Origin of the sequence: Lysinibacillus sp. FN11 (assembly GCF_024628845.1) — a bacterium.
In the GTDB taxonomy this organism is placed as follows: Bacteria; Bacillota; Bacilli; order Bacillales_A; family Planococcaceae; genus Lysinibacillus; species Lysinibacillus capsici.
Genome location: NZ_CP102383.1, coordinates 2,420,628 through 2,651,313, shown reverse-complemented (window position 1 = coordinate 2,651,313; position 230,686 = coordinate 2,420,628). Strand labels below are relative to the sequence as shown.

Below are 230,686 nucleotides of genomic sequence, written 5' to 3'. Positions count from 1 at the left end.
ATTATTATCGCCCATACGACAGATGGTGCCAATATGTTAAAACGTTATAAAATGCCTCAAGAGATTATTGATATCGCTTTACAACATCATGGCACAAGTTTGTTAAAATTCTTCTTGTTTAAAGCAAAGGAAGAAGGAAAAAATATTGATGAAGCAAAGTTCCGATACCCAGGGCCCAAACCACAAACAAAAGAAGCAGCTGTTATCAGTGTTGCGGATAGTGTCGAGGCAGCAGTACGTTCTATGAAAGAACCAAATGCAGAGAAAATTCAGAAGCTAGTACGAGCGATTATCGATGATCGCGTCCAAGATAATCAGTTTGATGAATGCGATATTTCAATAAAAGAGTTAAAATGTATAGAGAGAGTACTTTGTGAAACGTTGAATGGGATATTCCATTCACGTATTGAATATCCAAAGGCAGATAAGTAGGAGGATCTATGATTTTAACAATTGATTTTACGGATGAAACAAATGAAGTGGGAGCACAACATATCGAACTAGTTGAAAAGCTATTACAGCATGCTGCAAGTGTAGAAAATATTGAGCCAGAAACAGAGGTTTCGGTGACGTTTGTAACGAACAAGGCAATTCAAGATATTAATCGTGAATATCGTGGCAAGGACCAGCCAACAGATGTCATTTCCTTTGCGCTAGAGGAGCTAGGGGAAGGGGAAATGGAAGTAACTTTTGAAGGGATGCCACGTGTATTAGGTGATATTATTATTTCAACAGACCGTGCCAAAGAGCAGGCTGAGGAATATAATCATTCCTTTGAGCGAGAATTAGGCTTTTTAGCTGTACATGGTTTTTTACATTTACTTGGTTATGACCATATGGAGCCAGAAGAAGAGAAAGTGATGTTTGCAAAGCAAGATGAGATTCTACAAACTTTTGGCTTAGGTCGAGACTAGATGGATTTGCGAAAATACTTGCGATCTTTTGGCTATGCTTTCGAAGGCATCATAACTGCAAGTAAAGAACAAAATTTGAAATCACATATAGTAAGTGCAATCATTGTTATACTGGCTAGTTATTTGACAGGTTTATCTCGTATGGAGTGGTATATTGTGCTACTATTAATAGCACTGATGTTTGCGCTGGAAATGATGAATACAGCTATCGAACGGGTAGTCGATTTAGCTTCCCCAGAGATACATCCGCTTGCTAAGCAAGCAAAAGATATTGCAGCAGGTGCAGTGCTTGTATTTGCACTATTCAGTGCTATAATCGGATTACTCATCTTTCTGCCAAAATGGTTTTAATGGAAATGAGTGTCTTCTAATTGAAAATAAACCATAAATGTGAGGGAGAATTAGTATAGATGACAATGGATATGCATGCGTTATTAGAAGAATCAAAAAAGGCACGTGAAAAAGCCTATGTTCCTTATTCAAAATTTAAAGTAGGGGCAGCTCTACTAACAAAAGATGGAGAGGTTATTCACGGCTGTAATATTGAAAATGCAGGCTATAGTATGACAAATTGTGCTGAGCGTACAGCGTTTTTTAAGGCAGTATCGGAGGGGATTTACGAATTCGAAGCCATTGCCATTGTAGCTGATACGGAAGGACCATGCGCCCCATGTGGAGCATGTCGCCAGGTCATGATGGAGTTTTGTGCTCCAACTATGCCTGTCTATTTAACGAACTTAAAAGGTGATGTGACGGTAACGTCAGTGGGCGAATTACTACCGTTTGCATTTACGACGGAGGATTTAGAGAATGCAGGAAACTAAAAATGGCTATAAATCAGGCTTTATCTCCATCATTGGTCGTCCAAACGTTGGCAAATCGACATTTTTAAATCGTGTCATTGGCCAAAAAATTGCGATCATGAGTGATAAGCCGCAAACAACACGAAATAAAGTACAAGGCGTACTGACAACAGATGATAGCCAAATGATTTTTATTGATACACCAGGTATTCACAAGCCAAAACATAAACTAGGCGATTTCATGCTGAAGGTTTCTAAAAACACATTGCGTGAAGTGGACGTTATTATGTTTATGGTTAATGCTGAGCAAAAACTCGGTAAAGGTGATGAATTTATTTTAGAAATGCTAGCAGGAAATCCAACACCTGTCTTTTTGGTCATCAATAAAATTGATGCCATTCATCCAGATGAACTAATGGGAATTATTGAGAGCTATAAAGAGCGCTATGACTTTGCGGAGATTGTACCGATTTCTGCGCTACAAGGCAATAATGTTGAAAATTTATTAGTGACCTTGGCGAAGTATTTACCAGAAGGACCTCAGTATTACCCGGCTGATCAAGTGACAGATCATCCTGAACGATTTATTATATCTGAACTTATTCGTGAAAAAGTTCTACATTTAACGCGTGAAGAAATTCCCCATTCTATCGCAGTGGTAATTGATAAAATTCGTCGTGATGAAGAAAATGAGGATAAAATTCATGTAGCGGCTACGATTATTGTGGAGCGTGATTCTCAAAAAGGAATTGTTATCGGAAAACGTGGAGCCTTGCTAAAAGAAGTGGGGACACGTGCGCGAAAGGATATCGAAATGCTCCTAGGGTCTAAAGTTTATTTAGAGCTATGGGTAAAGGTGCAAAAAGATTGGCGTAATAAAGCTACACATTTACGCGATTTTGGATTCCGTGATGATGAATATTAAGTTTTTTCCTGACTTAGCAAATGAGTTGCCCCGATCGTGAACATTGCCCGTTGAATCAGGAATAGACGCCAAATTTTGACGTGACGGTTTTAGAGGTTAACTTCTTCTTATAGGGGCAAAAGGATCTAGGAGTATTGATCATTTTATTTTTGAGCTGTCCAAAATTATTTTGGGCAGCTCTCTTTTCATGGATAGTTCTTTTAAGAAAGGAGGGGGATTATGCTTCATAAATGGGAGGGGATTGTATTAAAGGTTCGCGCTTATGGGGAATCTAATAAGATTGTTATTTTGCTAACTCGTGAAGCTGGCAAAGTGGCTACGATGGCTAGAGGGGCAAAAAAACCTTCTAGTAGATTGGCTTCCATCACGCAACCCTTTACCTATGGGATGTTTATGGTACAACATCATACGGGCATGGGAACTTTGCAACAGGGAGAACATTTAAATTCAATGCGCCATATTCGTGAAGATATTATGGCTACTGCTTATGCTAGCTATATTATGGAATTAGTGGAGCGAGTTGTTGAAGAAGGAAAGCCAGAGCCTTTTGCATTCGATGTTTTACTACATGCACTACAAGCAATTGAGGATGGCTACGATCCTGAAGCCATTACGCTATTTGTTGAATGGAAAATGTTGCCCTATACAGGTGTACAACCTATTTTACATGCCTGTGCTGCGTGTGGCGCTGTAGATGGGGAATTTGCTTTTTCCTTTGCTCAAGGAGGATTCTTATGCCATCGCTGTTATCAGCATGACCCCTATATCATTCGCTTAACGCCAACACAGCTAAAACTTATAAGGATGTTCTACACTGTTCCTATCGACCAAATTGGAAAAATAGAGCTAAAAAAAGAAACAAAATATTTCATTAAAAAAATTATAACAACCATCTATGAAGAACAAACCGGTATTCGGTTTAAGACGAGAAAATTTATTGAGCAACTAGAACGTACCCCTGAACTGCAAATTCGCTCGAAAGACGAAATGCCAGATGAATCATAATGTTCATCTGGCATTTCACGTTATTTAAAATTCATCCTCATCCTCCGACACTAAAAAGGCCCAGTGTCCAGCAATTTTTTTACTTTCAATATAAATGTATGCTGTTTGGTCATTTTTACCTGTTAAATGGAGAATCGCTAGACCTTCAGCTTTTGGCGTAAGATGTAGTTGTCCGTTAAGAATCGTCGCTTTTACAGGCACTGGCTCAAAACCAAAGCTTTCGAGTGCTACATGTGTTGGTTCAAAAGGTAATTCTTGCGTTGTTAGTATTAATTCATCTGTCAAATGATATAAATCAATGCTGCGAACAAAATCATAGGAATACACATCTGCACCCATATTTTGCTGTTGTGTCCCATTTGAAAATGTAACAATGAATTGTCCATTTTGCAAGATGGACAGTGTTTGATCTTGTTGATTAAAGTTATATAAATTTGAAGCGAGTGGCTGTCCATTCGTGTTTTGAACCGTCACCTCTGCTGGCATGAATGGTAATTTACTCTCAGACAAATCGAGTGGTAAATTTTCGGTATAATCATCTTCATTTACTTCTTCAAGCGTTACCTTCAGCTTACCATTTACGTTTTTGACATGTACTAAATAAAAAATGTCAGTAAAATCCTCTGAATCATCAGTAAATCCAGTAATCACTAATTTGCCCGTACCTTCTTTTATAGGGGTTATCGTGATAGACTCTGTCATATCTTCCTCTTCATGCCATGTGAAAATATCCTCTGCTGGCTCAAGACCACCATAAGAGGCAAAAATATAGTCCTGCTTAAATTGATTTGCATAGACGGTTGCATTGCCTTGCAACTTTTCAGCTCGTACAACAAAAGCAGCCAATTGAGAGCGCTTTACATTGCTTTTGGGGCCGAAAGTCGTTTCAGATGTTCCTTTGGTAATCCCATTTGCAAACAATGCTTTAATATGAGGCTCAAATTCATTCCCCTTTTTAACATCTGTAAACGGTAATTGCGTGTTACTCGTACTTGTTAATCCAAAGCCTTTCGCAATCATTTTGGACATTTGCTCGCGAGTTATATGTTGAGTAGGGTAGTAGTAACCATTTGCACCATTAATAATCCCAGCATTTGCTAATGCTGCAATGGCTCCGTAGTTTTCATCGCCAGGTTTGATGTCTTTGAATTGGGGATTTTTTACGTGAACTGTATCTAACTTTAAAATACCTGCTAAAATCTTCGCAGCCTGTGTACGTGTAATAGGATTAGCAGGTTTAAATGTCCCATCCATATAGCCTGAAATAATGCCACGCTCTGCTAATTGAATAATAGCCTTACCTTCCTCATTGGTTGGGTTGACATCAGGGAAAAATGATGCTGCATGTGCGGGTGGTGCGATAATAATCGCACTTGTTACTAAAGCAGAAGCCATAGCTAGTTGAAATAAACGTTGAGACTGCAATTAAATTCCTCCAAAAAGTACAATAGAAAATTTTATAGTATATATGTTTCTGGTTAGACCCTCCTATGTATCAGTTCAAACTTCCGGACGAATGAATGTTAAAAGGTGATGTGTCTTTAGACTGTTAATTTTTCATTATTTAACAGCTAATACTAACTATAATAACTTATTTATACCAAAAAGATGGAACAACGCATAGAGGGAATTTCATCCATACCATGACGTGTTTGGTAATCAATGCTACCTTAAGTAAAAGGATGAGTTAAAACTAATTAAATTGCGTAGCGCAAAACTCGCTTCATTTTATCTTTTTAAATAAAAAGTAATACCTTTGATTTTATAGGAGGATGCAACTATATTATCTTTCTTTTTAATGAATAAATTTCAATTTTTACAAAATAAAATTATTGCAGAAATTTAATTTTATTCGTTATTTTTTTGTCTTTAAATGAAGAATATAAAGTCTTATTTATCTATATTTATACTTATATCTATATTTATAAGTATTTTAATAGGTAAAAAGATTTGTATTTTTGTTTAGTTTTCATTATATAAGTGGTAGAAACTGTTCATTCGAGACCCATATACTAGTTGAAAAGGCATTTTAACCTATGATATTGTAAATGGTATAGATAATGGTAATTATATTTTTTAAATATAATTAAGTCGTTTAATCTCCATCGAAACTGATGTACGCTAGATCACTTTAGACATGCCTATGAAATATAAAAGCCTCTATCAGCAAAACGTATTGTTATACGTTTATCAGAATAGCGCAGTCCTATGGAAGAAGGAGGAGTCACATAGTGCTTAGTACATTGCGTATGTGGCAAAATATATGCTACGAAAAGTAACCTTAAGTATTCATGAAGTTGAAGCAAATGATATATTAGCAGAAGATATTTTTTCAGAGTATCGTTTATTGGCTAAAAAGGATTTAGTTTTAACGGAGCGAATTATTGCCTTACTTAAACTTCGTAAAGTAGATGAATTAGCTGTCTATTTGCCATCTGATTCAGTTCGAGTTGTCCATGATTTAAGTGCTCAACGAACAAGAGAATATGAAGATCTATTTGCCCCATTAATTGAAAAAAGAGATCCTGTGGATGATTATAGAGAGACAGTCAGTCAGCTTTTTATGACAACGTTGGAAAATGTCGTGCACGAATTACGCTATGGACAAATTCTTAAAAGCATACAAGATACGGCTTATGTAAGAGGTGTTTTTGAAAAGATTTTGGAAAAAAAACATCGCTATGAGCTACTTATGCGTTTAAAGGAATGGGACGAGTATTCATTTGTCCATTCATTTGATGTGTTTGTATTAGGTACAATTTTCGCTAGATACCTAGGTTTAACAGATATTGAAACATTAGCTAGGGGCTACCTGTTCCATGATATCGGGAAGGTTTTTATACCACAAGAAATATTAAATCTGAAACGTAAACTCTCTGAAGATGAGTTTGATATTGTAAAGACGCACACAACAAAAGGCTACGAGCTACTCATGGAACATAACGAGGAAGACATTGCCTATTTGGCACGAGATCATCATGAACGTTTTGCGGGAAAGGGCTATCCAAATCAACTTTGTGCGGATGATATGAGTGATGGTGTACAATTATTACAAATTGTTGATGTATATTCAGCGATGACATCCAAGAGAGTCTATCATGTTGGCTATGGTGCTACAGATGCTTTAGCCGTCTTATACAGAGATCGACATTTATATAATGAGAGCTTTATGCATAAATTTGTAGAATGTTTAGGGATTTACCCAGTCAACTCTGTTGTTATGTTATCAGATAATCGCAGTGCACAAGTAGAACTTGTTTATGATTTATTTCCTACATTACCAAAAGTAAGATTGTTAGATGAGCAAAAATCAATGAATCTACCTTTGAACTATAGTGTGAGAATTACGAAAATGATCGACTATCGAGCGAATAGCTTTGAAGAGATTTTCAACTTATTTGTGGAGCAATTAATCCGCTGTGACGAAAATAATCTGAGAATTCATTTTAATAAATTAATTGACCATTTACATCCTAAAGAAATTGTCTTAAAAATTTTTCTGCCAGCCTTTCGTATTTTACGTTTACTAACAAGAGAAATCCAAACGGATATGACAAAGTACCGCAATTCTATTGGTATTTTAAAAACGCTACTAGAAGAGCAATTAAACGTTTTATATATGGATTATCAACATGAGCAAACGACCATATTAGTTGTGGAGACATCGTTGCGTGAAAATTTCTTCATTAAGCTTGTTCAAAGTATTTTGTATATTGATAAAATTGTGCCATTCTTTATAAACCCAGGTGATGATCAACGTATTACACAATTGATGGAACATTGTGATGTCAATGTCGCTTACTTTATTGAAGATGAACAAACTTTTGACAAACGGGTTCGTCCAATGCGAGAAGGTACATTCCTTTATTACTCACTAGCGGATATTGAGGAGCTATTAGTGAGCTTAATAGGTTTGAGCATGAAAAAGTTTTCATTCGAGGAAAAAATGCAAGAGCGCTTATTTTCAACATATAAAGCATAAGAAAGAGGGAGTTGCCTGCTGGCTACCCCCTCTTTTTTGAGCATTAAAGTGATTAGAATTGTAGGTGTTTTTCAATATAGGCTTTTACTTCAGCAATAGGCATACGAACTTGTGTCATAGAGTCACGATGACGTACTGTTACTTGGCCGTCCTCTTTTGAATCAAAATCATATGTGATACAGAATGGTGTACCAATTTCATCTTGACGACGGTAACGTTTACCAATTGATTGTGATTCATCAAAATCAACAGGGAAGGCTTTACGTAGTTCAGCCCAAACATCTGTAGCTTCATCAGATAATTTTTTAGAAAGTGGTAGCACGGCAGCCTTAAATGGAGCCAGAGCAGGGTGGAAACGTAAAACCGTACGTTTATCATCACCTTCTAGTTCCTCTTCATCATAGGCATCACACAGGAAAGCTAATGTTACACGATCAGCTCCTAATGATGGTTCAATACAATATGGAACATAACGTTCGTTTGATACAGGATCAATGTAAGTGAAATCTTCACCGGAGTGCTCCATATGTTGTTTTAAGTCGTAATCTGTACGATCCGCTACACCCCAAAGCTCTCCCCAGCCAAATGGGAATTTGAATTCGATATCTGTTGTAGCGTTAGAGTAGTGAGATAGCTCATCATCCTCATGGTCACGAAGGCGCATCGAATCTTCTTTCATGCCTAGGTTTAGTAACCAATTTTTACAGAATTCTTTCCAATATGCATGCCATTCAAGGTCTTCACCAGGTTTACAGAAGAATTCAAGCTCCATTTGTTCGAATTCACGTGTACGGAATGTAAAGTTACCTGGTGTAATTTCGTTACGGAAAGATTTACCGATTTGTGCGATACCAAATGGTGTACGTTTACGCATAGAACGTTGAACGTTTTTAAAGTTCACGAAAATACCTTGTGCCGTTTCTGGGCGTAAATAAATTTCATTTGTAGAGGATTCCGTTACACCTTGGAATGTTTTAAACATAAGGTTGAATTGGCGAATATCTGTGAAATCAGCCTTTCCGCAATCAGGACATACTACGTCATATTTAATCATTGTTTCTTTCATTTGGTCGAATGTCATACCATCAACAATGATTTCATCGCCCTTCGCTAATGCAGCGTCTTCGATAATTTTATCTGCACGGTGGCGGGCCTTACATGATTTACAGTCGATCATTGGGTCATTGAAGTTTCCTACGTGACCAGAAGCAACCCAAGCTTTTGGATTCATCAAAATAGCAGCATCGATACCTACATTGTATTCAGATTCCTGAACAAACTTTTGCCACCATGCTTTTTTAATATTATTTTTTAATTCCACACCTAGTGGACCATAATCCCAAGTGTTTGCTAAACCTCCGTAGATTTCAGAACCAGGGAAGACAAAGCCTCGATGCTTCGCTAAAGATACGATGGTTTCCATTGATTTGTTAGCCATAAAATAGCCTCCTTTAATTTTTTAATACGTTGTTTTAGCGGTAAAAACGCCAAAGTTTTTTTCATTCAGTTGCAACTAAATGAAAATAGCACCCGTCTCCGGGCACAATGTATGCCCAGGGACGAGTGCTAATACCCGCGGTTCCACCCTGATTGTTTTAAACAAGTAGTTTAAAACCTCTTTTCAAAAAGTTAGCTCAGGGAGTGCCTTTTCTCTGTTGCTGTGTAGACTTTCACCATCTTCTACTCGCTATAGAATGGAACAGATACTTTTTTCCCATCATCGCCTGTATAACGCAATTTGCTCGAAAATACAGATAGAGCAAGCGTATGTGTCAATATTGTAGCATGTAGTTCTTTAATTCGCAATAATTATTAAAATAGTATATAATAATTGAGCATAAGTATAACACTATTAGATTTGAGGCGGTGAGTCCAATCGAACTCAATAAACGTCAGGAAGACATATTACAAATTGTGAAAGAAAATGGCCCTATTACGGGGGAACATATTGCCGAACGTCTCAATCTGACAAGAGCAACTCTAAGACCGGATTTAGCAATCCTAACAATGGCAGGATTTCTGGATGCGAGACCAAGGGTTGGTTATTTTTATTCAGGTAAGAAGGCATCTGTTACATTAATAGATAGTATTCACAATTTAAAAGTGAAGGATTTTCATTCAGGGCCAGTAGTTGTCCCTGAAACAATGACGGTTTATGATGCAATTTGCTTTATGTTTTCAGAAGATGTTGGTACACTCTTTGTCGTAGATAAGAATGAGTTTTTGACAGGCGTACTATCTCGCAAAGATTTACTGCGTACAAGTATTGGTACGCAGGATTTAAATAAAATTCCAGTACATATTATTATGACGCGTATGCCAAATATTTCGTACTGTGAAAGATCAGATTCTTTAATTGTTGCAGCGAACAAACTTATTGAACGTGAGGTTGATTCACTACCAGTAGTTGAACCGCAAGAGGGTGGTTTAACGATTGTTGGTCGTCTTACAAAAACAACGATTACACGGGCTTTCTTATCTCTTGCACAAAATGTCTAAATGAAGGAGAGCTGCATGAAAAGATTACGCGTATTTGTTGTATCTGATTCTGTCGGTGAAACTGGTGATCAAGTTGCAAAAGCGGTTATTAGCCAGTTCCGACCGGGTCTTGAAAATACTGTAATTCGTCGATTTCCACATATTCAATCAGAGGAGCTTATCCGTAAAATTGTTTTTCTTGCTTCGCAACAGCGAGCATTTATTGTTTATACACTGGTTCGCCAAGAAATGCGTAAATTATTACATGATTTATGTGAACAAGAAAAAATTCAGGCTGTGGATATTTTAGGTCCGGCCTTACAATCAATGGCAGCTTTTATGGAAGAAAATCCATTGGAAACGCCTGGCATTGTTCATCTGCTGGATGATGATTATTTCAAAAAAATTGAAGCGATTGAATTTGCGGTAAAATATGATGATGGTAGAGACCCACGAGGACTATTACAAGCTGATATCGTACTAGTTGGTGTATCAAGAACTTCTAAAACACCACTATCACAATATTTAGCCCATAAAAAATATAAAGTTGCGAATGTACCTTTAGTGCCAGAGGTAGAACCACCAGAAGAGCTATTACAGATAGACCCTAAAAAATGCTTTGGTTTAATTATTTCCCCTGAGAAGTTAAACTCAATCCGGAAAGAAAGGTTAATGTCTCTCGGCTTGAATGATGATGCTATCTATGCACAGCATGAAAGAATTCTTGATGAGATTCAGCATTTTGAAAAAATTGTCGGTAGAATAGGTTGTCAAGTTATCGATGTGACAAATAAAGCTGTTGAAGAGACAGCAAATACGATTATCGAACATATTTTGACCTGTAAATAAGGATAGAATTTTAAACCACCTCGGTTAGCAGAGGCGGTTTTTTTGAGTGGATTTTAAAAACGGTATAGATAAAAACTAATTTTTGTTTTATAATAATAAAATTGTGGTAAAAATATTTATAAGAGAAAAATCCTAATTTTTTGTCGAGAAATAAAGGAATTTTAAAACGAATAGCGAATTGTGTTTCTAGAACGCAAATATTAAAGATGGTGATGGATTTGGCAGGGAAGATTCCAGAAGAAGTAATTGAGCAGATTCGCACACAATCAGATATCGTTGATGTTATTAGTGAATACATGCAGCTTACTAAGCGTGGGCGAAATTGGTTTGGTCTCTGTCCATTTCATGGAGAGCAAACACCGTCTTTTTCTGTATCTACAGATAAGCAAATTTTTCATTGCTTTGGTTGTGGTGCAGGCGGCAATGCCATTACTTTTGTAATGGATATTGAAGGCATTTCTTTTCCAGATGCTGTTGTGAAACTTGGGGAACGTGTTGGCATACACTTAGATGTTGAGCCAAGTTTCCCTGGAGGAACGAAAAAGATATCTAAAGCGGAAGAAAGGATGAAAGAAGCACACGCTTTTGCAGCAGATTTTTTTCATCATTTACTGTTGAATACAGAGGATGGTGAAGAACCTTTAAATTATTTGCTAGAAAGAGGATTTACAAGGGAACTTATCGAATCTAATAACATTGGTTGGTCTCTCCCAAGCTTTGATGCATTAACAATATTGCTTGAAAGAAAAGGTTATAACTTACAAGAAATTGCCGAAAGTGGCTTAATCATCAAAAGAGAGGGAGAAGAACGTTATTTTGATCGTTTTAGAGGACGTATCATGTTTCCTATTCGAGATGAGAATGGTAAAATTATTGCCTTCTCAGGACGTATCCTTTCATCCAATGGTGAGGAAGCAAAATATTTAAATAGTCCAGAATCACCAATTTTCCAAAAAAGTGAAGTGCTGTATAACCTAGATAAAGCACGAACTTCTATCAGAAAAAATCGTCAAGTAGTATTGATGGAAGGATTTATGGACGTTTTAGCAGCCAACTCTGTAGGTGTAATGAATGTTGTTGCGACAATGGGTACTTCGTTAACAAATCAGCATATCACAAAGCTAAAGCGCTTAGTAGAGCAAATTACGATTTGCTATGATGGTGATAATGCTGGATTTGATGCAGCGAAACGAGCGGCGCAGCTACTGCATACAGAGCGAATGAAAGTCGATATTGCCGTGTTGCCAGAAAAATTAGATCCTGATGAATACATTCACACTTTAGGTGGACAAGCATTTAAGGAACAAATTTTGGAAAAACCTCATGCGTATATTGCTTTTATGATGATGCATGCTAGACGCAATAAGAACTTTCAATTTGAAAATGATACGCTTCAATATATTCAAGAAGTTCTTGAGCAGCTAGTGGGAAGATCTTCACCAGTTGAACGAGATTTGTATATACGACAGCTATCAAATGAAACAAACATCTCGGAAGAAGCCATTTATGCCCAATTCCGAAAACTGGAGGCTAATCAGGTACGTTCTGCTAAAGTAGAAATGCCTACACAGATACCTTCAATGCCAGTCACGCAACAACAAAAGCCTATGGACGCAGCTGAACGTGCCGAACGTTTATTACTGGCTCATATGCTTCATAATATAGATGTAGTGGACAGGGTATTACGTAGTGAGCAAAAAGAGCCATTTGTACGAGATGCCTATATGGCAGTTTTTGTTCGCTTAGTTGGATTTTATGAGGAGTATGGTCATCCTGATTATCAACGTTTTGTGGAAATTTTGGATGACGCTGAATTGCGAAAAATTGTCATGGAAGCGGCTTTAGTTGAGCGAGATCCTGATCAAGCAGAGGCAGAGGTTATGGACTCTATCCGTCAGCTTCAAAAATATAGAATTGAGCAAGAAATTTATCAAAAGATGCATGAGTCAAAGGAAGCGGAGAAGATGCATGAGTATGCACGTGCACTTGAAATCGCCCAACAGATTATTCATTTAAGAAAATCGTTATCGGCGATTTAACCCGATTCGGTTGTTTAGAAGGAGGAAGGTTTATGGCGGACAAGTCAGAACGTTCAAAAGAGATAGAAGTAGAAATTACATTAGATGATGCAAAAAAATTCCTACAAGAAAAAGCAAAAACAGAGGGTGAAATTTCAATGAAAGAAATTTCAGAGAAACTAACACCTTATGAATTGGAAAACGAAGAAATTTTCCATTTTGCTGAGGATCTTGAAAAGCATAAAGATATTCAAATCATTGGAAAAGAAGAATTTGAAGAAGAAAGTCTAATGAAAGAAGAAGCGAACGAAGAAACTTTCGACTTAAATGATTTGAGTGTGCCACCAGGTGTTAAAATCAATGACCCTGTACGTATGTATTTAAAAGAAATCGGCCGAGTGGATTTATTATCTGCTGAGCAAGAAATTGCACTTGCTGAACGCATTGAGCAAGGGGACGAGGAAGCACGTAAACGCCTTGCAGAAGCGAATTTACGTCTAGTTGTATCGATTGCAAAACGCTATGTTGGTCGTGGAATGCTATTCCTTGATTTAATTCAAGAAGGAAATATGGGTCTTATTAAGGCTGTTGAAAAATTCGATTACCGTAAAGGATTTAAGTTCTCGACTTACGCTACATGGTGGATTCGTCAGGCGATTACACGCGCAATCGCTGACCAAGCCCGTACGATTCGTATTCCTGTTCATATGGTCGAAACCATTAATAAATTAATACGTGTACAACGTCAACTTTTACAAGATTTAGGTCGTGAGCCTTCTCCAGAGGAAATTGGAGAAGAAATGGATTTAACACCTGAAAAAGTACGTGAAATTTTAAAAATTGCACAAGAACCAGTATCTCTTGAAACACCAATTGGAGAAGAAGATGATTCCCATTTAGGAGACTTTATCGAGGACTCAGAAGCACAATCTCCTTCCGACCATGCAGCCTATGAACTGTTAAAAGAACAATTAGAAGATGTACTAGATACATTAACAGACCGTGAAGAAAACGTACTTCGTTTACGTTTTGGGTTAGATGATGGTCGCACACGTACATTAGAAGAGGTTGGAAAAGTCTTTGGCGTAACGCGTGAACGTATTCGTCAAATCGAGGCGAAAGCACTAAGAAAATTACGCCATCCTTCTCGTAGTAAACGTTTAAAAGACTTCTTAGAATAAAATTTAAAATAGCTGGAGCTATCCAAGTAGTGAGATAATGACTAATTGGTATAGCTCTTTTTTTATAGGCTTGAAAAGTGAACAAAAAGAAATTAGCCTTGCTATTCACCTATCGATGTTATGCAATCATAGATAATTAGAATGAGGGAAATGCTAGATTTGCGACTTTATACAGATGTGTTTTCAAATAGTGTGAGATAAAATTGTAATACAACCATTATTAAGCAATGTTTGGAGCTAACACTATGACAAATCCTCGCAAAAAAATAATCCTTAATGAAATTTTGTTTTGGAAGCAAAATAAACTTTTACCTGAGCACTATTGTGACTTTTTAGCAGCTCTTTATACGGAGGGGGCTGATATAGAGGAGTTAGAACCAGTGCAACATCCTAAACAAGCGGTCTTGCCATCAGAAAAAAGAAAAATGATCCTATTGGTAGTGGGTCTATGTATCGCCATAATGGCTGTTTTGGCACTTTATTTTACAATGCAATCATTAACATTGATTTTTACAGTAATTGTGGGAGTAGGCGCATGCATCTTATTTATTGCTGCGTGGCAAATGGCGCGAAAAAAACATCTACTAGCTCCCATTTTTCATGTACTAGCGGCCATCCTGTTATTTAGTATGTCGATCCGCATTTGTACTACATATTTTAGTGGAAATAATACGGTTTTATTTTGCTTGATTGCAGCAAATTGTGTCATTTGGCTTTTGTCAGGTATTAAAATGAAACTTCTATATTTCACAGTCTCAGGTGCTTTAGGATTAATAGCACTAGTGGGGTACTATATCATAAATTTATCTTGATTTAGCAAATGTTATTTGTATCGATGTACAAAGGACTCCATCTACTATATCAGGTAAGAAACTTAATTGAACTTTAGTGTTTATATAAAACCATAATTTGTGACAATTTATCTATAATAGGGTCAGTATCATGTTAAAGTTTTTACCTCAGGAGATTCAAAATCTGTACGCTAATTAAAAACGTACAGATTTTTTAATTTTGGGTATATGAATGAGTGAAAAGGGTATGATAACAGCATAAATATAATGAAAAAGAAATTGTATAAAAGGATAAATTTGACCAAATTTGGATGTTGGCAAGACATATTTTATCCAATAGATACAGAAATGTCGAATTTGTTACAAACAAAGGAAAACTTAGCGAATAGGGCTTTTCGTTTCTTTGTTAATGAAGTACAATATTAGATGTTGACTGATTCTATATTATAATAGAAGTAGACTTAAAATGAGGAGGGGAAACTTATGAAAAACAATCCAGTCGTTCCTTACATCTTAATTCTGGCATTTGGTATTGGTCTTATTTTCTTCATGTCTTTACAAGGTGCAGATAACAAGAAAGAAATTGCTGCTGAACATGAGGGCGGTGGCGAAACTACAGAAACTACAGACGCAAATGCTGGTGGTGATGGAGCAGCATTAGTACAATCTTGTATCGGTTGTCACGGTGGTGATTTAACTGGTGGTATGGGTCCAAACCTACATGGCTTAGATGAAGCTCGTATCGTAGAAGTTTTAACAAAGGGTATCGAAGGTACTCCAATGCAACCAAACATGAAAACTGAAGAGGAAGCAAAAGCAATCGCTGAATACATTTCTACTTTAGAATAGTAAAACTGACAAGTAGCTGTACTGAAATAGTACAGCTACTTTTTAGATTTAAGCATCATGAAGATGGGGTTGTCCACATAGAAATGTGAGACAACTCCATTTGTTTTTTCACGACATCATCCATACTATTAATGGACTCTATTGAAGATAGGCGGTATAAAAATGAACGCACAAAAACTTTCAAAGCGATTAGAAGCAGTAGCAAAATTTGTTCCTACAGGAGCAGTCATGGCGGATATTGGTAGTGACCATGCCTATCTACCATGTTATTTAATTCACAAAGGGACTGCCTCATATGCCATAGCAGGAGAAGTTGTAAGAGGACCTTATGAATCAGCGGTAGGACAAGTACAGAAGGAAAACTTAACAGAAAAAATTACAGTACGCCTTGCAGACGGTTTAGCAGCGATCAAAGAAGCTGACCATGTGGATACGGTGACAATTGCTGGCATGGGTGGACCATTAATTGTTTCCATTCTAGAGAAGCATCCAGAAAAGCTTCAAGGTGTCACACGTCTAATCCTACAACCAAATATTCACGCCAAGGTTATCCGTGAGTGGGCTTTAGCACATCAATGGGCGATTCTTGATGAAGAGATTTTAGAGGAAGATGATAAAATCTATGAAATCCTTGTGTTACAAAGAGGCCAAATGGAGCTCTCTACAGCAGAGATTTTGTTTGGACCTAAGCTAAGCCTGCGTAAATCACCAGCATTTACGAAAAAATGGTTGCGTGAAAAAGACAATTGGCAACGTGTACTAAAATCCATTGAGGGAGCAGAACAAACACCTGAAATTGAAGAAAAACGTGCAGAGTTAACGGCTCTGATACATTTAGTAGAAGGAGTTTTGTAAGATGAAAACGGTAAATGGCCAAGAAGTTATTCAAGTGTTCGAAGCATGGTCACCGAAAAAACTAGCTTGTATGGACAATGATCCAATTGGACTAGTGATAGGGACCCTAAACAAACCTGTCAGTAAAGTGTTGGTGACGTTAGATGTCAATGAAGCCGTGGCAAATGAGGCAATAGAAAAAGGCTGTGAGCTGATTATCGCACATCATCCACCAATCTTTAGACGCCTAGCGAATATCCGCACAGATCATCCAGCAGGGCGCTTATATGAAAAGCTGATTAAACACGATATTGCTGTATATGCCGCTCATACAAATTTAGATGTAGCCGAAGGTGGGGTAAATGATTTATTAGCAGATGCCCTACAGCTAAAAAACCGTTCAATATTAGAAGAAACGTATGCTGAGAATTTGTTGAAGCTGGCAGTCTTTATACCAACTGCTAATGCACAAGCATTACGTGAGGCGCTTGCAACAGCTGGGGCGGGTCGTATTGGCGACTATGAAGCATGTAGTTACACAACGACTGGAGAAGGTCGGTTCCGTGCACTAGCAGGAGCTAATCCGTTCGTTGGCTCTGTTGGCGAATTACATGTGGAGGAAGAAGTAAAGGTAGAAGTTGTTTTTCCTGAATCCATGAAAGGCCGCGTGTTAAAGGCCATGCTTACTAGTCATCCTTATGAGGAGCCTGCCTATGATGTGATACGTCTTGAGCAGCAAACAAATGTGATGGGATTAGGGCGTGTAGGTTACTTAACAAAGGAAATGACGTTACAACAATTTGCTGAATTCGTTAAACAGCAACTAGATGTGCCAGCTGTTCGTGTAGTGGGTGATTTACAATCGAAGGTCAGCAAGGTTGCGCTTGTTGGTGGAGATGGTAATAAATATATCTATGCGGCAAAACGTGCAGGAGCTGATGTTTTCTTAACAGGCGATATGTACTTCCATACAGCTCAGGACGCACAAGCCATTGATTTACAAATAGTAGATCCTGGGCATCATGTAGAAAAGGTAATGATTGCAGGAGTAGCAAAAAAAATGGCTGAACTATGTGAGGATAAAAAATACTTGGTTGAATTCATCCAATCAACGATCCATACAGAACCATTTTTATTTGTATAAGTGAGGGAACAAATATGGCTAATGAAAGACCAGCTGGTAATAAAGCCGGCAAGCTATGGATCATGATTGGTTTATTCATCGTTGTTTTTGGTATTGGTATGACGGTGATGACAAATATGGTCAATGATAAGAAAATCGATGCAATGACACAGCAATGTGAAGATGATGGTGGACAAGCGATTGTAGCAAAGGAGAAAAACTTTTTATCCACTAGCTATTCATTTGAATGTAAACAATGAGATGGAGGCTGAACGCTAGCAGTACTAGTGTTTCAGCCTTTTTGAATGCAAGGAATCTATGAACAGTGATAAGATGAAAAAAAATTGATTAACAGAAGTGGAGAGAGTTGTCTTGTTTATTCGTTTATCTAAAGATCAGCAGGAAATGATTCTTGCTGATATCCAACGGTTTTTTTATAATGAGCGTGATGAAGACATTAGTGAATTTGAAGCTGAACGTATGTTAGATTTTATCAAGGAGCATATTGCCCCCTATATTTATAATGCCGCCTTGTCAGATGCCAAGTATATTGTGGAAAGACAATACGCCTCTATTGAAGAGGAATTAGAGGCATTGGAGCAGCCCATTAAAATAAAATAATCCTCCTTATCCCTCTAGTTTAAATATTTGACAGGTAAGAAAGCTTGATGGTACCTTAATCTTGAATTAGAGATAATTCAATTCTAACTATTCAAAGCTAATTTTCGGGTGATGAATAAAGGGATATTTCCCTGACCAAAATGTTACGAGTGGCGAACACGTACGAAGAATCGTGATGGAGTCACAAGAATGGATGATAAGAGGAGGCGTCATATGTTAAAAATCGGTATTATTTTAGGAAGTACGCGAGAAGGTCGTGTAAGCCCACAAGTTGGAACTTGGGTAAAGGAAGTTGCGGAAAAACGTCGTGATGCGGAATATGAAATAATTGATATCGCTGAATTTAAATTACCATTTTTAGGGGAACCAGGTGGAGATACTTCTGGGGTAGCTACATGGTCAGAAAAAGTAGCAGCTTGTGACGGCTTTGTCTTTATTGTTGCGGAGTACAATCACTCCATTACAGGTGCATTAAAAAATGCATTAGATTATTTACGAGTGGAATGGAACAATAAAGCTGCTGGTATCGTCTCTTATGGTTCTGTTGGAGGAGCGCGTGCAGCAGAGCATCTACGAGGAATTCTCGGAGAATTGCTAGTTGCTGATGTTCGAGTGCATCCAGCATTATCATTATTTACTGATTTTGAAAACGGCTCTGTCTTTAAACCAAAAGAGGTGCAAGCCGATTCTGTTCATCAAATGTTAGATCAGCTTGTGCCATGGTCAACTGCTTTGAAAACAATTCGATCCTAAACTTAAAGCTTTGATTCAGACGGCCGCTTTCAGAAAGCGGTCGTTTTTTGATGAGGTAATCATTAATGTTTGATTTCTTCAAGGACTTTTTCCTTTAAATCATTCTCCATCGAAGATAGTTTTACTATATTGGTGAGGCGCTCTTTTAGTTCTTTATCTGTCATAATGCCACGTTCCTCTAAGATTTGTACAAGTAGATTTAATGTCAGTATATTTTTAATATCAGCTGCTTTTGATGCCATATAAAACCCTCCATAATGATAGAATTACTACCTCTTAAGTGTACTCCTTTTCTAGAAGCATGGCACAGAAAGAACAAAACAAAGCAAATTTATTTCGTGTCCCGGAATATGTAGGGAAAAATAAGCGATATAATTTCCCTTATGAAGAGGGGAGATACTGTATCCGACACTTCGCATTTTAGTAGGATAAGTGTGAGCTGTTTCAAGCTAGAAAAGCGAATATTGTAGTAAAAGGGGACATACCTTCCTATCAGGAGGGATTCAATGGGTAAACGGTTTGGGCTTGTCATCGGACTGTTGGTAGTCATTATATCTATGCTGGTCCTATTTGATAAATTTGCAGGAGAGAAAAGGTCAGAAGCAAATAAAGAGGCTCAATCGCTTATAACAAATGAAGAGTTGAGTCTAGCTCGATTGAAGGATAAGCTACTTGAAAAGTATGTCGGCATTGACGTTAAAACGACGGCAGAAAAGGAATTAGTAATCCAAGTTGTAGGCGAAGAAGACTATTTCCAGTCAATCAAAAAAGATATGGAATCCACAGCAAAAAATGCTTTAAAAACGTCTCCCCTAAAGGACTATCCCATAGTTTTTGAAAGATGGGAGTTTACCTCCTTGCTTGATAACAACAAGATAATGGGAGATGATATGAACCTTTTGATGGAAGATTTAATTGCGGGCTTAGAAGCTTTTGACGTATATGAATATTTAGTCATTGAAAATCGAACAACTATTACCATACAAACAAGTATAAACGGCGCTGCGCATGAGGCACTTGAGTTAGCGTTAAGGATGGAAGAAGCCATCAAGAAGATTGTACAAGCAAAAGCATCACAAAATGATTCCTATGTTATTAACATATTAAATGCCCAACGAGAAAAAATAAATTAGCTGTATAGAAAAATAACATAGGATTAAGGCATCGAGAGGTTAACGCTCGATGCCTTTGACATATTTAAGCAGCTATGTAGTTGTTGCAAAGAGAGCTTGATAAAGAGTTGCTAGGAGTGCAACAAAGCGCATATCATCCGTTTGGAAAAGCTTAAACTGTATGCCTATCTGTACTAGCTCAGTTTCAATAGAGCTTGCACTCGCAATCTTTTCGTCATTGCAATATAAATAAGCCGTAGAGGTAAAATCCTTTTCAAAACGAAATTCTAAATCGTCCATTTTGAATGAATAAGAGGATTCTAATAATTGCACTGTTTTCCGTTGAATGGGTATCAAGCTACCATCAGGCATAACAATTTGATGGCTGACTCCTTTTGTTAGCAGGGTAGATTGTACTTGAAAAAGTGGTACACCTAATGTAGTGCGTGTCTCATAACGGAATGGTAATGTTTGCTGTGCAGCTACCAGCAAGACAGCATTCAGTACTTTACCAGCAGAGGTACGTTCCATTTTTTGAAGTACACATACTGTTTCGTTGTGTTCATTCACGATTGGAATATCAGTAAAGCTTTTAAAGCCCTTCGGATAGGTAAGTGTAAATGTTGTCATAAAGAGACCTCCAGTCATTATTTATACGAGTATGCAGTCGAGGAGGTTTCAAGAAACTAGCTCTACGGTGTTTTTTATTTACATGCCTCTCTATAAATAAATGAATAGGCTGCTGAAGAGCAAATTATTTCGCTTTCAGCAGCCCTTTTCTTTTTATGATATTTGGGTATGACCGGACAGAGCTCGCTTTTCCTGCTCTGTATCAAATTCTTTTTCCATTTTTGACACGACCACTGTTGCGACACCATTACCAATTAGATTTGTAACAGCACGTGCTTCTGACATGAAGCGATCTACACCGATTAAAAGGGCAATCCCCTCTACTGGGATCATCGGGAATGCTGCTAATGTTGCTGCAAGTGTAATAAAGCCAGAGCCTGTTACACCAGCTGCCCCTTTAGAAGTAAGCATTAAGATGGCTAATAACGTAATTTGATGCCAAACATCTAAATCCACACCATAGGCTTGCGCAATAAAGATCGCAGCCATTGATAAGTAAATGGATGTTCCATCTAAGTTAAATGAATAGCCTGTAGGAATCACTAGCCCTACCACTTGCTTTGAACAACCATAGTTTTCAAGCTTACGCATCATGGAAGGTAATGCAGATTCAGATGAAGATGTTCCGATAACGATAAAGATTTCATCTTTAATGTACTTGATAAATTTAAAAATACTAAAGCCAAAATAATGGGTAATCAATCCAATAATCACAACAATAAAAATGAACATTGTAATGTAAACAGATAGCATTAAAAATCCTAAGTTTCCTAATGATTTAAGTCCAAAATTTCCGATTGTATAACTCATGGCACCAAACGCACCAATGGGTGAAATTTTCATCACCATGTTAACGATTTTAAAGAAAATATCTGCTACTTGCTCGAAAAATTTAATAACAGGTTTAGCTGGTTCTCCAATCGCCGCAGCAGCTAGTCCAAATAAAACAGCTGAGAACAAGACTGGTAATAATTCACCATTTGCTAAAGCACCAACTACATTTTCAGGAATAATTTGCATAATAAATGCACCTAAACCATGTTCTGCAGATGCCGCTTCGGTATATTGTGAAACATCAGCGCCGCTTGCTGCATCTGTATTAAAACCTTTACCTGGTTGAACAATATTGACAACGATTAAGCCAATTGCAAGGGCAAAAGTTGATACAATTTCAAAATAAATTAAAGCTTTTCCACCAATTTTACCAACCTTTTTGACATCCCCCATGCTACCAATGCCGATTACGACTGTTAAGAAGATAATTGGTGCTATTAACATTTTAATAAGTTTAATAAATATATCCGCCAATATTTTGAGCTTTGCCCCGAATTCTGGGAATGTTGCTCCGACGATAATCCCTAGGACAATGGCGATCAATACTTGTACTGTTAAGTTTTTAAAATTTATCCGCATATAGTTCTCCCCCTACAACATCTATGAATATTGTGTGAACGCTTTCATGTGGTTATCATAGCTGAAATTTTCCGACAATAGTGTTTATGACCGTAATGGTTGTATTGTTCATTTTGTTCATTCTGAGAGAAGGGGGGATTAAAGCTAGTAATGTCAAGGGTTTTAAGCTGTTTTATAGTAGTTATGATATTTCGGAATCTATTATAATACAAAAGAAAAAATCCTTACGTTTTGTAAGGATTTTTTCATTAATGAACAAAAGTATTAGGGAGCAACGATTTTTTCAATCTCTGCTAAGACATGATCGTTTTGAATATGACCTCTATAAAAATCATAAACAGGTACAAGTTGTTCCTTAAAGCGCTGTCTTTCTTGAGGACTCATTGTATATACATCAAAATCATCTAGCTGTTTCAGCTTGTCCATATCTTGTTCATTCATAAGTTCAGCCTGCTCAAATTGCCAATCGGTTGTTTCTTTCATAGCATCCAACAGCTGATGCTGAATTTTGATAGGTAGTGAATTCCAAAAGGTTTCATTCATTAATACAGCATAGCCTAAAATCCCATGCTGGGTGATAGTCATATGCTTTTGTACTTTATAAAAACCCTTTGAATAGATATTAGAAGCGGTATTTTCTTGTGCATCAATTGCATGCTTTTCTAAATCCGAAAAGACCTCACTAAAAGAAATAGGTATAGGTGTTGCATTGACTAGTTCAAATTGCTTTTCTAATGTTTTACTTGGCATCGTACGTACTCGTAAGCCCTGTAAATCTTCAAATGTATAAATAGGCTGCTCAACAGAGGTTAGATGCTTAAACCCATTGTACCAAAAGCCAAGCCCTTTAATATGGAACGGCTCTAGCTCATTGACCAATTGTTCGCCAATAGAACCCGTTAGGACTTCCTTTACTTGCTCATTTGTATTAAATAGAAAGGGTAAATCAAGCACCTGCCAATTAGGAACATAAGCTGTCATTTTAGAAAAAGTAGGGATGATCATTTCCACTTCTCCCTTTTGCAATGCCTCAAATTCATTTTCATCATTAAATAAAGAGGAGTTGGAGTAGACATGTACTTTGACCTTCCCGTTTGTTTTTTCTTCTACTAGCTCAGCAAATTTGTTGGCAGCTTGACCTTTAGGGGTATTTTCAGCGACGACATGACTTAAATGAATGGTTATCTGTGTGTCTAAACCCTTTTGCTCATCATCATAGGGAAGTGGCTTGGCGAATAGTAATCCTTGTTGAACACTGATAGTGAGGATTAACACAAGCACAGTTATAATCGTTCCAATAATAAATTTTTTCATTGTATACACCCAATTAATTCGTATTTTCTGATGTTTTTGTTATTCTAACATATGGAGTAAGCTAAAATATAGTAGAAGGGAGGCGGTCAGTTGAAATTTCAGAAGTTATCCATGCAAAGAAAAATTATGTCTCTGACTTTTTTTATTCTCATGCTTTCCTTTAGCATTGGCGGTACTTTTTTGTTAGGTTTTGTCATGAATGAGCAAAAGACTAAACTAAGTGATCAAGCACTCCTTGTAGCAAAAACCGTCTCACAGCTTCCTGAAATAAAAACATATATTGCTAGTGAAAATTACTATGATGCCGTACAGCATATTAATCCTGTTGTAGAAGAAATCCGTGATATCAATGGGGCAAAATATATTGTTGTTCTTGATATGCAACGACGAAAATATTCTCATCCTAATAGCCAGGAACTTGGTCGAATATCACAATCTGGCGATTTAAACGCTGCTTTTTCAGAGCACTACTATACGTCGATTGCACGTGGGGAACATGGTAATATGGTTCGTGCGTTTGTTCCGATTATGAATCATGAAGGACAACAAATAGGTGTTACGGTAGTAGGGTACAGTGTTCTTACGGTAGTGGAGTTACTGCAAACAATGCAAACCGAACTAATGATTACTGTTCTATTATCGTTACTATTTAGTGCATGGGGAGCACGAACATTGGGGCTTCATATGAAAAAACAAATGTTTGGGTTAGAGCCGCATGAAATTGCCAAAATGTATGTAGAACGTACAGAAACGTTTAATGCCATGCACGAAGGTATCATTGCTATCGATAATGATTTGACCATTACGATTTTTAATGAAAAAGCCTGTGATATCTTAGGCGTTTATGAAAAACCCTCTAAATTGATAGGACAGAAAATCTTTCATGTCTTGCCAGACACACGACTTCCTGAAATTTTAGAGCTGGATCAGCCGTTATTTAATCGTGAGCTGTATATTAATAATCATAGTATTATGAGTAATCGAATTCCGATACAGGTTAATGGCGAAACTGTTGGGGCAGTAGCCATGTTTAAAGACCGTACGGAAGTGAAAAAGCTTGCAGAAGAATTAACAGGCGTTAGAGCATTTGTCCAAGCCCTTCGTGTACAAACACATGAACATAAAAATAAACTGCATACGATAGCCGGTCTTTTACAGCTAGGTCATCATGAACAGGCACTTTCTTACTTAACACAAGTGAAGGAAGAGCATGATGAAATCACTAATTTTTTAAACGAACGAATAAAAAATGAAAATATTTCTGGGCTATTGCTCAGTAAAATTTCCTACGCGAAGGAACAAGGAATTCGATTGGAAATTGACCGTGAAAGCCGATTAACATCATTTCCAGCTAATTTGGATCATCATGATTTCGTCATTCTCTTTGGTAATTTGATAGAAAATGCATTTGATGCATTAAAGGATGTACAGGTCGAGGAGAAGGTGATTCATGTTTCTGTGGATGAAGATGATGACGTATTAGCCATATTAGTAACTGATAATGGTGTTGGCATGACGGAAGAGGTCAAGCAGCACATTTTTGATAATGGTTATTCTACAAAAGAGAAAAACTACCGTGGAATAGGGTTATTTTTAATAAAGGAAATCGTCGAAAAAGGACAGGGTGACATCGAAGTCATCACTGAGCCTAACAAAGGAACAAGTTTTTTAATCACCTTTTATTATTCTTAATGGGATGGAGGGCTAGCAGTGGCACAGATCAGAGTATTATTAATTGAGGATGATCCAATGGTACGAGAGGTAAATCGTCAATTTATTGAAAAGGTAGAGCATTTTCAAGTGGTTGGACAGGCACCTAATGGATTAGAAGGTATTACGCAAATTTGTCTTCTGAAGCCTGATTTAGTTTTTATGGATATTTTTATGCCAGAGCAAGATGGTATTACAAGCTTACGCAAAATACGTGAGCTCGATCTACCAGTAGATGTTATTACCGTGACGGCTGCAAATGATATGGAGACAGTGAAACAGATACTACATCTAGGTGTTTTTGATTATATTATGAAGCCCTTTTCTTTTGAACGTGTTAAAGGGACACTTGACAATTATTTACGCTTTAAAAAGCAAACTCAAACAGAACGTGAGCTCACACAGGGAGAATTAGATCAGTTATTTCATTATCGTGATGGACAAACCATGGTGGATCAATCTGTTACATTGAAATCCGAGAAAAATCTCCCAAAAGGTTTTAATCGTACAACACTTGAAAAGGTTGTGCACTTTTTACAATCGGTGGATGGTGCTTCAGCAGAAGAAGTAGCCAGTGGAATTGGCATTGCCCGCGTAACAGCTAGAAGATATTTAGATTATCTTGAAAAACAAGAGGAAATTACAATGGATGTCCATTATGGTGGCATTGGGCGTCCTATAAACTATTACTTTAGTAAATAAAGAAAATCCTGATTGTCATTATGCAATCAGGATTTTTTGCGAGTAATTAATAAGGCATGATTTTATCAACAGGTGTTGCTGTCTTAATCTTTGGCAGAATTTTATCTAGTGTCACTGTACGCTTAATCTCGTGTGTAGATGGATCATTTTCATCAAATTGATCAAGGAAGTTAATAACCTCTTTTACAATTGGCGTTGGCGTAGAAGCACCTGCTGTTACAGCAACGATGTTGATACCTTTTAACCATTCTACTTTTAGCTCTGAAACATCTGCAATGCGATAGGATGGTGTTCCTGCAATTTCTACAGAAACTTGTGTTAAGCGGTTCGAGTTATTGGATTTAGGATCACCAACAACAATAAGTAAATCCGCTTCACCTGCTTGCTGAGCAACAGCCTCTTGACGGACTTGTGTAGCTAAACAGATCTCTTTGTGTACCTCAATATGTGGGAATTTTTCTTTTAAACTATCCATTAAATGGGCGACATCCCATTGGCTCATTGTCGTTTGATTTGTGACAAGTAATTTATCATTCGTTAATTGTAAAGCATCAATATCGTTAGAAGACTGTACTAAGTGGACATGATCCGGGGCAACGCCAATAGCACCCTCTGGTTCGGGATGTCCTTTTTTACCAATATAAATAATGTCATAGCCTTCTGCTGATTTTTCACGAATTAAATCGTGTGTAACTGTTACATCAGGACATGTAGCATCAATGGACACTAAGCCTTTTCGCTTCGCAATCTCACGAATTTCCGGTGAAACACCATGTGCTGTAAAAATGACAGTACCTGTTTCAACTTGTTCAATAATTTCTAGGCGGTTATCACCATCTAACGTGATGATACCATCCTCTTCAAACGCATCTGTGACGTGTTTATTATGCACAATCATCCCTAAGATGTAGATAGGTCTTGGTAATGTTTTATCAAGTGCGGCGTTACGAGCGATCACCATCGCATCCACAACACCGTAGCAATAGCCACGTGGATTAATTTTTAATACTTGCATGGTGGTTGTGACTCCTTTCAAGCTTACCTATCTACATTATAACGGACAGTGACAGTGAATACAAAGAAACGTTCATTTACATTGGTGGTTGGAAAATACGTGGTTTAGATGGAAGTGGCTCGGGAGGCGTAAATGATGCACTTTGCCTAGATGACCGTCTACTTCCAGCAGCCTTACTATCGCTTCCTGCTGCTTCAGTTGCTCCACCGCCAGCGGAAGGAAGTCCTTGGAATCCTTTATACAATTTTAAGAGTGATGGAATATTTTTCACCATCGGCATAGCTTGTTGGATATAAGGAGTATAGGTTTTGGCTGTATTAAATAAACTATTGGCTTGCTGTAAAAATGAACCGACTTTCGAAGCTTCTTGCACAGGTGGCATCGGCATTTGCCCTCCAAATGAACCTATTCCATTAGCCATTGGAAAGCCGCCTGGAATTCGTGGTTGAACAGGGAAGCCTCCAGGCGGGAAAAAGGACTGTGGCGACATCTGTGGAGGTGTTTGCATGGGCATGGGCATTCTCATGCCACCCGGATACATTGGGTATGGATAAGGTGGTCGAAATACCATAATGATCTCCTTTCTACTTGTTTTTCATTGATGACATACCTGACTATAGCTATGATATGCAAAGGCTAATAGGAGGGTTCGATAAAGCTAAATAAAATCAAATGTAATATGGAATTTGTAAAGTAAAGTAGAAGGCCAAATACAACTAGACCTTAGGTTCCAAATTCATTCATCTTCTTCATGATAGCGAAGCATTCGATAGCCTATCCGTACATGTGTCTGAATAAGTTTGGGCTGTGCTGGATTAACTTCTATTTTTTTTCGAAGTGTAGCCATAAATACTCGTAAACTTGGAACATCTGATTGAAGAGCATTTTGCCAGATTTCCTTTAAAATATAATTATGTGTTAGAACTTTTCCAACATTTTTGGATAAAACAATTAAAAGTTTATATTCAATCGGCGTTACATGTATTTCTTTTCCATTTACAAATACTGTTTGATCAACATAATTAATTTGAAGATAACCATTTGTGAAAATGGGATTCTCTTTTTCAAGTGGTTGTTCATAGGCCATTCTTCTTAAGGCAACCCGAATTCTTGCTAATAATTCTTCCACACTAAATGGTTTAGTTACATAATCATCTGCACCTGCATCCAAAGCATTAATTTTATCATGTTCTTCTCCACGAGCACTTACGACGATAATTGGTGTTTGATTCCAACTTCTAATTTTTGTGATTAGTTCTACGCCATCTATGTCTGGTAGACCTAAATCTAAAATAAAAACGTCAGGTTTTATGGTAAGAGCCTTTTGAAGTGCACTACTACCATCACGTGCAATGTCGTATTCATAATGGTTTGTCGCTAATGTCATTTTAATTAAATTGGCAATTGCTACATCGTCCTCTATTACAAGAATTCGTTTACTCATCAAATTTCATTACTCCTTTTTTCAGTGAAAAGTTAAAAATCGTTCCTTGAGGTTTATTATCTGAAACGTTTATGCTGCTACCATGTAATTTTAAAATTGTTTGACAGAGTGCCAAGCCTAAACCAAGACCTCGTCTACTATCGCTGCGCTGTACTTTTCCAGTTGTAAATGGCTCAAACAAGCTACTTTTTAAAGCGTCATCGATTCCAGGCCCATTATCAGAAATACTAAAACTTACGAACCCATCAGATTCTTTCACTATAATAGTAATGGCACTGCCTGGTGGGGTGTAAGTCAATGCATTATCGATGATATTAATGAAAACTTGTATGATTAATCGAGCATCCATTACAGCAAATAAAAACTCAGGTTTAATTTCATAAGATATTTTATGTGTATTGTTGTGACGAACAACATGGGAAAGTGCCTCTTGAATAATATCTTCTACTAGTTCAATTTGCATTTCTAACGCAAATTGCCCATCCTCTAACTTAGATACAGCTAGTAAATTTTCAACCATTTGTACAAGCCATTTTGAATTTTTATAAATATCTTCATATAATTTATTTTTTTCAATCTCTGGTATTAGTGGTGCATTGTTGAGTAATATATCTGCATTTCCAGAGATAGCAGTGAGTGGTGTCCTAAGGTCATGAGAGATTGCACGTAAAAGGTTAGCTCGCATCTGTTCCATTTCAGCTTCTCGCGCTACTTCCTCATTAAGTTTCTGTAAATACCATTTATCCAAGGCGAATGAAAAATCATTAATAATGGCGTGCAAAATATTGCGCTCAAATGCAGGCAATGGGGAGACTTTAGATAGGGCAATACCTATAACACCCTTCACATCTCCGTTAGAGATTACAGGTATATAATAAGCGTTCACTTCAGGAAATATGTCTGTGGATACACCTGCTACATGCCTATTATTTGTCACCCAACTAACAACACCACATTCATTTGGATTATCGAAAAGTACAGCTATTTTTTGATTTTCACTACTAGACATTGTTTCAGTACGAAAGAAAGAGGATTTCTCAATTACCTGGTTATTTATTTCGAAAAATTGTACAGGCTTTTCTACTAATTTAACAATTTGAGACATGCCTTCAACTATTATTTCTTCCATAGACTTAGCATGTTGAAGCCTACGATTTGTTTCAAGGAGTACCTCCATTCGATAAGATTTACGAATGGCTATAATGGTTTGCTCCTTTATCTTCTTTGTTAAGCTACTCGTAATTACTCCGGAAATAAACATGATAAAAAATGTCATTGGATAGTCACGATGATAAGCATCAAATGAAAATCGAGGCTCTGTAAAAAAGTAATTAAAAAGTAAAACAGCAATAATGGAGTTAATAATACTCATCATCGACCCTGTTGACCAAATAGCAAGGATGAGGACCCCTAAAATGTAAATTGTAATGATGTTTGACTCGCTTATACCAATTGTATATAGATATAAGCCGACAACTGATATGAAGCAAAATACGATAAACATTTTGAACAAATCAAGCCATTCAAATGATAATTTATTACTGATACTTGGAAAATAAAATGGTTCATTTTCTTGATCTGGTACGATGTGTAGAGCTAAGTTCGGAACAAATTCATTCAGGCGGTCACTTATTTTTGTGCTAGGTCGCCACCATTTTTTCCTCATACTTGTTCGTCCGATAACAAGTTTTGTGACCCCGCTAATTTGAGCATAATTAGCAAGGGCTGCTGCTACGTCGTCTTCTTGAACAATGACGACATGGCCGCCAAGCTGTTCAACAAGTTTAATGTGTTGTTGTAATCGTTCAGAATTTGCACTATTTCCTTCATTCTCCTGCAGGTTTTGCACATAAAGAGCAGTAAATTTACCGTGTAATGCTTGTGCAAGTCTTGCAGTGGTTCTAATAACTTTTGCATTTGTAGGAGAACTACTGATACCAACTAGTAGGTGTTCTTCTATTTGTACAGGGTGTTTGACAGATTCTTGGTTGTTTAGTTGTTTATAGTTAATTGTATCCGCTGCTCTACGTAATGCGATTTCTCGTAATGACACTAAATTTTTTTTGCGGAAAAAAGAATGCAGTGCTTTTTCCGCTTGTTGCTTTGCATAAACTTTCCCTTCTTGTAGGCGTTGTATTAGCTCATCTGGTTCAATGTCTACGACTTTTATTTGAGATGCTTGATCAATTAAGTAATCAGGGATACGCTCTCGTACTTTAATATCAGTAATTTCTTCTACTAAGTCATGAAGGCTTTCAATATGTTGAATATTTACAGTTGTATAAACATGAATCCCCTTTGAAAGTAGTTCTTCAACATCTCCAAAACGCTTCTTGTGCCGCATTGTTGGAACATTGGAATGTGCCAATTCATCGATAAGAACAATTTCTGGCTTGCGCTGCAATACGGCATCAATATCTAATTCATAAAAAGCTTTGCCTCTATAGGTTATTTTTTTCGTAGGAATTTGCTCAAGCCCTTCTAGTAAAGCTAACGTATCTGGACGAGGATGTGGTTCTACATAGCCAACCACCACATCTTTACCTAATTTTTGAGCTTGATGTGCGGCATCTAACATTGCGTACGTTTTACCTACTCCAGCAGCATAACCGAGAAAGATTTTTAAATTCCCTACAAATTGTTGCTCCTGTTGAAGTCTTGCTAAAAACATCTCAGGAGTTGGACGTGTATTTTCCATCCTCGTTCACCTCATTTGTATTATAGCGTTAACTTCCATTAAGAAAGTATAAAGATTTTGCCTCTTTATGCTTTCTTAATAGAAAAGTAGATTTCCTAACACTACATTAATTTGAAAGTGAGTATGATGAAAACAACCTGAATGAAGGAGGGGGATTATATTGATGGACTTTTATATGGTTGTATTGCTACTGATAAGCTTTGGAAGTCTTTTGTCATTAACCACATGGTGCTTCAAACTAGTAGATGAGCAATAAGGAGGAAATAGAAATGTGGATTTTTATTGGAATTGTACTTGTGTTCTTGTTTGGTTATCTAGGGCATGCATTACTTTGTCCTGAAAATTATTAAAGGCTGTTAGGAGGTAATGCACTATGTGGCAAATAGCCATCGTATTAATTATTTATTTACCGCTCGTTATCTTAACGGGGCATTATCTATATCGGGTAACATTACACCAAAAAACTTGGCTTGATCCTATTCTAGACAAAGTTGACGCAGTCATTTATAAATTGTGTGGCATTAAACAAGTAGATATGAATGGTAAAGAATATGTACTTTCATTAATACTTTCAAATGCATTTATGGTTTTTATTGGATATATTTTGTTGCGCATTCAAGCTTTACTGTTTTTAAATCCAAATAATATTAGCAGTATGGAAGCTACACTTTCATTTAACACGATCATTTCTTTTATGACGAATACAAACCTTCAACATTATAGTGGTGAATCTGGACTCAGCTATTTATCACAGATGCTAGTCATTATCTTCATGATGTTTACATCTGCAGCTACGGGTTATGCAGCTTGTATGGCATTCTGTCGTCGTCTTGTTGCAAAAACAGATACTATTGGGAATTTCTTTATTGATTTTGTTCGTGTTATTACGCGTATTTTAATGCCTATCTCCATCGTTGTTGCCATTATCTTAGTATCTCAAGGGACACCACAAACCTTAAGTGCAAATAAAACAGTACAAACGATCGAAGGAAAATTACAAGATATTGCACTTGGACCTGTCGCTTCTCTAGAATCAATTAAGCATGTAGGTACGAATGGTGGGGGCTTTAACGGAGCCAATTCAACAACACCTTTTGAAAATCCAACCGTTCTCTCAAATGTAGTGGAGATGTTATCGATGATGCTATTGCCGGGCGCTTGTGTAGTTGCCTTTAGTTTGATGATCGCTTATAGAAAAAAGAAAACTATTTTTGGAAAACAAGGTTTAGCTATTTTTGCAGCAATGAGTATATTGTTTCTACTCGGATTAGTGACTGTGTACATAGCAGAGAAGGCTGGTAATCCAATGATAAGTGAACTCGGTATAACACAGGAGCTAGGGAGCATGGAAGGGAAAGAAATGCGTTTTGGAGTAGTACAATCAGCATTATTTACCACTGTCACTACCGCGTTCACAACAGGATCTGTTAACAATATGCACGATACATTGACGCCTCTTGGTGGTCTAGTGCCGATGTTTAATATGATGCTAAATGTTGTGTTTGGTGGTAAAGGGGTCGGCCTGATGAACATGATGATGTATGTTCTACTAACAATTTTTATTGCCTGTTTAATGATTGGGCGATCTCCTCAGTTTTTAGGTAAAAAGATTGAAGAGAAAGAAATGAAGTTAATTGCACTATGCATTTTGATTCATCCGGCTATTATTTTGCTATTTTCAGCACTAGCAGTTGTAACACCAACAGGATTAGCAGGAATAACGAATCCAGGTGCACACGGATTATCACAGGTTTTATATGAGTTTGCTTCGGCCTCTGCCAACAACGGCTCAGGGTTTGAAGGGTTAGCAGATAATTCCACATTTTGGAACGTAACAACAGGACTTGCCATGTTCTTTGGACGATATTTAACCATAATCATTCAACTGGCGATTGCGTCTCTACTTGCCAAAAAGTTTTGGCACAGTGATTCAATAGGAACATTAAAAACGGATAATACTACTTTCACTTTTTTACTTGTGGCTATCGTTTTAATGATTGGTGCGCTAACATTTTTACCAGCTTTAGCACTTGGTCCAATTACAGAGCATTTACAACTTTATTCTTAATGGAGGAGAGAGCATATGGAAACAGTAAAAAAGAGTTTTTTGACAAGTAAGATGCTGAAAAATGCCATGATAGATGCTTTAAAGAAGTTTAGTCCCACTTATATGCTAAAAAACCCTGTTATGTTTGTTGTAGAAGTAGGATTTTTGTTTGTGCTGCTATTAGTTCTTTTTCCAAATATGTTTGGGAGTGTAGTAGAAGAACACGCTCGATTATACAATGGAATAGTTGCTATCCTACTTTTTGTTACAATTCTATTTGCTAATTTTGCAGAGTCAATTGCAGAAGGAAGAGGTAAAGCACAAGTTCAAACTTTAAAAAAAACAAAGACAGTGACACAGGCTCGTGTTTTGCTTCATGATGGTACGGAAATCTTTAAACAGGCCCATGACCTAAAAAAAGGAGATATCGTATTAGTTCAAGCTGGAGAGGTAATTCCAAATGATGGAGAAGTCATTGATGGCATTGCAACTGTGGATGAATCAGCAATAACAGGTGAATCTGCCCCTGTTGTAAAAGAACGAGGTGGAGATTTTTCATCCGTTACGGGTGGTACAACGGTTACGAGTGATTGGTTGATGATTGAAATTACTTCATTGCCTGGTGAATCATTTCTGGATAAAATGATTACGCTAATTGAAGGGGCTAGCCGTAAGAAAACACCAAATGAAATAGCCCTTAATACACTTCTAGTAAGTTTAACAATTATCTTTCTGTTAGTGGTAGTGTCCCTCTATCCAATGACTATTTATTTGAATGTGCCAATTTCTATCGCAACATTAATAGCACTTACAGTTTGTTTAATTCCTACGACGATTGGTGGATTATTATCCGCAATTGGTATTGCTGGTATGGATAGGGTAACACAATTTAACGTCATCGCAATGTCTGGAAGAGCGGTGGAAGCCTGCGGAGATGTGGATACATTAATCTTAGATAAGACTGGCACGATAACATATGGCAATCGAATGGCAGCTGAGTTTCTACCAGTAAAAGGAGTTGTCAGGGAAGAGTTAATGCAAGCTGCATGGCTTAGTTCTCTAACAGATGATACACCTGAGGGAAAATCTATCTTAACGCTTGCTTGCGAATTAGGGGTGAATACGGACGGTGAAAAAAACATTATCCAAACAAGTAAACATATTCCCTTTACTGCACAAACACGAATGAGTGGCTTGGATAGGGTGGATGGCACAAAAATTCGAAAAGGTGCCTACGATACAATAAAAAGAGAGAGTTTGAAGGCAGGGTACAGTATTCCTTCAAATTTAGAGTTGCTGGTTCAACAAGTATCTACAGTAGGGGGACGCCTCTGGTCGTAGCACTGAATGATAAGATTTTAGGCGTTATTTATCTTAAGGATATTGTCAAGGCTGGACTAAAGGAACGTTTTGAACAGCTTCGTGAAATGGGAATTAAAACCATTATGTGTACAGGAGATAATCCACTTACTGCAGCAGCCATTGCAAAGGAAGCTGGGGTAGATAGCTTTATCGCAGAAAGCAAACCTGAGGATAAGATTCAAGTCATTAAGGATGAACAGGCACAAGGGAAGGTAGTAGCAATGACTGGTGATGGTACAAATGATGCACCAGCGTTAGCGCAGGCCAATGTTGGTCTTGCAATGAATTCAGGTACAAATGCAGCAAAAGAAGCAGCTAACATGGTTGATTTAGATTCAAATCCAACTAAAATTATTGAAATTGTAGAGATAGGGAAGCAGCTTTTGATGACACGTGGCGCTTTAACAACATTTAGTATCGCTAACGATATAGCAAAATATTTTGCCATCATACCTGCTATGTTGATGGTGGCTGTACCTGAGATGAGCGCATTAAACATAATGAAACTTAATTCGTCAACAAGTGCGATTATTTCTGCCTTAATTTTTAATGCAGTCATTATTCCCTTGTTAATTCCAATTGCAATAAAGGGTGTAACGTATAAACCTATGAGTGCTTCAAAACTTTTGAATAAAAATTTATTAGTCTATGGTTTAGGTGGTATTATAGCCCCTTTTATTGGGATTAAGTTAATTGACATACTAGTTGGTCCACTTTGCCGTAGTTTTGGGCTATAGGAGGAAGGTACATGCGGAAACTATTTGTGAACTTAAAGCAAGCAATTCTTATTACTATAACAATGTTTATACTGTGTGGGCTAATCTACCCGTTTGCGGTGACTGCTTTAGCTCAAGGATTACTTCATCATCAAGCAAATGGTAGTTTACTAGAAATCAATGGTAAAGCTGTTGGTTCAGAACTGATCGGTCAATCCTTTTCAGCACCATCATATTTCTGGGGACGTGTTTCAGCCATTCATTATAATGTTTATACTGAGGATGATACGGTACCAGACAAAAATGGTCAGTTAAATTATAGTGGAGTGACCTCTGGAACTTTTAACTATGCACCATCTAATCCAGAATTGAAGAAGCGAATTGAAGCAGATATCAAGAAGTTTCTACTAGCAAACCCAACAGTAAAACGCCAAGATATACCTGCAGATTTAATGACCGCTTCTGGCTCAGGGCTGGATCCACATATTAGTGTGAAGGCTGCAAACATTCAAGTGAAGCGCATTGCCCTAGCAAGCGGTCTTTCAGAAGATGAGATTGAAAAAATCATTGAAGAAAATACGGAGAAACGAACACTAGGGATCTTTGGAGAAAATAAAGTGAACGTTCTAATGGCAAATTTAACAATCATGAAAAAAATGGATAATAAACAACAATAATAACCATAAAATCAGGTAGAGAAATGCTTGGTTCTCTACCTGATCGTATTTTATGCTTGAGAATTTACAAGAATTTTAATATGATTACGTTCCTTCATTAATGCCTCAAAGCCTTCTGTTACCACTTCATCAAGAGCAATTCGTTTCGTTACAAGCTTGTCTGCAGGGAAGTAACCTTGTGTCATCAGCTCCATTACGGCTGGGAAGATATCGCGGTAGGCAATAATTCCTTTGACTGTTCGCTCTGATAGAACGATATTGTTCGGTTGGATAGCAGCTGTAGACTCCCAAATCGATACGATGATTGTTTCACCTTCAAAAGTTGTGGAGTCAATAGCTTGTTGTAATACCACAGGAACGCCCGTTACTTCAAAGGCAACATCTACACCACCATTTGTTAATTCATGTAGACGCACAACGGCATCTTCATCTTTAGGGTTAATGACGGCTGTTGCACCAAGTTCTAAAGCTTTCGCGGCACGCTCTGCTGAAAGCTCTACAGCATAAATTTCTGCTGCGCCCGCTGCACGTAATGCTTCAATGACAAGAAGCCCAATTGGTCCTGTTCCAAAGACGGCAGCTTTGTCACCGGCTTTTAATTTACTTTGACGCACGGCATGTAAAGCGACTGCTGCTGGTTCTACAAGTGCTCCTTGCTCATAAGAAAGCCCTTCTGGCATTTTGTGAACCATTTTTTCATCTACCATTGTATATTCGGAGAATCCTCCGCCACCGCCTGAAAGACCATGGAAACCTAAATGTTTACAAATATTATATTTACCTTTTTTACAGGCAGCACATTCGCCACATGCAAGGATTGGTTCTACTACTACAGGATCACCAATTTTAACAGATGTAACACCATCGCCAATTTCAACTACTTCACCTGAAAATTCATGTCCCATTACAATAGGTGCTATGTCTTTACTTACATAGTGAGGTTGCTCCACTGGAATAAAGATTGGCCCAGCTGCGTATTCATGTAAATCACTGCCACAAATCCCTGTCCAATGTACTTTGATTTTTACTTTTCCAGGTGCGATGACTGGTTCTTCAATGTTTTCTACACGGATGTCTTTTGCTTTATACCATCTTGCTGCTTTCATAATCTACCAACCTCCCATAATATCTTACAGCTCTATTATAACATGTGGGGAATCTGCTAATCATTAGTTCCCTATAAATTGACATAAAATTTACATATTACAAGCGTTTTCGAACATTGTTACAGCGCTTTTTTGATTGCATATTCTGCGTATTTCAAGTACCTTTGATAAGGGCTTTGTTACGGTGATAATAAAACATTAAAAATATGTTTATGCTAGTAAGAAATAGAACGTAAATATACCTTAAAGTTCGAATCATGGTACAATGAAAAAGATGTTAGGAGGAACGAATGATGTCAAAATATACTGATTATAATTTTCAGCCATTTTTGCAGGACGCCATTGCAAATCTTGGCTTTACAGAACCGACACCAATTCAAAAAGAAATTATTCCGCTTTTATTAAAAGGGAAAAGTGCTATTGGACAGGCACATACAGGAACAGGGAAAACACATAGTTTTTTAATTCCAATTGTTCAACGTATTGATGTAGAAAAACAGGAAGTACAGGCCGTTATTACTTCTCCTACACGAGAGTTAGCACAGCAAATTTTTGATGCATTAAATCAATTAATAGAAGGAACTGCTATTCAAGCAAAACTATTTATTGGGGGTACGGACAAACAACGCTCTATTGATAAATTAAAAACACAGCCACAAATTGTTGTTGGAACACCAGGACGTATTCGTGACCTTGTTTCAGCACAAGCGTTATTTGTGCATACAGCACCAATTTTAGTTGTCGATGAAGCGGATCTAGCTTTTGATATGGGCTTCATTGAAGAGATTGATGGATTTGCTTCACAGATGCCAGAAAAGCTTGAAATGTATGTTTTTTCTGCAACAATTCCAGAAAAACTTCAACCATTTTTAAAGAAATATATGGAAGCCCCAGTGCATGTCCATATGAATGATAAACGACCAGTGGCAGAAGGCATCGATTTTGTCCTTGTACCAGTGCGTTCAAAATCGCGTAATAAACGTTTATTAGAAGTCATTGAGGGCATTAATCCCTTTTTAGCTGTTATCTTTACCAACACACGTAAGACAGCAGAACACGTTGCTGGCTACTTAAATGAGCATGGTATCCGTTGTGGCCAAATTCACGGTGATTTAAGTCCACGTGATCGTAAAAAAATGATGAAGCAAATCCGTGATCTTGACTACCAATACATTGTAGCAACTGACTTAGCTGCTCGTGGTATTGATATCCAAGGCATTTCTCATGTTATTAACTACGAGATTCCAGAGGACTTAGAATTCTTTATTCACCGTGTTGGTCGAACAGCGCGTGCAGGCAATAAAGGGACAGCCATTACTTTATTTGAGCCATCAGACGAGGATGCAGTAGTTCGCGTAGAAAAAATGGGCATTCCTTTTGTGCAAAAAGATGTAAAAGATGGCGAATGGTCAGAGTTAAAAGAGCGTCATGCACGTAAAAACCGTGTGAAGCAAGAGAATGAAATTGATGTGAAAGCAAAATCGTTGGTACGTAAGCCCAAAAAGGTAAAACCTGGCTATAAACGTAATATGAAGTGGGAAATGGAAAAAATTAAAAAACGTGAACGTCGCTTAAAGGCACGCGGTAAAAAATAAGGGGGCTTTTACATGTTACTTGGCTCACATGTTTCGATGAGCGGTAAAGAAATGCTACTCGGGTCTAGTAAAGAGGCACTGTCATACGGAGCCAATACATTTATGATTTATACTGGAGCACCGCAAAATACACGTCGCAAAGCCATTGCTGACTTGAACATTATGAATGGACTCCTGCATATGAAAGAGCATGGGATGACCAATATTGTTGTACATGCACCTTACATTATTAATATTGGCAATACGGAAAAACCAGAAACATTCCGTCTCGGTGTAGATTTTCTACAATCGGAAATTGAACGTACTGCGGCACTGGAGGCAACGCAAATTGTTTTACACCCTGGTGCCCATGTAGGTGCTGGTGCTGATGCTGGTATTGCTAAAATCATTGAAGGTTTAAATGAGGTACTATCTCAGGACTATCCCGTTCAAATTGCATTAGAAACCATGGCAGGGAAGGGGACAGAATGTGGGCGTTCCTTTGAAGAACTTGCTAAAATTATTGATGGTGTAACGAATAACGAGCGACTTTCAGTATGCTTTGATACTTGTCATACACATGATGCTGGCTATAATATCGTGGAAGATTTTGATGGTGTATTAAACGAATTTGATAAAATTATAGGCGTGGAACGCATTAAAGTATTGCATATCAATGACTCCAAAAATGTGCGCGGTGCAGGTAAGGATCGTCACGAAAATATTGGCTTTGGTCATATTGGCTTTGATGCCCTCAACTATGTAGTACACCATCCACAATTAATGGATGTTCCTAAAATTTTAGAAACACCCTTTGTCCCTCTCAAGAGTGACGCTAAATCTAAGGTAGCTCCGTATAAAGTGGAAATTGATATGTTACGAAACGGTACTTTTAAGCCTGAACATATTGAAGCTTTAAAAGGCTAAAAGCAATAACCCGAAATCAGGCTAGTTCTGATTTCGGGCTTTATTTTGTAAACAAGGCGATGAGTTGACGAGAGCGCTTTCTTCCTAAAACGGCCTCCACTTCAACAAGAATATCTTTAGGAATACCTAAAAATAGCCAAGAAAATGAGAATTGCTCCAAATAAGGTCGAAGTTTTTTTACTTCAGAAGTCGTAATGCTAAAGCCTTCTTCACGAGCAATCGCGACAATTTCCTTATCCGTGCTTTGTGCTAATTGCTGTAAAAATTGAATACTCAAAGTCAATCCTCCTTTATCTTATTTATTTTCACGAAATCATTTACACACTTGCAATCAGCTGTTCGAAAAAGCATCCATCCTCTTTTCTTTACAAAAACTGCACTTTCCTTTATACTTACAATTTGTAAATCGTAATGATTTTGAATTAGAAAGAAGCGATCATGCATGAAGACAACACTAATTGACATTGAAAATGTGTCATTTCAATATGACTATACGCAAGTTTTAAAAAACATTTCTTTTCGTGTAGAAGAGGGAGATTTTTTAGCACTACTCGGCCCAAATGGTTCGGGAAAATCAACACTACTAAAAATAATTTTAGGTTTGCTGAAACCTTTATCCGGAGAAATAAAATTATTTGGTGAACCAAGTGCAAATTTTAAGCACCGTGAATGGATTGGCTATGTCTCGCAAAAATCCAATGCCTTTAATTCTGGGTTCCCGGCAACTGTGCAAGAGGTCGTGAAAAGTGGATTAACGAAAAAATTAGGGCTTTTTAAAAGACCTGGCCGAGATGCCAAAGACAAAGTACAAGAAGCTTTAAAGGCAGTTGGCATGGATGCTTATATGAATCGCAACATTGGAGAGCTATCTGGTGGACAACAACAACGTGTTTTTATTGCAAGAGCTTTAGTCAGTGATCCCAAACTGCTCATTTTAGATGAGCCAACTGTCGGCATTGATCACGAGAATGTGCAGTCATTTTATGATATGCTGTCGAAATTAAATCGGGAACAAGGAATTACGATGATTCTTGTCACACACGATGTCGATACGGTATCGAATCGTATCAGCCATGTAGCATGTTTGAATCAAACTATTCACTTCCACGGCTATAAAAATGAATTTGATAATATTTCTCAGGATGCGCTAGACGCTTGGTATGGCCATTCCGTGAGAAAGATTCACTAGAAGGAGCAGGCACATGATTGAAGCAATTTTACATTATGAATTTTTACAAAATGCCTTTTTCTCTGGATTATTAATTGGCATACTAGCGCCACTGCTGGGTGTGTTTATTGTTGTACGTAGGCTATCCTTGATTGCGGATGCTTTGTCGCATGTAACACTCGCAGGAATTGCTGGGAGCTTATACATTAGTCAATCGGTAACAGCCTTTGCAATGCTCAATCCTATTTATCTAGGAATACTAGCCTCTGTGAGTGGCTCTGTCTTGATTGAGCGTTTAAGACGTTTGTATAAGCACTATGAGGAGCTTGCCATTCCAATCATCATGTCAGGTGGTATTGGAATTAGCGCCATCTTTATTTCACTTGCCAGTGGTTTTAGCACAGATTTAATGAGTTATTTATTCGGCTCGGTCTCTGCTGTATCTCGTCAAGACTTATGGGTAGTGATTGGCATTGCTGCCATTGTGATTGTCTTTTTGTTTTTATTTTTTAAAGAATTATTTGTTTTGTCTTTTGATGAGGAATATGCAAAAGCTAGCGGACTTCCGGCTCGTTGGGTTCATCTTTTATTTATGATTGTGACAGCACTTGTCATTGCGGCAAGTATGCGAATAGTTGGTATTTTACTTGTATCATCTCTAATGACATTGCCTGTTGCAGCCGCAATGCGCTTAGCAAAGGGCTTTAAGCAAACCATCATTTTTGCAATTGTTTTTGGAGAAACAGCTGTACTAATTGGCCTAATTAGCGCATTTTATATGGATTTAGCGCCAGGAGGCACGATTGTTGTCACTTCTATTCTGATTTTGTTACTTGTAATCCTAGGGAAGAAAGTAGCATTTAAAATGGCTGCAAAGCAGGGGGAGGTAGCGCAATGAATATTTCAAGAGCGTGGGAAATATTAAAGGAAAATGGCTATAAAAAAACAGATAAACGGGAGTTAATATTAGATATGTTTGCAGCAACAGATAAATATCTAACAGCCCGTGATTTATTGGATGTTTTAAAAAAAGATTTTCCGGGAATGAGTTTTGATACCATTTATCGTAACCTTGCTACTTTTGTGAAACTTGGAATATTAGAAGAAACAGAGCTATCAGGGGAACGTAATTTCCGTATGCACTGTGAATCTGCGCATCATCACCATCATTTTATCTGTATGGACTGTGGCAACGTCAAAGAGCTTAATCTTTGTCCAATGGAAATGTTAGGTGAAAAATTGCCTGATTATGAAATTGAAAATCATAAGTTTGAAATATATGGTAAATGTCCTGATTGTAAGCATGAAACTCTGTCACATTAAATGTGACAGAGTTTTTTCTATGTAAGAAGAGGGTGCCTATAGAAGGCTACCCTCTAAAAGGATTAAGCTACTGCCACTCGACGAATCGCAACAATTTTATTGCAATCTACGATTAAAGGAGAAGCAGCTGCTGCACCTGGCTCAAGGAAGTATGCACAGCAATTTCTTGGATCGAAGGAAATGAAAGTCACACCTAAGAAGCTAATACCTCCAGATAAGAAGATATCTAGTGTAGTAGCTAGCTCTAATTTTCTTAATTGGTGACAAATACAGCCTCTACAGTTGCTGCTCATTCTTGGTGTACATTTTTCCTCTTTTTGACAAGGACATTTTTCAACTTTACGTTGACAGCATTTTTCCTCTTTTTTAGGACATTTACAGCCTTGCCAGTTCATATGTGACATGTATCTTTTATCTTCCATTGTCTAGACCTCCCTTCCTCTATTTTCGTAAAGGTAACCCTTACAGTAATAATCTATGTTTGGTGCATAGCTAGAGGCTGGCGATATGTCCGATAGGCAGCTTAAAAATCTATATTTTTCTCAAAAACTTTTGCAATGTGTAAAGCCCTAAGCTGAAATATTGCTATAAACATCTAATCAAGCTAATTGTATGGGGATAGATTTCTTATTTCCTTCTACAAGCGCGAAAAAAGATGAGTCTTTACATTTCTGTAAAGATTCATCTTTTAAATAGAAGTTTATTGATGTTTTTGTTGGAAATCTACCATGAAATCTCGTAAAGCTTCACATGCCTCAAGGGGCACTGCATTATAAGTGGAAGCACGACAACCACCTACTGAACGATGTCCATTTAGCCCAACAAAACCTGCTGCCTTTGCCTCGGCAAGGAATTGTTTTTCCAGCTCCTCATCTGCAACACGGAATGTAATGTTCATTAAAGAACGGCTTTCAGGTGTGGCATGGCCTTTATAGAAACCATTACTATTGTCAATGGCATCATAAATGACTTTTGCCTTTAATTCATTATGTTTTTCAACTTCTGCTACGCCGCCTTTAGCTTCAACCCATTTTAACACCTCGCCTAGCATATAGATCCCAAATGTTGGAGGTGTATTATAAAGTGAATTACTATCGGCATGTGTTGTATACTTTAGCATCGTTGGAATATTTTTATTGGCTTTTTCAAGTAAATCTTTGCGAATAATTACGACCGTTACACCTGAAGGACCAAGGTTTTTTTGAGCACCAGCATAGATGATTCCGAACTTTTCAATATCAACTGGTTTAGATAGGATGTCACTTGACATATCTGCCACTAATGGAACATTTCCTGTATCAGGGTAGTTTTTCCATTGCGTACCATATATCGTATTATTAGATGTGATGTGAACATATGCATCATCTTCATTGAATTGAACATCTTCTAAAGCAGGAATATTGCGGTATTGGTTTTCTTTTGTGCTTGCAGCTTCAACAGGTATCCCAAATAATTTAGCTTCCTTAAAAGCTTTCTCAGACCATGAGCCTGATAATACATAGCTAGCTTTTTGCTCAGTTGTTAAGAAGTTCATGGGCACCATTGTAAACTGAAGGCTTGCTCCACCCTGTAAGAATAGTACCTCATAGTTTTCTGGAATAGCATAAAGTTTTTTTAATAAAGTAATGGCTTCGTTATGTACTTCATCAAAAATGGCACTTCGGTGACTCATTTCCATAATGGACATACCTGAATCACGGAAGTTTACTAATTGCTGTTGAGCATTTTCTAATACTTCTTGTGGTAGAGCAGATGGACCTGCGTTGAAATTGTATGCACGTTGTGTCAAAGTGGTACACTCCTTGTTTGGTTAATAACAGAACTTTACTGGATTATAACCTAATTTTCAAGAGAAAAAATAAAATTCTTAATATTTGAGCAGAATGGCGACAGGCTCGCAACAAAATGTACACATTTAAGCAGGTATTTTTCATTAAAAACGAACAAAAAGAAGGTTATTTTTGAAATTAAGTTATATTTTCCGTATATTAAATATTTTTTATGGCAATAAAAATGATAATGTTCGTGTTTTTATTTACGAATACTCCTTTATTAGAAGTGTGAAATCTACAGGCTAAAGCAAAAACATTAAAATCGCTTGTTAGAGAAATTTCCTTATTACTTTACGAGAGATAAGCAGGTTTTTGTATAATATTATAAAGAAAAGAAAAAGAGGTGTTTAGGATGTTTACCGTAGAGAAAGCTTGTTTAGTAGTTGTAGATGTACAAGGAAAGTTAGCAACAATTGTTGATGACAGTGAAATGGTAATTGAAAATGTGGCAAAGCTCGTACAAGCAATGCAGGCACTGGAAGTACCTATTTTATGGCTAGAACAAAATCCAAGTCGTTTAGGCGGAACAGCTCTTGAGATTGCTCAGCATTTACAAGGGCAACCGATTCCTAAAATGGCCTTTAGTGCGTGCCAAGAAGAGGCATTTGTAGAAGCGATGAAGGAAAATGGACGCACTCAATTCATTGTGACAGGTATCGAAACACATATTTGTGTGTACCAATCGGCTAGACAGCTGAAAGAACAAGGATTTGAAGTAGAGGTTGTTGTAGATGCCGTATCCTCTCGAACAAAGGCAAATAAAGAAATTGGGCTTACAAAGATGCATGCGCTTGGTATTTCCCCAACTAGCACCGAAATGATCTTGTATGAGCTACTACAACGGGCAGATCATGAGCATTTTAAAACCATTTTGAAGCTTGTTAAATAACGCCAACTAAAATTGAAACAATTGGTATATGTATTCCATTCATTGTGATAACAATTTTGTTTTCAAGAGAAATATATACAAAGAAATTGGGTTAGATTGAAAAAGTATAGATGTCTGATGGGTCTATAGACCTTTATTGGGCATCTTTTTTATTTAAGGGCTAGATTATACGTGACATTACTCACATAAAAACTTAGCCATTCCATTTGTTGTATACTATAATTAAAAATCGGGAATTCGTAATGGGTAAATAACATTTAATTAGGATGATGACTATGAAATAACAGTCATTTTTATGGGAGAAATGGAACAGCTAACATGGCTTTCCAAGAAAGCCTCAAAAATTCCTCACACATCTGAGCAGCTTATCTCGCAAGGGTTTTTACCAGAGGCAATTGGCCAATATGTGTTCATAACGAAAAATTTCTGGCAGCAAAAAGAGCCTTTATTATGGATTCATTCATTAGAAAATGCTTCTGTAAAAGGTGACTTTTATGCTCACTTGAAAGAGACGAATTCTCAGGCAGACGCTGCGATTGAAACAAAAGAAGGACAATTTGTCGTAGCCGTAAATCAAAATGCTGATAAGGAAGACGTGAAAGTAGCTAAAAAAGATGAAATATCCTATGTTTTAATTGCAGAATTTGTTGGGCTCATTCTTGTCATTGCTGTTATACTGTATATCATCCTTCGTAAACGAAAGAAAAATCAACTAAAACAATAAAAGCAAAGTCGCGAATGTGCGACTTTGCTTTTTTATGCAGGCATGTCCGTTGGTGTTGGTTTTGCATAGCCCTCTTTATACGTGTCATCAATGAACTGACGAATTTCTTTTAAGCTCTTGCCTTCTTTGTGCAGTTGTGCTGATTGGACAGCAATCTCTAAGCACACTAAACAACGTGTCCCGTGATCATCCCAAACAATCGAACCATCCTCACGTTTTTCCTGAATAAAGCAATTTAAATTACTTTTATGGCCAGCAGATTCCCCACAGCCGCAATAGCATGGCATCCATTCGAGAATCTCTGTTGATTGTCCAGCGATTTGATAGACTAAGCGTATATTTTCTTGCTTGCCCTCTAAAAAGGTTGGTAGGACGTCAGCAGAAGCCGTTTCTTCTTGGATATCAACAGATGCCTCTGCATGGTCATGACCTTCATGTGAAGCGTCATTTGCTTTAGGAGAGGTTTCAGCACTGTTTTTATTTTCTCCACAAGCACTTAATAACAGTAACGCCAATACAACAAAAATAGTAATTGATTTCTTCAAAAATAGCGCCTCCTACATGTTTACAATACTTCCATTATAACATCGTTTTCATAAACATTTACAGACGCCTCGTTGAAAATCAGTGAAATATATCTAATCCACGTGTTTTGTTCATGAAATGTTCCATTTTCTCGCTCAATAATTTTTTTAAGAAGAATCCGAACAGGATAAAAATGAACCAGAAACCTAATAGGAAAATGAGGTCCATCCAGACTGTTGACCAAATAATTCCGCCGACAGCTTCACGCATCATTTCAATCGCATACGTAAAAGGTAAGAAAGGGTTGATTATTTGGAAGAACCTCGGCAATAACTCGACTGGATAGGTTCCCCCAGAGCCTGCAATTTGTAACACAAGCATCACAATGGCTAATGCTTTTCCTACATTACCGAAGACGGAAACGAGTGTGTAGACAACCGTTACAAATACGAGACTAATGAAAAGTCCAAATAAGATAAAGTAGGCAGGTGCTTGAATGGAGCCGTCTACTAAGAAAATATCTCCAATGGTAATAATTAGAGTTTGAATAAACGAGAAAGTTGCAAATGTTAAGAGTCGACCAAAGTAAATTTCTCGAATACTATAAGGTGAATCTCCATGGAGATTCACAGACAATAATGAAATTAACAGTAAACAGCCTACCCAAATAGAGAGTACTGTGTAAAACGGTGTCATGGCTGTTCCATAGTTCGCAATAGGGAATACACGATGTTCCTTTAATTTAATAGGCTCCTCAAAGAAATCACGTTCGGCGTTGACATCATTTTTAAGTAATTGTACAATCTCTGCTAGATCCGCTTCTTCTTCTAGAGTTCGTAGTTTATTCGCTAATTCTTTGATTTTAGCACTTAAAGTTGGAAATTCAGTTTGTATTTTTTGAATAGCTTGATTTGCTGTACCTAGCGTGTTTTTGGTCTGAGTCAATTTATCTGTTGCCTGAGGTATGAATTGTTTTACATTTGTCAGCATGGTAGAAGCGTTAGTTAAAGTTTGTTTCGCACTGGTAAGGGTCGATCGAATTTGTGGCTCTAGACTTTCGTTATAGTAGGATAAGAATTTTTGTAAATTAGCTGTAGCATTTTGTGCGATTTGCTGAATAGCTGTAATGTCTTGCTTGATAACATCTTTATCAATTGGCTTTAATTGATCTATTTTATTTAGTAAATCGTCATGTAGAGTCTGTAATTGTTGTAATGAGCTAAGCGCATTTGACGTAGAATCAATGAAGTTTGGAGGATGTTCCAAGGCTTCGCGAATGGCTGTAAGCTGTTCGATGATTGGTTGATTCGCTTCTGCATTACTTTCCTGTAAAGAACCAATAATGGTTGTTAAAGAGTCTTCTAATTGCTTACGAGTCGAAGCATCTGCCTGAATTAATTTTTGCATTGCCTCAAGCGTTTGAATACTCTTGGTTATGCTATCTTTAGAAGTTGACAATTGATTTTTAAGTGCCTCTTTTGTTTGTGTAATAGAGGCAGGGTCAACATTTATACGATTGAGCTTATTGATGATATCTGTAAAATGTTGGGCAATATTTTGAACAGTTGTGACATCCTTTTTGATGATAGGAGATAGTTCATTAAATAAAGCATCTGCTTCATTCACTAAACGTAAACCCTTTTGAATGGTAGTTAAACCATCTGTTGTTAGTTGTTCCACCTGTGGAACTTGTGTCAGTGCCTGATTAAGTAATTGATTTGCCTCTTTTCCTTGGGTAGAGGCTTGAGTTAAAAATGAATTAATATCAGGTAAATGCTGTTCTATAGTAAAAACATAATTTTCAAATTTGCGGAAATCAGGAATGTCACGTTCCATTTCAATTCCAATTGTATTAAAAATAGAAAAAAGTGTCCCATTGACGGTGGATACAAATTCATTCGAAACCTGCTGTGTAAGTACGCTCGCGCCTTTACTTGTAATTTTAGGAGCAATAGGATTCTTTTTTTCATTTACATAATAATCAATATGGGCCTTCGTTGGTTTGTCGGTTAGAATAGAGGTTAGTTTTTGCGAAAAATCATTTGGAATGATAATGACTGCAAAGAAATCACCATTTTTTAATTGTTCCTTAGCTTTTTTCTCTGTCTCGAGCTTCCAAGTAAAGCTTTTATTCGTACGTAAAGTCTCAATTACTTCATTCCCGACATTTATTGCTTCATCTCTTACAGTGGTTCCCGTATCTTCATTGACAATCGCGATTTTCATATTAGATGTGTGGGCGTAAGGGTCCATGGAGGCATAAATATTTAGCCAGGCATAAAGAGAAGGAAGAAAAATTAGTCCACCTATAATGACAGCTACGACCCAGTTTGTGACAATGTTACGGATATCTTTTGTATAAATTTGAAAAACATGCTGGAACGAGTTTTTCATCATAATCACCCCACATTCAAATTTGCATGAACTCTCACTATGTATGTTCCCAAATATACTTTAAATTATGTTATAAATGTGAAATATCTTCATTTAAAGGCGAATTAGTTTACTAGGTTTTCAAAACAATTTATAATCAATCGCGAATGCACTAAAACTAGGGCTTTTAGTGTAAAAAAGGAGGTCACTACTTTAGTGAAAAAATTATTAATTATTGGTTCAGTGATTGTTGTTTTATTTGCAGCAATTATTGTGCTTACCAACGTCTCAAACAAAAGTAAATTAGAAAGCGCAAATAACCCTTATGGCGATAAAAAGCTAAAACAAGAAACAATTGATCAATTGGATGATGAAAACTATCAAAACATTATGTTACCAGACGAACTAGAAGCTAAAATTAAAGCGGGCGAACCGGTTAATGCTTACTTCTTCAGTCCAATCTGTGTACACTGTCAAGCATTTACACCAGTATTAATGCCAATTGCCGATGAGCTTGGTGTTGATATTGCTCAATTGAATGTCTATGAATACGATGATTTATGGGGAAAATATAATATTGAAGCAACACCAACATTCATTCGTTTCGAAGATGGTAAAGAAGTAAATCGCTTTGTAGGAGCTCTTAAAGAAGAAGATTTACGAACGTTCTTAAATACGGTTGTGTTAAATAAATAGAAAAGGAAGAGACTGTATCATAATTATTTAGATACGGTCTCTTTTGTTTTTGTAGTGTATACTAAAAATACTGAATAGTTGTACACTGGAGGAATGATGAATGTCAATGGATGATTATTTTTATAATGGTGAACTGATGAAATGCTATGAATTAGCGAAGCAGGTGACAAATGAAGCAGACAAAGCACTAGCACAAAAGTATATTCGATTATTAGAAGAATATGAATATGATCGTTATCCAAAGCCAACTGGTCATATCGAAGTACAGCATTTGGAACGCGCTGATGAAAGCTATCCAGAATCAGATCTAGTTGTAGAAATACGGGCAATAAAAGATGAAGAGTCATTTGCGAAGCGTATTCAACAATTGGAGGAAGTCGCAAAAACTGGAACACCTGCAGACAAGGCACAATCCTTTTTTACACAGGGAGAGCTGTTCCTATTCGCACATCAATACAATGAGAGTGTTCACTGCTTTCAACAAGCAGTAAAGGAAAATCCGAATAAGGCTGTCTATTGGGGAATCACAGGGCAGACGATGCATCGTTTTGGTTGGATGCCATTTGATGCGCTCGGTTATTTAGAACAAGCGATACAGCTAGATCCAACAAATCCTCGTTGGAAATGGAATAAAGCGCTTGTACTTATTCAATTAGCTAAGGATTTGCAAATGGCTCCATTTATGGCGAATGCAGCAATCACTTTAGAGGATGCACTAACTTCTTGTGGCGAACAGCAGCGGTCATTGAAAGATGCCATTCAAAATACAGTAGATAATATGGATAGCTATGTTTTTTCCTAACATTCAGGAGTCTTCTACAGAAAACTAATTTCAATAGTTTTATAATATTATGCGGATGTCCCCAATGTATATGGAGACATCCTTATTTTGTTGAAATAAGATTATGCCAAGAGCGAAAAAAGACCTTTTGGCAAGGCGTGGGGTTGATTTCCGTTCCGCCAGCGTGTCCGATGAGCCACTTCACTCACTTGCGTTCGCTCCATGGGCGCACCTGTGACGAAGTAATCTGTAACGAAAATCTCTTTTCACCTTTCAAAAAATGCTTTAGATGATTTTGTTTTCCAACACAGCGAGGATGTCTCCAATGCATATGGAGACGTCCTTTTTACTGAGAAATCAAGTGAGCGGGGTTCGTTGCCATATTTCACAATCATGGTATGATAAGAAAGAAAATGATTTGTAGATATAAAGGACGGATTTTTTATGGCACAAGAAGCGGCAAATAAGTTTATAGAAAACGTATGTAATCATTTAGTTCGCAATATGAATATTACAAAAGTGGAAGAGCATTTTAAAGAAACAATTACTATGCAGCGACAATCTGCCGCAACATCTATGGACTTTTGGGACATGTTGATGATGAATATGCTTTATTTTACGGAGAATGAACAGGCTTGGGAGCAGGAATTTCTAAAAATGCTTCAAGCTAAGGAATGGCTAAAGCCATCAGCTCTTGAAGAGGAATTATTAATGCATCAGATGCGCATTCGTCAACAAGTAGCAGAGCAATTGGATGCTGCAAAGGATTTATTCCATCAGCAATATGAGTCGGAAGATATGACAGAGGAAGCGATTATTTATGATTATGCCTATAGCTCTGCTGGGCATTCCATGCGCATGGATTTATTAACCGTGCTTGTATCCACGCCAGAGCAATCAAAAATACTCTTTGACGCAGACCCACAGGAAACGATACGAATTGTCAATGGCTACATTGCCTACCATACAGATGGATTAATTAATAAAACAAAATTACACTAATTTTGTTACAAAGCTTCACGCGAAAGGAATTTGATTAAATGAATACACCATTTACTTTTAACCATACACAACCAACAAATATGGACCCTACGAAGAAATATCCCGCTATTTTTTTGCTTCATGGCATGGGCAGCCATGAAGATGATTTACCACAATTAGTGCAGGATTTTCAAGAGCAATGTCATATATTTAGCTTACGAGGACCAATTACGCAACATCCCGGCTATGCTTTTTTTACCATTCAAGAGGTGGGGCAACCAGATCGTGCAATCTTCGATAAAGTGTTGGTTGCACTGCAACGATTTATATTAGAGGCCATCGAAGAATATCAAATCGATCCACATAAAGTCTTTGTTTTAGGCTTTAGCCAAGGTGCGGTTTTAGCACAATCACTTGCCTTTGTTATGGGGAATTTAGTGACGGGTATTGTTGCATTAAGTGGCTATACGCCAAAGTTTGTGACGGAGGAATATGCCATTCGTTCTGTAGAACATTTACATGCTTTTATTTCGCACGGTGATTATGATTATGTAATACCTTCTCAATGGGGAATGGAAAGCAAGGAGATCTTTGAACAATTTGGTGCCACGGTGACATTTAAACAATACCCAGATGGACATGGTGTAACACCTGATAATCTTCGTGATCTAGTGGCATTTTTAGCACAGCAACTACAGGAAGAAATTCAATAAAAGGAAATCCGAGGCAAAAATTTGTCTCGGTTTTTTTGCCTACTGTAATAAGACCTATTATCAAATTATTTTTCTCCAATAGTGTTTGGAAGAATCGAGGCAAGAAGGTTCAAATTCACGTCAGTCGGTGGTATCATAGTAGATGTTGTGAATGAACGTTCTTTGTTAGATGAAAAACATGTACTTTATGTGAAAAGAGAGACAGAACAGATCTAAAAGGGGTAAAATAATAATTTGATGTGCTAGATGCAAATTTTGTCGCTTTCTATCGATGAAAGCGTGTAGAAATTATGGAGAAAAGGAATTAAGCTGAATGGAACAAAATCTGAAAACGGAGCATAAACCACTATCCTCCGAAAAAACAAGAGGGAAGTCATCACGTTCTTCTATTTTAGCGCAAACCGTCAAGACAGGGATTATCAAATCTAATTTAATACCTATGTGGGCTGGTTTAACGCTAGGCATGTATAAAAATAAAATGACGTTTGTAGACAATATACCAGAAATCATTTTTTCAACAATCGGTTCCGCCCTTGTCATTGGAGCTGCAGGGGCCTTTAATAATGTCTATGATCGTGATATTGATGCAATTATGCCTCGTACACAAAGCAGACCAACTGTAACAGGTGAAATGTCAGCAAAATCGACGTTATCATTAGCTGTTGTAATGTTAATTATTGGAGTAGCAGTGTTGGCACTTGCGTCACCTTTAGCAGCGGCATTTGGATTATTAGGTGTATTCCTATATGTAGTCCCTTATACAATGTGGACAAAGCGTCGTACGATATATAATACAGAAATCGGTAGTATTAGTGGTGCGGTGCCACCATTAATTGGTTGGTCTGCTGTATCTACAGATATTACACACCCAGCGATACTTGGTTTATTTTTTGTTATGGTCATTTGGCAAATGCCACATTTCTATGCTATTGCCATTCGCAAACGTGTAGACTATGAAGCAGCCAGTGTGCCCATGCTACCAGTTATCAAAGGGATGCGTCGAACGTATTATCAAACCAATTTCTATTTAATATTATTGATTCTATCAAGCTTTTTATTTGGCTCGCTAAGTGTAGGCATCATGCTTGTGGCATTGATCTTAAGTGTTGCTTGGCTAGTGATGAGTATTTACGGTTATCATAGTAATACAGATCAAGTGAAATGGGCTACCAAAATGTTTGTTTTTTCCCTATTCCATATGACTATACTATTCTCAACAGTCATTGTGTACTCGCTCGTAGGAGTTATTTTTAAGTTATATTAATTTTTTCAAAAATTGCCCTGAAAAAAATAAGTAGTGCGAAAACAATTACGAAAATAAAAACCAACAAGTTTACTCGTTACTTGTTGGTTTTTTATTATCGACAGAAATGATTTGGCGACTAGGCCATTCGAATGCATGTAACCGTCCGCCAAACACAGCTCCACCGTCAATGCCAATAATATTATTTTCTCCGAAATAAACACGATAATCAGTTGGATCATGATGCAGGTTATAAGTAGGGGTATGGCCGAAGATTATTGTTTTTTCCCCTTGATAGCCTGCGTGGAATTCCTCACGAATCCAAAGTAAGCGCATGGGGTCAGTTTCGGCTATTGCAGCACCTGGCACAACGCCACCGTGGACGAAAATAGCATCCTCTAACTCAATATATATTTCAAATGTCTCGATTAACTGTAAATGTTCTTCGAGTTTAGGGAGCGTTTTAATAAAGCTAGGTAGTGTATTAATTTGGATGGCTTCCTCAAAGTCTGCCAACTGATAACCGTAGCTTGCTAATGTAGCCTCACCACCACAAAGTCCTACCCAATGGTTCCATGGCTTAGCAAGGCCTGAACGACATGCATTGAGCATGATCGCCTCATGATTGCCTAGTAAAACGCGTGCACCTTTTGTCTGTAGTTCACTCACTAAATTTAACACACCACTAGAAGAGGGCCCTCTATCAATATAATCACCAAGAAGAAAAAGCTGGTCGTTGATTGGGTCATAGTTTGCTTTTAATAATAGTTCTTCCAGTAGCCCTAATTCTCCATGTATGTCACTAATTGCTAGTATACGGTTCATGTACGAGCATCCTTTCTAATAGTACAGCTTTACCCTTAAGTATAGAGAATTATTCTACAAGTTTCGACTTTTCTAGCTTCTCCTAGCTTTTTTCATAGAATTTTTAAAGAAACAATTCTCCTACTACTATGTTTATCATATGAAGGATGATTTTATAGCTTTATTCATTTGTCTAGAGAAGATGAGTTATGAGAGGAGGGGAAATGCTTGAAACGTAACAGCAGAAGCAAATTGCAATGCTCCTACTGTTTGACTTAAAAATTATATCTGTAGTTTTTCCCATGCTTGCTTCGCTATTTGTTCATCAAAGGTTGAAATGAGGCGAAAATTATTGCTGTCTAAAATGCGATAATGCTGACTGATGACGTTTTGCTGTAGTCGAAAACCACCATACTCCTGAATGTTTTTCCACCATATGTATCCACCCATTGTTTTCTCCTTTGGCTGCAATGTTCCATTATTTGCGATTAAATCTACAACCTCTAATGGATCACCACCAAGTTCATGCTGTAAAATCGTACTGTCTCGACACAATGTGCAAACTGTAACAGTGGTTGTCCAGCCAGCTAGTATACGGCCCTTTTCAATTTGGACAAGTGTTTTTTTTGATAATCCTAGTAAATCACTCATTTGATCCTGTGTGAAAGCTTTTTCTGTACGGATTAATTTCAGTTTTTCTGAAACGAGTGTGATTAATTGTTCACGATTCATCCTAACACCCCTTATTTTCAGATTGTTAAGTTCTATTATACATGAAAGTAAAGAAGCGTGTTTTTCTTTCACCTTAGGAAGTGGCTGAGATCGCGTAAAATTGAAACAGACTGCCCCTAATGGACAGTCTGTTGGATGTTAGATTTCATATTTTTTCGTATCCGAGATCACTCTGAAGTGGATGCCTTTAATCTGAGCGCTGACTTTATGGCGGAGTGTATCAATATCCACAAGCTCCTCTTTATTTTTGACACACACAGCAATCTCTTGTAATAGCTTTGTAAAAGATTCTTTAAATAGTGAGCGCATATTATCGAAATCTAAACTACGAAAACTCCCATCAATATCGAAAGCTTCAACTGAATTTAATTGCTTGGAAGCTCCTGCAAAACGATCATCGTAGACTGTGTAATTTTCATCTGTTACCACGATAATAAATAGAACTTCTCCCGTGATTGTTTTTAACTCAATATTTGTTTTGTGTTTCTTTACATCAGTAATAATGTGAATACCATCTGAATGATATAGCTTAAATAATGTCATGTGTATGGCCCCCTACAACTAAAATCATTTTTCTCTATTCATTATATAGTGAAATGGCTAATAATGGAATAAGGAATACTGTTTCCTACAGTTACGATTGAACCTCTGTTTTAAGAAGTAGATTTTTTCGAAGAGGACGAACCTCAATATAATGAATTTGATGACCTTGTTGCTCATAGATGCTAAAAATATAGGAGCCTAGTTCAATATTTTTTGATGCTTTAATGCCGTTATTTACAGTTAAGAACCAACCACCTAATGTTTCCACTTCTTCAGCTTCCAGCGTAATGTTTAATAGATTTTCTACATCTTCCACAAGCATTTTTGCATTTAATAAATAGTGATGATCTGTAATTTTTCGAATATCCGCAATTTCATCACCATCAAACTCATCTCGAATTTCACCAACAATTTCTTCTAAAATATCTTCAACTGTTACAAGACCAGATGTACCACCATATTCATCCATTAGGATGGCCATATGGATTCGTTCCTTTTGCATACGTACAAGTAATTCTTGAACGGGCATTGTTTCAATTACGCGAATGACAGGATTTATGAAATCTTCTAGAACTAATGAGTCGTCTGTAAGTTGTTCAAGTAGACCATGGGTTAATAGTTCTTTCGCATTGATGAAACCTAATATATTATCTCGGTCCCCATCATAGATTGGGTAACGGGTATATTTTTCAGCAGCGATGTAATGAATAATGTTTGTAAAGGATTCATTTTGTTCAATTCCAACAATTTCTGTTCGGGGAACCATGATTTCACGAGCAATACGTTCATCAAATTCAAAGACGTTATTAACATATTTGAGCTCAGATTTATTGATTTCACCACTTTTAAAGCTTTCGGACAGTAATAATCGCAATTCTTCCTCTGTATGAGATAGCTCATGTTCGCTAGCAGGTTTCATACCGAATAAGCCAACTAACACACGTGCAGAACCGTTCAAGAACCAAATAAATGGATACATGATCTTATAGAAAAACATAATGGGTTTTGCAAAAAGAAGTGTAATGGATTCAGCTTTTTGGATGGCAGCTGTTTTTGGGGCTAATTCGCCGACTACTACATGTAAAAACGTAGCGATGGCAAAGGCTGTTCCAATTGTAAAGATTGTCATATATTTATCAGAAATGCCGATCATTTCGAATAGTGGGTGAAGCATAAATTCAAAAGTTTTTTCACCAACCATCCCGATACCAAGAGCGGTTACAGTAATCCCTAATTGACAGGCTGATAAGTATTCGTCTAAGTGTTGAACAACATGTTTCGCAGCAACTGCTTTTTTATTGCCTTCTGCAACCAGCTGGTCAAGTCTTGAGGAACGTACTTTTACAATGGCAAATTCTGTTGCCACGAAAAAGCCTGTTAAAGCTAATAAAATGGTAAAAATCGATAGGTTTATTATGGTCTCCAAATAGTCGTTCTGTAAAAACAGAACGTCACCTCCTAATTATGAATGAGTAATAATAAAGATTGCATTAATGCAATACTTTCGGGTGAAACATTTTTCTTAATCGTTTCAATTCTTTTATCATCTTGCTTGTTCATTTGTGCTAGCAGAGATGTAACATCATGCTCTAAATCTTGCATTTTTAAACGAAGCACCTGTACATCGATTTCTTCATAGGGTGTGATGTTTAGTTCATGTTGGATTTGTACAAGTGAAAGCCCCTGTTGTTTGCGCTGTTCAATAAATTGAAGCCGTTTAATCATGGCTGGGTCATAGTAGCGATAATTTGCTGCAGAACGTTCTGCATCTAGCAAACCAATATTTGTATAGTAATCGATTGTTCGTTTAGTAATGCCTGTTTTTTCTGCAAGCTCGCCAATCTTTAATTTTTCTGTCCCAATGCAAACACCTCCAAACCATCACGTGATACTTTGATTATAACGTGATGGTTTTAGTTTATTCAAATGATAGCCTTTGATATTTCGAAATTATAAGATTTTTTTCAAAAAAAGAACGTTTCTGCCATGATTAAATGGTAGAGACGTTCCTAAGTTTACGGAAGTAAATAAGTATCATATAGGTGATGGAGAGCTTCCTCACCATTTTTTTGTAAGAGAATTTCTTCATTATATGTAAGTGTTATGCTCGTTTGCTCGCTATCAATTTTGTCGTCAATTATTTTACAGGTAACAGTCACAAAGCCTGATTCAGCAAGCTTTTCTTTCATGTCGTCACTCCACGCCTGATCAGAAAATAGCGGAGGCTGCCAAGTACCTCTCACATGTAGCTCATTTTTTTCGAGGTCATAATCCCAGCGTATGTCACGTAAAATAGTTTTAAATAGGTCATTAACCGTAAACGATGTATCTTTATAGTTAATGTCTAGTGCACGTATTGCATGGACATCTCGGCTAACTGCACTAGCTGCGGAATTAGCAGCTGAATTGATGCCTGAAGCAGCATCTTTAATTTCTGAAAATCGACCACCACAGCCAGAAAGTAGTGCGCAGATGCATGTGATACAAGCAACTTTTGTCATCCATTTCACAAGTAGTCCCTCCAGTCTAGTAAGTTGTTATAACTATCTTAACGAAAAGAAAAATATGAAGAAAGGGCATGAAGGCGGTAGTTTGTGACGGTTTTGCAACGATGCGACCTCCACTTGATTGTTCGGCATTTGAGAAATATATAATTCTGAATATTTAGTAAAAAACCAAAAGAATAGGAGCGGTTTGTGATGAAAATTAATGATGAAATGCTTGATCGATTAGGAACATACTTTGTTTATCATGCTGTTTATGATAATTATGGAATTACGTTTGAAAACTTTGTGGAGCGTTGGCTACGAGGCATACTTGACATATAGCGAGCTGAACTTTGAAAAACTCCTGGAAACAGGAGTTTTTATCTATAAAAAAGACATATTTCCTCTTGATTTAGATACTTTACTCATGGTTACTGATGCTATAATTAGCTTAATTGGTTAGGTATCTATTACTTTCTATCTAAAGGGGATGATGCATATGAATTTATTGGGGAAAATTCTCGCAACTGTCATTGGGACAGTATTTGTCGTATTCGCAGTTATAACAGTTGTGAATATTTATCAAACAAAAAATTTAACAATAGAAACAGCTCAAAAAATGGCACAAGCAGAAACATCGGATCACGCCAACCAGATTCAAATTCAGCTTGATTATGCTATGGATACAGCACGTACGCTTGCAGCTAATTTAACTACAATGGTGGAAGAACAAAAGGCTGATCGTGCTTTAACAGATGCTATGTTCCAACGTATTTTGAAAAATAATGAGCAATTTATGGGTGTTTGGTCTGTATGGGAACCTAATGCCTTCGACGCGCAAGATGAAAAATACATAAACACAGAAAGACATGATGCATCAGGACGCTATGTTCCATTTTGGACGCGCGATGGTGATCGTATCGTTCCTTCTCCTATTGTTGATTATGATACGTCTGATTTTTATCTATTACCGAAACAAAAAGGACAGGAAATGATTTTGGAACCATTTGTTTATCCTATTGCGGGTAAGGATGTGTTATTAACGTCCATCATTGTGCCTGTTACGATTGACAATGAATTTAAAGGCATCGTGGCCGTGGATATGAGTTTAGAAACATTCGCTCAACTAAGCCAACAAGTAAAATTATTTGAGAGTGGCTTTGGTTCGATTATCTCGAATAATGGCATGTTTGTGACACATCCAAATAATGATTATGTGACAAAGCCATTTGCTGAGCAAGAACAGTATACATATAGAAACGAGATTCAAACAGCCATTCAGCAGGGCAAGGCTTCCGTTATTCAAGATTTTTCAAGCTATTTACAAGAGGATAGCTATATTGTCACTGCTCCCATTCATATTGGAAAAACGGAAACTCCGTGGTCATTGCTTGTCACAGTACCGACTAAAGAAGTGTTAGCACAAACAACAAAACTCACATGGACGATGGTCATCATAGGCGTTGTTGGCCTTATTTATCTTATAATCGTGCTAACATGGCTTATTCGTCGAATTGTTCGACCTATCGTAATGACAGTGGAGCAGGTGCAAGCGATTGCAGATGGAAATTTAGCAGTGGAGCCATTAGCGGAGGATAGCAAGGACGAGCTTGGTCATTTAGCAAAGGCTGTCAATATCATGACAAGTAATACACGAACATTGATTCAGGAAGCAACGCAAATTTCAAATCAGGCAAGTACCTTTAGTGATCGACTCATGTCTTCCACAAATAATATGAGTGTGAGTATCGATCAAGTGCTAACGACAACAGGTGAGTTAGCGACAGGAGCAACCCTACAAGCTGAGCACGCAGCCCTAACGCTAGGTGTAACGCAAGAGGTAGAGCAGAAATTGCAAGCTATTCAAGCGGCAATCAAGGAAATGACTCATCGCTCTCAGGAGACTACGCAGGCATCTAAGCAAGGTTTGGTTCATGCGGAACAATCGATTCAAGGCATGGAGGCGATGTCGGAGCAAGTCACATTAACAGCATCTGTTGTCCAGCAGCTGAGTGACCAATCGACTGAAATTAATCGTATTTTACAAGTCATAAATGCTATTGCAGGTCAAACGGATTTACTTGCACTTAATGCTGCGATAGAGGCTGCTCGTGCAGGAGAGCATGGAAAAGGCTTCTCAGTCGTAGCAGAGGAAGTACGCAAACTTGCAGAGGAGTCCGCCAAATCGACGAGTCAAATAGCAGCTATTATTGATACGGTTGTGAAGGAGACTGTCAAAGCAGGCGATGCCATGCAAAATGTTGTGGCTGCTGTGCAAACCAACACACAGTATCTTGATGCCAATAAACAAGCACTTGATGCCATCTTACAGCATATCGTTGATACTGTAGCGCAAATCGACGAAGTGACAACTGCCTCTCATTTAATTCAAACGGAAACAGTAGAGGTAGTCCGGGCAGTGGAAAATATGACAGCTGTCAGCCAGCAGTCCTCAGCAGGAACAGAGGAGCTATTAGCAACGATGGAGCAGCAAAATACCGCGGTTCATGAGCTGAAAAATATGGCAGAAAGCTTATCTGGTATGACGAACTCCTTACAACAAACACTAGCAAAATTCCATTTTTAGTAGAGAACTAAGGCTGCGTGTCATCTTATGTACAACGGGATGACATGCAGCTATATTGTAAGTTAAATTCTATAAGAATTATTTTTCTGAATATTTAGTTATTTATTGACGTATAAATGCTATTATTTATTTAGTTGCTATAGGCGGGAGCTGGTACATATGAAATTACTACATAAAATATTACTGACAACGTTATCTACAATGATGATTGTGTTCATCATTATTTTAAGTGTCAATATTGTAAAAACTAATTCATTAGCAGTGGAGGATGCACGACAGCTCGCTCAATCGCGGGCGTCCGAAAGTGCATATCAAATGCAAATGGAACTTGATTATGCGATGGATACAGCAAGGACAGTAGCCTCTAATCTTCAAACAATGGTAGCCAATCATAAGGGAGATCGTGATTTAGCAAACGAGATGCTCAAACAATTACTCAAACAAAATGATACCTTCCTAGGGGTTTGGACGATTTGGGAGCCAAATGCCTTTGATGGACAAGATGCTCATTTTGCCAATTCGAAAGGGCATGATGCATCAGGTCGTTTCCTTCCCTATTGGGCACGCAGCAACAATGGTGTGACGCTTGCTCCTCTAGAAGACTATGAAACTAGTGATTATTATGTATTACCTAAAACGTTGAAACAAGAGGTTATTTTAGAGCCGCTAATTTACCCAATTGATGGTCAAGATGTATTGATGACTTCCACAGCTATACCTATTCAAATAGATGGAAAAGTCGTTGGTCTTGTTGGAATTGATATAAGCTTAGAAACATTGGTTGCCATTAATAATGAAAATGTACTCTATGATACAGGGTATAGTGCCATAGTATCTCATAAGGGGACATTTGTTGCCCATCCATCTCCTGATTATGTCAATAGACCAGTGACTGAAATGGAAAAATATAAAAGTGCGGATAAAGTTTTGTCTGCTGTTGAACAGGGCAAATCCTATCTAGTAGAGGATTATTCATCCTATTTACAAGAAGCTTCCTTTATTGCTGTCTCACCTATCCAAATTGGTCAAACGTCGACACCGTGGGCATTGCAGGTAATTATTCCATCTGATGAGGTAATGGCAGCCGCAAGTGAGGCAATGTGGTTATCAATATTACTAGCTATTATTGGTATTATTGTATTAGTTGGTGCCATTACTTGGATAGCTCAGCGGATCGTCAAACCAGTGGTTCAGACAGTGGAACAGGTCAAAACCATTGCTGGTGGAAATTTAGCAGTGGAGCCGTTACAGGTTCGTTCGAAGGATGAAATTGGCGAGCTTGCACATGCAATGAATCATATGACAGACAATATGCGCGAGCTGTTACAAGCGGCTACACATATTTCAAATCAGGTGAATCTATACAGCGGAGAATTACGTGCTTCTACCAATGATATGAGCATCAGTATCGAACAGGTGTTAACAACAACAAGTGAGTTGGCGACAGGTGCTACCGTACAAGCCGAACAGGCGTCTACCACATTAGGCGTTACACATGAGGTTGAGCAGAAATTGCAAGCAATTCAAATGGCAATTGAAGAAATGCTTCAGGATTCTCAGCTTACAACAGCGTCTTCTAAACAAGGTTTAATTCATGCAGAGCAGTCTATTCAAGGGATGGAAGTGATGTCGGAAAAAGTGTCACTGACAGCTATGGTCGTCCAACAGCTCAGCGACCAATCAACAGAAATTAATCGTATTTTACAAGTCATTAATGCAATTGCAGGTCAAACAAATTTATTAGCATTAAATGCGGCGATAGAAGCTGCTCGTGCAGGTGAGCATGGCAAGGGCTTTTCAATTGTGGCAGAGGAAGTACGGAAGCTTGCTGAAGAATCAGCCAAATCAACAAGCCAAATCGCCTCCATTATTGATATGGTTGTTAGAGAAGCAGCAAAGGCTAGTGATGCTATGCAAAGTGTTGTCTTAGCTGTGGAAAACAATACGCAATATATTGATGCCAATAAGCAGGCACTTGATGCGATTTTACGCCATATTGTCGATACAGTAGCGCAAATCGATAATGTGACAGCTGCCTCCAGTGTCATTCAAAGGGAGACGCAGGAGGTTGTACGTGCAGTGGAAAATATGACGGCTGTTAGCCAACAATCCTCAGCAGGAACAGAGGAACTATTGGCAACGATGGAACAGCAAAATTTAGCGGTTCATGACATCAATAGCAAAGCCCAACAATTAACAGCTATGACGGACTCCTTACAGGCAGCACTAGCTAAATTTCAATATTAAATTAAAAGAGCTGTAGGCAAGGTGAAATTTTCATCCAACTTTGCGTACAGCTCTTATACTTATTTGAAGAAGTGTGTAATAAATTGATTCGCTTCCTGCCAGTTATAAACCCTTACAACATTATTAGGAACGGCAAGACGATTATAAGGTGTATCAAATAACACAACAGGTATTTTTAACTCCTCTGCCAGCATCACCGCATTATCATGCTTATCCTCAAAGAAAGCTTCTACATTATGTTTTTTTGCAGCGGCTAGTTTATCATGGCTGCCGAGAAGCTCGATATGGTCGTAAGGTATAGCTTGCGATTTAAACCAATCGACCGTGATGTCTGCTACATTTTCACCTCGTGCAGAAATATAATACAGCTCAAAATTATTTTTCCAAGCGCTTAGAATATTTTTTGCATCTTTTGCCACCTCAGAGACTTCATACATGTAAGGTTCATTTTCCTTAAACCAAGTATTAAAGGCACTTCGGTCAATAGGGTGTGGGAAGGCAGATAAAAAATCATATTCACAAACATCATCCAGCGTAATATTTACATTGTACTGTTTATTAATATGTGGAATGAGTGTACTTGGACATGTCACAGTCCCATCAATATCAATACCAAAGCGGGGCTTCTTCATGCTAGCACCTCCTTAGGCATTCGCTTTTTGAGCTTCTTCCGCTGCGCGTTTTTCTTCCATTTCTGCTGCTAATTTATCAATTTCTTTCTTCAGTTCTTCCACCATTGTTTCTTCTGGCACTTTACGGACTGTTTTCCCCTTCATGAATAACAAGCCTTCACCACGGGCACCAGCAATACCGATATCTGCCTCACGCGCTTCTCCAGGACCGTTTACCGCACAGCCTAATACTGCTACTTTTAAAGGTACCTTCAATTTAGAAATATATTCTTCTACTTCATTCGCAATGGAAATTAAATCAATCTCAATGCGTCCACATGTTGGACAAGAGATCAATGTTGCCATATTAGAAGCTAGACCAAAGGATTTTAATAGTTCACGTGCTACTTTTATTTCCTCAACAGGGTCTGCTGAAAGTGAAATACGTAATGTGTTACCAATTCCTTTTGATAGGATGGCTCCAAGTCCAGCCGCTGATTTTACAGTACCAGCAAACAGTGTACCTGATTCTGTAATTCCTAAATGTAGCGGATAATTAAAAGCCTTAGACGCCTTTTCATAGGCTTCAATGGCAAGATTAACGTCAGATGCCTTCATCGATACAATAATGTCGTGGAAGTCCAAGTCTTCTAAAATTTTAATATGGTGAAGAGCAGACTCAACCATACCATCAGCCGTTGGATAGCCGTATTTTTCTAAAATATGACGCTCTAATGAACCGGCATTTACACCAATACGAATTGGAATACCCTTTGCTTTAGCCGCATTCACGACAGCCTCCACTTTTTCTTTACGACCAATATTACCTGGGTTAATACGTACTTTATCGATACCATTTTCAATGGCTTTTAATGCTAATCTATAGTCAAAATGAATATCAGCTACTAAAGGAATATGGATACGTTTTTTGATTTCGGCAATTGCATCTGCAGCACGCTCATCTGGAACTGCAACTCGAACTATTTGACAGCCTGCTTCTTCAAGTCGAAGAATCTCTGCCACTGTTGCATCTACATCATGTGTTTTGGTTGTACACATACTTTGAATGAATAATTCATTACTACCACCAATTGTTAAGTTACCGACACGTACAGGACGTGTATTTGTACGGTGACAAATTTCACTCATTAACTTTCTCTCCTTTTCGGGCCACTATTTTCAGCCGTCACTGTCATTTATTTTAGCAGTGTAAGAAAATAAGGACAAGGAAGAAACGCTAACTTTTCATTTTCCGCATTTGTTTTCAAGCTCAAATGAGAGAGGAAGCTTGATATTTTCACCTGGAACTAGTGCTTGTAATTGTAAGTGTGGGTTTAAGTTGTAAAAAAGTTGTAAGCGTTCTGGAAAGGTCATGGGAACTTTAGCAGGGTGTAGAGCAAATAAACTATGGATGGTATCTCCTTCAATCGTTTGTACAGTAATATAATTTGGCTCACGCTGTTGTTCACAAAGTCCATTTTCTGAGGTCTTTGTGGATAAAGCCGCAAGTGGGATGGACCCTTCTGTTAAATCTACTTTGACGACAAAGGCAATTACGATAATGATAGTTGTTAAGATGAATGCTCGCAAAAAATCCCCTCCTTTTCTACACTATATTGAGAAGAGAGGGGATTCATGCACATTATTTTAAATTTGGTTGTTTTGGATATTTTGTAAAGGCCACAATTAATAGAGAAATGGTTAAAAATAAAGATAGTACAGTGATAACAGTACTACTAACGGGCAGATAGTCTGCTAACATCGAAAGTAACGTAGCCCAAGTGATCGCAAAGGTAGTTGTTCTCCAGATATGGCGATACTCACCCCGACGCTTCATCGCTTTCAAGATAAATAAACCTGCTAAAGCATAAAGGGCAATTTGTGCAAAAATAAGCATTGTTGTCACGACGAAAAGCATTAGGAAGGTGAATGGATATAAGAGCCATTTAATGCCCTCTATGTAATCTGTTAAACCAGTTAAACTGTCCATATCGAATGTATCAACGGACATACCTGCTGCAAAACGACCTAAAGAGAATACGGAAACAATGGTAATCAGTAGAAAAGTATATTGAATAACCTTTCCAATAGGTAATAAACGATAGGCTGCTAGTTTTTTAGGATGTATAAGACTATCAATAAAAAGCTGTGAGTGTTTCATGCTATATCTCCTCCAATCGATATTTTAACATGTTCAAAGAGGACAAGATATGAAAGAAGTATAAATGAGGAGGGTCTTGATGTTAAAATGTTAACATTATGTAAAGAAGTTAAAGGATTTCTTTACTTTTTGTTTGGAATCATTTAATGATTAGAACGAGGGTAGTAGAGATGTAGGAATTGGAGCGAAAACAATTGACAATAGATTGGCAAAGCATTCTCTTTCAGTTTTTAGGTGGGCTAGGGGTCTTTTTATTTTCCATTAAATTCATGGGGGATGGGCTACAAAAATCAGCGGATGATCGGTTACGTGAATGGTTAAATCGCTTTACCACAAACCCTATTATGGGTGTCCTAGTTGGTATATTTGTAACGATTTGCATACAATCAAGTTCTGCCACAACAGTTATCACTGTAGGGTTAGTGAGTGCTGGTTTTTTAACATTGCGTCAAGCAATCGGCGTCATTATGGGGGCAAATATTGGTACAACGATTACAGCATTTATTATTGGTATTAATATTGGACTCTATTTTTACCCTTTATTGGCAATTGGGGCTGCCTGTTTATTTTTCTTAAAGAAAGCAACGTATCAACATATTGGTCAGATTCTATTTGGCTTTGGCGGTTTATTTTTAGGGCTAGAGTTGATGAGTGCTAGTATGCAGGCGTTACACCAGCTTGCAGATTTTGCATCGTTAACGCTTCATTTAAGTAACCAACCGATATTAGGCATATTTTTAGGAACCATTTTCACCTTACTGGTGCAAAGCTCTACCGCAACGGTGGGGGTATTGCAAGGTTTATATGCAGAACAATTAATTGGTTTAAATAGTGCTTTACCGATTTTGTTTGGAGAAAATATTGGCACGACCATTACAGCAGTTTTAGCTTCTCTTGGTGCTTCTATTTATGCTAAGCGTGCAGCAGCGGCTCATGTGTTATTTAATGTGATTGGGACGATTATTTTTATGTTATTGTTCACACCGTTTATGCAATATGTACAGTGGATTAGTGGCGTATTTCATTTAGAGCCTCGCATGCAAATTGCCATTGCTCATGGCTCATTCAATGTATTTAATATGATGATCCAACTACCATTTATCGCTGGACTCGCAGCATTAGTTACAAAGCTACTGCCGGGACATGATGGCAATATCAATGTAACAACTAAGCATTTAGATCCATCATTCATTGATTCCTCACCCGCTATTGCGCTGGGTCAAGCTAAAGAAGAGGTATTGCGAATGGGTGAACATGCATTGCGTGGGTTGGAAGAAACGTTTCTATACATGAAATCTGGAGAGGTAGAGCATATTCCAACGGTGCTACAGCTAGAAGTCGGGCTTAATCATCTAGACAATGAAATTACTGATTATTTAGTAATGGTGTCTAAGCAGCCTCTTTCCCGTGCAGACTCAGTAAGACATCATACTTTATTGACAAATGTAAGGGATTTTGAACGAATTGGGGATCACTTTGAAAATATTTTAGAGCTTTTACAGTACAAGGATCACCACGAGGTAAGCTTAAGTAAATCAGCGCGACAGGACTTAATAGGTATGTTTAGTTTAGCCATAGAGGCAGTACGCAAAAGTATAGAAGCATTAGATACCGCTAGCCTGAGCTTAGCTCAAGAAGTAACAGAGCTAGAAAGCCTGATTGATGATATGGAAGATAAACTACGTCAAAAGCATATTGCCCGATTAAACACGAATGAGTGTAGCGGGGCTGCAGGAATTGTTTATATGGATATCGTTAGCAACTTAGAGCGTATAGGAGACCATGCAGTAAATATTGCAGATTCTATTTTAGGCATTCGTCATTAATGAAACTTTTCACTTTGTTATTTCGTATGAAAGGCAATGCACGTTAAAAGGAGAGAATCTTTATGGAAGTTGTTGGCTGGATCTTAGTGATTGCCTGCTTTATTATTTCATTTATTGGTTTAGTGTATCCAATTATTCCCGGAGTACTGTTTTTAGTCGGTGGATTTTTGCTCTATGGCTTATTTTTCTCATTCGCAGAGCTAAGCTGGTGGTTTTGGGTCATTGAAATACTATTTGTCGTGTTGTTATTTGGGGCGGATACTGTGGCAAATGCGTTTGGTATCAAAAAGTTTGGTGGTTCCAATGCTGGCATGTGGGGGAGCACCATCGGGTTATTAATTGGTCCATTTGTGATCCCTGTGGCAGGGATTTTAATTGGACCATTTTTAGGGGCTGTGATTGCGGAACTAATCGTTGAGAAACGTACATTTAGTGAGGCAGTGAAAAGTGGTGTCGGTTCTTTAATTGGCTTTTTAACATCTACTGTTGTCAAGGCTGTTATTCAAATTGTTATGATTATTGTATTTTTTATCGCCATTTAATGCCTCACTTTTAAGGTTTAGTGAGTGTGAGTAAAGGGTAAGATAGTAAACATATCGGTATTTCGGTCAAAAGGCTGAAATCTTCAAATTGAAGTATTTTTCGTTGAATGGTTTGACCAATTTTGATAATCTAAGGATGTACTAATTATTTCTTATTTTAGGGAGGAACTTAACAATGGCTTACGAATTACCACAATTAACTTACGCTTATGACGCATTAGAACCACATATCGATGCAAAAACAATGGAAATTCACCATTCTAAACACCACAATACTTATGTAACAAACTTAAACGCAGCAGTAGAAGGTACTGAATTTGCAGAAAAAGACATTAACGACTTAATCGCAAACCTAGATGCTCTTCCAGCTGACAAACAAACTGCTGTACGCAACAACGGTGGCGGACATGCTAACCATACATTATTCTGGGAAGTAATCGCTCCAGGCGGTTCAAATACACCAGTTGGTGAAGTAGCAAAAGCAATCGATGCTAAATTCGGTTCTTTTGATGCTTTCAAAGAAGAATTTGCTAAAGCTGCTACAACTCGCTTTGGTTCAGGTTGGGCTTGGTTAATCGTTGATGGTGACTCAGTTGCTGTTACGTCTACTCCAAACCAAGACTCTCCAGTAATGGAAGGGAAAACTCCAGTTTTAGGCTTAGATGTATGGGAACATGCATACTACCTAAACTACCAAAACCGTCGTCCAGATTACATCGGTGCTTTCTGGAACGTAGTAAACTGGGATGTAGTAGAAGCTAAATTCCAAGCTGCAAAATAATAACGAATAATTGGCTGTGCCTAAAGTGAGCATTCACGGGGCATAGCCTTTTTTTGTTGGATAAAACAGCAAATTAAGAGTTAGAATTTAAAAATATCAGGATAATGAAGCTGAAATAAAAGGATAGCATGGAATAGGGCAACCTTTCTCCATAAAGTACCGTCAAATAAATGATGTTTTACATAAGAAATCGAAAGTGCGTGCTTTTCTGTCATACCTTCGAATGGTATACTAGGTATCGTGTATTGAAATGATCAGAAGATGAGGAGGGGAATACATATGCGCAAAGCACCAGGAAAAAATCGCGCGGCGAGTGTTAAAGCAAAACATCATTCTAACTTAACATTTCGTATGAATATCCTTTTCTTTGCAATATTTATCGTATTTTCAATGTTAATTTTTAGACTTGGCTATATGCAAATCGTCAAAGGGGAAGATTATGTACGTATTTTAGAGCGTACAGAAGAGGTTCCTGTCAACACAAGTGTACCAAGGGGACGCATGTATGATCGTTATGGTCGTATTTTAGTAGATAATCACCCAGAAAATGCCATAACGTATACGAAAATGCAAACGACCACAACAGAGGAGATGCTTGATATCGCGAAAAAGCTGGCACAATTGATTGAACAGCCAACAAAGCGTGTCACATTGCGTGATAAACAGGATTTCTGGATACTACAAAATCATGATGCTGCCTATGAAAAAGTTACAGAGGCAGAAAAAGCAAAGATTAATGCACAAGAAAATATTACAACAAGTCAAATTAATGCAGAGATTGATAAACTGGTACGGGAACGTATCACAAACGAAGAACTTTTACAATTAACAGAGGCAGATTTAGAGGTATTAGCGATTTATCGTGAAATGGTATCTGGCTATAATCTATCTCCTCAAATTATTAAAAGTGAAAATGTATCAGCTGATGAATTTGCTCGTGTATCTGAGCGTTTAACTGAACTACCAGGTGTTAATACAACAACAGACTGGAAACGTGTCAAATTATCATCTTTATCTATTCTTGGACGTACAACGGTCCCAACAAAAGGGATACCGAAAGAGAAGCTCAATTACTATTTAGCACGTGACTACTCACGTAATGACCGTGTGGGAGAAAGTTACATTGAAGCACAATATGAAGAATTACTACAAGGTCAAAAAACAGTTGTGAAAAATATTACCAATAAAAAAGGTCAGGTAGTCGATACAGTTACAACCTATGAAGGGGAGCCAGGTAAAGACTTAATCCTTTCATTGGATAGTGAGCTGCAGGCTGAAACGGATAAGATTGTAGAAGAAGAACTGCTTAACTTAAAAGCACTTCCAGGCTCCTATCTATTAGATCGCGCCTTCCTAATTATGATGGATCCAAATACAGGCGACATTTTATCGATGGTAGGTAAGAAAATAGAAAAAAATCCCGAGACAGGGCAAAATGAAGTCGTTGACTATGCATATGGATCGTTTACCACGGCTTATGAGGCAGGTTCATCTGTTAAAGCAGCAACAGTTCTCACTGGCTACAATCAGGGCGTTATTTCGATGGGTACTTCAATGGGAGACGAGCCGATTAAATTAGCTAGCACGGATCCGAAAACATCTATTTTTAACAGGGCTGGATATATTCCGATGAATGACTTGTTGGCATTAGAACGTTCTTCCAACTCCTATATGTTTAAAATTGCGTTGCTGCTTAATGGAACACCTTATAGTTATGGTATGCCATTACGCTTAAAGGACGATACGTTCTCAAAAATGCGTAATAATTATGCGCAATTTGGTTTAGGTGTGAAAACAGGCATTGATTTACCAAATGAATTTAGCGGAGTGAGTGGTCCATCAGGTCCTACAATGGGTGGTAAAACACTCGACTTGGCTATTGGTCAGTATGATACGTATACACCGCTTCAACTTGCGCAATATATTTCGACAGTTGCCAATGGTGGCTATCGTATTCAGCCACATGTTGTGAAAGAGGTTCGTGACCCATCTCAGGATGGAAAGCAATTAGGACAATTAGTAACCGAAGTAGGTCCAACTATTTTGAATCAAATTGATAATCCTAAAGAAGAGATCGATTATGTAAAGCAAGGGCTACGTCGTGTATATACTGGTTCACATGGTACAGCACGAGCACAATTTGCCGATGCTCCATATACAGCAGCAGGGAAAACAGGGACTGCAGAGGTAGTGTATTATGGTCCATTACGTGAGCATTACGGCACAAATACGATTAATTTAACGCATGTTGGCTTTGCCCCATATGAAAATCCTGAAATTGCCTATGCAGTTGTGATCCCATGGGTTAATACAAATTTAGCTCCACACTACTATCAAAATAATGTCATTGCTAGACGTTCTTTAGATAAGTATTTTGAATTAAAAGCTAAATATCAAGCTGAAAAAGTAACAGATAGTAATGTAAAACAGCCAATTTTACCAGCGATTACGGAAGAAAAAATTGGAGAGAATGAGCAGGAATAAAGGGTATTGGATACGCGCTAATACAAAACGGATTTGGAAAAATTATTTCCCAAATCCGTTTTATTTTTACTTTTTTTAAGACTAGTCATGAGTAATGGAAAGGGGCGTTTGCATAGCAAAACGCCCCTTTCAGATATTTAGTGCCTTTATGCGGATAATTGCTGAATGGCTAATTCAAATTGCTCTCTTGGTTTTACCCCATAAAGCTCTATATTGTTATAGAAATAAGAAGCTAGCATAAAATCAACCGCCTCTTGAAGTGTGTAGTCCCGATGTTCCATTACTAATGATAAATATGTTTTAAAATAATCGACATTTTGTACTTTTGCATGTTTCATGACAAAGGTCAAACGCTCCTTATCATTAAAATAAATATTTCCTAACACAATTGCTTATTATAACACCTTTCCTATAGGAAGCAAGTTTCCCCTATTGTAAATTCATCTTTACAAACGTTTACAAAGCATTACATTCCTTTACATCTCTTTTACGAACCGTTTATACGACTTCAACAATCAGTCATTATAGTAAAGATTGTAAGACAAATAACTATAAAACAGTTCATGACGGAGGCAAATGAGATGAAAAAGTGGAAGTACTTAACGATGACAGCGGTAATGGGTTCTGCATTAATGCTAGGTGCATGTGGTAGCGATTCTGCACAAAACGGAAACAATACAGAAACGAACGCACCAGCAAGCTCAGGACAAGAAGCTGCTGATGAAAAGCTACAAGGGTCTGTAGCTGGAGATGGCTCATCAACAGTAGCACCAATCATTGAGGCAGTTGTTGAAGAGTATGCAGGTACACAACCAGATGTCAAAGTATCAGTGGGGGTTTCTGGTACTGGTGGTGGTTTTGAAAAATTCATCGCAGGTGAAACAGACTTTTCAAATGCATCTCGTAATATAAAAGATGAAGAGAAAGCGAAATTAGAAGAAGCGGGCATTGATTTTACAGAGCTAGCTTTAGCATATGACGGTTTATCAGTAGTCGTGAACCCAGAAAATGATTGGGCGAAGGACTTAACGGTCGAACAACTACAAAAAATTTGGATTGAAGATGGGACTGAGAAAAAATGGTCTGATATTGATCCATCTTGGCCAGATGAAAAAATCGTTTACTATTCACCAGGTACTGATTCAGGCACATACGACTACTTTGATGAAGTGATTTTAGATGGTGCAGATCTAGTAAGCTCAGCAACATTATCAGAGGATGATAATATGCTAGTGCAAGGTGTTTCTGGTGATAAAAATGCGATCGGCTTCTTCGGTTATGCTTACTACCTTGAAAATAAAGATAAATTAAACATTGTCAAAGTAAATGGCGTAGAGCCAACAAATGAAACAATTGAAGGTGGCGAATATACACCACTTTCACGTCCATTATTCACATACGTAAAAAATAGTGCGATGAAGGACAATGAAGCAGCTTACGACTTCATTAAATTTACACTTGAAAACGCAGGCGATATGGCTGAAGCAGTGGGCTATGTTCGTTTACCTGAAGAAAAATATACTGAAGGCTTAAAAACTTTAGAAGGCTTAAAATAAGAAGACATGCATAGAGGGAAAGAGATGTATGCTCTTTCCCTCACTTATTTGAAAGGAGCTCCCAATGGTTTCTCAAAAGGAAGATAAGACATCATCTGTGCAGCAATTAATTGCAAATTCGCGCAACCAAAAAACAAAGAAAATAGTGGAAAAAGCCATGCCAGCTCTATTATTTTCTGCAGCTATTATTTCGATATTAACAACATTTGGCATTGTTTTCACCCTTATTTTTGAAACGTTTGAATTCTTTAAACGCGTGTCGATTACGGATTTCCTTTTCGGTACTAAATGGTTACCGTTTTCAGGTAACGAACCGTTATTTGGGATACTGCCATTAATCGCTGGTACATTAAAAGTGACACTTATTGCAGTTGTAGTAGCTGTACCATTTGGAATTGCTTCAGCTATCTATTTAAGTGAATATGCAAGTGAGAAAACACGACGTACAGTGAAACCTATTTTAGAGGTATTAGCAGGTGTGCCAACAATTGTTTATGGCTTCTTCGCTTTAACATTTGTCACACCAGTTTTACAAGAAATTGTACCTGGACTCAAACTATTTAATGCATTAAGTCCTGGTATTGTTGTAGGGATTATGATTTTACCAATGATTACGTCTCTTTCAGAAGATGCCATGTCATCTGTACCAAATAGTATGCGTGAGGGAGCCTTAGCTCTAGGTGCGACGAAATTTGAAGTAGCAATCAAAGTGGTATTACCCGCTGCGCTTTCAGGGATTATCGCTTCAGTTGTGTTAGCTATTTCCCGGGCAATTGGAGAAACAATGATTGTATCACTTGCAGGTGGTTCAACACCGAAATTTGACCTCAATGTGACAGACTCTATTCAAACAATGACTGCATACATTGTACAGGTTTCAACTGGTGATGCGGGTTACGGTACAACCATTTATTACTCAATTTATTCAGTAGGATTCACACTATTTATCTTTACGCTAGTAATGAATTTACTTGCTCACTATATTTCGAAACGCTTCAGGAGGTTTACTAGCATGCGCTATATGGATGACACAGTCGTCATGAAACGAATGACAAAGCGTATTACAGCAAATAAAGTTTGGAAAACTCTATTTTTCTTAGCTACAACGTTTGCACTTGTTACTTTAGCTGTTTTACTGTACCGCATTGTGACACAGGGGATTGATTACTTAAACATCGATTTCTTGACGAATTTTGCATCACGATTTGCGGATAAGGCAGGTATCAAAGCTGCTTTAATCGGTTCGCTTTGGTTAATGGCAGTTGTAGCACCAGTATCGATTATTTTAGGAGTTGGTACTGCGATTTATTTAGAGGAGTATGCCAAGAAAAATAAAATCAATGACTTTATTCGCATGAATATATCGAATCTAGCAGGTGTTCCTTCCATTGTTTTTGGATTACTTGGATTAACTATTTTTGTACGTATGATGGATCTAGGAAAAAGTATTTTAGCTGCTGGCTTTACAATGAGTTTGTTAATTTTACCGGTTATCATTGTAGCGGCTCAAGAGGCTATTCGTGCAGTGCCAAACGAACAACGTGAAGCTTCATATGGCATGGGTGCAACGAAATGGCAAACGATTTTGCGTGTTGTATTGCCAGCTGCCATTCCAGGTATTTTAACAGGAAGTATTTTAGCCTTGTCTCGTGCCATTGGAGAAACAGCTCCACTAGTTGTAATTGGAATTCCAGTTATCCTGCAGTTTTTACCGAATGGTTTACTGAGTCAATTTACAGCATTACCAATGCAAATCTATGATTGGGCAAAACGACCACAAGAAGCCTTTCAGTATGTAGCGGCAGCAGGTATTTTAGTGCTTATGACAGTGCTGTTATTAATGAATTCGATCGCCATCTATATCCGAAATAAATTCCAAAAACGTTATTAATGAGGTGACCTTATGGTATTAGATTTTAAAGAGGAAAAAACAATTGTCAAACGGAATCAGGCAACGACTAAGTCTGTAGCAGATGTGGCGAAAAATATTGTCTATGATACACGCAATTTAAACTTATGGTATGGTGACCATCATGGTTTAAAAGATGTTAATTTAAGCATCTATGAAAATGAAGTAACGGCTATTATTGGACCATCTGGCTGTGGGAAATCTACGTATCTAAAAACATTAAACCGCATGGTTGAACTTGTACCAATCGTACGTACATCAGGAGAGATTTTATATCGTGAGCGAAATATTTTAGATAAAAACTATACGGTAGAAGAATTAAGAACACGTGTAGGGATGGTATTCCAAAAGCCAAACCCGTTTCCAAAATCTATTTATGATAACATTGCCTATGGACCAAGAATTCATGGCATTAAAAATAAAAAAATTCTGGATGAAATTGTGGAGAAGTCATTAAGAGGGGCAGCCATTTGGGACGAGGTAAAAGACCGTTTGAATCAAAATGCCTACGGATTATCAGGTGGTCAGCAACAACGTATTTGTATTGCACGTTGTTTAGCGATTGAGCCTGATGTCATCTTAATGGATGAGCCAACATCTGCCTTAGACCCGATTTCTACATTGAAAGTGGAAGAGTTGGTCCAAGAACTGAAAAAGGACTATTCCATTGTCATCGTGACACATAATATGCAGCAAGCGGCACGTATTTCTGATCGTACAGCATTTTTCCTAAGTGGAGAGGTTGTCGAATACGATAAAACGGATGTTATTTTCCAAACACCAGCAGATCAACGTACAGAAGACTATATTTCGGGACGTTTCGGCTAAGGAGGAGCAATGAATGATCGTACGTGAACGTTTTGAACAAGAGTTAAAAGAGGTACAGGGGCAATTTCTTGCAATTGCCAATAGCAGTATCCTTGCATTAAAAACAGCTTTTGAAGCATTGGTGGAGCAGGATTTAGAAAAGGCTTTAAAAATTTTGGAAGACGATTTAATCATTAATCGCCTTGAAGAAGAAATTAATGACCATGTGATCCTAATGATTGCCAAGCAGCAGCCAGTAGCAACAGATTTACGCCGTCTCATGGTTCTTGTAAAGGCAGCTTCAGATATGGAAAGAGTAGGGGACTATGCGGTTAATATAGCTAAAGAAGCAATTCGAATCGGTAAGGAGCCAATGATTTTCCCAATAACAAATCTCCAAACCATGTGTAATAAAACAGTAGAAATGCTAGAGAGCATCATGAAGGCCTTTACTGAGGAAGATACGGTACGCGCTAAAGAGATTGCAGAGTTAGATGATTACGTGGACGATTTATACGGAGCGACGATCACCCTTTTACTTCGTGCTGGGGTAGAAAATCCCTCCCATATTTCACAGATTACACACCTAACATTTATTTGCCGCTATTTAGAACGTTCTGCTGATCATGCTACAAATATTGCTGAACATCTATTTTACTTAGTAAAGGGCAAACATTATGAATTAAATAATTAAGAGAGAAGAGCTGCGTTTTAGCTCTTTTTTTCATTTGCAGAAAAAAATCTCCTGAAGCAGCAACATTGTCTTTGGCTGTAGCGTCTTTATAGCGAGCGTTTTTGTATTGTCAAAAAAATTTTTTGGTTATACTATAGACATTATCCAAAAAATGTGGTGCTTAGGAGGTGCTGCTATATGAAAGATGCAATTGAATCCCTCATCAAGCAATTTGACAAGCAGTTGACAATAGAACAACTTGACTATTTACGTTTTCTCTATGAAAACCTACATATAGAGAGTTAAGTGAAGGGGAACAACATTATTTTATCGATTATTTTTTCAAGAGTGAACCATTACGAAATATGGCAGCATTTGCTCTGGAATTGACGGATATTATGCATGAAATCCAAGAGAATATTCCTGCTATTGAGAAGGCAGAACGCTTAGCAAACGGCAAAGAGCAACGCCAGTATTATGAACGAAAATGGTCAGAGCTTAGACGTCAAAAGCTTAAGCAACAGACAACGAAAAGCGGAAATATTTACTATGTACCTTTTCATGATTATCAACAAGACCCTGGCCCGATGATTATTTGTTTAGAACAAACGACAGGAATGGCCGCTTATTCTGAGATTTGTAAAAGTATGATTTTAGCGTTATTTATGAGTGCGCATCGGGAAGGCCGTGATTTATACATTGTACCGTATGATCGGCAAATTCATGTCCACTATCGCTTTGAAAATGGGCATTTAAATTTAGCTGATTTTAAGAGTTTTATCGAATATAAGGCAAAGGGAGAGGCAGCCATTTTACCTGTTTTACAATTTGTGAAAGCATTGCTACAGGAAAATCAATTAGGTACAGAAGCAGATGTCATTATTTTTACAGAAGGAGCACCTATTGATGGGCAGCATCTCGTTGGCAAGCAAGCCAAAACGATGCTAAAGGAAATGAAGCAAAAATATCATGCTGAATTTTCAGTGATTGCCATGCATGAACATAATTTTAATAAACAGCAATTTTGGTTTGCTAGTAAGGCTTTTTTTGCAGATGATGCCATACAATAACAAGAAGGGGCTAACCATTTCTGAAGGTCGGCTCCTTTTTGCTGGCGATACATAGGTAGTTATAAAGGAGATATACATGGATTCATTACATTGGTTATTACCTAAATTTACAGTCCCAACTTGGCTAGATGGCTTAATTGCCGTCATTATTTGTTTAGTCGGATGGCTTATTCAACGATTCATCATCAAAAAAATTATTCATCGTGTCGTGCTATTTTTAAAAGATCGTCAGCGCAATTTCCAAGCAAATGTACTGGCTCAATTTAGTAAAGCAATTGGCTATGCCTTTATGACGACGGTCATAGTGCTCAGCTTATCTTATTTAATAAAGGTTCCTTTATTTACGCATCCATCAACAAAGAATTTTGTATTGTCTATTATGGTGTTTCTTGCTTTTAAAGGGATTTATGATGTTTTGAATTTCTATACGAAACAACCATTTGAATTAACGAGCGAAGAGGATCAGAATGTATTATTACCGTTTTTCCTACGAATAGGTAAAGTGCTTATCATGATTTTTGCTATGTTTACGATTGCTTCCTTTTGGGATTTTAATCTGAATGGCTTTTTAACTGGAATTGGCTTAACGGGTGTGGCGATTGCCTTTGGGATTCGCGATACACTAGCGCATGTATTTGGTGGCATGTCCGTAGCTTTAGATAATCCATTCCAAATAGGAGATTGGATAGCGACAGAGGATCAAAAAATTGAAGGAACGATTGAGGATATCAATTTAAGAAGTACGTTAATTCAAACAGGAGACAAAGGACTTGTATATGTGCCGAACTCCTATTTAGTGAACCGTCCACTTTATAATTTATCTAAGCGAGAAAAACGGAAATGTGAGCAGTTTTTATATATCGCTGCTGATAATGATGAGGAAGACATACGTAGCGCTTTAACGGCCATTCATAAGGAAATTTATTTACATGCTAAAACAGAGAAAGACATGATTCATGTATTTATAGATGAGTTTCATTATGATTCGTATCGCGTGCTTGTTCGATTCTTTGTTGCCACAAATGATACTGCTGTTATGCTGGAAGTACGACAGGATATTTTATTTGCCATTCGTCAAATAATGGAGGAGCTATCGATTACATTAGCTAGCCATCCTGAAGATGAAAGTCTACGAAATAAAAAATAAATTGAATTGTAAGATAGTTTGCTTTACAATATTACCAAGAAATCAGCTTTGATGAAGAGTAGTAGCTAGTACAATTTGTTATAGAGAGCTAGTGGTTGGTGAAAACTAGTACAAATGTTTAGTGAATGGACTTCGGAGCTCTAATCCTGAAAACAGTATGGATTAGCGGATGCCTACGTTATAAGGCTTAAAGAGGGTTTTCTTATCAGGAGACCAATGAAGGTGGCACCACGGCTTTTCCGTCCTTTTGTGATGGAAAGGCCTTTTTATATTTTTTTCTTTAGACAGCATATATTTTAGCTGAATGAAGAGAAAGCCTTTAGCAGATTTCTGCTGCTAAAGATAGATGAGGTGTAGATGAGCAGAGCTTAGAGAAGGAGAGAAGAGAGTATGGCAGTTGAGCTTAGAAAGTATGCTATGAAAGTATTACAGGGGGATATGATGACCCCGATCTCTGTGTATCAATCACTGAAAGGGCAGCATAAAATGTTGTTCGAATCCTCAGCGAAACATGAGGAAAGTGGGCGATATTCCTTTATCGCCATCAATCCAGTGGCTGAACTAAAAGGAAACAATGAAGAATTCGTGTTTTCAAAAGGATCAAAAAATGACAAGGCTAGGGGCAATGTGCTTGATCGATTAAAAGAACTAATACCCTTTCATGAAGAAAGCTATCCTTTTGCTTTCTTTGGAGGAGCTATAGGTTTCTTTGGCTATGAAACAGCATTTTACACAGAACAAATAGGTGACTATTTACAGGATGATTTAGCTATGCCTGATGTTCATGTTTTTTTCTATGATACATTTATTGTTTTTGATCATCTAACACAGGAAATTACACTAGCTTCGATTGATCTATTTCAGGATGGACGTTCATTACAGGAGATGGAAGCTGCTATTACAACGATGGAGCAACAGCTTTGTGCAGGCACAACCTTTGAGGCATTAAAGGTGGATGAGTTACAGTTTAAGCCAATGATTTCGAAGGAACGATTTATTGCTTTGGTGGAACGTGCTAAACAGCATATTTTGAGAGGTGATATTTTCCAAATTGTGTTATCGCAACGTTTTTCTGCACCATTTACAGGTTCGCCATTCTCGCTCTATCGTCAATTGCGCACGTCTAACCCGTCACCCTATATGTTTTATATGGATTATGGGGACTATGTTATTTTAGGAACATCTCCTGAAAGTCTTGTAAAGGTAAAAAATCGAAAAGTGACAACCAACCCAATAGCGGGTACAAAGCCGCGTGGCACGACAATAGAACAGGATGAAGCAATCGCAAATGCGCTATTAGAGGATAGCAAGGAAATAGCTGAACACCGTATGTTAGTGGATTTAGGTCGCAATGATCTTGGTCGTATTGCAAAAGTCGGTTCCGTCAAGCTAGCCAAATACATGAAAATAGAGCGCTATAAATATGTGATGCATATGGTATCTGAGGTGATTGCTGAATTGCGAGATGACCTTCATGTTCTGGATGTACTTCGTGCTTGTTTACCTGCTGGTACAGTGTCAGGGGCACCAAAAATTCGTGCCATGCAATTGATTAATGAATTAGAACCAGTAAAGCGAGGAGTATATGCGGGAGCGGTAGGCTATATTTCGACAACTGGTGATATGGACTTGGCCCTCGCAATTCGCACGATGCTCATTAAGGACCAAAAGGCACATGTACAGGCAGGAGCAGGTATTGTTTATGATTCAATTCCATTGTCAGAATATGAAGAAACAATGAATAAGGCACGTGCCCTATTGGAGGTAAAAAATGATTTTAATAATAGATAACTATGATTCTTTTACCTATAATTTATTTCAACAAATCAGTATGCTTGGAAAAAGCGTCAAGGTCATACGAAATGATGCCATTACTATAGAAGAAATTCAAAAACTATCGCCAGAAGCCATCATTTTATCACCAGGGCCAGGAACGCCAAATGAAGCAGGTATAACAATAGAGGTCATCAAGGTGCTCTATCAAAAAATCCCTATTTTAGGTATCTGTCTTGGACACCAATCTATAGGGCAGGCTTTTGGCGCAAATATTGTGCAGGCCAAAAACATTATGCATGGAAAGCTGTCCCCATTACAATACGAGCAAACAGGTTTATTTGCCCAATTAGATGGAGATATCGAGGTTATGCGATATCATTCACTTATTATTGAAGAACAAACTTTACACAAGGATTTTAAGATACTCGCCACAGCGGGAGATGACGGAGAGATTATGGCCATTCAACATAAAGAATATCCTCTTTATGGGCTGCAGTTTCATCCTGAATCAATCGGCACAAAAGAAGGCAGTATGATGATGCAAGCCTTTCTGGAAAGTATAGCTTAATAAAAAAGCTGTCGCCTCATCTGAATGGGCGACAGCTTTTTAAGTTATTGTTTCTTGCCTGTAATTAAATTAGCTATTTCTTCTAAGGTCATGGAAGAATTGACCTCATAGGAGCCGATTTGTAAGCTTCTAGCATATTTAGGGTTAGCGAGTAGTAACTCCATTTCAACACTATTGGTAATAATGCCACCGTCTTCAAGTTTTTGTGCCACACTATACGGTGTGATGCCACTATAGATTTGCAGAGACATCGTTGTTACATCCGTAGCCGTTTCTTCATCAGCTTGTTCAGATGCATCTGTTGTAGAAGTTTTTTCAGTCGTATGTACTTGCTTTAATTGATCCTTTAACGAGGCAATTTCTTGATTGGCCTTACTTAATTTGTTTTGTAGTTCTTCTACCTGTTGTTGATTGGAAAATTCCTTGGTAGGAAGACCAATAGTTACATCGAAGCGGTTTGCGAGTGCGAGCAATGCCCCAACAAGAAAAACGGCTATACCAAATGCACGAATGGCAGACTTATTCATCAATTAACGCCCCCGTTTGCAATCACTTGCCGAACTTGCTCTTCTGTTAAATTTGAGCGAATACTAATATCTGCTACAGAAAGTCCCTGTTTATTTAATTCAAGTACCTGACTAATAATAATTTGATGAATCGGTTTTGCTGCTGCTGTTGTTTGTCCAACTTTTGAAGCCTGTGCAGCCTGTTGAACGGCCTGCATGACTTGGTGCACTTTAGGATCTTGACCTTTTGGAGGGATACTTGATTTTGATTTCACTTGGAACTCAGGCTCTAGTAAAAGTTCTTCCTCCACAATCTTAAGGCGACGCTTTAAATTATTCGTTTCTTGGAAGATGGAGATAGATAATTCTTCGACATCTTGTTCGATTTTTTCGTGCTATTTTTGAAAAAGAACGAAACAATGATCAGAAAAATTCCGATACTCATTAATACGATGGATAAATCCAATAGTTTCACCTCAATGTAGTATGTAATTATAAGATATTTTACCATATGCAAACTTAATATGAAATGAAGGTAGATTTTTTTTCAGTTTATGTTATAATAGGTTAGTCGTATAAATCATGCTCAAATTTAAATTCTTGATATAGAGTGGGAGGGTTAATGATGCGCGTAAATATTACTTTAGCTTGCACAGATTGCGGCGAACGTAACTACATTTCTAAAAAGAACAAGCGTAACAATCCAGAGCGTCTTGAACTTAAAAAATATTGCTCTCGCGAGAAGAAATACACTCTTCACCGTGAAACTAAGTAATCGCTCATTAAGCCAAAACCACAAGTGGTTTTGGCTTTCTACATTTTATCAAATCATTCAATGTAACACTTCCAGGAGGATATGACGTTTTACGATATAGGAGGTAGCCTAGATGGATAAAACAACTTTACGAAACACGGTACGCAAAGACCTTGCAACCTTGACGGATGAAGATTATTATCGTCAATCATTAGCTGTGTTAAAAAAGGTGCTACAGGAACCATATATAATAGAAGCAAATACAATTGGTATGACCATTTCAAATAAGCCAGAAGTCGACACAATTCTTCTAATTGAGGAATTATGGAAACTAGGGAAAAAGGTCGCAGTTCCTAAATGTCACCCGAAAACAAGAGAAATGTCATTTTATGCAATTGATTCATTTGCACAGCTTGAAACTGTATATATGCATTTGCGTGAGCCCATTCCAGCAAAAAGTGAGTTTGTTGACGCAAATGAGATGGATATCATTATTGTACCAGGCGTTGTTTTTGATCCATACGGTTATCGAATCGGCTATGGCGGTGGTTATTATGACCGCTATGTATTAAACTATAACAAGGGTAAGCTGATGTCGTTGCTCTTTGATGAGCAAATCATTGATTGTGTTCCTACTGAAGCACATGATTGCCCAGTAGATATCATTGTGACGCCTACAAAACGTATTGACTGTGTTGCACAACGAGGAGCGAACGAAAATGGATAAAATGCTAGATATTTATGAACTCTTGAAAACATATGGTACCTATATTTATACACGTGATCCTATTGGCGATTTGATGCTGATGGAGGATGAAATACGTGAGCTCTATAAAGCGAATGTACTAGATATAAAAGATTATCAAATGGCCCTACTGCTTATTCGACAAGAAACAACAAGACTTCGTATGGAAGAGCATAAAAAGTAATGTTTGAAATATAATGTAATTGGGTATTGTAAAATTAATGTAACATGTATGTAATATTCTTAAAAACAGTGGGTTTCCGCTGTTTTTATGTTTTTACGAAACTTTTTACAATGCAAAACGTATATATAGATATCTGGTGCATAGAAAGAGCAAAGAGAAAAAATTTTCCATGAGATATGTGTTGATTATCTGTTAAAAAAGGATTAAGATATATTTTGTTTCCGTAACAAAATGTAAAAAATTATTATTTTTTTGTAAGGAAGTAGGGAGGATGTTAGGAATGAAATCAATAAAGTGGCCTAAACATTCATTTATGATACTAGCAATTATAGCAACTTGGATCAAAACGGTCATTGTTTACCACACAAGCTTTGAAATGAAAATTGAAAATGCAATGCAACAGTTTATTTTATTTATTAATCCATTAAGCTTCTTGCTATTTACGTATGGTTTATCACTATTCTTTAAATCAGCAAAAGCTAGAAATCGTTATTTGATTACGGTCAGCGTTATTTTGTCCATTGTTTTATACGGAAATGTAGCGTTCTATCGATTCTACAATGATTTTATTACGCTACCAGTATTATTCCAAACAAGTAACTTTGGTGACTTAGGAACATCAGTAGCAGCCATTGTTGAGCCTTGGGATGTATTATATTTCGTTGATGTCGTTATCTTAATCTTAGCGAATAAATTTTTACCAAAAATGAAAGATGCATTTAAAGTGAATATTGAATTCCGTCGTGCATTTTTTGTGCTTGCAATAGCAATGACATTCTTAAATTTAGGATTAGCAGAAACGGAGCGTCCACAATTACTAACACGTAGTTTTGACCGCGAATTATTAGTAAAAAACATTGGTACGTACAATTACCACTTGTATGACATTTATATTCAATCTAAATCATCTGCACAACGTGCGTTAGCCGATGGTAGTGAACTAGTAGAAGTGAACAACTATATACGTTCTAATCAGGCTGCTGTAAATCCAGAGATGTTTGGGAAATATAAAGGTCGTAACCTGATTGTGGTGTCGATGGAGTCATTACAAAACTTTGTCATTAATAATGACATGAATGGTCATGAAATTACGCCATTTTTAAACTCTTTAACAAAAGATAAAGATACGTATTATTTCAGTAACTTCTATCACCAAACAGGTTTAGGAAAAACATCTGACTCCGAGTTTATTGTTGAAAACTCATTGTTTGGTTTAGGTCGAGGTGCTGTATTCTTCACGCATGGTGGAAATACGTATAATTCAATGGCTGAACGCCTTGGAGAAAATGGATACTTTACAAATGTCATGCACCCTAATAATAAATCATTCTGGAATCGTGACATGATGTATCAATCGTTAAAAATTAATAAATTCTACGATATAGATTCATATACTGTGGAAGAGGGGCAAGCTGTAAACTGGGGAATGAAAGATGTTCCATTCTTAGAGCAATCAGCTGCTTTAATGAAAGATATGCCTCAGCCATTCTACTCTAGACTTATTACTTTAACGAACCATTATCCATTTACATTGGATCCAGAAGATATTATGATTCCTGAATATGATTCAAATTCAGGTACATTAAATCGTTACTTCCAAACAGTACGTTACATGGATGAGGCATTAAAAGACTTCTTCCAACAGTTAAAAGATCAAGGTGTCTATGATAATTCTATTATTGTGATGTATGGGGATCACTATGGTATTTCTGAGAACCATAATAAAGCAATGGCACAATATTTAGGAAAAGATCAAATTACACCAATGGATAATGCAATGCTTCAAGAAGTACCTTTATTCATCCACATCCCAGGAGCGGGCGATGGAAAAGAAATGACTGAGATTTCAGGACAAATGGATTTACGTCCAACGATCTTACACCTTCTTGGCGTTGAAACGTCAAAAGATATGCAAATGGGTGCGGATTTATTCTCTCCAGAGCATGAGGACTTTGTAGTCTTCCGTGATGGACGCTTTATTACAGATAAATACGTCTATGCTGGTGAAGCTTGCTATGACAAAGCAACTGGCGAAGAAATAGATGGTGAGCCATGTCAGTCTTATGCTGATCGTGCCACAATGGAGCTAGAAAATTCCGATGCCATCATTAATGGCGACTTACTTCGCTTCTATGACGAAAAAACAGGTAATTTAAAGCAGGATTCAGTTAAGTAATCAAAGGGAGATCTCGTATAGGGATCTCCTTTTTATATTGCTGATATAAAGGAATTGGTCACAATCAACCATTCATAAAATTTTTTTGTGAATCTTATGCTAAAGAAAACACCTTTCGCAATGTTTTACAACATGATGCAACGTGAATACACTTTATTGGGCATTTCTTTTTATTGACAAATAGAAAGATACGATTATAATAAGTGTAAATATCTGCATAACGAAGATTTGTTTTTCGCATTTCGGAGTATAAGAGTGAAAGGCATCGAAAAGAACGAGTAACTTTAATGGAACTAACAGAGAGTAGCCGGTTGTTGAGAGGCGCAAGGGGATATTAAAGTGAATACATCTTGGAGCTGCGTACCGAAACTTTAGTAGGCTACGACGGGGTTGCATCCGTAATCATTGCAAAAGTATCGCTATGGCTGTACTTGTTAAGGAGGGCTATGTGAATAGCTCTCGAAAAAAGGTGGTAACACGTTTATCTACGTCCTTTAGGAATTTCCTAAAGGCGTTTTTTTATGCCTTCTAAGCAAAAGCGGTACCCCACATTTACTCTTATAGAACTTGCAATATTAATATTTAATATTACAAGGAGATGTTTCGTATGTTTTTAACACCAAAGGAGCAAATGGCGATTATCAAGAAAGGTGCTAACAAGATCGTTGACGAACAGGATTTACTTGAAAAATTAGAGCGATCATATAAAGAACAGCGACCTTTAACGATTAAGCTAGGACTAGATCCGTCCGCACCAGATATTCATTTAGGCCATGCGGTTGTTCTACGAAAAATCAAGCAAATGCAAGATTTAGGCCATCATGCAGTTATTGTTATCGGTGATTTTACAGGACGAATTGGCGATCCTACAGGTAAAGCCAAGGGCCGAACAGCCTTAAATGACGATACAGTGAAGAAAAACGCCCAAACATATTGTGAGCAAATTTTTAAAGTACTAGATCCGAACAAGACAACGGTTCGTTTTAATAGTGAATGGTTAGCGAAGCTGTCCTTTGAAGAAGTCATCAAGCTAGCAGCCACAACATCTGTTGCTCGACTTTTAGAGCGTGAGGATTTTCAGAAACGCTACCAGCAGCACATCCCAATTGGTATACATGAGTTTTTCTACCCACTCATGCAAGCATATGATTCAGTAGAGCTTGTGGCAGATATAGAGTTAGGTGGAACGGATCAGACTTTCAATATTTTAATGGGACGCACCTTACAAAAGCATCGGGGATTAGAAAAACAAATTGCTATTTTTATGCCCTTGCTAGAGGGATTAGATGGCATAGAAAAAATGAGTAAGAGCTTAGGTAATTATATTGGCATCAACGAAGCACCTGAGATTATGTTTAAAAAGGTGATGGAAGTCCCAGATACTTTAATTATCAAATATTTTGAATTAGCAACAGATGAGCATCCACTACATGTGCAGGCTATTCAAGATAGACTACAAAAGGGAGAGAATCCCCGCGATTTGAAATTCCTATTAGCAGAAATTATAACGGCTTTATACCATGGATCTACAGCAATGGAGGAAGCAAGAGCTTATTTTGAAGCAGCATTTCAAAAAAGGGAAATACCAAAAAACATTCCTATACTGCTCTTGGAAATTGATAAGGAAAGAATCGTGGATATCATTCCACAACTAGTGGTAATGGGTTTTATTCAAAGTAAGAGTGAGTTTTTGCGGTTAATCAAGCAAAAAGGAGTATCCTTGAATGGAGAAAAAATGGCGATGGATGACTTATCACAAGTATTAATGAATAATGATGTCCTACAAATTGGCAAGAAGCGATTTCTTCAATTCAATAAGTAATAACAGACAAAAAAAGAGCAATCTCCGAGGAGACTGCTCTTTTTTTGTCTAAATTTTAGTGTAATTTTGGTGGGTAACCGCTGTGAACAATCGTCATGATGACGAACCATCCGAATACAGCAGCACTTAATAAGTTGAAAACAACGCTTAAAAGGTTCTTTTCTTTAATTGCTTGGAATGTACCAAATACAGCTAAAATCGCTACTAGACCAAAAATAACCATTAATAAGTTCATTAAAAATAGACACTCCTTTCGACATCAGAAAATGAATGTCGCAAACAATATTCCTCCTTAATTGTAAACGTTCTACTTGTTTTTGTCGAGGACTAAAATACTGTAAACTATGAACATTTATCGTCAAATTGTGGCAAAGCCTGTATAATAGGAAATTGAGGTGATAACTATGATGAACGTACGAAGTTATTCTCTTGGTCCCGTCCAAACGAATTGCTATATCGTATCGAATAAAGAAAAAGAATGTATCGTATTTGATCCAGGTGAAGAAGCGGAGCGTCTAATTAAAACAATCCGTAGCAACGGCTTAAAACCTCTTGCTATCTTTTTAACACATGCCCATTTTGATCATATAGGGGCAGTAGATGCAGTGCGTGAGGTATTTGATGTTCCTGTATGGATTCATGAAAAGGAAGTTAGTTGGCTAGCAGATCCAACGAAAAATGGCTCTAGTAAATATCCTGCATTACCAGATTATAGGGTAGCTGCACCAGCGCAAGATACAATTATCAAAAAAGAACAGCAAATTGAAATGAGTAATTTTGTGTTTCAAGCAGTTTTTACACCTGGGCATTCACCGGGGAGTATTTCCTATATCTTTGAAAATGACGGTTTTGCCATCGTGGGAGATACGTTATTTGAACAAGGTGTAGGACGTACAGATCTATTAGGTGGATCAACCAAAATTTTATTGGAATCGATCCATCATAAACTGTTGACATTACCTGAGGATACTATTATCTATCCTGGACACGGTAATTATACAACGGTAGGCGCAGAAATGGAGACAAATCCTTTTTTAAATGGATTTTAAAATATGGCTAATAAACTGTTTTAGCACATAAAAAAGCGTATCTCACCGAAAGTGAGATACGCGATTTTGTTTGTATTAATGACCGCCACCAGGTACGTGAATGAATGTTGTATAGTACGTGAAGCCAGCGAAGAATACAGTTAAATATGCTCCGAAAATGTACATGTACATACGTTCTGAAAGGTTTAAGAAGCCTAATAATAAGAATAAACCTGTATTACCTAAGAATAATAGCGATACCTCGTTCATACCTCCAAGGTAGAACATAACGGCAAAAATACCTGTCCAGAATGCCATAACTTTATACATATTATCCATGAAATTTCCCCTCCTTTTGCCCACGACACAATAATCTCTTACTCATTATAAATGATATGAAAGGTGTCTGTAAACTGGAACTTCTCCATGTTTGTGACAAACAAATGGATTTTTAATCTAGCTATCGATTTCTGTCACGTTTATTTCATATTTACATAAATCGCAATTATGTATCATACTTTCCATTTGCACAAATTCATTGTTCGTAAACAAGGCATCTAATTGCCCTTTTAAATAGGATTCATGTAATGAACAAACAATTTCAGAATAGGCTGTCAGTTGCTCCTGGAAGGGACAATTGAAGATGGAGAAGATAACTTTTTTTCCATTCTCAGTTTGTTGAATTTGTGGAATATAACCAATTAATGCGGCATTGTCCGTTAATAGCTGAAGTTTTTCTTCGAAGGAAAGAGAATTACTTAATGTCAATTCAGCATTCATATAATTTTTCATTTGCTGGTAGCCGTCTTGGTAGCTAATTTCCTGGCACTTTGTTAATGCAGATGGACCAAAGTCTTCAATTAATTGTATCGTCCATTTTAATAAACGATCTTCCTCACGTCTTGGAAAAGTAAGAGATACGCCTTTTTCTGAAGCTTTATAAACACGTCCAGGTCTGCCACCTTTACCTGTTTTTACATAGTCAGCTGTAATAATATTTATTTCTGAAAGCTTCGTTAAATGAAGTCGAGCAACGTTAGGATGGATACCGAATTTATCAGCAATATGTTGTACAGTAACTGTTTTTTTCTCTTGCAATATGTACTCATAAATAGAGTATCTTGTTTCATCCGCTAGTGTACTAGTAATTTTTAATGGATGGATCATGAGCTTCACCTCTTTAATTTTTATAAAAATTTTGTTCGTCTACCAAGTGTTAGGAAAATAATCATGTTGATACTATTATATTGTATTATTGAAAAAGATACAGTTCATTTCGGCATAAATATTAATTTTTTCATGCATTTATATTCTTTTTTAGTGGAAAATTGCACTTTATCCACATTTTTATAGCAAAAAACATTATTGGCAGAAAATTAACTTGCAAATTTTTATTTTCTGAAAAGGGCTTTTCTCGTGGCGAGTTCCTCCTTATACTAGGAAATAACGAATAGAGCGGTCATATTCGAATGAACTAAAAGAGAGGTGCATATATGCAGAGTTTTGAAACAGTTGTCGAACAAAAATGTGAGCAACTTTTACTAAAGGCCTATCATTTTGGAGCATCCGATTTATTGTTAGTTCCAGGAAACATAAAGTATCGGATCTATTTTCGGAAATATGATAAACTTCTCCACGCTGGTGAGCTACCTCATGAACTTGCAGAAAGAATGATCTCTTACTATAAATTTCTTGCCGAATTAGATATTAGTGAACGTCGTAAACCTCAAAGCGGTGCCTTTCAAAAAGCAATGGAGCAAAATTCTTATTCGTTTCGAGTATCCACACTGCCTTCTGTATTTTTAAAAGAAAGCTTAATTATTCGTTTACTTCTCCAAAATCATGCATTTCCACTAACTTCCCTAAGCTTTTCCAAAAGCGCAGCTCACCAACTCATGGAGCTGGTACAAAACCGACAAGGTCTTCTATTTTTTACGGGAGCAACAGGTTCTGGCAAGTCTACTTCACTTTATTCCCTAATCCATTACTGTTCCACAGAATTGAATCGACATGTGATTTCTTTAGAAGACCCTGTAGAAAACAGCCAAGCCAATTTACTTCAAATTCAAGTCAACGAGCGAGCAGGTGTTACATATGCTGCAGGATTAAAAGCCATTTTGCGCCATTCACCTGATGTCATTATGATTGGTGAAATTCGCGATAGAGAAACAGCAAATATTGCCATCCAAGCCTCTCTAACAGGGCACTTAGTTGTCTCCACTATTCATGCAAAAGACTCCATTAATTGTCTCTATCGTTTAATGGATTTAGGTGTGTCGATAGAGGAGCTTCGTCAAACGGTTATCGGTATAGTTGCCCAAATGCTTGTTCAGACCTCAGCTCTACATGGAGAACGTCGAGCTGTCTATGAAATATTACATGACGATCATCTATCAAGAGCCATCACCGCCATCAAGGATAAGGGAAATTACAAACTTCCTTATGACTTAACATTAATGGGGCAAAAGGAATTAGTGGAGAGCCTATATGCAGTTACAACCATACATCGATAAAATTGTTCTTTTTTATAATCGGGCTACGAAATGGCGGGTAAAGGAACAAGCTCAGCTTTTCAATCGTTTATGTGTACTAATGCAGGAAGGATATTTATTTCCCCAAGCTATTTCCATGCTACTACCTCATCATATCGAAGCCCATGAGGACATACAGCAGCAAATTGATGAAAAGCTCAGACAAGGAGTAGGGGTTGCAGGGATATTTGAAACATTACAGCTAGGGAATCATTATTTAATGGCAATTAAGGTGGCGGAAAACAATGGCCACATGATAGAAGCATTTAAAGGTGTGGCTAAACAGATAACAGTAAGTGAAAAGACTAAGAAAAAGCTAATCAAGCTGCTGATCTACCCTGTCACACTGATTATCTTTTTATTGTTGTTATTTTTTGTGTTTCGTACATTTTTTTTACCGAACATTGAAAGAATGGTCGTCAGTCGTACCTCTGAAACAGAAGAGACAAGTATTGCGTTGTCCAATCTGTTATTACATGTACCAGATGTAGTTATCTCGACCATGTTCATAGTAATAGGTAGCTTAATCATTTTTCGATTCTATCTCAAACGACAAGCTGTTGCTCATCAACTAACAATTTTATTAAAAATCCCCTTTATACAGCGCTATTTTAGGCTGGCATTGACAAGGCAGTTTGCTGCTTATTTAGGCAGCTTACTACAAAGTGGATTTTCATTACAAGCAAGCCTTCAGCTATTAGAGGAACAGCAGCTACAACCATTTCTCCAAGTTCTTTCACAGCGTATAAAAGAAAGAGTCATCTTTGGAGAATCACTGACACAGGCGGTAACGATGATGGCCGTTTTTCAAAAAGATTTTCCAATGTTCGTAGAGCATGGCGAGCACAGCGGCTATTTAGGAAAAGAATTAGTATTGTATAGCGATTTATTAATGGAAAAGCAGGAACAGCTTTTACAAAAAATATTAGCTTTTGTGCAGCCTAGTTTCTTTATCCTTATAGCTGCTTGTATAATAGCGGCTTATATCAGTTTATTATTACCCATCTATCACATGATTGAATTAGTTTAGGAGGAAGATGATGAAACGACTCAAACAACAAGCTGGTTTTACTTTAATCGAGATGCTTATAGTTCTGTTAATTATATCCATTCTTATTTTAATTACAATCCCAAATGTTACAAAGCATTTCGCCACAATAGATAAGAAAGGCTGTACAGCTTATATAAGCATGGTACAAGGCCAAGTAGAGGCGTATCGTGTAGATTATATGGCTTATCCTACCTTAGATGATTTAGTGGCAAAAGGCTATTTAAAGGAAAATGAAACAACCTGCCCAAATAAAGAAGAAATAGTGATTACTAATGAGGGAGAGGTACGCCCAGCCAATGTCAACTTGGAAACAGGTACTGATAGCTAATGAATGTTCATAAAAACGGTGGTTTTACGATTCTTGAAATTCTGGTTGTCTTATTTCTTGTTATGAGTTTAACAGCGATTGTTAGTAAATTCTCATTGAAAATAGCAGAAACCAAGGAATTAGAACGATTTTTTACGCAATTACAACTGGATATTCAATATATTCAAACCTCTAGTATGAGCCAACGACAATATATAGCCCTGAAAATGGAAGGTTCAACAAATCGTTATACTATTCAAAAAGATATTTATACTCATTTATATGAACGCTCTTTTCCAAAGGGGGTTGAATTTTTGCCAGCTGAGAGTTCAATTCAAACACTTGTCTATAACTATAGCGGCAATGTGATGACAGCAGGCACCATGGCATTTAAAACACCACAGGGCAAGAGAAAAGTAATCATAACATTAGGACGAGGGAGAGCTAGGATTGAATGAGTCAGGCTATTCTTTTGTAGAAACTATTTTAGGTGTGGGTATTTTGATGTTACTTTGTACTTCGTTAATCCCCATTACTTATACGATGAAAACAAATCTTGCTAATAAAAAAATGGAGCTAATTGCAGCTGAAACAGCATACGAAGGTTTAAAACAGTACCATGCGATTCAAGTAACAGAGGGCTCTCGAATCATTGAACAGGTTGCTTATCATTGGAAAGTTGACGAACAACAAGTTTGTGTCCAATTTCAAAATTTACAGGAATCACGCCAAAAATGTATTCAAGTGACAGGTGAAGTTCATGAATGAGAAAGGCTATACATTAATAGAAGCTATGTTTCAATTAGTCGTTTTTGTGCTTATTTCTCATTTTTTTGTCCTTATAATACTTTGGTTTGCTGAAATGAAGTCCACTATGCTAACAGATGAACAAACAAAGTGGGAACTATTTGTTTCTGATTTGAACCTCTCTCTAAAAGATATTTCCACCTTTTCCATTCGTGAAGATCAAAAAAGAATAACTTTCCAAACAGCTAATACGCTCCATCATATTGATTGCTACTCGAATATTATCCGTGAGCAGGTAAAGGGTGGACATGTTCCTATACTAATAGGAATCAATAAATGTCAATTTAGCTATTCCGAAAATAAGCTGACGATAGCTGTTGAAATGGCTAGTGGTATTCTAAAGGAGCGAACCTTTTATGTGCCAATTATTGAAAAATGACAGAGGGGCTATTTTTTTGATCGCAATTGCATTATTATTTTTTGTAACTACTTTTGTTCTTGCGTATTATATGTCTTATGAAATGCAGTATCGAACATATGATGGGCTAGAAAAATTGAATGTTCGAGCTACGATAAATTTATTGGGACAAATTTTGTCAGACAGTGTAGAATCGTAGTTATAAGAAGGTGAATCGAATTGCGAAAAATATATTTAGTTGGTTTTATGGGTAGTGGAAAAAGTGCATTAGGAAGACGTTTAAGCTATTTATTGAAGATGCCATATTATGATATGGATCATGAGATTGTGCGTCAGCAGGGGATGACAATTCCACAGATTTTTGAAAAATACGGTGAGGCCCACTTTCGAGAAATAGAAACAGAATTTTTGAAAAATTTCAGGGACGAGGCTTGTATTATTTCGACTGGTGGTGGCGTTGCCATCAATGCTGAAAATCGAAAAATTATGAGACGCAGTGGACTGGTGTTTTTTTTAGATGCGTCGTTTGAGGATATTTATAAACGAGTTCAGCATGATCCAAATAGACCCATTGTACAGAGCTCTACAAAGGAGGAGCTAGAAAGTCTGTATCACTACAGAAGGAAGTTTTACCGTGATGCAGGTCATATTCAGGTACTGACAGAAGGTAGGACGATTCGCCAAATTCTAGAGTATTTAGTATTTCAAGTGAAAAGGTTGAAAAACGAACGATGAATTACTTTCTTTTATTTAATGTTCGTGTTTTATTATCTTTTAAAAAATGATTGCCTTTCCAATGCATTTAATGTTAGGATATAGACAAATAAGTAACTAAATGTTCATTGAATACTAAATAGTACCAAGATTTATCTTGGGCGGATGATTGTGCGGGGAGAGAGCGTGTAGACGCCACCGAAGGAGCAAGTAGCAATGGGCTATGAATCTCTCAGGTAAAAGGACTCGTACAAGACGCAACTCTGGAGAGAGCTGTAGTATAACAATAACAGCCACCAAAGGGGAAAGCCGACTGATTGGCAACGTAGAGCTTGCGAGCCAGTCTGGTGTAACTTTCAGGTGCAAGGACAGAGAATCCCGAAAAGGGGTTCGTCTGTCTTTTTTTATGTCTATAGCCTGATTTACGTAATTGACTGTAGGAATACAAAAAGCAGACGAACTACTACCAGTAAAAATGTAACTAACAATAAGGGGGCAAAAAAAGAATGGCGAATGAATTAAAACGTACACCTCTATTTGAAGAATACGCGAAATATGGTGCAAAAACAGTTGACTTCGGTGGATGGGAATTACCTGTTCAATTCTCTTCTATTAAAGAAGAACATGATGCAGTGCGTAATCGTGCAGGCTTATTTGATGTATCACATATGGGAGAGATTTTAGTAACTGGTCCCGATGCTTTAGGTTTTTTACAAAATCTTTTATCAAATGATGTATCAAAAATTGTTGACGGTCAAGCACAGTACACGGCAATGTGCTACGAAGATGGTGGCGTTGTTGATGATTTATTAACATATAAATTAGCTGACAATCACTATTTATTATGTGTCAATGCAGCTAACATTGAAAAAGACTATGATTGGATGATGGAAAATCAACATCAATATGATGTGACGATTGATAACCAATCGGATGCCTATGCACAAATAGCTCTTCAAGGTCCACTAGCAGAAGAGGTTCTTCAATCCCTTACTTCGACGGATGTAAGTGCCATTAAATTTTTCCGCTTCCAAGAGAATGTGGAGGTTGCAGGTCATAAAGTATTAGTTTCTCGCAGTGGCTACACAGGTGAAGATGGCTTTGAATTATATGGCGCTCCAGAAGACATCAAAGCGCTTTGGGGTAAAATTTTAGAGGCAGGTCAAGAAAAAGGGGTTGTTCCAGCTGGACTAGGATGTCGTGATACACTTCGTTTTGAAGCTGGGCTACCACTATATGGTCAAGAGCTATCAGCAACAATTTCTCCTCTAGAGGCTGGTATTGGCTTCGCTGTGAAATTAAATAAAGAAGGCTTCATTGGTCATGAAGCATTAGTAGCTCAAAAGGAAAATGGTCTACCACGCAAACTTGTAGGCATTGAAATGATTGATAAAGGCATTCCACGCCATGGCTACAAAGTGTTTAAGGATGGTCAAGAAATCGGTGAAGTGACAACGGGTACTCAGCTTCCTTCATCTAAACGTAATGTTGGTCACGCATTAATTGACAGTCAATTCGCAACAATCGGAACTGAGCTAGAAATTGAAATTCGCGGTAAACACTTAAAGGTAATAACAGTAGAAACACCGTTTTACAAGCGTTCAAAATAATAGTTGAAAAGAGGGACCTACATTTATGAAACATCGTTATTTACCTATGACGGAGCAAGATCAAAAAGAAATGTTAGACGTAATCGGTGTATCCTCAGTCGATGAGTTATTTGAGGATATTCCTGAGAAAGTCCGTTTTAAAGGCCTTTATGATATTAAAGAAGCAAAATCAGAATCTGCTTTATTAAAAGAGTTAACGGCACTTGCTGCTAAAAATAAGGACACAAATGCCAACGTATCATTTTTAGGTGCAGGTGTTTATAACCACTATAAACCAGTGATTGTAGACCATGTTATTTCTCGTTCAGAATTCTATACAGCTTATACACCATATCAGCCAGAGATTTCACAAGGTGAGCTACAAGCCATCTTTGAATTCCAAACGATGATTGCTGAGCTAACGGGAATGGATCTTGCTAATTCTTCTATGTATGACGGTGGTACAGCATTGGCAGAAGCGGGTATGTTGGCAGCTGGTCATACGCGTCGCAAGAAGATTTTAGTGTCAGAAGCAGTGCACCCAGAATATCGCGATGTTGTTGCTACATATGCCTATGGTCAATCCATTGACATCGTGACTATTCCGCAAAAAGATGGTGTGACAGATGTGGATGCATTAAAAGAGTTAATCGATGACAACACAGCAGCTGTTATTGCACAATATCCAAATTTCTTTGGCCAAGTGGAAGATATTCAAGTGATTGGGGATATTGCACATGCTGCAAAAAGCTTACTCGTTGTATCTTCTAACCCATTGGCATTAGGAATTTTGACGCCTCCTGGCAAGCTTGGTGCTGATATTTGTGTAGGTGATGCGCAAGTATTTGGTATTTCTGAAGCTTTCGGCGGCCCACACTGTGGTTTCTTTGCAGTGACAACAAAATTGATGCGTAAGGTACCAGGACGTCTTGTTGGTGAAACAGTGGATGGTGAAGGCCGTCGGGGATATGTTTTAACACTACAAGCACGTGAACAACATATCCGTCGTGATAAAGCAACTTCGAATATTTGCTCGAACCAAGCACTACTTGCACTTGCAGCTTCTGTAGCGATGACAGCTCTAGGAAAACAAGGAATTCGTGAAATGGCTACTCAAAACATCGCGAAAACACGTTATGCAAAAAATGCCTTTGAAGCAGCAGGCTTTACAGTAGCATTCCAAGGTGCACACTTCAATGAAATCGTTGTGAAAACGAATAAATGTGTGAAGGAAATCAATAAAGGTTTAATCGAAAAGGGTATTATCGGTGGCTATCCTTTAGGTCAAAATTATGACTCTCTTAAAAATCATGTGCTAATCGCAGTAACTGAATTACGCACGAAAGAAGAAATTGATGCACTTGTTGCAGAAATGGGGGCTCTTAATGCATAACGAAAATCAATCACTCATTTTTGAAATTTCAAAAGAAGGTCGCGTTGGCTATAGTTTAGAAGCACTAGATGTGCCTGAGGTAGACCTAGCAGATTTATTACCTGCAAACTTAGTACGTTCAGAGGCAGCAGAACTACCTGAAGTGTCTGAGCTTGATATTATGCGTCATTATACAGCACTTTCTCGTAGAAACCATGGAGTAGACTCTGGCTTCTATCCGCTTGGCTCTTGTACGATGAAATATAATCCGAAAATTAATGAAACAGTTGCACGTCTATCAGGCTTTGCAAATGTTCACCCATTACAGGATGAATCAACAGCACAAGGGGCAATGGAGCTTCTTTATGATCTTCAAACTTCTTTAGTAGAAATTACAGGGATGGATGAAGTTACATTACAACCAGCAGCAGGTGCTCATGGTGAATGGACAGCGTTAATGATGATTCGTGCATTCCATGAAGCAAATGGTGAAGGTCACCGTAACAAAGTAATCGTTCCTGATTCAGCTCACGGTACAAACCCAGCATCAGCGACAGTAGCGGGCTTTGAAACAATCACTGTTAAATCAGATGAAAATGGCTTGGTTGATATCGAAGACCTTCGTAAAGTAGTGGGTTCTGATACAGCAGCTCTAATGTTAACTAACCCGAATACACTAGGGTTATTTGAAGAAAACATTATCGAAATGGCAGAGCTAATTCACTCTGTAGGCGGTAAAGTGTACTATGATGGTGCGAACCTCAATGCTGTAATGAGTAAAGCACGTCCTGGCGATATGGGCTTTGACTGTGTGCATTTAAATCTACACAAAACATTTACAGGCCCACATGGTGGCGGTGGTCCAGGTTCTGGTCCAGTAGGTGTAAAAGCAGATTTAATTCCATTCCTACCAAAACCAGTATTAGTAAGAACTGAAGAAGGCACATACCACTTTGACTACGATCGTCCACAATCAATCGGTCGCGTAAAACCTTACTATGGTAACTTTGGTATCAATGTTCGTGCTTATACGTACATTCGCACAATGGGTCCAGATGGCTTAAAAGCTGTTACAGAATATGCTGTATTAAACGCCAACTACATGATGCGTCGCTTAGAGCCATTTTACGATCTACCATATAACCGTCACTGTAAACATGAATTTGTCTTATCAGGTCGTCGTCAGAAGAAACTAGGCGTTCGTACATTAGATATCGCAAAACGTCTGTTAGACTTTGGCTACCATCCACCAACAACATACTTCCCATTAAATGTGGAAGAGGCGTTGATGATTGAACCAACTGAAACAGAATCTAAAGAAACATTAGATGCATTCTGTGATGTAATGATTCAAATTGCGAAAGAAGCAGAAGAAAATCCATCAATCGTTCAAGAAGCACCTCATACAACAGTCGTATCTCGTCTAGACGAAACACGCGCTGCTCGTACACCAGTGCTTCGTTATCAAAAAGCATAGTCTACAAAACCGTTCACGTTCATGTGAGCGGTTTTTTTGCACCTTAAATTACAAGCTAAATAAATCTTCAATAGTGAAATGTATTACAGGATTATGTGATAGCTAATTTGCGTGTTGTGAGTACAAAAGGTAAACCAAAACATTTTGCTTTATTATAATGAATGAAAAGACATGTATTAGTTGATTATGATAAATCTGAGTATCTTACAAGAGAAGTGCCAAGTAATGCAAAATTAAAAGTTGATGGAAGTTTCGTTGGTAAGTATATAAGATGGGTGTTAAAAGACACTGATCTTGATTTATTTCCATCTTAAAGGATCCGATTTATGGACTTAGAGTTAGTGTCTAACTATCTACAATTGATAGTATAATTAATCAAAATCTTTGCACCTTGTTATGCACAAAAATATGATAGGGTTAGGATGGATCTATTAAGGGGGTTAAAGTGGTGGAAGAAGATATCAAGTTTGGTGATAGTCTATTATACTATAAATGTGATAATATTGAATTTTTAAAAGGTTATGGTCAATTATATACAGAATTTGATGATGGCGTTGCAACTAGGCAGATCAACATAATTAGCAACGATATGTATAGTTCTTCATCATTGCATGATTGGAACGAAGATATTGGATTTTTATTGTATGACGGACATATCGATAATTTAGATTTAAGCGATAGTATACCTATTACTCGATTAGACTTTGAGAATAAATGGCAGGAAGGAATTGTAGCTAACAAATCTCAAATCAACTACTTAAAGGGCGATGCTTCTCTTCCTTTAGAAGAACATACACTCATCATCCATGTTGTTAATATTTTAGGAATTTGGGGAGAAGGCTTTGTTTTATCTTTATCAAAGCAATTCCCTTTAGCCAAAAGGGAATATGTTAAATGGTCTAAGGATAAAGAAACTTTTGAGTTAGGAGAAGTTCAGTTTGTATGTGTAGACCAGCTGAAAGCTACTTTTGTTGCCAATATGCTTGCACAACATGGTGTGAGGAAAAATGACAAAGATCGTACAACCTATATGGATTATGATGTGCTTCGTTTATGTTTAAGAAAAGTTGCGAGATTTGCATTAAAAAATAGATTATCGATACAGATGCCTAAAATTGGTTCAGGTTTAGCTGGAGGAGATTGGAGAGAGATTGAAAAAATAATAAATGAGGAATTGATTTATTATAAAATTAAATGTACTGTTTTTGAATTGTGATAAATTTTAAAAAAGTTAGGGGTGGTATCTATGGTAGATACAAAATTGAGGGAGCGGGTGTTTGACACTTTATACGGTGGGATTATTGGTGATCTAATGGGCGTACCTGTTGAGTTTAAACAAAGAGGGACTTTCCATGTGCAAGATGTGATGGGATACGGTACTTACAATCAGCCACCTGGCACTTGGTCTGACGATACTTCTCTAACACTCTGCCTAGTCGAGAACATTATTGAAAATGGGGATACCAAAACATTAATGAACAAATTTGTACAATACATGGAGCAGGGCTATCTCACACCATTTGGCGAAATGTTTGATATTGGAATTACTACAGCGGATGCCGTTTCGAACTATAAAAAAGGTGTTCCACCAGCACAATGTGGTAAAACGGGCGAGTTTGATAATGGCAATGGTACGTTAATGAGGATAGCTCCTTTAGTATTCATGGTCATGCATGAGTTAGATTTTACTAAAAGAAAAGAATTAGTTCATCAGTATACAGAGATTACTCATGGTCACCCGCGTTCCATAGTAGGGTCCATCATTTACATTGAACTATTATTAAGCTTATACCGAAATAATTCACTAGAAGTGGCCTTAAAAGAGGTCTTTGACTTACTGCAAAATAATTTACAGAATGAAATGAAAGCAGAGCTAAATGCTTACGTAAGGATTTTTCATGAAAACTTTTTAAATACGCCTGAAGATGAGATTCAATCAAGCGGCTATATTGTTCATTCACTAGAAGCAGCCATTTGGTGTGTAGGTAATTCTACAACGTTTAAAGACGCGATTCTAAAAGCAGTTAATTTAGGAGAAGATACGGACACCGTTGGGGCGATTACAGGATCAATCGCGGGTATGTATAAACAGTTGGACAAAATTCCAGAAGAATGGTTAGGTAAAATTGTCAGTAAAGAAAAGGTAGATGACTTAATCTTGGCGTTTTATGAATTTTGTGCAGCACAGACGTAAAAAAAGTTTGTTGGAAAGGACGGTGACGACATGTTACCTATACATAATAGATATACTGCAAATCCACCAGCAACAGATCACCAAATTGTACACATAGAAAATAGGCTGAATTGCCAACTTCCTCGTGCGTATACACTTGTATTAAAGGAAAGTAACGGTTCATCGTTTACAAACGGCGTGTTCATTTATGGTACAGAAGAAGTTTTAGAAAGAAACGAGACTTGGGAAGTGGAGGAATATGCAAAAGGCTATATTGCAATTGGTGATGATAGCGGAGGAATTGTCTTTTTAATGGACATAAAGGCAGAGGATTCTCGTGTTTTAGCAGTAGATAGTGGTGATATGAATCCAAAGCATGCAACATTGATTACTTATGATTTATGCAAATGGCTACAAGCAGGGTGTCAGTATTAGCAAGAGAGACAAATGAAAAGCTTCTTCCTACTAGAAGGAAGGAGCTTTTTCATTTGTTTTCTATGTCTATTTTTGGAGAAAAATAATTGAAAATAAAGCAAAATTATTACGTAATCTATTATTTTTTGAATTTTTTAGAAAATTATGTTGAATTATTGGAGAGAGGTAGTATAATAAAAATATAGTTACATAAATGGTTAATAATTCCTTATAAAGAGGAATTATTGGCAAAAAATAGTGACTATAAACTTAAAAAATGAAGAAATGAGGCGATTTTAATGATTAACATGATTCAATATTTAGAGCAAAATCCGACGTTAGTGACATTGTTAAAAGAAAAAAAAGCTTCTCTCATTGGTGTAACAGCATTAGAACAAAAGGCAATTTTGGATTCGTTTGATGAAGAACTGAACCTTGAAAATCGTTTGTGGAATTAAAAACAAATAACAATAAAAGGTTTTGGTTTACTATAAGTGTATATTTAATAATAGGTCTCTATTTATTATTTATCATTTATAGTAAACCTTTTATTAATATAGAGGTTAAAGAGGAAAATGGTGTTTGGAAAATAACGAATCCTTATTATAAAGATTGGGCTTTAAAGCAGCAAATAGAGATTGGAGATAATATTTTAAGCGTAAATGGGAATAATATAGATAAAATAACTAATCTTAAATATGATTTAGTAATTAGATCGGCAAATGAAATAACAATAATGAAACCGAACGGGGAACTAAAAGAGATAAAAATAAAGCCGTTTGACATCACTCAACAATTCTATTCTGTTCTCCTTGTGCCAACTAGTTACTATTTATTATCTCTATTAATTTCAATTTATTTGTATCTGAAACCTAAAAATACAATCTTAATAAATTTATTAATTTTGTTTATTTTATCTGTTTCTTTAGCTTATCTAAGCATAGGTGCTTCAGGTATATTAAACCCTTTCGGAATTATAGTAAACCGTGGTAGCATGCTTCTCTGTCTAGTTCTTTTATTAAAGTTTTTGAAAGAGTATTTTGGCTTCCTAAATATAAGATGGCCGTTTATAAAAAATATTAATTCGTTATATATACTTCCCATAGCTGTAATTATTTTAAGTATCTTCGGAATAGTTTATGACGGAATTCATTCTATAGTTTCAAGTATTATTTTAGGTCTATTTTTTTTATTACTAGTAGCTATTCTTAGTATAATGATTTTTAGTTACGTTAAATATAGAATTCCAGAACTTAAAATCCTATTAAGTAGTATAATAATTCCTTTTATACCATTCCTTTTTCTATATGCGTTACCAGAAATTTTTTTCCACAATCAAATTCTTTCGGCAGATATAAGTTCAATATTTCTTTTACTAATTCCATTCAGCTTCATTTTTACACAACTCACTGAACGTATTTTTGATATGGAGTATTTCATTTCTAGATTACGTTATTATTTTAATTTCTCATTTGGCTTTACGATATGGCTGTTAATCGGTTTATATTTATTTGCAGATTTATCAGTTTCGCACATGACGGAGATTTTCTTTTTTGCCTTTCTATCGTTAATGGCGTTGTTCTACATCAAAGAGCGGATTGATTATCGTAAGCGGAAAATTTTATTTTCTACAAAAGGCGACTACATCCACCGCTTGTATACGACCGTTGAGAGTATTGGTAGAGTGGTGAAGATTGAGGACTTATTAGAGAAATTTGTACAAGAGGTTGTGGTTCAGCTTGAAATGGAAAGTGTGTATGTGCTCACATATGATTTTCAAACGCATCAAGTTACCTTAACAAATAAATCCAAAGAATACACGCAGCATCAAATAGATGAGGTACTAGTTGAACGATTAGGCTTGGGAGATATTAAAAAGACAGATCATTTCTATATTGCCTTTATTCATCAAGATGTGAACTATAAACGAATCCTTGTTGTGGATCATAATAAAACGATTTATCTCAAGGACGAGGAACTGCTATGGCTAGAATTATTGCTGCTCTATTTAAATAATTTTATCGAAAACACAAAAATGGTTGAGGAGCTTTTAAATCAGTTAAAGCATATGAAAGAAGCCGATAATCGACAGCTACCATGGCTCAATAAATTACTCTGGCTAAGGTTCGAGGAAGAAAAATATCAGTTGGCACAGGAACTTCATGATACGATTTTACAAGAACAATTGCACATTGCAAGGGAAATGGATGTCCTCATGCATACAAAAGAAAAAGAGGAGATCCCGTCTAAACTTATAAAGCTTCATGAACATATGATTATCTCTCTGAATGATTTGAGGGGCTACTGCGAAAACTTAAAGCCACCTCTATTAGATACATTAGGCTTAAATGCAGCCCTTGAAAAATTAATACAAAAAATTCATAAACGGGCTAATTTTGTTTTGATATATACGATTGACCGCCTCTATTTAGAGGATGAGCGTTTAAATTTAATGATTTATCGACTGTTCCAAGAACTATTAAACAATGCGTTAAAACATTCCTATGCTAATACAGTTGAAATACATTTATTGGGCACCGAAGAAGGCTTCCAAATTTTGTATAGTGATGATGGTGTTGGTTGTAATATAGATGATATTCTACTTGCCGATTCTATGGGCATACAAGGAATGCAGGAGCGAGTTCAAGCTTTTAATGGGAAATTCGCATTAGATAGCAAAGTAGGAGAAGGGATGACGATTCGTATTCAAGTAAGTGAAACCCAACATACGAATCCCTATACCTATAAGACCCTGACCCGACCAACTTATATGATACGAGGATAACCAGATGAAGCGGAAGCATACGTGCATATATTTTTTTAACACCTTTTAATCTCTTCGTAGAGGCTACGAATGTGGGTTAGAAGGCTTTTGTTTGAAAATATATTTATTTATTTAAGTTAATAAATCAAAAATGATAAAATGTTATCAAAAAAATATCATTTAGTGAATAGTAAATCAGAAAAAATGCACCTTTTGGAGTATTTACCTAATATTCAAGGAAATTATGGCCAGGTGACCGATATAATCAGGAGAAGGATTGAGGAGGTCAATAGATTTGTATAAAAAATTATTTTTAACAGCAGCAGCAATTCCTGTAGCACTTATTGTTCCAACTGTAGCAGGTGCAGCTGAAACAGTTTCAGTCACTGGAGATCATATTGTCAACGCAACATTAAAAGTAGAAAAATTACCAAATGATAGTATCGTCAATGCCTATCAATGGTATTATCTAGAGGAAATTACTGGGGAAGAGGGTTCAACAAATAAGCCCATTTCTGGAGCAACATCTATTTCCTTAAAAGTGCCTGTTGAAGCAGCTGGAAAAAGCATTTTTGTGGAAGCAACTACGACAGACGGTAAAAAAATTAAAAGTGCACCGCGCACTATTCAGCCATTAGAGCTCGATATCACCATTCCGACCTTAGAAGGTCAATCCGCTGGTTTTGTAGCACCTGGAGAAACAGTGAAAGTAGCTGGTATTACTGTAACTGATAAGAATGGTGCAAAATTGCAAAGTGATCAAATTACATATAGTTATCAATGGTTTTATAAATTAGGTGATAACTCCTTTACTATCATAGAGGGTGCTTCAGGTAGTACATATACGATTCCGAAGGATGCCATTGAAAAGGATATTAAAAATATTGCTGTCACTGTCAAAGCAAACGTGGGTCTTTCCTTTGCGGAATCTAAACTATCTGATACCATCACTGTCTCTAAACAACCCACTGATACTTTAACGAAAGAGATTAAAGCTTTACTGGTCAATGATAATAAATACAATGTATCAAGCTTAGCAGAATTTGGTGCTAAAGTTACGGAACTAGAAAAAAACTATCAATCCTTATCAGCAGCAGCTAAAGGTAATGTGTCTAATTATGATGTCTTAAAGCGAGCACTTACTGATGTTGAATTAATAACTAAGTTAAATGAAAAATGGAGCAAAATAGAGACTAGTAATGAAAAAGAAATAAAGGAACTAGAAGATGCTTATAATAAGCTAGATCTGTTACAGCGTAGCTTAGATGTAGATGAGACCCTATATACGGGCATTAAAAATCTATTAAACGAGCCAAATGATCTTGAAGAGATAAAAGAAGTGAGAAAACTCAATCAAGCTATTATTAATTTATTATCTTATCAGAATTCACTTGTGAAGTATGTAGCTTCTGATGTTGATTCCTTACAAGCAAGCGTGAAGACAATCGAAGCAGATATTGAGAAATTATCACAAAGCTACCGAGCTGCTGTTCAAAACCAAGCAATTTTGTCTGAGGCTAAAACGGATATTAAAAAGGTCGAGCAATTCATTAAATCATTTGATAAATTAGCTACAAATAGTACGCCTAATAAACAAGTGACGACTGCTAAATCAATCCGTACAGCCTATGAAAAATTAACATATAAACAATTAAAATTAGTGCCAGATGTGTATGTCCAGCGTTTGACTACAGCAGAACGTGCAGAAGAAAGCCAAATTATAAATTTAAATAATGTTATAGATAGCTATATTAGCGATGATGTTTATCCGTTCAATCCGTCTGCTGGTTCATGGCAAAGTCATGTCAATAATGTTAATCAAATGATCAAGGAGTATAAGAGCTTAACGAAAGCCTCGGCAGCACAAATTATTGGCTACGATAGTCTTGTTAGCTTACAGAAAGATTTAAAAGCAGCTGAAAAAGTAATTAAAGATATGGATGCCTATCAAAAGTTATCTGCAACAACTGGTGTAACGGAAAGTAAACTTAATTCAAGCTATACAAGTACTTTAAAAGCTTATAATAATCTTACAAATTTACAGCAATCACTTGTATATAATGCTGAAGAATTTTTACTAAACACGCCAAAGATTTCAGTTGATGGCAATGGTAAAGTGCCTACTGATAAAGCAGCAGCAGAGGCGTTAAAGACGGATATTGCCAAATTTGCGGATGTTACGAAATATTCATTCAATCAATTAGAAACCGCTGTTAATACAGCTTCTGAATCCTATAAAAAATTGTCTTCTGCTGCAAGAAAATACGTGACAAATTATTATTTATTAACAGCAGCAAATAAGGATATTACAGGTGTAAAATCCTTCTATAAAAAAATACAGACTGCTAGAGAAGAAACAGATGCTGCGAAAAAGGCTAAAAAAATTGAAACAGTGCAAAAAGCTTATGCGAAATTACCTGCGAATCAGCAGCATTTAGCAAAAGAACAATATGAAGCTTTATTAAAAAATCAAAATATAGATGAAAATGCATCGAAAATTACACAGCTAAATAATGATATTGCCACAATTGTTTCCAATAATCTCTATGTCGTAACGATTGAACGTATTAAAAATCTTTCTACACAATATAGTAGCCTTAGTTCAAGTGAGAAAAAACTGATTACGAACTATGATATCTTAAAAACTGCGCTTGCAGACGTGAAAAAAGTGGAAAGCTTTATGAAGACCTATGAGAAATCCTTTGCTTCAAATCCAAGCACTGTGATCAAGGCATATGAAAAGCTTACATCTAAACAAGTGAGCCTGATTGATGCAGGAACTAGACAATTGATTATTGATAAGCAAAAAGGACAACAGCAAACGAATGAAAATGCATTGTCATTAATTGAATCCATCAATTCACTTCTTGTAAAAGGTGAATATATCAATGGTTTACAGGAGAAAGTAAGTGAAATCCGTAAAGCCTATGATGCTCTGAGTGATGCTGATAAGAAGGTTGTTAAAAATTATTCGAAGCTCACACAAGCAGAGGGTGATTTGAAGAAGGTTGAAGAGGTGCATGCTATATACGAACCAGCAGGGAGCAGTAATGATGCTGCACGTAAAGCGTGGCAAACAGCCTATGGAAAGCTCTCTAAAAGATTAGAGTTACTCTATACAAACATGTATCCAACGGAGCAATAATTGTAACTTTCAGATGGCCTCGAACAGTTTTCGAGGCTTTTCTTTATACATAAGATTTGTCTAGTAATTTGATTGTCCGCTATACTATGTACAACAAGGGAAGAAATTTTTTACATAAAGATTGTAGTTTCACAAAGAAGGTAGGAACAAAAGATGTATAAAATAGGTGTTGTTGGTCCCATTCAATCCGTTGAAAGAATTATTGCCTTAGCACGAGAAATCGAACAGGATATGGAATTTATTCCGTATATATATGAAGTGGCGACGGAAACAAAGCATCTTGTGGAGACACACAATCAGGCTGTCGATTTCTGGTTGTTTTCAGGTTACATCCCTTATAAGCTTGCCAGTCAAACGAATGTATCCAAAGATAAATTGACCCATATTATTTTTTCCGAAGCGGCTATTTATCGGGGTTTTTTAGAGCAATCCTATCAGCAAAAAAAGTTTATAGAAAATGTTAGTATCGATATTATTCCTTCGCCTTCTCAAATGGCTTCAGAAAGTCTTGCAGAGATTCAGCATAATGTCCATCATATGTATCTAAAGGAATTTGATGTCGCTATTGATCCACAAGAGCTATTTGATTTCCACTATAGTCTTTGGCAGGCGGGCAAAATTGATTTTGCGATTACTTGTTATCCCTCTGTAGATGAAGAGCTAAAGGAACGAGGAGTTCCATCTTATTGGGTTTCCCCGACAAAAACAGAAATTTATCATACAGTTCAACTTTTTACAGAGAAGATCAAAACGTCCTATTACAAAGAGACACAAATTGGTGCAGTCATGCTTGAAATTAAGGACTTCGATTCATTAAAAGAGCGCATGAAGCAAGGCTATCGTATTCAATATTTAGAATTGCGTACGAAGGAAAATCTACTACAGCTCTGTGAACAGATTGATGGTTCTCTTATTGAAGAGGGGAATGGCAAATATACGATCTTTAGTACAAGGGGTGCGATTGAAGGGCAAATACGATTCTTACAGGAAAAAATGTATCAGTTGTCGATTGAAATGGAGACAAAGGTGACAGCAGGCATTGGCTTTGCTCAAACAGTGTTCAATGCTGAGTTACATGCTCACCGAGGACTAAGACAGACGAAGAAAAATGAGGCTATTGACATCGTGATGATACAGGATGATGGCACCATTATTGAATCAGTAGGGAATGTAGAAGAGCTATCATATTCCTACCGAGCAGAAGACCCTTATATTTTAGAAAAACTAAAAAAAGGGAATATTAGTATTAAAACCTATATGAAAATCCATGCACTTGTACAAAAAATGCATTGGAAGCATTTTACGACAAAGGATTTAGCGACACAACTGCAAATGAGCGAGAGAAATGCCCAACGAATCGTAGCAGATTTATGTAATGTAGATTTGGCGAGAATTTGTGGGGAAGAATTGCAGCATACTCGAGGCAGACCTATTAAAATGTATCAACTTGTCTGAAAAATTACAGAAATGTTCCAAACCAATAAATGGTGTGGGACATTTTTTTATGCTTTTTGCAGCCTCAAATACTGATAAATCACTAAATTCAGCGGTTATTTAGGTAAATAATATGGATTTACGAAGACGATTATCTATTAGAAATTTTCAAAAAAATCTTGTCTTTTTATTGAACTTTGATTATTATACGAATATATAACGAAAATGTCGGTATATAAAAGGGGATTTACTTACAAGGGGGCAAGCATATTCAAGAGTAGTCGTGGCAATAAAGAGAGGATTTCTATATATGGGAGGGATATAAATGACAACAAATGAAATAACGAAGAAATCTAGAAATGTCATCCTTGCACTTTTATTTTTAGGCTGGTCTTTAGGGAATTTAGATCGCTATATTATGAACTATGCAGTGGTTTCGATTACAGGGGATTTGCAACTGGATGCATCTTCTACGGGTATTATTTTAAGCGCTTTCTTTTTAGGCTATGCCATTATGCAAATACCGGGTGGCTGGCTGGCCGATAAATTTGGCGCAAAACGAGTTTTATTGATGGCTGTTATTATGTGGTCTATTTTTACGGGTCTAACAGCTATTGCGTGGTCCTTAACAGCGATGATTGTGATTCGTTTTTTATTTGGCATTGGTGAGGGTGGTTTTCAGCCATCAAGCTCTAAAATTATTGCTACGATTTTTCCAAAAGAGGAAAGAGGTAGAGCGATGTCCATTATGCTTACTTCTGGTGGCATTGTTTCACTCATCGTCCCTTTACTAGCTGCTTATTTATTAGGAACAATTGGCTGGCGCATGATGTTTATCATTATTGGGGCAATTGGAGCAATAATTGCCTTTTTATATTGGAAATACATTAAACTCCCACAAGATGAGGCAGCTATAGCTGGAACAGAAAATACTACGAACAAAGTGAATTTTAAAGAATTATTGAAAACACCCCTAATGTGGAATTTAATCATTGCTTATTTTTGTATTTATGCAGTGAACTGGGGATTAGTTTCTTGGATTCCAACATATCTTCAAAAAAATCGAGGCTTGGATTTAATGTCTATTGGTTGGGCACAAACAATACCTGCCATTACAACGATAATTGGTGTATATGGTAGTGGCTATATCATTGATAAGTTACCAAAAGGTATGGAGAAAGTGTTAGGCTCCATCTCCTGCGCAGTCATTGGTCTTTTATTGTATTTAATGTTTACTGCCAAAACAGTGACGTTATTTATTGGTTACCAAACAGTCGTGTCGATATTTATTGCGTTTGTCATTACATTACTACCTGTTATTGTACTCAAGAAATTACCTTCTTCTATCACAGGTTCTGCAATGGGGATTGCCAATACAGGTGGACAATTAGCAGGATTTGTTACACCAATGGCAATTGGATTTATGGTTGATGCCTTTAATGGCTCCTTTGATGCAGCCTTTTGGATGTTAATTGGCTTTGCACTTATCTGTATTGTGTCGCTTGTCACACTAAACGACCAAAAAGGAACATTGTTAAAAGCATAATGAAATTGGAGGGACAAATATGAGTTATCATGAAAAAATTTCAACGTTAATTGAAGCAAAACAGCAAGCTACAGTAGCATTAAGCGATGCGATTTGGGCTGTGCCCGAGCTTCATTTTCAAGAAAAGAAATCGATGGAATATATGAAACAGGCACTAGAAAAAGAGGGTTTTAAAACAAAAGTCGGTGTTGCTGGTCTTGAAACAGCGCTTGTTGGAACTTATGGTTCTGGCAAGCCAGTTATTGCCTTTTTAGGTGAATATGATGCGCTTCCAGGCTTGAGTCAAAAAGGTGGGGCAACACAACATGAGCCTCTTGTGGATGGTGGAAGCGGACATGGCTGTGGTCATAACTTATTAGGTACTGGCGCATTCGCAGCTGCTGTTGCTGTAAAAGATTATTTAGAGCAAAATCATCAGTCAGCAACAATCCGCTTTTACGGTTGTCCTGCAGAGGAGAATGGATCTGGTAAAGCTTATATGGCAAAGGCTGGCCTTTTTGATGATGTTGATATCGCGATCTCTTGGCATCCAGGTACGTTTTCGACTGTGATGACATGTAGTTCTCTAGCAAACTATGCAGCAACGTTTAAGTTTACGGGCAAAAGTGCTCATGCCGCAGCTGCACCACATCTTGGACGAAGTGCTTTAGATGCTGTTGAGCTTATGAATGTTGGGGTAAACTACTTACGAGAACACATCATTCCAGAAGCTCGTGTGCATTATGCCATTACTAATTCAGGCGGGACTTCGCCAAATGTAGTTCAACCGTATGCAGAGGTAACGTATCTAGTTAGGGCACCTAAAAAGCAGCAAGTGCAGGAAATTTATCAGCGCGTTGAGAACATTGCAAAGGGTGCCACAATGATGACAGGGACGTCAGTGGACATTGAGTTTGAAGGTGCTGCTTCGAATCTTATTACAAATAAAACACTTTATGATGTGATGTATCAACAAATACTTGAAATCGGTATGCCAGACTATACAATAGAGGATGAACAGTATGCGCAGGCTATTTTCAATACGTTTACACCAGAAGTACAAGCAGCTTCATTAGTGGGCTTGCGTAAAGAAGATGCCAAGCTATTACAAGGAAAAGTGATTGCTAATCATGTTCCAGGCATGCTACCTGAATTTATTATGGGTGGCTCTACAGATGTTGGAGATGTTAGCTGGAACGTACCAACCGTGCAGTGTACAACTGTATGCATGGCATTAGGGACACCATTACATACATGGCAGGTAGTGTCTCAAGGAGTTACCCCAATAGCGCATAAAGGAATGCTACAGGCTGCTAAAATTATGGCTTGTACAGCCTTAGCGTTGCTGGATAATCCTCTATATATTGAAAAAGCGAAAAAGGAATGGCAAGAACGTCTTGATGGTGAAACATATCAATCTTTAATTCCAGATGGAACACAGCCACCTAAGCGCTAACAGGATAGAGTCTTCATAGGAGAACTATGGAGGCTCTGTTTTTGCCTCATTTTGAAAGGAGAACGCAACATGTCAACACAACCGAATCATCAGCATCAACTTTTAGCACAGTGGGTATCACAGTATCGTGCTACTGCCAAAGAAGGGCAATGCGCTAGTTATATCCCTGCTTTAGCCCAAAAAGATCCCAACCAATTAGCTGTGGCGATTGTTGGGACTGAAGGCCATGAAATCAAAGCGGGAGATACCGAAGAACTATTTACCCTTCAAAGCGTTTCCAAGGTCATTACCTTTATTTTAGCCTGTATGGATCGAGGCTTACCATATGTTTTAGAAAGAGTAGATGTTGAACCAACAGGAGATACCTTTAACTCAATTATTCGCTTAGAAAGTCATCAGCCAGGTAAACCCTTTAACCCGATGATTAATGCTGGAGCTATTACGGTATCCTCCATGTTGGCTGGTCATTCTCCACAAGAGAAGGTCACTAAGATTCTACAATTTTTAGAACAAATCATTGGAAAGCAATTAAGTATCAATGAAGAAGTATTCCAGTCAGAGTGGCAAACGGCTAATCGTAATCGAGCATTAGCCTACTACTTAATGGATTCTGGGTTCTTAGATTGTCCAGTAGAAGCGGCGCTTGAGGTTTATTTGAAGCAATGTGCAATTGAAGTCAATGTATCAGATTTAGCCATGATTGGCCTAGTTATTGCGAATGATGGCTATCACCCACTGTTAAAGAAACAGCTATTCCCTAAACAAGTGGCAAAATTAGCAAAGGCTTTGATGGTGACATGTGGTATGTACAATGCCTCAGGGAAGTTTGCGGCATTCATCGGCCTTCCTGCCAAAAGTGGTGTATCAGGCGCGATTCTTGCGGCTGTTCCAGGGCATGCAGGCCTGCACTCGCCGTTTCCTACTGGCTGTGGTATTGGAATTTACGGACCAGCGATTGATCCAATAGGAAACAGTGTGGCAGGTGTAAAGTTGCTAAAACAGCTAGCAACAGAATGGGATATGACGATTTTTTAATGAGTAAAGATGATTTCAGCGCTTAGTCTGAAGTCATCTTTTTTTCATTTTATAAATAATAAATAAAGCGATAAACCAAATTGGTGTTAACAGCAGTGCTGTACGCGTAGCCTCAGAAATAAACATCACAATTAATAAAAAGGCAAAAAATGCAAGCACAACGTAGTTGATAAAAGGTGTCAGTGGTGCTTTGAAGATGGAAGCTTCATGTAAATCACGTTTTTTTCGTTTGTAGATGATGTGCGAAATGATGATAATGCTCCACACCCATATAAAACAAATTGCACTGATTGTCGTCACAACACTAAAGGCGTTCTCTGGCATCAACTTACTTAACAGAGCACCAATTGATACAACAATAGCGGAAATAACGAGTGCATTACTTGGCACACTGTTTCTGTTGAGTTTTGCGAATGCTGGAGATGCCTGTTTATTGTTACCAAGATTATAGAGCATCCGACTTGTGGAGAATAACCCACTGTTACCTGCTGAAGCCGCTGAAGTAAGCACAACAAAATTGATAATACCAGCAGCAATCGGGATACCTGCTAATGTAAAGACTTGGACAAAGGGGCTGCTTGAAGCAGACATCTCATACCATGGGTTAATGCATAAAATGACAAATAATGCCCCTACATAGAAAAGTAAAATGCGAAATGGAATTTTATTAATGGCAGAAGGAATATTTTTTTGAGGATCTGCTGTTTCAGCTGCTGAAACCCCCACTAATTCCACCCCAACAAATGCAAAGACAACCATTTGGAAGGCCATTAAAAAGCCGTATATACCATTTGGGAACATGCCTCCATGTGCCCACAGATTTTCAACTGATACTGTTCCTGAACTAGTTTGAAAGCCAGTTACTAACATAAAAAGACCAATAATAATAAGCGCTACAATCGTAATAACTTTAATAATAGCGAACCAAAATTCTAGCTCACCAAAAAGCTTAACAGTTAATAGATTTAGTAGTAGTAACAATACGAGACAACCAATGGCTGGCACCCATTGTGGGATATCAAACCAATATTGTGTGTAAACCCCCACCGCAATAATGTCTGCCATCGCCGTCATAATCCAACAGAACCAGTATGTCCAACCTGTTACATAACCTGCCCAAGGCCCTATGTATTCGGATGCAAAATCCGTAAATGAAGTGTAGCCTGCATTGGATAGTAATAATTCACCTAAGGCACGCATCACAAAAAATAGCGCTGTCCCTACAATTAAGTAAGCTAGGATGATCGAAGGCCCTGCTAAGGCAATGGCTTTCCCAGAGCCTAAAAATAAACCAGTCCCAATTGTTCCACCAATGGCAATAAGCTGCACATGGCGATTTTTTAAATCTCGTTTTAATTGTTGCTGTTCCACGTTAATCCCCCTCAAAGATGCATAAAAAACTATGGCTGGAAAAATAAAAAGAGACTAGTTGTGACACTAGTCTCGGAAAAACGTCAGAATAACAAATACCATTTACTCGCAGATGTCTACATGAAATAGGTTAAATATTTTATGTAGCATCGCTTATAAAAGCTGTATTACTCCTCTGTCCTTTTGCCTGAGATAGTGAACCCTTCGGCGACGCAATGTGCGCTCTCTCCAGAACTGCTCCTGCTATAGTTTGATCCATAGCATTCATAGCTTATTAACTTTATAATCAATTATTATTGTAAGATATTATACATCCTAACAGTGCTTCTAAAATTATTCAACAATAAATTTTAGCTATTTTCAGAAAAATAGAAGAATAGGGTTCATAACTGGCATATCTCTAACGAAAAATAGTATTTTTGGTTATACAAAGTGTTTCGTGGAGGGTTTTTAAATATGAGGTGGATTATTGGAAGCTTGCTCGGTTATAGCTATCGAAGCGCTCAAACATATGAGAAACTCGCTCCAAAGAGGTGTCAAAGCGCTCAGACGGAAGTGAAAGCCGTTCCAAAAGAGTATTAAAGCGCTCATTTTTATGAGGACCCGACTCAAGTAGTGAAAACTCGTTTAAAGAAGACTTGGTATCAAAAAGGGGACTATATTGCGTTTTGTAGCATTACTTTTTTTATTTTAATGCATGATCAAGGACTTCGTATACAAGAAGCTCGTACAGCATCATTCGAAATAGATATAATATAGTAGAAACTCTGAATTTTTTAAAAAAGAAGTCGTCTCATAGTACTTTGAGACGACTTTTTTTGATGAGAGCATTAATATTTTTTTGCTTTTATTTTACCTGTCCAAGTTTTGAAACCACCTTGAAGTTGGTAAATTTGGTTGTACCCACGTTTTTTAAGAAATAGTGCAGCACGTGAGCTACGGCCTGTATTTTGACAGTATAGATATACTGGTAAATCTGGGCGGATTTCTTTATAACGTTGACGAAGTGTTGTCGAAGGAACATTTCGTGCACCAAGAATGTGACCAGCATCAAATTCTTTTTGCTCACGAACATCGATCAGCTGCGCTTTACGATAGCCTTCAATAAATTGCTCTTGTGTTAGGTTGGTTACGGCTTTTTTGAGTCGTAGTGCATTAATTCCGATATATGCAATTGTGACTACTAAAACGACACCGATTGTGATAAGTATGTCCAAGATTTTCTTACCCCTTTCTATCTTCTCTATTATTATAAAAGATGCGCTAGCGATAGTCCAATGAGTTTGATAAAATTAACTAGGTTGTAGCGAATTCGCCTTTTTCGTTACACAAGCAATTGTTCGCAATTTGAATTGTAGCATAATATTCGTTCAAGTTGACCCACAGGTGGGGCCTGATGGATCATTATATTTGTAGGAGATGAACATATGACAACTTGGTATTTTTTAAATTCAGGGAAATGTAGTCCTTCTTTTAATATGGCACTAGATGAAGCATTACTTGATTGGCATAGTGAGGGGTTAATTCCACCAGTAATTCGTTTCTACGAGTGGGAGCCTGCGACATTATCTATTGGGTATTTTCAACAAGCAAAGAGAGATATTAATTTAGATGCTGTGCGTGAACAAGGCTTAGGTTTTGTACGTCGTCCAACCGGTGGACGAGCTGTCCTACATGAACATGAGCTAACTTATAGTGTCATTGTGACGGAAAGCTATCCGAATATGCCAGAATCTGTAACAGAGGCATATCGTGTGTTAAGTGAGGGAATCTTGCAAGGTTTCCATAACCTGGGTATGGATGCCTATTTTAGTGTACCTGATACAGAGGAGAAAAGAGCGGACCTGAAGAGTCCAAAAAGTGCTGTTTGCTTTGACGCACCAAGTTGGTATGAACTTGTCGTAGAAGGGAAAAAAATAGCTGGAAGTGCTCAAACACGTCAAAAGGGTGTCATTTTACAGCATGGCGCCATTTTATTAGATTTAGATCAAGAGAAATTATTATCCGTATTTAATTTCTCCAGTGAAGAAGCGAAAAATCGTATGCGTAGAAAGCTACCAGAAAAGGCTGTTGCCATCAACAGTCTTGTAAAAGAGCCAGTGACAGTTGAGCAATGTGTGACAGCATTTAGAGATGGCTTTGCAAAATCGTTGCAAATTGAATTAAAACCATTTACACTTTCTGAGGAGCAATTAGAATATGTCCGAGCTTTAGAAGAAAAAAATATGCTTCAGATGAGTGGAACTTTAAAAAGTAAAAAATGGTATGAAAAAAATATTTTTTAACGTTCAATCCTAGTCATAACAAGTAGTTCTGAATCTATTAAAAAAAGCAAGAGTTGAATTAAAAAACTATATATAGTATCTTTTTTAAAGACATATACACAATATGTAGTGTTTAACAACACGAGATATTGTGTATTTATTTTGTAATGAAGAAAACAAGGGAGGCTAAACGATGGTACTCACAAATCATCAACCCGAAGTAAACAATCAATTTGAACAGTTAAACAAAGATATTGAACAATTCCCGCAGGTACACCCCGTAACATCTGATATGCATATTACACACAAAGGTGTATCGAGACTTGTCATGATCGATCGCTATTCGTTTAAAGACACAGAAAAGAAAACATTGAAAGCCGGCGACTTTGTTGTATTAACGGTAAAAGCTGATCCGAAATTCCCTGCACGTGGTTTAGGGACAATTCAAAAATTGGATATGTCTACAAAAACAGCAGAGATTTTGATTGAAGAAGATTATCGTAGCGCATTAGACGATCCGCAAGAGCAAGAAACGGGTGTGATTACGCGTTCAATTGACGTGTTAGAAAAGCCTCTTGAGATATTTTATGAACAAATTGCAAAACGAAATGCAACAGGCCTTGCTGCTGTTGAAAAAACACCAGAAAAACGCCTAGAGTGGTTTGAGAAATTTTATAAGCAATTAGTCTCTTTAAAATTCATCCCTGCAGGGCGAGTGATTTATGGAGCTGGTTCTGAAACAGATGTAACTTTCTTTAACTGTTATGTGATGCCATTTGTCGCTGACTCTCGTGAAGGGATTAGTGATCATCGTAAGCAAGTAATGGAAATTATGAGCCGTGGTGGCGGTGTAGGAACAAATGGTTCAACTTTACGTCCACGCAACACGCTAGCTCGTGGTGTAAACGGTAAATCATCTGGTTCTGTCTCATGGTTAGATGATATTGCGAAGCTGACTCATCTTGTCGAACAAGGTGGTAGCCGCAGAGGTAAGCATAATCTAGGTGCTTCTGCGTAAACAAACCTCGTGAATTGCTGGGAACTCTTTAACGGAAATATTGTCACTTTAATCGAGGTGGGAAATATGGATGTTTATGATGCGATACAACCACATGAAAATGTTAAAAAACGCATTATAAATGCACTGCTAGCTACAACGTAATCGGAAACGGTAAACGTGAATGCTTGAAAATAGCAGTGGGATAAAGACAATCAGCAGCCAAGCTCCTTTTAAAGGGGAAGGTTCAACGACCATCGAAAACACGCTAAGTTAGCGGAAGTGAGTAGAGTAGGAGTGAAGCCACTCCGAAGTGCGAGGGCATCTAATGAGATGTAAGATATGGTCTCAACTTCTATGGTGACATAGAGAGTGGGTGTAGCGAGCCCGCGTAAGAAATCGGCACAAATGATTATGCTAGCAGATTGGCATCCAGATATTGTGGAGTTTATTATTTCCAAAATGCAAAATCCACGTATTCTGCGTTACCTGATCGAAAACACAACGGATGAAACAATCATCCGTCTAGCCAAAGAAAAATTAAACTTCAAGCCACTTTCTATGCAAGAGGAAGCGATGTATCAAGGCATCGTGAATTATAAAAACATTGAAGGCTTAGGTGGATTTGATACAGCTATCATTCGTGAGGCTGAAAATAAATTACGTGATGGTGGCACGTACACTGTTCATAACCCAGAGTTTTTAACAGGTGCCAACATTTCTGTGACATTAACAAAAGAATTTATGGAAGCAGTTGAAAAAGACGCTGACTTCGAGCTTCGTTTCCCAGCCGTTGAAGAATATACAAAGGAAGAAATGAGCGTTTACAACACGAAATGGCATGAAGTTGGTGATGTTCGTGAATGGGAGAAAATGGGCTATAAAGTCCGCACATACCGTACAATTAAAGCAAAAGAATTATGGAATTTAATTAATGTATGTGCAACATACTCGGCAGAGCCAGGTATTTTCTTCATCGACAACGCCAATGACATGACAAATGCAAAGGCTTATGGTCAAAGTGTTGTAGCGACGAACCCATGTGGTGAGCAACCACTTGCACCATATTCTGTGTGTAACTTAGCTGCTGTGAATTTAGCACAGTTTGCGAATAAAGAAAATCAATCAGTTGATTACGAAGCACTACGTGAAACAGTTCGTGTTGGTGTTCGTATGCAGGATAATGTGATTGATGCGACACCTTACTTCTTAGAAGAAAATCGTGTACAAGCTCTTGGTGAACGTCGTGTTGGTTTAGGCGTTATGGGCTTAGCTGATTTACTGATTTACTGTGAAAAAGAATATGGTTCAGAAGCAGGTAATGCGTTAGTCGATGAAATCTTTAAAACAATCGCTGAAACTGCGTATGAGGCGTCTACAGAGCTTGCGAAAGAGCGTGGTAGCTTCCCGTTCTTAGTAGGTGCTACAGACGAAGAAACAGCTCGTTTACGTAAAGCCTTCACAGAGACAGGCTTTATGCAAAAAATGCCTGCTCATATCAAAGAGCAAATTTTAGCGACTGGTATCCGAAACTCACATCTATTAACTGTTGCACCAACAGGGTCCACAGGAACAATGGTAGGGGTAGCAACAGGTCTTGAGCCATACTTCTCCTTCACGTACTATCGTTCTGGTCGTCTAGGTAAATTCATTGAAGTAAAAGCTGAAATTGTCCAAGAATATTTGAACCGTCATCCAGAAGTAAATGAGCAAGAGCTTCCAGAATGGTTCGTTACAGCAATGGAGCTAAAACCAGAAGCGCATGCTGATGTGCAATGTATTATTCAAAAATGGATCGATTCCTCTATTTCTAAAACTGTAAACGCACCAAAAGGCTATACAGTACAGCAAGTTGAGAAAGTGTACGAGCGACTATATAAAGGTGGCGCTAAAGGTGGTACGGTCTATGTTGACGGTAGCCGTGATTCACAAGTACTTACACTAAAAGCAGAAGAAAATGATATGGATCAACTTTCATTTGAAGAGGAATTGGTTGAAGAACATACAAAACGTCCAGTCGTATTAGTAGATACGATTCAAGCGTTAGAGTCAACAACTGTTATTGGCTCAGACGTTGGGAATACATGCCCAGTATGCCGTAAAGGTACAGTCGAAGAAATGGGCGGCTGTAATACATGTACAAACTGTGGCGCACAGTTGAAATGTGGCCTGTAATAATATTTTAAATTAATTTGTTGTGGCTTTGAAATAAAGTTGCGATCTAGATAATTGCAAAGAAATACCTCTTTAGATATTTTATCTAATGGGGTATTTTCCATGTCTAACACAAACAGAACATCTAAAATTGGCTATATAACAAGAAGAATTTTTTTAGATGCAAATTACTTCAATTAAGAAACTTTTATTGAGCTACGGGGAAGCTTAGTCCAACCAAAAGAAGTGTTGTTAGATATATTAAATAAACTAAATGAAAATGATCTTGTGCAGCAATTCATTCAAGTTAGGGGTGGCACTATCAACATCATTTTATGGGTGATAACATTAAAGCAAAATAAGATTTTCCCAAGCATGTCTCGTAAAGCAACGTGTGCAGACAATGCGGCCATGGAGAATTCTTTGGCTAAATATATTACGGAGAAGAATTAATATCCTACAAAACATTAAAGAAGAAAATAGAAAAGTATATCGATTACTATAATAATGATCGAATTAAACAAAAATTGGCCGGCATGAGTTCAGTATTTTACTGAACTTATGCCAGCCAATTAGCTGCATAAATAAAACTCTAACTTTAAGGAGTCACTACCAATACAAGCGGTCTAACATTTTTTCTTTTTGTTTTTAGCCTCTTGTATTTGGCTTTTTCTATTCTGAAAGCTGTTCTTTTCCAACTGTATCTTTTATATAAGAGTGAGAGTTTGCGGCTTCTTCAATTTCCTTGAATGCCCAATGTGTTGCTTTGACATCTGGGAAGCTTGGTTTTGTGACGCCGTTTAATGGACCACGTTCAAACATGCGATTCATCATTACGACTACTTGTGCACGTGTTAAAGCAGCATTTGGTGCAAAGCTTCCATTCTCAAGACCATTGATGATGCCTGCAGTACGGTTTGCTTCAATAATCCATTGTGCCCAGTGGTCTTTTGTATCCTTGAATGTAATCGCTGCCCCTTCTTCTACAGAAAGCTGTTTATAGTTGGCTACGACTGCCGCCATTTCAGCACGTGTGATGTTGGCATTTGTATGGAAGTTACCATTGTTATCACCATTCATAATGCCCTGTTCTTTTACAAAGGCAATTGCTCCTGCAGCACTATGGTTTTTGGCTACATCCTTAAACGGTGCTTTCTTCAATGCTTGTCCTTCTGTATAGCCTAAAATACGAGCCATCATGATCGCTACTTGTGCACGTGTAACATTCTTATCAGGACCAAATGTGCCGTTTGGGAATCCTTTAATATAAGCATCATGCTCGCTTACCTCTGGCTTTTCAAATTGAATAATGGTAAACGTACTGAACTTATCTACAGTGAAGCGTAGACCAAGCTCACCCTTTGCCATTGTGACGACTTCAGGAAAGACCACTTTTTTCTCACCATCTGAGTGTTCAATAAAGACGGCTAGTTGCTCTAAGAATCTTTGACGTGCTGCTGCTTCTGTTGGTACATTTACATCTCTTAGTGGTAGTGTTACTTGTACTGGACGACTTGGCATATTTGTTTCTATTGTCATTGGACGAGCTACCACACCCCAATCGTTACTTTGTAGTGTCTCTCGGACAACTTTTTCTACTTTAGCGCGTTCTTCAATCGCTTGACGCTCGCTTTCTTTCTTCACTGGTACTAAACGGAAGTAGAAGTTATCGTCAAGGCCTTCCATTGAGCTATGTGAAATTGCAATATGACCATTTACTGTTGAAATTTCTAGTGATAAACCATTGTCACGTAATGTTTGTAGAGATTGCTTTGGAATTTCTACTGTTACTTTATCCACCTCATCATTCACATCAGGAATGACGATACGTGCAATGTTATTGCCAATTTGTTTTGCTTTTTCTACAGTTTCTAATGCTTGCGATGGTGTGAAGTTGACGAAGTCTGTCATTTCACCATTGGCATGTTTAGTGCGCTCAATTTCCACTGTTGTTTTTTCAAGTGGATGGTTACCATCAATTTCTAATGCTACTTGGATTTTCGTTGTTGTCGAGCTTGGATTAGTTGTTGCAGGGATAGAATTTGGCGTCCATGTATCACCATTGCTACTTGATTTTTGAACCGTAAAATTAATTTTATATGTTTTTGTTGTAAATCCATCTTCTGCTGTGACAACAATTGTTGTTGTACCTGGTAAACTTGTTGCATTCGTCACAACAGCACTCGCTTTATCCTTATCTGCGACAGTCGCCATTACCTTAGGAACCATAGTAGTGTATGACGGTAATTCAACATTGTATATTTCTTTTTGAGATTCGAACTCTGCTACAGATGAGGCGTTAATAGTTAGATTACTTAATGTTGCATTATTGCTTAAAGTTGGTGTTAAATTTTTAACCGTAAAATTAATTTTGTATGTTTTTGTTGTAATCCCATCTTCTGCTGTGACAACAATTGTTGTTGTACCTGGTAAACTTGTTGCATTTGTCACAACAGCATTCGCTTTATCCTTATCTGCGACAGTTGCCATTACACCTGGAACCGTAGTAGTACCTGCTGGTAATTCTACGTTGTATATTTCCCTATGAGATTCAAACTCTGCTACAGTTGAAGCATTAACTGTTAAGTCTCTTAATGTTGCATTATTGCTTACAGTTGGCGTTGAATTATTTTCAACATCCTCTAAAGTCTGTTCAATATTGCTATCTAAACTATAAAAATACTCAACTGTTTTAGCTTCACCAGGTTTCAAGTTACCAACAGCAAAAGTTAAACTAATCTGTGAATCATTTGTTGTTTCGGCTACTTTACCGTCATCATTAAATGCAGTTGGATCAAATGGGTTGGAACTATCAATAGATGCGCGTGATTTAGAATCTGTAGACATCAAAATCAATGCATTCCCAGTAATAGGACCCTTCGATAATACAACAGATTTAGCATCATTCGGATAGTTAAATGGAACCGAATTGATAGTATCAAAATTATCATTTTTATCCGCGTCAATATCAGGATCTACAGAACGCATATAACGTACATCTAAAAGTTCTCTATCTGTCATATTCGTCATTTTAACTGTAGCTTTAAAGAATTTATCATTTGCTTTAAATGAAACAGTTTGTTCTATTTTTAATGCACCATCAGATGTTACCCCACTCGTTTTTGCTACTAAATTATCTTCTGTCGATAAATCTTCATTAGTGCTCATTAGAATCTCCATAGATCCTAAAGCATTTGCATTTAAAAATAATTTTGTGCTATCATCATTTTCTTTATAACCAACATAAAATCCTTCGTATGGACTTCCAGGTAAGAAATAATCGCCACTACTCATTGCTTCCCCACTATCAAACCCATCAGAATCTACTGTAAATCCTAAATTTTCACGTCCAGTAGGATGGAAACCTATTGGGGCTGCACTTTCCGTTCCAAACGAACCACCTTTTGAAATCCCCATCTCAATATATTTTCCTCCAAGGAAGATATCATCACCAACTTTTTCATGTCTCGCATAGGAAACATTTTCCGGAACTATCATCTCTTCAGGTTGAGATTCTTCCGGCGCTATCGGCTCTTCAATTTGTGATTCTTCTGCTCCTACAGAATTTACAGGAAACAAGCTAAGTAATAACATACAAATTGTCATTATCAATAATTCTTTGCTTTTTTTCATAACTTTTTAGTCAAGTCCAGACTCCTGTGTAAAATGCTATACAATGTTTTTACCATTTCTACTTATCAAAATTGATGTATTTTCTTGAAGAATAAATCCATTCATCATGTAGGTCCATAAGAACGGCTCCAATTAAGCGATTGGCTGATGTTTGATTGGGGAAGATGCGAATAATCTTTTCTCTTCTGCGTACTTCTTGATTCAGTCGTTCAATTAGATTGGTACTCTTTAGTCGATTGTGGGAATTTCCTTGTACGGTATATTGAAAGGCGTCTTCGAATCCATCATCCAATGATGCGCAAGCTTTTGAATATTTTGGTTGATCGATATAATCATGAATCAATCGATTTTTAGCCTCACGCGCTAAGTTAATATCTGTGAACTTAAAAATTCCTTTAACAGCTTCTCTGAAAGATTTTGAATTTTTTTAGGAATGGTGGTAAAGATATTTCTTAGGAAGTGAACTTGGCATCTTTGCCAACTTACGTTGGTGAAGGATTTTCTAATGGCAGAGACTAATCCTTTGTGCGCATCAGAAATAACGAGTTCCGTACCTTGTAAACCGCGTTCTTTTAGGTATTCAAAAAATGTTGTCCAGGTCTCTTCGCTTTCGCCACTTTGAATCATGAAGCCGATAATTTCACGGTCGCCATCTTTGGTTATTCCAATCGCTATATGACAGCTTTTTGAGAGTACTCGATTTTCTTCTCGTACTTTTATATAGAGTACATCGGTCATTAAGTAAGGATAATTTTTTTCTGATAATAAACGATTCTGCCACTCGTTAACCATAGGTTCTAGCTGTTCTGTTAAGCTAGAAACGAAGGACTTAGAGACGGATTTACCACAAAGTTCTTCCACAATTTTTGATACTTTACGAGTTGAAACGCCTGATACATACATTTCCAACATTGAAGCCATGAGGGCTTTTTCGTTTCGTTGATAACGTTCAAACACTGTGGGTGAAAAATGGCCATCACGTGTTCTGGGTACTTTTAATTCTAGCGTGCCTACACGTGTCGTAAAGCTGCGCTCATAATAGCCATTTCGTTGACTTTGTCGGTTTTCTGTTCGTTCATATTCTTTTGCTTGAATATATTCTGTTCGTTGATTTTCCATTAGTTGATTAAATACCGTTGTTAAAATATTTTTAGAAACGTCATCCTTTACAGAATATTCAATAATGCTTTGAATCTCTTCGCTTTTCAGTGTAAAATGTACTTGGGTCATGTAAAAGTCCTCCTGGGTATGTTTTTGTCGTTAAAAACATTGTACCGTAAAAGGACTGTTATATGGCCTTTTTACTTTTACACAATTATACGGACTTTATCAACTTTTTCTCCTTTCCGAATAGGATAATGCCTCGTTTTATATTTTTTTATAATGAGGATTCATTAACAAAGTTATTATAAATAAACAAACTCTCAAATAACTCTCAAAAAAATAATGAATTTTCCTATTTAGATAGAAGAGTTTTACAAGTCTTTAATAAATACATTTAATCCATACTTATATTTGAATCTGTAATCTTTTCGTGTTATTCAATAATTTATCAGATTTTTTAATTATTAAAACAATCATGAAAAATAAAAAAAGAAATCATTTCGATTGCTACTCCTTGTTTTTTTTGAGGGAATAGAGAGAGCCTATCATCTAGCTAGATTTGTAGAACGAGATGATTTTTTTGGATATTTATGTTAAATTCACTATAATGTATGTGGAGCAGGTTAGTTTATTGATTTGCTTAGATATTTTGAGTTTCATTTATTAAAGCTTAAGGAGACAAGCATATGACGTTATATTCTGTCCTAGTGGCGAACAGTTCTTTACAAACAGTTGATTGTACAGGAATTGCTGAAATAACAGTAAAAGAATTAAAAAAATTATATCCAATTACAGAGAGTACACCAACACAGCCGTGGCATCTGATGGATGATGATGCACGAGTTTTACATGCAGCAGATGAATCGGCTTTTGGAAATTTGAATATATTCCAATGGAATAATCCACCTTATGACTTAGGGCTTTATAATGAAAAATCCTTTGTATACGGCATCGAGGGAAATTGGGGTCCTCAATTTTTAGAAGATTTTTTAAGTTATTTGAAGGAACATATACAACCAGAGCAAGGAGCTGAATTAATTAGGTTTTGGGCAGGGGATTATGATAAAAAACTAAAAAGCCGTCGTATTACGATGGAAGACCTTGAATTGCATCACCTTGAAAGCTTAAAGAACGAGGAATACATACGTGTCGCTTTTGTATAGCTAACTCTGAATGATGGAACTCCACATAATAGATGCAGAGGAAAATCAAGCGTTATCAGAAGATGAGGTAGAAATTTATCAAAAGAAGTAGATAAATTATTTCAGGATGATTAATCTTAACTATCTACATGTTATCAAGACAAAATTGATTAGCCTCATTCACAGAGTGGAAGAGGTTAGAAAAGGGTATAGGTATAGTTACTCGTCTCAAATTAAAATCCAATAATATAGCGGTAGTTGGATGGAATAGATACCTAATCGAAAGCTGTCATTTTGTTTCAAAATGGCAGCTTTTTGACAACAGGAAGGTCTTTTTATTTGATGATAGATTTTGGAAGGAGTATTCTTCAAAATGTGGAATTAAAATAAAGTTCGATAAAAAAATGCATTTTACCATCATCGATACTCAGTTTTAGTGGTTTGGCACATCACTTTATTAATCATTACATGTTTGGAAACAGAATGAACAATAAAAGGAGAGAAAAACATGAGTATAGAAATTTTTAATGGAGAACGATCTGTAGAGAGTGTGCAATTTGAAAAATTATTGTTTTCACAAAGTAATAAAAAGAGCTTTTCTAGTATTGAAAATGCTCAACAATTTATTAAGCAAAGAGGAACAGAAAATATTCACCCCTATGTGATTGGGGAGGATGTCAATCTTTTAAGCGATGTGAAGGAGCAAACATTTGAGGATATGCAGGTTTTTATTTTAAATGACCAAAAGTCTTCATCACAAATGGTGATTCTTTATATACATGGTGGAGCTTGGACAAATCAACCTTTAAATTTACACTGGTTGTTCATGGATAAAATGGCACAAGCCTTAAATGCAAAAGTTATTGCGCCTATCTATCCAAAAGTACCTCATTTTAACTATCAAGATACGTACCCAAAAATGCTCAGCTTCTATAAAGAGATTCTAGCATCTATTGAAAGCTCCAATCAATTAACCATTATAGGAGATTCAGCAGGTGGAAATATAGCACTCGGTCTAATACAACAGTTGAAGCGGGATAATCTTCCTCAGCCGCAAGATATTATTTTATTGTCGGCATGTGTTGATATGAGTTTAGAAAATCCACTTATTCAGGAATATGAAGAAAACGATCCCATGTTAGCTAGTGAAGGAATGGAAGTCATAACAAAGATATGGGCAGCTGATAAAGCTCTGAAGGACCCATTGATTAGTCCTATTTACGGTGATTTTCAAGGGATTAGCAAGATTACTCATTTTATTGGGACTCACGAAAGCTTATATCCAGATGCAATACAATTTGATGAAAAGCTAACAGACCAAGGTGTTGCGATCACTACCTTTGTTTATCCTAAGATGAATCATGTGTTTGTTGTGATGCCGATCCCTGAGGCAGTGGATGCTCAACAGAAAATTATAAATATCCTAAGTAAATAATTCACAGAAAAACGTGTTTTGACCCATTCAAAATACGTTTTTTCTATGTACATTTTTAGCAAGGTTTATTTATCTGTAGATGTTTGCAGAAATCGCAGAAGGATTTGTCAAAATTAGTTGGTGTCTCAAAACAATCAATCATTGCAATTGATTTGGGAAAATATTAGAGTTTACCTCCAATATTTTAAAAGCTCCCGAATATGATGGGTGTTTTTACTGCCTTGCTAGTAAGTAAAAAAACATTCTAAGTAAGCTAACTTGTACGTTTAACCCCTTGGATAGGCCTATCTAGAGGGGAGTTTTTTTATTGTTCAAAAAAATCTTTTAAATTGACCACTTATTCCTTGATAACGACCAGTTGTCGATAATCCATTTACAACATGTATGGAAAAATTTATAGTGAGGCGTAGAAAGGACAGTGATCATATGAAGGTGGAAGTATCGATTGACCCTACATATAAAGAACCCAAAGTAATCATTCTCACAGATAAAATGACTGATGACATTGAGCATCTTATACAAATTATTACTACGACAGCGGAAAGCACTTTATTAGCTTTCTCCCATAAAGGTGTTGAATTGATCGATAGTAAGGAGATCGTGCGTATTTATACAGAGCAAAAAAAGGTTTGTGTCCAGAGTATTCACGGTGTTTATACGGTACGTTTGCGTCTTTATGAGCTGGAGGAAAAGCTCAATCCTCAAATGTTTCTCCGTATTTCAAATGCTGAAATAGTTAATCGCTACATGATCAAGCATATGGACATTAGTAGAACAGGTACAATCGGAGTTGAATTAAAGAATGGCACGAAAACATACGCTTCTAGGCGTTATGTAAGCAAAATAAAGAAGCAATTAGGAATCTGAGGTGATAAATATGCGAAAAGACATTTTAACACGTATTATTGGTGGATTTTTGATCGGTATAGTAATGGGACAAATTGTGCAATTCTTTGTCTCGATGGGCATAGGGCAAGGAAACTATGTTTGGGTGGTGCCAGAATTTCGTACTTACTTTACAGATGAAATAAGTGCAATTATTACTCAAATTCTATTAACGGGTGTCATAGGCATTACCTTTGCTCTTGCAGCACTTATTTTTGAAATGGCTAGCTGGGGAATGTTGAAGCAATATTTCGTCCACTTTTTCATAACGGCAATGATTTGGATACCGATTGTAACGCTACTATGGATGCCAAAAACAATAGCGAATGTTTTTTCTCTCGTAGCCAGCTTTCTCGGAACTTATATTGTGACATGGGTTTTACAATATCGATTTTCACAGCGTGACATAGAAAAAATTAATGCGATTCTGACTAATCGAGGTGAAGAGCATGATGATTAACATAAGAGATTTAACAAAGCTTTATAAAGAGCGTGTAGTCGTTAATCAATTAAATTTACAAATCCATCAAGGTGAACTTTTTGCTCTTTTAGGACAAAATGGCGCTGGCAAAACAACCACAATCAAAATGTTGTGTGGGCTCCTTTCACCTACAGAGGGGGATGCCACAATAGATGGAAAAAGCATTGTGCAAAATACACAGGCTGTAAAACAAGTGATTAATATTTCGCCCCAGGAAACAGCGGTTGCACTTAATTTAACGGTATATGAAAATTTATTATTATTCAGTCAGATTTATGGCTTTGAAAAAGAAAAAGCACAACAACAAGTATATGACAAAATGGCCTTATTCGGACTGACACCACATCAGCATGACAAGGCTAAGACACTATCAGGCGGCTACCAGCGTCGTTTAAGTGTAGCAATGGCCCTAATGTCAAACCCAAAGGTATTGTTCCTCGATGAACCGACTTTAGGGATGGACATACGGGCAAGGAATGATGTATGGAACACATTGAAGCGCTTAAAAGGACATGTCACGATTATTTTGACCTCCCATTATTTAGAAGAGATAGAGGCTTTGGCTGATCGTGTAGGAATTATGCATCATGGACAAATATGTGCACTAGGAACGATACAACAATTGATCACTGAAACAGGCAAGCATTCTTTAGAAGAAGTATTCTTGGAAAAAACAGAGGAGGTGTTATTGTGAGGGTAGCTGCGTTTGCAACAAGGAATCATAAAGAGATTGTCCGCGATCCAATCACTTTATTATTTGGTATAGGCTTACCAATCCTTTTATTAGGCTTGTTTTCTGTTATGCAAAAAAATATGCCACTTGCTTTATATGAAATGAATAATCTAGCACCAGGCGTCATTGTATTTAGTTTTTCTTTTCTCACACTGTTTTCAGGAATGTTACTAGGAAAAGATAAAAGCTCATCCTTTTTAATGAGGATTTTTGTTTCTCCTTTGTCTGCTGCTGATTACATTTTAGGGTATATGATACCTTTACTACCAATAGCCCTGCTACAAATTTTTGTTTGTTTAGCTACCGCCATGTTATTAGGGTTGCCATTTAATAAGTCGATCCTCTTTTTAATCCTTGTACTTCTAATGATCTCACCACTCTATATTAGTTTTGGTTTATTATTTGGGACATTATTTACAGATAAGCAGGTAGGAGGGATATTTGCCATCTTTGTTAATGTGACAACTTGGTTAAGTGGAACATGGTTCGAATTAGATATGATTGGTGGAACATTTCAAAAGATTGCGCAGCTTTTACCTTTCATGCACGCAGTCGATGCAGCTAGGGCTATCCTACATGCAGAGTATGCTCATGTGATTTATTCACTTATTGTCATCATTGGTTATACGGTAATTATGACAATTCTCGCCATCTTTATGTTTAAACGGAAAATGCAAGGCCGTTCAAAATGAAAAAAGGCAGCTCCGACGTAAAGTGTACCCTTTGTAAAGGACATTTTGAAAAAGGTTAGGCAACTTCTTGAAGCTGCAGTCTGTATTTTACAGGCGGCAGCTTTTTTAAATCCCACTGACCTCGATAATGGTTATAATAGATCATATAGCTTTTCACTTCTTGTTTTACGTCTTCCAATGTCTCACAATCTTTTATATTCGTCTCATCTTTAAAATGCCCAAAAAATGATTCTTGAGGTGCGTTGTCCCAACAGTTTCCTCGGCGTGACATCGATTGACCTAAGCCCATTTGTTTCACGAGTTTTTGGAACGCTGGATTGGTATAATGAAAACCTTGGTCTGAATGGATGAATGCGTCCTGAGCTAGGTGCTTTAGCTTTTTCAGTTTTTTCAAAGTGTCGAGCACAATTTCCATTGTGATGCTATCTGCTACTTCATACGCCAAAATCTCATTCGTCTCAGCGTCTTTAATCGTTGATAAATAAGCACGTTTACCACTTTTATATGTCAAATACGTGATATCTGTTAAGAGGACTTTACCAGCCACGCCTTGTTTAAATTGGCGTTCAAGCATATGTGGACACGTACGATGTTCTTGTGTGGCTTTGGCTAGACGACGGTAAGGATTCGCTTTACGAATTGGACAGATAACCCCGAACTTCTTCATAATGCGGCGAATTCTTCAGATTATAGGTAATACCATATTGATGGTGAAGCGTCATTTTGATTTGACGTGCGCCTTTGTGATGTCGTCGGAATGGATACGCTTTTAAAATCCCTTCCTTTACGACTTCATCTGCTTGGTGTTTCATCGCTCTTTTTTGAAGAGATTCTTCCTTAAAATAGTTATAATAGCCTGAGCGTGATACCTCCAACACTTCACAAAGATAGCGTACCATTCGCTTCAATCCATACGTTTCAATCGTTTGACCAATCAGTTCAAATTTCAGTTCTGGTGCGAGTTTTATTTCTTTTTCAACATCTGCCTTTCGAGTAAATCGATCTTTTTTAATAGTTCGTTTTCAGCTTCTAGTAAACGCATTTTTGCTTCAAGTCGTGCATACTTTTCCTCTATACTTAATTCTCGCTCGATAGGAAGTCCTGTACTGTGTTTTCGAGAATCTTCTAAACAACCGGTGATTCCACGTTTTTTATAAGCTGTTCTCCACCTAGTACCTGCTCTATGAATACGTGTTATACCAATCGCTTCCACGTCAAATCCCGCTTCTTCAAAAATTTCACTTGGTAATTTTCCTGTTTCAGATTGTGCAATAAATAAGCGTTTAAACTCATCCGTATACGTAATCGCTTTATCGCTCACAGCTTTTACATAAGGATTCTTTTTTAATTCATTTTGTTGGTGGGGTGTTAAAAAGTTCTTAGTCATAGTAGTGGCTCCGAATCTTGTTTTTTTCAATTATAAACAAAAATGCCCTATAAGATGACCTTTTTCAAGTGTCTATCTTATAGGGTACAGTTTAACGTTGGGCTGCCTTTTTGATTAATCATGATTTAATGTCGCAGCGATTTCAGGTTGCTGCTCTACTTGGCGTAGCATATTAAAGGAAGCAATCGCTACTTCTACTTGATCGTCCTTTGGTTCACGAGTTGTAAGTAATTGGAGCCATAAGCCAGGGTAGCCAAGGAAGCGTAGCACTGGAATATTACGGCAGGCATTTGTCGCTTGTAAGACTTCAAATGAGATCCCCAGAACAACAGGAATTAATAGGATACGATCTAAAATACGAAGCCACAGTGGATCTGTAGGCACAAAGAAATATAAAAACATACCGACGAACACTGTGAATAATATGAAGCTACTACCGCAACGATAGTGTAGGCGTGATTGAGCTTGAACATTTTTTACGGTAATGTCTAATCCAGCTTCATAGCAATTTATCACCTTGTGCTCTGCACCATGGTACTGAAATACTCGTTTAATGAGGGGCGTTAACGAGATAAAATATAAATAGGCTAGCAGTAATAATAGTTTAATACCGCTTTCTAGTAAAATTTGTCCCGTTTTTCCTTCAATCCATTTTGAGAAAAAATCAGCTATAAAAACAGGAATTAATGTAAAGGCAAATTTTCCAAATAAAAAGGAAAGAATACCTACTACAGCAACGCCTAGTATCATTTGAAGTTTAGAGCCTTCTTCTTTATGATCTTCCTCTTCACCAGGTGCCACATCATAACGATCCCCAGCAAATTGCATGTGACGAGAGCCTAAGCCAGCAGATTCAATCAGTGCGACCACGCCTCGTACAAATGGGATTTTTTTAAGCTTTTGTAAAAAAGGTTTTTGTACTTTTTTGAAATGATAATAATCAATGGAATCATCGTTACGACGAATGGCTGTAACAGTATGTTCCTTTCCTCCGAACATCACACCCTCTAATTGTGCTTGTCCCCCGTATACAGGTGAATTGCTCAAGGCTAACACCACTCTCTTTATATATTTCAACTGTACCATTGTACTAAATTTAGTGAAAAACCTCTACCGTTACGCATAGTAAATTTTCTATATGGCTACACTAAACGTACATTTTAGGAAATAACTAGTGTGCATAAAGGAGAGGTATATGATGAAAGTAGCGACAATTACAGCACTTGTCAATGCGCTTGTTTTAGCGCTGTGCTTAAAGGGTTTACATTATTTCCATCTCATTAAATGGCATCCGATAGGGTTTTATAAAAAATGGAATTGGTTTGAAGAAAGCTCTAAATTATTTCAATGGACCTTTTTTATTTTTCTACTATTTATTATCGGCTTATTTTTATACATGACTATGCGCTATGTATATATCATTCCAGCTGTCTTTTCTTCCCTTTTATTAGGTCTGTTGGTGACCATCACATTGGAATGGATTGCTTTAGATTTACCATTACAGCTTACGTCTTTTAAAAAACTGTCAATTCCCTTTATGGTGACCGTTATTTGTTTTTTACGTTTCTTGCTTGAAACCGCCAATTTCCATCAAAAGGAACATACAGCACAAAAACAAAGTTGAAGGTACAAAATATCCCCTTCGTTTAAGGGGGTATTTATGGCACCACTAGTTGAAATTAGTTGCTGAATGCATGGTGTATGATAAAATAAATGGCAAGTACATAGAAAGAGGCGAATAGAAGCGTGAAGTTATTATGTTTGAATGGACCTAACTTAAATCGACTTGGTAAACGAGAGCCACATATTTATGGACATGAAACATTGGATGATGTTCGAGAAAATGTTCAAAATCTTGCGGCATCTTTAGGTGCTACAGTTGAATTTCGTCAATCCAATCATGAAGGGATACTAGTAGATTGGGTGCATGAAGCAGAGGATGAAAAATATGATGGTATTATCTTTAATCCTGGTGCATATACCCATACAAGCATCGCATTGCATGATGCGATAGCAGGTATTTCCGTGCCAGTTATCGAAGTACATATTTCCAATATCCACAAACGTGAGGCTTTCCGACATCATTCCTATCTTGCTCCGGCCTGCCTTGGTCAAATTTGTGGACTAGGTACGAAAGGCTATGAACTGGCACTACGTACATTTATCGAGAGGGAGAATTGATTATGTTGAAATTACAAAAGCTACGTAAAGCACTTCAAGAACAAAGCATCGATGGTATTTTAATTACGAATGGGTACAACCGTCGCTATATGACAGGTTTTACAGGGACAGCAGGCGTAGCAATTGTGTCTCAAAATGATGCTGTATTTATTACAGATTTCCGTTATACAGAGCAGGCTGCTGCACAAATTCAGGACTTCCGTATTGTCAAGCATGATGCCACAATTATTGAAGAAATTGCTACTCAAGTAAATAATATGGGTATCAAATTATTGGGCTTTGAGAAAGATACTGTAAGCTATGGCACCTATGAACTGTATAAATCGAAGATTCAAGCAGATTTAGTGCCGATTTCTGGGCTAATTGAAAAAATTCGCTTGATTAAGACGGAACAAGAGATTAATATTATTAAGGCTGCGTGTGAAATTGCAGATCACGCATTTACACATATTTTAGGCTTCATCAAGCCTGGTAAAACCGAGCTTGAAGTTTCGAATGAATTAGAATTTTTCATGCGTAAACAAGGAGCAACTCAGTCTTCGTTTGACACGATTGTTGCGTCTGGTCTTCGTTCAGCATTACCACACGGCGTTGCAACGAATAAAGTGATTGAAAAAGGCGACTTTGTTACATTAGACTTTGGTGCGCTTTATAATGGCTATATTTCGGATATCACACGTACTGTGGCTGTGGGAGAACCATCTGAAAAATTGGTAGATATGTACAATACAGTCCTTGCTTCTCAACTGTTAGCACTTGAAAAAGTGGGTCCTGGATTAACAGGCATTCAAGCGGACGCGATTGCACGTGACTACTTAAAAGAAAAAGGATATGGCGAAGCATTTGGTCATTCTTTAGGACACGGTATTGGTCTTGAAGTACATGAAGGCCCTGGCTTATCGATGCGTTCTGATACAGTGCTAGAGCCAGGTATGGCCGTGACGATTGAACCAGGTGTTTACTTACCTGGAATCGGTGGTGTCCGTATCGAGGATGATATTTTAATCACAGAAACGGGTAATGAACTACTAACACATTCGTCAAAAGAACTCATTATTTTATAAACTTTGGAGGAACACAAATGATCTCAGTAAACGATTTCCGTACAGGTCTAACAATTATTGTTGATGGCCAATTATACCGCGTGTTAGATTTCCAACACGTAAAACCAGGTAAAGGTGCTGCATTCGTACGTTCTAAATTACGTAACCTACGTAACGGCTCAGTGAATGAAAAAACATTCCGCGCTGGTGAAAAAGTTGAAAAGGCACAAATCGATAATCGTAAAATGCAATATTTATATGCACAAGGTGACGAGCATGTATTTATGGACTTGGAATCATATGAGCAAACTGAACTAGCTTCATCTGCTATTGAGTATGAATTAAAATTCCTAAAAGAAAACATGGAAGTGCATATTCAATCTTACCAAGGTGAAATGTTAGGTGTTGAATTACCAAACACTGTTCAATTAGAAGTAACAGAAACAGAACCAGGAATCAAAGGTGATACAGCTTCAGGCGGTACAAAACCTGCTACTCTTGAAACAGGTCTAATCGTACAAGTACCATTCTTCGTTAACCAAGGTGACGTTTTAATCATTAACACGGATGAAGGTTCTTACGTTTCACGTGCATAATGATCAGCCTACTCTTTTCATTAAAGAGTAGGTTTTTATTTTTTCTTATACATATACTGTCAAATCGTTCATTTAATGTGATAATAGATAGAAGCACTAGTTAATTTTTATTGAGGTACTATCAAATTTCTATCATCAGATAGATGGTTATTACTGGTAGAATTGTTTACAATCAGAGTAAGGAGTGAAAGGTATGTTACAAACAACATTTGATATGCGATATCCAATTATACAAGCACCAATGGCAGGTGTGACATCGCCTAAATTTGTGGCGGCTTGTGCTGAGGCAGGGCTATTAGGTTCAATTGGTGCAGGTTACTTAGATGGCGAACAAACCAAGCAGTTTATTCAAGAAGTGAAGAAGTTAACGACAAAGCCCTTTGCGGTCAATTTATTTGTGCAAGAAGAACCCAAAATTGATGTCGAGGTTTTACAACAAGCCAGAATGGCACTGCAACCTTTTTACGATGAATTAGGATTATCCCCTGTACAGAGCGTAACATCAAAGGAAGTTTTTGCAGGACAGGTTCAAGCTGTGATTGAAGAAAATGTAGCAATTTGTTCATTTACATTTGGGCTGCCATCTCCAGCAGTTCTTAAACAATTAAAAGATCATGGCGTCTATACGATTGGTACTGCAACTACATTAGAGGAAGCCATACTAGTGGAGCAAGCAGGAATGGATGCGGTTGTATTACAAGGGGAGAGGCTGGTGGTCATCGAGGCTCTTTTACTGACCCTTTGCAATTAATTCCATTACATGACTTACTACAACAAGTAGTGGGAAAAGTTGCGATTCCGATTATAGCTGCGGGAGGCCTTGTGACCAAAGAGGATATTCAAAAGGCACTTGAAAGTGGGGCACAGGCAGTTCAAATTGGGACGGCTTTACTAGTGGCAGATGAATGCGAAATTTCGCCACTCTATAAAAATGCTGTATTGGCATCAAAGGAACAACAAACGACGATTACGCTTGCATTTACTGGTAAACCAGCAAGAGGTTTAGCAAATGATTTTACGAAACGTATGGAGGATGCGACAGTAGCACCCTATCCGCTACAAAATTATCTAACGACTACCATTCGTAAGGAAAGTGCTGAGCAAGGTAATGCGGAATACTTATCCATGTGGATGGGTGAAAATAGTCATCTTATACAGCAAAAGGATACGGTCAAAAACATTGTAAGCAAACTAATATAATTTTTAATCGTGGAAGATCTCTATACATCTGTATAGAGGTCTTTTTTTGAAGAGCGACATATATTGCTGTACACGAGGGGGCGTAGGAATGGAATTACAAGACGTATTAAGAGTTGCTGGAGTGGGACTAGTCGTTGCGCTTCTTCATGTTTTCTTTGATCAAACAGGGAAGAAGGAGTTTTCATTTTTCCTCTTTTTCATTGCTTACTTATATATGACAGCAGAATTACTTCGATTTTTACGTCTATTCTTTAATGAGATTTTAACCTTCTTCCAATGGCTTACCTCATCCGGGTAATGTGAATGGAAATTGTCATCGTTGCTGTTGTCATGCTGCTTTTATTATTGCTGATAAAAGAAGTTATACAGCCACTCCATGCGCTAATCAGTGTGATGTTTTCTTTTTGCTTTTTGGCATGTTGTTCTCGACACTTTTATTGCCGTTCACCAAACAATTGTTAGACACACTTGCGTTTTTACCTTATGCGAAGGCTATTTTAATCAGTGCAAGTATGTTCTATGTCGGGCAGTGGGTGGCATTGCTTTTGGCAGAACATAATTATAAAGTGCTCGGGAACATCGTTTTTGCTGCTGTAAAAATTGTGATTTTGCTGTATTGGTTCAAAGAATTTCTGGCTGTTCTACAGGAGGTGTCGGCCATTTTAAAAAGGCTAAACTAAGGAGCGAAGCCATTGCAGGAGCAAATATTATCGTTTTTAATCGACCCATTCTTTCTCTTGCTCAAGATGACGCTCATGCTTTGCAGCTACGTCATCATCATTTTGATTGTGAACATGCTATTACCAGAGTTTGAAAAAGGGACAAGGATACTTTTTTTTCTTATCGTTTTAGCAACAATCGGTCCTGTTGTTGTCAACTCCTTTACATTAATCGATGAAATTGCACAAGGACTAGCCCATCTATTTACAGCATTTTATCCAATTCTTACATCGAGCTTTTTATTATCCAGTAGTATTACAGCAATTGCTTCCTGGCAGCCTTTTTTACTGTTTTTTGTACAAGTCCTCACCATTATCAGTAGTAAGTGGCTTATTCCTGGCGTGCTTTTGGCCATTGTCTTTGATGTATGCAGTGTGATTGTTAAGGAAATATCCTTTACTCGAATAGCTGAATTGATTCGATTTACGATTATGAGCATCGTGTCGGCCTCAGTTATTTGCTATGTCTTACTGATGACCGCAAGCGGTGTAGCAGCATTTAGTGTCAATGCGGCTGTAGCGGAGCCCGTCAAAAAATTAATTGAAGAAAATATTCCAGTTGTAGGTTCTTTTATTGTGGATAGTTTTTCGATGTTTCAGCATATGACTCAATTTACATCTTCTCTTACAAGTATTAGCGCCTTTATTGCGGTCATTACGGTGTCTTTTATCCCAACCGTGCAGCTTGTAGTTAGTGCCTATTCTTTGAAAATGCTTGCTGCTATTTTAGAACCGATTGCCTTTGATGATATTTGTAGACTACTAGATCAAGTTAGCAAATCGCTATTTACTTTATGTGCTGTATCATTTTTAATTGCTTTTTCATTTATGTTTTCTTGTTTTTTCCTCATTGTGTTCGTACAAGTCATGGCAGGGGGAGATAGATTGATTCTTTTATTGGCATTGCTGTTTGTCTGTCAGATTTTTGTGTTTCTAACGGATGATAAGGAAATAATTTCACTGACAAAGTTGGTCATCACGTTAGTATTTTTGCAATTGCTATTAAAGATTCCATTTATCAATTCATAGGAAGAAACAAGCGTACATACACTTGAAAAAGAGAAGATGAAAGGAGGCAATGTACAAGTGATGTGGAAAAGACACGAAAAAAAACAACGTCATTAATGGTATTAATCTTGATAGCTGCCTCCGTGGGAATTTTCATCATTTTACCTATGTATCAAACGAATTCAACAAGCGACAAAGGTTCACCGCTCACAAATGAAGAAAAACTTGAGCAAACCCTGAAGGCAATGGAAGGTGTTGGGGAGGTTAAAGTCTACTTTTATTATGGAGAGATGACAGATGATCAGGATGCCAATAAACTATTCAGCCAATATTTTCGAGGGACTGAACAAGGCGCGAAAAACGTGACAGGAATGCTCGTTGTTTCAGAGGGTGCTTCCGATATCTTTGTAAAAAATGAAATTCGTGCTGTCGTCAGTCAAGTGATGCAATTACCGATTCATCGAATTATTATCGTTCCAATGGAAAATAAGGAGGAAAAGTAAATGCGCGTACGTAGAAGAACAGTTTGGTTTATGACATTATTAAGTTTAGTAGCAGTCATTTCAGTGTATTATTTGGTAGATCCAGCAAAGCAATTCAATGGTCTTACTATTTTTACAGATGATACACTGCAACAAACAGCTGTCACAGGTGTTACAGATCAGGAAGCAACAAATGATATAACACAAGAAGTATCTTCACCAAGTCACTTATTTGAAGAAATGCGTATGCAGGTTAGTGATGAGAGAAGCCAACTTCGTGAACAGTTAACACAAAAGATTGCCTCAGAAGAATATTCTGCCGAAGAAAAAAATGAGGCATACAATGAAATGGATGGCCTGATTAAACGTGAATCAGCGGAAGCTATGCTTGAGATGCTTGTAAAATCATTAGGCTACTCTGATGCGTTTGTACGTGCTGAGGGAGAAAAAGTGTCGGTGACAGTGATGGCAGAGGAATTGTCAAAAGCACAAGCAAACGAAATTATTTATCTCGTAAAAACAGAGATGGAAGGCGCAAATGATGTGCAAGTCAAGTTCAGTGCAAATAATTATTAAAAAATAAAGAAAAAAATAAATTTTTAGTTAATTTATAAAAGGTTGTTATATATCAGCTTCATGAAAAGGCTTTCGCTTAGTAAAGGAAAGCCTTTTATTTTGTTCATATTTACTTAATTTTCATTTAACTATTTCAAATTGATACGAAAAAATATAGAATAGTTATTGTAGTAGATTTTAATTCATAAGGAGAGTTAGAAATGTTCAAAATTCAAGAAATTCGTGAAATTATCAAATTAGTGGATTCTTCTTCAATTGACGAGTTTGTGTATGAAGTAGATGGCGCAAAAGTAAAACTTAAAAAGAATAATGTTGTTGTTACAGAAACTGTAGCACCTAAAAAAGAAGTAGTAGCCCCTGTTGTACAACAATCTGCACCAGCAGAAGCTCCAGCAGTAACACCTGCACCAGCGAAAGAAGAAGCGCCAGCACCAGCTGCACCATCAGTTAACGACCCATCGTTACATAAAATTGTATCTCCAATGGTCGGTACTTTCTATCAAGCACCAAACCCAGATTCTCCTGCATACGTAAAAGTGGGTGACAAAGTAGGGGACGAAACAATTGTATGTATCGTAGAAGCAATGAAATTATTCAACGAAATCGAAGCAGAAGTTCAAGGGGAAATCGTTGAAATTCTAGTTAAAGATGGCGACTTAGTAGAGTACGGCCAACCATTATTCCTTGTAAAAGCTGAGTAAGGAGTGCAAAACAAATGAAAAAAGTTTTAATTGCAAACCGCGGCGAAATCGCTGTGCGTATCATTCGTGCTTGTAAAGAGTTAGGCATTCAATCGGTTGCTGTGTACTCTGAAGCAGATGCTGACGCATTACATGTGAAGTTAGCAGACGAAGCTTATTGCATCGGACCGAAGCTATCAAAAGATTCTTATCTTAGCTTCCCAGCGCTACTTAGTGTAGCTGAAAAGACAGGTGCTGATGGCATCCACCCAGGATATGGCTTCGTATCAGAAAACGCTGATTTTGCTGAAGCTTGTGAAAACGCTGGCATTAAATTTATCGGTCCATCCTCTGATTCTATTAAAATTATGGGCATCAAGGACGTTGCACGTACAACAATGGAGGCAGCAGGTGTCCCACTTGTTCCAGGTACTGGTATTGTACCAGATATCGAAACGGGTAAAGAATGGGCTGCTAAAATTGGTTACCCTGTCATCATCAAAGCAACTGCTGGTGGTGGCGGTAAAGGGATCCGTGTAGCACGTACAGAAGAAGATCTTGTAAAAGGTATTGAAATTACGCAAAAAGAGGCTGCTGCAGCATTCGGTAACCCTGGCGTATATTTAGAGAAATTTATCGAGTACTTCCGTCACTGTGAAATCCAAGTTTTAGCAGATGGCTACGGGAACGTGGTACATTTAGGCGAACGTGACTGTACGGTTCAACGTCGTATGCAGAAGTTAGTAGAGGAAGCTCCATCTCCAGCCTTATCTTCTGAGCGTCGTGCTGAAATGGGTGCGGCAGCAGTAAAAGCGGCACAGGCATGTAACTATGAAGGTGCCGGCACGATCGAGTTTATCTATGACTATCAAGAGGACAAGTTCTACTTCATGGAAATGAACACTCGTATTCAGGTTGAGCACCCAGTAACAGAAATGATTTCTGGTGTAGATCTTGTACAACAACAATTAAAAATTGCATCTGGTGAGAAGCTTCCCTTCACACAAGATGATATAAAATTAAATGGTTGGGCGATTGAATGCCGTATTAATGCAGAAAATGCCTATAAAAACTTCATGCCTTCAGCAGGAACTGTTGATACGTATATAACACCAGGTGGCTATGGTGTACGTATTGATTCTGCTGTCTATGCGGGCTATACAATCCCACCATATTACGATTCAATGGTAGCAAAACTAATTGTTCATGCGGATACACGTGAAGAAGCGATTGCAAAAATGAACCGCGCTTTAAGTGAATTCGAAGTATCTGGTCCTGGAATTAATACAACCATTCCATTCCACCAAGCACTAATGAACAATGACGTCTTCAAATCAGCGCAATTCAATACGAAGTTCCTAGAAGAGAACGATGTATTGGGCGTAGCAGAAAAAGTGAAGTAAGCGTTCGCAAGTTTAAACCTCCTAGCTTTTATTAGTTAGGAGGTTTTTTATGTCTAAGCATAAATAGATAGAGGACTTACTTGCAGGTAGAAAGATCAATCATAGAAGAAAATTGATCGTTATAGAAGCTAAAACCGTTACCAATTGAAGTAATCAATAGTAAAAGAATAGTGGTGAAAAGTACTAATTTATAGATAGAAGATCGTTATCGGGTGTTAACATACCATTCTTTGTTGAATAATCTCCTATGTTTCTGTAAAGCACAGCTGTCTTTATCGCATGGCCTTCTTTCGCAAATACAAGAAGGAAAATATCTTCCCGTACATCTAAACCACTGGTACTACCTCTAAACTGTATGTCCATTGTTTCTTCAATCGTATCTTTCGTTGTATAAGGTCCAAAAATTTGCGCTTTTTCCCAATCAAAATCCGTTAATTTATTTAGTGAAACTACTGTTGTACCACTATTTGCTTCTTCCATAATATTTTTCGCAAGCATTGTATCTTCACTAGCTCTATCCCCCAAAAATAAAAAAAGCATTGTAAACATGAGGACAACTCCACCGATACTAAACAACCATTTTTGTAACATACTCTACCTCTACTTTATCTCAAATCAATTCTATATTATAGAAAGAATACTATATAATATAAGATAGTGATAGTAATCCCCCTGAAAAGGAGTTAAACAATGGATGCCTATATATAATAAGCTAGTGAGGGATAAAGTTTTAGAAGTAATGGAAGCGAAGGGTTTATCCTATCATGCACGCATTTTAGAACCTAGTGAGCTGATAAAGGCAATAAAAGCTAAAATGATAGAAGAAGCTACAGAATTTTACGAAGCCGAGGATAAAAAAGAAAGTGTTGAAGAGCTTGCAGATATACTGGAGCTCCTTCATATCGCTATCGGTGTGCTAGGTGTAAGCTTTGAGGAGCTAGAAGAGACGCGTGAACACAAGAGAACTGCTCGTGGGGGATTTGAAAAGGGAATTTATTTAATCGATGTAGTGGATCAGTAAAGTCGGTTTTAAATTAAAACGGCTTTCGACAGCCAAACCTTCCTTTTTATAGTATAATAAATGTAAGTACAGCACTTGTTTGTGATGTGTAAGGGAAAGGATGATATTTGTATGGCAGAGAAAGTAGGACAATCTTTCGTACAACCAACACCTTCTGGGAAAGAAGAGCTTGGAAAAATTGAGGTAGCGGCAGAGGTGATCGAGGTTGTGGCTGGGATTGCTGTCAATGAAGTAGAAGGCATTGCTGCAACTCGTGGGAATATTGCGACGGGTGTCGTGGAACGTTTCGGTAAAAAAGTACACAATAAAGGCATTAAATCAGGTGTAACGGAAACTGGTGAAATTGCGATTGATGTATTTTGCTCTGTGAAATATGGATATGCCATTCCTAAAGTAGCAAAAGAAGTTCAAACGCAAATCCGTCAGGCTATTTTTAATATGACGGCACTAGAAACAGCAGAAGTAAATGTGCATATTACAGGTATTCACTTTGAAAAAGAAGAAACAGTAGTGCATGAATAAAAAAGAAAAGGATTGCCCAATGATGATTCGTTCATCAAAGGGCAGTCCTTTTTATATGGATTTCTCTAGGATGTTCATGTGGATGTATCGCTATTTTTATAATTCTATATGCTTTGGCTTTCTCCAGAATAACGCAAGTATGACGCCTAGCACCAATACGATTGTAGCAAAGTAGTATGGATAGTTCAGATTGATATCGAACAATACCCCACCTAGAATTGGGCCAAAAATATTACCAAGACTTGTAAACATAGAGTTCATGCCACCAACAAATCCTTGTTCATTTCCGGCAATTTTCGATAAATACGAAGTAACAGCAGGTCGAATTAAATCGAAGCCTACGAAAATAAAGAATGTCACGAATAAGATGGCAAAATAATGACTCACGATCGTCATGGCAAATGTTAATACTGCTGAAAGGATTAGTGAGTAACGAATAACATTAATCTCACCCATTTTCTTTGTCAGCCAATCAAATAGTATTAATTGAGCTAGTGCCCCAACAATACCACTTCCTGTAATAATTATGGCAATATCCGATGGTGTAAACGCAAATTTGTGATCAACGAATAAGCTAAACAATGATTCGAATGCAGCGAGGCCAAATGATAACACGAAAATAAGAATGAATGGTATGAAGTAGAGTGGACTAAACACACGCTTGACACTACCTAACATGGATTGTGCTACTTCTTCATTGTCTGTAGCACGTGTTGGCTCTTTTAAAAACAGCAATGACAGGATAGCTGCGAACAGACCAAGTACCCCAGCTGCATAAAATGGGACACGTGTACCAATTTCAGCTAAAAAACCACCGATCCCAGGGCCGATAATAAAACCTGTGCTAATGGCTGCACTCATATAGCCAAGTGCCTTAGGGCGCTGTGCCAATGTCGTAATATCAGCTATATAGGCGGTTACAGCTGGCATAATGAAAGCGGCACTCACGCCACCTAACATACGAGAGACAAAAAGAATTTCAACAGAACGACCAAACCCAAATAAAAACTCAGAAAGTCCAAAAATAAAAAGACCTGCAACAATCATAACTTTGCGGCCAATAGTATCAACAAGCTTACCTGCAATTGGTGATGCAATTAATTGTGTAATGGCAAAGGCTGCCACCATATAACCAACAACAGAGCCAGAAATATGTAGCTCATTCATGATGGTTGGTAAAACAGGGATGACTAAACCAATCCCTAAAAAGGCAATGAAAAGATTAGATAATAAAATAGCTAAGGTTATATTTTGTTTCTTGCTCATAAACTTCTCCTTCTAATTGTTCGCGATACATGTTTTCAATCTACTAGAATATTTCCATGTAATACGATAAACCCTATAGTAACTATAGGGTCAAAAGATTTGTTTTTATTTTTTAAAATTTTTATCAGTTTGGGAGTTCTGGCTGAGAGTTATACGAATGTGCCACTACTTTTTCGGAGGAATTTTGTGTCTCTTGTTTTTGCCTAATCTTTAATTCTACTATAAATTTCTTTTCTTGTTCCATAGTGAGCGTTGCTGGCATGTATAGCTCATACACTTGCGACTCAAATAGTTCCTCCTGAGCTAATACATGATTTCTCAACTTTTCATAGAATGAAAAATAAGTATCAGGATCGTAAATAAAGGCAATGCATACATATTTACCGCCAGGAATAATGGTTTGTTGTATGTTTGGTGAAAGCTGCGAAAATGTGCGCTCCGTTAATAGGGGAGTGAAAATAGCATCATAAATGATGTCATTGACATCTTTATAAGGCTCTAGTGGATAAATACAACCATAACGACTGTTTAAGACACTGCCTTCCTTTTCGATGATTTTAATTAAAGTGGCATAGTATGTACTGGTGCTCGATGTCGGTGTTAATTCAGTAGTGGTTACTTGAAGAACGGGCATTGCTTCCTCTATTTGCACATAAATCTCACCGAAAACTGGGATATCAATTTGCTCTTGTAATTGCTTTTTTGTTTTCAGTAAGGTATTTTTTGCTTCGTTTAAACGTGAAATTTTTTCATTGATGCGTAGCTCCTGCTGAGCTAAAAAATCAAGCAATTCCTCTGAGGTTAATCTAAGTGCTTTTTTTATATCATCGAGCGTCACGCCGATATATTTAAGGGACTTTATAATGTCTAAATAGAATAGCTGATTGCCTTTATAATACCGATAATTGGTGAAGGTATCGATATAAGCAGGCTTAAATAAATCAATTTGATCATAATAACGTAATGTCTGAACCGATAAGTTTGAAAGTTTGGCAACCTCACCTATCGTATAATAATGTTCCTTCATAAATGGCCTCCACTAATAAAAGCTAAAAAAGTTTCGAATGGCATCAAAACGAATTTTATGCTTGCATCCACCCAGTAAAATAGGTGAGATGTACGTTCCTTCATTTGTTGATATTGTTCTTCACTGTCAACCATTTTAAATGTTTTTTGCAGCTAAGACATAAGCTTCAGTTTGCATTGTGACACCTCTAAAGTTTTTTCTTTATTATACCATTACGAACAAGAAACATTCATTTTTGGAATACCACTATTCGATGAGAAGTGGGCTTAAACAAAAAGTTCCTTGAAAAAGGTTCAGATTATTGAAAACTTGCTTGAAATCGTGTTTCTCATGTGATTTTATGCTATTATAAACCTTAATGCCACTTAAGAAGGAGAGCTTTACATGAAACGACATGAAGCACGCGAAAAAGCGTTGCAAGTTTTGTTTCAGCTAGACAATACGGATCTAACAGTTGAAGAAGCAATGGGCCATATTAAAGGTCAACCTACCAATGCCTTCTACGAAAAGATCGTAAATGGAACAGCTGAACATTTGGAGGAAATCGATGCTACATTAGAACAGCATCTTGAAAAGTGGTCACTTGCCCGTCTACCCAAAATTGAAAGAACGGTTTTACGTTTAGCTGTATATGAATTGTTATACATGCCAGAAACACCAAAAAGAGTAGTACTAAACGAAGCAATCGAGTTATGTAAAACATTTGGCGATGATAGTTCATCTAAATTCGTCAATGGTGTACTTTCTAAATTTACAGAACAAGAATAATGTGTTGAATTGGAAGGAGTAACGAAGGTTTATGTCAAGTGCAATTATTAATGGTAAAGAGATTGGTCAAGAAATTCGTAATGCTGTAGCAGAGCGTGTCATTCGTTTAAAAGAGCGAGGATTGACACCTGGTTTAGCGGTTGTGTTAGTTGGAGACAACCAGGCATCAGCTACATATGTGAGAAATAAACAAAAATCTTGTGAAGCGATTGGTATGTTTTCAGAACTCATTAAATTACCCGAAGAGACAACGCAAGAGGAATTACTAGCACAAATTGAGCTTTTAAATCAACGTGAGGATATTCATGGTATTTTAGTTCAATTACCACTCCCAAAACATATTGATGAGGATACAGTCATTGCAACGATTGCTGTCGAGAAGGATGTCGATGGATTCTCACCTGTAAGCGTTGGGAAAATGATGCTTGGCCAAGAAACATTTTTACCTTGTACACCGTTTGGCGTAATGAAGCTTCTTGAGTATTCAGGAATTGAAATCGCAGGAAAGCATGCTGTAATCGTAGGTCGCAGTCATATCGTTGGTAAACCAATGGGACAACTACTTTTACAAAAGGATGCAACGGTAACCTATACACACTCTAAAACGCCAGATTTACCTTCATTTACAAAACAAGCAGATATTTTAATTGCCGCAGTTGGACGTGCAAACTTTATTACAAAAGAGCACGTGAAAGAAGGGGCTGTTGTTATTGATGTAGGCATTAATCGCGATGACAACAATAAATTATGCGGTGACGTAAACTTTGCAGAAGTAGATGGAATTGCGTCTCATATTACGCCTGTACCAGGTGGTGTAGGACCAATGACCATCACAATGTTACTATTCAACACAGTGCAAGCAGCTGAAAATACGCTTGCAAAATAAAAAACCTTTTGAAGAAAGTCATCTCAACATTGTGTGAGGTGACTTTTTTGTTGTGTAAATTCAGAACTTTTCTTCGATTATGTCGTCTAATGTAACGTTTGGGACATACATACTGAGGAGGAGGTTTTTATGGAAAATATCGATATTATGTTAATTGTCAAGCATATCATTATTGGACTTGTCCAAGGCTTTACAGAGCCAATTCCTGTATCGTCGAGTGGACATGTAATGATTGCTAGCGAAATGCTGGGACTAGGTGAACAAGGTTTTACTTTTGCCATCTTAACCAATACAGCTTCGTTACTTGCTATTATGTATATTTATCGTGAGGATATTGTTCGTCTGATCAGTCATTTTTTTCTTTACTTGAAAACTAGAGAAAAGCGTTATAACGCAGATTTTCGCTTTGCTCTCTATATTGTCATCGGTTCAATTCCTGCTGGCGTTTTAGGGGTGTTATTAAGTGATGTTATTGCAGATAACGTAAGTATGACGACGATTGCGCTCATGCTATTTGTGACAGGGACTGCATTATGGTTAATTCGTAATATGCGTGGCAAGAAGAAAGATGCAGATTTACGTGCTAAAGATGCCATCATTGTAGGGCTGGGGCAAGCAGTTGCTTTAACGCCAGGCATTAGCCGTTCAGGAGCTACGATTATTTCCGCCATAGCAGTAGGGATGAAGCAGGATACAGCCTTACGTTTTTCCTTTATGCTTTATATTCCTGTAAGTTTGGGTGGGGTAGTCCTTGGCATTACAGATTTTTTAGACGAGCCGAATAAAGGTGCCTTAGCTCTTCCATATGCCGCCACTTTCTTGGCAACACTCATTATGACTTATTTTGCGATGCGTTGGTTTATAGGCATTATGAAAAGTGGCAAACTTAGCTACTTTACGTATTATTGTTTTATTGTAGGAACTCTTTTATTACTATTTTATTAAAATATAAAGTCTCATAACGTATGAAGTTATGGGGCTTTGTTTGTTATTTGTCATAATATACGATTTCTAATAGTGAGAACGTGTAGGAATGTGTTATAGTTGTTTTTCGATAGAAGAAAGACAGTCATTTTTTCTATCGAAACTGCATTTTGGCACGTCAACGACTGCAAAAAATGTTATGATAGGTGTAGTTTTGTGAAAAACTTGATTTTAGTAAAGGAGCCGAAAACATGTCCTCTGCTTCTTATTTAACAGTAAAAGCGTTAACAAAATATATTAAACGAAAATTCGATGCAGATCCACATTTGCGTGAAGTGTATGTAAAAGGTGAATTATCAAATGTGAAAATTCATCAATCCGGCCATATTTACTTTACATTAAAGGATGATGGTGCCCGAATAGCTGCGACGATGTTTAAAGCAGCGGCTACCAAATTAGCGTTTGAACCAAAGGAAGGTATGCAAGTATTTATCCGAGGGGATGTAAACGTTTACGAAGGCTATGGAACTTATCAGCTATATGTACAGGAAATGCAACCGGATGGCATTGGTAGCTTATTTGTTGCCTTCAATCAATTAAAAGAGCAATTACAAAAAGAAGGCCTTTTTAAACCTGAGTGGAAGCAACCGATACCAAAATTTCCTGAAAAAATTGGTGTACTCACGTCAACAACTGGTGCAGCTATACGGGATATTTGTACAACCTTAAAGAGGCGTTATCCACTTGCTGAAATTTTGATTTATCCAACACTTGTGCAAGGAGCTCAGGCTGCACCGAATATTGTGCAAAATATTCAACGTGCTAATCAAGAGGCAAGCTGTGATGTGTTGATTGTCGGGCGAGGAGGAGGCTCCATCGAGGATTTATGGGCTTTTAATGAAGAAATTGTAGCAAGAGCTATTTTTGAAAGCCGAATTCCTATTATAAGTGCGGTTGGCCATGAAACAGATACAACGATCGCCGATTATGTAGCCGATTTACGTGCACCTACTCCAACAGCTGCTGCTGAGATGGCTGTGCCAGATCAAGCGGATCTCTACCAACGCGTGCTTACGCAGAAATCGCAGCTTCACCAAATGGTTAGGTCGCAACTTATGGCAGAGCGACAACGTCTTAATAAGCTCCAACAGTCTTATCCATTGTCCATGCCGGAAAGACTTTATCGACCTTTTACAGAAAGATTGGCACAGCTTGAGTCAGGATTACAAGCAGCAATGCAAGTGAGCTTGATGAAAAAAGCTGCCCAACTTCAACAATTACATAGTACGGTGGAGCAACATTCACCCAAAAAGGCACTTGCTTTTCATCAGAGAGAGCTTGAAGCGCGCGTCCAACAATTATCACGTGCTACAACGTATTATGTGGCAAAAAAGCAACAACAATTTGAGTCAACCGTTAGAACATTAGAAGCTTTAAATCCACTGTCCATTCTAACAAGAGGATTTACAGTAGCATATAAAGATCAGCAAATGATCAAATCATCCACTGAGGTGCAAAAGCAAGATCAACTGACACTGACTTTCCATGATGGAAAGGTTGTGGCTAACGTGACGAATATCTTGCCAAAGAATGAGGGGGAATTGTTGTGACTGAAAAACAACAAACATTTGCAGAAGCCATGACGGCACTAGAAGAAATCGTTCGCCAGTTAGAACAGGGTGATGTGCCATTGGAAAATGCGATTGATTTATACAAGCAAGGAATGGAGCTATCAAAGTTTTGCCATAGTAAGCTGCAACATGCTGAGGAGCAGCTTGTATCAATTGTCCAAGAGACTGGTGAAACAACAGCATTTGATCCACTAAAGGGAGAGAATTAGGAAATGAATGAGCCATTAAAGTACTTTATTGAAAGCAATACACCACAGATTGAAGAGACGATGTTTGCACTTGTTGAACAAATTGATGCACCAGCAGATTTAAAGGAATCCATGCTTTATTCATTAAAGGCAGGGGGTAAACGAATTCGTCCGCTTTTTGTGTTAGCGGTACTAGAGCTTTACCGTGAAAATCTTCAGGACGGTTTGATTGTCGGTTCGGTTATTGAAATCATTCACACATATTCTTTAATCCATGATGATCTACCAAGCATGGATAATGATGATTTTAGAAGAGGCAAGCCAACAAATCATAAAGTTTATGGAGAAGCGCTGGCTACGCTTGCTGGTGATGCATTAAACACACTGGCATTTGGCATTTTAGCTCGCATGGATATCTCTGCTGAAAAGCGTATTGAACTTGTCCAATTGCTAAGCATTGCAGCAGGTGCAGAAGGCATGGTTGGTGGTCAAGTACTAGATATGGAAGGGGAGCAACGTCAGCTTAATTTAGCTGAATTGGAACAAGTCCATGTCAATAAAACAGGTGCTTTATTGCGTTTTAGTATTGAAGCGGGAGCCGTACTTGCAGATGTATCAGCACAAGACCGTGCTACATTGAAAGAATATGCGCATCATATTGGTTTAGCTTTCCAAATTCAAGACGATATTTTAGATATTGAGGGAACGACTGAAGAACTAGGAAAAACAGCTGGAAAAGATGTCGCTAGTGATAAAAGCACTTATCCAGCCCTCTTAACCCTAGAGGGAGCGAAAGAAAAGCTTGCTGAGCATTATCAACATGCCATTAACGCACTCGATCAATTACCAATAGATGTCAGCCTATTACGTGACTTTGCTGCTTATATCGTTCATCGTAAAAACTAAGAGAAAATCAAGGCGTTGAAGGAAAAGAATATGCTAGAATAGGTGGGGACGTTTGCAATATGTAAACAATGAAGTGTTCGTACTTTTAGCATATTGATAACACTGCTATAATGGTGGAAACACAATTGCGGTGAATATTTTATTGAAAAGGTGTGTGAGAAAGGTGGATTTAAATAAAATAACTAGTCCATCCTTTTTAAAAAACTTAAATAAGAAGGAGCTTGAGCAGCTTGCCCAAGAAATTCGTACCTTCTTAATCGAAAAATGTTCTGTCACAGGTGGGCATATCGGGCCGAATTTAGGCGTAGTTGAGTTAACGATGATGCTGCATAAAATGTTTGACAGTCCTAAAGATAAGTTTTTGTGGGATGTTGGCCACCAAGCTTACGTGCATAAAATTTTAACAGGTCGTGCGAGTCAATTTGACACACTACGTCAGTTCAAAGGGCTTTGTGGATTCCCAAAGCGCGTGGAGAGTGAACATGATGAGTGGGAAACAGGTCATAGCTCGACATCTTTATCAGCAGCCATGGGTATGGCAGCAGCACGTGATATAAAAAAAGAAAACAACTTTGTTATCCCTATTATTGGAGATGGGGCTTTAACAGGGGGTATGGCACTTGAGGCATTAAATCATATTGGCCATGCAAAAACAAATATGATTGTCATCCTCAATGATAATGAAATGTCGATTGCACCAAATGTTGGCGCATTACACAATGTTTTAGGTCGTCTACGTACAGCCAAGGAATACTCAAAAGCCAAGGAAGAGCTGGAGTCACTTATTAATAAGATTCCAGTATTAGGTGGAAAGCTTGCCTCTACTGTTGAACGCGTAAAGGATAGCTTAAAATATTTAGTAGTATCTGGTGTGTTTTTTGAGGAGCTAGGTTTTAAATATCTTGGTCCAATTGATGGACATGATTTTGAAGCGCTTGAAATGACATTATCACACGCGAAAAAAGTAAAAGGGCCAGTCCTTGTTCATGTGATTACGAAAAAGGAAAGGGCTATAAGCCAGCCGAGGATGATACAATTGGGAATTGGCATGGAACAGGTCCTTATAAAATTGAAAATGGTGCCTTTGTGAAGTCTGAGACTACTGGACCCGCTTGGAGTAGTTTAATTGCTGAGACGGTTCGTAAAATTGCTCATGAAAATGAGCGAGTGGTAACGATTACACCTGCCATGCCTGTAGGTTCAAAGCTACAAGGTATTCAACAGGACTTCCCAAATCGTTTCTTTGATGTAGGGATTGCGGAGCAACATGCGGCAACGATGGCTGCAGGATTAGCTACGCAAAAGATGAAACCATTTTTAGCGATTTATTCTACGTTCCTGCAACGTGCATATGACCAAGTTTTGCATGATATTGCTCGCCCGAATTTAAATGTCTTTATTGGTATTGATCGGGCTGGTTTAGTGGGAGCAGATGGGGAAACACATCAAGGTGTATTTGATATTGCTTTCCTTCGTCATATTCCAAACATGACAATCATGATGCCAAAGGATGAGAATGAAGGGCAACATATGGTAAAAACAGCGATTGATTATGATGGTGGTCCAATTGCACTTCGTTATCCACGTGGTAATGGAATGGGTGTGCCATTAGATGATGAGCTGATAGCTTTACCAATTGGTAGCTGGGAAGTTTTACGTGAGGGCAAAGACGCATCTATTTTGACATTTGGAACAACGATTCCAATGGCAATGGCTGCTGCTGAAATGCTAGCGCAACAAGGAATCGATATTGAAGTGGTCAATGCTCGCTTTATCAAACCGATGGATGAGGATATGCTACATCGTATATTATCTAGTCAAAAACCGATTTTAACAATTGAAGAAGCTGTTCTACAGGGTGGGTTTGGTAGTGGTGTATTAGAGTTTGCTCATGACCACGGCTATTTAAATGCGTTAGTTGATCGAATGGGCATCCCAGATCAATATATTGAGCATGGCAACGTAGATCAGCTACTCGCGGAAATTCATATGACAGCAGAAGATACGGTTGCACGTATGCACGTATTACTTCAACAAAAACAGCAAGTGGGTTTGAATAAATAATGACAAAACAACCAAAAGAACGAGTAGATATTTTACTTGTAGAGCGTGGACTATGTGAAACAAGAGAAAAAGCAAAACGGTCCATTATGGCAGGCCTTGTCTTTTCAAATGAAATACGAATTGATAAGGCAGGCGAGAAAATTGCCGTCGATGCACCGCTACAAGTAAAGGGCTCAGATTTAAAATATGTGAGTCGTGGAGGCCTTAAATTAGAAAAGGCGCTACAAATTTTTGATATGTCTGTAGAAGGGAAGCTAATGCTTGACATTGGCTCCTCTACAGGTGGCTTTACAGATTGTGCCTTACAACATGGAGCAAGACATTGCTATGCACTAGATGTTGGTTCAAACCAATTAGCATGGAAAATTCGCTCCGATGAACGAGTGACAGTAATGGAGAAAACGAATTTTCGCTATACAACGGCAGCCGATTTATCAGAAGGTTTACCTGATTTTGCAACAATCGATGTTAGCTTTATTTCGTTATCACTGATTTTACCGGTATTAAAAACATTATTGCTGCCAGGCGGGGATGTTATGGCTTTGGTGAAGCCTCAGTTTGAAGCTGGGAAAGATAAAGTAGGTAAAAAAGGAATTGTGCGTGATAAAAAAGTACATTTAGAAGTTTTGGAAAAAACAGCTGCAATGGCAACTGATATTGGTTTTGTAGTAAAAGATGCTTCGTTCTCTCCAATCACAGGTGGAGAAGGGAATATTGAATTTTTATTCCATTTAGTGAATCCTATTGGACAAGAAGTGCTACCTGCATATACAGCTTTTAATGCACTCGTTGAAGAAGCGCATAATACTTTAAAATAACACGTGCTCGCTTATAGAGCCGTGTTTTTTCTTGTGCTTTTTTGTGGAAAATGGTAGTGTGATTATACACATATACAATTATTTATAAGAGGTGATTTCGTTGAATAAAGGACAACGACATATACGGATTCGGGATATTATCGCCAATCATGAAATTGAAACACAAGATGATTTAGTCGATTTTTTAAAAGAAGCAGGCTATAATGTGACACAAGCTACAGTATCACGAGATATAAAAGAGCTTCATTTAGTAAAAGTACCATTACAGGATGGGCGCTATAAATATAGCCTACCCGCAGATCAACGTTTCAATCCAGTCCAAAAATTACATCGTGCATTAGCGGATGCTTTTGTAAGTATTGATGGGGCATCACATTTTTTAGTCATGAAAGCTCTTCCAGGGAATGCGAATGCCATTGCTTCCTTACTTGACCATTTAGATTGGCCGGAAATTTTAGGTACAATTTCTGGAGATGATACCATTTTAATTATTTGTCGAAATGAAAATGAGCGTGAAAATACAAAAAATCGTTTATTAGACATGCTATAAAAAATGGTTAATTTGATTTAGAGGTGACAATTTGTGTTAAGAGAGCTTAGTATTCGAAACTTTGCCATCATTGAGGATTTGACTGTCAGCTTTTTAGAAGGCTTAACAGTTCTCACTGGGGAAACAGGTGCCGGAAAATCCATTATCATTGATGCGGTGCATTTACTTGCAGGTGGACGAGGCAACACTGAATTTATTCGTCATGGCGCAAGAAAAGCAGAATTGGGTGGCTTATTTCAAATTTCGAGTTCAGTTCATCCTGTTCTGAAAAAGTTAGAAGAAGCAGGCATTGAAATAGAAGAAGATACAATTATTTTACGTCGAGATTTGAATGATACTGGTAAAAGTATTTGCCGAGTGAATGGTAAGCTTGTGCCTTTATCGGTACTAAGAGACATTGGGGCAAGTCTCATTGATATTCATGGCCAACATGAAAATCAAGAGCTAATGGATGAAAAGCAGCACATAAATTTGCTTGATCAATTTGCAGAAGAAGAGTTGTCGCCGATTCAAAAAACCTATCGAGCGCAATACGATGAATACCGTTTGCTCAAAAAAGACTTAGCTTCGATATCCATTGATGAGCAGTTGATGGCACAACGTATCGATTTGTATCAATTTCAAATTAAAGAGTTGGACGAAGCTAATTTAAAGTTAGGTGAGGAAGACGAGCTTCTAGACGAACGCCGTCGTCTGATGAATTTTAATAAAATTTTTGAACGCTCTAGTGCAGCCTATGAAGCCATTCAAGGTGAAACAAAAGGGCTTGATTGGATCGGAACGGCAATGGGTGCTTTAGAAGATGCTGCAACGGTTGATGAGCAATTCAAAGAATCATCTGAGGCAGTTACAACTGCGTTTTATGCATTACAGGATGCAGCCTATCAGGTCAAAAATGTGTTAGATGAATTAGAATTTGACCCTGCGCGTTTAAACGAGGTTGAGCAGCGATTAGCGTTGTTGCAAACTTTAAAACGCAAATATGGTTCGACAGTGGAAGAGATCTTGGCTTATTATGAAAAAATTAAAAACGAGTTAAATGAGCTGTTGAATCGTGATGAGATTTTGCAGGTGAAAGAACGACGTGTGTTAGAGATGGAAGCTGTACTCAATGAGCTGGCTAGTGAACTTTCAACTGTACGTAAAGCTGCAGCCCAACAATTGAGTGAAGCAATTATGGCAGAGCTACGTGAATTACATATGGAAAAAGCAAAATTTATTGTCAATTTCGATGAATTACCCTATTTCGACGCAAATGGGAAAGATCAAATTATCTTCTACATTTCCACAAACGTTGGGGAGCCACCAAAGTCTTTACCGAAAATTGCATCAGGCGGAGAGTTATCACGAATGATGCTAGCATTGAAAACCATTTTCTCTTCTTCCAATGGAATTACTTCCATTATATTTGATGAGGTGGATACAGGTGTTAGTGGTCGTGTTGCGCAAGCGATTGCAGAGAAAATTGCCGCAATTTCTGTTAATTCTCAAGTTTTATGTATTTCACATTTACCTCAAGTTGCAGCGATGGCTGATCATCATTACTTCATCAAAAAAGAAGTCGAACATGATCGAACGTTTACTTCCTTATCAGAAATTGATCAAGATGCTCGTATAGAGGAAGTTAGCCGTATGATGTCTGGAACTGAAATTACAGCTTTGACACTACAGCATGCCACGGAGCTTTTAAAAATGGCAGATGAACGAAAAAAACAAATGCGTTAACCATTATTCCAGAAACAGTTTCAGCTGTTTCTGGCTTTTTTCATTTTGCGCAAATATTTACCGCTTATAAGAACGTCACAACAACACATAGTAAAAAGACAAAAATGAAAAGGAGGTGTCGTATGAATCGTCATTGGCGTCAATTAGTCATTTTGCCTATGCTCATCTTTTTATTAGTGATGCCTATACAAGCTTTAGCCGCCAAAAAGCTTATACCGATGGGCGAAGCAATTGGAATTCAACTTCAATTGTCACATGTATTTGTCGCACACGATGTACTGTTAGCTTCCAATCAGTGGATGAAAGGAGGCGCAGTTATTGAAAAAATAAACGATATACCAGTAAAATCCCTTGCTGATGCCAAGCAGGCTGTGGCAAAAGATGGCCAACAGAAATGGACGATCAATAGTGAAGGCCAACAAATTACATTGGAATTACAAAACCAAGAAGCAGAGCATGTCATTTCCTTTTTAAAAGATGAAACAGATGGAGTAGGAACACTGACTTATATTGATCCAGAGACAAAAAATTACGGTGCACTAGGTCATCAAATTGTCGATTCAACCCTACAAGAAGCCCCTGTTTTTAGAGCTGGCTCCATTTTTTTAGCTTCTATTCAGCAAATCCGAAAAAGCACACCAGGCCAACCAGGCTATAAAATTTCCTCCATTGAAAAGCATCAAGAACGTCTAGGTAGTATAGATAAAAATACTATTTATGGTATTTTTGGCCGCTGGGAAGACGGTTATCAACAAAGATTACCCAAAGCGATAGAAATTATGCATGAAAAAGATATAAAAACGGGGAAAGCTGAAATCTATACAGCCATTGAAGGCAGTAAGGTGGAAACCTTTTCAATAGAAATTACCAAAGTGGAAAATGAACGCCTTGAATTTATAGTATCTGACGAGAAGCTCATTGAAAAAACAGGTGGCATTTTGCAGGGAATGAGTGGCAGTCCTATTATCCAAGACGGTCGTTTTGTCGGAGCTGTGACACATATGTTTGTGGAGGAGCCGAAAAAAGGTGCAGCGCTAACAGTAGCGGAAATGTTAAGAAGGTCTTCATAAAAAGGTATGAAAGGTAAAAATCCGTTTAAATTTCCCCAGGCAGGACAAAAGCCGCGGGAAACTACACGGATTTTTTACCCTTATTTCATCGAAACCAACATGTATTTCCGATAATTTCCTGAAGAAGGCATGATATTTAAAAAAACTGTAGTTTTATCTACTAAATTTATCTAAAATAAGTTATAAGAGCATTCGACAAGTCGCGTCATTTAGCGTAACTTGTCGATATTAAAAGAAAGTATCGGACTACATACTCATTTTTGGAAATAGAAAAGGTTTTTAAAACAAAAATGTCGAAAATTCCACAGTGTGCCAAAAACGGCATTTAGGGGTTTAGGTTATCGCTTTGAGGTGTTCAAAGCAAGTCCAGAAGGAGGAATTGAAAATGACAAAGGTAAAAGTAGCGATTGCAGATGATAATCGTGAGTTATTAAAAACAATGGAGCAGTATTTTCAAGGACATGCCGAAATAGAAATTATTGCAACTGCTTCAAATGGAAAAGTATGTCTACAAATGCTTGAGGAATTTACACCAGATATTTTACTTCTAGATATAATAATGCCTCATCTTGACGGTTTAGCTGTATTAGAATCCATGTATCAAAATGAAAAAATGTCATCAATTCAAGTCATTATGCTAACGGCTTTTGGCCAAGAGGATGTCATGAAACAGGCGGTGGATCTAGGAGCTTCTTATTTCATGCTAAAGCCCTTTGAATTCGACCAATTGGTACAAAAGATTTTACATTGTGCTGGACAGAAGGCGACACTTCCGAAAAAGACAAGCGTATTACAACCGACAGTACCTCAAAAATTAAATCAGCATCAATTAGACAGCACGATTACAGCCATCATCAAAGAAATCGGTGTACCTGCACATATTAAAGGCTACTCCTATTTGCGGGAAGCCATTCAAATGGTCTTTGAGGATATTGAATTATTAGGATCTGTGACTAAAATTTTATATCCAGAAATCGCCAAAAAATTTAATACGACACCATCCCGTGTAGAACGTGCGATTCGTCACGCCATCGAGGTAGCCTGGAATCGTGGCAATTATGAATCCATTTCGTCAATGTTTGGCTATACAGTCCATCACTTGAAATCCAAACCAACAAATAGCGAATTCATCGCTATGATCGCAGATAAAATTCGTATCGATATGATGGCTAGCTAGTACCGATATATATCATTAACATATACAGCAATTATACTTCGCATAGTATAGCGCCTTTTTAAATCTTATTGTTTAAAGGGGCGCTTTTTTTGTTACTTGAACAAATACTGTGGAAATTTCTGTGGCTGATCTTTAATATTGAAAGCGTTAAAAGAACGTCTAAATCAGCTAAAAATACACGATATATACATGAATAGTGAATTTAAAGTCATATTCTAAAGTTGAATAATTTGAGACCTTTTCACAAACTTATAAGTGGGTGATCACAATAAAAAGTATAAATTTCCAATTAGAGGGAATGAATTCACTCGAAATCACACAGATAACAGATGAGCTATTTGAGGTGCGTTTAGTATTCGATGGTAAAATAAGTATGCAATATATGAATCGACAGCAATTGATACAACTAGGATCTACTTTCCAAATTGAAAGTAATATCAATACAACATTAGTTAAAAAGACCCATAAAGACCTATAGTTTAGTGGGAAGCGCCCCTTGATACCTGTACTTGGAAGATGATTTATTCAAAATAGCATGATGGAATTACTTTGAATTTATCGGTAATTTTAATAAAAAAGCTCAAAAACAAACAATTTATTAGTATTAAATATCTACAATTTTTTAGAAAAAATAAAATATTGTCTTATGTTTTAATGATTAAGTGGTACTATTTTCTTTCTCGGTAGTGACAATGGTCTCTAAACAAATGTAAGTGGATTGTATATACTTACATATAGAGGGAAGGAGGAGGTAGCTTGATTCTAGTTCGAAATGAAAACTTCGAAATTTCTGAGGAAAATGGCAAGGTATTTATGCTTACTTTTAGCGCAGGTTTCCCATTAAAAGAATTTGATAGCATCCTACGTAGTCATCCACGACTGAAATTATCTAATTTTTCAATTTTAAAAAATGTGTTATCAACCCAGAATACCAATCCTGTTGAAATTGGACGCTGGCTTCCAAACATTGAAGCAGAAGTGGCACGTGATAAGATGTCAGCCTCTGTTTTTATATATGAAACGCATGATTATATTCAAAATAATAAAGAAAAATTAACACAACAAATCCGAGAAACACTCAATGAAAATGGAATTATACACGGCATATTAGATTTTGATATATTGAAGGCTGAACCAGGAAAAGCATTCTTAATTGCTCAAGGCGAGCAACCTATAGCAGGAATAGATGCACAAATTACATATTTACCTAAACCCGAGAGAAAGCCAGTCATTCGTGAAGACGGTAAAGCGGATTACTATGATATGAATTTTATTTCGGAAATTTCAGAAGGCTCTTGGCTAGGTGAAAAGATCCCTGCTACATTAGGTAAACCGGGGAAAAATGTGCTAGGTCAAGAAGTTGCTGCTGTACCTGGTCGAGATTATCCTATCAAATATGATACAAAATCTGCCTATGAAGTGGAAGAAGACGGAAAAATCGTCATTCGCTCGAAAATTGCTGGCGTTTTAGATGATGTCAAAGGCATGATTGGTGTAAACAGGCACCTTCCTATAAATGGTGATGTTGGAGTAGAAACAGGAAACCTTGAATTTAATGGTTCACTTAGTATTAAAGGTACAGTAACAAATGGCTATACAGTTATTGCGACTGGCGATATTTCCATTGAAGGGGCTGAGGGTGTAAGCGGTGCTAAGCTTATTAAATCCATTGAGGGTGATGTATATATTCGTGGTGGCATCTTTGGGCTTGGTTCAACAGTGGTAGAAGCAGGTGGCAATATATTTGTTAAACATGTGAATGAAGCAAATTTATTTGCAGCTAATAGTATTCATATTGGTTTTTATGCACTAGGATCCCAGCTTTCTGCTCATTCGATATATGTGGATGAACGAAAAGGGAAAATTATTGGGGGACGTGCAGTAGCTAAAAATACGATTGTGACGGCCATTTCAGGAAACCGATTAGAGCGTCGAACAGATTTAATAATAGAAAGTATTAATAAGCAGGAAAATAACACCGTGGTGCAGGAGAAAGCAGCACAGCTAAAACAATTGCAAACAGAGATTTCAGCACACGAGAATAGCATGAAAAATTTATTGCCTTTTCTCAATAAAATGTCCAAAGAACAATCAGCGTCATTTGAAGTAACAAAGCAAGCCTTAACAAAATTAAAGGCAGAAGCGATTACGTTAGATCGTGAAATAAAACTATTAATGGATGAAATGCGTCATGTAGGGAAAGAAGAGATTATTGTGACAAAAGAGGCCCACCCTGGAACTTATATTCAAATTGGCAGAAAATCATCTTTATTAAGCAAAATGACAAATGGTAAATTCCTGCTAGAATTTGGTGAGTTAAATGTCTAAGGCAGCCTTTATCCCCGTTTTTGCACATCGAGGTGCTTCTGCTTATGCATTAGAGAATACCTTTCAAGCTTTTGAAAAGGCATTAGAACTAGGTGCTGATGGGATTGAACTAGATATTCATTTCTCTAAAGATGGATTACCTGTAGTGTATCATGATCCACAATTATCGAGGTTAGTAGGCACCAATAAATTGGTGAGTGATTGTACGATGGAGGAGCTTCTGCGCTTTAAACTTGGCAAGCCTTGGAGACGTCTATTTTCGTCCTATAAAATGCCAGCGTTTGAGGCAGTTTTAGCATGGGCAAATATACATCAGATGCCGTTAAATATTGAATTAAAATCAACGATCTTGGACAATACGAGTGGGCTAATTCATTTTCTTCGAGGCTTGGCTCTGCCAAAAGGTAGTCATTTTTCATCCTTTCACTATGAGCTTTTAGAGATCGTAAAAAAGCATAGACCTGAATTTGAAACGGCCCTTATTGCAACGAAAAAAATAAAATGGGATCTTCTAACTGATTATAAGGCGGCTGATAGTGTGCATATGCATAAAAGGTACTACAAACCAAGATACTTGGAGTCCTGCATTACAAGTGAAAAAGCATGTCGTTTTTATGCTATTGATGGCACAGAACCATTTTTAACCAATCCGCACCCTTCTGTTATTGGTTGGATTACGGATTATCCTGATAAAGTCATCACATCTCAGCAACGGGTATAAAAAGAGCTATCCAGTAAGTCTTGCATGACTTATTTGGATAGCTTTTTTTATTTTTTTGGAAGCGTGGTGCTACTTTTCCGTTTTTTCGATCGCGATGCAGTAAAAATCCAGCGAAAAACCCAAAGCCTATGACGAAGAAAATAACACCAACTACAAATTGCAGCCATAAAAATGGGAATGGTGAAATGAGCTTACCAAATAATGTATCACGCATAAATTTAATGCCACCTGCAGCCATAAGACCTGGAATAAGCATTACAATAAATGCAGCTAAACGGGCCATGTATACCCCTCCTTATTCCTATGATTAATTTTACCTGTGGATGGGGGAATGTCAAGGAAGGGTATAAACCAATATAATATTTTTAGCTAATAACATGGCAGGACAGAAAGTAGCAATTGTAACAGAATGTTTAGAAAATTCTTACTTAAATAAGAATATGTAATAATAGTTGCGAAATTGTGAATTTGTCAGTATTGTAAAAATAAGTGGAGCAATATTATCCATTACTAAACAATTTCTTCTTTAAGTATTAGGGTCTAAACACCTACTACCGAATAGGAGCTCAGAATTTGCTGAGTGAGGACGCTATGGAGATTAGATTGTTAGATAAAACTTGATTGGATGGGCATTTGGGGATGCACTTTCCAAAGCAAAGGGGCGAGTTTCATGGAAATCTTCAAGTATATGGAAAAGTATGATTACGAACAATTGGTATTTTGCCAAGATGAAGCATCAGGGTTAAAAGCGGTTATCGCTATCCATGATACAACACTTGGACCAGCACTAGGTGGAGCACGTATGTGGACGTATGCGTCGGAAGAAAATGCAATTGAAGATGCATTACGTTTAGCACGAGGAATGACTTACAAAAATGCTGCAGCTGGTTTAAACCTTGGCGGTGGAAAAACGGTCATTATTGGTGACCCATTTAAAGATAAAAACGAAGAGATGTTCCGTGCGTTAGGTCGTTTCATCCAAGGATTAAATGGCCGCTATATTACAGCTGAAGATGTAGGTACAACAGTATCGGATATGGATTTAATCCATGAAGAAACAAATTATGTAACAGGAATTTCTCCTGCATTCGGTTCTTCAGGTAACCCATCTCCAGTAACAGCTTATGGTGTTTACCGTGGTATGAAGGCAGCTGCAAAAGAAGCATTCGGTTCAGACTCACTAGAAGGATTAAAAGTTTCTGTACAGGGTCTAGGAAATGTAGCTTACAAGCTTTGCGAGTATTTACATAATGAAGGGGCAAAACTTGTTGTAACAGATATCAATCAGGCAGCTATTGATCGTGTTGTTAATGACTTCGACGCGATTGCAGTGGCACCAGATGAAATCTATGCTCAAGAAGTAGATATCTTCTCACCTTGTGCATTAGGGGCAATTTTAAATGATGAAACAATTCCGCAATTAAAAGCGAAAGTGATCGCTGGATCTGCAAATAACCAATTAAAAGATTCACGTCATGGTGACTACCTACATGAATTAGGTATTGTCTATGCACCAGATTATGTAATCAATGCTGGTGGTGTTATTAACGTTGCGGATGAATTATATGGCTATAATCGTGAACGTGCAATGAAACGCGTTGATGGCATTTATGATAGTATTGAAAAAATCTTTGCTATTTCAAAACGAGATGGCATTCCAACATATGTGGCAGCGAACCGCTTAGCGGAGGAACGTATCGCTCGCGTAGCAAAATCTCGCAGCCAATTTTTAAAAAATGAAAAAAATATTTTACACGGTCGCTAATTTACACGGTTGATACAAGAAGAGAAGTCGCATTGTCGACTTCTTCTATTTTCAACAAGAAATTGGGGTTTTAATGAAGTGAAGCTAAAGTTTTTCTAAAACAAGCACTGACTGTTAAAAAAATCACTTGGTTATTGTTTAATAGAATCCTTTAGCACTTTTCTCAATAGGGGGAATAAACATGGCTCAAAATTATGATGTTGTCATTTTAGGTGGAGGTACAGGTGGATATGTTGCAGCCATCCGAGCTGCTCAGCTAGGCTTAAAAACAGCCATTGTAGAGCGTGAACGTTTAGGAGGTACATGCTTGCATAAAGGCTGTATTCCAAGTAAAGCCTTACTCCGAAGTGCCGAAGTATATCGTATGGCTAATAAAACAGCTAGCGAATATGGTGTCGATATTGAAGGTGTGACATTACAATTTGACAAAGTTCAAGCTAGGAAACAAGCAATCGTTGAGCAATTAAGCCAGGGTGTGAATACACTGATGAAAAAAGGCAAAATAGATGTTTATCACGGTACAGGGCGAATTTTGGGTCCATCTATTTTCTCACCTATGCCTGGTACAATATCTGTAGAAATGTCCAATGGCGATGAAAATGAAATGCTTGTACCTACGAATGTTGTCATTGCAACGGGCTCAAAGCCTCGTGGTATGGCAGGGTTAACGATAGATGGGCAATATGTGCTGAATTCAGACCACGCATTACAGTTAGAAAGTTTACCAAAGTCACTGCTAATCGTTGGTGGTGGTGTTATTGGAATTGAGTGGGCATCTATGCTATGCGATTTTGGTGTATATGTAACAGTGGTAGAATATGGTCCATCCATTTTACCAGCTGAAGATGCGGACATCGTTAAAGAAGTGACGAAACAACTTGAGAAACGAGGAGTTCGTATTGTTACGAATGCTCGCTTAGATACAAATACATTCAAAATTGAAAATGATAACGTTTTCATTTCTGCGCAAATCAATGACAAAGAAGAAGTTTTTGAGGCTGATAAACTATTACTTTGTGTAGGACGTGAGGCGAATACGCAAGGTATTGGTCTAGAAAATACAGAGATTGAAGTGGAAAATGGCTTTATTAAGGTGAATGGTTCCTATCAAACGAAAGAGTCTCATATGTATGCCATAGGAGATGTGATTGGTGGCTTACAATTAGCGCATGTTGCTTCTCATGAGGGGCTTTCAGCTATTGAGCATATAGCAACAGGGAAAACAGAGGCATTGGATGCACTAAAAGTACCGAAATGTGTTTATTCCTATCCAGAGGTTGCTAGCATTGGATTAACAGAAAGTGCTGCTAAAGAACAAGGATTTTCATTAAAGATTGGTAAATTCCCGTTTAAGGCCATTGGTAAAGCATTAGTAAATGGAGAGACAGAAGGCTTTGTCAAAATTATTGCTGATGAAGAAACAGATGATATTTTGGGTATTCATATGGTAGGGCCTCATGTAACCGATTTAATTGGTGAAGCATCCTTAGCAAAAGTGTTAGATGCAACACCATGGGAAATTAGTCAGGCAATTCATCCACATCCATCCTTAAATGAGGTGTTAGTGGAATCTGCTCTAGCAGTGGATGATCGCGCTATCCATTTTTAATTTTCTGAATTTCATAACTAACATATCCAAATGTGGGGATATAGGATAAGATAGTTATTTCTCTATAATACGAAAGGGGTGTTCGTATGCAAGATGTTCAAATCAAACATGAAGATTTAGGTTTGTCAAATGAAGATGTACTTGCTATGTTCGAAACAATGTTAATGGCTAGAAGACTAGATGAGCGTATGTGGTTATTAAACCGTTCTGGTAAAATTCCGTTTGTAATTTCCTGTCAAGGTCAGGAGGCGGCACAGGTTGGAGCAGCCTTTGCACTTGATAAAAGTAAGGATTATATTGCACCTTATTATCGTGATATGGGTGTTGTTTTACATTTTGGTATGACACCAAGAGAACTGATGCTATCTGCGTTTGCTAAAGCAGAAGATCCAAACTCTGGGGGTCGTCAAATGCCAGGCCACTTTGGTCAAAAGAAAAATCGTATTTTAACAGGTTCATCACCTGTTACGACTCAAGTTCCACACGCAGTGGGCGTTGCACTTGCAGGACGTCTACAAAAAGAAGATTTTGTTTCTTTCGTTACGCTTGGTGAAGGTTCATCCAACCAAGGAGACTTCCATGAAGGAGCGAACTTTGCAGGTGTGCATAAGCTACCAGTCATTATTATGGTAGAAAACAATCAATATGCGATTTCTGTGCCAGTAGAGCGTCAACTTGGCTGTGCAAAAGTATCTGATCGTGGGATTGGCTACGGAATGCCAGGAGTGACCGTGGATGGGAAAAATCCGTTACAAGTATATAAAGTGGTAAAAGAGGCTGCAGATCGTGCACGTAATGGGGAGGGTCCAAGCTTAATCGAAACGGTAACATATCGTTTAACAGCCCATTCTTCAGATGATGATGACCGTCAATACCGTACGGCTGAAGATATTGCAGAAGGCAAAGCAAAGGATCCGATTGTATTATTTGAAAAGTATTTAATGGATGCTGGCGTGATGACTGACGCGATACGTACTGAAATCGAAGAGCGTGTTATGGCAGAAGTAAATGAAGCAACTGATTATGCTGAAGCGGCTCCATATGCACAACCAGAGCATGCACTTAAATATGTTTATGCACCAGTGGACGGAGGTGACATGTAATGGCAGTAATGTCTTATATTGATGCGATTACATTAGCAATGAAAGAAGAGATGGAACGTGACGAACGAGTTTTCATTTTAGGTGAGGACGTTGGTCGTAAAGGCGGTGTATTCAAAGCCACTACGGGACTATACGATCAATTTGGTGAATACCGCGTGCTTGATACACCTCTTGCAGAAAGTGCAATAGCCGGTGTAGGTATCGGTGCTGCAATGTACGGTATGCGTCCGATTGCTGAAATGCAATTTGCTGATTTTATTATGCCAGCTGTCAATCAAATCGTCTCAGAGGCAGCCAAAATACGTTACCGTTCTAATAATGACTGGACTTGTCCAATGGTCATCCGCGCACCTTTTGGCGGAGGTATTCACGGGGCACTTTATCATTCACAATCTGTTGAAGCACTTTTTGCTGGTACACCTGGTTTGAAAATTGTCATTCCATCAACACCGTATGATGCAAAAGGTTTACTGAAAGCTGCTATTCGTGATGAAGATCCGGTATTATTTTTCGAACATAAACGTGCCTATCGTTTAATTAAAGGGGAAGTACCACTAGATGATTACACATTACCAATTGGTAAAGCAGATGTAAAACGTGAAGGAGATGACGTGACAGTCATTACCTATGGTTTAGCAGTCCACTTTGCTCTACAAGCGGCAGAACGCCTAGCTGCGGATGGTATTTCTGCTCATATCCTTGATTTGCGTACAGTTTACCCTCTGGATAAAGAAGCGATTATTGAGGCTGCAAGTAAGACAGGTAAAGTATTGCTTGTCACAGAGGATAATAAAGAAGGTAGTATCATGAGTGAGGTTGCTGCAATTATTGCGGAACATTGTTTATTTGAGCTTGATGCACCAATTCAACGTCTAGCGGGACCTGATGTGCCAGCCATGCCTTATGCACCAACGATGGAAAAATATTTTATGATTAATCCTGATAAAGTGGAACGTGCTATGCGAGAACTTGCTGCGTTCTAATAGATCACAACAAGGCAGAATGAAAATATAAAAGCCTCAGACGGAACAACAGATTTTGACTTTGCACATATGAAAGTCAAAATCTGTCTATATGCCTATCTACGTTTAATGTTTTTAGCGCTACATCAGGTACAATGACGCCTAGGCTTATTTGATGGGAGGAATAAAGGATGTCGGTTCAAAATATTACAATGCCACAGCTCGGCGAAAGTGTAACAGAAGGTACAATTGAAAAATGGCTTGTAAAGCCTGGAGATACAGTTAAAAAATATGATCCATTAGCAGAGGTTGTTACAGATAAAGTAAATGCTGAAATCCCGTCATCATTTGAAGGGGTTATCACGGAGCTTCTTGCGCAAGAAGGTCAGACATTACCAGTTGGAGCAGTCGTTTGCTCGATTGAAATAGCGGGAAAAGGTGAATTACCAGCACCGCCACCTGAAAAAAAATCAGCGGTAAGTACGGCTATTTTAAATGCAGGTGTTCAAAAGAAACAGGAGGCACCACAGCAGGTAGCGGCTCCAGTATCTGCACCAAAAGAGGCACGTACGGGTAAAGTACGTTATTCACCAGCTGTTCTTCGACTTGCGCAGGAGCATGATATAGCTTTAGACCTTGTAACAGGTACTGGCGAGGGTGGTCGTATTACACGAAAAGACCTGTTAAAGCTAATTGAAACAGGTAATATCCCAACGGCAAATGATGTAGCACAAGCAGCTCCAACCGTTCAAACGACATCAGCAGCTCCAGCACCACAGCAACAAGTGGAAAAAGCAGCTGCACCTGTACAACCTATTCATCCAGGAGATATCGAAATTCCAGTGACGAAGATCCGTCGTGCCATTGCGAATAATATGGTGAAAAGTGTACATGAAGCGCCGCATGCTTGGATGATGATGGAAGTGGATGTAACAGATTTAGTGACTTATCGTGATAGCTTAAAGAATGAATTTAAGCAAAAAGAAGGCTTTAATCTTACATATTTCGCCTTCTTTGTAAAAGCGGTTGCTCAAGCTTTAAAGGAATTCCCAATGCTGAATTCGATGTGGGCTGAAGATAAAATTATTCAAAAGCATGACATCAATATTTCGATTGCAGTAGCAACGGATGATGCCTTATTTGTACCTGTTATAAAACACGCAGATGAAAAATCCATTAAAGGAATTGCGAAAGAAATCCATGAACTGGCTATCAAAGTTCGTACAGGAAAATTAGCAATGGATGACATTACTGGTGGTACATTTACAGTGAATAATACAGGTGCATTTGGCTCTGTTCAATCAATGGGCATCATCAATTACCCACAAGCAGCGATCCTACAAGTGGAAAGTATTGTAAAAAAACCTGTTGTTTTACCAGGTGGAATGTTTGCTGCACGTGATATTGTGAATTTATGTTTATCATTAGATCATCGTGTGCTTGATGGACTTGTCTGTGGTAAATTCCTAAATAGAGTAAAAGAAATACTCGAAAATACAAATAAATCTTCAACGTCAGTCTACTGATGACTTGTCGGAAACCTGCTGTATAAGGGTTTCCGATTTTTTTTATGCTTTTCGAGTCGCAATTTGTCATGTAGAATAACAAATAGAAACTACTAAGGGGGAAGCTGATTAAGCGTCCGCATGTCAAACAACATGAAAAATATTGAATTTGAAATACCAGCCTATTCAGACTGGCAAGATGCAGCAATCAAAGCTTTAAAAGGGAAACCATTTGAGTCACTATTCACAAAAACAAATGAAGGTGTTACACTACAGCCACTTTACACGCAAGAAAGTTTAGTAGCTAAGCTTGGAGAAGAGCTTGATTTACAAGTTGCCACAATCCGTTCCCTACAAAATGATCAAGTATTTCAGGTGGCACAACAAATTCACGCTGATTCAAGCGAAGCTTTTTTTGCACAGCTTGAGGATAGTCTAGCTCGAGGCAATGAAGTTATTACGATTGATAGCCGAGTGAGCTTTGCTTGGACAGAAGAAGTATTGGTCAAATTAGCATCATATTTCTCAGAATATTCGTTTAAAATTACTATTGAAAATTCAAAAGACCCATTATTAGCAGTATTCGACAACATTCCAGTAGATCAACAAGAAGCCATTAAAGGTTACATTATTTCAAAAGACCCTATCACTTTGACTGCATTTCCGAACGTGCGCTCAGTCAGTGCAGACACAACAGTTTATCATAATGAAGGTGCTAACGCTGTACAAGAATTAGCCTATGCACTTGCATTAGCAGCCAAATTTGCAGAACAAGAAGAAAGCTTGGAAGCGTTCTCGAAGAAATTCTTTGTATCATTTGCCATTGATACACAATTCTTTACGGAGATTGCAAAGCTACGTGCTTTTAAAGTACTTTGGAAAGCGTTCTCATCCGCTTATGGCGTAACAGATCATATCAAAATCCCTACTGTTGCTGAAACATCATTAAGAAGCTTTTCTAAATTAGATGTGTATGTAAATTTATTACGCTCTTCAAATGAAGCGCTTTCTGGTTTAATCGGTGGTGCTGATCTCTTTACGGTTCATCCACATGACGTGTTAACGAAGCCTACGGATCAATCCATTCGTATCGCTCGTAATGTGTCATTAATTTTAAAAGAAGAAACAAATGTCTTAAAAGTAAAAGATCCAGCAGGGGGCTCTTACTTTATCGAGTCGTTAACAGCAGATTTTGTGAAAGAAGCATGGGCATTATTTTTAGACATTCAGGCAGCTGGCGGTATCGATGACTATACAGCCTCTGGCAAGCTTGCAGAAGAAGTGGAAGTATCCTATCAAAAGCGCATCAAAGCTGCCCAAACACGTAAGCAATCATTAATTGGAACGAATATTTATGCTAATCCAGCTGATATCCTTGAACAGGATACAAATCCATTATTTGCTGATATTAAGCGTATTGCTGCTCCATTTGAGGATTTACGTGCAGACATGACAGCAGCAAATGTGAAAACAGGTATTTTAGCATTAGGATCACTAAAAAGCTCTAAACCACGCGCAGATTTTGTAGCGGGCTTCTTAAACACAGTTGGGCTTGTACCAGAAAAAAGTGAGCCAGTGACAACTGTAGAAGAGGCAGTAGCTTGGCTGAAGGCAACAGAGGCTAAGTATATAGTGATTGCAGGCAGTGATGATGATACAAAAGCATTGGTATCGGCCATTTTAGCTGAGAAACCAGCGAATGTGCTTGTAGATGTAGCAGGCAAATTTAAAGACGAAGAAGAAGCATGGTTAGCCAATGGCTTAAACGGCTTTATTTTCGCAGGACAAAACATCATTGAAAAATTACAGTCCGTGTTTGCGAGCATGAAGGAGGTCCAACGATGAGCAAGCCAAATTTTAATGCAGTAGAAATAGAAAAGGTTTTAACAGCTGAAGCACCTCAAGCGTCTGAAGACAAGTTCATGACAAATGAGGGAATTGAAATTAAAGATATTTACACAAAAGAAGATATTAAAGAGGCTAAACATCTAAATGATGTGGCGGGGATTGCACCCAACACACGTGGGCCATACCCTACTATGTATGTAGCACGTCCATGGACGGTTCGCCAATACGCTGGTTTCTCAACTGCTGAAGAATCCAATGCCTTTTACAAACGAAATTTGGCTATGGGACAAAAAGGTCTTTCTGTCGCGTTTGATTTAGCAACACATCGAGGCTATGACTCTGATCATCCACGTGTAACAGGGGATGTAGGAAAAGCTGGGGTTGCGATTGACTCAGTAGAGGATATGAAAATCCTTTTCGATCAAATCCCGTTAGACCAAATGTCTGTTTCAATGACAATGAATGGTGCGGTATTACCTGTCCTTGCGTTCTATATTGTAGCAGCAGAAGAACAAGGGATAACGCCAGATCAATTAGCAGGTACCATTCAAAATGATATTTTAAAAGAATACATGGTGCGTAATACATACATTTACCCACCAGCTATGTCAATGAAAATCATCGCTGATATTTTTGAATATACAGCGAAGTATATGCCGAAATTTAACTCTATTTCAATTTCTGGTTACCATATTCAAGAAGCAGGCGCAACAAATGACATTGAGCTTGCCTATACATTAGCAGATGGCTTGGAGTATGTACGAACAGGATTAAAAGCAGGTATTGATATTGATGCATTTGCACCTCGCCTATCGTTCTTCTGGGCAATTGGTATGAACTATTACATGGAAGTTGCTAAAATGCGTGCAGCACGTCGTATTTGGGCACAAATGATGTCTACGTTTAACCCGAAAAATCCGAAGACATTAGCATTACGTACGCATTCCCAAACATCTGGCTGGTCATTAACTGAGCAAGATCCATTTAACAATGTTGCACGTACATTAATCGAAGCAAATGCCTCTTCGATGGGACATACGCAATCCCTTCATACGAATGCACTGGATGAAGCAATTGCACTTCCAACTGATTTCTCTGCACGTATCGCGCGTAATACACAGTTATTTTTACAAGAGGAAACAGCGATGACAAAAGTCATTGATCCATGGGGTGGTTCGTACTACGTGGAGAAATTAACAGAAGAAATTACGAAATCTGCTTGGGCGTTAATCGAAGAGATTGAAGCGCTTGGTGGTATGGCTAAAGCGATTGAAACGGGACTTCCAAAAATGAAGGTTGAGGAAGCCGCAGCAAAACGTCAAGCGAAAATTGATTCTAAAACAGAAACGATTGTTGGCGTGAATAAGTATCGCTTAGCAAAAGAAGAGCCAATCGATATTTTAGATATCGATAATACACTTGTTCGTCAAAAACAAATTGAACGATTAGAAACGATGAAGGCAGCTCGTGATGAAGCGGAAGTTCAAAAACATTTAGCTCGCTTAACAAAGGCTGCTCAAGATGGAGAAGAAAATTTGCTAGCGGTGGCAGTGGATGCAGCGCGCGCTCGTGCTTCTTTAGGTGAAATATCTGATGCAATTGAAGCAGTTTCTGGTCGTCATAAAGCGGTCATTCGTTCGATCTCTGGTGTTTACTCTGCTAACTTCTCTGATGAGGAGCAAATTGCAGAAGTGAAACAAATGACAGAAGAATTCCTTGAAAATGAAGGGCGTCGTCCACGTATTTTAGTTGCCAAAATGGGACAAGATGGACATGACCGTGGCGCGAAAGTTGTCGCAACAGGCTATGCGGACCTAGGCTTTGACGTAGATATTTCACCATTATTTATGACGCCTGCTGAGGCAGCTCAAATGGCTGTTGAAAATGATGTCCATGTTATCGGGGTATCTTCACTAGCTGCAGGTCATAAAACATTAGTGCCTGAATTGATTGCAGAGCTTGAAAAACTAGGTCGTGGGGATATTATCATTATTGTGGGTGGGGTTATACCAGCACAAGATTATGATTTCCTTTATAATGCCGGCGCAGTAGCCATTTTCGGTCCAGGTACAGTGATCCCTGTTTCCGCACTAAAAATTATTGAAGAAATCTACAAACGTTTAGGCTACGAGGAAGTGTCTGAATAATGGACAAAAATAAAGGAATGGAAGATAGTGCGCTATTTGTCATGGACGGAGTAGAGGCGACTCACGACGGGATGCAATATGGTACACCCAAAAAGTTCCGAAAGAAAAAGGCAGACATTCTAAATGTAGGAGAGCTTGCACAACAAGTACGTGCGGGCTCTCGCACACATTTATCAAAAGCCATTACCCTCATTGAAAGTTCAAACGCTACCCATAAAGTACAGGCACAAGAGCTATTGCAGGAGCTTCTTCCACATACAGGCAATAGTATCCGAATTGGCATAACAGGTGTGCCTGGGGCAGGAAAAAGCTCATTCATAGAGGCTTTCGGCACTATGCTTTGTGATATGGGAAAACGAGTTGCTGTTCTTGCCATTGATCCAAGTTCTTCTCTATCGGGAGGAAGTATACTTGGCGATAAAACGCGTATGGAAGAGCTCGTGAAGAAGCCTAGTGCATTTGTGCGTCCATCGCCATCGGCAGGTACCCTAGGGGGTGTTCACAAAAAGACACGGGAAACCATGTTAGTTTGTGAGGCAGCAGGCTATGATGTGATTTTAATTGAAACAGTTGGTGTTGGACAAAGTGAAACCTATGTCCGTGGCATGGTTGACTTCTTCCTGCTTCTTGTTTTAACAGGAGCGGGGGATGAATTGCAGGGCATGAAAAAAGGCATCATGGAATTAGCAGATGCAATTGTTGTGCATAAGGCGGATGGTGATAATGTTCGTCTAGCTAAAAAAACGGTTGCAGAGTACAAACAAATTTTGCACTTTTTACAGCCAGCTACACCTGGTTGGATGTCTACTGCCATGCCTGTTAGTTCATTAGAAAAACGAGGACTTGATAAGGTTTGGGAAACAATTGGGGAATTCAAGCAAATCGTAGAAGCAAATCACTATTGGGCTACCCGACGCCAACAACAAACAAAAGAGTGGTTCCAATCGATGATTACCGATCATTTAATTGATCTATTTTATGGAAACCCGCAACGTAAAGCACAAGTACAACAGCTTGAACGTCAAATTTTAAGTGGACAGTTGACAGTTACACAAGGTGTGGATCGTTTATTTAGCGAGGAGCAGGAAGACAAGTAAACGAGTCTTATTGAAATCGTAGTAATTTCAACTGAAATGTGTTGAGCAAGTAGGTGCACAAATTGCTTGCAAACTGCTATGATAAGAGATGGATAAGCGTCAAAAACCTACTATCTGAAATATAACTAAATTGGCGCGAACTTGAAAGGAGCTATCGCTATATGAATATGGATTACGATTTATTTATGCAGGAAATTTTAAAAACAGCACGTGCTGAAATTGAGGCAGCTGGTTATGAACAATTAACAACACCAGAAGCTGTAGAAGAGGCGTTTGCTCGTCCAGGTACTACATTAGTAATGGTGAACTCAGTATGTGGTTGTGCGGGTGGTATCGCTCGTCCAGCAGCAGCACAATGCGTTCATTATGATAAACGTCCAGACCATTTAGTAACAGTGTTTGCAGGGCAAGATAAAGAAGCAACTGCAGCAGCGCGTTACCATTTTGGAGAAGACCATTTACCTTCATCACCATCATTCGTTCTATTAAAAGACGGACAAGTTGTCGCAGAAGTGGGACGCTATGAAATTGAAGGGCATGACCCAATGTCAGTTGTGACAAATTTACAAGCAAACTTTGAAGAATATTGTGACGAGCTTTAAGTCCATTCTTGCATAAGAAAAATAATTTTCAATCAAGTAGAAAAGCCTCATAGATCATGCTATCTATGTAGGCTTCCTACTGATCCTCATGTATAGATAGTTTCATTATTGTTAAAATTTTTGTAATATTGGCTAAATAATTAGCTGAATGAGTGAAGAGTACTAAAGGATGGGAGGCAGTCGGCCTGAAGAAGTTTTCAATCGGCTATCGAACTTTAAAAACAGCAATTGGTGCGGCCATCGCTATTGCCATTGCACAGTATTTTGATTTAGCCTCATATGCATCTGCTGGTATTCTAACCATATTATGTGTGCAGCCAACAAAAAAGAAATCCATTTATGCAGCCTATACACGATTGGTTGCAAGTATTGTAGCAATGCTTTTTGCCTTTGTAAGCTTTGAGTTATTTGCTTACCATCCACTTACACTAGCAGGCATGCTTATATTCTTTATACCTACCATTGTATCTTTAAAGGTTGCGGATGGATTTATCTCCAGTGTCGTAATTATTATGCATATTTACGCTGCTGAAGGTTACTCATTGACACTTGTTTATAATGAATTAGCGTTGATGGCTATCGGTTATGGAACAGGGATTGCCATTAATATGTATATGCCAGACATTCAAAAGGAATTAAATTACTACAGAGTAAAAATAGAGGAGCTATACAGTAAGATTTTTTTAGAAATTGCCAGCTATTTACGGCAAGGAGATACGTTGTGGAACGGCCAAGAAATTATCGATGCAATCAAAGCACTAGAAGAGGCTAAATCATTGGCGTTTAAAGATGTTCAAAACCATTTTACAAGACGTAAAAATGATTACTATGTATATTTCGATATGCGAGAGCAGCAGCTAGAAATTATCGAAAGAGTGCTACCCAAAGTGACGACATTACCTGTTATAGTACAAGAGGCTGAAATTGTGGCAGATTTTTTACAAGACCTAGGTGAGCATGTTCATTCGGGAAATACGGCTAGTCATTACCGTGAAAAGCTCGAACATGTTAAGCGCGATTTTTCTCAGCTTCCTTTACCACAAAGCCATGAGCAATTTATCGCTCAGGCAGCCCTCTATCAGTTTATAGAGGAAATGGACAGGTATTTAGAAATAAAGCAGTCATTTAAAGGGTTAAAAGCTAAAAAAGAGCGCCCACAGTAGTGTGGACGCCTCATGCTTTGCCTTAAATTATCATAGATAATCCGAATGCTAGAGATGAGATTAGCATAATTGCGATCATACTATAAATAACGACTTTTTGAAATTTTTTATTACTCATATGCTCGTTCGCTCCTTCTTTTCTTATAAATAGTTTAGCAAATCTGAAAAATTTCTCAAGTAGTAGAGTTTTGACAAAAAAATCTGTAAAATAGAGTATGTACCATAACAGAAGGAGATGTCACCATGGAGAAAGTAGACCATATTGGGATTGCAGTGCGCGATCTTGATGAACGCATTACATATTATACAGAAACTTTAGGCTTAAAGTTGATGAAAGTGGAAGAAGTAGAATCTCAACAGGTTCGTGTGGCATTTATCGATGCAGGGAACGTGAAAATCGAGCTATTAGAACCAATGAGTGATAAAAGTGCCATCCATGGTTTTATTGAAAAACGTGGAGAAGGAATTCATCATGTTGCGTTTGGTGTGATGGGAATTCGTGAACGAATGGCAGAGCTTCGTGAAAAAGGTGTACGTCTCTTATCCGAAGAGCCAGGGCCAGGTGCTGGAGGGGCAGAGGTTGCGTTTATGCATCCTAAATCCTCATTTGGGGTGTTATATGAATTATGTGATAAAAGTGGAAAAGGGGATAAGTGATTAGTATGGATATGTTCGACAAAATTAATGACTTGTATGACCGTAAAACGGTAATTGAACTTGGTGGGGGCTATGATCGCATCGATAAGCAGCATGAGAAGGGGAAACTTACTGCTCGTGAGCGTATAGACTTGTTGCTAGACGAAGGTACATTTTTCGAAATTAACCCATTTATTACACACCGTACAGTAGACTTCGGCATGGAAAAAATGGAGGGACCTGGTGATGGTGTCGTAACTGGCTTCGGTAAAATTAACGGACGTCCAGTATACTTATTCTCTCAAGATTTCACAGTGTTTGGTGGGGCGCTTGGTGAAATGCATGCGAAAAAAATGGCAACAGTGATGGATTTAGCTGCTAAAAATGGTACACCATTTATCGGCATCAATGACTCAGGCGGTGCACGTATTCAAGAGGGTGTTCTTTCATTAGATGGCTATGGTCATATCTTCTACCGAAATGCCATTTATTCTGGTGTGATTCCGCAAATCTCTGTGATTATGGGACCTTGTGCTGGTGGAGCTGTTTATTCTCCAGCTATTACTGACTTCATTCTAATGGTGGATAAAACATCTCAAATGTTCATTACGGGACCTAAAGTAATCGAAACGGTAACAGGAGAGAAAATTTCTGCTGAAGATTTAGGTGGTTCGAAAGTAAATAATGCGGTCAGTGGGAATGCTCATTTCCGTGCTCCTTCTGAAGAGGCAGCGATTGATGAAATTAAAAAACTATTAAGCTACTTACCACAAAACAATAAAGAAAAGGCACCTCGTCAAGCTAGACCTGAAGGGGATGACTACCGTCCAGAAATCGTAGATACAGTACCAATCGAAACAACACGTCCATATGATGTACGTAAAGTTGTTGAGCAAGTAGTGGATGAAGGTTCGTTCATGGAAGTACATGCAGAGTTTGCTAAAAACGTAGTTGTCGGTTTTGCACGTATTGCTGGCGAATCAGTTGGACTTGTTTGTAACCAACCAAAAGTTCTTGCTGGTGGCTTAGATATCGATTCTTCTGATAAAGCTGCTCGTTTCATTCGTACTTGTGATGCATACAATATCCCAATCATCACATTTGAAGACGTTTCTGGCTTCTTCCCAGGTGTTAAACAAGAACATGGTGGTATTATTCGTCATGGTGCGAAAATTCTTTATGCTTATTCAGAAGCGACAGTTCCAAAAATTACAGTGATTTTACGTAAAGCTTATGGAGGCGCTTACGTTGCCTTAAACTCTAAATCTATCGGTGCTGACCTTGTATTTGCATGGCCAAATGCTGAAATTGCTGTTATGGGTGCTGCTGGCGCAGCTAACATCATTTTTGCCCGTGAAATTGCAAAATCAGATGACCCAGAAGCAACTCGTGCAGCGAAAATCGAAGAATATAAAGAAAAATTTGCTAACCCATATGTTGCAGCATCTCGCGGTATGGTAGACGACGTAATCGATCCACGAGATACACGTATCAAGCTGATTCAAGGACTTGATATGCTGTCAAACAAACAAGAAACACGTCCAGAGAAAAAGCACGGTAATATTCCTCTATAATAGTAACACAAGCCTAGCAGCTCAAAAGTTGCTAGGTTTTTCATTGCCAAAAAGTGAAACATTTTTGTTTGTCATCCGTACTGATAGATAGGAGGAGTTGAGATGAATGGAATGGCAGCAATTACAAACAGAGCAAGAAAAGATTCATGCACAACTTAGAAAAGCATCTAGATTAAACGAACAAAATCAGTTAATTGATGGGCAAATTAAACATACACAACAGGAAATAGACAATCATACGGCAGCACTCCATCAAATTCGATCCAAACTTGATAAATTGGATGGTTTCTCGTTCATGAATATGATTCGTACGTGGACAGGGCAACAAGATGAACTGAGGGCAGAAAAAATTGATAAGGCGGCAGTACTTGAATTAAAGCTAAATGAAGCAAAGAAAATGCAAAAAGATTTAGCAGAGGACAACGTGCAAGTGATGAATCAGCTAGCCCAGATTGATGAAAGTGCGCTTCAGCAATCACTTCAACAGGTCTATCTTAAAAAGAAGAAGTACTTACAGATTCATGATGCTGCCCAAGCAGAAAGGCTAGAGCATTTAGCACATGAGGAAATGCTAACAAAGCAGCTCATTAGAGAAATTAAAGAGGCTGAGGAAGCGGGAGAAGTAGCTCTTACAAGGCTAGGGCAAGCAGCAGCTTCATTACATTCGGCCAATGGGTATTCCACATGGGATACATTTTTTGGTGGTGGGCTGATTGCTACGCATTTAAAGCATGATGCGCTCGATCAGTCTGAAAACTATTTACACAGTGCTCAAATTGCCTTACAACGGTTTCATAATGAATTATTAGATGTTCATGAAATGTCTACGAAATCGTTGCATATTGAAACAGATGGGTTTGTGAAGTTTGCGGATTACTTTTTTGATGATATTTTTTCAGCATGGTCTGTTCATTCTAAAATCTCAACAGCAAGGGAACAGGTCTCACGTGTTCAAGATGATGTACATAATACGATTTGGCGCTTACAGGATAAACATAATAAAGCTGTCAATTACCTACAATCATTAGAAAAAGAAAAAGAGCGTATTGTCAATGACTAAGGAAAGTCTGAGATTTTTCTCAGCTTTTTCATGTTGTTGAAAAAAGATCGTGTCACTAGCAGAAAAAGACCTTTTGGCAAGGTGAGGGTGTGATTTCCGTTCCGCCAGTGTCCTTTTCAGGGGGCGTCCGATGAGCCGCTTCACTCACTTACGTTCGCTCCATGGTCTCATCTGTGACGCTAAATCCCCTAGAAGTGACACTGGCGGAACGGAAATCAACGATGTGGCAAAGTGTCTTTTCATTATCTTTCATACTAGCTAGCCGTAGCAATCAAATTAACCCATTATTTGTATAATTAGAGAAAGAATAGACTCTTAATTTCATTGCGAAGAAGTGATTAGTTACAACCCCCTCCATAAAATGGGTAGTGAAAACCTTCACTTTATTTGAAAACCTTTGCTAAAAAGTTAACATTTTGTAGGTTGGAGTGGAAGGCTACTTTACTTCCGTGGGATAGCGAGACAGGCGAGCCCCTGCACGGAGCGGTAGCGGAGGAAGCGGCTCGGCGCTCGCCCACAGGAAAGCAAGTAGCCTGCAACGGAAACCATTTTCACCTTTCAAAAAATTCTATTGATGGTTTTGTTCTTTAACACTATGGGAAAGTCTGAGATTTTTCTCAGACTTTTTATTTTGGTAGTATTGTTCAATGATTTCAACTCTTCTGACGTTGTGCTAAAATAATACATATACTATAACGTGGAAATACACGTAAACTAAGGGAGTTTTACAACATGACAAGTCGTTTAGTAGAAGAGTTTTTTGAGCTCGTACAAATTGATTCAGAAACAAAACATGAACAACTAATAGCACCAATTCTTGTAGATAAGTTAACTGCACTTGGATTTTCAGTGATTCAAGACGATGCACATACGCGTAATGGACATGGGGCAGGTAATATTATTGCCACATTAAAGGGCACATTGGATGTAGAGCCAATCTATTTCACTTCTCATATGGATACTGTTGTTCCAGGGAAAGGCATCAAACCGTCTTTACGTGAAGATGGCTATATCGTATCAGATGGTACAACGATTTTAGGTGCCGATGATAAAGCAGGACTAGCTGCTCTATTTGAGATGGTCAAACGTTTGAAAGAGCAAAATATTGCACATGGCGATATTGAATTTATTATTACGGCTGGTGAAGAAAGTGGCCTTGTTGGCGCTAAAGAGTTAGATCCAGCGAACATTAAAGCAAAATATGGATTTGCGGTTGATAGCGATGGCAAAGTGGGTGGTATCGTGACAGCAGCACCATTCCAAGCGAAAATTTTCACAAAGATTATTGGAAAAACGGCACATGCAGGGGTTGCTCCTGAAAAGGGTATTTCTGCCATAACAGTCGCATCAAAATGCATTGCTCAAATGAAACTAGGTCGTTTAGATGAAGAAACGACAGCGAATATTGGGCGTTTTGAAGGTGGACAAGCGACAAATATTGTTTGTGACGAAGTGACAATCCTTGCAGAAGCACGCTCTATAGACAAAACTAAATTGGATGCGCAAACAAAGCATATGCAAGATACGTTTGAACAAGTAGCTGCTTCGTTAGGCGCACGTGCAGAGGTAGAAGTGAAGCTAATGTATCCAGGCTTCCGTGTAACGGAATCTGATAAAGTAGTTCAGGTAGCTATGGCTGCTGCACGCAATATTGATCGTACACCGACACTAGGCATTTCTGGTGGAGGCTCAGATGCAAACGTCATCGCAGGCTTTGGCATTCCTACAGTTAATTTATCTGTTGGATACGAGGATATCCATACCACAAATGAAAAAATACCAGTAGAAGAACTTGAAAAATTAGCAGATTTACTAGTAGAAATCGTCAAAGAATCGGCGAAAAACTAACAGTCGAATAAGGATGTGACCCTATGGAAAGTGTCAAAGCAGTCGTTTTTGCTTGTGGGACAGAGGAGTATGCTGTGCCTGTGGAGCAAGCGATTTCAATTGAAAAATTAGAGCAAGTAACACCTATTCCTCATTTACCTAACTATCTTCTAGGCTTTACAAGAATTCGCGGTGAGCTTGTACCTGTTCTTGATTTTGAACGCATACTGTACAATCGTTCATCGAATACAGCAACCGCACGTATCATTGTGTTGAATACTGATGTGGTTAATTATGGATTACTTGTTACAGAAGCACGAGAAATTCTTGATTTCGATGAATCAGTACTTCAGCAATTGGGTCTAGTCAATTATAGTAAAACACGCTATTTTACTGCGGTAGCTAATCTTGAAAATCGTATGATAACATATGTTGATCCTAAAATACTGGTTAATTCATTAGAGGGCATTAGGGAAATTATCAATTATTTACACAAAATGATTGAAAATGAAAAGGAAAACGTAGAGGCTTAAGTACTCTACGTTTTTTTTATGTTTGAATAGTAAATTTAACCTGTATTTTGTCGTTTTTACCTGATCATACATGTGACAATTATGCATTCTACCTACAGACAAACCATTGCTAACCGCGTATGATAATGATTAAGAAAAAACTGAAAAAGGCAAACTTCATCGAAAGGGAGGGGCGCCAAGCCATGAGTCTAAACACTATAATTTAGTGCATGATTGTCAGGTTGCCAGGTTCTGTTCTAGGAGCCGTGGCGAGTAGAATGGAGTTAGTTCGTATGAAGAGACAATTAAAAGTATGGACCGCACTAATCGTCCTCATGATTAGTTCATTAGCTTTATCAAGTGGAAAGGTTGATGCAATGGCTATACAGGAAAAGGCTACGTGGCTGTGGGATACATCCCTTATCATGGATGATCAAGAAAAAATATTATTATTTTTAGAACATAACGATGTTAATAAAGTTTATCTGCAAATCGATCAAGGCATAGGGAGCGATGACTATAAGCGTTTTATTAGTGACGCTTCTCACAAAGGTATTCGTATTTATGCATTGGATGGTGCTGCAAGCTGGGTTTCAGCTGAGGGTAGTCGAAGCCAAGACGAATTGTTTAATTGGTTACATACATATAATGATAATTCAACTGAATCTGAGCAATTTTCTGGGGTTCACCTTGATGTAGAGCCTTATTTAAATAGTGGATGGAGCTTACATCAAGCACAAACGATAAAAACCTATCAAACACTAATAATGAAAGCAAGTGAGAAGGCAAGTCAGTTACAACTTACTTTAGAAGTAGATATGCCATTTTGGTTTGATGAAGTTCAGTATAATAACGAATTTGGAAAAGGGTTATTAGCTGATTGGGTCATTGACCATGTGGATAGTGTGACGATCATGGCCTATCGTGATGCTGCAAAAGATATTATCTCTATTGTAGAACATGAAATCGCTTATGCTTCCACTGTGAATAAATCAATTGTAATTGGTGTAGAAACAGGCGCTTCAGAGGAAGGGGAAAATATTACTTTTTATGATAATGGAGAAGCCTTTATGAATGAACAGCTTATACTTGTTCAGCAACATTTTTCAAATAACGATGCTTTTCATGGAGTAGCCATTCATTATGTGGAAAATTGGATGACCATGCGTCCATAAAAAAGTCCTTCCAGTGTTAAACTGGAAGGGCTTTTCTATTGGTATTAGGACAGTCGACCGCTGTAGTCCTCGAATTTAAATTCGCGAATGACTTTAATACCTTCTTCATCATTATAAGAAACGATAGATGGTAAGTTGACACCGTTAAACATATGGTTTTTCACCATAGAATAATGAGCCATATCTGTGAATACAAGACGATCACCTGGTTTTAATGGCTGTTCAAACGAATAATCGCCAATCACATCACCAGCTAGACATGTTAGTCCGCCTAAGCGATATGTGTGTGCTAATTCACCTGCTTGTCCAGAACCAATAATCATTGGACGGTAAGGCATTTCAAGTACATCAGGCATGTGACATGTTGCAGATGTATCTAAAATAGCAAGATCCATCCCGTTTTCTTGAATATCAAGCACCGTTGCTACTAAATAGCCTGTATTAAGGGCTACTGCTTCACCTGGCTCAAGATAAACAAGCAGGTTATACTTTTCTTGAATATAATTAATGATGTTCACAAGTTTTTCTACATCATAATCATCACGTGTAATATGGTGACCGCCACCGAAGTTTAACCATTTCATTTGGTGTAAAACATCACCAAATTTTTCCTCAACTACTTCAATAATACGCTCTAATGTATCCGAATTTTGTTCACACATCGCATGGAAGTGTAAGCCATCGATACCGTCAAGCTGTGATTTATCAAAGTTAGCCAATGTTGTACCAAGGCGAGAGTTTGTGTAGCAAGGATCGTAAAGCGCTGTTTCAATTTCAGAGTATTCAGGATTCACGCGAATACCACATTCAATTGTTTTACCAGTAGATTTCACTTTATCCTTGAACTGAGCCCATTGGTTAAATGAGTTAAATACGATGTGATCCACATAGCCTAGAAGCTCGTCCATTTCATGCTCAATATAAGCAGGTGCATAAACGTGAACTTCTTTGCCCATTTTTTCGTAGCCAAGACGTGCCTCATGCAGTGAGCTAGCTGTAATGCCTGCTAAATATTCCCCTACTAGTGGGAATGTTGAATGCATAGAGAAGCCTTTAAGGGCTAATAAAATGCGGCAGCCTGTTCGATCTTGAATTGATTTTAAAAGCTCAAGATTCTTTGTTAATAATCGCTCATCCACTACATAAGAAGGGGATGGAACTTTTGAAAAATCAATTGGTTTCATCGGCTTAATTCCTTTGCATCTAAATCAAGGTCTAATAGTTCTGGGTTATGGCTTTCTTGCCATGGTAGACCCCATTTATTTAGTGCATCCATGAATGGATCTGGATTGAAATCTTCCACATTCCATACACCTGGTTTACGCCATTCACCGTTCATCACAAGCATTGCACCGATCATAGCTGGTACGCCGGTTGTGTAAGAAATCGCTTGTGAACCAACCTCGTTGTAGCACTCTTCGTGGTCACATACGTTGTACACATAGTACGTTTTTTCTTTGCCATCTTTTAGGCCGCGAATGATACAACCAATGTTTGTTTTACCTTTTGTACGTGGTCCAAGTGAAGCTGGATCTGGTAATACCGCTTTAAGGAAGTGGATTGGTTGAATCATTTGCCCTTCAAATTCGATTGGTTCAATTGATGTCATACCTACGTTTTCTAATACTTTTAAGTGTGTTAAGTATTTTTCAGAGAACGTCATCCAGAAGCGGATTTGTTTTAAACCTTTGATATTTTTTGCAAGTGATTCAAGCTCTTCATGGTATAGAAGGTAAATATCTTTTGGTCCGATTTCAGGTAGGTTATACACTTCTTTTTTCTCAAGTGGTGCAGTTTCAATCCACTCGCCTTCTTTCCAGTAACGACCATTCGCTGTAATTTCACGAATGTTAATTTCTGGGTTGAAGTTTGTTGCGAAATGATATCCATGATCTCCCGCATTGGCATCCACGATATCGATATAGTGGATTTCATCAAATTCATGTTTTTGTGCATGAGCTGTGAAAACGCCTGTTACACCTGGGTCAAAACCGCTTCCAAGTAATGCAGTTAAGCCAGCTTTTTCAAACTTCTCTTTATAAGCCCATTGCCATTTATATTCAAATTTTGCCGTTTCAGGTGGCTCGTAGTTTGCAGTATCCACATAGTGCACACCTGTCGCTAAGCAAGCATCCATAATCGTTAAGTCCTGATAAGGTAAAGCCACGTTAATCACTACATCTGGTCCGAAAGCTTTAATAAGCTCAATAACCTCTTCTGTATTGTCTGCGTCTACCTGTGCAGTATGAATTTTTGTTTTTCCGCCGTCTAGTTTTTCTTTTAGAGCGTCACATTTTGAAACAGTTCTACTTGCGATACAAATTTCCTCAAATACGTCCGAATTTTGAACACACTTGTGTACCACAACACTGGCAACTCCGCCAGCTCCGATAATCAATGCTTTACCCAATTGTCTACCCCCAAGTTCATATAAAGTATTGTCAAACAAGCTGATTATACAGAAAATTGATATACTACTCAATCATTGTTTTAAAATTTTCTACAAAAAATTTTATTTTTCTACAACAATTAGACGTATATGGAGGGGAATACCTCGGAAAAGAAGGGAATCATGAATAAATCTACAACGTCATTTTAGTAAAAATAGAGGGAAATAGCTGTTGTATATACCCAAATATATGGTGAAGTTTCATCACAATTCATCCTAGATTTTACGACATCAAGTAAATAATTGTCTAAATGAATGTTATGACATATTATCTCTCCCGATTGACTATTTGATTCCTGCTACTAAATCATTCCTACTGACCTTACATAAAAAAATCCCTCTACCTATAGGAAGGAACAGGAACCACATTAAACGTGCTACAGGTATCTGTGTAATGGAGAATGATGCATATTATTTCAGAAAACGATTGGATACTTGTTGTTTTTCTTCCCCCCATATATAGAAGAAAACCACAAGCAAAGTACTAAAAAAACCCATCACAAGAGCATACGTACTGAGGGCTACTCCCACTTGACTTTGCATGGCATAAATAAAAATGGCCCCTATTGTTAACAAGTTTCCTGTAACAATCGATATAAGATGAAAGCGTTTATTCATAGCAAGCCCTCCTATTAGATGAATTGGTAATGCTCAGGATTTAAGATAATTAACTTCAATTATCGCACAATTCAGAACTTTTTCCAATGTTTTTATCTTACTAGAATAATTAAAGATGCTTTTTTAATACATCTTTTTGTAGTATGATGAAACACAAAAGGAATATTCATAGATTATTACAAGAAAGGGGAGAGGATGGATCGTGAAATTACGTAATTCATTAACTTTTCAACTTGGGACGATTATCGCTGGTATTTTAGTGGTGATGCTAGGGATTACTTCGTTCGCTACATACATAACTGCTTACAATAAACTTTATGATGCTGCTGGTGTTGAGGCCTATGGCTGTGCCAATATTACGACAGGTTTGATCAATCCGCAACAATTGAACAAGGCCATTCAAGGCGACAAGGCTGTACAGGAAAGCATTGGGAACGATTTGAACTGGACAACAGGTCATAAAGATATTTTCCAAACACAATATATTTTATCGTTGGATGGCACATTATTAGCGCTTGATGATCATTTGGCTGAAAAAGGTTATGCCCCTGGTGATCAATTTTATTTAGATAAAGAAGCTATTGATATGTTGCTTACACATAAGCATCCAACATACTCACAGCCTTATACTTATGCAGGGATGGACCGTTTATCTGGCTATGCCCCTATTTTTAAAGACCATGATTCCAGTAAAGAGATTATTGCTATTAGTGTCATCGACTTTGATGCCAATATCGTGAAGGAGCGAACATGGGATGTTGTACGAAATGGGATTTTAATTAGTATTTTCCCTATGCTAATTGCTTCTATCATCACAGGCTTTTTAATCCGTCGTAAAGTAAGACCGATTAGTGTGCTGATTCAGCAGGCGAAAGAAATTGCCAATGGTAATTTAGCTGTACCTGAAACAAAAATTAACAGTAAAGATGAAGTAGCGGATTTAGCCAATACATTAAATCGAATGACAGCTAATTTACAAAATATGATTATGACGATGCGATCCACTTCTAATACTTTAACGAATAACGCAGATGAAACCGCTTCCACCTTGAACGATATGAGCAATACCATTCAAGGTGTCGCCAATAATATCGAAGAGGTAACAAGTGCCGTGACGGCAGGGATGCACCATGCTGAAAATGCGACAGATGTTCTTACTTCTTTAGCGCAGGACCTTCAAAAGATTCAAAGCAATGCCAATAACAGTGCCGATAATGCTCGACAAACGATGGAATTAGCAACAGAGGGTGAGCGACTAGCAAAAGATATAAGCAATGATATGGCATTAATTCACAGCGGATCAGGTGAGGTACGACAAACAGTAGAAAACCTGGTTACATCTGCAACCAAAATTCAAACCATTACAACGTCTATTGCGAACATCGCATCACAAACAAATTTGCTAGCACTGAATGCTTCCATTGAAGCGGCTAGAGCAGGGGAGCATGGTAAAGGCTTTGCTATTGTTGCTGAGGAAGTACGGAAGCTTGCTGAGCAATCTAATCAAGAGGTATTGCAAGTTGAACAGCTTATTCAGGATATAATGAAGCATGTGCAGCAGGTCATGTCATCTACGAATGATAATACGCAATATATTGAAAAAGGAACAGAGACAGTGCGTCTAACAGCACAATCTTTAGGAAATATTTCGACAGCAGTGGCTGCAACAGTAGAAGAAATGATTACCATTTCTAATGCTATGACCGCTGAAAACCAAAAATCTACACGTATTGTGCAAATGATTCAACAATTAACAGAATCTATTCGTGATATAGAAGAAACGATGAATATGATTACTGTCGCAGCGCAGCAAACAACTGCAAGCATTGATGAGGTGGCACAAGGCTCTAATGAAACAAATCACATGGCACACACACTCGAACAGCATGTAAAGGCGTTTAAATTAAAAGAATAATAGAAAGATTAGGACATGTTGGCTTTTGCTTATACTACTTAAATGATAAACTAGCAATAAGATTTTTCTTTTGCGAAGGTGAGGATTTTAATGGTGGTAAAACAAATGAACGAGCAAGTTCAACAAGTCAATGACTTATTTTTGAGTGGTCAAGTTAAGGAAAGTTATCAACTAGCTAAAGAAATATTGGGCAATGTTACAGCGGTCGAAGAAGAGGCCTATCAAGTCATTCAGCACCATGTGGCAATGCTAGAGGCAAATGGGTATGCAAATATGCCTCAGCCTACTGACGACAAAGTAAAGCAAAATGGGGAACGAACAGATGGCTCGTATCCAGAACGAGATGTTCTCGCAGCTTATATAGGTAGTCAGGATGATGAGCAATTTGGTAAAGTGGTCGATGAATTATTAGCAGGACCTTTAGAAGCGCAGGCTAACGCCTATTATACAATGGCGGAATATTATGTCCTTGCAAAAGAACAGGATAAGGCATCCGTACAATATGCGGAGGCAATCAAATTGCAGCCCAATAAGGCATTGTATTGGGGAGCATTTGCACAGTTTTTAAATCGTCACGAAGGTAGCCCTTATTTGGCATTAAGACTGATTGAAGAAGCAATACTCCTAGATGGAATGAATCCTCGTTGGCACTATATTCAAGGTAATATATTTTTTCAGCTAGTAGCAGCGACAAAAAATTTAAGCTATTTACCTGCCTTGGAAGAAGCATGGGAGAAAGCTAAAAAACGTTGTACAGCTAAGCAGGTCACCTTGAAATTGGATTTGGAAAAGTCAAAAGATTTGTTAGCGCAATGGAAAAAGCAAATGCTCTAACAGGTAAAAAGACATGTAACTTTTAATAATTATTTCCTTTCAAGTATAATTATGCTATAGTGAAACCATAAACGGACGTATGAAGCTTATCGATGACATGAAAGAAGTGTTTTTTTGAGTTTATATGTAGCGTATGTATTGGTAGGACTTGCCATTGCCATGCCTGTAGGAGCTATTACAGTAGAAATGACAAAGCAAGGACTCAAAAATGGTTTTATGCACGGCTGGGCTGTTGGGCTTGGTGGTATGACCATTGATATTGTATTGGTTTTTGCTTTGTATATGGGACTAGCCTCCATCTTGGCTATGCCTATGATTCAACTCCCTATGTGGATTATTGGAGCGGGCTTTTTATTTTTGTTAGGCTATGATTCTATCAAGAACGCTGACCATGATATTACATTGGCAGGAGAAAAAGTAACCAAATCGTTTTTTGCCTCTTATTTTAACGGCTTACTAGTGGCCATTTCACCTGGTAATCTCGTTTTTTGGGTCAACGTATTTGGCGTGGTGCTAGCAAAATCTTATGGACAAGGGGAGTCAACGAGCTTTTTAATTATTGCTGCTGGTGTTTTAAGTGGAATTTTACTCCACGATATCGGTTTGCTGACCATTATCTCGGTTACTCGTAAAGCTATGAATCGGAAGATGATTAGGACATTTACAATTGTCGCAGGATTCTTATTGATTGGTTTTGCTTGTTATTTTATATATGAATTTATACAAGGAATTAAGATTTATATATGAAAAGTGCGATCCCTAAAGATCGCACTTTTTTTATTGCGCAATAGCCTCAGTTTGCTCTTTTATACAAGCTAAAATTTCTTCTGCTACTTCATGCGCTAATGCTAGTTCTGAAGTAAAGCCAACACAAGAACAATTCATCTCACCTAAAATATAGCAATCCTCTCCGTCTTCATTGGTATCTAGCATAAAGTCAGCCGTCCAGATAAGCGGTAAATCATAATTACCTAGTAGGTTTGTTATTTGAGGGAGCTGCTTTAAAAAGTTTTGTACCAGCTCTTGCCAGTCTTCAGGCTTGTCATAGCGGTATTGAGCGCCAGAGAATAGAGTTGCGCTAAAGGCATCCTCGGTAGCAGCTGGTTTTTTATGTACGACATGTACGGGATGATCGCGCAACATGAATAAGCGAATTTCGCCTTCTGTAATCCTTGGAAGAAAGCGCATATCGATTAACATACCATTCGTCCCTGTAATATACTGCTCACAAAATGTCATAAAGTCGCCAAGCTGCCAATATTCTACATGATTATCTTTTGCTTCAGTACATTTGATTTGGGCATCAAGTGGTACTTCAGTGATACCCTCTGCTAGCGGTTCCACTAATTTTACACGCCAAATACCTTCTCCAGTTGAACCACGATTTTGCTTCAAAACACGCTCTGTTAAGGCTAAGGAAGTAGGGAATTGTTTTTTGAATGCTTCGATTGTGTAGTAGGCAAATGTATCATCAGGTACTAAATTTGTTGTCGTCAGTTTTGATAATACGTCTTTTGAACCATAGCTAATCATGGCGTCTGGATGTGGCATCCCTATAACGCCAGCTTGGCATAGCTCTCGTAGCATAGCAAAGTACTCTTCCTCATGCTGCAAGTTACCTGGGTTAATGCGAGATACATAAGCAACACCATATTCCTTCACGTAGTGAAAGATTTCCTGCTTTTTTGTGATATCAAAGAAGAGTACCTCTGCATCCTGTCCACGTTGCTGTAGTGCTTCTACCATTGGCATTGTATCTGGGCGATAGCCATCTGGTCCTTTATCTGTGCCGCCTTCCACCTCGAAAAAAATAACTTTTTTATCCATAAAATACCTCCTTCTATCTGTTATTATGTTCAGTATAGTAGACAAATAAGGAGAAAAGATAGATGAAATATGTAAATTTTATGTATAAATTCATATATTGCTATCTCGATAATAGGAGGTATTAACTATTAAAGTTCACAACTCTCTTAATTTTCTGTTCTTAAGGCTGCTTTTTCTGAAATACTGTGAGATATAAAATCATAAGAAGAATTAGCAATGTACCAATAAACTGATAGCCGCCAAAAGCAATTTTTAACCACCAAACACTTGTGATGACAGCCATTAATGGTTCAAGACTACCTAGTAGGCTTGACTCCTTTGGTGAAAGATAGTGCAAGCTAGCAATATAAAACCAAAAAGCGAGCATTGTCCCAAAAATAACAATAAATAAAAAATAGGCAATGGTTGAAAACGTCCAATCTGATAGATCGATAGCCCATGGTGGGTGAGCTATACTCATTACTATACCACCGATGATCATCGACCAGCCGACAACTAGTAATGAATGGAATTGCTGTAAAAGTGGGACGGCATAAATGGTATAAAATGCAACAGAAAGACCCGATAAGATACCCCACAACACAGCCATAAAAGGAACGGACAATGTTGAAAAAGAACCGTTTGTTAATAATAAAAAGGTCCCCACAAGTGTAAGTGACACAGCTATACCGTCCTGCTTTGTTAATGGACTTTGCCTCGTTAGAAAATAATAAGCCATGATAAACAGTGGTGCTAAATATTGCAATAATGTGGCTACAGCTGAATTACCAATAGCGATTGACATCATATAGGTATATTGGACAGCAAGCATACCGAGTAAGCTAAATAAAATTTGTCTAAAAGCATTTTGCTTTGTGCGCCATATGACGAAAATGGATTCATGCCGATGGGTCATTTTATAAATAGCAATTAGTAACAGACCTGCTAAAAGTAAACGACTAGAAACAAGCCAGCCGACCTCTAAATTGTCCTGCTGAAATAGTCGTTGGGCAACGGTCCCTCCGATTCCCCAGAAACTTGCTCCAAGAATAACTAGTAGAAAGCCCAGTGTACGTTTATTTTGAATAATTTGATTCATCTGTTTACATCTCCTAAACTATCAATATATGATGATTATAAAGTGATGAAATGGAAATAAATATCGATTTAATCCAATAAAATATCAATATATTGAGGTGTTGTAGATGCCGTTAACACATATCAAAATTGCCAAGGATTTACAAGAATTAACCTTGCACGGAACGAAGGAATTTCCAGTTGCCTTGTATGAAACAATTATGCGATTAGAAAGTATGGATTTTCTACCTCTCCATTGGCATAAAGAAATACAATTTGTTTTTATAAAAAATGGATGTGCACAGTATCGAGTGGGGACGGACGTTTTTGTATTGAAGCAAGGCGAGGGGCTCTTTATTAATGCCTCCGGCTTACATGAAGCGAAACCTTATCAAATTGAACAAGCGATCGTTTATTGTGTGAATGTAGATCCAAAGTTATTGGGAGGGCATGAGGGCAGTATTTTTTTCTCAAAATATGTAGAACCGTATATTACAAGTAATCGAATACCTTATGTCAAACTAGCGGGAGAGTTAGCACAGAAAATAGCAACGATTGCGGAATTAATGCGAGAGCAAACCGCTTTTTTTGAGTTAAAAGTACGGAGAGAGCTTCTATTTATTTGGGAATTCATGCTAACCCAATCCTTATTGACAGAACAAATAATGGATTCTGCCACTATTGTGCAGCATGAACGAGCAAAAGCTATGCTAGATTTTTTACACGCACATTATCAGGAGAAAATAGCATTAGAAGATTTAGCTAGTCATGTGTATATAAGTCGCGCTGAATGTAGTCGTTTTTTTAAGAAAATAGTGGGCATGACACCGTTTACCTATTTATGCCAATATCGATTGCGCAAAAGTATAGAATTATTGAAAGGTAATGAGCGATCTATAACAGAAATAGCTGTTGATACAGGCTTTAGTACTGTCAGTTATTATATTGAAAAGTTTAAAGAATACACTGGCTATCCGCCACATGTTTATCGTAAGAAGTTTTTAAGTGTGAAAAATAATTGAACGTGAATGGAATTAGGAACATCTTTTATTCTCAAATACTATACAAGATTAACCATTTGGCATAAAGTAAAATTATTAGTAGAGAGGGGGCATTATGAATGATGGTCTTAAAAAGTAAGCAAAATATTTGGCTAGCCTTATTATTAGTGGTATTAGCGAGTAACTATACACTCTATAATACAGGATTTGGCACATCCCTTTTACCTATCGAAACAAATGGTGTTGTCATGGGCTCATTGATTGATTGTATTGTGGTGGTGCCTGTGCTATTTATGCTTTATAAAGGAAAATTTTCATTAAAGCAAGCCATACTATTAGCTGCAGCTGGCTGTATTGCTGCACGTTTCATCATTCCTCTGGAACACCTTCAACCTTATGTGGCAGTGACATGGGCTGGCTTTGCGATTGAAGGGTCTATTATTCTAGTAGAAATTATACTAGTGGCAACTCTTGTACGATACCTGCCAAAAATCCTAGGGGAAGTGCGGAGAAGCTCTTTACCAGATCTCTTTTCATTTTCAAAGGCTGTAGAAAAACATGCTCCCAAGCATCCAGTTATTCAGATGATCTGTGCTGATTTATTAGTGCTTTATTATGGTTTCGCGAGTTGGAAAAGACAAGAACGACAAGGTTTAACGTTGCATAAAAATTCTAGCTATATCGCTTTTCAGCTCATGATTATTCATGGGATTGCTATTGAAACGATTGGTATTCACTGGTGGCTACATGAAAAGTCAATGATACTTTCCGTTGTGTTGCTTGTTTTTAATATTTATTCAGTAATTTTCTTTCTTGCGGATATGCAGGCTATTCGCCTAAATCCTGTTTATGTCACAAATGATACATTGTACTTATCTCTGGGATTAATGAAACGTACTGAAATTCGTTTTGCTCATATTGTTGAAATCATAGAAGACAAGGAGCGATTAGAGGGGAAATTATCAAAAGATACGATAGACTTTATAGCACGTGATTTTGGTGAGGCCTATCCGCACTTTATTTTGAAAATGAAAGAGCCTGTGGAAGTAACGTTTATGCTAGGGATCAAGAAGCACTATAGTCACATAGCCATTAAAGCAGACCAGGTTCAAGAATTTAGACAAATGCTTGCGCAAGGGATGGCAATGAGCCAACATCATTGAAATTATTGAATAGTGTCCTATATATAAATAGCTAATGTTTTGTGATAGAAACATTGGCTATTTTTTTATTGATTGACTTGAAGCAACACTCTCTGTATAAAAAGTCTTTACCTCCATAATATCTAGATCATCTTCCACTATTAAAATTTTCTCGTTCGCATATCCATCACCTTCCTATTTCAAATATACCAACTTTTGTTTGAGTTGGGAATTAGAAGATTTCGGACTCGCATAATTTTAGAATCCTTCATAACCTTTAGGTCAAAATAATCAAGAGAGTTTACTAAAAATAAATAAAGACTTCAATTTCCCATTAGAAAATGAAGTCTCTAAAAAATTAATCTAGGTGTGCGATAGCATTGAGTAGATCATCACGGATGGCCTCCCAAAATTGCTGTTGAACACTATCACTGTACGTATAAAGCTCTTTATGTTGAACATGGTCATAGATGGCAGCGATCGTTTCTTGATGAAAAGAGAGACGATGGTTTAATAGCTCTCGTTCTTCTTCAATACAAAATAGTTTATAAATATCGGATAAGCGTTCAAACTTTGCTAATTTCTGTGTCATCACTTCATATTGTGTTTGATGAAAACGCCCTACGGCAGAAGTCATGGAAATTTTTGCCCGATGCTCTGCTTGTAATGTCCGATACTCCTCTTGACGGATGGCCACACGATACCAAAATTCATAACGATTTGGTAATTCTTTTAGTTCATAGGTAAGTAATGATTTTAAAATTGAATGCACTTGTTCATATGTATCGATGATCTTCGCTGGTTCTTTAAAAATGCCAAACATACTACCACCCCCATGTAGTTTAATACTACGAGTGAAGATTAAAATCCTTTAAAATAATCATAATATTCAAAAGCGAGAACCTACTAATTATTGAAACCTTGACTCCGTAGTTACGTAAAGATTTACAGGGGGTGAGTCAATGTATGAGTATAAATTTGTACAAACACATTTAGGTAGCTTTTTTCAGGAAGCTACCTATCGGAAAACAATCGAAGAATACGCGAAGCAAGGTTGGCGTTTAGTGCAAGTATTGCCGATTGCTTATAATGGACATGGGAAACCAACAGACTATGAAATCATTTTTGAGAGATTACTATCATGACGATCAATGAACGCTAGATTCTTGCCATAAAGGGTGGGAGTTTAGCGTTTTCTTATTTTAATACAAAATTTGCTGTTTTTATTAACAAAAATAGTGTATTCAGAAAAATATAGAAATAGCATTTACAAAACAAAAATAGATGTGTTAACTTAAATAGTGTTAATAGTTAACTTAAAAGAGGGAGAGGTTAACAATGCAACATTTTTGGGTTGTCGGTACAGATACGGATGTTGGAAAAACGATTGTCACCACCATGTTGATGTATCATTTACAAAAACAAGGCTTGAAAGTTTCACCATACAAGCCTGTGCAAACAGGAGAGGTCTACGAAAACGGTCGTGGCTACTATTATCATGATACAGCCATGTATGAAAAGTATTCCTTACAAAAGCTTCAACAAGAGCACCTCAATAGCTATTCATTTAGAGAAGCTGCATCGCCACATTTTGCTGCGCAACTGGAGGGGCAGCAAATTGATGTCAATGAGCTAATATTGCGGATTCAATTATTACAAGCGTCCTATGATGTTGTGATATGTGAGGGAGCGGGTGGGCTTTTTGTTCCTTTTACTGCTCCCCATGGGAAGACGCTGCTTGATGTCATCGTCAGTAGCAAGCTGCCAGTAGTGCTTGTTACAAGGACATCCCTAGGGACGATCAATCACACATTATTAACAATAGAGGCATTGCGCGCTCGTCAAGTTGATGTTCTTGGCATAGTGTTTAACGGGGACACGGGCAGCAGTATGGAGCAAGATAATATACAAACGATTTTACAGTACCATTCCTTACCCTATGCGATTATTCCAAAGCTACAAAATTTGTCACAGCTAATGGATTTTGCTATGACGCACACCACACTGTTTGAAAGGCTTTTTAACTATGAAACAAGCATTAACTGATTTACAGCTAAGAGATTTACGTCATGTTTGGCATCCATGCTCACAAATGAAGGACTATGAGGCATTTCCACCCATCGTCATAAAAAAGGGACAAGGCGTGTGGCTTTATGACGAACATGATCAGCGTTATTTGGATGCTGTATCTTCTTGGTGGGTTAATTTATTTGGACATGCCAATCCGCGTATTAGCCAAGCTTTAAGTGAGCAAGCATTCACATTAGAGCATACGATCTTTGCTAATTTTACACATGAACCAGCGATACAATTGGCTGAAAAATTAACAGCACTAGCACCACAGGGATTACATAAAGTCTTTTTTGCCGATAATGGCTCATCTGCTATTGAAGTTGCATTGAAAATGAGTTTTCAATACCATATGCAGACAGGGAAACCAGCTAAAAAGCGCTTTCTCGCCTTGACGGATGCCTATCATGGAGAAACCATTGGTGCTTTATCCGTGGGAGGGGTAGGGCTTTACAATGAAGTTTACCAGCCTCTGTTATTAGATACTGTTCGTGCCAAAGGACCAGATTGCTTCCGCTGCCCATTTCAGGAAGATCCAGCAAGTTGTAATGCACCATGTAGTCAATTTGTCGAGGAACAACTTCAAGCTCATCATGAGGAAATTACGGCAGTTATTATTGAACCATTAATTCAGGCTGCAGCAGGTATGAAAATGTACCCGCCTGTCTATTTACAGCGCTTACGGGCATTGTGCTCACACTATGATGTGCACCTCATTGCAGATGAAATTGCAGTTGGTTTTGGTCGGACCGGTACATTGTTTGCCTGTGAACAGGCAGACATCATGCCAGATTTTATGTGTTTATCAAAGGGGCTAACAGGTGGTTATTTACCATTATCTGTTGTCTTAACGACGGAGCAAATCTATGACGCTTTTTATGATGATTACGGAACAATGAAGGCTTTTTTACATTCGCATAGCTATTCAGGCAATACATTGGCCTGTCGTGTGGCATTGGAAGTGTTAACGATGTTTCAAGAGGAACAAGTGATGGAGATGATTCAGCACAAGGGACAATACATGCGAGCGTTAGCCATGGAAGCTTTTCGTGATATGCCCTATGTGGGTGAATACCGACAAGTTGGTTTAGTGGGAGCGATTGAACTAGTGAAGAACCGGCTGACAAAAGAAGCGTTCACCATTGAGGAGCGAATCGGCTATCAAATATATCAACGGGCTTTAGCGAAAGGCTTACTCATCAGACCGCTCGGCAATGTTCTGTATTTTATGCCACCTTATATTATTTCTGAAGAGGAAATGTCCTTTATGATTCATACAACGAAAGAGACAATCGAACAATTTTTCAAGGAAAGGGGGCTAAGATTGGGTAAGAGACATCAGACACTAGCGCTTGTCATGATTGCCATGTTCGCTGCTCTAACAGCAATCGGAGCTTTTGTTAAAATTCCATTGCCTGTCGTACCGTTTACATTACAAATTGTTTTTGTATTTTTAGCAGGCTGTTTATTGGGTAGTCGGAATGGTTTTTATAGTCAACTTGTCTATATCGGCGTGGGCTTAGTAGGCTTACCTGTTTTTACACAGGGTGGTGGTATCACATATGTCTTACAGCCAACTTTTGGTTATCTGATTGGCTTTGCCCTAGCCGCCTATGTGATTGGGCTCATTATTGAAAGAATTGAGACGCCGACGAAAAAGCATTTTATTGCAGCAACAATTATTGGGCTAGTTATCATTTATGCTGTGGCTGTTCCTTATTTGTATGTAGCATTGAATTTTTGGTTAGACATGAAATCAAGCTGGTCACATGTGTTTGTTGTCGGCTTTTTAAGTAGTATTGTCGCTGATTTTTGCTTAGCTATTACATCAGCGCTATTAGCTGAGCGCTTATATAAAGTATTTCAGTCTGCAAGAAATGTGAAATTTTCACACGTAGAGAGGGAGAATGTAATATGAATTATTACCAATTAGCACAAGAAGTAATTGCTGGGAAGATCATTAGCAATGAAGAGGCACTTGCCATATTAAATAGTGAGGATGATGAGCTATTACAGCTTATGGATGGTGCTTTTACGATTCGCCGTCATTATTATGGTAAAAAAGTTAAATTGAATATGATTATGAACGCCAAAAGCGGTTATTGCCCGGAGGATTGTGGCTATTGCTCCCAGTCCTCTAAATCAACGGCTCCTATTGAGAAATATCCATTTATTACAAAAGAGGAAATTTTAGCAGGTGCAAAACGAGCGTTTGACAATAAGATTGGGACGTATTGTATTGTAGCCAGTGGTCGTGGGCCAACACGTAAGGATGTCAATGTTGTGAGTGAGGCGGTTGCTGAAATAAAAGAAAAGTATGGCTTGAAGGTTTGTGCCTGTCTTGGCTTACTAAAAGAAGAACAGGCACAGCAACTAAAGGAAGCGGGGGTGGATCGTTACAATCATAATTTAAATACATCGGAACGTCATCATTCCTTCATCACGACCTCACATACATATGAGGATCGTGTCAATACGGTAGAGATCGTGAAAAAGCATGGAATTTCACCTTGCTCGGGTGCCATTATTGGGATGAAGGAAACAAAAGAGGATGTCGTCAATATTGCACGCGCCCTCCATCAATTGGACGCTGATTCTATTCCTGTAAACTTTTTAAATGCAATCGATGGCACAAAGCTAGAAGGGACAAAGGATTTAAATCCCCGCTATTGTTTAAAGGTTTTAGCTTTATTCCGCTATATCAATCCGACAAAGGAAATCCGTATTTCGGGTGGTCGTGAAATCAATTTAGGCTCACTACAGCCACTCGGTCTCTATGCAGCTAATAGTATTTTTGTTGGGGATTATTTAACAACAGCTGGACAGGAAGCGAATAGCGATTATCGCATGCTGGAGGATTTGGGCTTCGAAATTGAATTAACACATAAGCAAGAAGAAGTATTTTGTTAAACTTATGACATGTAAATCTACTACTACAGCAAAAACCGTACTTTTGTACGGTTTTTTGCTGTAGATGAAAAGAGACGGATAGCCGTGTAATGTAGTGGATAAAAATTGAAAAGAGAAGGAAAGACCTGACATCACTGGCTGTTTATATACCTATAAAATCAAGGTTTTCACAAATTGTTCAATGAAAGCGTTTTGAAATTGAACAGTTTGTGAAGACCTTCACATAAAGCTTTCTTTTTGAAAAAATCAGCGTAAAATAAGAATCAAGTAAGGAATTGTTATAAAACAGTTGATAAGTCGTATCACAAATTTTGGTGGTTGTTATATTACAAAAATATTGAGTGAAGGGAGCTTTTCACATGTGGGTTATTACAGTTTTTGATAAAAAGGACGTTCGAATTTTTGAGTATGCGAGCAAAAATGAGGCAACAGAAGCTTTAGCAAAATTCAAGAAAAATGCCGTTTTAACGTATACAAAATAAGTTGCTGATGAAGCAGCCCTCTACCGACAGAGGGCTGTTTTTTTTAATGTACAACAATGGAAACAGCACTGTACATTAATAATAGTGCCATGATCATGTTAAACGGTTTTCGGTATTGCTGTAGAATCTTTTGAAAAACGGAGCCACATAACGCCCAACTAAATGTACTGATTACACCTACTAGAGCTAAAAAGAAAGAGAAAAATAGATAGCTTATGTAGGATGAGTAGTAGGGTAGGATGTAAGTTGCGACAACAGTAAGACCAAATAAAATACCTTTTGGGTTAATAAATTGAACGAACGCTCCTAAAAAAAATAGGTTTCGTTTTTCTTCTTCGTTGTCGGGATCCTCTAATTCTTTGCTTGTTAAAATTTTATAAGCCAGGTACAACATATAGCCTACACCAAATATGGTTAAGGGTAATTCAATGGCAGGTAAAATGTTTAACATGACCGTGTTAAAAAAGCTACTTAAACCAATAATGATGAAAAAACCAATCCCTACACCTAAACAGAATGGAATCGTTTTCGCTAAACCATATTGTTTAGCAAAAACCATCGCCATAAAATTATTAGGGCCAGGTGTAAAACTTGTAATGATGATAAATAATAAAAAGGAAAATACAGGCAAAATAATCACCTCTTTCAAGTTGTATGATATAATGCACGAAACAGACTGTATAACGTCGGTCTTTTTATTATACAAAACGTACGTTATATTGTACATACAAGGAGGGCTTTTGGATGGAAGAAATTCATCTAGTCTTTGCGAGGAATTTAAAGGCAATTCGAGAAAGGGAGAAATTCAGCTTAGAGAAGGTTTCTCAGCTTAGTGGCGTGAGTAAAACGATGATTGGTCAAATTGAGAGGGGCGAATCCAGTCCAACTTTGACAACGATTTGGAAAATTGCAAATGGATTAAAGGTTTCGTTTACAGAGCTTATTCATCCTCCCCAACCTGAGACGGAGGTTATTCGCGGTAAAGAGCTTCAAGTATTGAAGGAAGACCATGGCCGATATATGGTATATCCTCACTTTCCCTATCAAAAGGATAGTCGCTTTGAAATTTATACAATTGAAATCAAACAAAATGGAACGTTAGATGCTGAGGCTCATCGAGAAGGAACGGAGGAATATATAACCGTTTTCGATGGGGAATTAATCATCCATATTCAGGGTCAGGATTATCGATTAACAAATGGTGATGCTATACGATTTAAGGCTGACCGTCCACACACATACAGCAATCCAGGTAGTACAGTAACACGACTTAGTATGACTATTTACTATCCACATTAAAAAACGTATAAACGCTTTTCACAGCGTTTATACGTTTTCGTTTTATAAAATACTAGCTAAACGTTTAATTCCCTCACGGATGACTTCAGGTGTTGCATTTGTATAGTTAAGGCGCATTGTATTCACATTCGTTTTTGATGTATAGAATGGATCGCCAGGCACGAAGGCTACCTTTTGTTCCATCGCTTTATTGAATACATCAAGGGCCGGTGTACCGTCCTTCATTGTTGCCCAAATGAACATGCCACCCTCAGGTCGTGTATATTCAACATGGGCAGGGAAAAACTCCTGCATCGCATCAAGCATCGCATCCGACTGATTTTTATATAAAGCAATAATTTTCTTTACATGTTCTGTATAATCATTACTTGCTAAGTAATCGTAGATAACATATTGTGAAAAAATATTAGTATGAAGATCAGACGCTTGCTTTGCTGTTTCAATATGCTGCAAAAGCTCTTTGTTTTTTGTGATAATAAAGCCGAGACGCATACCTGGTGTGACCGTTTTAGAGAAAGAACCTAGTAAAATACTATTTTCTAATTTACCAGCACCGATATATGGAAGTGGCTCCCCTTGGAAACGTAGCTCCCCGTATGGATCATCCTCAATTAAAGCAACATCGTATTTTGCTACTATTTCACAAATTTGCTCACGCTTTTCTTTCGAATATGTGAGTCCTGTTGGGTTTTGGAAGTTCGGCACCGTATAAATGAATTTTACATTTGGTTGTTGTAGGGCACGCTCTAGCTCTTCTAAGTTTAGGCCATCATTTTCTAGCGTAACACCATGGAAAGTTGGCTCTGTTAAAGTAAAGGCTTGGATAGCCCCTAGGTAACCTGGCTCTTCGATGATAATGCCATCGCCTTTATTGATAAGTACTTTACCAATAAGTTCAAGCGCTTGCTGTGAACCTGTAGTAATAAAAACATCGTCAGCATGTACATCAAGTCCATGGAGACGTTGATATTTCGCGGCAATATATTCGCGCAATGGTGCATAACCCTGTGTAGATGAATATTGGAATAATCGACTGCCATTTACTGTAATAGCATGATCTACGGATGCTCTCAATGCATCAATCGGGAAAGAAATAGGGTTTGGAAGCCCACCTGCAAAGGAAATAACGTCCTCTGCATCTGTCACTTTTAAAATATTTCGAATAAATGAGGATGGTGTTTTTAAGATTCTTTCAGAATATTGCATAATTATCGGTCCTTTTTTTCTGATTTTTTAAAAATTATATCATTGTCATCGTGTGCATACAATATTATCATTGTATGCAAGACAATTAAACTATTGTATGCAAATTAAGAGAAAGAAGGGCCTAGTGAATGCCTATTAATTCATTTGACGAGTATCCAATGAGTTGGAAGCCGGATATTAGCAATATTTCTGCTCCATTATATATAGCCATCGCACATCAGCTAGAACAAGATATCAAGGATGGAAAGCTAGTACCCGGTACAAAATTGCCACCCCAGCGTGAATTAGCTGATTTTTTAGATGTGAATTTGAGTACAATTACAAGAGCCTTTAAGCTTTGTGGCCAAAAAGGATTAATCTATGCCTCGATTGGCAGCGGTACATTCGTTTCAACAGATGCTGCTAGCAATAAAATGTTACTCCCAACCAACCATGCCACACCTATCATTGAAATGGGCTCTGTTTTACCAGATAATTTTGTTAATGATGATATTACACGCTTTATGAAGAAAATGATAAACGAACCTAGTTTTAGCATGCTATTTCAATATGGACGACCTGAGGGCAATGCATGGCAAAACGAAGCCGTGATGAAGCTACTCGAACTAGTAAATTTTCAAACAGATCAGCCAATTCTTCTAGGAGCAGGCGGACAAAATGCCATTGTAGGAACCCTTGCAGCTTTATTTCAGCCAGGCGACCGCATTGGTACAGATCCAATTACTTATGCAGGCATTAAAACAGCTGCAAATATGCTCGGTATCCAGCTTGTGGCTATCCAACAATGTCAGGGTGAAATGACAAAAGAAGGATTACTATATGCTTGTAAAAATGAGCATATCAAAGGAGTCTATGTGATCCCTGATTTTCATAACCCAACGACTCATACGATGTCAGTAGAAACAAGAAAAATGATTGCAGATGTGGCAAGACAGAAGGATTTGCTTGTGATCGAGGATGCTATCTATAGCTTTCTCAAGGAGCAACCACTTGCTCCGATTGCTTCTTATGCACCCGATAAGGTTATTTACATTGCTAGCCTATCTAAAACACTATCACCTGGTTTACGATTATCCTTCCTTGTGACACCGCCTGCGCTACGAAAAAAAATAGTGGAAACGCTCTATAATATCAACATTTCCGTTTCTCCTATCATGCTGGAGCTTGCAGCACGATTAATCCATGAAGGTGTTGCCCAAACGATATTAGAAAAACACCGAGCATATGCCAAGCAGCAAAATGCGCTTGTCGATCAGTATTTAGGGGATTATCACATATTAGGGGATGAGGAATGTATTTTTAGGTGGCTCCAATTGCCTGACAAATTTACGGGTGTTCAATTTGAATTGTTAGCTTCGAAAGCTGGTGTACAAGTCTATGCAGCGGAACGCTTTGCCGTAGGGAACACAAAGCCTGTCAATGCCGTTCGTTTAGCCATTGCAGCGCCAGAATCTCAACTTGAGCAAGCGTTAATTATTTTAAAGGACCTCCTTGAAAGTAATGGTGATTATGCATTTGTTGATTAGAGGTTATGGAGCGTATAATAAGGCTAAGAAAGAAACGAGGTGATGAACATGGCACATAAAGGGCGTGTTATTTTACATGTGGATATGAACAGTTTCTATGCTTCTGTGGAGCAAGCACATGACCCAAGTTTAAGGGGAAGCCTATCGCAGTTGCAGGAAACCCAAAGGAGCGGCGTGGCATTTTAGTAACTTGTTCATATGAAGCAAGAGCGCTAGGCATTTATACAACGATGACTGTTCATGAAGCGAAGCGTAAATGTCCTGAGCTATTGTTATTACCTCCAGATTTTCAAAAGTATCGTCATGCATCTAAAGAAATGTTCACCATTCTTCGAAGCTATACACCATTAGTAGAGCCTGTTTCGATTGATGAGGGCTACTTGGATGTGACTGAGCTAAGCAAGGAACGGCATGCCTTAAGTATTGCCCAGGAAATACAAGCGCGCATTTTAGCTGAGCTGGATTTACCTTGTTCCATCGGTATTGCACCGAATAAATTTTTAGCGAAAACAGCCTCTGATATGAAGAAACCAATGGGGATTACCGTACTACGAATACGAGATATTGAACAGCAATTATGGCATCGTGAAGTTGTCAACATGCATGGGATTGGAGCAAGTACTGCTAAAAAATTAAATGCACAAGGCATCTTTACAATAGGTGATTTAGCTAAGACAGAAGAATTTAAAATGAAGCAAATTTTAGGGAAGAATGGGGTACGGCTTCGAGCAAGGGCCAATGGAGTGGATCAGCGCATGGTCGATCCTGAGGCAATCTTTGATACGAAAAGCGTTGGGAATTCAACAACATTACCAGAAGATGTAACAGATGTTCGTACACTTCATAAAACAATCGAAGGTCTATGTAAGAAAGTGGTGGAGCGTCTTGATGCCAAGCGCTTAGCAGGTTCCACTGTAAGCATTCAAATTCGTGACGCTGATTGGCATAATCATACGCGTTCGAAAACAATGTCCAATGTCCTGTATCGTTATGAAGAAATTTACGACATTGCTTGTACTTTATTTGATAAGCATTGGGATGAATCTCCTGTAAGATTACTTGGTGTAACGGTTTCCAATGTGGTGGATCGTAAAGATTATTCACAGCAATTATCGATATTTGATTTTCAAGAGCATGCGAAAGATGAACCGATTCTCAAGCTTGTCGATGAAATTGAGGGACGGTTTGGCAAGGGGATTATAAAACGTGGTGTAGATTTAGGAAAACGTTCCTCCTATCAATCACAAACGAGCTTTAGTAAAGATTTTTTAGATGACCATGAATGAGATAGAATGAAAGTAGGTGTATCTATGCAATACAAGGAGTATGGGGATGCTAACAATCCTTTCATGATGTTTATTCATGGAGGGGGCGTTGGAGGGTGGATGTGGGATCAGCAAGTTCACCATTTTTCCCATTATCACTGTGTTATACCTGAGCTAATGACACACAATCCATTTTCCATTGAACAAAGTGCGAAAGAGCTTCTTCTCCTTATTGAGAAAAACGCCAATGGGAAGCCTGTTATAGTAATTGGTTTCTCTTTAGGAGCGCAAATCGCTATTCAAATGCTAAGTCTACAGCCTAGTTTAATCGATTTTACGATCATCAATAGTGCGCTCGTGATACCCTCTCCTACTGTAGAAAGGATGCTTCAACCGTTTATTCGGCTGTCATTTCCACTTATAAAAAATAAAACATTTGCGAAACTTCAAGCAAAAGCTCTATACATTCAAGAAGATTATTTTGAGCGTTACTATCAAGAGAGTGCCACGATGAAAGTAGATACATTGATTCAAATTTTGCGAGAAAATATGTCGTTTTCCATCCCAGCTGACTTTAACAAAGCTCAGGGAAAGATCCTAATAACTGTGGGAGAAAAAGAGAAAAGCAACATGAGAAAATCCGCTAAAGCACTTGTGCGAAGTCATCCAAATAGCAAGGGTGTGTTATTGAAGAACATCGGTCACGGCGTCTCATTAGCCCAGCCTGCATTTTTTAATCGCTTTGTAGAGAATTGGATTAAGGATGGTCAATTACCTGAGGGGACAGTTATTCGGTAGGGAAACCCCATTACGAATCGTCATCCATAATGGAGTTGATGTATGGATCATTGAAAATAGTGAGGATATAAATCTTTATGCTGCAATATCCATTCCTTCATCTCTATCATCATTTCCTCGTAGCTAGGGACAATAAATGAAAAGTCATTTCTTGTATTTATTAATGTTTTATTGACATGGACAAGGTGATGAGGAAGAATTTTTATACTGTTGTTAAGAAAGTGCTTATTAAATAGATGCAGTAGATCGTGTTTAGAAATATTTGTCGTATTGACGAGATGATAGAGTCCTGTTAAATCTTGTTGTGCAGCACGTTCAATGGCTTTAGCCAAAGTAAGTGTTGTCACTCCCGTCCAAATAGCACCCGAATAGCCATAGACGGGACTTTTTTGTTGCATAAACCAATTGAAGAGTCCGATGCCATCCTTTTTCAAATCAGGACCAATTATAGAATTACGAAATGTTAGGTGCTTGTCGTTATTCACTTCCCCTATACCTTTGGTGCGGTCATAAATGGTTTCCCCGTCTAGTACACTATTTTCATAGTAGGGAGCACTTTTGCCTGAAAATACGCAGTCGGTACTTAGATGAATAAGCTTTGTGTGACGATTTTCAAGAAGAGATACAATGGCATGCGGTAAATAGCTATTCAGTAAAACACTTTGGGCAGGATGAGCCTCACAAGCATTGTTTAAAACACCAATACAATTAATGACGACATCTACCTCATTGTCTAGTAGTAGCGACCTTAAGAAATGGGAGTCTGTCACATCACCTGTTCGATTATTGCCATAGGGAAAAGGGGTGCGAGAGTATGTTGTTACATCATGCCCTTGTTCGCATAAATAGATCGCAATGGTATGACCAGCCATGCCTGTAGCACCGAGCACTAAAAATTTCATGGTTTTCCTCCTGTCCAATGAAGGAGCTCTTCTTGTATAAGAGGCAATGTTAACAGCTTTACTTTAATGTCAGCCACACTTAATTGTGGGGTATTGTTCGAGTTATATTCATCCGTTAATGTAATTTTTGGAGAGCCCTCATCGAGATATTTTCCATAATTTAAATCCCGATTATCCGCTGGGATTCGATAGAAATGGCCCATATCAATAGCTTTTGCCGCTTCTTCCTTCGTACATAATACTTCATACATTTTTTCTCCGTGCCGTGTTCCGATAATTTGCATGGCGTTGTTCGCTTGAAAGATCTCAAGTAAAGCCTGTGCTAAATTTTCTATTGTGGCAGCAGGTGATTTTTGCACCATAATATCCCCGTTTTGAGCATGTTTGAATGCGTACAGTACCAATTCTACCGCCTCCTCAAGGCTCATCATAAAACGTGTCATATGAGGGTCCGTAATCGTTAAAGGTTTCCCAGCCTTTATTTGTTCAATAAATAATGGGATAACAGAGCCTCGTGAAGCCATGACATTGCCGTATCTAGTGCCACAAATTAGGGTATGGTGAGGATCAACCATTCGTGACTTCGCAATAAACGTTTTTTCCATCATTGCCTTGGATATACCCATCGCATTGACGGGGTACGCGGCCTTATCTGTTGAAAGGCAAATGACTTTCTTAACACCAGCTTGAATGGCAGCTGTTAGTACGTGATCCGTTCCTAAAATATTGGTTTTCACAGCTTCTAAGGGAAAAAATTCGCAGGAGGGAACTTGCTTGAGAGCGGCGGCATGAAATACATAGTCAACATTATACATCGCATTGTGAATGCTTTGGATATCGCGGACATCTCCGATATAAAATTTGATTTTAGTATGCTGATAGTGTTTCCGCATATCATCTTGCTTTTTTTCATCCCTTGAAAAAATCCGAATTTCCTTGATATCCGTATTTAAGAATCGCTTCAATACAGCGTTCCCGAAAGAGCCCGTGCCTCCAGTAATCAATAATATTTTATCTGTAAACATTGTATAGTTCGTTACACCTCCTGCATGCTATTATTTTAATCCTCTTTGATGTAGGTCACATTCAGAGTTCTCTCTAGGGTAGTTGTACCAATAAGCAAATTCGTTAGTATATTTACTTGTCGGATTTTTATCCATCAGGGCGCAATTAAAATCCCAATCTCCTGCAATATCTTTGCGTATCGTAAATTTCGCATCTCCAATTAAACTTCTCCTGATGATCTTAAATTGCCCAGGTAAGGAATAGCGGTTGGATTCATCTTTAATAAAAGCAAAGCCATTCTTAATAATCATGTTGTAATAGTAAATATCAAATGTGCCATCCACTTGTGCAAGTACATTGCGAATAGCAGGTAAATAGTGGTCATCACTATCGATGATGGCTATATAATCTCCTGTCGCTTCTGCAATGCATCGATTGTAGGCAACACTTGCACCTAAATTCGTTGGGTGCACGATGATTTTTAAAGCCGAACAGTTTTTCTGATAATCCTGTAAAATAGCTAGCGTATTGTCTGTAGAGCCATCATCCACCACGATAATTTCATAGGCATATTCTTTAGGAATACTATCAAGCATCGTTACGATCCATTCTTCGCTATTAAATGCAGGTGATAAAAAACTAATCTTCATCTGATCCCTCCATTTCTATGTTCATTAGTAGAGTTGTTCTATGTGACTTAGTAGATCCTTTAATACAATATGCGTAGACGTAGTGCTACTGTAGGCAATTGCTTATTTTAGGGTGTTTTTAAGAGAGTCGTTTTTAGATAGAATTTTTATGTTTACTAGAGATATGGCATAAGAAAGGCGAAAATTTACTAACATAAGCACGTTTAGCAAGAGAGTTCATAAACTAGCAAGAGCGCTTTTTTTAGAAAGAGGGATACGATGACAAAAAGGATAGCATTTATTTGTAGCGTGGAATCTTACAAACTTTCGGATGCCCATATTTTCAAAGATTTGTGTCTAGTGCCTATTTTACTGGGGGAACATTTAGGCTATGAGGTCACTATTGTCACGACAGAAATGAATGAAGCTCTTCTTCAACAAGTCTTTCCCACTGTGAAATTTGAGTCTGTAGCATTTGAAGATGATTATGTGGCGAATATGAATGCCTATTTAGCCCAGCATGCAAGGGACATCGACATTGCCTTTGCTATTGGACCCTATCCATCCTATTTAGCTATTTTGAAAACCTATAAGCACTTTAATCCACATGGCAAAATTTATATGAAATTAGATGTTAATCGATTTTGGCTAAATCGATTAAAAACCTATCCCTATTTTTTAGAGTTGTTACAGCTTTGTGATCTCCTTACCTCTGAATGTATATCTATTCAAACAGTAATCAAAGACTTTTCACAATTAGATGTTAAACATATACCCAATGGTTTTTATGAACATTTTCCCACAGAGCCAGTGCCGTTTCACGAGAAAGAAAATAGAATTCTAACAGTTGGGCGATTGGATGCACCAGAGAAGCAAACAATTTTGACAGTCAAGGCATTTCTCGCAGCACAACTGCCAGATTGGGAGCTTCGTTTAGTAGGGTCGATGTCAGTCTCATTTCAAGAAGAGCTGAGACTATTACTAGATAATCATCCGCTTGCCGCTCAAGTGACGATAGTAGGACCTATTTTTGATAAGGTAAAGCTAGAGGAGGAGTATCGCAAGGCTAAAATTTTTTGCTTAACGTCTTTAGTCGAATGCTATGCCCATGTCTTTGCGGAGGCAGCTAAAAATGGTTGCTATATCGTGACAACAGATGTGGATGGTGCTGCTGATATTACACAACAACAGCGTTTTGGTACAATCCATCCTACACATGATTGGGAGGCAATAGGTCGGACATTGCAACAAGTTGCAGCACAGGAACCATTGTTGGCAGATACTTGTGTCCAGCTTCAAGCATTTGCCCGCAAGGAATTAAATTGGAGGCAGATCGTCAAGAAGGTTGCCAATTATTTAGGTGAATAAAAGTGAATCTTTTCTGGATTGAGAGGAGTATTCTTTTCTTTATACCAGTATTTCCTATATAATAAAAGCTAGTTTTATAAAGCTAGACAATCATGGGTAGACACAAGGGGAGACTAGAATGGAAATACTACAAGCAACAATGAATGAACTAGAGGACTTATCAAAACTGTTTGATGAATATCGTCAATTTTATGGAATTGAGTCAGATATAAGCAGTGCCAAGGCATTTTTACAATTACGATTAGCCTTGAAAGAATCTGTCATTTTTATCGCGCTGGTGGATGACAAGATGATTGGATTTACACAATTATATCCAACATTTTCGTCCATTGCTTTACAGCGTGCCTATATTTTAAATGATATTTATGTAACAGAAGATGCTAGAGGCCTAGGGGTGGGCAAGGCATTGATGGAAAAGGTATTTCATTATTGTGAGCAACAATCTGCTCGCTATGTCACGTTACAAACGGCAGCTGATAATGTAAATGCCCGCAAGCTTTATGAAAAGCTACAAATGAAACAAGATGAATATTGTAATTATGTTAAATATTTTATGTAAGCTGAACTGGCGAGCGTTTCACCGTTGGATGAGAATGCTTCTTTCATATCCTAAAAATCCCTTAGATCGTTATGATCTAAGGGATTTTGTTTGATTTCTTCTATTTTATTTCAAGTGTATAAGGTTGTGTGCTAGCTTTGCCATCAAACTCACTTACTTCAATATAATATTTACCCGCATCCAGCTCCACAGTACCAACCTCGGCGTCTCCAACTCCGTAAAGATCGAATGTTTTGACGGTTTTTCCATTTGCATCTAATACTCGAATAACACCATCCAACGCTTTTTCTGTTTGAAGCGAGAAGAAGACTTCGCGTTTCTGGTCGTTATTCCATTCAAAATAGTCTTTATCGCCAAATGGTATACCTGCATTTAAATATTGCGTTGCAACCCATTTCTCATCCTTTTTCACAAGAACAGATGGCTTGCTAGGTACTCCATTTACTAATTTTGAATCCACATCTTCATCCACAAGCTTATGATCAAACAATGTTAATGAATAGGGCTGAATCGATACCTGGCCAAGTCCCATGCTGTTGACTAGAATAAAATAACCTCGATCCTTCTTCGCCTTAAACGATGTATTTACATCGTTTGTACCCATCATTCCAAGTAACATTTCAAGAATATTATCACCTAGTCCAAATGGAATTTCTGTTTCCATTTCTTTGGCATCAATCTTCATATTGCCGTTCGTATCTTCGATGATAGCTCCTGCAAATTTTAAGTCTTTTTGTAGTTCCTTAGGTAGCTGAGCTAATTGTTCATTTGTAAAGGGAACCGAAGAAAGAAGCAGACTCATGACCTCGTCATTTCCTTGTTGCTTATAGTAGTAATAATCTACATCATCTTGATAAATCAGGTGGTCTTTATAAGTAGTACCTGGTTGAATTTTTAGCGCTTTTGCTTCCTCATGATTGTTTGGATTGTACTCTGCTGGAATATCGCCTATTTTCTTTGTTTTCAATGTATAAGGCTCAGCAGATCGTTCTCCAGCATTGACAACTGCTACCACGTAGGTTTTGTCCTTTTTCAATGGAATAACCTTTGCATCGTCCTCGTTGCCAACTGAACCAAGTAGTAGCGCCAGTATGCCAAGATCGTTTGTTAAGGAAGAAACGGGAATTAATTCCTTTGTTTTTTCATCATATTCAAATACTGTACCTGCAGGCATTTGATTCATGCCTTTCATAAAGCTGGAGCTATAAAGAGCGTCTTCCTTCGCTTTGAATAAGAAATAATCCTCGTCATAATCTGTTTGGAAATAAGCTTTTTGATCCTCGCCTATTTCAAAGCGGATTGCCTGTTTAATGATAGGGTCAACATTTTCTAGATTGCCTGAAGCTGTAGGATTCATTAACATGCTCATCAAGCTGTCAATTTCATTACGTTTTTTTATGTTGTTTTCTGTAAGTGGTAATTGGCCCTCAGGGATATTTTCTTCGATCATGGCTTCATCTACAGGTAGACCATCCTCATCAGGTGGGAGGGAAACTACTTCACCTTTTAATGTGTAAGGGATCATTGATTCACTGATCGTTTCTTCTTTTTCGATGCCGCCACTAAAGAACATCTCCATAGAAAACTCGCTATTACTTTCATTAGATACACTTAAAACGTACTCTTGATCTGGAACAGCATCGATAATCATACGAACCGGTTCACCTTTTGCAGTACCATAAGCGGTCTGCATTGGATAGGCTTCTTCTTCTTCACCTTCCTCATTTTCAGCTTGATCGATTTCTTCTGGTGGCACAGGATTAAAGTCATCTTTCAGATAAAGCTCCATAGAGGCAGTGACACCTGGAATTCCCGATAGATCAAATTGTAACGTCGTCGGTTTTTTGACTGAGAACGTGAAGTAATCTTGATCTTGTTGTTGATCTTTTGACAGTAATGTATAGTTTTTACCTGCTGTACTATATGGGAACTTTTTAATAGGCTCCATCGTAGACTTGTCTACTGTATCAATTGGTAAGTCCTTCGTCGTTTGTGCTGTGAAAATGTAAGTAGATTTGCCTTTTAAACTATAGCTTCCATTATGATCTTTGACACCAATGACAAGCGTTCCCTTTTGATCTGCTTTAAATAGATAACCTTCTTTTTTCCTACGCGAACATCGTTGACATGGATAGGCTCTACATCACCAATCCCGCTATTTGGGTAGAAATATAAATCAAAGGCATAGTCGTATTTGTCAGCGCCTTTTAATGTCAATTGAGCATATTCATTTTCTTCAAGATCGACTTTATACCATTTCTTTTCGTCTTGCTGTTCAAAAGTACCTTGTTCTGTATTTAGCTTATTTTTAGTAAGGACCTTGGCGTTTTGAATGCGATCTTCCTTTGTCTCTGAATAATGCTTTGGTAATTTATTTAAATCAAATTGTAATGCTTCTACAGGGTCAACTAATCCGTGACCATAAGTAAGATCATAACCTTTCTCGCCCAAATCTTGTGCTGTCATTTCTAAAATCGCTTCTATTTGATGCGGTTTTAAAGATGGGTTTTTTGATTTAAGAAGAGAGGCGATACCTGCCACGACAGGAGAGGCCATGGATGTTCCACTAAACTTGATAAAAGAAGAACCTTTCTTCGCATCATGAACGGTACTATAAATGTCTTCACCTGGTGCAACAATATCAACAGACGGGCCGTAATTGGAGTAGCTTGATAGTTTGTTGCGTTCATTTGTTGAACCAACACTAATGACACCTTCGAAAGAAGCGGGGAAGGAATATTCATCTGTCGATTCATTTCCTGCGGCTGCCACAATTGTAATACCACTATCAATCGCTTTCTGAACGGCTTCCTTCATCAGGGGAGATTCACCATAGCCTCCTAAACTCATATTAATAACGTCAACGCCCTGCTCAATTGCATAAAGAATACCCTGTGCAATAATGAAATCATTAGCACCTTCTTTGCCGTTAAATACATCAATTGGCAGTAACTTTGCTTTCGGATTAACCCCGTGCCCACCTACGCCATTATCTTTTGCTGCGGCGATAATACCTGCCACATGTGTTCCGTGATCGCCTGAATAAGTAGTATTGGCAGGTGCTGCTGCATTATAGGGTGGGAGTACTTGTGACTTTAGATCGGGGTGTTTAAAATCTACACCAGAATCAATGACAGCAACTGTGACATCATGGTTGCCTGCTAATTCTAGTGCCTTATCCATTTGCAGTAGGTTTAAATGATACATCTCTTGTTTCTTAGGATCAGCTTCATTATTGAAAGAATGATAGACGTAGCTAGGAGACACACTAGATATCCCGTTTTGCTTTAAATAGTAAGAGACGGCTTTTTCGATTGATACGCCTTTATTTAGTTGTACAACATCATAACCTAATGAAGGAATGGAGCGGATGACCTTGGAGCCAATTTTTTTATGTACGTTTTTATCAAGATCTGAATGCTTGATAACAATTGTATCCTTACTCATCCATTTTTCTTCATTCTTCTCTGTTTGTTTTGCACTGTTTGCCAGCATGTTTTTCGCTTTATGCTGTGGTGCCTCAGCAAAGGCAGAAGCAGCAGGAACCATGAGTGCAGCGGATGCTACAACAGCGACTGATTTTTTATACCAACTTTTCAATTGTTATCTCTCCTTGGTGTTATAAATTAAGTCTCGACTATATTAATACGGACAAAGATTAGAAAAGTTTCGTAATGGAGGAAAATTTTTCTTTGCTATTTTAATTTTTGGTAGGTATAACGAAAAAACGGACAGCTAAACACGGCTTGTTTTTCGTATACCTAGCATTGTTAAAAGCTTTAAATCTGTTCTATTAATTGTTGTAACTCCTGCTTGGAACGAGGGATTTTGATATTTTCCTGCAATAGCTTCTTTTTTTGCAAAGCTATGACCATTTCAAAAATCCATGGACGTTCAAGATGCGCGCGATGTAACAATTCGTCTTCATAAAACAAGGTGATTGGATCACCGTTATAAATAATTTTTCCAGCCTCCATAACAATGATTAGATCGGCCCATTCATAGGCGAGAGGTATGTCATGGGTTGCTAGTAAAATGGTTCTCTCACCATCATCTAATTTGGCTAAGTATTGTAATACTTGTGTAGCATAATAATTATCAAGACCTGCTGTTGGTTCGTCTAACAAAAGGACAGAGGGCTCCATCGCTAAAACACCTGCCATTGCTACACGTTTTTTCTGACCTACGCTTAAAAAATGAATGGGTTTATCAAGCAAATCTTCCACTTCGGTTTGCGCAACGGCCCAAGCTATTTTTTCTTCCGTTTTTTCAGTAGACCAGCCGAGATTTAATGGGCCAAATGCTATATCTTGCTTGACGGTCCCTGAAAAAGCTGATGATCTGCATTCTGAAAAACAATGCCGACTTTTTGGCGTAGGGCCTTTAAAGCTTTTTGACTATATTCCAGACCGTTACCTTCGAATACAATCGTCCCAGCTGTAGGTTTTAAAATACCATTAAGATGCTGAAATAAGGTTGATTTTCCCGCGCCATTATGCCCGAGTATGGCGATTTTTTTACCTTTTGGAATGTTTAATGTAATATCTGATAACGCCTTCGTACCATCCGCATAGGCATAAGATAATTGGTTGAGTTTAAAATAAAACGTTGTCATGTGAAATACCCTCCGTATACGATGAGGACTAGTAAAATTGCTGCCATGCCTAGCCAATTTTTCTTGCTATAAGAGCCCTTCTCTTGCCAGTAGACAGCCTCGCCTCCACGTGATTGCATGGCGTTGTTGAGCTCCCGGCTACGTTGAAACATTTCCACAAATAATGCCACAATAAGCATGGAGACAGAGCGTAGCCATTGCATCGGTGAATGATAGCCGAGACGTGCTTGCTGGGCGAGATGTATATTTTGCATACTTTCTAAAAACATAAAAATAAAACGATAGGTTAGTTCGACGAGCTCCACTAATAAAGAGGTCGCCATTGTCGTAGCACATAACATATTCCTTGTACGGAAGTAGTTAGAATTAAAAAGTATAAACAACTAATGCTGCCAAGGACAATAAAGAACAGCTGTTGCGCTGATAACACACTTGCGTTCCCAATAAAAACAGTCCAATTCCTCCATGTAAACGACCAAATATGGGCAGGAGTGTATTCGTTGATGATGTAAAAGAAAGTAAAATAGATACAAGACTTGTTAATAAGAAAAAGCCAGGTAGCAATAATAGTTTGCCATAGTATGTAAGCGGAATTTTGGCACCTAAAATGATAAAAGCACTCATTACAAAAAATGTAATGAGTGAAAGTCGTTCATCTCTCATGATGAGCGTTATGAGAAGTAATCCAAGTGAAAATATCATTTTTTCTAGCGGATGAACGGCCGCTAGCTTATTCAGATAGGCATACTTATCAATGAGTAACATAATGGTTAACCTTCTTTGTGTTTGCCACGCATATAGCCGATGAAGTAGCCAATAAAGCCAGCTCCTATAGCTGCCTGTAGCACGAATAATAAGCTTTCGATTTCACCACTTGGTGGCTCCCATAGACTTTCAAACCATGGCTCATATTCCGCATTGATTTCACCAATAGCTGCTTCTGCTTCTCCATCAGCACCACCAAATTCAGCACCTTTTTGTATGAACAAGGGAATGATGGCTAATAACACAACAATTGCTAATAACAATAAATTTTTTTTCATCTGTTAATGTGCCTCCTTTGTTGAGAAAACACGTAAAGTTTTTAGTTCGCTAATATTGTATTTTTTCAAGAAATTCATCACTATGACCGTTAAAATTCCTTCACTCACTGCTAAAGGAATTTGAGTTAAGGCAAAAATACCTGCAAACTTTGTAAAGGATGCCATAAAGCCTCCAACCTCTGAAGGAAAGGCTAGTGCTAGTTGTACAGAAGTCACAATGTATGTACCTAAATCACCAAGCATAGCTGCAAAGAATACGGCTAGTGAAAATGACAAGCCTACTTTTTGAGCACCTTTAAAGACAAAGTAAGCAATAAAAGGACCAACAATAGCCATAGAAAAGGCATTAGCCCCTAAAGTTGTAATTCCTCCATGAGCTAATAATAAAGATTGAAATAATAAAACGATTGTTCCAATTACACTCATTGCTAGAGGGCCAAAGAGTACTGTCCCAAGTCCTACACCAGTTGGGTGAGAGCAGCTACCTGTAACAGAAGGGATTTTTAAGGCGGATAGCACAAAGGCAAAGGCTCCTGAAAGCCCCAAAAGCATTTTTGTTTCAGGATTTTCATCAACGGTTTTTCGAATAGAACGCAATCCTAGAATGATAAATGGAATAGAGATGACCCACCAAAAAATAGCCCATTCGATTGGTAAAAAACCTTCCATGATATGCATGGCAAAGGCACGTTTTGGCACGATTAAAAAGGCCAGTAAAAAATAACTAAGTTTCCACCATGAAAATTTCAAAAAGCTTTCCTCCTAACTAATTAGTAGATTTTTAGAAGATTGCGTGCGTAATTAAAAAAAGCACTTCTCCACTGGTGGAAAAGTGCATAGCTAAAAAAGCAAATAACATTCTCATCTGCTAAGCCGCACACCTATCCTCGTAGGCTGAAACGATCACTTATTTTTCGGCAGGTCTCCTGGCTCTAGTTCAATGCTTTATAGGTCTTCCCATCCGTTGGACAGTGACATATTCTATAAAGCTCCCTATTACAGTGGCGGGACCGCGCCGGACTCAAACCGGCTTCCCTTTTAAGCAAAATGACAAGCACTTTGCACCGAAAAACATTCAAATTGTGAGATTTCACGACAAAGTGTAACATGAATTTCCATAAATATGCTATACCTTTTATAAATTTTTATAATTAAAGGTCAATGGCGAATATTCTGATAACGATTTATGCGTAAATTATATAGATTGTATAAATTTCATACCTAGTTCCATTCAAAATTGATAAATTTGTCATAAATTTTTAAAGAAATATTGAAATTTTAAAAAAATAAGATATGATAAAGACAGTTTTCTATTTAAAATTCTAATAAAAATTTCATATAAAACGTCAATAAGTGCTCGAATAGCTCGAGATAATAGGGAAATTGGTGAAAATCCAATACAGCCCCCGCTACTGTAATAGCTGATGAAATTGCAAAGCCACTGGTGCAAACTTGGGAAGGTGCGATAGTAAAATGAAGCTTAAGTCAGGAAACCTGCTTATTTGATTGTGCATGCAAACTTTTCGGAGGGAGAAGTTGAAGCGAAAGCGAGTACCTGTATTTCATGCTATTCGTTTTTATTTGGCTTCTACAAAACCTTTACTCTTCGTTATAGAGTAAAGGTTTTTCTTTTTCCAAAAAGCAAATGAGGGGAGACAGAAGATGACAACTTGGAATTTAGAGGGGATGAAAACACATCTCTTTATTTGCAATGGCAGTAGCTGCATGAAAAAGGATGGGGAGGAAATTACCTTAGCCATTCGAGATGAGATACAGCGGCAAGCACTCGATCAAGAAATACATACGACAAGAACGCGCTGTAATGGACGATGCAAGGATGCTTGTGTGGTAATTGCCTACCCCCAAGGGAACTGGTATCGTGTGCCATCAACAGAGCATGCTAGAACACTAGTACAAGATTTACATCATGAATCCTTATACAACGAACATGTCTTTACACTTCATGAAGGTACATTACAGCGTACTGCTCAAACAACTGCCATTAAAGGGATCGAAAAGGTGAAAGAGGGGTAACAACATGGCGCAAAAAGGAAAAATTTTCGTAGTAGGCTTTGGACCTGGAGATTTTAAGCATATTACGACACGTGCAGTAGAGGCATTACAACAAAGTGATATGATTATAGGCTACAAAACCTATGTAGAGCTGATTCAAGATTTAGTAAGTGCAAAATCGATTGTTAGTACAGGCATGACAGAAGAAGTGTCGCGTGCACAGGAAGCCGTTCGTCAAGCAGAAGCAGGGAGCATCGTCTCGGTGATTTCGAGTGGTGATGCAGGCGTCTATGGTATGGCGGGATTAGTATATGAGGTGTTAATTGAGCTAGGCTGGACAGAAGCAACAGGAATTGAAGTAGAAATTGTTCCTGGGATTTCTGCGATTAATTCATGCGCTAGCATACTTGGTGCACCCATTATGCACGATGCTTGTACAATCAGCTTGAGTGACCATCTAACACCTTGGAATTTAATTGCAAAGCGTGTCGAGGCAGCTGCAATGGCAGACTTTGTCATTGCTTTATACAATCCTAAAAGTGGTCGTCGAACAAGACAAATTGTCGAGGCTCAGCGAATTCTCTTAGAATATCGTTCGCCAGACACACCAGTAGGGCTGGTGAAAAGTGCCTATCGAGAACGTCAAGAAGTGACCATGACAACACTAGCAGAAATGCTAGAACATGATATTGGTATGCTGACAACAGTTATTATCGGGAATTCATCAACATTTTTCTATGACAATAAGATGATCACGCCACGCGGTTACCAACGTAAATATACCCTAGGTGAAGAAAAACAGCCATTACGTCCTCATCAACGTTTACGCGAAGAAAATGAACCTTGGGCAATGAACCAAGAGACAGGAACAGCGCGAAATGACTTTACGGCTGACCCTAATGCGGGACGATTTAACAAACCCAGTATAGCCGCTACGTCAAAGCCGAAAAAAACAGCTCTTGAAATGGCTACAGCGGCACTCGCAATGGTAAAAGGGACAAGCGCAGTCAAAGTAACACCGAAGCTTGTACAGCAAAAAATAGAATCTATATTTGAACTAGCAGTAAGCCCTGGAGTAGCCAATAAATTTTTTACTCCCCAGCAAATGATGACGTTAGCAGAGGTTGTTGGGGAGGAGGGGACGATGGAATACACACCAGATCATCAAATTCATTTGAAAATACCAACGACTGCCCCTGAACAGATCACAGAGAAATTACAGGAAGTAGGATTTTTATTAACCCCGATTGGTGATGTGTTATCACTGAAGGCTTGTGATTTTTGCTACGGTGAAAAGGCTGATTCGATACCATATGCAGAGGAATTACAAGAAAAACTAGGTGGTATGTCCTTACCGAAGACATTAAATATCGGCTTTAATGGCTGTGGTATGGCATGTTATCGGGCTGTATTTGATGATATTGGCATCGTCTACCGCAAAAGTAAATTTGATGTCTTTATTGGAGCAAAACCAGTCGGTCGTACGGCTCACGCAGCACAGCCTGTTGTAGAAGGGCTGGAGCCTGAGCAGCTGATTCCACTCATTACAGATATTATTGAAGAATATAAAGCAAATGCTCATCCAAATGAACGCTTATTTAAATATTTTAAACGTGTGAAAAAGATACTGCATTTTACGTATCAAGATATGTCTTCCAAAATAAAAGTAGAGCCGGCTCCGTGCGGCGACTAGTAAGGAGTAGAGAGATGAAAGCTATTTTATTTGTCGGCCATGGGAGCCGTTTAGCAGCAGGAAATGATGAGGTTCGTACATTTATCGAACAAATGACACCGCGTATTGATGAACAATTTTTAGTGGAAACTTGTTTCCTTGAATTTGCTTCACCGAACATCGAAGAAGGTATTACAAACTGTGTGAAAAAGGGAGCTACAGAGGTGCATGTAATACCAATCATTTTACTACATGCAGGCCATTCAAAACTGCATATTCCAGCGGAAATCGAGCATGCGCGTGAGCATTATCCAACGATTACCTTCACATATGGTCAAACAATTGGTATCCATGATGAAATCTTTGCCATTTTACAAGATCGCCTAGCTGAAATTGGCTTTAATTCAGAACAAGAGCAGGAAGAAACAGCGATTTTATTGATTGCACGAGGTGGCAGTGATCCATCTGCTAATGGTGATTTTTATAAGATCACACGACTTCTATGGGAAAAACTACCTGTAAAATACGTAGAAAGTGCTTTTATGGGTGTCACAGATCCACGAGTTGAAGAAGGAATTGAACGTTGTGTCAAACTAGGTGCAAAAAAAATCATCATGTTACCATACTTTTTATTCACAGGCATTTTGATGGAACGCATGCATGGTATGTGTGAGAAGTTTACTGAACTTTATCCAGATTGTGATATACAAATTGCTAACTATTTTGGCTACCATGAGCGTTTACAAAATGTTTTATTAGAGCGTATTGAACAGGCAATCAACGGTACATCAACAGGTATGCAAGATCTAGAAGATTATCGCGCCTATGCGGCAGTACATGGACATGCACATCATCATCACCATCATGATCACGATCATGGACATGCGCATCACGATCACGATCATGCGCATCATCACGATCACCATCATGACCATCACGATCATGACCATGACCATCATCATCATCATGAAGAGGAGCCGGTAAAATGATTTTCATGTTAGCAGGGACAAGTGATGCAAGGGATTTAGCCCTAGCATTACAACGTGCAGGTTATGCAATAACCGCTACGGTCGTCACTGAATCGGCAGCCTCTAGTCTTGCTGACGTTGGCCTGCCACATTTAATCGGTAGACTGACCGCTGAGGAAATGGCGACCATCATGACCGAGCAGGGCTATCGATTGGTGGTAGATGCTTCTCATCCATTTGCGGAGGAAGCCTCTAAAAATGCGATGGCAGCGGCAGAGCAGGCAAAGATTCCTTATATTCGCTATGAAAGAGCTCATGAACATTATGCCCATCCTTTGATTACTGTTGTAAAGGATTATGAGGAGGCAGCTCAGCTAGCTGCAGAAAAACGCGGTGTCATTATGCTAACGACAGGAAGTAAAACACTCGCTACATTTACGAAGGTTTTACAGGGCTTAGAAAACACAAGAGTAATCGCTCGTATGCTTCCACGACTGGATAATATGGAAAAGTGTGAGGCACTTGGCGTGGCGCAGCGAGATATTGTGGCTATTCAAGGTCCGTTTTCAAAGGAATTAAATGAAGCTCTATTTCGTCAATACGGAGTGACGTTGATGATTACCAAAGAAAGCGGTAAAGTGGGCTCAGTTGATGAGAAGCTAGAGGCAGCTCTCGCATGCCAGATTGAAACGATTCTTATTGCACGACCAAATATACAATACGGCCAACAATATTCAACATTTGAAGAAGTATTACAGGCTGTTGAACATACAATTTAGGAGGCATTTTCCATGGATTTTAAAACAGATTTTAAACCATTAACGGTAGACCCAGATAAAATTTACGATTACAGTTTCTCTATTATTGCAGAGGAAATGGGCGAGCATGACTTCTCAGAAGATGAATGGAAAGTTGTACGTCGTATTATCCATGCGTCAGCTGATTTCGAGCTAGGCCGTAGTGTCATCATTACACCAGGTGCGATTGAAGCGGGTATCAAGTCTATTCTTGCAGGACGTCATGTCATAGCAGATGTGCAAATGATTGAAAGTGGCTCTGGTAAAAAGCGTTTCCAAAAACATGGTGGCGATTTGCATTGCTATATTGCGGATGAAGATGTGTCAATAGAAGCGAAAAAACAAAATACAACACGTGCCATTATTTCGATGCAAAAGGCATCAAAATTACATGAAGGTGGTATTTATGCCATTGGTAATGCACCAACTGCATTGCTGGAATTGATTCGATTAATTAAAGAAGGGCTAGCAAAACCAGATTTAATTATCGGTATGCCTGTTGGTTTTGTGTCAGCAGCTGAGTCAAAAGAAGAGCTGCTTAAACTAGAAGGGATTCCGTACATTACAAATGTTGGTCGTAAAGGCGGTAGTACAGTGACGGTTGCTGCTTTAAATGCCATCTCACTTTTAGCGGACGAACAGGCGAAAAAATAATGGAGCGGAAGCCAAAAAAGGACCCCAAGGACATGCGTCACGGTTATACGACGGGAGCCTGTGCAACTGCTGTATCAAAGGCTGCACTGCTTGCCCTTATTACTAAGGAGGAGCAAGAGACAAGCACTATTCATTTACCTATTGGTCGAGATGTAACCTTTACAATTGAAAAATGCATATTTGAAGAAAATGCTGTCAGCTGTGAAACGATTAAAGATGCTGGTGATGATCCTGATGCGACCCATCAGGCACTCATCGTTGGCACAGTGAGCTGGGCAGATACACCTGGGATTCATTTAGATGGAGGTATTGGCGTCGGGCGTGTCACAAAGCCTGGCCTGCCAGTGCCTGTCGGAGAGGCAGCCATTAATCCTGTACCCCGTAAAATGATTTATAGCACGATCCAAGGTGTGTTGGACGAATTTCACATTACTCGAGGCGTGAATGTGGTGATTTCTGTACCTAAGGGAGAGGAGATTGCTAAAAAAACGTTAAATGGACGACTCGGTATACTTGGGGGCATCTCAATCTTAGGCACAAGGGGAACCGTCGTGCCTTTTTCGAGTTCTGCTTATATGGCCAGTATTGTCCAAGCCATCAGTGTAGCGAAAGAGGCTGGCTGTGAGCATTTAGTCGTGACAACAGGTGGACGAAGTGAGAAGTTTGCGATGAAACAATATCCACATCTAGCAGAAGAAGCATTTATTGAAATGGGTGACTTTGTAGGTTTTACATTAAAGCATTGTAAGCGTTTAGGCATCAAACAAGTTTCTCTCGTTGGGATGATGGGGAAATTTTCTAAAGTCGCACAAGGTGTCATGATGGTGCATTCCAAAAGTGCAGCAATCGATTTTAATTTTTTAGCACAACTGGCAGAGGATATAGGGGCAGATAGAGAAACGATAGCACAAGTTCTAGAGGCAAATACAGCTTCACAAGTAGGTGAGATGATGATGGAAAAGGGCTATGATGCGTTCTTCCATCATTTATGTGAGGCTTGCTGCTATTCCTCTATCCATCATATTAAGGGCGGTTTAACGCTTTCCACATCGATCTATTCGATGCAGGGACAATTATTAGGAAGGGCTGATGACATTGCATCGATCGATGAAGTTGATTGGGATCGGGGATAACGGATTAGCAAGCTTATTACCGCAATACCTTCAGTGGATTGAAGACTGTGAGGTACTTGTTGGTGGTGAGCGAGTACTTGATTTTTTCCCAGACTTTAGAGGTGAAAAAATCCTGATAAAAGGAGGTCTTTCAACACTTGTTGAAAGATTGGCTGAAGAAACAAGAAATACCGTGATTCTTGCATCTGGAGATCCATTATTTTATGGCATCGGAGGCTATTTAGCAAAAAAGCTACAAATAGAGGTTTATCCATATATGAGTTCTGTCCAGCTGGCCTTTGCGAAAATGGGAGAGAGCTGGCAGGATGCTTACGTAACGAGTATTCATGGACGACCAATGAAGGGCTTGGCACAGCGAATTGATGGCAAAAAGAAAGTAGCACTTTTAACAGATGCAGAGAATAGTCCGAATGCTCTCGCTCAATATTTAAAGCATTTTGGTATGACGGAATATCGTGCGTTTGTAGCCGAAAATTTACAGGGCGACAACGAAAAAAGTGGCTGGTACTCGCTCGATGAAATGGAAGTTACTCATTTTTCTCCTTTAAATGTCGTGATTTTAAAACAAACAATAGCACCGAAACGCTACACACTTGGGATTGATGATGAAGAATTTTCACAACGAAAGCCAGATAAAGGACTTATTACGAAGAAAGAAATTCGAGTTTTAAGTTTGCAAGCCATGCAGCTTCAACAGGATAGCGTTATTTGGGATATTGGCACATGTACGGGATCCATGGCCATTGAGGCAGGTAAGCTTGCTCCGGAGGGACAGGTTTTTGCCGTAGAAAAAAATGCCCCTGATTTAGACAATTGTCTTCAAAATCAACAAAAGTTTCGAGTTGATATAACGGCTATCCATAGTAAAGCACCAGAGGGTTTAGACAACTTTCCAGACCCTGATGCCATTTTCATCGGTGGCACTGGTGGTGAAATGGTTGAGTTACTGCAATTATGCTGTCAGCGTTTAAAGCAAAATGGGCGCATTGTCTTAAATGCGGCGACTATTGAAAATTTATATAAAGCCGTTGAGGCATTTAAAGCTTGTGGTTTTGCTGTTGACATTTTACAGGCTCAGCTTGCACGCAGTAAACCAATTTTAGATATGACACGCTTTGTGCCATTAAATCCAATATACATTATTTCCGCTTATCGAAAGGAAGAAAATCATGAGTAATCTAGGAATTTTATATGGCTTGGGCGTTGGTCCTGGCGATCCAGAATTAATTACAGTAAAGGCATTTCGAGTGATTCAGGAATCACCTGTTATTGCTTACCCAAAAAAGCTAAAAGGCAGTAAAAGCTATGCCCATCGTATTGTAGATGTATATATTAATCCAGACGAAAAAGACATGCTTGGTCTTGTATTCCCAATGACGAAAGATGAGGCTGTTCTAGAACGTGAATGGACAAAGTCAGTAGAACTTGTCTACGAAAAATTACAAGCAGGCAAAGATGTAGCCTTTGTTACAGAGGGCGATCCATTATTGTATAGTACGTTTATTCATATGATGAAGCTAATGCAAGATAAGCATCCAGATGTCGAAATTCGCACGGTACCAGGGATTTCTTCATTTAATGGATCTGCATCGCGCTTAGGTATTGCGTTAGCGGATGGTGATGATCGTGTTGCGATTATACCTGCGTATGACAATTACGAAGCGATGCGTGAAGCGATTGAAACGCATGATGCTGTTGTCTTTATTAAAGTGGCGAAAGTTATTGATTTAATGCTTGAAGTGCTACGTGATTTAGATTTATTAGATAAAGCATCCGTGGTGACAAAGGTAACATCAGATGAAGAAATCATTTGGGATGTGCGTGAGTTGGATGGTGTCGATTTAGAATATTTAACATTAATGGTGGTGCGTAAATAATGAAGAAAATCTATATTGTCGGCGCTGGTCCTGGTGATCCAGATTTAATTACAGTCAAAGGTTTACATATGTTACAAACAGCGGACGTTGTCATGTATACAGATTCTTTAGTGAATGAGGACCTTATTGCGAAAGCTAGGCCAGATGCGGAGGTCATTCGTACAGCTGGTATGCATTTGGAGGAAATGGTTGCTGTGATGGTGGACCGGGTCAATACTGGTAAAACAGTGGCACGTATGCATACAGGGGACCCAGCGATGTATGGTGCCATTATGGAGCAAGTTGCATTATTAAAAAAGGAAGGCATTGGGTATGAAGTCATTCCAGGAGTTAGCTCTGTATTTGCATCGGCCGCTGCTATCGGAGCTGAGCTAACAATTCCTGATCTAACCCAAACCCTTATTCTAACACGTGCAGAGGGGCGCACACCTGTACCAGAATTTGAAAAGCTGCGTGATTTAGCGAGCCACCATTGTACAATTGCCTTATTCCTTAGTGCAACGCTGACGAAGAAAATTGTTAAAGAGCTACAAAGTGCTGGTTGGGCTGATGACACGCCTGTAGCAGTTATTCAACGTGCTTCATGGCCCGATCAAAAAATCGTACGAACGACTTTAATCGAATTAGATGAAGCGATGCGTGTGAATGGTATTCGTAAGCATGCGATGATTTTAGCGGGCTGGGCATTAGACCCGAACATTCATGATAAAGATCAATATCGTTCGAAGTTATATGATGCAAGCTTTACACATGGCTTTAGAAAAGGTGTGAAGACAAGTGATTGAGTTACAAGAGGGTGTGTTACCAGAGGTTGATCAACGTAATCCTTATGCCGTTGTAGCCATTACGAAGCATGGTGTCCAAATAGGACGTCGTCTGCAGCAAACCTTTGCAGCAAGTGATTTATATTATATGAGTAAATTTGAACAAGGCGATGAAGAAGAAAAGCATATTCAACTATTTACAGGAACAGTGCGCCTGCTATTGCCAACACTATTTAAGCAATATAAAGGGTTGATTTTAATTATTTCACTAGGGGCAGTCGTACGAATGATTGCGCCAATTTTAAAGGATAAAAAGACAGACCCTGGCGTTGTGGTGATTGATGATCGAGGGGAAAATGTTATTAGCGTATTATCAGGGCATTTAGGTGGTGCCAATGAGCTCACACACGAGGTGGCAGCTGCACTTGGTGCAAATCCAATTATTACAACGGCTTCTGATGTGCAAAAGACGATTCCAGTTGATTTATTTGGAGCCCGCTTTGGCTGGGTATGGGATAGTGCGGATAAATTGACACCTGTTAGTGCATCTGTTGTAAATGAGGAACATGTAGCCATTGTACAGGAAACAGGCGAACGTGATTGGTGGATGCGTGATACACCGATGCCAGAGCAAATTAAAATCTATCCATCCACACAGGCAGCCATTCAAGCTACTCCCCATGCCACATTATTAATAACAGATCGAATCATTGAACCTGAAGAAGAGGTTCTTCTAGAAAACGGTGTTATTTATCGACCAAAATCCATTGTATTAGGAATGGGCTGTAACCGTGGTACATCTTTAGAGGAAATTGAACAAGTAATCGATGAAACCTTGGCAGAGCTAAAGCTTTCGAAAAAAAGTGTGAAAGCCTTATGCACGATTGATTTGAAGAAAGATGAGCAATGTTTCTTAGAAATTACGAAGAAATATGATTGGGAGTTCGTTACGTATACACCGGATGAATTAAATGAAATTGAATTTCCATCACCCTCTGAAACAGTCTTTCAATATACAGGCGCATACGGCGTGAGCGAACCAGCAGCTATGCGCTATGCACAGGTTCCATCACTTCTATTAGAGAAGAAAAAATCGGGTAATGCTACGATTTCAGTTGCTAGATACCTATTTTAAGGAGGAAGTCCATGCAAACAAATCGCTTTGTACTAGCTGGTACGGGTAGTGGTGTAGGCAAAACTACTTTTACCATTGGACTGATGAAGGCACTACAAAACAAAGGAAACGTGGTGCAGGGCTTTAAATGCGGTCCTGATTATATCGATCCAACCTATCATACAGCTGTAACGGGCAGAGTATCACGTAATATTGATAGCTGGATGTTTTCACACGAAGCAGTACGTGATATTGTGGCACGTGCAAGTATAGATGCAGATGTGTCCATTATTGAAGGTGTGATGGGCTTTTATGACGGTAAAAGCCCTTTATCTGATGCTGGGTCTGCTGCTGATATTAGCGTAGTGACAGAGAGTCCTGTTATTTTAATTGTCAATTGTGCTAGCATGGCACGTAGCGTAGCAGCAGTTGTGAAAGGCTTCCAATTACTATCAGATAAGCCGAATATCGTTGGTGTTATTGCGAACCAGGTTGGTAGTGTCGGTCATTACGAAATTGCGAAGGCAGCTATTGAACAAGAATGCGGCATTCCTGTTATTGGCTACTTAAAGAGTGAGGAAGGGATTGGTATCCCGAGTCGTCATTTAGGGTTAGTACCTGCTATTGAAAGAGGAGAGCTAGATTCATTTTTTGATAAACTAGGGAACCTGATGGCAGAAACAATTGATTTGGACCAATTAATACATTTAACAAAGGCTCCTATCTTGCAAGAATCAGGCCATTTATTTAGGGAGGAGCCTTCACGAAATATTTGTATAGCGGTTGCAAGAGATGCAGCTTTTAATTTTTATTATGAAGAAAACTTGGCTTTGTTACGTGCGAAAGGTGCGACACTACAGTTTTTCTCACCGCTTGCGAATGAGCCTGTACCAGCTGAAGCTGATGGCTTGTATATTGGTGGTGGCTTTCCTGAGGAATTTGCAGAGTCACTTGCTACCAATACAGTCGTTAAAGACTCTATTCGTCAAGTCATAGCGAAAGGTCTTCCAACATTAGCTGAATGTGGAGGCTTTATGTATTTAACAGAGGCCATTACAAATAGCCATGGCGACCGCTATGACATGGTAGGGGTAATTCCTGGAGAAGTGGCGATGCAAACAAAACTAGCAGCACTTGGTTATCGTGAAATTTTTGGCACAGCCGATAATTTCTTAATTGGCGCTGAGGAACAAGCGAAGGGCCATGAGTTCCATTATTCCAAATATAGTGGTTCTCACAATACAGCAGCCTATGAAACGATTGGTCGTTTTGGCAAAAAGAAAGAAGGCTATCAAGAAGGAAATTTAGTGGCTGGCTATACTCATTTCCATTTTGTATCAAACCCAAAGCTAGTTGACAATTGGTTAACGGCTTGTAAGAAGGTGAAAAGTAATGACTAATTATTTTCCTATTCATATCAATCTAGAATATAAAACAGTAGTGATTGTAGGCGGCGGTCACGTGGCAACGCAGAAGGTAGCAACCCTGTTACCAGCAAAGGCAAACATCGTCATTGTTAGTCCAACCTTACATGACACATTACAGTCATTTGCTGAGTCAGGGCAAATTACTTGGAAGCAAAAGGAATTTGAACCTCGTGATTTAGATGACGCCATTCTCATTATCGCTGCAACGAATGTGACAGCAGTTAACGAAGCCGTTCAAGAAGCAGCACAGCATTGGCAATTAATCAACCGAACAGATAAACAAAGTGAAAGTGATTTTATTACGCCTGCTACTGTTCGCCGTGGTCCATTGGTGGTCACTGTTTCGACATCGGGAGCAAGCCCAAGTCTAGCCCGCAAGATTAAAGCAGATTTAGAAGAGCAATTCGATGATGCTTATGATGACTATGTATGCTTTTTACAGCAAGCTCGATTAATGATTGCTGCTAAGTATGATAAAGGTCCACAAAGACGTGCGGCATTACAAGCATTGCTAGAGCCAAACATCCTTGAATGGACACGTCAGGGTGAGATCGATCGACGAGAAGCATATTTACAACAACTATTGATAGGAGCAACGCAATGAAGGATGGAATCGTATATATCGTGGGAGCAGGTCCTGGCGATCCGAAGCTCATTACTGTGTATGGACTGGAATGTATTCAAAAGGCTGATGTAATTGCTTATGACCGTCTTGTAAATCCTAAATTGCTTGATTTTGCAAAAAAGGATGCTGAGCTCGTTTATTGTGGCAAATTACCTGGGAAGCATCATCTCATTCAAGAGGAAATAAATGCATTACTCGTTGAAAAAGCACAAGAAGGTAAAATTGTTACACGCCTAAAAGGTGGCGATCCCTTTGTTTTTGGACGTGGCGCTGAGGAAGCTGAAATAGTAAAAAATCATGGCATTGCCTATGAAATCGTACCGGGGATTACAGCAGGAATTGCAGCTCCTGCATACGCAGGAATTCCAGTTACACATAGAGACTTCGCGACAAGCTTTGCCCTTGTAACTGGACATGGTCGTGAAGAAAAAGGACAAGATTTTTTAAATTGGCCCGCATTGGCTACGGGTATAGATACCGTTGCCTTTTATATGAGCGTTGGTAATATTGCCTACATTGCTCGAAAATTAATCGAAAATGGACGGAAGGCAACAACGCCAGTAGCGGTCATTGAGTGGGGAACAACTGCTCAGCAACGCACGATTACAGGGCCGCTAGATGAGATAGCCAGCATCATTGAGCGTGAAGGGTACCATAACCCTTCTATGATTGTTGTTGGCGAGGTTGTCAAGGTACGGGAAAAAATTCAATGGTTTGAAGAGCAAGGTCTTACCTTTTCATAATCATTTCTTATAAGCGCACAAGGAGGAAGCACTATGACTGTCATTGAAGCATTAAAAAAACGTCGAGCAATTCGTAATTACACGACACAACCAGTAGAGAAAGAAAAAATTGAGCAAATTTTACAGGCAGCAACCTATGCACCAAATGACCGGATGCGTGAGCCCTGGCATTTTTATGTCGTTCAAGATGAAGCCATGAAGCGTTATGAAGAAATGGCAAGTGCATATTTACAAGAACGCTTTCCCACGAAGCCAAATTTAGTGGAAAGTTCATTAAAGGTTGTACAAACAACCCCTGTAGCCATTGTGGTGACAGCTGACATAGTAGAGGGGGACACAGATGCGACAGAAGATAATGTCTTTGCTGTATGTAGTGCCATTATGTCTATGTGGTTGACAGCAGAGGAGCTAGGTCTTGGCTTTGTTTGGCGTACACGTGGTGTTGGCCTCGTACATGATCCTCGTATGCATACGTTTATTGGTGCAAGCGACGCTCAAAAAGTAGTCGGTACAATATTTATTGGCTACCCACAGGAGCAAGAACAAACCGACAAGAAACGAACGCCGTTTGCAGAAAAGACAACATGGCTGTAAGGAGGCTATCAGCATGGCAAGAAAAGGCTTGTTTTTAGTATATACAGGTGAAGGTAAGGGCAAAACGACAGCATCTCTTGGTGTTACATTGCGTGCAGTTGGTCGAGGCTTAAATGTGCGTTATCTGCAGTTTATCAAATCCCCAGAACGTACTTATGGAGAGCAAATTGCCCTTCGTAAGCTAGGCGTAGAAATGGAACAGATGGGCATAGGTTTTACATGGACAAAAACACCTGAGGAGCATCGTGCTGCATTAGCCAAGGCTTGGAAAAAAACGAAGGCTGCTCTACAGGATGACAGCATTGATTTATTGGTCTTAGATGAACTGAACAATGCTCTAGCGATCACCAAGTTTCCAATCGATGATGTCCTTCCTCTAGCAGAAGTCATCGAGGCAATCCAACAGCGCCCTTCAACAATGCATTTGGTTGTCACAGGACGAAGTGCGAATCCGGCCTTACTAGCAATGGCTGATTTAGTGTCAACCATTGAGGCGACAAAGCATTATTATGATGAAGGGATTCCAGCGGTGAAAGGGCTCGAATTTTAAAGCCCTTTACAATTGCTGGATGAAAAATACCCGCGGAGCGAAGGTAAATACCCGCGCTTCGCCATAGAATACCCGCGGAACGCAGGGAATTACTTGCGCTTCGCCTTAGAATACTTACAGAGGAGAGTGACTATGCCAGCAAAATCAATCATGATTCAAGGAACAGCTTCCGATGTTGGGAAAAGTATGATTTGTACTGCACTATGTCGTATATTTTCAGATGATGGACTGAAGGTAGTCCCATTTAAATCACAAAATATGGCTCTTAATTCATTTGTTACAAAGGATGGCGGTGAAATCGGCCGCGCACAAGGGGTACAGGCAGAGGCAGCTCGTGTTGTTGCAACGACAGATATGAACCCTATCTTGCTGAAACCGAAGCAAGATATGATGTCAGAGGTTATCGTTCATGGTAAGCATTTTTTAAATATGGATGCCAAAAGCTACCGCAATAATTTTGTGCAAGAAGCGATGCCAATTGTAGAAAAATCAGTACGCACGCTACAACATACATATGATGTCATTGTCCTAGAGGGCGCTGGTAGCCCAGCAGAAATTAACTTAAAGGATCGCGATATTGCTAATATGCGAATGGCTCACTTAGCAGATGCAGCGGTAGTCCTCGTTGCTGATATTGATCGTGGCGGGGTCTTTGCCTCGATTGTTGGTACACTGGCATTGTTAGATGAGGAAGAACGAGCACGTGTGAAGGGATTAATTATCAATAAGTTTAGAGGCATGCGTGAATTACTGGATGATGGTTTGGCATGGGTGGAGCGCGAAACGGGTATTCCGGTACTTGGTGTGATTCCTTATGTCGATGTCAATATTGAAGCAGAGGATTCACTTGCATTATCGTCACTACGTTTTAAAAACCAAAGCTAGGCGAATTTGCTGTAGATGTAGCCATGATTCGTTTACCACGTATTTCAAACTTCACCGATATTGATCCATTTTTCGATGAGCCAGAGGTGGGTGTCCGTTTAATTGGTCATGTCAATGAACTAGGTACACCAGATTTACTCATTCTGCCAGGAACGAAAAGTACAATGGATGATTTAGCTTGGCTAAAAGCACAGGGTTTCGATCAAGCCATCACACATTTACGTGCGTGCGGTACTAAAATTATTGGCATTTGTGGCGGTTTCCAAATGCTTGGTGAAACATTACTTGATCCAGAAGCAGTGGAGGGGAATGGTGAATCTGCAGATGGTCTTGGGCTATTACCGATGGAAACCACTTTTGTAGGCAATAAAAAAACGGTGCAAATGACAGGCGTAAGAGGGCAGGACACATTGACAGGCTATGAAATCCATCTAGGGCGTACGAAAATTTTACGTGATGCGGTATCACCGTTTTTACTGTTAGAGGATGGAAGAGAAGATGGTGCGGTTAGTCAAGATGAGCAAGTGATTGGCACGTATTTCCACGGCTTGTTCCATAATCGTACCTTTACCCGTCAACTCGTCAATGAAATACGAGTGAAAAAAGGGCTAACAGCTTTACCAAGTGATGTGAAAAGTGACGCGGAACGAAGAGAAGATGCCTATAATATGTTAGCCGACCACGTTCGAGCAAATCTTGATATGAAAAAAATATATGAAATATTATCTTTAGAGGTATCTATATGACGAGAAAAGGACCGTTAGCCATTAACTATGAGGCATTATGGCAGGAAGGCATGAAGGACTGGCATGGCAATATGCCTGAACGAATGGTGAATGATCAGCTAGAGGAGCAATTTTGGGCGCAATCCGTGGCACGTAAAAAAGTGGGACAAACAGATCCTTATGCTGCATTGATTTTTCAGGAGCTTCAAAAAAAGATTGAACCTCAGCATTCTGTATTAGAAATTGGTCCGGGGTGGGGCAATTATACATTTCCATTAGCTGATAAAGTAAGCAAGCTCACATGTGTGGATAGCTCTGAAAGCATTTTGCATTACTTACAACAATGTATGCCGCAGGAGAAGCACGTTTCCTATATTCATGCAAAGTGGGAAAGTTTAGAGCAAGATGAGATTGAACCACATGATATCGTCTTGGGCGTGAATTGTTTTTACCGAATGTATGAAATTAAAGCAGCTTTATATCACATGAATCGGCTGGCGAGGAAACGTGCCATCATTGGGATGACGACAGGGCCCATTCAGCCACACTATGAACAGTTATATGAAAAGTATGGTTATGACATTAAATTTCCCCGCAGAGATTATATCGAGTTTTTGAATCTCCTCTATGAAATGGATATCTACGCGGATTGTCAGATTATCCCGCTCGAACGTGTCTACGAATATGAAAGCTATGAGCAGCTTGTGACAACGCAGAGTAAAAAAATATTAACGACGAATTTCCAGCGAGCCCATGTAGAGGAATCACTACTACCTTTTATCGAAGAAAAGGATGGACGTTATTATTATCGTCATGATTTCCATGCGGCGCTTGTTTCATGGCAACCAAAATAATCAAGAAACCTTTGGAGAAACTGTACACCAAAGGTTTTTCTTATGGGAATGGATAAGGTACAATAAAACGATATAAAGAAGAAGTGAGGTGGCATATGTTGCAGCTACATTTTCTAGGGACAGGCGCAGGCATGCCTTCAAAAGAACGAAATACAAGTGCTCTGATGGTAAAGCTATTAGATGAAGTGAGTGAAATGTGGCTATTTGACTGTGGGGAGGCGACACAGCATCAAATCCTTCATACGTCGTTAAAGCCACGGAAAGTAACGAAAATTTTTATTACACATTTACATGGAGATCATATTTTTGGACTTCCAGGCTTTTTAAGCTCGCGTTCCTTTCAAGGTGGGGATGAGCCGCTAACGATCTTCGGGCCATCTGGCTTACAGCAGTGGATTGAACAAACATTGGCCCTATCAAAAACCCATTTAACATATCCTTTACGCTTTGTAGAGGTACAAGAAGGCATTATTTTTGAGGATGCTCATTTTACAATTCATGCTAAGGAATTACGCCATGTTGTACCTTGCTATGGGTATCGTATTGAACAAAAGGATTTACCAGGTGAATTATTAATTGACAAAGCACAGGCACTTGGTGTTCCAAAGGGACCTTTATTAGGGCAATTAAAAGATGGCCACGATATTGTACTTGAAAATGGTGATGTGGTACATGCGAAAGACGTGGTGGCACCAGCCAAAAAGGGCTTTACATTGTCAGTCTTAGGCGATACAAAATATTGTGAAGAAGCAATCCAATTATCAATGGGTGCTGATATCATTGTGCATGAAGCAACTTTTGATGGTACAACAACAGATTTAGCAGCAAGCTACGGTCATGCAACAAATGTGGAGGCTGCAAAAGTCGCACAGCAAGCTGGTGCACACTATTTATTATTAAATCATTTAAGCGCACGTTTTCTTCCATACGA

Annotated in this window: 219 protein-coding genes, 12 pseudogenes, 5 riboswitches and 2 other annotated features (2 of these 238 only partly in view); of the genes and pseudogenes, 169 read left to right on the top strand and 62 right to left on the bottom strand. The window is 38.1% G+C overall.

Annotated elements, in window-relative coordinates:
• The 6 genes from NP781_RS14185 to recO all read left to right on the top strand — a co-directional run.
• A protein-coding gene (locus tag NP781_RS14185; RefSeq protein WP_257520197.1) for an HD family phosphohydrolase crosses the window boundary here: on the top strand, positions 1 to 432 show its end. It extends 1,689 nt beyond the left edge of the window; the window shows 432 of its 2,121 coding nt (coding positions 1,690-2,121); the start codon falls outside the window, past its left edge; its stop codon occupies positions 430 to 432.
• Between the two features lie 8 nt (positions 433 to 440).
• Positions 441 to 914 carry an rRNA maturation RNase YbeY gene (gene ybeY, locus NP781_RS14180; protein ID WP_048392192.1) on the top strand — a complete coding sequence of 158 codons (474 nt, stop codon included), beginning with the start codon at positions 441 to 443 and terminating at the stop codon, positions 912 to 914.
• Positions 915 to 1,265 carry a diacylglycerol kinase family protein gene (locus NP781_RS14175; protein WP_221680079.1) on the top strand — a complete coding sequence of 117 codons (351 nt, stop codon included), beginning with the start codon at positions 915 to 917 and terminating at the stop codon, positions 1,263 to 1,265. It begins immediately after the preceding gene.
• A 59-nt stretch (positions 1,266 to 1,324) separates the two neighbouring features.
• Entirely contained in the window at positions 1,325 to 1,738 is a 414-nt protein-coding gene (locus tag NP781_RS14170; protein ID WP_221680080.1) for a cytidine deaminase, read from the top strand.
• Complete coding sequence (gene era, locus NP781_RS14165) at positions 1,725 to 2,642, top strand: GTPase Era (protein ID WP_004227129.1); 918 nt, start codon at positions 1,725 to 1,727, stop codon at positions 2,640 to 2,642. Before NP781_RS14170 ends, era begins: the two co-directional genes overlap by 14 nt.
• A 219-nt stretch (positions 2,643 to 2,861) precedes the next feature.
• Positions 2,862 to 3,647: a DNA repair protein RecO gene (recO, locus tag NP781_RS14160; protein ID WP_257520196.1), complete on the top strand. Its 786-nt coding sequence runs from the start codon at positions 2,862 to 2,864 to the stop codon at positions 3,645 to 3,647.
• A 24-nt stretch (positions 3,648 to 3,671) separates the two neighbouring features.
• On the opposite strand, the gene NP781_RS14155 is transcribed toward recO, so the two are convergent.
• Positions 3,672 to 5,072: an S-layer homology domain-containing protein gene (locus NP781_RS14155; protein WP_257520195.1), complete on the bottom strand. Its 1,401-nt coding sequence runs from the start codon at positions 5,070 to 5,072 to the stop codon at positions 3,672 to 3,674.
• Between the two features lie 838 nt (positions 5,073 to 5,910).
• Between NP781_RS14155 and NP781_RS14150 the strand changes: the two genes are divergently transcribed.
• Positions 5,911 to 7,629: an HD-GYP domain-containing protein gene (locus NP781_RS14150; RefSeq protein ID WP_257520194.1), complete on the top strand. Its 1,719-nt coding sequence runs from the start codon at positions 5,911 to 5,913 to the stop codon at positions 7,627 to 7,629.
• 52 nt (positions 7,630 to 7,681) lie between these two features.
• Here NP781_RS14150 and NP781_RS14145 read toward each other — a convergent pair whose 3' ends face one another.
• Positions 7,682 to 9,067 (bottom strand): glycine--tRNA ligase, encoded by a 1,386-nt coding sequence (locus NP781_RS14145; protein WP_004227145.1) that lies wholly within the window; start codon positions 9,065 to 9,067, stop codon positions 7,682 to 7,684.
• Positions 9,068 to 9,495: 428 nt separating this feature from the next.
• On the opposite strand from NP781_RS14145, the gene NP781_RS14140 reads away from it, so the two are divergent.
• From NP781_RS14140 to NP781_RS14090, 11 genes are all read left to right on the top strand, one after another.
• On the top strand, positions 9,496 to 10,128 hold the full coding sequence (locus NP781_RS14140; RefSeq protein WP_004227151.1) for a transcriptional regulator CcpN: 633 nt from the start codon (positions 9,496 to 9,498) through the stop codon (positions 10,126 to 10,128).
• A 15-nt stretch (positions 10,129 to 10,143) separates the two neighbouring features.
• The gene (locus NP781_RS14135; RefSeq protein ID WP_004227157.1) at positions 10,144 to 10,956 is read left to right on the top strand and encodes a pyruvate, water dikinase regulatory protein; all 813 of its coding nucleotides are present in this window, start codon (positions 10,144 to 10,146) and stop codon (positions 10,954 to 10,956) included.
• Positions 10,957 to 11,162: 206 nt separating this feature from the next.
• On the top strand, positions 11,163 to 12,995 hold the full coding sequence (dnaG, locus tag NP781_RS14130; RefSeq protein ID WP_081011013.1) for a DNA primase: 1,833 nt from the start codon (positions 11,163 to 11,165) through the stop codon (positions 12,993 to 12,995).
• A gap of 32 nt (positions 12,996 to 13,027) precedes the next feature.
• Positions 13,028 to 14,155 (top strand): RNA polymerase sigma factor RpoD, encoded by a 1,128-nt coding sequence (gene rpoD, locus NP781_RS14125; protein ID WP_004227165.1) that lies wholly within the window; start codon positions 13,028 to 13,030, stop codon positions 14,153 to 14,155.
• A gap of 245 nt (positions 14,156 to 14,400) precedes the next feature.
• Positions 14,401 to 14,967: a hypothetical protein gene (locus tag NP781_RS14120; protein WP_004227167.1), complete on the top strand. Its 567-nt coding sequence runs from the start codon at positions 14,401 to 14,403 to the stop codon at positions 14,965 to 14,967.
• 462 nt (positions 14,968 to 15,429) lie between these two features.
• On the top strand, positions 15,430 to 15,795 hold the full coding sequence (locus NP781_RS14115; RefSeq protein ID WP_004227169.1) for a c-type cytochrome: 366 nt from the start codon (positions 15,430 to 15,432) through the stop codon (positions 15,793 to 15,795).
• Positions 15,796 to 15,957: 162 nt separating this feature from the next.
• Complete coding sequence (locus NP781_RS14110) at positions 15,958 to 16,650, top strand: tRNA (adenine(22)-N(1))-methyltransferase (protein ID WP_257520193.1); 693 nt, start codon at positions 15,958 to 15,960, stop codon at positions 16,648 to 16,650.
• Position 16,651: 1 nt separating this feature from the next.
• Complete coding sequence (locus tag NP781_RS14105; protein ID WP_257520192.1) at positions 16,652 to 17,773, top strand: Nif3-like dinuclear metal center hexameric protein; 1,122 nt, start codon at positions 16,652 to 16,654, stop codon at positions 17,771 to 17,773.
• Positions 17,774 to 17,787: 14 nt separating this feature from the next.
• Positions 17,788 to 18,012: a hypothetical protein gene (locus tag NP781_RS14100; protein ID WP_048392200.1), complete on the top strand. Its 225-nt coding sequence runs from the start codon at positions 17,788 to 17,790 to the stop codon at positions 18,010 to 18,012.
• Positions 18,013 to 18,124: 112 nt separating this feature from the next.
• The gene (locus NP781_RS14095) at positions 18,125 to 18,373 is read left to right on the top strand and encodes a DUF2164 domain-containing protein (RefSeq protein ID WP_221680085.1); all 249 of its coding nucleotides are present in this window, start codon (positions 18,125 to 18,127) and stop codon (positions 18,371 to 18,373) included.
• Between the two features lie 213 nt (positions 18,374 to 18,586).
• On the top strand, positions 18,587 to 19,126 hold the full coding sequence (locus NP781_RS14090; protein WP_009370126.1) for an NADPH-dependent FMN reductase: 540 nt from the start codon (positions 18,587 to 18,589) through the stop codon (positions 19,124 to 19,126).
• 62 nt (positions 19,127 to 19,188) lie between these two features.
• Here the strand turns inward: NP781_RS14090 and NP781_RS14085 are convergent, their stop codons facing one another.
• Positions 19,189 to 19,368, bottom strand: coding sequence for a hypothetical protein (locus NP781_RS14085; RefSeq protein WP_257520191.1), 180 nt, complete (start codon positions 19,366 to 19,368; stop codon positions 19,189 to 19,191).
• Between the two features lie 264 nt (positions 19,369 to 19,632).
• Between NP781_RS14085 and NP781_RS14080 the strand changes: the two genes are divergently transcribed.
• Positions 19,633 to 20,259: a hypothetical protein gene (locus NP781_RS14080; RefSeq protein ID WP_257520190.1), complete on the top strand. Its 627-nt coding sequence runs from the start codon at positions 19,633 to 19,635 to the stop codon at positions 20,257 to 20,259.
• A gap of 72 nt (positions 20,260 to 20,331) precedes the next feature.
• Here the strand turns inward: NP781_RS14080 and NP781_RS14075 are convergent, their stop codons facing one another.
• From NP781_RS14075 to NP781_RS14065, 3 genes are all read right to left on the bottom strand, one after another.
• The gene (locus tag NP781_RS14075) at positions 20,332 to 20,868 is read right to left on the bottom strand and encodes a tubby C-terminal domain-like protein (RefSeq protein ID WP_221680088.1); all 537 of its coding nucleotides are present in this window, start codon (positions 20,866 to 20,868) and stop codon (positions 20,332 to 20,334) included.
• 153 nt (positions 20,869 to 21,021) lie between these two features.
• A complete protein-coding gene (locus tag NP781_RS14070) occupies positions 21,022 to 22,281 on the bottom strand; it encodes a dicarboxylate/amino acid:cation symporter (RefSeq protein WP_009370130.1) in 1,260 nt (419 codons plus the stop codon).
• Between the two features lie 264 nt (positions 22,282 to 22,545).
• On the bottom strand, positions 22,546 to 23,595 hold the full coding sequence (locus NP781_RS14065) for a TRAP transporter substrate-binding protein (RefSeq protein WP_221680089.1): 1,050 nt from the start codon (positions 23,593 to 23,595) through the stop codon (positions 22,546 to 22,548).
• A gap of 150 nt (positions 23,596 to 23,745) precedes the next feature.
• On the opposite strand from NP781_RS14065, the gene NP781_RS14060 reads away from it, so the two are divergent.
• Together NP781_RS14060 and NP781_RS14055 are read left to right on the top strand one after the other, a co-directional pair.
• The gene (locus NP781_RS14060) at positions 23,746 to 25,287 is read left to right on the top strand and encodes an ATP-binding protein (protein WP_221680416.1); all 1,542 of its coding nucleotides are present in this window, start codon (positions 23,746 to 23,748) and stop codon (positions 25,285 to 25,287) included.
• A gap of 18 nt (positions 25,288 to 25,305) precedes the next feature.
• On the top strand, positions 25,306 to 26,007 hold the full coding sequence (locus NP781_RS14055) for a response regulator (protein ID WP_257520189.1): 702 nt from the start codon (positions 25,306 to 25,308) through the stop codon (positions 26,005 to 26,007).
• A 46-nt stretch (positions 26,008 to 26,053) separates the two neighbouring features.
• On the opposite strand, the gene NP781_RS14050 is transcribed toward NP781_RS14055, so the two are convergent.
• The 4 genes from NP781_RS14050 to NP781_RS14035 all read right to left on the bottom strand — a co-directional run bounded on the left by NP781_RS14050 (position 26,054) and on the right by NP781_RS14035 (position 31,164).
• Entirely contained in the window at positions 26,054 to 27,022 is a 969-nt protein-coding gene (locus tag NP781_RS14050; RefSeq protein WP_004227216.1) for a 4-hydroxy-3-methylbut-2-enyl diphosphate reductase, read from the bottom strand.
• Positions 27,023 to 27,098: 76 nt separating this feature from the next.
• On the bottom strand, positions 27,099 to 27,593 hold the full coding sequence (vrrA, locus tag NP781_RS14045) for a VrrA/YqfQ family protein (RefSeq protein WP_004227219.1): 495 nt from the start codon (positions 27,591 to 27,593) through the stop codon (positions 27,099 to 27,101).
• A gap of 165 nt (positions 27,594 to 27,758) precedes the next feature.
• A complete protein-coding gene (locus NP781_RS14040; RefSeq protein ID WP_257520188.1) occupies positions 27,759 to 28,466 on the bottom strand; it encodes a response regulator transcription factor in 708 nt (235 codons plus the stop codon).
• The gene (locus NP781_RS14035; RefSeq protein WP_257520187.1) at positions 28,459 to 31,164 is read right to left on the bottom strand and encodes a sensor histidine kinase; all 2,706 of its coding nucleotides are present in this window, start codon (positions 31,162 to 31,164) and stop codon (positions 28,459 to 28,461) included. The genes NP781_RS14040 and NP781_RS14035 overlap by 8 nt, the downstream gene beginning before the upstream one ends.
• Before the next feature lie 373 nt (positions 31,165 to 31,537).
• Between NP781_RS14035 and kdpA the strand changes: the two genes are divergently transcribed.
• From kdpA to kdpC, 3 genes and pseudogenes are all read left to right on the top strand, one after another.
• The gene (kdpA, locus tag NP781_RS14030; RefSeq protein ID WP_257520186.1) at positions 31,538 to 33,232 is read left to right on the top strand and encodes a potassium-transporting ATPase subunit KdpA; all 1,695 of its coding nucleotides are present in this window, start codon (positions 31,538 to 31,540) and stop codon (positions 33,230 to 33,232) included.
• A 15-nt stretch (positions 33,233 to 33,247) separates the two neighbouring features.
• A pseudogene (kdpB, locus tag NP781_RS14025) lies at positions 33,248 to 35,310 on the top strand (potassium-transporting ATPase subunit KdpB).
• Positions 35,311 to 35,321: 11 nt separating this feature from the next.
• Positions 35,322 to 35,966 (top strand): potassium-transporting ATPase subunit KdpC, encoded by a 645-nt coding sequence (kdpC, locus tag NP781_RS14020; protein ID WP_257520185.1) that lies wholly within the window; start codon positions 35,322 to 35,324, stop codon positions 35,964 to 35,966.
• Between the two features lie 50 nt (positions 35,967 to 36,016).
• Here kdpC and NP781_RS14015 read toward each other — a convergent pair whose 3' ends face one another.
• Positions 36,017 to 37,072 carry a 2,3-butanediol dehydrogenase gene (locus NP781_RS14015; protein ID WP_257520184.1) on the bottom strand — a complete coding sequence of 352 codons (1,056 nt, stop codon included), beginning with the start codon at positions 37,070 to 37,072 and terminating at the stop codon, positions 36,017 to 36,019.
• Positions 37,073 to 37,365: 293 nt separating this feature from the next.
• Between NP781_RS14015 and NP781_RS14010 the strand changes: the two genes are divergently transcribed.
• Both NP781_RS14010 and NP781_RS14005 read left to right on the top strand, forming a co-directional pair.
• Positions 37,366 to 38,667 carry a DEAD/DEAH box helicase gene (locus NP781_RS14010; protein ID WP_004227232.1) on the top strand — a complete coding sequence of 434 codons (1,302 nt, stop codon included), beginning with the start codon at positions 37,366 to 37,368 and terminating at the stop codon, positions 38,665 to 38,667.
• A 12-nt stretch (positions 38,668 to 38,679) separates the two neighbouring features.
• Positions 38,680 to 39,573, top strand: a complete 894-nt coding sequence (locus NP781_RS14005) for a deoxyribonuclease IV (protein ID WP_221680096.1) — start codon at positions 38,680 to 38,682, stop codon at positions 39,571 to 39,573.
• Positions 39,574 to 39,613: 40 nt separating this feature from the next.
• Here NP781_RS14005 and NP781_RS14000 read toward each other — a convergent pair whose 3' ends face one another.
• Positions 39,614 to 39,850: a Nif11 family protein gene (locus tag NP781_RS14000; RefSeq protein WP_004227236.1), complete on the bottom strand. Its 237-nt coding sequence runs from the start codon at positions 39,848 to 39,850 to the stop codon at positions 39,614 to 39,616.
• 165 nt (positions 39,851 to 40,015) lie between these two features.
• Between NP781_RS14000 and NP781_RS13995 the strand changes: the two genes are divergently transcribed.
• From NP781_RS13995 to NP781_RS13985, 3 genes are read left to right on the top strand one after another with little or no spacing between them, the layout of a single operon-like run.
• A complete protein-coding gene (locus tag NP781_RS13995; protein ID WP_257520183.1) occupies positions 40,016 to 40,762 on the top strand; it encodes a metal ABC transporter ATP-binding protein in 747 nt (248 codons plus the stop codon).
• A 13-nt stretch (positions 40,763 to 40,775) separates the two neighbouring features.
• Positions 40,776 to 41,639, top strand: coding sequence for a metal ABC transporter permease (locus tag NP781_RS13990; RefSeq protein ID WP_221680098.1), 864 nt, complete (start codon positions 40,776 to 40,778; stop codon positions 41,637 to 41,639).
• Positions 41,636 to 42,064, top strand: a complete 429-nt coding sequence (locus NP781_RS13985; RefSeq protein WP_004227247.1) for a Fur family transcriptional regulator — start codon at positions 41,636 to 41,638, stop codon at positions 42,062 to 42,064. Before NP781_RS13990 ends, NP781_RS13985 begins: the two co-directional genes overlap by 4 nt.
• Positions 42,065 to 42,126: 62 nt before the next feature.
• Here the strand turns inward: NP781_RS13985 and NP781_RS13980 are convergent, their stop codons facing one another.
• Both NP781_RS13980 and serC read right to left on the bottom strand, forming a co-directional pair.
• Positions 42,127 to 42,486 (bottom strand): hypothetical protein, encoded by a 360-nt coding sequence (locus NP781_RS13980; RefSeq protein ID WP_004227250.1) that lies wholly within the window; start codon positions 42,484 to 42,486, stop codon positions 42,127 to 42,129.
• Between the two features lie 278 nt (positions 42,487 to 42,764).
• Positions 42,765 to 43,853, bottom strand: a complete 1,089-nt coding sequence (serC, locus tag NP781_RS13975) for a 3-phosphoserine/phosphohydroxythreonine transaminase (RefSeq protein ID WP_257520182.1) — start codon at positions 43,851 to 43,853, stop codon at positions 42,765 to 42,767.
• Positions 43,854 to 44,248: 395 nt separating this feature from the next.
• Between serC and NP781_RS13970 the strand changes: the two genes are divergently transcribed.
• Both NP781_RS13970 and NP781_RS13965 read left to right on the top strand, forming a co-directional pair.
• On the top strand, positions 44,249 to 44,785 hold the full coding sequence (locus NP781_RS13970; RefSeq protein ID WP_004227254.1) for a hydrolase: 537 nt from the start codon (positions 44,249 to 44,251) through the stop codon (positions 44,783 to 44,785).
• Between the two features lie 304 nt (positions 44,786 to 45,089).
• The gene (locus NP781_RS13965; protein WP_257520181.1) at positions 45,090 to 45,509 is read left to right on the top strand and encodes a hypothetical protein; all 420 of its coding nucleotides are present in this window, start codon (positions 45,090 to 45,092) and stop codon (positions 45,507 to 45,509) included.
• Between the two features lie 32 nt (positions 45,510 to 45,541).
• Here the strand turns inward: NP781_RS13965 and NP781_RS13960 are convergent, their stop codons facing one another.
• On the bottom strand, positions 45,542 to 46,054 hold the full coding sequence (locus tag NP781_RS13960; RefSeq protein WP_004227258.1) for a PCYCGC motif-containing (lipo)protein: 513 nt from the start codon (positions 46,052 to 46,054) through the stop codon (positions 45,542 to 45,544).
• 79 nt (positions 46,055 to 46,133) lie between these two features.
• Positions 46,134 to 48,431, bottom strand: coding sequence for a YhgE/Pip domain-containing protein (locus tag NP781_RS13955; protein WP_257520180.1), 2,298 nt, complete (start codon positions 48,429 to 48,431; stop codon positions 46,134 to 46,136).
• Positions 48,432 to 48,623: 192 nt separating this feature from the next.
• Between NP781_RS13955 and NP781_RS13950 the strand changes: the two genes are divergently transcribed.
• The 5 genes from NP781_RS13950 to cyoE all read left to right on the top strand — a co-directional run bounded on the left by NP781_RS13950 (position 48,624) and on the right by cyoE (position 52,842).
• Positions 48,624 to 49,103 (top strand): thioredoxin family protein, encoded by a 480-nt coding sequence (locus tag NP781_RS13950; RefSeq protein ID WP_112118231.1) that lies wholly within the window; start codon positions 48,624 to 48,626, stop codon positions 49,101 to 49,103.
• A 100-nt stretch (positions 49,104 to 49,203) separates the two neighbouring features.
• A complete protein-coding gene (locus tag NP781_RS13945) occupies positions 49,204 to 49,905 on the top strand; it encodes a tetratricopeptide repeat protein (RefSeq protein ID WP_257520179.1) in 702 nt (233 codons plus the stop codon).
• A 423-nt stretch (positions 49,906 to 50,328) separates the two neighbouring features.
• On the top strand, positions 50,329 to 50,886 hold the full coding sequence (locus NP781_RS13940) for a hypothetical protein (RefSeq protein WP_221680108.1): 558 nt from the start codon (positions 50,329 to 50,331) through the stop codon (positions 50,884 to 50,886).
• A gap of 38 nt (positions 50,887 to 50,924) precedes the next feature.
• Positions 50,925 to 51,578: an alpha/beta hydrolase gene (locus NP781_RS13935; RefSeq protein WP_221680109.1), complete on the top strand. Its 654-nt coding sequence runs from the start codon at positions 50,925 to 50,927 to the stop codon at positions 51,576 to 51,578.
• Between the two features lie 313 nt (positions 51,579 to 51,891).
• On the top strand, positions 51,892 to 52,842 hold the full coding sequence (cyoE, locus tag NP781_RS13930) for a heme o synthase (RefSeq protein ID WP_131520585.1): 951 nt from the start codon (positions 51,892 to 51,894) through the stop codon (positions 52,840 to 52,842).
• A gap of 69 nt (positions 52,843 to 52,911) precedes the next feature.
• On the opposite strand, the gene NP781_RS13925 is transcribed toward cyoE, so the two are convergent.
• The 6 genes from NP781_RS13925 to NP781_RS13900 all read right to left on the bottom strand — a co-directional run bounded on the left by NP781_RS13925 (position 52,912) and on the right by NP781_RS13900 (position 57,401).
• Positions 52,912 to 53,646: a metallophosphoesterase gene (locus NP781_RS13925; RefSeq protein ID WP_257520178.1), complete on the bottom strand. Its 735-nt coding sequence runs from the start codon at positions 53,644 to 53,646 to the stop codon at positions 52,912 to 52,914.
• Positions 53,647 to 53,907: 261 nt separating this feature from the next.
• Positions 53,908 to 54,357 carry a helix-turn-helix transcriptional regulator gene (locus NP781_RS13920; RefSeq protein WP_009370152.1) on the bottom strand — a complete coding sequence of 150 codons (450 nt, stop codon included), beginning with the start codon at positions 54,355 to 54,357 and terminating at the stop codon, positions 53,908 to 53,910.
• Between the two features lie 138 nt (positions 54,358 to 54,495).
• On the bottom strand, positions 54,496 to 54,900 hold the full coding sequence (locus NP781_RS13915) for a hypothetical protein (RefSeq protein ID WP_004227282.1): 405 nt from the start codon (positions 54,898 to 54,900) through the stop codon (positions 54,496 to 54,498).
• A 91-nt stretch (positions 54,901 to 54,991) separates the two neighbouring features.
• The gene (locus tag NP781_RS13910; RefSeq protein WP_221680111.1) at positions 54,992 to 56,326 is read right to left on the bottom strand and encodes a hemolysin family protein; all 1,335 of its coding nucleotides are present in this window, start codon (positions 56,324 to 56,326) and stop codon (positions 54,992 to 54,994) included.
• Positions 56,327 to 56,358: 32 nt separating this feature from the next.
• The gene (locus NP781_RS13905; RefSeq protein WP_036218600.1) at positions 56,359 to 56,700 is read right to left on the bottom strand and encodes a MerR family transcriptional regulator; all 342 of its coding nucleotides are present in this window, start codon (positions 56,698 to 56,700) and stop codon (positions 56,359 to 56,361) included.
• A gap of 215 nt (positions 56,701 to 56,915) precedes the next feature.
• Complete coding sequence (locus NP781_RS13900; protein ID WP_255600882.1) at positions 56,916 to 57,401, bottom strand: hypothetical protein; 486 nt, start codon at positions 57,399 to 57,401, stop codon at positions 56,916 to 56,918.
• A gap of 198 nt (positions 57,402 to 57,599) precedes the next feature.
• Between NP781_RS13900 and NP781_RS13895 the strand changes: the two genes are divergently transcribed.
• The 3 genes from NP781_RS13895 to NP781_RS13885 all read left to right on the top strand — a co-directional run bounded on the left by NP781_RS13895 (position 57,600) and on the right by NP781_RS13885 (position 62,220).
• On the top strand, positions 57,600 to 57,728 hold the full coding sequence (locus NP781_RS13895; protein WP_004227289.1) for a hypothetical protein: 129 nt from the start codon (positions 57,600 to 57,602) through the stop codon (positions 57,726 to 57,728).
• Positions 57,729 to 57,885: 157 nt separating this feature from the next.
• On the top strand, positions 57,886 to 59,973 hold the full coding sequence (locus tag NP781_RS13890) for a methyl-accepting chemotaxis protein (RefSeq protein ID WP_257520177.1): 2,088 nt from the start codon (positions 57,886 to 57,888) through the stop codon (positions 59,971 to 59,973).
• Positions 59,974 to 60,132: 159 nt separating this feature from the next.
• Positions 60,133 to 62,220, top strand: a complete 2,088-nt coding sequence (locus tag NP781_RS13885; protein WP_257520176.1) for a methyl-accepting chemotaxis protein — start codon at positions 60,133 to 60,135, stop codon at positions 62,218 to 62,220.
• 59 nt (positions 62,221 to 62,279) lie between these two features.
• Here the strand turns inward: NP781_RS13885 and NP781_RS13880 are convergent, their stop codons facing one another.
• From NP781_RS13880 to NP781_RS13865, 4 genes are all read right to left on the bottom strand, one after another.
• Positions 62,280 to 62,852, bottom strand: a complete 573-nt coding sequence (locus tag NP781_RS13880; protein WP_221680115.1) for a 5' nucleotidase, NT5C type — start codon at positions 62,850 to 62,852, stop codon at positions 62,280 to 62,282.
• Positions 62,853 to 62,864: 12 nt separating this feature from the next.
• Complete coding sequence (gene ispG / locus NP781_RS13875) at positions 62,865 to 63,980, bottom strand: flavodoxin-dependent (E)-4-hydroxy-3-methylbut-2-enyl-diphosphate synthase (protein WP_221680116.1); 1,116 nt, start codon at positions 63,978 to 63,980, stop codon at positions 62,865 to 62,867.
• Positions 63,981 to 64,076: 96 nt separating this feature from the next.
• Positions 64,077 to 64,421, bottom strand: coding sequence for a hypothetical protein (locus NP781_RS13870; protein WP_221680117.1), 345 nt, complete (start codon positions 64,419 to 64,421; stop codon positions 64,077 to 64,079).
• 52 nt (positions 64,422 to 64,473) lie between these two features.
• Entirely contained in the window at positions 64,474 to 64,992 is a 519-nt protein-coding gene (locus NP781_RS13865) for a DUF1189 family protein (protein WP_221680118.1), read from the bottom strand.
• Between the two features lie 194 nt (positions 64,993 to 65,186).
• Here NP781_RS13865 and NP781_RS13860 point away from each other — a divergent pair, with 194 nt between their 5' ends.
• The 4 genes from NP781_RS13860 (at position 65,187) to NP781_RS13845 (ending at position 70,625) form a co-directional block, all read left to right on the top strand.
• Entirely contained in the window at positions 65,187 to 66,818 is a 1,632-nt protein-coding gene (locus tag NP781_RS13860) for a Na/Pi cotransporter family protein (protein ID WP_221680119.1), read from the top strand.
• A gap of 62 nt (positions 66,819 to 66,880) precedes the next feature.
• On the top strand, positions 66,881 to 67,360 hold the full coding sequence (locus NP781_RS13855; protein WP_004230999.1) for a DUF456 domain-containing protein: 480 nt from the start codon (positions 66,881 to 66,883) through the stop codon (positions 67,358 to 67,360).
• A gap of 175 nt (positions 67,361 to 67,535) precedes the next feature.
• Positions 67,536 to 68,141 carry a superoxide dismutase gene (locus NP781_RS13850; protein WP_016995356.1) on the top strand — a complete coding sequence of 202 codons (606 nt, stop codon included), beginning with the start codon at positions 67,536 to 67,538 and terminating at the stop codon, positions 68,139 to 68,141.
• Positions 68,142 to 68,420: 279 nt separating this feature from the next.
• On the top strand, positions 68,421 to 70,625 hold the full coding sequence (locus NP781_RS13845) for a peptidoglycan D,D-transpeptidase FtsI family protein (protein WP_221680120.1): 2,205 nt from the start codon (positions 68,421 to 68,423) through the stop codon (positions 70,623 to 70,625).
• A gap of 146 nt (positions 70,626 to 70,771) precedes the next feature.
• Here NP781_RS13845 and NP781_RS13840 read toward each other — a convergent pair whose 3' ends face one another.
• Positions 70,772 to 70,963: a hypothetical protein gene (locus tag NP781_RS13840; RefSeq protein WP_221680121.1), complete on the bottom strand. Its 192-nt coding sequence runs from the start codon at positions 70,961 to 70,963 to the stop codon at positions 70,772 to 70,774.
• A 243-nt stretch (positions 70,964 to 71,206) separates the two neighbouring features.
• Here NP781_RS13840 and NP781_RS13835 point away from each other — a divergent pair, with 243 nt between their 5' ends.
• The 9 genes and pseudogenes from NP781_RS13835 (at position 71,207) to NP781_RS13795 (ending at position 80,131) form a co-directional block, all read left to right on the top strand.
• Positions 71,207 to 72,181 (top strand): PstS family phosphate ABC transporter substrate-binding protein, encoded by a 975-nt coding sequence (locus NP781_RS13835; protein WP_225340358.1) that lies wholly within the window; start codon positions 71,207 to 71,209, stop codon positions 72,179 to 72,181.
• Positions 72,182 to 72,245: 64 nt separating this feature from the next.
• Positions 72,246 to 73,181, top strand: a pseudogene (gene pstC / locus NP781_RS13830) (phosphate ABC transporter permease subunit PstC); the annotation flags it as partial.
• A 12-nt stretch (positions 73,182 to 73,193) separates the two neighbouring features.
• Positions 73,194 to 74,072 (top strand): phosphate ABC transporter permease PstA, encoded by an 879-nt coding sequence (gene pstA, locus NP781_RS13825; protein ID WP_221680123.1) that lies wholly within the window; start codon positions 73,194 to 73,196, stop codon positions 74,070 to 74,072.
• Positions 74,073 to 74,084: 12 nt separating this feature from the next.
• Complete coding sequence (gene pstB / locus NP781_RS13820) at positions 74,085 to 74,918, top strand: phosphate ABC transporter ATP-binding protein PstB (RefSeq protein WP_004231006.1); 834 nt, start codon at positions 74,085 to 74,087, stop codon at positions 74,916 to 74,918.
• 13 nt (positions 74,919 to 74,931) lie between these two features.
• Positions 74,932 to 75,591, top strand: a complete 660-nt coding sequence (gene phoU / locus NP781_RS13815; protein WP_004231007.1) for a phosphate signaling complex protein PhoU — start codon at positions 74,932 to 74,934, stop codon at positions 75,589 to 75,591.
• A gap of 344 nt (positions 75,592 to 75,935) precedes the next feature.
• Positions 75,936 to 76,640 carry a vWA domain-containing protein gene (locus NP781_RS13810; protein ID WP_257520174.1) on the top strand — a complete coding sequence of 235 codons (705 nt, stop codon included), beginning with the start codon at positions 75,936 to 75,938 and terminating at the stop codon, positions 76,638 to 76,640.
• 76 nt (positions 76,641 to 76,716) lie between these two features.
• Complete coding sequence (locus NP781_RS13805; RefSeq protein ID WP_221680125.1) at positions 76,717 to 77,787, top strand: mechanosensitive ion channel family protein; 1,071 nt, start codon at positions 76,717 to 76,719, stop codon at positions 77,785 to 77,787.
• A 39-nt stretch (positions 77,788 to 77,826) separates the two neighbouring features.
• Positions 77,827 to 78,037 (top strand) — a binding site (T-box leader).
• A gap of 140 nt (positions 78,038 to 78,177) precedes the next feature.
• Positions 78,178 to 79,578 (top strand): anthranilate synthase component I, encoded by a 1,401-nt coding sequence (gene trpE / locus NP781_RS13800; protein ID WP_257520172.1) that lies wholly within the window; start codon positions 78,178 to 78,180, stop codon positions 79,576 to 79,578.
• A complete protein-coding gene (locus NP781_RS13795) occupies positions 79,559 to 80,131 on the top strand; it encodes an anthranilate synthase component II (RefSeq protein WP_221680127.1) in 573 nt (190 codons plus the stop codon). The genes trpE and NP781_RS13795 overlap by 20 nt, the downstream gene beginning before the upstream one ends.
• 44 nt (positions 80,132 to 80,175) lie before the next feature.
• On the opposite strand, the gene NP781_RS13790 is transcribed toward NP781_RS13795, so the two are convergent.
• Positions 80,176 to 80,658, bottom strand: coding sequence for a hypothetical protein (locus NP781_RS13790; RefSeq protein ID WP_221680128.1), 483 nt, complete (start codon positions 80,656 to 80,658; stop codon positions 80,176 to 80,178).
• Complete coding sequence (locus tag NP781_RS13785) at positions 80,658 to 80,948, bottom strand: hypothetical protein (RefSeq protein WP_257520171.1); 291 nt, start codon at positions 80,946 to 80,948, stop codon at positions 80,658 to 80,660. The genes NP781_RS13790 and NP781_RS13785 overlap by 1 nt, the downstream gene beginning before the upstream one ends.
• A gap of 314 nt (positions 80,949 to 81,262) precedes the next feature.
• Between NP781_RS13785 and rpmG the strand changes: the two genes are divergently transcribed.
• From rpmG to tyrS, 5 genes are all read left to right on the top strand, one after another.
• Positions 81,263 to 81,412, top strand: a complete 150-nt coding sequence (gene rpmG, locus NP781_RS13780) for a 50S ribosomal protein L33 (protein WP_008408521.1) — start codon at positions 81,263 to 81,265, stop codon at positions 81,410 to 81,412.
• A 112-nt stretch (positions 81,413 to 81,524) separates the two neighbouring features.
• Positions 81,525 to 82,118 (top strand): 5-formyltetrahydrofolate cyclo-ligase, encoded by a 594-nt coding sequence (locus tag NP781_RS13775; RefSeq protein WP_221680130.1) that lies wholly within the window; start codon positions 81,525 to 81,527, stop codon positions 82,116 to 82,118.
• Positions 82,111 to 82,320 carry a YqgQ family protein gene (locus NP781_RS13770; RefSeq protein ID WP_004231021.1) on the top strand — a complete coding sequence of 70 codons (210 nt, stop codon included), beginning with the start codon at positions 82,111 to 82,113 and terminating at the stop codon, positions 82,318 to 82,320. Before NP781_RS13775 ends, NP781_RS13770 begins: the two co-directional genes overlap by 8 nt.
• 280 nt (positions 82,321 to 82,600) lie before the next feature.
• Positions 82,601 to 84,496 carry an LTA synthase family protein gene (locus NP781_RS13765; RefSeq protein WP_004231024.1) on the top strand — a complete coding sequence of 632 codons (1,896 nt, stop codon included), beginning with the start codon at positions 82,601 to 82,603 and terminating at the stop codon, positions 84,494 to 84,496.
• A gap of 256 nt (positions 84,497 to 84,752) precedes the next feature.
• Positions 84,753 to 84,994: a binding site (T-box leader), on the top strand.
• A 109-nt stretch (positions 84,995 to 85,103) separates the two neighbouring features.
• Entirely contained in the window at positions 85,104 to 86,318 is a 1,215-nt protein-coding gene (gene tyrS, locus NP781_RS13760) for a tyrosine--tRNA ligase (RefSeq protein ID WP_221680131.1), read from the top strand.
• Between the two features lie 55 nt (positions 86,319 to 86,373).
• On the opposite strand, the gene NP781_RS13755 is transcribed toward tyrS, so the two are convergent.
• Positions 86,374 to 86,553, bottom strand: coding sequence for a DUF2759 domain-containing protein (locus tag NP781_RS13755; RefSeq protein ID WP_004231029.1), 180 nt, complete (start codon positions 86,551 to 86,553; stop codon positions 86,374 to 86,376).
• Between the two features lie 169 nt (positions 86,554 to 86,722).
• Between NP781_RS13755 and NP781_RS13750 the strand changes: the two genes are divergently transcribed.
• Positions 86,723 to 87,367, top strand: coding sequence for an MBL fold metallo-hydrolase (locus NP781_RS13750; protein WP_009370182.1), 645 nt, complete (start codon positions 86,723 to 86,725; stop codon positions 87,365 to 87,367).
• 75 nt (positions 87,368 to 87,442) lie between these two features.
• Here NP781_RS13750 and NP781_RS13745 read toward each other — a convergent pair whose 3' ends face one another.
• Together NP781_RS13745 and NP781_RS13740 are read right to left on the bottom strand one after the other, a co-directional pair.
• On the bottom strand, positions 87,443 to 87,685 hold the full coding sequence (locus NP781_RS13745; protein ID WP_004231035.1) for a DUF2626 family protein: 243 nt from the start codon (positions 87,683 to 87,685) through the stop codon (positions 87,443 to 87,445).
• A 117-nt stretch (positions 87,686 to 87,802) separates the two neighbouring features.
• Entirely contained in the window at positions 87,803 to 88,513 is a 711-nt protein-coding gene (locus NP781_RS13740; RefSeq protein ID WP_257520170.1) for a helix-turn-helix transcriptional regulator, read from the bottom strand.
• A gap of 326 nt (positions 88,514 to 88,839) precedes the next feature.
• Here NP781_RS13740 and comGA point away from each other — a divergent pair, with 326 nt between their 5' ends.
• The 21 genes from comGA to NP781_RS13635 all read left to right on the top strand — a co-directional run bounded on the left by comGA (position 88,840) and on the right by NP781_RS13635 (position 111,498).
• Positions 88,840 to 89,859 (top strand): competence type IV pilus ATPase ComGA, encoded by a 1,020-nt coding sequence (gene comGA / locus NP781_RS13735; protein ID WP_257520169.1) that lies wholly within the window; start codon positions 88,840 to 88,842, stop codon positions 89,857 to 89,859.
• Positions 89,834 to 90,907 carry a competence type IV pilus assembly protein ComGB gene (gene comGB / locus NP781_RS13730; RefSeq protein WP_257520168.1) on the top strand — a complete coding sequence of 358 codons (1,074 nt, stop codon included), beginning with the start codon at positions 89,834 to 89,836 and terminating at the stop codon, positions 90,905 to 90,907. Before comGA ends, comGB begins: the two co-directional genes overlap by 26 nt.
• Positions 90,908 to 90,917: 10 nt before the next feature.
• Positions 90,918 to 91,256: a competence type IV pilus major pilin ComGC gene (gene comGC, locus NP781_RS13725; RefSeq protein ID WP_004231042.1), complete on the top strand. Its 339-nt coding sequence runs from the start codon at positions 90,918 to 90,920 to the stop codon at positions 91,254 to 91,256.
• The gene (gene comGD / locus NP781_RS13720) at positions 91,256 to 91,693 is read left to right on the top strand and encodes a competence type IV pilus minor pilin ComGD (protein WP_257520167.1); all 438 of its coding nucleotides are present in this window, start codon (positions 91,256 to 91,258) and stop codon (positions 91,691 to 91,693) included. The genes comGC and comGD overlap by 1 nt, the downstream gene beginning before the upstream one ends.
• Positions 91,686 to 92,003, top strand: coding sequence for a hypothetical protein (locus NP781_RS13715; protein WP_257520166.1), 318 nt, complete (start codon positions 91,686 to 91,688; stop codon positions 92,001 to 92,003). Before comGD ends, NP781_RS13715 begins: the two co-directional genes overlap by 8 nt.
• The gene (comGF, locus tag NP781_RS13710; RefSeq protein WP_221680137.1) at positions 91,996 to 92,421 is read left to right on the top strand and encodes a competence type IV pilus minor pilin ComGF; all 426 of its coding nucleotides are present in this window, start codon (positions 91,996 to 91,998) and stop codon (positions 92,419 to 92,421) included. Before NP781_RS13715 ends, comGF begins: the two co-directional genes overlap by 8 nt.
• Before the next feature lie 16 nt (positions 92,422 to 92,437).
• Positions 92,438 to 92,599: a hypothetical protein gene (locus NP781_RS13705; RefSeq protein ID WP_225340350.1), complete on the top strand. Its 162-nt coding sequence runs from the start codon at positions 92,438 to 92,440 to the stop codon at positions 92,597 to 92,599.
• Positions 92,600 to 92,619: 20 nt separating this feature from the next.
• A complete protein-coding gene (locus NP781_RS13700) occupies positions 92,620 to 93,135 on the top strand; it encodes a shikimate kinase (RefSeq protein ID WP_004231053.1) in 516 nt (171 codons plus the stop codon).
• A 144-nt stretch (positions 93,136 to 93,279) separates the two neighbouring features.
• Positions 93,280 to 93,372, top strand: a riboswitch (glycine riboswitch).
• A gap of 248 nt (positions 93,373 to 93,620) precedes the next feature.
• Positions 93,621 to 94,724, top strand: coding sequence for a glycine cleavage system aminomethyltransferase GcvT (gcvT, locus tag NP781_RS13695; protein WP_131520616.1), 1,104 nt, complete (start codon positions 93,621 to 93,623; stop codon positions 94,722 to 94,724).
• A 25-nt stretch (positions 94,725 to 94,749) separates the two neighbouring features.
• Entirely contained in the window at positions 94,750 to 96,096 is a 1,347-nt protein-coding gene (gene gcvPA / locus NP781_RS13690) for an aminomethyl-transferring glycine dehydrogenase subunit GcvPA (RefSeq protein WP_004231057.1), read from the top strand.
• Positions 96,089 to 97,552, top strand: a complete 1,464-nt coding sequence (gene gcvPB / locus NP781_RS13685) for an aminomethyl-transferring glycine dehydrogenase subunit GcvPB (protein ID WP_048392265.1) — start codon at positions 96,089 to 96,091, stop codon at positions 97,550 to 97,552. Before gcvPA ends, gcvPB begins: the two co-directional genes overlap by 8 nt.
• Positions 97,553 to 98,000: 448 nt before the next feature.
• Positions 98,001 to 98,768 (top strand): macro domain-containing protein, encoded by a 768-nt coding sequence (locus NP781_RS13680; RefSeq protein WP_257520165.1) that lies wholly within the window; start codon positions 98,001 to 98,003, stop codon positions 98,766 to 98,768.
• Positions 98,769 to 98,798: 30 nt separating this feature from the next.
• The gene (locus tag NP781_RS13675) at positions 98,799 to 99,746 is read left to right on the top strand and encodes an ADP-ribosylglycohydrolase family protein (RefSeq protein ID WP_257520164.1); all 948 of its coding nucleotides are present in this window, start codon (positions 98,799 to 98,801) and stop codon (positions 99,744 to 99,746) included.
• A gap of 30 nt (positions 99,747 to 99,776) precedes the next feature.
• Complete coding sequence (locus NP781_RS13670) at positions 99,777 to 100,160, top strand: SMI1/KNR4 family protein (RefSeq protein WP_221680141.1); 384 nt, start codon at positions 99,777 to 99,779, stop codon at positions 100,158 to 100,160.
• Between the two features lie 278 nt (positions 100,161 to 100,438).
• On the top strand, positions 100,439 to 100,597 hold the full coding sequence (gene comX, locus NP781_RS13665; RefSeq protein ID WP_004231062.1) for a competence pheromone ComX: 159 nt from the start codon (positions 100,439 to 100,441) through the stop codon (positions 100,595 to 100,597).
• Complete coding sequence (locus NP781_RS13660) at positions 100,588 to 102,924, top strand: sensor histidine kinase (RefSeq protein WP_221680142.1); 2,337 nt, start codon at positions 100,588 to 100,590, stop codon at positions 102,922 to 102,924. The genes comX and NP781_RS13660 overlap by 10 nt, the downstream gene beginning before the upstream one ends.
• Before the next feature lie 274 nt (positions 102,925 to 103,198).
• A complete protein-coding gene (locus NP781_RS13655; RefSeq protein WP_257520163.1) occupies positions 103,199 to 106,048 on the top strand; it encodes a hypothetical protein in 2,850 nt (949 codons plus the stop codon).
• A 153-nt stretch (positions 106,049 to 106,201) separates the two neighbouring features.
• Complete coding sequence (locus tag NP781_RS13650) at positions 106,202 to 107,503, top strand: hypothetical protein (RefSeq protein WP_221680144.1); 1,302 nt, start codon at positions 106,202 to 106,204, stop codon at positions 107,501 to 107,503.
• Between the two features lie 304 nt (positions 107,504 to 107,807).
• Positions 107,808 to 109,028: an MFS transporter gene (locus NP781_RS13645; protein WP_221680145.1), complete on the top strand. Its 1,221-nt coding sequence runs from the start codon at positions 107,808 to 107,810 to the stop codon at positions 109,026 to 109,028.
• 19 nt (positions 109,029 to 109,047) lie between these two features.
• Positions 109,048 to 110,463, top strand: a complete 1,416-nt coding sequence (locus NP781_RS13640) for a M20 family metallopeptidase (RefSeq protein ID WP_221680146.1) — start codon at positions 109,048 to 109,050, stop codon at positions 110,461 to 110,463.
• A gap of 69 nt (positions 110,464 to 110,532) precedes the next feature.
• Positions 110,533 to 111,498: a glutaminase gene (locus tag NP781_RS13635; RefSeq protein WP_009370192.1), complete on the top strand. Its 966-nt coding sequence runs from the start codon at positions 110,533 to 110,535 to the stop codon at positions 111,496 to 111,498.
• A 33-nt stretch (positions 111,499 to 111,531) separates the two neighbouring features.
• Here the strand turns inward: NP781_RS13635 and NP781_RS13630 are convergent, their stop codons facing one another.
• Both NP781_RS13630 and NP781_RS13625 read right to left on the bottom strand, forming a co-directional pair.
• Positions 111,532 to 112,869 carry an amino acid permease gene (locus NP781_RS13630; RefSeq protein ID WP_221680147.1) on the bottom strand — a complete coding sequence of 446 codons (1,338 nt, stop codon included), beginning with the start codon at positions 112,867 to 112,869 and terminating at the stop codon, positions 111,532 to 111,534.
• Between the two features lie 165 nt (positions 112,870 to 113,034).
• Positions 113,035 to 113,111: riboswitch (glycine riboswitch) on the bottom strand.
• Between the two features lie 588 nt (positions 113,112 to 113,699).
• Positions 113,700 to 114,086, bottom strand: coding sequence for a rhodanese-like domain-containing protein (locus tag NP781_RS13625; RefSeq protein WP_004231073.1), 387 nt, complete (start codon positions 114,084 to 114,086; stop codon positions 113,700 to 113,702).
• A 261-nt stretch (positions 114,087 to 114,347) separates the two neighbouring features.
• On the opposite strand from NP781_RS13625, the pseudogene NP781_RS13620 reads away from it, so the two are divergent.
• The 4 genes and pseudogenes from NP781_RS13620 to NP781_RS25665 all read left to right on the top strand — a co-directional run bounded on the left by NP781_RS13620 (position 114,348) and on the right by NP781_RS25665 (position 118,841).
• Positions 114,348 to 115,126, top strand: a pseudogene (locus NP781_RS13620) (biotin/lipoate A/B protein ligase family protein).
• Positions 115,127 to 115,326: 200 nt separating this feature from the next.
• Positions 115,327 to 116,124, top strand: a pseudogene (locus NP781_RS13615) (ribonucleotide reductase N-terminal alpha domain-containing protein); the annotation flags it as partial.
• Between the two features lie 408 nt (positions 116,125 to 116,532).
• A pseudogene (locus tag NP781_RS13610) lies at positions 116,533 to 118,305 on the top strand (vitamin B12-dependent ribonucleotide reductase); the annotation flags it as partial.
• A gap of 410 nt (positions 118,306 to 118,715) precedes the next feature.
• Complete coding sequence (locus NP781_RS25665; protein WP_081456929.1) at positions 118,716 to 118,841, top strand: IS3 family transposase; 126 nt, start codon at positions 118,716 to 118,718, stop codon at positions 118,839 to 118,841.
• 115 nt (positions 118,842 to 118,956) lie between these two features.
• Here the strand turns inward: NP781_RS25665 and NP781_RS13605 are convergent, their stop codons facing one another.
• Entirely contained in the window at positions 118,957 to 121,890 is a 2,934-nt protein-coding gene (locus tag NP781_RS13605) for an S-layer homology domain-containing protein (protein WP_257520162.1), read from the bottom strand.
• 85 nt (positions 121,891 to 121,975) lie between these two features.
• Positions 121,976 to 123,147 (bottom strand): annotated as a pseudogene (locus tag NP781_RS13600) (IS256-like element IS256 family transposase).
• 560 nt (positions 123,148 to 123,707) lie between these two features.
• Here NP781_RS13600 and NP781_RS13595 point away from each other — a divergent pair.
• From NP781_RS13595 to NP781_RS13570, 6 genes are all read left to right on the top strand, one after another.
• On the top strand, positions 123,708 to 124,184 hold the full coding sequence (locus tag NP781_RS13595; RefSeq protein ID WP_257520161.1) for a hypothetical protein: 477 nt from the start codon (positions 123,708 to 123,710) through the stop codon (positions 124,182 to 124,184).
• Between the two features lie 487 nt (positions 124,185 to 124,671).
• Positions 124,672 to 125,598 carry an alpha/beta hydrolase fold domain-containing protein gene (locus tag NP781_RS13590; RefSeq protein WP_257520160.1) on the top strand — a complete coding sequence of 309 codons (927 nt, stop codon included), beginning with the start codon at positions 124,672 to 124,674 and terminating at the stop codon, positions 125,596 to 125,598.
• Between the two features lie 426 nt (positions 125,599 to 126,024).
• Entirely contained in the window at positions 126,025 to 126,465 is a 441-nt protein-coding gene (locus NP781_RS13585) for a LytTR family DNA-binding domain-containing protein (protein ID WP_221680417.1), read from the top strand.
• 10 nt (positions 126,466 to 126,475) lie between these two features.
• On the top strand, positions 126,476 to 126,943 hold the full coding sequence (locus NP781_RS13580; protein WP_257520159.1) for a DUF3021 domain-containing protein: 468 nt from the start codon (positions 126,476 to 126,478) through the stop codon (positions 126,941 to 126,943).
• Complete coding sequence (locus tag NP781_RS13575) at positions 126,933 to 127,658, top strand: ABC transporter ATP-binding protein (RefSeq protein WP_257520158.1); 726 nt, start codon at positions 126,933 to 126,935, stop codon at positions 127,656 to 127,658. The genes NP781_RS13580 and NP781_RS13575 overlap by 11 nt, the downstream gene beginning before the upstream one ends.
• A complete protein-coding gene (locus tag NP781_RS13570) occupies positions 127,655 to 128,389 on the top strand; it encodes an ABC transporter permease (RefSeq protein ID WP_257520157.1) in 735 nt (244 codons plus the stop codon). Before NP781_RS13575 ends, NP781_RS13570 begins: the two co-directional genes overlap by 4 nt.
• 55 nt (positions 128,390 to 128,444) lie before the next feature.
• Here NP781_RS13570 and NP781_RS13565 read toward each other — a convergent pair.
• Both NP781_RS13565 and NP781_RS13560 read right to left on the bottom strand, forming a co-directional pair.
• Positions 128,445 to 129,776: pseudogene (locus NP781_RS13565) on the bottom strand (IS3 family transposase).
• 114 nt (positions 129,777 to 129,890) lie between these two features.
• Positions 129,891 to 130,862 carry a DUF1385 domain-containing protein gene (locus tag NP781_RS13560; RefSeq protein WP_050779473.1) on the bottom strand — a complete coding sequence of 324 codons (972 nt, stop codon included), beginning with the start codon at positions 130,860 to 130,862 and terminating at the stop codon, positions 129,891 to 129,893.
• A gap of 112 nt (positions 130,863 to 130,974) precedes the next feature.
• Here NP781_RS13560 and NP781_RS13555 point away from each other — a divergent pair, with 112 nt between their 5' ends.
• The 12 genes and pseudogenes from NP781_RS13555 (at position 130,975) to accC (ending at position 139,664) form a co-directional block, all read left to right on the top strand.
• Positions 130,975 to 131,400 carry a hypothetical protein gene (locus NP781_RS13555; RefSeq protein ID WP_221680155.1) on the top strand — a complete coding sequence of 142 codons (426 nt, stop codon included), beginning with the start codon at positions 130,975 to 130,977 and terminating at the stop codon, positions 131,398 to 131,400.
• A 122-nt stretch (positions 131,401 to 131,522) separates the two neighbouring features.
• Complete coding sequence (gene aroQ / locus NP781_RS13550; protein WP_221680156.1) at positions 131,523 to 131,957, top strand: type II 3-dehydroquinate dehydratase; 435 nt, start codon at positions 131,523 to 131,525, stop codon at positions 131,955 to 131,957.
• 2 nt (positions 131,958 to 131,959) lie between these two features.
• Entirely contained in the window at positions 131,960 to 133,021 is a 1,062-nt protein-coding gene (locus NP781_RS13545; protein WP_257520156.1) for a M24 family metallopeptidase, read from the top strand.
• 17 nt (positions 133,022 to 133,038) lie between these two features.
• Positions 133,039 to 133,596 (top strand): elongation factor P, encoded by a 558-nt coding sequence (gene efp / locus NP781_RS13540; protein ID WP_004231115.1) that lies wholly within the window; start codon positions 133,039 to 133,041, stop codon positions 133,594 to 133,596.
• A 193-nt stretch (positions 133,597 to 133,789) separates the two neighbouring features.
• Positions 133,790 to 134,796: pseudogene (locus NP781_RS25660) on the top strand (NAD(P)H-dependent flavin oxidoreductase).
• Between the two features lie 88 nt (positions 134,797 to 134,884).
• The gene (locus NP781_RS13525) at positions 134,885 to 135,094 is read left to right on the top strand and encodes a hypothetical protein (RefSeq protein WP_012295089.1); all 210 of its coding nucleotides are present in this window, start codon (positions 134,885 to 134,887) and stop codon (positions 135,092 to 135,094) included.
• Positions 135,095 to 135,200: 106 nt separating this feature from the next.
• The gene (locus NP781_RS13520) at positions 135,201 to 135,476 is read left to right on the top strand and encodes a hypothetical protein (RefSeq protein WP_257520153.1); all 276 of its coding nucleotides are present in this window, start codon (positions 135,201 to 135,203) and stop codon (positions 135,474 to 135,476) included.
• 12 nt (positions 135,477 to 135,488) lie between these two features.
• Positions 135,489 to 136,544, top strand: coding sequence for a stage III sporulation protein AE (locus NP781_RS13515; RefSeq protein ID WP_257520152.1), 1,056 nt, complete (start codon positions 135,489 to 135,491; stop codon positions 136,542 to 136,544).
• Positions 136,545 to 136,606: 62 nt separating this feature from the next.
• Positions 136,607 to 137,026 carry a hypothetical protein gene (locus NP781_RS13510; RefSeq protein WP_004231129.1) on the top strand — a complete coding sequence of 140 codons (420 nt, stop codon included), beginning with the start codon at positions 136,607 to 136,609 and terminating at the stop codon, positions 137,024 to 137,026.
• A complete protein-coding gene (locus NP781_RS13505; protein WP_004231131.1) occupies positions 137,027 to 137,581 on the top strand; it encodes a SpoIIIAH-like family protein in 555 nt (184 codons plus the stop codon).
• Between the two features lie 200 nt (positions 137,582 to 137,781).
• A complete protein-coding gene (gene accB, locus NP781_RS13500) occupies positions 137,782 to 138,282 on the top strand; it encodes an acetyl-CoA carboxylase biotin carboxyl carrier protein (protein WP_221680161.1) in 501 nt (166 codons plus the stop codon).
• Positions 138,283 to 138,296: 14 nt separating this feature from the next.
• Positions 138,297 to 139,664 (top strand): acetyl-CoA carboxylase biotin carboxylase subunit, encoded by a 1,368-nt coding sequence (accC, locus tag NP781_RS13495; RefSeq protein ID WP_004231135.1) that lies wholly within the window; start codon positions 138,297 to 138,299, stop codon positions 139,662 to 139,664.
• A gap of 183 nt (positions 139,665 to 139,847) precedes the next feature.
• On the opposite strand, the gene NP781_RS13490 is transcribed toward accC, so the two are convergent.
• Entirely contained in the window at positions 139,848 to 140,255 is a 408-nt protein-coding gene (locus tag NP781_RS13490; protein WP_221680162.1) for a hypothetical protein, read from the bottom strand.
• 103 nt (positions 140,256 to 140,358) lie between these two features.
• On the opposite strand from NP781_RS13490, the gene NP781_RS13485 reads away from it, so the two are divergent.
• Positions 140,359 to 140,685, top strand: a complete 327-nt coding sequence (locus NP781_RS13485) for a nucleoside triphosphate pyrophosphohydrolase (RefSeq protein ID WP_257520151.1) — start codon at positions 140,359 to 140,361, stop codon at positions 140,683 to 140,685.
• Between the two features lie 111 nt (positions 140,686 to 140,796).
• Positions 140,797 to 141,207: an Asp23/Gls24 family envelope stress response protein gene (locus NP781_RS13480; RefSeq protein WP_004231142.1), complete on the top strand. Its 411-nt coding sequence runs from the start codon at positions 140,797 to 140,799 to the stop codon at positions 141,205 to 141,207.
• A gap of 96 nt (positions 141,208 to 141,303) precedes the next feature.
• On the opposite strand, the gene NP781_RS13475 is transcribed toward NP781_RS13480, so the two are convergent.
• Positions 141,304 to 142,473 carry an MFS transporter gene (locus NP781_RS13475; protein WP_009370205.1) on the bottom strand — a complete coding sequence of 390 codons (1,170 nt, stop codon included), beginning with the start codon at positions 142,471 to 142,473 and terminating at the stop codon, positions 141,304 to 141,306.
• 124 nt (positions 142,474 to 142,597) lie between these two features.
• Complete coding sequence (locus tag NP781_RS13470) at positions 142,598 to 143,500, bottom strand: MerR family transcriptional regulator (protein WP_115673384.1); 903 nt, start codon at positions 143,498 to 143,500, stop codon at positions 142,598 to 142,600.
• Positions 143,501 to 143,884: 384 nt separating this feature from the next.
• On the opposite strand from NP781_RS13470, the gene nusB reads away from it, so the two are divergent.
• The 15 genes and pseudogenes from nusB (at position 143,885) to NP781_RS13395 (ending at position 159,256) form a co-directional block, all read left to right on the top strand.
• Positions 143,885 to 144,268, top strand: coding sequence for a transcription antitermination factor NusB (gene nusB, locus NP781_RS13465; RefSeq protein WP_004231146.1), 384 nt, complete (start codon positions 143,885 to 143,887; stop codon positions 144,266 to 144,268).
• Between the two features lie 31 nt (positions 144,269 to 144,299).
• Positions 144,300 to 145,154, top strand: a complete 855-nt coding sequence (folD, locus tag NP781_RS13460) for a bifunctional methylenetetrahydrofolate dehydrogenase/methenyltetrahydrofolate cyclohydrolase FolD (protein WP_054549163.1) — start codon at positions 144,300 to 144,302, stop codon at positions 145,152 to 145,154.
• A 129-nt stretch (positions 145,155 to 145,283) separates the two neighbouring features.
• Entirely contained in the window at positions 145,284 to 146,099 is an 816-nt protein-coding gene (locus NP781_RS13455) for an undecaprenyl-diphosphate phosphatase (RefSeq protein ID WP_257520150.1), read from the top strand.
• A gap of 230 nt (positions 146,100 to 146,329) precedes the next feature.
• Entirely contained in the window at positions 146,330 to 147,688 is a 1,359-nt protein-coding gene (xseA, locus tag NP781_RS13450; protein ID WP_112118318.1) for an exodeoxyribonuclease VII large subunit, read from the top strand.
• Positions 147,685 to 147,918 (top strand): exodeoxyribonuclease VII small subunit, encoded by a 234-nt coding sequence (gene xseB / locus NP781_RS13445; protein WP_008179899.1) that lies wholly within the window; start codon positions 147,685 to 147,687, stop codon positions 147,916 to 147,918. Before xseA ends, xseB begins: the two co-directional genes overlap by 4 nt.
• A 3-nt stretch (positions 147,919 to 147,921) precedes the next feature.
• Positions 147,922 to 148,803: a polyprenyl synthetase family protein gene (locus NP781_RS13440; RefSeq protein WP_257520149.1), complete on the top strand. Its 882-nt coding sequence runs from the start codon at positions 147,922 to 147,924 to the stop codon at positions 148,801 to 148,803.
• Between the two features lie 163 nt (positions 148,804 to 148,966).
• Positions 148,967 to 150,867: pseudogene (dxs, locus tag NP781_RS13435) on the top strand (1-deoxy-D-xylulose-5-phosphate synthase).
• Positions 150,867 to 151,685, top strand: coding sequence for a TlyA family RNA methyltransferase (locus NP781_RS13430; RefSeq protein ID WP_221680170.1), 819 nt, complete (start codon positions 150,867 to 150,869; stop codon positions 151,683 to 151,685). Before dxs ends, NP781_RS13430 begins: the two are co-directional and overlap by 1 nt.
• Before the next feature lie 100 nt (positions 151,686 to 151,785).
• Positions 151,786 to 152,235: a transcriptional regulator AhrC/ArgR gene (ahrC, locus tag NP781_RS13425; RefSeq protein ID WP_004231170.1), complete on the top strand. Its 450-nt coding sequence runs from the start codon at positions 151,786 to 151,788 to the stop codon at positions 152,233 to 152,235.
• A 33-nt stretch (positions 152,236 to 152,268) separates the two neighbouring features.
• Positions 152,269 to 153,960, top strand: a complete 1,692-nt coding sequence (gene recN / locus NP781_RS13420; protein ID WP_257520148.1) for a DNA repair protein RecN — start codon at positions 152,269 to 152,271, stop codon at positions 153,958 to 153,960.
• Between the two features lie 122 nt (positions 153,961 to 154,082).
• Entirely contained in the window at positions 154,083 to 155,030 is a 948-nt protein-coding gene (locus tag NP781_RS13415; RefSeq protein WP_009370207.1) for a SpoIVB peptidase S55 domain-containing protein, read from the top strand.
• A gap of 385 nt (positions 155,031 to 155,415) precedes the next feature.
• On the top strand, positions 155,416 to 156,207 hold the full coding sequence (spo0A, locus tag NP781_RS13410; protein WP_016993890.1) for a sporulation transcription factor Spo0A: 792 nt from the start codon (positions 155,416 to 155,418) through the stop codon (positions 156,205 to 156,207).
• Positions 156,208 to 156,505: 298 nt separating this feature from the next.
• Positions 156,506 to 156,685: a hypothetical protein gene (locus NP781_RS13405; protein WP_257520147.1), complete on the top strand. Its 180-nt coding sequence runs from the start codon at positions 156,506 to 156,508 to the stop codon at positions 156,683 to 156,685.
• A 278-nt stretch (positions 156,686 to 156,963) separates the two neighbouring features.
• On the top strand, positions 156,964 to 158,535 hold the full coding sequence (locus NP781_RS13400) for a flagellar assembly protein A (RefSeq protein WP_257520146.1): 1,572 nt from the start codon (positions 156,964 to 156,966) through the stop codon (positions 158,533 to 158,535).
• Positions 158,528 to 159,256, top strand: coding sequence for a glycerophosphodiester phosphodiesterase (locus tag NP781_RS13395; RefSeq protein WP_257520145.1), 729 nt, complete (start codon positions 158,528 to 158,530; stop codon positions 159,254 to 159,256). Before NP781_RS13400 ends, NP781_RS13395 begins: the two co-directional genes overlap by 8 nt.
• Here NP781_RS13395 and NP781_RS13390 read toward each other — a convergent pair.
• Entirely contained in the window at positions 159,234 to 159,539 is a 306-nt protein-coding gene (locus tag NP781_RS13390) for a DUF2627 domain-containing protein (RefSeq protein ID WP_257520144.1), read from the bottom strand. The genes NP781_RS13395 and NP781_RS13390 overlap by 23 nt on opposite strands.
• A gap of 387 nt (positions 159,540 to 159,926) precedes the next feature.
• Between NP781_RS13390 and NP781_RS13385 the strand changes: the two genes are divergently transcribed.
• The 10 genes from NP781_RS13385 (at position 159,927) to NP781_RS13340 (ending at position 173,057) form a co-directional block, all read left to right on the top strand.
• The gene (locus NP781_RS13385; RefSeq protein WP_048392303.1) at positions 159,927 to 161,021 is read left to right on the top strand and encodes a Leu/Phe/Val dehydrogenase; all 1,095 of its coding nucleotides are present in this window, start codon (positions 159,927 to 159,929) and stop codon (positions 161,019 to 161,021) included.
• A 181-nt stretch (positions 161,022 to 161,202) separates the two neighbouring features.
• On the top strand, positions 161,203 to 162,630 hold the full coding sequence (gene lpdA / locus NP781_RS13380; protein ID WP_257520143.1) for a dihydrolipoyl dehydrogenase: 1,428 nt from the start codon (positions 161,203 to 161,205) through the stop codon (positions 162,628 to 162,630).
• A gap of 86 nt (positions 162,631 to 162,716) precedes the next feature.
• Positions 162,717 to 163,733: a thiamine pyrophosphate-dependent dehydrogenase E1 component subunit alpha gene (locus tag NP781_RS13375; protein ID WP_004231196.1), complete on the top strand. Its 1,017-nt coding sequence runs from the start codon at positions 162,717 to 162,719 to the stop codon at positions 163,731 to 163,733.
• Positions 163,733 to 164,716, top strand: a complete 984-nt coding sequence (locus NP781_RS13370; protein WP_016993882.1) for an alpha-ketoacid dehydrogenase subunit beta — start codon at positions 163,733 to 163,735, stop codon at positions 164,714 to 164,716. The genes NP781_RS13375 and NP781_RS13370 overlap by 1 nt, the downstream gene beginning before the upstream one ends.
• Positions 164,717 to 164,886: 170 nt before the next feature.
• The gene (locus NP781_RS13365; RefSeq protein WP_257520142.1) at positions 164,887 to 166,221 is read left to right on the top strand and encodes a dihydrolipoamide acetyltransferase family protein; all 1,335 of its coding nucleotides are present in this window, start codon (positions 164,887 to 164,889) and stop codon (positions 166,219 to 166,221) included.
• Positions 166,222 to 166,341: 120 nt separating this feature from the next.
• On the top strand, positions 166,342 to 168,045 hold the full coding sequence (locus NP781_RS13360; RefSeq protein ID WP_257520141.1) for a methylmalonyl-CoA mutase family protein: 1,704 nt from the start codon (positions 166,342 to 166,344) through the stop codon (positions 168,043 to 168,045).
• A complete protein-coding gene (scpA, locus tag NP781_RS13355; protein WP_257520140.1) occupies positions 168,042 to 170,195 on the top strand; it encodes a methylmalonyl-CoA mutase in 2,154 nt (717 codons plus the stop codon). Before NP781_RS13360 ends, scpA begins: the two co-directional genes overlap by 4 nt.
• On the top strand, positions 170,195 to 171,292 hold the full coding sequence (gene meaB, locus NP781_RS13350) for a methylmalonyl Co-A mutase-associated GTPase MeaB (protein WP_257520139.1): 1,098 nt from the start codon (positions 170,195 to 170,197) through the stop codon (positions 171,290 to 171,292). Before scpA ends, meaB begins: the two co-directional genes overlap by 1 nt.
• Before the next feature lie 161 nt (positions 171,293 to 171,453).
• A complete protein-coding gene (locus NP781_RS13345; RefSeq protein ID WP_004231203.1) occupies positions 171,454 to 171,894 on the top strand; it encodes a BrxA/BrxB family bacilliredoxin in 441 nt (146 codons plus the stop codon).
• Positions 171,895 to 172,046: 152 nt separating this feature from the next.
• Positions 172,047 to 173,057 carry an aromatic acid exporter family protein gene (locus NP781_RS13340; RefSeq protein ID WP_009370217.1) on the top strand — a complete coding sequence of 337 codons (1,011 nt, stop codon included), beginning with the start codon at positions 172,047 to 172,049 and terminating at the stop codon, positions 173,055 to 173,057.
• 22 nt (positions 173,058 to 173,079) lie between these two features.
• On the opposite strand, the gene prli42 is transcribed toward NP781_RS13340, so the two are convergent.
• Positions 173,080 to 173,175 carry a stressosome-associated protein Prli42 gene (prli42, locus tag NP781_RS13335; protein ID WP_009370219.1) on the bottom strand — a complete coding sequence of 32 codons (96 nt, stop codon included), beginning with the start codon at positions 173,173 to 173,175 and terminating at the stop codon, positions 173,080 to 173,082.
• 125 nt (positions 173,176 to 173,300) lie between these two features.
• Here prli42 and mce point away from each other — a divergent pair, with 125 nt between their 5' ends.
• The 6 genes from mce (at position 173,301) to NP781_RS13305 (ending at position 179,841) form a co-directional block, all read left to right on the top strand.
• On the top strand, positions 173,301 to 173,714 hold the full coding sequence (mce, locus tag NP781_RS13330) for a methylmalonyl-CoA epimerase (RefSeq protein ID WP_257520138.1): 414 nt from the start codon (positions 173,301 to 173,303) through the stop codon (positions 173,712 to 173,714).
• A 5-nt stretch (positions 173,715 to 173,719) separates the two neighbouring features.
• A complete protein-coding gene (locus NP781_RS13325; protein WP_202341188.1) occupies positions 173,720 to 175,267 on the top strand; it encodes an acyl-CoA carboxylase subunit beta in 1,548 nt (515 codons plus the stop codon).
• A gap of 106 nt (positions 175,268 to 175,373) precedes the next feature.
• Positions 175,374 to 176,327: a hypothetical protein gene (locus NP781_RS13320; RefSeq protein WP_257520137.1), complete on the top strand. Its 954-nt coding sequence runs from the start codon at positions 175,374 to 175,376 to the stop codon at positions 176,325 to 176,327.
• A gap of 732 nt (positions 176,328 to 177,059) precedes the next feature.
• Positions 177,060 to 178,175: a M20/M25/M40 family metallo-hydrolase gene (locus NP781_RS13315; RefSeq protein ID WP_257520136.1), complete on the top strand. Its 1,116-nt coding sequence runs from the start codon at positions 177,060 to 177,062 to the stop codon at positions 178,173 to 178,175.
• Between the two features lie 23 nt (positions 178,176 to 178,198).
• Entirely contained in the window at positions 178,199 to 178,687 is a 489-nt protein-coding gene (locus NP781_RS13310) for a chemotaxis protein CheW (protein WP_257520135.1), read from the top strand.
• Between the two features lie 138 nt (positions 178,688 to 178,825).
• Positions 178,826 to 178,916: riboswitch (cyclic di-GMP riboswitch) on the top strand.
• Between the two features lie 43 nt (positions 178,917 to 178,959).
• Positions 178,960 to 179,841, top strand: a complete 882-nt coding sequence (locus tag NP781_RS13305; RefSeq protein ID WP_257520134.1) for an amidase — start codon at positions 178,960 to 178,962, stop codon at positions 179,839 to 179,841.
• A gap of 44 nt (positions 179,842 to 179,885) precedes the next feature.
• Here NP781_RS13305 and nspC read toward each other — a convergent pair whose 3' ends face one another.
• From nspC to NP781_RS13290, 3 genes are all read right to left on the bottom strand, one after another.
• Positions 179,886 to 181,025 carry a carboxynorspermidine decarboxylase gene (nspC, locus tag NP781_RS13300; RefSeq protein WP_257520133.1) on the bottom strand — a complete coding sequence of 380 codons (1,140 nt, stop codon included), beginning with the start codon at positions 181,023 to 181,025 and terminating at the stop codon, positions 179,886 to 179,888.
• The gene (locus tag NP781_RS13295) at positions 181,022 to 182,251 is read right to left on the bottom strand and encodes a saccharopine dehydrogenase family protein (protein ID WP_048392314.1); all 1,230 of its coding nucleotides are present in this window, start codon (positions 182,249 to 182,251) and stop codon (positions 181,022 to 181,024) included. The genes nspC and NP781_RS13295 overlap by 4 nt, the downstream gene beginning before the upstream one ends.
• A 450-nt stretch (positions 182,252 to 182,701) precedes the next feature.
• On the bottom strand, positions 182,702 to 182,908 hold the full coding sequence (locus NP781_RS13290) for a hypothetical protein (RefSeq protein WP_257520132.1): 207 nt from the start codon (positions 182,906 to 182,908) through the stop codon (positions 182,702 to 182,704).
• A gap of 202 nt (positions 182,909 to 183,110) precedes the next feature.
• Here NP781_RS13290 and NP781_RS13285 point away from each other — a divergent pair, with 202 nt between their 5' ends.
• From NP781_RS13285 to NP781_RS13275, 3 genes are all read left to right on the top strand, one after another.
• The gene (locus tag NP781_RS13285) at positions 183,111 to 184,823 is read left to right on the top strand and encodes a methyl-accepting chemotaxis protein (RefSeq protein WP_221680187.1); all 1,713 of its coding nucleotides are present in this window, start codon (positions 183,111 to 183,113) and stop codon (positions 184,821 to 184,823) included.
• A 105-nt stretch (positions 184,824 to 184,928) separates the two neighbouring features.
• Positions 184,929 to 185,657 (top strand): tetratricopeptide repeat protein, encoded by a 729-nt coding sequence (locus NP781_RS13280; RefSeq protein WP_257520131.1) that lies wholly within the window; start codon positions 184,929 to 184,931, stop codon positions 185,655 to 185,657.
• 114 nt (positions 185,658 to 185,771) lie between these two features.
• On the top strand, positions 185,772 to 186,404 hold the full coding sequence (locus NP781_RS13275) for a LysE family translocator (protein WP_004231229.1): 633 nt from the start codon (positions 185,772 to 185,774) through the stop codon (positions 186,402 to 186,404).
• Positions 186,405 to 186,434: 30 nt separating this feature from the next.
• Here NP781_RS13275 and NP781_RS13270 read toward each other — a convergent pair whose 3' ends face one another.
• Complete coding sequence (locus tag NP781_RS13270; protein WP_257520130.1) at positions 186,435 to 187,484, bottom strand: Cj0069 family protein; 1,050 nt, start codon at positions 187,482 to 187,484, stop codon at positions 186,435 to 186,437.
• A gap of 160 nt (positions 187,485 to 187,644) precedes the next feature.
• Positions 187,645 to 188,562, bottom strand: coding sequence for a DMT family transporter (locus tag NP781_RS13265; protein ID WP_221680190.1), 918 nt, complete (start codon positions 188,560 to 188,562; stop codon positions 187,645 to 187,647).
• A gap of 106 nt (positions 188,563 to 188,668) precedes the next feature.
• Between NP781_RS13265 and NP781_RS13260 the strand changes: the two genes are divergently transcribed.
• Together NP781_RS13260 and NP781_RS13255 are read left to right on the top strand one after the other, a co-directional pair.
• Positions 188,669 to 189,562, top strand: a complete 894-nt coding sequence (locus NP781_RS13260) for an AraC family transcriptional regulator (protein ID WP_257520129.1) — start codon at positions 188,669 to 188,671, stop codon at positions 189,560 to 189,562.
• A gap of 98 nt (positions 189,563 to 189,660) precedes the next feature.
• The gene (locus tag NP781_RS13255; protein WP_257520128.1) at positions 189,661 to 190,704 is read left to right on the top strand and encodes a beta-carotene 15,15'-monooxygenase; all 1,044 of its coding nucleotides are present in this window, start codon (positions 189,661 to 189,663) and stop codon (positions 190,702 to 190,704) included.
• Between the two features lie 337 nt (positions 190,705 to 191,041).
• Here the strand turns inward: NP781_RS13255 and NP781_RS13250 are convergent, their stop codons facing one another.
• Positions 191,042 to 191,506, bottom strand: a complete 465-nt coding sequence (locus NP781_RS13250; RefSeq protein ID WP_221680193.1) for a hypothetical protein — start codon at positions 191,504 to 191,506, stop codon at positions 191,042 to 191,044.
• 139 nt (positions 191,507 to 191,645) lie between these two features.
• On the opposite strand from NP781_RS13250, the gene NP781_RS13245 reads away from it, so the two are divergent.
• The 6 genes and pseudogenes from NP781_RS13245 to NP781_RS13220 all read left to right on the top strand — a co-directional run bounded on the left by NP781_RS13245 (position 191,646) and on the right by NP781_RS13220 (position 196,145).
• A complete protein-coding gene (locus tag NP781_RS13245; protein ID WP_221680194.1) occupies positions 191,646 to 191,828 on the top strand; it encodes a DUF4177 domain-containing protein in 183 nt (60 codons plus the stop codon).
• A 193-nt stretch (positions 191,829 to 192,021) separates the two neighbouring features.
• Complete coding sequence (gene bioD / locus NP781_RS13240; protein WP_221680195.1) at positions 192,022 to 192,729, top strand: dethiobiotin synthase; 708 nt, start codon at positions 192,022 to 192,024, stop codon at positions 192,727 to 192,729.
• A pseudogene (bioA, locus tag NP781_RS13235) lies at positions 192,710 to 194,071 on the top strand (adenosylmethionine--8-amino-7-oxononanoate transaminase); the annotation flags it as partial. The gene bioD and the pseudogene bioA, both read left to right, overlap by 20 nt.
• Positions 194,072 to 194,110: 39 nt before the next feature.
• Positions 194,111 to 194,671 (top strand): biotin transporter BioY, encoded by a 561-nt coding sequence (locus tag NP781_RS13230; RefSeq protein ID WP_306832400.1) that lies wholly within the window; start codon positions 194,111 to 194,113, stop codon positions 194,669 to 194,671.
• Positions 194,668 to 195,663, top strand: a complete 996-nt coding sequence (bioB, locus tag NP781_RS13225; RefSeq protein WP_048392330.1) for a biotin synthase BioB — start codon at positions 194,668 to 194,670, stop codon at positions 195,661 to 195,663. The genes NP781_RS13230 and bioB overlap by 4 nt, the downstream gene beginning before the upstream one ends.
• A gap of 359 nt (positions 195,664 to 196,022) precedes the next feature.
• Positions 196,023 to 196,145, top strand: a complete 123-nt coding sequence (locus NP781_RS13220; RefSeq protein ID WP_004231260.1) for a hypothetical protein — start codon at positions 196,023 to 196,025, stop codon at positions 196,143 to 196,145.
• Between the two features lie 43 nt (positions 196,146 to 196,188).
• Here the strand turns inward: NP781_RS13220 and NP781_RS13215 are convergent, their stop codons facing one another.
• Entirely contained in the window at positions 196,189 to 196,776 is a 588-nt protein-coding gene (locus NP781_RS13215; RefSeq protein ID WP_257520127.1) for a LysE family transporter, read from the bottom strand.
• 113 nt (positions 196,777 to 196,889) lie between these two features.
• Between NP781_RS13215 and NP781_RS13210 the strand changes: the two genes are divergently transcribed.
• The gene (locus NP781_RS13210; RefSeq protein ID WP_257520126.1) at positions 196,890 to 197,444 is read left to right on the top strand and encodes a helix-turn-helix domain-containing protein; all 555 of its coding nucleotides are present in this window, start codon (positions 196,890 to 196,892) and stop codon (positions 197,442 to 197,444) included.
• A gap of 42 nt (positions 197,445 to 197,486) precedes the next feature.
• On the opposite strand, the gene NP781_RS13205 is transcribed toward NP781_RS13210, so the two are convergent.
• Positions 197,487 to 198,650 carry an aminotransferase-like domain-containing protein gene (locus tag NP781_RS13205; RefSeq protein WP_004231267.1) on the bottom strand — a complete coding sequence of 388 codons (1,164 nt, stop codon included), beginning with the start codon at positions 198,648 to 198,650 and terminating at the stop codon, positions 197,487 to 197,489.
• A gap of 128 nt (positions 198,651 to 198,778) precedes the next feature.
• Here NP781_RS13205 and NP781_RS13200 point away from each other — a divergent pair, with 128 nt between their 5' ends.
• From NP781_RS13200 to NP781_RS13190, 3 genes and pseudogenes are all read left to right on the top strand, one after another.
• Entirely contained in the window at positions 198,779 to 200,176 is a 1,398-nt protein-coding gene (locus NP781_RS13200; RefSeq protein WP_221680199.1) for an aminotransferase-like domain-containing protein, read from the top strand.
• A 48-nt stretch (positions 200,177 to 200,224) separates the two neighbouring features.
• Positions 200,225 to 201,462: pseudogene (locus NP781_RS13195) on the top strand (DNA polymerase IV).
• 24 nt (positions 201,463 to 201,486) lie between these two features.
• Complete coding sequence (locus tag NP781_RS13190) at positions 201,487 to 202,239, top strand: alpha/beta fold hydrolase (protein ID WP_221680200.1); 753 nt, start codon at positions 201,487 to 201,489, stop codon at positions 202,237 to 202,239.
• Between the two features lie 47 nt (positions 202,240 to 202,286).
• On the opposite strand, the gene NP781_RS13185 is transcribed toward NP781_RS13190, so the two are convergent.
• The 3 genes from NP781_RS13185 to NP781_RS13175 are packed head-to-tail and all read right to left on the bottom strand — an operon-like array spanning position 202,287 to position 204,796.
• On the bottom strand, positions 202,287 to 203,141 hold the full coding sequence (locus NP781_RS13185; RefSeq protein WP_221680201.1) for an SDR family oxidoreductase: 855 nt from the start codon (positions 203,139 to 203,141) through the stop codon (positions 202,287 to 202,289).
• Positions 203,138 to 204,166 (bottom strand): polysaccharide biosynthesis protein, encoded by a 1,029-nt coding sequence (locus NP781_RS13180; RefSeq protein WP_221680202.1) that lies wholly within the window; start codon positions 204,164 to 204,166, stop codon positions 203,138 to 203,140. Before NP781_RS13180 ends, NP781_RS13185 begins: the two co-directional genes overlap by 4 nt.
• A 30-nt stretch (positions 204,167 to 204,196) precedes the next feature.
• On the bottom strand, positions 204,197 to 204,796 hold the full coding sequence (locus NP781_RS13175) for a glycosyltransferase family 2 protein (RefSeq protein ID WP_221680203.1): 600 nt from the start codon (positions 204,794 to 204,796) through the stop codon (positions 204,197 to 204,199).
• A 258-nt stretch (positions 204,797 to 205,054) separates the two neighbouring features.
• Here NP781_RS13175 and NP781_RS13170 point away from each other — a divergent pair, with 258 nt between their 5' ends.
• Positions 205,055 to 206,143, top strand: a complete 1,089-nt coding sequence (locus tag NP781_RS13170; protein WP_257522487.1) for a glycosyltransferase family 4 protein — start codon at positions 205,055 to 205,057, stop codon at positions 206,141 to 206,143.
• A gap of 118 nt (positions 206,144 to 206,261) precedes the next feature.
• Positions 206,262 to 206,702, top strand: coding sequence for a GNAT family N-acetyltransferase (locus tag NP781_RS13165; protein WP_221680205.1), 441 nt, complete (start codon positions 206,262 to 206,264; stop codon positions 206,700 to 206,702).
• A gap of 100 nt (positions 206,703 to 206,802) precedes the next feature.
• Here NP781_RS13165 and NP781_RS13160 read toward each other — a convergent pair whose 3' ends face one another.
• The 8 genes from NP781_RS13160 to NP781_RS13130 form a co-directional block, all read right to left on the bottom strand.
• Positions 206,803 to 208,650, bottom strand: a complete 1,848-nt coding sequence (locus tag NP781_RS13160; RefSeq protein ID WP_257522486.1) for a flagellar hook assembly protein FlgD — start codon at positions 208,648 to 208,650, stop codon at positions 206,803 to 206,805.
• A 74-nt stretch (positions 208,651 to 208,724) separates the two neighbouring features.
• Positions 208,725 to 210,302: a S8 family peptidase gene (locus NP781_RS13155; RefSeq protein WP_257522485.1), complete on the bottom strand. Its 1,578-nt coding sequence runs from the start codon at positions 210,300 to 210,302 to the stop codon at positions 208,725 to 208,727.
• A 179-nt stretch (positions 210,303 to 210,481) separates the two neighbouring features.
• Positions 210,482 to 211,009 (bottom strand): energy-coupling factor ABC transporter ATP-binding protein, encoded by a 528-nt coding sequence (locus NP781_RS25655; RefSeq protein ID WP_373880555.1) that lies wholly within the window; start codon positions 211,007 to 211,009, stop codon positions 210,482 to 210,484.
• Entirely contained in the window at positions 211,006 to 211,317 is a 312-nt protein-coding gene (locus NP781_RS25650) for an ATP-binding cassette domain-containing protein (protein ID WP_373880547.1), read from the bottom strand. Before NP781_RS25650 ends, NP781_RS25655 begins: the two co-directional genes overlap by 4 nt.
• On the bottom strand, positions 211,314 to 211,640 hold the full coding sequence (locus tag NP781_RS13145) for an energy-coupling factor transporter transmembrane component T (protein WP_257522484.1): 327 nt from the start codon (positions 211,638 to 211,640) through the stop codon (positions 211,314 to 211,316). The genes NP781_RS25650 and NP781_RS13145 overlap by 4 nt, the downstream gene beginning before the upstream one ends.
• Positions 211,641 to 211,683: 43 nt before the next feature.
• On the bottom strand, positions 211,684 to 212,082 hold the full coding sequence (locus NP781_RS13140; RefSeq protein ID WP_257522483.1) for a hypothetical protein: 399 nt from the start codon (positions 212,080 to 212,082) through the stop codon (positions 211,684 to 211,686).
• A 5-nt stretch (positions 212,083 to 212,087) separates the two neighbouring features.
• Positions 212,088 to 212,360, bottom strand: coding sequence for an energy-coupling factor ABC transporter substrate-binding protein (locus NP781_RS13135; RefSeq protein ID WP_009370241.1), 273 nt, complete (start codon positions 212,358 to 212,360; stop codon positions 212,088 to 212,090).
• Positions 212,361 to 212,363: 3 nt separating this feature from the next.
• A complete protein-coding gene (locus tag NP781_RS13130) occupies positions 212,364 to 213,110 on the bottom strand; it encodes an energy-coupling factor ABC transporter permease (protein WP_004231293.1) in 747 nt (248 codons plus the stop codon).
• 148 nt (positions 213,111 to 213,258) lie between these two features.
• Positions 213,259 to 213,444: riboswitch (cobalamin riboswitch) on the bottom strand.
• A gap of 250 nt (positions 213,445 to 213,694) precedes the next feature.
• A riboswitch (cobalamin riboswitch) is annotated at positions 213,695 to 213,877 on the top strand.
• Positions 213,878 to 214,022: 145 nt separating this feature from the next.
• On the opposite strand from NP781_RS13130, the gene NP781_RS13125 reads away from it, so the two are divergent.
• The 18 genes and pseudogenes from NP781_RS13125 to rnz form a co-directional block, all read left to right on the top strand.
• Positions 214,023 to 214,394 (top strand): (2Fe-2S) ferredoxin domain-containing protein, encoded by a 372-nt coding sequence (locus NP781_RS13125; protein WP_221680209.1) that lies wholly within the window; start codon positions 214,023 to 214,025, stop codon positions 214,392 to 214,394.
• A gap of 4 nt (positions 214,395 to 214,398) precedes the next feature.
• The gene (gene cobJ, locus NP781_RS13120) at positions 214,399 to 216,066 is read left to right on the top strand and encodes a precorrin-3B C(17)-methyltransferase (RefSeq protein WP_221680210.1); all 1,668 of its coding nucleotides are present in this window, start codon (positions 214,399 to 214,401) and stop codon (positions 216,064 to 216,066) included.
• Between the two features lie 14 nt (positions 216,067 to 216,080).
• Entirely contained in the window at positions 216,081 to 217,034 is a 954-nt protein-coding gene (locus NP781_RS13115; RefSeq protein ID WP_257522482.1) for a sirohydrochlorin chelatase, read from the top strand.
• Positions 217,031 to 217,792: a precorrin-6A reductase gene (gene cobK / locus NP781_RS13110; RefSeq protein ID WP_257522481.1), complete on the top strand. Its 762-nt coding sequence runs from the start codon at positions 217,031 to 217,033 to the stop codon at positions 217,790 to 217,792. Before NP781_RS13115 ends, cobK begins: the two co-directional genes overlap by 4 nt.
• A gap of 12 nt (positions 217,793 to 217,804) precedes the next feature.
• On the top strand, positions 217,805 to 218,464 hold the full coding sequence (locus NP781_RS13105) for a precorrin-8X methylmutase (protein ID WP_004231303.1): 660 nt from the start codon (positions 217,805 to 217,807) through the stop codon (positions 218,462 to 218,464).
• On the top strand, positions 218,464 to 219,597 hold the full coding sequence (locus NP781_RS13100) for a cobalt-precorrin-5B (C(1))-methyltransferase (RefSeq protein ID WP_221680213.1): 1,134 nt from the start codon (positions 218,464 to 218,466) through the stop codon (positions 219,595 to 219,597). The genes NP781_RS13105 and NP781_RS13100 overlap by 1 nt, the downstream gene beginning before the upstream one ends.
• Positions 219,554 to 220,774, top strand: a complete 1,221-nt coding sequence (gene cbiE, locus NP781_RS13095) for a precorrin-6y C5,15-methyltransferase (decarboxylating) subunit CbiE (protein ID WP_257522480.1) — start codon at positions 219,554 to 219,556, stop codon at positions 220,772 to 220,774. The genes NP781_RS13100 and cbiE overlap by 44 nt, the downstream gene beginning before the upstream one ends.
• Positions 220,767 to 221,474 carry a precorrin-2 C(20)-methyltransferase gene (cobI, locus tag NP781_RS13090; protein ID WP_221680215.1) on the top strand — a complete coding sequence of 236 codons (708 nt, stop codon included), beginning with the start codon at positions 220,767 to 220,769 and terminating at the stop codon, positions 221,472 to 221,474. Before cbiE ends, cobI begins: the two co-directional genes overlap by 8 nt.
• The gene (gene cobM, locus NP781_RS13085; RefSeq protein WP_257522479.1) at positions 221,474 to 222,259 is read left to right on the top strand and encodes a precorrin-4 C(11)-methyltransferase; all 786 of its coding nucleotides are present in this window, start codon (positions 221,474 to 221,476) and stop codon (positions 222,257 to 222,259) included. The genes cobI and cobM overlap by 1 nt, the downstream gene beginning before the upstream one ends.
• On the top strand, positions 222,252 to 223,373 hold the full coding sequence (locus NP781_RS13080; RefSeq protein ID WP_221680217.1) for a cobalt-precorrin 5A hydrolase: 1,122 nt from the start codon (positions 222,252 to 222,254) through the stop codon (positions 223,371 to 223,373). The genes cobM and NP781_RS13080 overlap by 8 nt, the downstream gene beginning before the upstream one ends.
• Positions 223,374 to 223,384: 11 nt before the next feature.
• Positions 223,385 to 224,752 carry a cobyrinic acid a,c-diamide synthase CobB gene (locus NP781_RS13075; protein ID WP_257522478.1) on the top strand — a complete coding sequence of 456 codons (1,368 nt, stop codon included), beginning with the start codon at positions 223,385 to 223,387 and terminating at the stop codon, positions 224,750 to 224,752.
• The gene (locus NP781_RS13070; RefSeq protein WP_257522477.1) at positions 224,745 to 225,383 is read left to right on the top strand and encodes a precorrin-2 dehydrogenase/sirohydrochlorin ferrochelatase family protein; all 639 of its coding nucleotides are present in this window, start codon (positions 224,745 to 224,747) and stop codon (positions 225,381 to 225,383) included. The genes NP781_RS13075 and NP781_RS13070 overlap by 8 nt, the downstream gene beginning before the upstream one ends.
• On the top strand, positions 225,380 to 226,147 hold the full coding sequence (cobA, locus tag NP781_RS13065) for a uroporphyrinogen-III C-methyltransferase (RefSeq protein WP_221680220.1): 768 nt from the start codon (positions 225,380 to 225,382) through the stop codon (positions 226,145 to 226,147). The genes NP781_RS13070 and cobA overlap by 4 nt, the downstream gene beginning before the upstream one ends.
• 33 nt (positions 226,148 to 226,180) lie before the next feature.
• Positions 226,181 to 226,741 carry a nitroreductase family protein gene (locus NP781_RS13060; RefSeq protein WP_221680221.1) on the top strand — a complete coding sequence of 187 codons (561 nt, stop codon included), beginning with the start codon at positions 226,181 to 226,183 and terminating at the stop codon, positions 226,739 to 226,741.
• A gap of 13 nt (positions 226,742 to 226,754) precedes the next feature.
• Entirely contained in the window at positions 226,755 to 227,291 is a 537-nt protein-coding gene (locus NP781_RS13055; protein WP_009370255.1) for a cob(I)yrinic acid a,c-diamide adenosyltransferase, read from the top strand.
• Between the two features lie 132 nt (positions 227,292 to 227,423).
• A pseudogene (locus NP781_RS13050) lies at positions 227,424 to 228,922 on the top strand (cobyric acid synthase).
• On the top strand, positions 228,919 to 229,755 hold the full coding sequence (locus NP781_RS13045; RefSeq protein ID WP_221680223.1) for a class I SAM-dependent methyltransferase: 837 nt from the start codon (positions 228,919 to 228,921) through the stop codon (positions 229,753 to 229,755). Before NP781_RS13050 ends, NP781_RS13045 begins: the two are co-directional and overlap by 4 nt.
• A gap of 98 nt (positions 229,756 to 229,853) precedes the next feature.
• Positions 229,854 to 230,686, top strand: partial view of a ribonuclease Z gene (gene rnz, locus NP781_RS13040; protein WP_221680224.1) — the 5' portion only. 100 nt of this gene lie beyond the right edge of the window; only the first 833 of its 933 coding nucleotides appear in the window; the start codon lies at positions 229,854 to 229,856; its stop codon lies off the right edge, out of view.

Coding starts and splice junctions, on each gene's coding strand:
- NP781_RS13945 (WP_257520179.1), top strand. CDS start 49,204: ATGTCAATGGATGATTATTTTTATAATGGTGAACTGATGAAATGCTAT.
- NP781_RS13865 (WP_221680118.1), bottom strand. CDS start 64,992: ATGAAACACTCACAGCTTTTTATTGATAGTCTTATACATCCTAAAAAA.
- NP781_RS14070 (WP_009370130.1), bottom strand. CDS start 22,281: ATGCGGATAAATTTTAAAAACTTAACAGTACAAGTATTGATCGCCATT.
- NP781_RS13115 (WP_257522482.1), top strand. CDS start 216,081: ATGAAAGCTATTTTATTTGTCGGCCATGGGAGCCGTTTAGCAGCAGGA.
- NP781_RS13845 (WP_221680120.1), top strand. CDS start 68,421: ATGCGCAAAGCACCAGGAAAAAATCGCGCGGCGAGTGTTAAAGCAAAA.
- NP781_RS13970 (WP_004227254.1), top strand. CDS start 44,249: ATGTTTACCGTAGAGAAAGCTTGTTTAGTAGTTGTAGATGTACAAGGA.
- cobJ (WP_221680210.1), top strand. CDS start 214,399: ATGGCGCAAAAAGGAAAAATTTTCGTAGTAGGCTTTGGACCTGGAGAT.
- NP781_RS13060 (WP_221680221.1), top strand. CDS start 226,181: ATGACTGTCATTGAAGCATTAAAAAAACGTCGAGCAATTCGTAATTAC.
- bioD (WP_221680195.1), top strand. CDS start 192,022: ATGCAACATTTTTGGGTTGTCGGTACAGATACGGATGTTGGAAAAACG.
- NP781_RS13890 (WP_257520177.1), top strand. CDS start 57,886: ATGAATTTATTGGGGAAAATTCTCGCAACTGTCATTGGGACAGTATTT.
- NP781_RS13260 (WP_257520129.1), top strand. CDS start 188,669: ATGCCGTTAACACATATCAAAATTGCCAAGGATTTACAAGAATTAACC.
- NP781_RS13170 (WP_257522487.1), top strand. CDS start 205,055: ATGACAAAAAGGATAGCATTTATTTGTAGCGTGGAATCTTACAAACTT.
- NP781_RS14010 (WP_004227232.1), top strand. CDS start 37,366: ATGTCAAAATATACTGATTATAATTTTCAGCCATTTTTGCAGGACGCC.
- NP781_RS13325 (WP_202341188.1), top strand. CDS start 173,720: ATGGATATGTTCGACAAAATTAATGACTTGTATGACCGTAAAACGGTA.
- cobI (WP_221680215.1), top strand. CDS start 220,767: ATGAGTAATCTAGGAATTTTATATGGCTTGGGCGTTGGTCCTGGCGAT.
- NP781_RS13105 (WP_004231303.1), top strand. CDS start 217,805: ATGGATTTTAAAACAGATTTTAAACCATTAACGGTAGACCCAGATAAA.
- NP781_RS13415 (WP_009370207.1), top strand. CDS start 154,083: ATGAATCGTCATTGGCGTCAATTAGTCATTTTGCCTATGCTCATCTTT.
- recO (WP_257520196.1), top strand. CDS start 2,862: ATGCTTCATAAATGGGAGGGGATTGTATTAAAGGTTCGCGCTTATGGG.
- NP781_RS13645 (WP_221680145.1), top strand. CDS start 107,808: ATGACAACAAATGAAATAACGAAGAAATCTAGAAATGTCATCCTTGCA.
- pstB (WP_004231006.1), top strand. CDS start 74,085: ATGGTATTAGATTTTAAAGAGGAAAAAACAATTGTCAAACGGAATCAG.
- NP781_RS13755 (WP_004231029.1), bottom strand. CDS start 86,553: ATGAACTTATTAATGGTTATTTTTGGTCTAGTAGCGATTTTAGCTGTA.
- NP781_RS13745 (WP_004231035.1), bottom strand. CDS start 87,685: ATGGATAATATGTATAAAGTTATGGCATTCTGGACAGGTATTTTTGCC.
- NP781_RS14085 (WP_257520191.1), bottom strand. CDS start 19,368: ATGGCATCAAAAGCAGCTGATATTAAAAATATACTGACATTAAATCTA.
- cobK (WP_257522481.1), top strand. CDS start 217,031: ATGATTTTCATGTTAGCAGGGACAAGTGATGCAAGGGATTTAGCCCTA.
- NP781_RS13255 (WP_257520128.1), top strand. CDS start 189,661: ATGATGGTCTTAAAAAGTAAGCAAAATATTTGGCTAGCCTTATTATTA.
- NP781_RS13770 (WP_004231021.1), top strand. CDS start 82,111: ATGGATAAAATGCTAGATATTTATGAACTCTTGAAAACATATGGTACC.
- NP781_RS13375 (WP_004231196.1), top strand. CDS start 162,717: ATGCAAGATGTTCAAATCAAACATGAAGATTTAGGTTTGTCAAATGAA.
- pstA (WP_221680123.1), top strand. CDS start 73,194: ATGCGCTATATGGATGACACAGTCGTCATGAAACGAATGACAAAGCGT.
- NP781_RS13995 (WP_257520183.1), top strand. CDS start 40,016: ATGAAGACAACACTAATTGACATTGAAAATGTGTCATTTCAATATGAC.
- NP781_RS13795 (WP_221680127.1), top strand. CDS start 79,559: ATGATTTTAATAATAGATAACTATGATTCTTTTACCTATAATTTATTT.
- gcvPA (WP_004231057.1), top strand. CDS start 94,750: ATGAAACATCGTTATTTACCTATGACGGAGCAAGATCAAAAAGAAATG.
- NP781_RS13345 (WP_004231203.1), top strand. CDS start 171,454: ATGAATATGGATTACGATTTATTTATGCAGGAAATTTTAAAAACAGCA.
- NP781_RS13045 (WP_221680223.1), top strand. CDS start 228,919: ATGACGAGAAAAGGACCGTTAGCCATTAACTATGAGGCATTATGGCAG.
- NP781_RS13840 (WP_221680121.1), bottom strand. CDS start 70,963: ATGAAACATGCAAAAGTACAAAATGTCGATTATTTTAAAACATATTTA.
- NP781_RS13895 (WP_004227289.1), top strand. CDS start 57,600: ATGAAAATTAATGATGAAATGCTTGATCGATTAGGAACATACTTTGTT.
- NP781_RS13765 (WP_004231024.1), top strand. CDS start 82,601: ATGAAATCAATAAAGTGGCCTAAACATTCATTTATGATACTAGCAATT.
- comGA (WP_257520169.1), top strand. CDS start 88,840: ATGCAGAGTTTTGAAACAGTTGTCGAACAAAAATGTGAGCAACTTTTA.
- cbiE (WP_257522480.1), top strand. CDS start 219,554: ATGACATTGCATCGATCGATGAAGTTGATTGGGATCGGGGATAACGGA.
- NP781_RS13205 (WP_004231267.1), bottom strand. CDS start 198,650: ATGCAATATTCTGAAAGAATCTTAAAAACACCATCCTCATTTATTCGA.
- ybeY (WP_048392192.1), top strand. CDS start 441: ATGATTTTAACAATTGATTTTACGGATGAAACAAATGAAGTGGGAGCA.
- accB (WP_221680161.1), top strand. CDS start 137,782: ATGTTCAAAATTCAAGAAATTCGTGAAATTATCAAATTAGTGGATTCT.
- spo0A (WP_016993890.1), top strand. CDS start 155,416: ATGACAAAGGTAAAAGTAGCGATTGCAGATGATAATCGTGAGTTATTA.
- NP781_RS13485 (WP_257520151.1), top strand. CDS start 140,359: ATGCCTATATATAATAAGCTAGTGAGGGATAAAGTTTTAGAAGTAATG.
- ispG (WP_221680116.1), bottom strand. CDS start 63,980: ATGAGTGAAATTTGTCACCGTACAAATACACGTCCTGTACGTGTCGGT.
- NP781_RS13790 (WP_221680128.1), bottom strand. CDS start 80,658: ATGAATAAGTCTGCCATTCGTGCATTTGGTATAGCCGTTTTTCTTGTT.
- NP781_RS13925 (WP_257520178.1), bottom strand. CDS start 53,646: ATGAACCGTATACTAGCAATTAGTGACATACATGGAGAATTAGGGCTA.
- NP781_RS13305 (WP_257520134.1), top strand. CDS start 178,960: ATGAAGAGACAATTAAAAGTATGGACCGCACTAATCGTCCTCATGATT.
- nusB (WP_004231146.1), top strand. CDS start 143,885: ATGAAACGACATGAAGCACGCGAAAAAGCGTTGCAAGTTTTGTTTCAG.
- NP781_RS13100 (WP_221680213.1), top strand. CDS start 218,464: ATGGAGCGGAAGCCAAAAAAGGACCCCAAGGACATGCGTCACGGTTAT.
- NP781_RS13675 (WP_257520164.1), top strand. CDS start 98,799: ATGGTAGATACAAAATTGAGGGAGCGGGTGTTTGACACTTTATACGGT.
- NP781_RS14110 (WP_257520193.1), top strand. CDS start 15,958: ATGAACGCACAAAAACTTTCAAAGCGATTAGAAGCAGTAGCAAAATTT.
- NP781_RS14060 (WP_221680416.1), top strand. CDS start 23,746: ATGCTTTCCTTTAGCATTGGCGGTACTTTTTTGTTAGGTTTTGTCATG.
- NP781_RS13265 (WP_221680190.1), bottom strand. CDS start 188,562: ATGAATCAAATTATTCAAAATAAACGTACACTGGGCTTTCTACTAGTT.
- NP781_RS13145 (WP_257522484.1), bottom strand. CDS start 211,640: ATGGCGACCTCTTTATTAGTGGAGCTCGTCGAACTAACCTATCGTTTT.
- NP781_RS14005 (WP_221680096.1), top strand. CDS start 38,680: ATGTTACTTGGCTCACATGTTTCGATGAGCGGTAAAGAAATGCTACTC.
- NP781_RS13165 (WP_221680205.1), top strand. CDS start 206,262: ATGGAAATACTACAAGCAACAATGAATGAACTAGAGGACTTATCAAAA.
- comGF (WP_221680137.1), top strand. CDS start 91,996: ATGAATGAGAAAGGCTATACATTAATAGAAGCTATGTTTCAATTAGTC.
- comGD (WP_257520167.1), top strand. CDS start 91,256: ATGAATGTTCATAAAAACGGTGGTTTTACGATTCTTGAAATTCTGGTT.
- NP781_RS14100 (WP_048392200.1), top strand. CDS start 17,788: ATGGCTAATGAAAGACCAGCTGGTAATAAAGCCGGCAAGCTATGGATC.
- NP781_RS13405 (WP_257520147.1), top strand. CDS start 156,506: ATGAATTCACTCGAAATCACACAGATAACAGATGAGCTATTTGAGGTG.
- NP781_RS14065 (WP_221680089.1), bottom strand. CDS start 23,595: ATGAAAAAATTTATTATTGGAACGATTATAACTGTGCTTGTGTTAATC.
- NP781_RS14040 (WP_257520188.1), bottom strand. CDS start 28,466: ATGAGTAAACGAATTCTTGTAATAGAGGACGATGTAGCAATTGCCAAT.
- mce (WP_257520138.1), top strand. CDS start 173,301: ATGGAGAAAGTAGACCATATTGGGATTGCAGTGCGCGATCTTGATGAA.
- NP781_RS13480 (WP_004231142.1), top strand. CDS start 140,797: ATGGCAGAGAAAGTAGGACAATCTTTCGTACAACCAACACCTTCTGGG.
- NP781_RS13965 (WP_257520181.1), top strand. CDS start 45,090: ATGGAACAGCTAACATGGCTTTCCAAGAAAGCCTCAAAAATTCCTCAC.
- NP781_RS13055 (WP_009370255.1), top strand. CDS start 226,755: ATGGCAAGAAAAGGCTTGTTTTTAGTATATACAGGTGAAGGTAAGGGC.
- NP781_RS13750 (WP_009370182.1), top strand. CDS start 86,723: ATGATGAACGTACGAAGTTATTCTCTTGGTCCCGTCCAAACGAATTGC.
- NP781_RS13395 (WP_257520145.1), top strand. CDS start 158,528: ATGTCTAAGGCAGCCTTTATCCCCGTTTTTGCACATCGAGGTGCTTCT.
- NP781_RS13545 (WP_257520156.1), top strand. CDS start 131,960: ATGTTGAAATTACAAAAGCTACGTAAAGCACTTCAAGAACAAAGCATC.
- NP781_RS14170 (WP_221680080.1), top strand. CDS start 1,325: ATGACAATGGATATGCATGCGTTATTAGAAGAATCAAAAAAGGCACGT.
- NP781_RS14105 (WP_257520192.1), top strand. CDS start 16,652: ATGAAAACGGTAAATGGCCAAGAAGTTATTCAAGTGTTCGAAGCATGG.
- cyoE (WP_131520585.1), top strand. CDS start 51,892: ATGGAACAAAATCTGAAAACGGAGCATAAACCACTATCCTCCGAAAAA.
- NP781_RS13855 (WP_004230999.1), top strand. CDS start 66,881: ATGGAAGTTGTTGGCTGGATCTTAGTGATTGCCTGCTTTATTATTTCA.
- NP781_RS13835 (WP_225340358.1), top strand. CDS start 71,207: ATGAAAAAGTGGAAGTACTTAACGATGACAGCGGTAATGGGTTCTGCA.
- NP781_RS13915 (WP_004227282.1), bottom strand. CDS start 54,900: ATGACATTATTTAAGCTATATCATTCAGATGGTATTCACATTATTACT.
- NP781_RS13310 (WP_257520135.1), top strand. CDS start 178,199: ATGGAAAGTGTCAAAGCAGTCGTTTTTGCTTGTGGGACAGAGGAGTAT.
- NP781_RS13490 (WP_221680162.1), bottom strand. CDS start 140,255: ATGTTACAAAAATGGTTGTTTAGTATCGGTGGAGTTGTCCTCATGTTT.
- NP781_RS13315 (WP_257520136.1), top strand. CDS start 177,060: ATGACAAGTCGTTTAGTAGAAGAGTTTTTTGAGCTCGTACAAATTGAT.
- lpdA (WP_257520143.1), top strand. CDS start 161,203: ATGGCTCAAAATTATGATGTTGTCATTTTAGGTGGAGGTACAGGTGGA.
- NP781_RS13920 (WP_009370152.1), bottom strand. CDS start 54,357: ATGAATCGTGAACAATTAATCACACTCGTTTCAGAAAAACTGAAATTA.
- NP781_RS13935 (WP_221680109.1), top strand. CDS start 50,925: ATGAATACACCATTTACTTTTAACCATACACAACCAACAAATATGGAC.
- xseA (WP_112118318.1), top strand. CDS start 146,330: ATGTCCTCTGCTTCTTATTTAACAGTAAAAGCGTTAACAAAATATATT.
- NP781_RS14145 (WP_004227145.1), bottom strand. CDS start 9,067: ATGGCTAACAAATCAATGGAAACCATCGTATCTTTAGCGAAGCATCGA.
- NP781_RS13370 (WP_016993882.1), top strand. CDS start 163,733: ATGGCAGTAATGTCTTATATTGATGCGATTACATTAGCAATGAAAGAA.
- NP781_RS13985 (WP_004227247.1), top strand. CDS start 41,636: ATGAATATTTCAAGAGCGTGGGAAATATTAAAGGAAAATGGCTATAAA.
- NP781_RS13475 (WP_009370205.1), bottom strand. CDS start 142,473: ATGAGCAAGAAACAAAATATAACCTTAGCTATTTTATTATCTAATCTT.
- NP781_RS14120 (WP_004227167.1), top strand. CDS start 14,401: ATGACAAATCCTCGCAAAAAAATAATCCTTAATGAAATTTTGTTTTGG.
- NP781_RS13595 (WP_257520161.1), top strand. CDS start 123,708: ATGACGTTATATTCTGTCCTAGTGGCGAACAGTTCTTTACAAACAGTT.
- NP781_RS13125 (WP_221680209.1), top strand. CDS start 214,023: ATGACAACTTGGAATTTAGAGGGGATGAAAACACATCTCTTTATTTGC.
- NP781_RS14075 (WP_221680088.1), bottom strand. CDS start 20,868: ATGACAACATTTACACTTACCTATCCGAAGGGCTTTAAAAGCTTTACT.
- phoU (WP_004231007.1), top strand. CDS start 74,932: ATGATCGTACGTGAACGTTTTGAACAAGAGTTAAAAGAGGTACAGGGG.
- comGC (WP_004231042.1), top strand. CDS start 90,918: ATGAAACGACTCAAACAACAAGCTGGTTTTACTTTAATCGAGATGCTT.
- prli42 (WP_009370219.1), bottom strand. CDS start 173,175: ATGAGTAATAAAAAATTTCAAAAAGTCGTTATTTATAGTATGATCGCA.
- NP781_RS13775 (WP_221680130.1), top strand. CDS start 81,525: ATGGATAAAACAACTTTACGAAACACGGTACGCAAAGACCTTGCAACC.
- NP781_RS13900 (WP_255600882.1), bottom strand. CDS start 57,401: ATGACAAAAGTTGCTTGTATCACATGCATCTGCGCACTACTTTCTGGC.
- NP781_RS13670 (WP_221680141.1), top strand. CDS start 99,777: ATGTTACCTATACATAATAGATATACTGCAAATCCACCAGCAACAGAT.
- NP781_RS13640 (WP_221680146.1), top strand. CDS start 109,048: ATGAGTTATCATGAAAAAATTTCAACGTTAATTGAAGCAAAACAGCAA.
- NP781_RS13280 (WP_257520131.1), top strand. CDS start 184,929: ATGAACGAGCAAGTTCAACAAGTCAATGACTTATTTTTGAGTGGTCAA.
- NP781_RS13430 (WP_221680170.1), top strand. CDS start 150,867: ATGACAAAACAACCAAAAGAACGAGTAGATATTTTACTTGTAGAGCGT.
- NP781_RS14115 (WP_004227169.1), top strand. CDS start 15,430: ATGAAAAACAATCCAGTCGTTCCTTACATCTTAATTCTGGCATTTGGT.
- cobA (WP_221680220.1), top strand. CDS start 225,380: ATGAAGGATGGAATCGTATATATCGTGGGAGCAGGTCCTGGCGATCCG.
- NP781_RS13455 (WP_257520150.1), top strand. CDS start 145,284: ATGGAAAATATCGATATTATGTTAATTGTCAAGCATATCATTATTGGA.
- NP781_RS13525 (WP_012295089.1), top strand. CDS start 134,885: ATGGAATTACAAGACGTATTAAGAGTTGCTGGAGTGGGACTAGTCGTT.
- dnaG (WP_081011013.1), top strand. CDS start 11,163: ATGGTGATGGATTTGGCAGGGAAGATTCCAGAAGAAGTAATTGAGCAG.
- NP781_RS13190 (WP_221680200.1), top strand. CDS start 201,487: ATGCAATACAAGGAGTATGGGGATGCTAACAATCCTTTCATGATGTTT.
- NP781_RS13200 (WP_221680199.1), top strand. CDS start 198,779: ATGCCTATTAATTCATTTGACGAGTATCCAATGAGTTGGAAGCCGGAT.
- era (WP_004227129.1), top strand. CDS start 1,725: ATGCAGGAAACTAAAAATGGCTATAAATCAGGCTTTATCTCCATCATT.
- NP781_RS13810 (WP_257520174.1), top strand. CDS start 75,936: ATGGCAGCATTTGCTCTGGAATTGACGGATATTATGCATGAAATCCAA.
- scpA (WP_257520140.1), top strand. CDS start 168,042: ATGAGCAAGCCAAATTTTAATGCAGTAGAAATAGAAAAGGTTTTAACA.
- NP781_RS25650 (WP_373880547.1), bottom strand. CDS start 211,317: ATGACAACGTTTTATTTTAAACTCAACCAATTATCTTATGCCTATGCG.
- NP781_RS13070 (WP_257522477.1), top strand. CDS start 224,745: ATGACTAATTATTTTCCTATTCATATCAATCTAGAATATAAAACAGTA.
- NP781_RS13270 (WP_257520130.1), bottom strand. CDS start 187,484: ATGGATAAAAAAGTTATTTTTTTCGAGGTGGAAGGCGGCACAGATAAA.
- rpoD (WP_004227165.1), top strand. CDS start 13,028: ATGGCGGACAAGTCAGAACGTTCAAAAGAGATAGAAGTAGAAATTACA.
- gcvT (WP_131520616.1), top strand. CDS start 93,621: ATGGCGAATGAATTAAAACGTACACCTCTATTTGAAGAATACGCGAAA.
- NP781_RS13290 (WP_257520132.1), bottom strand. CDS start 182,908: ATGAATAAACGCTTTCATCTTATATCGATTGTTACAGGAAACTTGTTA.
- folD (WP_054549163.1), top strand. CDS start 144,300: ATGTCAAGTGCAATTATTAATGGTAAAGAGATTGGTCAAGAAATTCGT.
- bioB (WP_048392330.1), top strand. CDS start 194,668: ATGAATTATTACCAATTAGCACAAGAAGTAATTGCTGGGAAGATCATT.
- NP781_RS13220 (WP_004231260.1), top strand. CDS start 196,023: ATGTGGGTTATTACAGTTTTTGATAAAAAGGACGTTCGAATTTTTGAG.
- gcvPB (WP_048392265.1), top strand. CDS start 96,089: ATGCATAACGAAAATCAATCACTCATTTTTGAAATTTCAAAAGAAGGT.
- NP781_RS13175 (WP_221680203.1), bottom strand. CDS start 204,796: ATGAAGATTAGTTTTTTATCACCTGCATTTAATAGCGAAGAATGGATC.
- NP781_RS13160 (WP_257522486.1), bottom strand. CDS start 208,650: ATGGAGCCTATTAAAAAGTTCCCATATAGTACAGCAGGTAAAAACTAT.
- NP781_RS13360 (WP_257520141.1), top strand. CDS start 166,342: ATGTCAAACAACATGAAAAATATTGAATTTGAAATACCAGCCTATTCA.
- NP781_RS13990 (WP_221680098.1), top strand. CDS start 40,776: ATGATTGAAGCAATTTTACATTATGAATTTTTACAAAATGCCTTTTTC.
- trpE (WP_257520172.1), top strand. CDS start 78,178: ATGGCAGTTGAGCTTAGAAAGTATGCTATGAAAGTATTACAGGGGGAT.
- NP781_RS13555 (WP_221680155.1), top strand. CDS start 130,975: ATGAAAGTAGCGACAATTACAGCACTTGTCAATGCGCTTGTTTTAGCG.
- NP781_RS13740 (WP_257520170.1), bottom strand. CDS start 88,513: ATGATCCATCCATTAAAAATTACTAGTACACTAGCGGATGAAACAAGA.
- NP781_RS13590 (WP_257520160.1), top strand. CDS start 124,672: ATGAGTATAGAAATTTTTAATGGAGAACGATCTGTAGAGAGTGTGCAA.
- NP781_RS14175 (WP_221680079.1), top strand. CDS start 915: ATGGATTTGCGAAAATACTTGCGATCTTTTGGCTATGCTTTCGAAGGC.
- NP781_RS13470 (WP_115673384.1), bottom strand. CDS start 143,500: ATGAAGGAACATTATTATACGATAGGTGAGGTTGCCAAACTTTCAAAC.
- NP781_RS13075 (WP_257522478.1), top strand. CDS start 223,385: ATGCAAACAAATCGCTTTGTACTAGCTGGTACGGGTAGTGGTGTAGGC.
- NP781_RS13440 (WP_257520149.1), top strand. CDS start 147,922: ATGAATGAGCCATTAAAGTACTTTATTGAAAGCAATACACCACAGATT.
- NP781_RS14050 (WP_004227216.1), bottom strand. CDS start 27,022: ATGCAAGTATTAAAAATTAATCCACGTGGCTATTGCTACGGTGTTGTG.
- NP781_RS13585 (WP_221680417.1), top strand. CDS start 126,025: ATGAAGGTGGAAGTATCGATTGACCCTACATATAAAGAACCCAAAGTA.
- efp (WP_004231115.1), top strand. CDS start 133,039: ATGATCTCAGTAAACGATTTCCGTACAGGTCTAACAATTATTGTTGAT.
- meaB (WP_257520139.1), top strand. CDS start 170,195: ATGGACAAAAATAAAGGAATGGAAGATAGTGCGCTATTTGTCATGGAC.
- NP781_RS14035 (WP_257520187.1), bottom strand. CDS start 31,164: ATGGAAAATACACGTCCAACTCCTGAGATGTTTTTAGCAAGACTTCAA.
- nspC (WP_257520133.1), bottom strand. CDS start 181,025: ATGAAACCAATTGATTTTTCAAAAGTTCCATCCCCTTCTTATGTAGTG.
- NP781_RS13955 (WP_257520180.1), bottom strand. CDS start 48,431: ATGATGAAAAACTCGTTCCAGCATGTTTTTCAAATTTATACAAAAGAT.
- NP781_RS14090 (WP_009370126.1), top strand. CDS start 18,587: ATGTTAAAAATCGGTATTATTTTAGGAAGTACGCGAGAAGGTCGTGTA.
- NP781_RS14150 (WP_257520194.1), top strand. CDS start 5,911: ATGCTACGAAAAGTAACCTTAAGTATTCATGAAGTTGAAGCAAATGAT.
- NP781_RS13385 (WP_048392303.1), top strand. CDS start 159,927: ATGGAAATCTTCAAGTATATGGAAAAGTATGATTACGAACAATTGGTA.
- NP781_RS13980 (WP_004227250.1), bottom strand. CDS start 42,486: ATGGAAGATAAAAGATACATGTCACATATGAACTGGCAAGGCTGTAAA.
- accC (WP_004231135.1), top strand. CDS start 138,297: ATGAAAAAAGTTTTAATTGCAAACCGCGGCGAAATCGCTGTGCGTATC.
- comX (WP_004231062.1), top strand. CDS start 100,439: ATGATTAACATGATTCAATATTTAGAGCAAAATCCGACGTTAGTGACA.
- rpmG (WP_008408521.1), top strand. CDS start 81,263: ATGCGCGTAAATATTACTTTAGCTTGCACAGATTGCGGCGAACGTAAC.
- NP781_RS13940 (WP_221680108.1), top strand. CDS start 50,329: ATGGCACAAGAAGCGGCAAATAAGTTTATAGAAAACGTATGTAATCAT.
- NP781_RS13180 (WP_221680202.1), bottom strand. CDS start 204,166: ATGTTTACAGATAAAATATTATTGATTACTGGAGGCACGGGCTCTTTC.
- NP781_RS13605 (WP_257520162.1), bottom strand. CDS start 121,890: ATGACAATTTGTATGTTATTACTTAGCTTGTTTCCTGTAAATTCTGTA.
- tyrS (WP_221680131.1), top strand. CDS start 85,104: ATGTTTTTAACACCAAAGGAGCAAATGGCGATTATCAAGAAAGGTGCT.
- NP781_RS13135 (WP_009370241.1), bottom strand. CDS start 212,360: ATGAAAAAAAATTTATTGTTATTAGCAATTGTTGTGTTATTAGCCATC.
- NP781_RS13140 (WP_257522483.1), bottom strand. CDS start 212,082: ATGTTACTCATTGATAAGTATGCCTATCTGAATAAGCTAGCGGCCGTT.
- NP781_RS13245 (WP_221680194.1), top strand. CDS start 191,646: ATGTATGAGTATAAATTTGTACAAACACATTTAGGTAGCTTTTTTCAG.
- NP781_RS13880 (WP_221680115.1), bottom strand. CDS start 62,852: ATGAAGAAGCCCCGCTTTGGTATTGATATTGATGGGACTGTGACATGT.
- NP781_RS13850 (WP_016995356.1), top strand. CDS start 67,536: ATGGCTTACGAATTACCACAATTAACTTACGCTTATGACGCATTAGAA.
- kdpC (WP_257520185.1), top strand. CDS start 35,322: ATGCGGAAACTATTTGTGAACTTAAAGCAAGCAATTCTTATTACTATA.
- NP781_RS14080 (WP_257520190.1), top strand. CDS start 19,633: ATGGGTAAACGGTTTGGGCTTGTCATCGGACTGTTGGTAGTCATTATA.
- NP781_RS13650 (WP_221680144.1), top strand. CDS start 106,202: ATGTATAAAATAGGTGTTGTTGGTCCCATTCAATCCGTTGAAAGAATT.
- NP781_RS14015 (WP_257520184.1), bottom strand. CDS start 37,072: ATGAAAGCAGCAAGATGGTATAAAGCAAAAGACATCCGTGTAGAAAAC.
- NP781_RS13580 (WP_257520159.1), top strand. CDS start 126,476: ATGCGAAAAGACATTTTAACACGTATTATTGGTGGATTTTTGATCGGT.
- NP781_RS13635 (WP_009370192.1), top strand. CDS start 110,533: ATGTCAACACAACCGAATCATCAGCATCAACTTTTAGCACAGTGGGTA.
- vrrA (WP_004227219.1), bottom strand. CDS start 27,593: ATGGTATTTCGACCACCTTATCCATACCCAATGTATCCGGGTGGCATG.
- NP781_RS13365 (WP_257520142.1), top strand. CDS start 164,887: ATGTCGGTTCAAAATATTACAATGCCACAGCTCGGCGAAAGTGTAACA.
- NP781_RS13885 (WP_257520176.1), top strand. CDS start 60,133: ATGAAATTACTACATAAAATATTACTGACAACGTTATCTACAATGATG.
- NP781_RS14135 (WP_004227157.1), top strand. CDS start 10,144: ATGAAAAGATTACGCGTATTTGTTGTATCTGATTCTGTCGGTGAAACT.
- NP781_RS13575 (WP_257520158.1), top strand. CDS start 126,933: ATGATGATTAACATAAGAGATTTAACAAAGCTTTATAAAGAGCGTGTA.
- NP781_RS13505 (WP_004231131.1), top strand. CDS start 137,027: ATGCGCGTACGTAGAAGAACAGTTTGGTTTATGACATTATTAAGTTTA.
- NP781_RS13185 (WP_221680201.1), bottom strand. CDS start 203,141: ATGAAATTTTTAGTGCTCGGTGCTACAGGCATGGCTGGTCATACCATT.
- cobM (WP_257522479.1), top strand. CDS start 221,474: ATGAAGAAAATCTATATTGTCGGCGCTGGTCCTGGTGATCCAGATTTA.
- NP781_RS13560 (WP_050779473.1), bottom strand. CDS start 130,862: ATGGTACAGTTGAAATATATAAAGAGAGTGGTGTTAGCCTTGAGCAAT.
- NP781_RS13390 (WP_257520144.1), bottom strand. CDS start 159,539: ATGGCCCGTTTAGCTGCATTTATTGTAATGCTTATTCCAGGTCTTATG.
- NP781_RS13320 (WP_257520137.1), top strand. CDS start 175,374: ATGGAATGGCAGCAATTACAAACAGAGCAAGAAAAGATTCATGCACAA.
- kdpA (WP_257520186.1), top strand. CDS start 31,538: ATGTGGCAAATAGCCATCGTATTAATTATTTATTTACCGCTCGTTATC.
- NP781_RS13210 (WP_257520126.1), top strand. CDS start 196,890: ATGGAAGAAATTCATCTAGTCTTTGCGAGGAATTTAAAGGCAATTCGA.
- comGB (WP_257520168.1), top strand. CDS start 89,834: ATGCAGTTACAACCATACATCGATAAAATTGTTCTTTTTTATAATCGG.
- NP781_RS13230 (WP_306832400.1), top strand. CDS start 194,111: ATGATTGCCATGTTCGCTGCTCTAACAGCAATCGGAGCTTTTGTTAAA.
- NP781_RS13250 (WP_221680193.1), bottom strand. CDS start 191,506: ATGTTTGGCATTTTTAAAGAACCAGCGAAGATCATCGATACATATGAA.
- NP781_RS13805 (WP_221680125.1), top strand. CDS start 76,717: ATGGATTCATTACATTGGTTATTACCTAAATTTACAGTCCCAACTTGG.